Annotated in this window: 191 protein-coding genes, 7 tRNA genes, 1 other RNA gene, 1 CRISPR repeat array and 1 riboswitch (2 of these 201 cut by a window edge); of the genes, 122 read left to right on the top strand and 77 right to left on the bottom strand. The window is 59.2% G+C overall.

The genetic code is table 11. From position 1 onward, the window contains the following. From L6758_RS00705 to ssrA, 11 genes are all read left to right on the top strand, one after another. Positions 1 to 19 carry the 3' end of a CpaF family protein gene (locus tag L6758_RS00705; protein ID WP_237195430.1) on the top strand. It extends 1,226 nt beyond the left edge of the window, so 19 of the gene's 1,245 nt are visible here — the last part of the coding sequence; its start codon lies beyond the left edge, outside the window; the stop codon is at positions 17 to 19. Beyond that, positions 16 to 870, top strand: a complete 855-nt coding sequence (locus tag L6758_RS00710; protein ID WP_237185393.1) for a type II secretion system F family protein — start codon at positions 16 to 18, stop codon at positions 868 to 870. The genes L6758_RS00705 and L6758_RS00710 overlap by 4 nt, the downstream gene beginning before the upstream one ends. Then, entirely contained in the window at positions 867 to 1,802 is a 936-nt protein-coding gene (locus L6758_RS00715) for a type II secretion system F family protein (protein ID WP_237199759.1), read from the top strand. Before L6758_RS00710 ends, L6758_RS00715 begins: the two co-directional genes overlap by 4 nt. Before the next feature lie 63 nt (positions 1,803 to 1,865). Next, a complete protein-coding gene (locus L6758_RS00720; protein ID WP_237205084.1) occupies positions 1,866 to 2,063 on the top strand; it encodes a hypothetical protein in 198 nt (65 codons plus the stop codon). A 9-nt stretch (positions 2,064 to 2,072) separates the two neighbouring features. Further along, entirely contained in the window at positions 2,073 to 2,459 is a 387-nt protein-coding gene (locus L6758_RS00725) for a TadE/TadG family type IV pilus assembly protein (protein WP_237205061.1), read from the top strand. After that, on the top strand, positions 2,440 to 2,898 hold the full coding sequence (locus L6758_RS00730) for a pilus assembly protein TadE (RefSeq protein ID WP_237205062.1): 459 nt from the start codon (positions 2,440 to 2,442) through the stop codon (positions 2,896 to 2,898). Before L6758_RS00725 ends, L6758_RS00730 begins: the two co-directional genes overlap by 20 nt. Next, complete coding sequence (locus L6758_RS00735; RefSeq protein ID WP_237205063.1) at positions 2,895 to 3,386, top strand: pilus assembly protein TadG-related protein; 492 nt, start codon at positions 2,895 to 2,897, stop codon at positions 3,384 to 3,386. The genes L6758_RS00730 and L6758_RS00735 overlap by 4 nt, the downstream gene beginning before the upstream one ends. Before the next feature lie 81 nt (positions 3,387 to 3,467). After that, on the top strand, positions 3,468 to 4,592 hold the full coding sequence (gene prfB / locus L6758_RS00740) for a peptide chain release factor 2 (RefSeq protein ID WP_237205064.1): 1,125 nt from the start codon (positions 3,468 to 3,470) through the stop codon (positions 4,590 to 4,592). A 20-nt stretch (positions 4,593 to 4,612) separates the two neighbouring features. After that, the gene (gene smpB / locus L6758_RS00745) at positions 4,613 to 5,083 is read left to right on the top strand and encodes an SsrA-binding protein SmpB (protein WP_237205085.1); all 471 of its coding nucleotides are present in this window, start codon (positions 4,613 to 4,615) and stop codon (positions 5,081 to 5,083) included. 21 nt (positions 5,084 to 5,104) lie between these two features. Further along, a complete protein-coding gene (locus L6758_RS00750; RefSeq protein ID WP_237205065.1) occupies positions 5,105 to 5,686 on the top strand; it encodes a DUF4190 domain-containing protein in 582 nt (193 codons plus the stop codon). Positions 5,687 to 5,836: 150 nt separating this feature from the next. Continuing rightward, positions 5,837 to 6,212: a transfer-messenger RNA gene (gene ssrA / locus L6758_RS00755) on the top strand. 902 nt (positions 6,213 to 7,114) lie between these two features. Here the strand turns inward: ssrA and L6758_RS00760 are convergent. From L6758_RS00760 to L6758_RS00775, 4 genes are all read right to left on the bottom strand, one after another. Further along, the gene (locus L6758_RS00760) at positions 7,115 to 8,341 is read right to left on the bottom strand and encodes a restriction endonuclease subunit S (RefSeq protein WP_237205066.1); all 1,227 of its coding nucleotides are present in this window, start codon (positions 8,339 to 8,341) and stop codon (positions 7,115 to 7,117) included. Next, entirely contained in the window at positions 8,338 to 9,816 is a 1,479-nt protein-coding gene (locus tag L6758_RS00765) for a class I SAM-dependent DNA methyltransferase (RefSeq protein ID WP_237205067.1), read from the bottom strand. The genes L6758_RS00760 and L6758_RS00765 overlap by 4 nt, the downstream gene beginning before the upstream one ends. 21 nt (positions 9,817 to 9,837) lie before the next feature. Beyond that, entirely contained in the window at positions 9,838 to 12,237 is a 2,400-nt protein-coding gene (hsdR, locus tag L6758_RS00770; protein WP_237205068.1) for an EcoAI/FtnUII family type I restriction enzme subunit R, read from the bottom strand. A 384-nt stretch (positions 12,238 to 12,621) separates the two neighbouring features. Beyond that, entirely contained in the window at positions 12,622 to 13,998 is a 1,377-nt protein-coding gene (locus L6758_RS00775; protein ID WP_237195469.1) for an MFS transporter, read from the bottom strand. Positions 13,999 to 14,140: 142 nt separating this feature from the next. Between L6758_RS00775 and L6758_RS00780 the strand changes: the two genes are divergently transcribed. The 6 genes from L6758_RS00780 to L6758_RS00805 all read left to right on the top strand — a co-directional run bounded on the left by L6758_RS00780 (position 14,141) and on the right by L6758_RS00805 (position 21,580). Next, positions 14,141 to 15,346, top strand: coding sequence for a PucR family transcriptional regulator (locus L6758_RS00780; protein ID WP_237205069.1), 1,206 nt, complete (start codon positions 14,141 to 14,143; stop codon positions 15,344 to 15,346). A gap of 166 nt (positions 15,347 to 15,512) precedes the next feature. After that, the gene (locus tag L6758_RS00785; RefSeq protein WP_237205070.1) at positions 15,513 to 16,004 is read left to right on the top strand and encodes an aromatic ring-opening dioxygenase LigA; all 492 of its coding nucleotides are present in this window, start codon (positions 15,513 to 15,515) and stop codon (positions 16,002 to 16,004) included. A 158-nt stretch (positions 16,005 to 16,162) separates the two neighbouring features. Beyond that, a complete protein-coding gene (locus tag L6758_RS00790) occupies positions 16,163 to 16,684 on the top strand; it encodes a DUF4190 domain-containing protein (protein ID WP_237195480.1) in 522 nt (173 codons plus the stop codon). 137 nt (positions 16,685 to 16,821) lie between these two features. After that, positions 16,822 to 19,650, top strand: coding sequence for a bifunctional acetate--CoA ligase family protein/GNAT family N-acetyltransferase (locus L6758_RS00795; RefSeq protein WP_237205071.1), 2,829 nt, complete (start codon positions 16,822 to 16,824; stop codon positions 19,648 to 19,650). Positions 19,651 to 19,722: 72 nt separating this feature from the next. Beyond that, the gene (locus L6758_RS00800; RefSeq protein ID WP_237199753.1) at positions 19,723 to 20,346 is read left to right on the top strand and encodes a DUF5998 family protein; all 624 of its coding nucleotides are present in this window, start codon (positions 19,723 to 19,725) and stop codon (positions 20,344 to 20,346) included. A 1-nt stretch (position 20,347) separates the two neighbouring features. Further along, positions 20,348 to 21,580 (top strand): alkaline phosphatase family protein, encoded by a 1,233-nt coding sequence (locus tag L6758_RS00805; RefSeq protein ID WP_237205072.1) that lies wholly within the window; start codon positions 20,348 to 20,350, stop codon positions 21,578 to 21,580. Between the two features lie 32 nt (positions 21,581 to 21,612). Here the strand turns inward: L6758_RS00805 and L6758_RS00810 are convergent, their stop codons facing one another. Together L6758_RS00810 and sepH are read right to left on the bottom strand one after the other, a co-directional pair. After that, positions 21,613 to 22,620, bottom strand: coding sequence for a hypothetical protein (locus tag L6758_RS00810; protein ID WP_237205073.1), 1,008 nt, complete (start codon positions 22,618 to 22,620; stop codon positions 21,613 to 21,615). Positions 22,621 to 22,872: 252 nt separating this feature from the next. After that, entirely contained in the window at positions 22,873 to 24,207 is a 1,335-nt protein-coding gene (gene sepH / locus L6758_RS00815) for a septation protein SepH (protein ID WP_237205074.1), read from the bottom strand. A 423-nt stretch (positions 24,208 to 24,630) separates the two neighbouring features. On the opposite strand from sepH, the gene L6758_RS00820 reads away from it, so the two are divergent. Further along, the gene (locus L6758_RS00820; RefSeq protein WP_083091691.1) at positions 24,631 to 24,930 is read left to right on the top strand and encodes a DUF4193 domain-containing protein; all 300 of its coding nucleotides are present in this window, start codon (positions 24,631 to 24,633) and stop codon (positions 24,928 to 24,930) included. Between the two features lie 111 nt (positions 24,931 to 25,041). Here the strand turns inward: L6758_RS00820 and L6758_RS00825 are convergent, their stop codons facing one another. After that, positions 25,042 to 25,509: a DUF3093 domain-containing protein gene (locus L6758_RS00825; protein WP_237205075.1), complete on the bottom strand. Its 468-nt coding sequence runs from the start codon at positions 25,507 to 25,509 to the stop codon at positions 25,042 to 25,044. 133 nt (positions 25,510 to 25,642) lie between these two features. Here L6758_RS00825 and dut point away from each other — a divergent pair, with 133 nt between their 5' ends. The 3 genes from dut to L6758_RS00840 are packed head-to-tail and all read left to right on the top strand — an operon-like array spanning position 25,643 to position 27,493. Continuing rightward, the gene (dut, locus tag L6758_RS00830; RefSeq protein ID WP_237199541.1) at positions 25,643 to 26,086 is read left to right on the top strand and encodes a dUTP diphosphatase; all 444 of its coding nucleotides are present in this window, start codon (positions 25,643 to 25,645) and stop codon (positions 26,084 to 26,086) included. A gap of 34 nt (positions 26,087 to 26,120) precedes the next feature. Next, positions 26,121 to 26,951: a DUF3710 domain-containing protein gene (locus tag L6758_RS00835; RefSeq protein WP_237205076.1), complete on the top strand. Its 831-nt coding sequence runs from the start codon at positions 26,121 to 26,123 to the stop codon at positions 26,949 to 26,951. Positions 26,952 to 26,956: 5 nt separating this feature from the next. Further along, positions 26,957 to 27,493 carry an asparaginase gene (locus L6758_RS00840; RefSeq protein WP_237205077.1) on the top strand — a complete coding sequence of 179 codons (537 nt, stop codon included), beginning with the start codon at positions 26,957 to 26,959 and terminating at the stop codon, positions 27,491 to 27,493. Between the two features lie 80 nt (positions 27,494 to 27,573). Here the strand turns inward: L6758_RS00840 and L6758_RS00845 are convergent, their stop codons facing one another. Next, positions 27,574 to 28,227, bottom strand: coding sequence for a potassium channel family protein (locus L6758_RS00845; RefSeq protein WP_237185374.1), 654 nt, complete (start codon positions 28,225 to 28,227; stop codon positions 27,574 to 27,576). Further along, positions 28,218 to 28,910, bottom strand: coding sequence for a potassium channel family protein (locus tag L6758_RS00850; RefSeq protein WP_237199538.1), 693 nt, complete (start codon positions 28,908 to 28,910; stop codon positions 28,218 to 28,220). The genes L6758_RS00845 and L6758_RS00850 overlap by 10 nt, the downstream gene beginning before the upstream one ends. A 192-nt stretch (positions 28,911 to 29,102) precedes the next feature. Here L6758_RS00850 and L6758_RS00855 point away from each other — a divergent pair, with 192 nt between their 5' ends. Continuing rightward, positions 29,103 to 31,055, top strand: a complete 1,953-nt coding sequence (locus L6758_RS00855) for an APC family permease (protein ID WP_237205078.1) — start codon at positions 29,103 to 29,105, stop codon at positions 31,053 to 31,055. 39 nt (positions 31,056 to 31,094) lie between these two features. Continuing rightward, the gene (locus L6758_RS00860; protein ID WP_237205079.1) at positions 31,095 to 32,555 is read left to right on the top strand and encodes a class I SAM-dependent RNA methyltransferase; all 1,461 of its coding nucleotides are present in this window, start codon (positions 31,095 to 31,097) and stop codon (positions 32,553 to 32,555) included. Positions 32,556 to 32,729: 174 nt separating this feature from the next. Here the strand turns inward: L6758_RS00860 and L6758_RS00865 are convergent, their stop codons facing one another. The 3 genes from L6758_RS00865 to L6758_RS00875 form a co-directional block, all read right to left on the bottom strand. Then, a complete protein-coding gene (locus L6758_RS00865) occupies positions 32,730 to 33,323 on the bottom strand; it encodes a hypothetical protein (protein ID WP_237199535.1) in 594 nt (197 codons plus the stop codon). Continuing rightward, positions 33,320 to 33,556, bottom strand: coding sequence for a helix-turn-helix domain-containing protein (locus L6758_RS00870; RefSeq protein ID WP_237199534.1), 237 nt, complete (start codon positions 33,554 to 33,556; stop codon positions 33,320 to 33,322). The genes L6758_RS00865 and L6758_RS00870 overlap by 4 nt, the downstream gene beginning before the upstream one ends. 198 nt (positions 33,557 to 33,754) lie before the next feature. After that, positions 33,755 to 33,952, bottom strand: a complete 198-nt coding sequence (locus L6758_RS00875; protein WP_135011882.1) for a DUF7455 domain-containing protein — start codon at positions 33,950 to 33,952, stop codon at positions 33,755 to 33,757. A gap of 223 nt (positions 33,953 to 34,175) precedes the next feature. Between L6758_RS00875 and L6758_RS00880 the strand changes: the two genes are divergently transcribed. From L6758_RS00880 to L6758_RS00905, 6 genes are all read left to right on the top strand, one after another. Beyond that, positions 34,176 to 36,269: a DNA gyrase/topoisomerase IV subunit B gene (locus L6758_RS00880; protein ID WP_237205080.1), complete on the top strand. Its 2,094-nt coding sequence runs from the start codon at positions 34,176 to 34,178 to the stop codon at positions 36,267 to 36,269. A gap of 36 nt (positions 36,270 to 36,305) precedes the next feature. Beyond that, a complete protein-coding gene (locus L6758_RS00885; RefSeq protein WP_237199533.1) occupies positions 36,306 to 37,322 on the top strand; it encodes a malate dehydrogenase in 1,017 nt (338 codons plus the stop codon). Positions 37,323 to 37,606: 284 nt separating this feature from the next. Then, entirely contained in the window at positions 37,607 to 39,178 is a 1,572-nt protein-coding gene (locus L6758_RS00890) for a cytochrome ubiquinol oxidase subunit I (protein WP_237199532.1), read from the top strand. Between the two features lie 17 nt (positions 39,179 to 39,195). Then, positions 39,196 to 40,275, top strand: a complete 1,080-nt coding sequence (gene cydB / locus L6758_RS00895; RefSeq protein WP_237199531.1) for a cytochrome d ubiquinol oxidase subunit II — start codon at positions 39,196 to 39,198, stop codon at positions 40,273 to 40,275. A gap of 183 nt (positions 40,276 to 40,458) precedes the next feature. Further along, entirely contained in the window at positions 40,459 to 44,160 is a 3,702-nt protein-coding gene (gene cydC, locus L6758_RS00900) for a thiol reductant ABC exporter subunit CydC (RefSeq protein WP_237199530.1), read from the top strand. Positions 44,161 to 44,393: 233 nt separating this feature from the next. Then, entirely contained in the window at positions 44,394 to 44,891 is a 498-nt protein-coding gene (locus tag L6758_RS00905) for a hypothetical protein (RefSeq protein ID WP_237218593.1), read from the top strand. Positions 44,892 to 45,049: 158 nt separating this feature from the next. Here the strand turns inward: L6758_RS00905 and L6758_RS00910 are convergent, their stop codons facing one another. The 8 genes from L6758_RS00910 to casA form a co-directional block, all read right to left on the bottom strand. Beyond that, positions 45,050 to 47,617, bottom strand: coding sequence for a DNA gyrase/topoisomerase IV subunit A (locus L6758_RS00910; protein ID WP_237218594.1), 2,568 nt, complete (start codon positions 47,615 to 47,617; stop codon positions 45,050 to 45,052). 126 nt (positions 47,618 to 47,743) lie between these two features. Further along, complete coding sequence (cas2e, locus tag L6758_RS00915) at positions 47,744 to 48,091, bottom strand: type I-E CRISPR-associated endoribonuclease Cas2e (protein WP_237185357.1); 348 nt, start codon at positions 48,089 to 48,091, stop codon at positions 47,744 to 47,746. Then, positions 48,088 to 49,020, bottom strand: a complete 933-nt coding sequence (gene cas1e / locus L6758_RS00920; protein WP_185173076.1) for a type I-E CRISPR-associated endonuclease Cas1e — start codon at positions 49,018 to 49,020, stop codon at positions 48,088 to 48,090. Before cas1e ends, cas2e begins: the two co-directional genes overlap by 4 nt. Positions 49,021 to 49,086: 66 nt before the next feature. Beyond that, positions 49,087 to 49,770, bottom strand: a complete 684-nt coding sequence (cas6e, locus tag L6758_RS00925) for a type I-E CRISPR-associated protein Cas6/Cse3/CasE (protein WP_237199527.1) — start codon at positions 49,768 to 49,770, stop codon at positions 49,087 to 49,089. Then, the gene (gene cas5e / locus L6758_RS00930) at positions 49,767 to 50,474 is read right to left on the bottom strand and encodes a type I-E CRISPR-associated protein Cas5/CasD (protein WP_185173074.1); all 708 of its coding nucleotides are present in this window, start codon (positions 50,472 to 50,474) and stop codon (positions 49,767 to 49,769) included. Before cas5e ends, cas6e begins: the two co-directional genes overlap by 4 nt. Next, positions 50,474 to 51,595: a type I-E CRISPR-associated protein Cas7/Cse4/CasC gene (gene cas7e / locus L6758_RS00935; RefSeq protein WP_237185353.1), complete on the bottom strand. Its 1,122-nt coding sequence runs from the start codon at positions 51,593 to 51,595 to the stop codon at positions 50,474 to 50,476. Before cas7e ends, cas5e begins: the two co-directional genes overlap by 1 nt. 24 nt (positions 51,596 to 51,619) lie before the next feature. Continuing rightward, on the bottom strand, positions 51,620 to 52,234 hold the full coding sequence (casB, locus tag L6758_RS00940; RefSeq protein WP_237199526.1) for a type I-E CRISPR-associated protein Cse2/CasB: 615 nt from the start codon (positions 52,232 to 52,234) through the stop codon (positions 51,620 to 51,622). Positions 52,235 to 52,247: 13 nt separating this feature from the next. Further along, positions 52,248 to 53,936, bottom strand: coding sequence for a type I-E CRISPR-associated protein Cse1/CasA (gene casA, locus L6758_RS00945; RefSeq protein WP_185173071.1), 1,689 nt, complete (start codon positions 53,934 to 53,936; stop codon positions 52,248 to 52,250). Positions 53,937 to 54,558: 622 nt separating this feature from the next. Between casA and L6758_RS00950 the strand changes: the two genes are divergently transcribed. Both L6758_RS00950 and cas3 read left to right on the top strand, forming a co-directional pair. Continuing rightward, the gene (locus L6758_RS00950; protein WP_185173070.1) at positions 54,559 to 54,891 is read left to right on the top strand and encodes a hypothetical protein; all 333 of its coding nucleotides are present in this window, start codon (positions 54,559 to 54,561) and stop codon (positions 54,889 to 54,891) included. Between the two features lie 34 nt (positions 54,892 to 54,925). After that, the gene (gene cas3 / locus L6758_RS00955) at positions 54,926 to 57,886 is read left to right on the top strand and encodes a CRISPR-associated helicase Cas3' (protein WP_237204815.1); all 2,961 of its coding nucleotides are present in this window, start codon (positions 54,926 to 54,928) and stop codon (positions 57,884 to 57,886) included. A 58-nt stretch (positions 57,887 to 57,944) separates the two neighbouring features. After that, positions 57,945 to 60,657: a CRISPR direct-repeat array (repeat unit 29 nt; unit sequence GTGCTCCCCGCGTAGACGGGGATGAGCCG). 79 nt (positions 60,658 to 60,736) lie between these two features. Here cas3 and L6758_RS00960 read toward each other — a convergent pair. Then, complete coding sequence (locus tag L6758_RS00960; protein WP_237204816.1) at positions 60,737 to 61,402, bottom strand: hypothetical protein; 666 nt, start codon at positions 61,400 to 61,402, stop codon at positions 60,737 to 60,739. 390 nt (positions 61,403 to 61,792) lie between these two features. Between L6758_RS00960 and acnA the strand changes: the two genes are divergently transcribed. After that, positions 61,793 to 64,477 (top strand): aconitate hydratase AcnA, encoded by a 2,685-nt coding sequence (acnA, locus tag L6758_RS00965; RefSeq protein WP_237204817.1) that lies wholly within the window; start codon positions 61,793 to 61,795, stop codon positions 64,475 to 64,477. Positions 64,478 to 64,665: 188 nt separating this feature from the next. Here acnA and L6758_RS00970 read toward each other — a convergent pair whose 3' ends face one another. Both L6758_RS00970 and L6758_RS00975 read right to left on the bottom strand, forming a co-directional pair. Further along, a complete protein-coding gene (locus L6758_RS00970; protein WP_237204818.1) occupies positions 64,666 to 65,289 on the bottom strand; it encodes a mismatch-specific DNA-glycosylase in 624 nt (207 codons plus the stop codon). Between the two features lie 79 nt (positions 65,290 to 65,368). Beyond that, entirely contained in the window at positions 65,369 to 66,901 is a 1,533-nt protein-coding gene (locus L6758_RS00975) for an alanine/glycine:cation symporter family protein (RefSeq protein ID WP_237204819.1), read from the bottom strand. Between the two features lie 326 nt (positions 66,902 to 67,227). Here L6758_RS00975 and dxs point away from each other — a divergent pair, with 326 nt between their 5' ends. After that, positions 67,228 to 69,204, top strand: coding sequence for a 1-deoxy-D-xylulose-5-phosphate synthase (gene dxs / locus L6758_RS00980; protein WP_237204820.1), 1,977 nt, complete (start codon positions 67,228 to 67,230; stop codon positions 69,202 to 69,204). Positions 69,205 to 69,367: 163 nt separating this feature from the next. Here dxs and L6758_RS00985 read toward each other — a convergent pair whose 3' ends face one another. The 3 genes from L6758_RS00985 to msrB all read right to left on the bottom strand — a co-directional run bounded on the left by L6758_RS00985 (position 69,368) and on the right by msrB (position 71,673). Then, the gene (locus L6758_RS00985; RefSeq protein WP_237204821.1) at positions 69,368 to 69,865 is read right to left on the bottom strand and encodes a Rieske (2Fe-2S) protein; all 498 of its coding nucleotides are present in this window, start codon (positions 69,863 to 69,865) and stop codon (positions 69,368 to 69,370) included. 9 nt (positions 69,866 to 69,874) lie between these two features. Next, positions 69,875 to 71,146, bottom strand: coding sequence for an HRDC domain-containing protein (locus tag L6758_RS00990; protein WP_237204822.1), 1,272 nt, complete (start codon positions 71,144 to 71,146; stop codon positions 69,875 to 69,877). Between the two features lie 104 nt (positions 71,147 to 71,250). After that, positions 71,251 to 71,673 (bottom strand): peptide-methionine (R)-S-oxide reductase MsrB, encoded by a 423-nt coding sequence (gene msrB, locus L6758_RS00995; protein WP_237204823.1) that lies wholly within the window; start codon positions 71,671 to 71,673, stop codon positions 71,251 to 71,253. Between the two features lie 83 nt (positions 71,674 to 71,756). On the opposite strand from msrB, the gene L6758_RS01000 reads away from it, so the two are divergent. Further along, positions 71,757 to 73,070 (top strand): alpha/beta hydrolase family protein, encoded by a 1,314-nt coding sequence (locus L6758_RS01000; protein ID WP_237204824.1) that lies wholly within the window; start codon positions 71,757 to 71,759, stop codon positions 73,068 to 73,070. Here L6758_RS01000 and ybaK read toward each other — a convergent pair. Further along, positions 73,008 to 73,502 (bottom strand): Cys-tRNA(Pro) deacylase, encoded by a 495-nt coding sequence (ybaK, locus tag L6758_RS01005; protein ID WP_237204825.1) that lies wholly within the window; start codon positions 73,500 to 73,502, stop codon positions 73,008 to 73,010. The two genes, L6758_RS01000 and ybaK, sit on opposite strands and share 63 nt — an antisense overlap. Before the next feature lie 231 nt (positions 73,503 to 73,733). On the opposite strand from ybaK, the gene zapE reads away from it, so the two are divergent. Continuing rightward, positions 73,734 to 74,795: a cell division protein ZapE gene (gene zapE / locus L6758_RS01010; protein ID WP_237204826.1), complete on the top strand. Its 1,062-nt coding sequence runs from the start codon at positions 73,734 to 73,736 to the stop codon at positions 74,793 to 74,795. Positions 74,796 to 74,871: 76 nt separating this feature from the next. Here zapE and L6758_RS01015 read toward each other — a convergent pair whose 3' ends face one another. Further along, positions 74,872 to 75,441 (bottom strand): GNAT family N-acetyltransferase, encoded by a 570-nt coding sequence (locus L6758_RS01015; RefSeq protein ID WP_237204827.1) that lies wholly within the window; start codon positions 75,439 to 75,441, stop codon positions 74,872 to 74,874. Positions 75,442 to 75,670: 229 nt separating this feature from the next. Between L6758_RS01015 and L6758_RS01020 the strand changes: the two genes are divergently transcribed. From L6758_RS01020 to L6758_RS01080, 13 genes are all read left to right on the top strand, one after another. Then, a tRNA-Gly gene (locus tag L6758_RS01020) sits at positions 75,671 to 75,743 on the top strand. Between the two features lie 24 nt (positions 75,744 to 75,767). Continuing rightward, positions 75,768 to 75,839, top strand: a tRNA-Val gene (locus L6758_RS01025). 33 nt (positions 75,840 to 75,872) lie between these two features. After that, positions 75,873 to 75,948, top strand: a tRNA-Gly gene (locus L6758_RS01030). 207 nt (positions 75,949 to 76,155) lie between these two features. Further along, positions 76,156 to 77,820, top strand: a complete 1,665-nt coding sequence (locus tag L6758_RS01035; protein ID WP_237204828.1) for an ABC-F family ATP-binding cassette domain-containing protein — start codon at positions 76,156 to 76,158, stop codon at positions 77,818 to 77,820. A 49-nt stretch (positions 77,821 to 77,869) separates the two neighbouring features. Further along, positions 77,870 to 77,942 (top strand) — tRNA-Gly (locus tag L6758_RS01040). A gap of 49 nt (positions 77,943 to 77,991) precedes the next feature. Further along, positions 77,992 to 78,065, top strand: a tRNA-Cys gene (locus L6758_RS01045). Position 78,066: 1 nt separating this feature from the next. Beyond that, positions 78,067 to 78,138, top strand: a tRNA-Val gene (locus L6758_RS01050). Positions 78,139 to 78,220: 82 nt separating this feature from the next. Beyond that, a complete protein-coding gene (locus tag L6758_RS01055) occupies positions 78,221 to 79,003 on the top strand; it encodes an MOSC N-terminal beta barrel domain-containing protein (protein WP_237204829.1) in 783 nt (260 codons plus the stop codon). A gap of 163 nt (positions 79,004 to 79,166) precedes the next feature. Further along, positions 79,167 to 80,387: a CapA family protein gene (locus L6758_RS01060; protein WP_237204830.1), complete on the top strand. Its 1,221-nt coding sequence runs from the start codon at positions 79,167 to 79,169 to the stop codon at positions 80,385 to 80,387. A gap of 126 nt (positions 80,388 to 80,513) precedes the next feature. Next, on the top strand, positions 80,514 to 81,395 hold the full coding sequence (locus tag L6758_RS01065) for a PD-(D/E)XK nuclease family protein (RefSeq protein ID WP_237204831.1): 882 nt from the start codon (positions 80,514 to 80,516) through the stop codon (positions 81,393 to 81,395). 23 nt (positions 81,396 to 81,418) lie between these two features. Next, positions 81,419 to 82,024 (top strand): peptide deformylase, encoded by a 606-nt coding sequence (def, locus tag L6758_RS01070; RefSeq protein WP_237204832.1) that lies wholly within the window; start codon positions 81,419 to 81,421, stop codon positions 82,022 to 82,024. A 36-nt stretch (positions 82,025 to 82,060) separates the two neighbouring features. Continuing rightward, entirely contained in the window at positions 82,061 to 82,987 is a 927-nt protein-coding gene (gene fmt, locus L6758_RS01075) for a methionyl-tRNA formyltransferase (protein WP_237204833.1), read from the top strand. 2 nt (positions 82,988 to 82,989) lie between these two features. After that, positions 82,990 to 84,777, top strand: coding sequence for a transcription antitermination factor NusB (locus tag L6758_RS01080; protein ID WP_423817192.1), 1,788 nt, complete (start codon positions 82,990 to 82,992; stop codon positions 84,775 to 84,777). A 104-nt stretch (positions 84,778 to 84,881) separates the two neighbouring features. Here L6758_RS01080 and L6758_RS01085 read toward each other — a convergent pair whose 3' ends face one another. Beyond that, positions 84,882 to 86,234, bottom strand: a complete 1,353-nt coding sequence (locus tag L6758_RS01085) for a Na+/H+ antiporter family protein (protein WP_237204835.1) — start codon at positions 86,232 to 86,234, stop codon at positions 84,882 to 84,884. Between the two features lie 169 nt (positions 86,235 to 86,403). On the opposite strand from L6758_RS01085, the gene rpe reads away from it, so the two are divergent. Together rpe and L6758_RS01095 are read left to right on the top strand one after the other, a co-directional pair. Next, complete coding sequence (gene rpe / locus L6758_RS01090) at positions 86,404 to 87,069, top strand: ribulose-phosphate 3-epimerase (protein ID WP_237204836.1); 666 nt, start codon at positions 86,404 to 86,406, stop codon at positions 87,067 to 87,069. A gap of 6 nt (positions 87,070 to 87,075) precedes the next feature. Then, positions 87,076 to 87,870: a hypothetical protein gene (locus tag L6758_RS01095; RefSeq protein ID WP_237204837.1), complete on the top strand. Its 795-nt coding sequence runs from the start codon at positions 87,076 to 87,078 to the stop codon at positions 87,868 to 87,870. A 6-nt stretch (positions 87,871 to 87,876) separates the two neighbouring features. Here L6758_RS01095 and L6758_RS01100 read toward each other — a convergent pair whose 3' ends face one another. Next, complete coding sequence (locus L6758_RS01100) at positions 87,877 to 88,179, bottom strand: hypothetical protein (RefSeq protein WP_237204838.1); 303 nt, start codon at positions 88,177 to 88,179, stop codon at positions 87,877 to 87,879. Between the two features lie 69 nt (positions 88,180 to 88,248). Further along, the gene (locus L6758_RS01105; RefSeq protein ID WP_423817190.1) at positions 88,249 to 89,628 is read right to left on the bottom strand and encodes an MFS transporter; all 1,380 of its coding nucleotides are present in this window, start codon (positions 89,626 to 89,628) and stop codon (positions 88,249 to 88,251) included. Positions 89,629 to 89,817: 189 nt separating this feature from the next. Then, positions 89,818 to 89,951: riboswitch (FMN riboswitch) on the top strand. Positions 89,952 to 90,091: 140 nt separating this feature from the next. Between L6758_RS01105 and pnuC the strand changes: the two genes are divergently transcribed. From pnuC to L6758_RS01165, 12 genes are all read left to right on the top strand, one after another. Further along, on the top strand, positions 90,092 to 90,802 hold the full coding sequence (pnuC, locus tag L6758_RS01110) for a nicotinamide riboside transporter PnuC (RefSeq protein WP_237204839.1): 711 nt from the start codon (positions 90,092 to 90,094) through the stop codon (positions 90,800 to 90,802). Positions 90,803 to 90,804: 2 nt separating this feature from the next. Next, the gene (gene ribD / locus L6758_RS01115; RefSeq protein WP_237204840.1) at positions 90,805 to 91,848 is read left to right on the top strand and encodes a bifunctional diaminohydroxyphosphoribosylaminopyrimidine deaminase/5-amino-6-(5-phosphoribosylamino)uracil reductase RibD; all 1,044 of its coding nucleotides are present in this window, start codon (positions 90,805 to 90,807) and stop codon (positions 91,846 to 91,848) included. 144 nt (positions 91,849 to 91,992) lie between these two features. Then, complete coding sequence (gene ribB, locus L6758_RS01120) at positions 91,993 to 93,306, top strand: 3,4-dihydroxy-2-butanone-4-phosphate synthase (RefSeq protein ID WP_237204950.1); 1,314 nt, start codon at positions 91,993 to 91,995, stop codon at positions 93,304 to 93,306. Beyond that, positions 93,296 to 93,919: a GTP cyclohydrolase II gene (locus L6758_RS01125; RefSeq protein WP_237225416.1), complete on the top strand. Its 624-nt coding sequence runs from the start codon at positions 93,296 to 93,298 to the stop codon at positions 93,917 to 93,919. Before ribB ends, L6758_RS01125 begins: the two co-directional genes overlap by 11 nt. Before the next feature lie 90 nt (positions 93,920 to 94,009). Beyond that, the gene (gene ribH, locus L6758_RS01130) at positions 94,010 to 94,480 is read left to right on the top strand and encodes a 6,7-dimethyl-8-ribityllumazine synthase (protein WP_237204841.1); all 471 of its coding nucleotides are present in this window, start codon (positions 94,010 to 94,012) and stop codon (positions 94,478 to 94,480) included. 281 nt (positions 94,481 to 94,761) lie between these two features. Then, positions 94,762 to 95,076, top strand: coding sequence for a helix-turn-helix domain-containing protein (locus L6758_RS01135; protein ID WP_237185323.1), 315 nt, complete (start codon positions 94,762 to 94,764; stop codon positions 95,074 to 95,076). A 148-nt stretch (positions 95,077 to 95,224) separates the two neighbouring features. After that, complete coding sequence (locus tag L6758_RS01140; RefSeq protein WP_135012131.1) at positions 95,225 to 95,488, top strand: phosphoribosyl-ATP diphosphatase; 264 nt, start codon at positions 95,225 to 95,227, stop codon at positions 95,486 to 95,488. 24 nt (positions 95,489 to 95,512) lie between these two features. Next, the gene (hisG, locus tag L6758_RS01145; protein WP_185173039.1) at positions 95,513 to 96,358 is read left to right on the top strand and encodes an ATP phosphoribosyltransferase; all 846 of its coding nucleotides are present in this window, start codon (positions 95,513 to 95,515) and stop codon (positions 96,356 to 96,358) included. An 82-nt stretch (positions 96,359 to 96,440) separates the two neighbouring features. Next, complete coding sequence (gene hisF / locus L6758_RS01150; RefSeq protein WP_185173038.1) at positions 96,441 to 97,202, top strand: imidazole glycerol phosphate synthase subunit HisF; 762 nt, start codon at positions 96,441 to 96,443, stop codon at positions 97,200 to 97,202. A 451-nt stretch (positions 97,203 to 97,653) separates the two neighbouring features. Beyond that, positions 97,654 to 97,896, top strand: coding sequence for a type II toxin-antitoxin system Phd/YefM family antitoxin (locus tag L6758_RS01155; protein ID WP_237185321.1), 243 nt, complete (start codon positions 97,654 to 97,656; stop codon positions 97,894 to 97,896). Continuing rightward, positions 97,893 to 98,156, top strand: a complete 264-nt coding sequence (locus L6758_RS01160; protein WP_237185320.1) for a Txe/YoeB family addiction module toxin — start codon at positions 97,893 to 97,895, stop codon at positions 98,154 to 98,156. Before L6758_RS01155 ends, L6758_RS01160 begins: the two co-directional genes overlap by 4 nt. A gap of 614 nt (positions 98,157 to 98,770) precedes the next feature. Further along, positions 98,771 to 100,558, top strand: coding sequence for an ATP-binding protein (locus tag L6758_RS01165; RefSeq protein ID WP_237204842.1), 1,788 nt, complete (start codon positions 98,771 to 98,773; stop codon positions 100,556 to 100,558). Positions 100,559 to 100,616: 58 nt separating this feature from the next. Here the strand turns inward: L6758_RS01165 and L6758_RS01170 are convergent, their stop codons facing one another. The 5 genes from L6758_RS01170 to L6758_RS01185 all read right to left on the bottom strand — a co-directional run bounded on the left by L6758_RS01170 (position 100,617) and on the right by L6758_RS01185 (position 104,567). Beyond that, entirely contained in the window at positions 100,617 to 101,618 is a 1,002-nt protein-coding gene (locus L6758_RS01170; RefSeq protein WP_237199768.1) for an Abi family protein, read from the bottom strand. A gap of 233 nt (positions 101,619 to 101,851) precedes the next feature. Next, positions 101,852 to 103,177 carry a type I restriction enzyme subunit R domain-containing protein gene (locus tag L6758_RS01175; RefSeq protein ID WP_237218595.1) on the bottom strand — a complete coding sequence of 442 codons (1,326 nt, stop codon included), beginning with the start codon at positions 103,175 to 103,177 and terminating at the stop codon, positions 101,852 to 101,854. Between the two features lie 103 nt (positions 103,178 to 103,280). Then, the gene (locus L6758_RS11070; RefSeq protein WP_369126948.1) at positions 103,281 to 103,526 is read right to left on the bottom strand and encodes a hypothetical protein; all 246 of its coding nucleotides are present in this window, start codon (positions 103,524 to 103,526) and stop codon (positions 103,281 to 103,283) included. A gap of 218 nt (positions 103,527 to 103,744) precedes the next feature. Continuing rightward, positions 103,745 to 103,942 carry an S-adenosylmethionine synthetase N-terminal domain-containing protein gene (locus L6758_RS01180; RefSeq protein ID WP_237199988.1) on the bottom strand — a complete coding sequence of 66 codons (198 nt, stop codon included), beginning with the start codon at positions 103,940 to 103,942 and terminating at the stop codon, positions 103,745 to 103,747. 106 nt (positions 103,943 to 104,048) lie between these two features. Next, entirely contained in the window at positions 104,049 to 104,567 is a 519-nt protein-coding gene (locus tag L6758_RS01185) for a P27 family phage terminase small subunit (RefSeq protein ID WP_237199989.1), read from the bottom strand. A 210-nt stretch (positions 104,568 to 104,777) separates the two neighbouring features. Here L6758_RS01185 and L6758_RS01190 point away from each other — a divergent pair, with 210 nt between their 5' ends. Continuing rightward, positions 104,778 to 105,218: a hypothetical protein gene (locus L6758_RS01190; RefSeq protein WP_237199990.1), complete on the top strand. Its 441-nt coding sequence runs from the start codon at positions 104,778 to 104,780 to the stop codon at positions 105,216 to 105,218. Between the two features lie 54 nt (positions 105,219 to 105,272). On the opposite strand, the gene L6758_RS01195 is transcribed toward L6758_RS01190, so the two are convergent. The 5 genes from L6758_RS01195 to L6758_RS01215 form a co-directional block, all read right to left on the bottom strand. Continuing rightward, on the bottom strand, positions 105,273 to 107,651 hold the full coding sequence (locus tag L6758_RS01195) for a glycoside hydrolase domain-containing protein (protein WP_237204844.1): 2,379 nt from the start codon (positions 107,649 to 107,651) through the stop codon (positions 105,273 to 105,275). A gap of 362 nt (positions 107,652 to 108,013) precedes the next feature. After that, a complete protein-coding gene (locus tag L6758_RS10970; RefSeq protein WP_272878577.1) occupies positions 108,014 to 108,445 on the bottom strand; it encodes an HNH endonuclease in 432 nt (143 codons plus the stop codon). A gap of 120 nt (positions 108,446 to 108,565) precedes the next feature. Beyond that, a complete protein-coding gene (locus tag L6758_RS01205) occupies positions 108,566 to 109,018 on the bottom strand; it encodes a hypothetical protein (RefSeq protein ID WP_237204845.1) in 453 nt (150 codons plus the stop codon). Next, complete coding sequence (locus tag L6758_RS01210) at positions 109,006 to 110,379, bottom strand: DEAD/DEAH box helicase (RefSeq protein WP_237198886.1); 1,374 nt, start codon at positions 110,377 to 110,379, stop codon at positions 109,006 to 109,008. Before L6758_RS01210 ends, L6758_RS01205 begins: the two co-directional genes overlap by 13 nt. After that, the gene (locus L6758_RS01215; RefSeq protein WP_237198885.1) at positions 110,360 to 110,614 is read right to left on the bottom strand and encodes a VRR-NUC domain-containing protein; all 255 of its coding nucleotides are present in this window, start codon (positions 110,612 to 110,614) and stop codon (positions 110,360 to 110,362) included. The genes L6758_RS01210 and L6758_RS01215 overlap by 20 nt, the downstream gene beginning before the upstream one ends. Between L6758_RS01215 and L6758_RS01220 the strand changes: the two genes are divergently transcribed. Together L6758_RS01220 and L6758_RS01225 are read left to right on the top strand one after the other, a co-directional pair. Next, positions 110,613 to 111,470, top strand: a complete 858-nt coding sequence (locus tag L6758_RS01220) for a PhzF family phenazine biosynthesis protein (RefSeq protein WP_237204846.1) — start codon at positions 110,613 to 110,615, stop codon at positions 111,468 to 111,470. The two genes, L6758_RS01215 and L6758_RS01220, sit on opposite strands and share 2 nt — an antisense overlap. A gap of 323 nt (positions 111,471 to 111,793) precedes the next feature. Further along, positions 111,794 to 112,285 carry a DUF2087 domain-containing protein gene (locus L6758_RS01225; RefSeq protein WP_237204847.1) on the top strand — a complete coding sequence of 164 codons (492 nt, stop codon included), beginning with the start codon at positions 111,794 to 111,796 and terminating at the stop codon, positions 112,283 to 112,285. Positions 112,286 to 112,395: 110 nt separating this feature from the next. On the opposite strand, the gene L6758_RS01230 is transcribed toward L6758_RS01225, so the two are convergent. Next, entirely contained in the window at positions 112,396 to 113,034 is a 639-nt protein-coding gene (locus L6758_RS01230) for a TIGR03085 family metal-binding protein (protein ID WP_237204848.1), read from the bottom strand. Positions 113,035 to 113,185: 151 nt separating this feature from the next. Here L6758_RS01230 and L6758_RS01235 point away from each other — a divergent pair, with 151 nt between their 5' ends. The 4 genes from L6758_RS01235 to L6758_RS01250 are packed head-to-tail and all read left to right on the top strand — an operon-like array spanning position 113,186 to position 116,654. Next, positions 113,186 to 113,977 carry a lytic transglycosylase domain-containing protein gene (locus L6758_RS01235; protein ID WP_237204849.1) on the top strand — a complete coding sequence of 264 codons (792 nt, stop codon included), beginning with the start codon at positions 113,186 to 113,188 and terminating at the stop codon, positions 113,975 to 113,977. A 54-nt stretch (positions 113,978 to 114,031) separates the two neighbouring features. Then, positions 114,032 to 114,427 carry a phosphoribosyl-AMP cyclohydrolase gene (gene hisI, locus L6758_RS01240; protein ID WP_237195718.1) on the top strand — a complete coding sequence of 132 codons (396 nt, stop codon included), beginning with the start codon at positions 114,032 to 114,034 and terminating at the stop codon, positions 114,425 to 114,427. A 31-nt stretch (positions 114,428 to 114,458) separates the two neighbouring features. After that, positions 114,459 to 116,027 (top strand): anthranilate synthase component I, encoded by a 1,569-nt coding sequence (locus L6758_RS01245; protein WP_237204850.1) that lies wholly within the window; start codon positions 114,459 to 114,461, stop codon positions 116,025 to 116,027. After that, positions 116,028 to 116,654 (top strand): Trp biosynthesis-associated membrane protein, encoded by a 627-nt coding sequence (locus L6758_RS01250; RefSeq protein ID WP_237204851.1) that lies wholly within the window; start codon positions 116,028 to 116,030, stop codon positions 116,652 to 116,654. It abuts the gene before it with no gap. On the opposite strand, the gene hutC is transcribed toward L6758_RS01250, so the two are convergent. Beyond that, a complete protein-coding gene (gene hutC / locus L6758_RS01255) occupies positions 116,651 to 117,397 on the bottom strand; it encodes a histidine utilization repressor (RefSeq protein ID WP_237204852.1) in 747 nt (248 codons plus the stop codon). The genes L6758_RS01250 and hutC overlap by 4 nt on opposite strands. Positions 117,398 to 117,544: 147 nt before the next feature. Between hutC and hutU the strand changes: the two genes are divergently transcribed. From hutU to hutH, 4 genes are all read left to right on the top strand, one after another. Next, entirely contained in the window at positions 117,545 to 119,209 is a 1,665-nt protein-coding gene (hutU, locus tag L6758_RS01260; RefSeq protein ID WP_237204853.1) for a urocanate hydratase, read from the top strand. 2 nt (positions 119,210 to 119,211) lie between these two features. Beyond that, the gene (gene hutI / locus L6758_RS01265) at positions 119,212 to 120,402 is read left to right on the top strand and encodes an imidazolonepropionase (RefSeq protein WP_237204854.1); all 1,191 of its coding nucleotides are present in this window, start codon (positions 119,212 to 119,214) and stop codon (positions 120,400 to 120,402) included. Further along, the gene (hutG, locus tag L6758_RS01270; protein WP_237204855.1) at positions 120,402 to 121,409 is read left to right on the top strand and encodes a formimidoylglutamase; all 1,008 of its coding nucleotides are present in this window, start codon (positions 120,402 to 120,404) and stop codon (positions 121,407 to 121,409) included. Before hutI ends, hutG begins: the two co-directional genes overlap by 1 nt. A 73-nt stretch (positions 121,410 to 121,482) precedes the next feature. Continuing rightward, the gene (hutH, locus tag L6758_RS01275) at positions 121,483 to 123,024 is read left to right on the top strand and encodes a histidine ammonia-lyase (RefSeq protein ID WP_237204856.1); all 1,542 of its coding nucleotides are present in this window, start codon (positions 121,483 to 121,485) and stop codon (positions 123,022 to 123,024) included. A gap of 1,052 nt (positions 123,025 to 124,076) precedes the next feature. Here the strand turns inward: hutH and L6758_RS01280 are convergent. Next, the gene (locus tag L6758_RS01280) at positions 124,077 to 124,955 is read right to left on the bottom strand and encodes a hypothetical protein (RefSeq protein ID WP_237212004.1); all 879 of its coding nucleotides are present in this window, start codon (positions 124,953 to 124,955) and stop codon (positions 124,077 to 124,079) included. Positions 124,956 to 126,052: 1,097 nt separating this feature from the next. Here L6758_RS01280 and L6758_RS01285 point away from each other — a divergent pair. The 6 genes from L6758_RS01285 to L6758_RS01310 all read left to right on the top strand — a co-directional run bounded on the left by L6758_RS01285 (position 126,053) and on the right by L6758_RS01310 (position 131,151). Next, complete coding sequence (locus tag L6758_RS01285; protein WP_237185301.1) at positions 126,053 to 126,301, top strand: HGxxPAAW family protein; 249 nt, start codon at positions 126,053 to 126,055, stop codon at positions 126,299 to 126,301. Positions 126,302 to 126,489: 188 nt separating this feature from the next. Continuing rightward, a complete protein-coding gene (gene trpC / locus L6758_RS01290; protein ID WP_237204858.1) occupies positions 126,490 to 127,317 on the top strand; it encodes an indole-3-glycerol phosphate synthase TrpC in 828 nt (275 codons plus the stop codon). A gap of 93 nt (positions 127,318 to 127,410) precedes the next feature. Further along, the gene (gene trpB / locus L6758_RS01295) at positions 127,411 to 128,763 is read left to right on the top strand and encodes a tryptophan synthase subunit beta (RefSeq protein ID WP_237204859.1); all 1,353 of its coding nucleotides are present in this window, start codon (positions 127,411 to 127,413) and stop codon (positions 128,761 to 128,763) included. Continuing rightward, positions 128,763 to 129,611, top strand: coding sequence for a tryptophan synthase subunit alpha (gene trpA / locus L6758_RS01300; RefSeq protein WP_237204860.1), 849 nt, complete (start codon positions 128,763 to 128,765; stop codon positions 129,609 to 129,611). The genes trpB and trpA overlap by 1 nt, the downstream gene beginning before the upstream one ends. A 10-nt stretch (positions 129,612 to 129,621) precedes the next feature. Beyond that, on the top strand, positions 129,622 to 130,530 hold the full coding sequence (lgt, locus tag L6758_RS01305) for a prolipoprotein diacylglyceryl transferase (RefSeq protein ID WP_237204861.1): 909 nt from the start codon (positions 129,622 to 129,624) through the stop codon (positions 130,528 to 130,530). A gap of 135 nt (positions 130,531 to 130,665) precedes the next feature. Beyond that, positions 130,666 to 131,151 carry a hypothetical protein gene (locus tag L6758_RS01310; RefSeq protein ID WP_237212005.1) on the top strand — a complete coding sequence of 162 codons (486 nt, stop codon included), beginning with the start codon at positions 130,666 to 130,668 and terminating at the stop codon, positions 131,149 to 131,151. Positions 131,152 to 131,222: 71 nt separating this feature from the next. On the opposite strand, the gene L6758_RS01315 is transcribed toward L6758_RS01310, so the two are convergent. After that, positions 131,223 to 132,245, bottom strand: coding sequence for an aminoglycoside phosphotransferase family protein (locus tag L6758_RS01315; RefSeq protein WP_237204863.1), 1,023 nt, complete (start codon positions 132,243 to 132,245; stop codon positions 131,223 to 131,225). A gap of 183 nt (positions 132,246 to 132,428) precedes the next feature. Between L6758_RS01315 and adhP the strand changes: the two genes are divergently transcribed. From adhP to L6758_RS01330, 3 genes are all read left to right on the top strand, one after another. After that, positions 132,429 to 133,472: an alcohol dehydrogenase AdhP gene (gene adhP, locus L6758_RS01320; protein WP_237204864.1), complete on the top strand. Its 1,044-nt coding sequence runs from the start codon at positions 132,429 to 132,431 to the stop codon at positions 133,470 to 133,472. A gap of 566 nt (positions 133,473 to 134,038) precedes the next feature. After that, positions 134,039 to 138,739, top strand: coding sequence for a glutamate synthase large subunit (gene gltB, locus L6758_RS01325; protein WP_237204865.1), 4,701 nt, complete (start codon positions 134,039 to 134,041; stop codon positions 138,737 to 138,739). Beyond that, positions 138,732 to 140,195 (top strand): glutamate synthase subunit beta, encoded by a 1,464-nt coding sequence (locus L6758_RS01330; RefSeq protein ID WP_237204866.1) that lies wholly within the window; start codon positions 138,732 to 138,734, stop codon positions 140,193 to 140,195. The genes gltB and L6758_RS01330 overlap by 8 nt, the downstream gene beginning before the upstream one ends. 207 nt (positions 140,196 to 140,402) lie before the next feature. Here the strand turns inward: L6758_RS01330 and L6758_RS01335 are convergent, their stop codons facing one another. Together L6758_RS01335 and L6758_RS01340 are read right to left on the bottom strand one after the other, a co-directional pair. Then, positions 140,403 to 140,960: a flavodoxin domain-containing protein gene (locus L6758_RS01335; protein ID WP_237204867.1), complete on the bottom strand. Its 558-nt coding sequence runs from the start codon at positions 140,958 to 140,960 to the stop codon at positions 140,403 to 140,405. Positions 140,961 to 140,962: 2 nt separating this feature from the next. Then, positions 140,963 to 141,553: a flavodoxin domain-containing protein gene (locus L6758_RS01340; RefSeq protein WP_237204868.1), complete on the bottom strand. Its 591-nt coding sequence runs from the start codon at positions 141,551 to 141,553 to the stop codon at positions 140,963 to 140,965. Between the two features lie 340 nt (positions 141,554 to 141,893). Between L6758_RS01340 and pyk the strand changes: the two genes are divergently transcribed. After that, the gene (gene pyk / locus L6758_RS01345) at positions 141,894 to 143,363 is read left to right on the top strand and encodes a pyruvate kinase (protein ID WP_237204869.1); all 1,470 of its coding nucleotides are present in this window, start codon (positions 141,894 to 141,896) and stop codon (positions 143,361 to 143,363) included. A gap of 90 nt (positions 143,364 to 143,453) precedes the next feature. Continuing rightward, positions 143,454 to 143,909: an SRPBCC family protein gene (locus L6758_RS01350; protein WP_237204870.1), complete on the top strand. Its 456-nt coding sequence runs from the start codon at positions 143,454 to 143,456 to the stop codon at positions 143,907 to 143,909. A 378-nt stretch (positions 143,910 to 144,287) separates the two neighbouring features. Here the strand turns inward: L6758_RS01350 and L6758_RS01355 are convergent. Beyond that, positions 144,288 to 144,367, bottom strand: a tRNA-Leu gene (locus L6758_RS01355). Between the two features lie 208 nt (positions 144,368 to 144,575). Here L6758_RS01355 and L6758_RS01360 point away from each other — a divergent pair. Further along, positions 144,576 to 145,190, top strand: coding sequence for an ANTAR domain-containing response regulator (locus L6758_RS01360; protein ID WP_135012073.1), 615 nt, complete (start codon positions 144,576 to 144,578; stop codon positions 145,188 to 145,190). 123 nt (positions 145,191 to 145,313) lie between these two features. On the opposite strand, the gene L6758_RS01365 is transcribed toward L6758_RS01360, so the two are convergent. The 3 genes from L6758_RS01365 to L6758_RS01375 form a co-directional block, all read right to left on the bottom strand. After that, positions 145,314 to 145,481 (bottom strand): hypothetical protein, encoded by a 168-nt coding sequence (locus L6758_RS01365; protein WP_237204871.1) that lies wholly within the window; start codon positions 145,479 to 145,481, stop codon positions 145,314 to 145,316. Positions 145,482 to 145,505: 24 nt separating this feature from the next. Continuing rightward, positions 145,506 to 146,774, bottom strand: a complete 1,269-nt coding sequence (locus L6758_RS01370) for a dicarboxylate/amino acid:cation symporter (protein ID WP_237204872.1) — start codon at positions 146,772 to 146,774, stop codon at positions 145,506 to 145,508. A gap of 117 nt (positions 146,775 to 146,891) precedes the next feature. Beyond that, on the bottom strand, positions 146,892 to 147,320 hold the full coding sequence (locus L6758_RS01375) for a PaaI family thioesterase (protein WP_237204873.1): 429 nt from the start codon (positions 147,318 to 147,320) through the stop codon (positions 146,892 to 146,894). Between the two features lie 78 nt (positions 147,321 to 147,398). Between L6758_RS01375 and polA the strand changes: the two genes are divergently transcribed. The 3 genes from polA to L6758_RS01390 all read left to right on the top strand — a co-directional run bounded on the left by polA (position 147,399) and on the right by L6758_RS01390 (position 153,853). After that, complete coding sequence (polA, locus tag L6758_RS01380; protein WP_237218596.1) at positions 147,399 to 150,218, top strand: DNA polymerase I; 2,820 nt, start codon at positions 147,399 to 147,401, stop codon at positions 150,216 to 150,218. 331 nt (positions 150,219 to 150,549) lie between these two features. Further along, positions 150,550 to 152,010 (top strand): 30S ribosomal protein S1, encoded by a 1,461-nt coding sequence (rpsA, locus tag L6758_RS01385; RefSeq protein WP_237185579.1) that lies wholly within the window; start codon positions 150,550 to 150,552, stop codon positions 152,008 to 152,010. A 226-nt stretch (positions 152,011 to 152,236) separates the two neighbouring features. Further along, the gene (locus tag L6758_RS01390) at positions 152,237 to 153,853 is read left to right on the top strand and encodes an inorganic phosphate transporter (protein ID WP_237185580.1); all 1,617 of its coding nucleotides are present in this window, start codon (positions 152,237 to 152,239) and stop codon (positions 153,851 to 153,853) included. Here the strand turns inward: L6758_RS01390 and L6758_RS01395 are convergent. Then, positions 153,850 to 154,539, bottom strand: a complete 690-nt coding sequence (locus L6758_RS01395; RefSeq protein WP_237218597.1) for an IMPACT family protein — start codon at positions 154,537 to 154,539, stop codon at positions 153,850 to 153,852. The two genes, L6758_RS01390 and L6758_RS01395, sit on opposite strands and share 4 nt — an antisense overlap. 62 nt (positions 154,540 to 154,601) lie before the next feature. Here L6758_RS01395 and coaE point away from each other — a divergent pair, with 62 nt between their 5' ends. The 6 genes from coaE to L6758_RS01425 all read left to right on the top strand — a co-directional run bounded on the left by coaE (position 154,602) and on the right by L6758_RS01425 (position 162,802). Further along, complete coding sequence (gene coaE / locus L6758_RS01400) at positions 154,602 to 155,243, top strand: dephospho-CoA kinase (protein ID WP_237218598.1); 642 nt, start codon at positions 154,602 to 154,604, stop codon at positions 155,241 to 155,243. A 230-nt stretch (positions 155,244 to 155,473) separates the two neighbouring features. Next, complete coding sequence (locus L6758_RS01405; protein ID WP_237209332.1) at positions 155,474 to 157,306, top strand: BCCT family transporter; 1,833 nt, start codon at positions 155,474 to 155,476, stop codon at positions 157,304 to 157,306. Positions 157,307 to 157,391: 85 nt separating this feature from the next. Then, entirely contained in the window at positions 157,392 to 159,536 is a 2,145-nt protein-coding gene (gene uvrB, locus L6758_RS01410) for an excinuclease ABC subunit UvrB (RefSeq protein WP_237195817.1), read from the top strand. Between the two features lie 91 nt (positions 159,537 to 159,627). After that, positions 159,628 to 160,836 (top strand): MFS transporter, encoded by a 1,209-nt coding sequence (locus tag L6758_RS01415; protein ID WP_237218599.1) that lies wholly within the window; start codon positions 159,628 to 159,630, stop codon positions 160,834 to 160,836. A gap of 163 nt (positions 160,837 to 160,999) precedes the next feature. Beyond that, positions 161,000 to 162,196: a TerC family protein gene (locus L6758_RS01420; RefSeq protein WP_237218600.1), complete on the top strand. Its 1,197-nt coding sequence runs from the start codon at positions 161,000 to 161,002 to the stop codon at positions 162,194 to 162,196. A 201-nt stretch (positions 162,197 to 162,397) separates the two neighbouring features. Then, positions 162,398 to 162,802, top strand: a complete 405-nt coding sequence (locus L6758_RS01425) for an SdpI family protein (RefSeq protein ID WP_237218601.1) — start codon at positions 162,398 to 162,400, stop codon at positions 162,800 to 162,802. Between the two features lie 59 nt (positions 162,803 to 162,861). Here the strand turns inward: L6758_RS01425 and L6758_RS01430 are convergent, their stop codons facing one another. Together L6758_RS01430 and L6758_RS01435 are read right to left on the bottom strand one after the other, a co-directional pair. Then, entirely contained in the window at positions 162,862 to 164,274 is a 1,413-nt protein-coding gene (locus L6758_RS01430) for an alpha/beta fold hydrolase (protein ID WP_237204879.1), read from the bottom strand. A gap of 210 nt (positions 164,275 to 164,484) precedes the next feature. Further along, entirely contained in the window at positions 164,485 to 167,088 is a 2,604-nt protein-coding gene (locus tag L6758_RS01435; RefSeq protein ID WP_237204880.1) for a DEAD/DEAH box helicase, read from the bottom strand. A 345-nt stretch (positions 167,089 to 167,433) separates the two neighbouring features. Here L6758_RS01435 and L6758_RS01440 point away from each other — a divergent pair, with 345 nt between their 5' ends. The 3 genes from L6758_RS01440 (at position 167,434) to L6758_RS01450 (ending at position 171,561) form a co-directional block, all read left to right on the top strand. Further along, a complete protein-coding gene (locus tag L6758_RS01440; protein ID WP_237198843.1) occupies positions 167,434 to 169,083 on the top strand; it encodes an ABC transporter transmembrane domain-containing protein in 1,650 nt (549 codons plus the stop codon). Beyond that, positions 169,076 to 170,818, top strand: a complete 1,743-nt coding sequence (locus tag L6758_RS01445; RefSeq protein ID WP_237198842.1) for an ABC transporter ATP-binding protein — start codon at positions 169,076 to 169,078, stop codon at positions 170,816 to 170,818. The genes L6758_RS01440 and L6758_RS01445 overlap by 8 nt, the downstream gene beginning before the upstream one ends. A gap of 113 nt (positions 170,819 to 170,931) precedes the next feature. Then, positions 170,932 to 171,561, top strand: a complete 630-nt coding sequence (locus L6758_RS01450) for a cation transporter (RefSeq protein WP_237198841.1) — start codon at positions 170,932 to 170,934, stop codon at positions 171,559 to 171,561. 49 nt (positions 171,562 to 171,610) lie between these two features. Here L6758_RS01450 and L6758_RS01455 read toward each other — a convergent pair whose 3' ends face one another. Continuing rightward, complete coding sequence (locus tag L6758_RS01455; protein WP_237198840.1) at positions 171,611 to 173,119, bottom strand: L-lactate MFS transporter; 1,509 nt, start codon at positions 173,117 to 173,119, stop codon at positions 171,611 to 171,613. A gap of 238 nt (positions 173,120 to 173,357) precedes the next feature. Between L6758_RS01455 and L6758_RS01460 the strand changes: the two genes are divergently transcribed. After that, the gene (locus L6758_RS01460) at positions 173,358 to 175,067 is read left to right on the top strand and encodes a formate--tetrahydrofolate ligase (protein WP_237198839.1); all 1,710 of its coding nucleotides are present in this window, start codon (positions 173,358 to 173,360) and stop codon (positions 175,065 to 175,067) included. A 134-nt stretch (positions 175,068 to 175,201) separates the two neighbouring features. On the opposite strand, the gene L6758_RS01465 is transcribed toward L6758_RS01460, so the two are convergent. The 3 genes from L6758_RS01465 to L6758_RS01475 form a co-directional block, all read right to left on the bottom strand. Further along, positions 175,202 to 176,800: an alpha/beta hydrolase gene (locus tag L6758_RS01465; protein WP_237204881.1), complete on the bottom strand. Its 1,599-nt coding sequence runs from the start codon at positions 176,798 to 176,800 to the stop codon at positions 175,202 to 175,204. Between the two features lie 181 nt (positions 176,801 to 176,981). Beyond that, a complete protein-coding gene (gene dld, locus L6758_RS01470; protein ID WP_237198837.1) occupies positions 176,982 to 178,694 on the bottom strand; it encodes a D-lactate dehydrogenase in 1,713 nt (570 codons plus the stop codon). Between the two features lie 48 nt (positions 178,695 to 178,742). Then, positions 178,743 to 179,453, bottom strand: coding sequence for an MBL fold metallo-hydrolase (locus tag L6758_RS01475; RefSeq protein WP_237198836.1), 711 nt, complete (start codon positions 179,451 to 179,453; stop codon positions 178,743 to 178,745). 163 nt (positions 179,454 to 179,616) lie between these two features. Here L6758_RS01475 and uvrA point away from each other — a divergent pair, with 163 nt between their 5' ends. From uvrA to secG, 10 genes are all read left to right on the top strand, one after another. Further along, positions 179,617 to 182,490 (top strand): excinuclease ABC subunit UvrA, encoded by a 2,874-nt coding sequence (gene uvrA, locus L6758_RS01480; protein ID WP_237198835.1) that lies wholly within the window; start codon positions 179,617 to 179,619, stop codon positions 182,488 to 182,490. A 122-nt stretch (positions 182,491 to 182,612) separates the two neighbouring features. After that, a complete protein-coding gene (locus L6758_RS01485) occupies positions 182,613 to 183,299 on the top strand; it encodes a lysophospholipid acyltransferase family protein (protein WP_237204882.1) in 687 nt (228 codons plus the stop codon). A gap of 65 nt (positions 183,300 to 183,364) precedes the next feature. After that, a complete protein-coding gene (uvrC, locus tag L6758_RS01490; protein ID WP_237204883.1) occupies positions 183,365 to 185,353 on the top strand; it encodes an excinuclease ABC subunit UvrC in 1,989 nt (662 codons plus the stop codon). Between the two features lie 48 nt (positions 185,354 to 185,401). After that, entirely contained in the window at positions 185,402 to 186,292 is an 891-nt protein-coding gene (gene rapZ, locus L6758_RS01495; protein WP_237204884.1) for an RNase adapter RapZ, read from the top strand. Continuing rightward, positions 186,292 to 187,314, top strand: a complete 1,023-nt coding sequence (locus tag L6758_RS01500; protein WP_423817404.1) for a gluconeogenesis factor YvcK family protein — start codon at positions 186,292 to 186,294, stop codon at positions 187,312 to 187,314. Before rapZ ends, L6758_RS01500 begins: the two co-directional genes overlap by 1 nt. Positions 187,315 to 187,376: 62 nt before the next feature. Further along, entirely contained in the window at positions 187,377 to 188,357 is a 981-nt protein-coding gene (whiA, locus tag L6758_RS01505; protein ID WP_237195868.1) for a DNA-binding protein WhiA, read from the top strand. Between the two features lie 302 nt (positions 188,358 to 188,659). After that, the gene (gene gap, locus L6758_RS01510; protein ID WP_237185603.1) at positions 188,660 to 189,664 is read left to right on the top strand and encodes a type I glyceraldehyde-3-phosphate dehydrogenase; all 1,005 of its coding nucleotides are present in this window, start codon (positions 188,660 to 188,662) and stop codon (positions 189,662 to 189,664) included. 151 nt (positions 189,665 to 189,815) lie between these two features. After that, positions 189,816 to 191,039 carry a phosphoglycerate kinase gene (locus L6758_RS01515; RefSeq protein ID WP_237198831.1) on the top strand — a complete coding sequence of 408 codons (1,224 nt, stop codon included), beginning with the start codon at positions 189,816 to 189,818 and terminating at the stop codon, positions 191,037 to 191,039. A 112-nt stretch (positions 191,040 to 191,151) separates the two neighbouring features. Continuing rightward, a complete protein-coding gene (gene tpiA / locus L6758_RS01520; protein WP_237198830.1) occupies positions 191,152 to 191,928 on the top strand; it encodes a triose-phosphate isomerase in 777 nt (258 codons plus the stop codon). Positions 191,929 to 192,002: 74 nt separating this feature from the next. Beyond that, positions 192,003 to 192,260, top strand: a complete 258-nt coding sequence (gene secG, locus L6758_RS01525; protein ID WP_237185606.1) for a preprotein translocase subunit SecG — start codon at positions 192,003 to 192,005, stop codon at positions 192,258 to 192,260. Between the two features lie 71 nt (positions 192,261 to 192,331). Here secG and pgl read toward each other — a convergent pair whose 3' ends face one another. The 5 genes from pgl to tkt form a co-directional block, all read right to left on the bottom strand. After that, positions 192,332 to 193,105 carry a 6-phosphogluconolactonase gene (gene pgl, locus L6758_RS01530; RefSeq protein ID WP_237204885.1) on the bottom strand — a complete coding sequence of 258 codons (774 nt, stop codon included), beginning with the start codon at positions 193,103 to 193,105 and terminating at the stop codon, positions 192,332 to 192,334. Then, positions 193,098 to 194,081 (bottom strand): glucose-6-phosphate dehydrogenase assembly protein OpcA, encoded by a 984-nt coding sequence (locus L6758_RS01535; protein WP_237204886.1) that lies wholly within the window; start codon positions 194,079 to 194,081, stop codon positions 193,098 to 193,100. Before L6758_RS01535 ends, pgl begins: the two co-directional genes overlap by 8 nt. Beyond that, entirely contained in the window at positions 194,078 to 195,613 is a 1,536-nt protein-coding gene (gene zwf, locus L6758_RS01540; RefSeq protein WP_237204887.1) for a glucose-6-phosphate dehydrogenase, read from the bottom strand. The genes L6758_RS01535 and zwf overlap by 4 nt, the downstream gene beginning before the upstream one ends. 184 nt (positions 195,614 to 195,797) lie before the next feature. Then, positions 195,798 to 196,904 carry a transaldolase gene (gene tal / locus L6758_RS01545; RefSeq protein ID WP_237204888.1) on the bottom strand — a complete coding sequence of 369 codons (1,107 nt, stop codon included), beginning with the start codon at positions 196,902 to 196,904 and terminating at the stop codon, positions 195,798 to 195,800. Positions 196,905 to 196,930: 26 nt separating this feature from the next. Further along, entirely contained in the window at positions 196,931 to 199,042 is a 2,112-nt protein-coding gene (gene tkt / locus L6758_RS01550) for a transketolase (protein WP_237204889.1), read from the bottom strand. 478 nt (positions 199,043 to 199,520) lie between these two features. Here tkt and L6758_RS01555 point away from each other — a divergent pair, with 478 nt between their 5' ends. Then, positions 199,521 to 200,480 (top strand): heme o synthase, encoded by a 960-nt coding sequence (locus L6758_RS01555; RefSeq protein ID WP_423816782.1) that lies wholly within the window; start codon positions 199,521 to 199,523, stop codon positions 200,478 to 200,480. A gap of 242 nt (positions 200,481 to 200,722) precedes the next feature. After that, on the top strand, positions 200,723 to 201,661 hold the full coding sequence (locus L6758_RS01560) for a type IV toxin-antitoxin system AbiEi family antitoxin domain-containing protein (protein ID WP_237204890.1): 939 nt from the start codon (positions 200,723 to 200,725) through the stop codon (positions 201,659 to 201,661). An 88-nt stretch (positions 201,662 to 201,749) separates the two neighbouring features. On the opposite strand, the gene L6758_RS01565 is transcribed toward L6758_RS01560, so the two are convergent. The 3 genes from L6758_RS01565 to L6758_RS01575 are packed head-to-tail and all read right to left on the bottom strand — an operon-like array spanning position 201,750 to position 204,753. Beyond that, on the bottom strand, positions 201,750 to 202,928 hold the full coding sequence (locus tag L6758_RS01565) for a COX15/CtaA family protein (RefSeq protein WP_237204891.1): 1,179 nt from the start codon (positions 202,926 to 202,928) through the stop codon (positions 201,750 to 201,752). A 41-nt stretch (positions 202,929 to 202,969) separates the two neighbouring features. Then, positions 202,970 to 203,737, bottom strand: a complete 768-nt coding sequence (locus tag L6758_RS01570) for an ABC transporter permease (RefSeq protein WP_237204892.1) — start codon at positions 203,735 to 203,737, stop codon at positions 202,970 to 202,972. Further along, the gene (locus L6758_RS01575) at positions 203,734 to 204,753 is read right to left on the bottom strand and encodes an ABC transporter ATP-binding protein (protein WP_237204953.1); all 1,020 of its coding nucleotides are present in this window, start codon (positions 204,751 to 204,753) and stop codon (positions 203,734 to 203,736) included. Before L6758_RS01575 ends, L6758_RS01570 begins: the two co-directional genes overlap by 4 nt. Positions 204,754 to 204,907: 154 nt before the next feature. Here L6758_RS01575 and L6758_RS01580 point away from each other — a divergent pair, with 154 nt between their 5' ends. The 7 genes from L6758_RS01580 (at position 204,908) to L6758_RS01610 (ending at position 214,599) form a co-directional block, all read left to right on the top strand. After that, positions 204,908 to 205,666, top strand: a complete 759-nt coding sequence (locus L6758_RS01580; RefSeq protein ID WP_237204893.1) for a helix-turn-helix transcriptional regulator — start codon at positions 204,908 to 204,910, stop codon at positions 205,664 to 205,666. Positions 205,667 to 205,764: 98 nt separating this feature from the next. Continuing rightward, positions 205,765 to 207,222: a Fe-S cluster assembly protein SufB gene (gene sufB / locus L6758_RS01585; protein WP_237204894.1), complete on the top strand. Its 1,458-nt coding sequence runs from the start codon at positions 205,765 to 205,767 to the stop codon at positions 207,220 to 207,222. A gap of 3 nt (positions 207,223 to 207,225) precedes the next feature. After that, positions 207,226 to 208,473, top strand: coding sequence for a Fe-S cluster assembly protein SufD (sufD, locus tag L6758_RS01590; RefSeq protein WP_237204895.1), 1,248 nt, complete (start codon positions 207,226 to 207,228; stop codon positions 208,471 to 208,473). Between the two features lie 29 nt (positions 208,474 to 208,502). Then, positions 208,503 to 209,261, top strand: a complete 759-nt coding sequence (sufC, locus tag L6758_RS01595; protein WP_185172967.1) for a Fe-S cluster assembly ATPase SufC — start codon at positions 208,503 to 208,505, stop codon at positions 209,259 to 209,261. 35 nt (positions 209,262 to 209,296) lie between these two features. Continuing rightward, positions 209,297 to 209,626 carry a metal-sulfur cluster assembly factor gene (locus L6758_RS01600; RefSeq protein WP_083092831.1) on the top strand — a complete coding sequence of 110 codons (330 nt, stop codon included), beginning with the start codon at positions 209,297 to 209,299 and terminating at the stop codon, positions 209,624 to 209,626. Between the two features lie 341 nt (positions 209,627 to 209,967). Continuing rightward, positions 209,968 to 213,162 carry a fibrinogen-like YCDxxxxGGGW domain-containing protein gene (locus L6758_RS01605; RefSeq protein ID WP_237204896.1) on the top strand — a complete coding sequence of 1,065 codons (3,195 nt, stop codon included), beginning with the start codon at positions 209,968 to 209,970 and terminating at the stop codon, positions 213,160 to 213,162. Positions 213,163 to 213,339: 177 nt separating this feature from the next. Next, entirely contained in the window at positions 213,340 to 214,599 is a 1,260-nt protein-coding gene (locus tag L6758_RS01610) for an FAD-dependent oxidoreductase (protein ID WP_237204897.1), read from the top strand. Positions 214,600 to 214,689: 90 nt separating this feature from the next. Here L6758_RS01610 and L6758_RS01615 read toward each other — a convergent pair whose 3' ends face one another. Beyond that, positions 214,690 to 216,903 (bottom strand): phospholipase D family protein, encoded by a 2,214-nt coding sequence (locus tag L6758_RS01615; protein ID WP_237204898.1) that lies wholly within the window; start codon positions 216,901 to 216,903, stop codon positions 214,690 to 214,692. Positions 216,904 to 217,068: 165 nt separating this feature from the next. On the opposite strand from L6758_RS01615, the gene L6758_RS01620 reads away from it, so the two are divergent. Further along, positions 217,069 to 217,761 carry a hypothetical protein gene (locus L6758_RS01620; RefSeq protein WP_237204899.1) on the top strand — a complete coding sequence of 231 codons (693 nt, stop codon included), beginning with the start codon at positions 217,069 to 217,071 and terminating at the stop codon, positions 217,759 to 217,761. Then, positions 217,745 to 218,848 (top strand): XRE family transcriptional regulator, encoded by a 1,104-nt coding sequence (locus L6758_RS01625; RefSeq protein WP_237204900.1) that lies wholly within the window; start codon positions 217,745 to 217,747, stop codon positions 218,846 to 218,848. Before L6758_RS01620 ends, L6758_RS01625 begins: the two co-directional genes overlap by 17 nt. Positions 218,849 to 219,066: 218 nt before the next feature. Here the strand turns inward: L6758_RS01625 and L6758_RS01630 are convergent, their stop codons facing one another. The 3 genes from L6758_RS01630 to L6758_RS01640 all read right to left on the bottom strand — a co-directional run bounded on the left by L6758_RS01630 (position 219,067) and on the right by L6758_RS01640 (position 220,760). Beyond that, positions 219,067 to 219,252 carry a type II toxin-antitoxin system RelE family toxin gene (locus tag L6758_RS01630; protein ID WP_272878730.1) on the bottom strand — a complete coding sequence of 62 codons (186 nt, stop codon included), beginning with the start codon at positions 219,250 to 219,252 and terminating at the stop codon, positions 219,067 to 219,069. Between the two features lie 77 nt (positions 219,253 to 219,329). Further along, positions 219,330 to 219,584 (bottom strand): type II toxin-antitoxin system Phd/YefM family antitoxin, encoded by a 255-nt coding sequence (locus L6758_RS01635; RefSeq protein ID WP_237204901.1) that lies wholly within the window; start codon positions 219,582 to 219,584, stop codon positions 219,330 to 219,332. A gap of 381 nt (positions 219,585 to 219,965) precedes the next feature. Continuing rightward, on the bottom strand, positions 219,966 to 220,760 hold the full coding sequence (locus L6758_RS01640; RefSeq protein ID WP_237204902.1) for a MerR family transcriptional regulator: 795 nt from the start codon (positions 220,758 to 220,760) through the stop codon (positions 219,966 to 219,968). 56 nt (positions 220,761 to 220,816) lie between these two features. Here L6758_RS01640 and L6758_RS01645 point away from each other — a divergent pair, with 56 nt between their 5' ends. Next, positions 220,817 to 221,965 (top strand): helix-turn-helix domain-containing protein, encoded by a 1,149-nt coding sequence (locus L6758_RS01645; RefSeq protein WP_237218602.1) that lies wholly within the window; start codon positions 220,817 to 220,819, stop codon positions 221,963 to 221,965. 75 nt (positions 221,966 to 222,040) lie between these two features. On the opposite strand, the gene L6758_RS01650 is transcribed toward L6758_RS01645, so the two are convergent. Together L6758_RS01650 and L6758_RS01655 are read right to left on the bottom strand one after the other, a co-directional pair. After that, positions 222,041 to 222,409: a hypothetical protein gene (locus L6758_RS01650; RefSeq protein WP_237204904.1), complete on the bottom strand. Its 369-nt coding sequence runs from the start codon at positions 222,407 to 222,409 to the stop codon at positions 222,041 to 222,043. Positions 222,410 to 222,532: 123 nt separating this feature from the next. Further along, positions 222,533 to 223,468, bottom strand: a complete 936-nt coding sequence (locus tag L6758_RS01655) for a restriction endonuclease (RefSeq protein ID WP_237204905.1) — start codon at positions 223,466 to 223,468, stop codon at positions 222,533 to 222,535. 316 nt (positions 223,469 to 223,784) lie between these two features. Here L6758_RS01655 and L6758_RS01660 point away from each other — a divergent pair, with 316 nt between their 5' ends. After that, positions 223,785 to 224,132: a prevent-host-death protein gene (locus tag L6758_RS01660; protein WP_237204906.1), complete on the top strand. Its 348-nt coding sequence runs from the start codon at positions 223,785 to 223,787 to the stop codon at positions 224,130 to 224,132. A 206-nt stretch (positions 224,133 to 224,338) separates the two neighbouring features. On the opposite strand, the gene L6758_RS01665 is transcribed toward L6758_RS01660, so the two are convergent. From L6758_RS01665 to L6758_RS01680, 4 genes are all read right to left on the bottom strand, one after another. Then, on the bottom strand, positions 224,339 to 224,809 hold the full coding sequence (locus tag L6758_RS01665; protein ID WP_237204907.1) for a hypothetical protein: 471 nt from the start codon (positions 224,807 to 224,809) through the stop codon (positions 224,339 to 224,341). 717 nt (positions 224,810 to 225,526) lie between these two features. Next, positions 225,527 to 226,255 (bottom strand): hypothetical protein, encoded by a 729-nt coding sequence (locus L6758_RS01670; RefSeq protein WP_237204908.1) that lies wholly within the window; start codon positions 226,253 to 226,255, stop codon positions 225,527 to 225,529. Positions 226,256 to 226,476: 221 nt separating this feature from the next. Next, positions 226,477 to 227,457, bottom strand: coding sequence for a restriction endonuclease subunit S (locus L6758_RS01675; protein ID WP_237204909.1), 981 nt, complete (start codon positions 227,455 to 227,457; stop codon positions 226,477 to 226,479). Further along, entirely contained in the window at positions 227,454 to 228,935 is a 1,482-nt protein-coding gene (locus L6758_RS01680) for a type I restriction-modification system subunit M (protein WP_237204910.1), read from the bottom strand. The genes L6758_RS01675 and L6758_RS01680 overlap by 4 nt, the downstream gene beginning before the upstream one ends. Positions 228,936 to 229,009: 74 nt before the next feature. Here L6758_RS01680 and L6758_RS01685 point away from each other — a divergent pair, with 74 nt between their 5' ends. Next, positions 229,010 to 229,330, top strand: coding sequence for a nucleotidyltransferase family protein (locus L6758_RS01685; protein ID WP_237204911.1), 321 nt, complete (start codon positions 229,010 to 229,012; stop codon positions 229,328 to 229,330). A 10-nt stretch (positions 229,331 to 229,340) separates the two neighbouring features. Here the strand turns inward: L6758_RS01685 and L6758_RS01690 are convergent, their stop codons facing one another. Continuing rightward, positions 229,341 to 230,686, bottom strand: the 3' end of a protein-coding gene (locus L6758_RS01690) for a DEAD/DEAH box helicase family protein (protein ID WP_237204912.1). It continues 2,032 nt past the right edge of the window; the window shows 1,346 of its 3,378 coding nt (coding positions 2,033-3,378); its start codon lies off the right edge, out of view; its stop codon occupies positions 229,341 to 229,343.

Genomic DNA, 230,686 nt, shown 5'->3' on the forward strand with positions numbered 1-230,686 from the left:
CGAGGGAGCACTGGCATGAGTGCTTTATTCGGGCTGATGTTCGGTATCGGCGCCCTCTTAATCTATATGTCCTTTTGGGAGCTCCCCGCTAAGGAGAAAAAAGAACGAAAAGCCCCAGCGATACAACAGCTGCTGCGCCAGGCAGACCTAGAAAAGTTCACGGTAACTATGTTTTATATGGTTTCTGCTGTAGCTGCTCTTGTTGCAATGGTGCTGACCTTCGCGTTGACCTCACTGGTTCCTCTGGCTGCCCTGGCTGCGGGCGTTGGGTTCTTTAGCCCTCGGTTAGTGGTTAAGCATCGTGCTGCTCAGCGGCAGGCTCAGTTGCGGGATTTATGGCCGGATGCGGTGGACCATCTGCGGTCAGCAATCCGTGCAGGTTTGTCGCTTCCGGACGCTCTCATGCAGCTTCAGTACCGGGGGCCAGAGCCCCTGCGTCCGGCTTTTACTAGTTTTGCTTCAGACTACCGTGCTAGCGGGGAGTTCCTTCCAGCCCTCAATCGTCTTAAAGACCGCTTGAGTGACCCCACCGCTGACAACATCATTGAGGCTCTCAAAGTTACTCGTGAGGTGGGTGGAACTGATTTAGGTCGTCTTCTGGGGACTTTGAGTGCTTTCCTCCGCGAGAATAGCAGGACACGCTCTGAACTTGAGGCTCGACAGTCGTGGACGGTTAATGCTGCCCGCCTTGCCTGTGTTGCTCCCTGGGTCGTCCTGGGCCTTATGGCTACCCAGCCCAGCACTATCAGAATTTATAACAGTTTTGCGGGTTTCCTAGTGTTAGCGAGCGGCCTAGCCCTGACCATCATCGCCTACAGGCTGATGATGCGTATCGGTGCTCTGCCGGAAGAGAAGAGGGTGCTGGCATGAACTTTTCCCTTCTCCTCGGCCTTTTCCTAGCGGCAGGAATCTGGCTGGTACTTTCGAGTATCTGGACCCAGCGCCGTGAGAGCTTTGCAGACCGTATAGCGCCTCAGCTTCGTGCGGCGGAGCTTAAAAAGAACCGCCCGGACACACCGTATAGCACGCTACCTGAAGGTATTTACGGGGCGAGCGCTGCCCTCCTTGCGCCGTGGGTTGAAAAGCTGTACCGGAGTCTCGGTAAGTCTAGCTTTGATACGGTGGCCCTCGAAAAACGACTTACCCAGCTAGGTGGGAATCTGACAACCGCAGAGTACCGGGTGCAGCAGGTGCTCTGGAGTCTCTTGGCAGCTACTCTCTGTATTTGTTTGGTGGCTGTGGGGCTCGCCCAAGGGACGGTAAGTTTTGTGCCGGGAGTCCTGCTGATTGTTCTGGGCGCTTGTGCTGGCTTCCTTGCACGCGACTATTGGCTGTCTCAGCAGATCGCGAAACGGGAGAAAGCCATGCTGGCTGAATTTCCTGCTTTGGCAGAGCTCATGGCCCTATCTGTTACCGCTGGGGAATCTGCCATCGGGTCGCTTGAACGGGTGGTGCGGAGTTCGCAGGGAGAGCTTTCTCGCGAGTTCCAAACTATTCTCGCGATGACTCGTTCCGGGGAGTCCCTTGTGGTCGCTCTGCAAAGTTTTTCGCAGCGTACCTCGGTAGCAGCCCTATCCCGTTTTGTGGATGGCCTGGTTGTAGCTATTGAGCGTGGCACGCCCCTGGCAGATGTTCTGCGGGCTCAGGCCCAGGACGTCCGCGATAACGCTAAACGAGAGCTCATGGAAACTGCGGGAAAGAAAGAAATCGGGATGATGGCCCCCGTCGTTTTTCTGATACTTCCGCTCACCGTATTGTTTGCGATGTTTCCTGGCCTTTCCCTACTGAATCTTAACTTCTAAACCCGCCCGCTTGGGCACCTTCTATCACACTCATATTCAAAGGAGAATCCCATGAAGAAGTTCATGACCGACACCTACCTCAAGGCCCTTCTCAATATCTTTGCGCCTCTGACAAGCCAGGACGACCCTGAGCGCGGGGACGTGCCTGGCTGGGTAATGATCACGATGATGTCGGCTATCCTCGTGGCCGCTATCTTGGTGGTTGCTCAGGACGCCCTCGTCAACATGTTCAATAACGCAATGGCAATGATTAACCGCTAGGAGAGCCACATGAGAGCTGTGCCCCCTGAGAAGGAGAGAGGTAATGCAACGGCGGAGTTCGTGATGGTATCTGCCTTAGTTGTCTTACTTTTTCTAGGCGTTTTGCAGGTTGCTTTCGCGCTGTTCACCCGTAACGTGCTGCAGGACGCTGTATCTCAGGGGGCCCGCTATGGGGCCATGCTTGATAAAACACCGGCTGACGGAGAAGAACGTGCCCGCGAGCTACTGTATTCGGTGCTACCTTCCCACTACTCGGCAACGATTAGCAGTTCTGTTACCCAGTGGCAGGGCACGGACGCCGTGCAGGTCACCGTGGTTGCCCCGGTGCCCCTCATCGGTCCCTTTGGGGTAGCTGCCCAGTGGGAGGTGAGTGGTCATGCTGTGGTTCAGCGATAAACACGGTGATAGAGCTGTAGATACGCGAGAGGCAGACAACCCTGAGCAGGGTAGCGCTCTTGTTGAGTTTATTGGACTGGGCGCCCTGTTGATGGTGCCCACGGTCTATTTTCTGTTATCAGTCTTTTCGATGCAGTCGGCTGCTTTTGCAGCTTCTAACGCTAGCGCCCATGCGTTGCAGGTGATTCAGTTTTTGCCACCGGAGCAGCGTACCCAATCTGCTGTGCAAGCGGTTGCCGCTTTGACGGCTAGCGACTTTGGTTTAGAGACCGAAACCATTACTGCCACGCTGAGCTGCGAGGACGTCTGCGCCCAGGGCGAGCGAATGACGGTAGATGTCACTGTCGAGGTCGGGCTGCCTCTGGTGCCCTGGCCAGGGGCACCGACTCTTGCCACCATGACCTCACAGGCTGTGAGTTGGGGAGGAGACTACTCATGACACAGATTAGACAGACCCAGCTTCAGCAGGTGCCCTGCCGTGAGGTCGCCGAGCACGACGCTGAGCGGGGCAGCGTCCTCCCCCTCATCGTGGGGTTGTGCCTGGTACTTCTGCTGGTCGCTTCCACAGTCGTTGGAGTAAGTTCCGTCTATCTTGAAAGACAGCGTCTACAGTCTTTAGCCGACCAAGCGGCAACGTCCGCTGCTCAGCGTATTGAAGGCATCACCGCGGTGGGGGAGACCCAGGCCCAGGTGACTCTCACTAGCGCCGGGGTGCAGGCGTCCGCTCATACCTTTCTGCAAGAAAGCGGCGCCGGCACCGACTTTTCCCACCTGACCTTAAACCCCGCAACCGGGGCGTCGGGAAACAACACTGCGGTTATCGTCCTTTCTGCCAGGGCCCACCCGCCCTTACTCTCCGTTGTGCTACCTGACGGCGTCGATATCACCGTTACCGGACGGGCGCGCGTCATCACCACCCAAGACTAGAATAGAAGCGCTCTGCCCCGTCAGCGCAAAACAGGGGCAAAACCGGGCGCTTGCCATCGTTTTCAGCTAGGGTTAATAGTCATGGCTACTTTAGATTTTTCTGCCCAGATCAAAACCCTGCGCTCAACCTACGCCTCCATCGAAGAGGTCAGCGACGTTGAGCAGCTGCGCGCTACCATCGCAGAACTCTCTGAAGCAGCCGGCGCCCCCGATCTCTGGGACGACCCCGACGCCGCCCAAAAGGTCACCTCCCAGCTCTCCCACAAACAGGCCGAACTCGATAAGCTCGTCAAACTAAGCCAGGCCATCGACGACCTTGAGGTCATGGTAGAACTCGCCGACGAAGAGGGCGACGCCGATACCCTTGCCGAAGCAGAAACCGAACTGCACGCTATCGAAAAGCGCCTAGCAGAGCTCGAAGTAATCACCCTGCTCTCGGGCGAGTACGATCAGCGTGACGCCGTCGTCACCATCCGAGCAGGAGCCGGTGGCGTGGATGCCGCCGACTTTGCCGAGATGCTTCTGCGCATGTACCTGCGCTGGGCCGAGAAAAACGGCTTCGACACCACGGTGATGGATACCTCCTACGCCGAAGAAGCCGGCCTTAAATCAGCAACCTTTGAGGTCAAAGCCCCCTACGCTTTCGGGCGCCTGTCGATTGAAGCGGGAACCCACCGCCTGGTGCGTATCTCGCCCTTTAACAGCCAGGGCAAGCGCATGACGTCCTTCGCAGCGGTGGAAGTCATCCCCCTCATCGAGCAGACCGACCACATCGAAATCCCCGAGTCTGAACTCAAGATCGATGTCTTCCGCTCATCTGGGCCCGGCGGTCAGTCCGTGAACACCACAGACTCCGCCGTCCGTATGACCCACATCCCCACCGGCATCGTGGTCTCCATGCAGAACGAAAAGTCCCAGCTACAAAACCGAGCCGCAGCACTGCGCGTCCTGCAATCCCGCCTCCTCCTGCTCCGCAAAGAGCAAGAGGACGCCAAAAAGAAGGAACTTGCCGGTGACGTCAAAGCCTCCTGGGGTGACCAGATGCGATCCTATGTGCTCAACCCCTACCAGATGGTCAAAGACCTGCGAACCAACTATGAAGAGGGAAATCCCAGCGCCGTATTCGACGGTGCGCTTGACGGTTTCATCGATGCCGGCGTGCGGTGGCGCGCGGCAGAACGACAGAAGAGGAAGAACGAAGAATAATCGTGGCTAAGAAAAAAGTAATGAAAGAAGACCCGAATAACCACACCATAGCGTCCAACCGCCGCGCTCGCCATAACTACAACATCGTAGAGACCTGGGAGGCAGGGCTGGTGCTTATGGGCACCGAGGTTAAATCCCTGCGCGATGGGGGAGCCTCAATCACCGACGGCTTCTGCCAGATGTACGGCAATGAGCTGTGGCTAGAGGGCATCCATATCGCTGAATACGGGCGCGGCTCCTGGACCAACCACGCAGCCCGTCGCCGCCGTAAACTGCTCATGCACCGCAGCGAAATCAATAAGATCGCTCAGAAGCTCAAGGAAAGCGGCTACACCGTCGTGCCCCTCAAGCTCTATTTCAGCAAGGGGCGAGCCAAGGTAGAAATTGCCCTGGCCACCGGTAAACGCGACTACGACAAGCGCCAGGCCCTGCGTGAGCGCCAGGACAACCTCGAAGCCCAGCGCGCTATGCGCTATAAGAACCTGGGATAAGAAACTACTCGAAGGAGAGAAATGACCACCGGAAACAACAAGGAAAACCCCTACGGCGATTACGTGCCCGGGCAGTACAGCTCAGGTGCTACAGAGCAGGGAAACGGGGACTATAGCCAGCAGGCTAACAGTGCTTCCTCACAGCCTAACTACACACAGCCCAACTACTCACAGCCTACCTACGGCCAAGCAGATTACAGCCAGCAGCCTGCCAGCTACCCGTCCTACGGGTATGACGCTTACGGCCAGCAGGTAGCCTCAGCACCTAAGGGCCTAGCCATTACGTCGCTGATTCTAGGTATCCTATCTTTCCTGGGCGGCTGGGTCATTCTAGGCGGTATTTTGGGTATCGTTGGCCTGGTGCTGGGCATTGTTGCCCTGCGCAAGACCAAGACCGGTGGCGGCGGCAAGGGTCTGGCTATCACCGGCATCGTATTTAGCTCCCTGGGCATTCTTATTTCCCTGGCAATGCTGGTGTTCTTCGGCTGGATTTTCTCAGCTTTCGGTGAGTGCATGGCCTACTCTCAGGACGAGGTTCTCATGGAACAGTGCATTAACCAGCAGCTGGGCCTTGACGTCACAGATTCAAGCAGCAACGTCTAATCAACCTGCCAGCTGGCTCTTTACAGCATGGAGAGCCAGCTGGTAGACTGGTACATCCGAGCTAATTGGGCCGGTGTCTTTCACCGATGAGTTGCGACTCGAAAGAGCACTGGAAAACGCTTAGCTTGGCGTTCTTTGATAAAAGAATATGGGGATGATCGGTTTCGACGATGTGAGTTGAGATGGATGAAGCGTGCCGAGGACGCAGGGTTATCTCGTTAACGCCCTCTGCAAAAAAATAAGTGCAGTATCTAAGCGCACTGACTTCGCACTCGCTGCCTAATAATCCCAGCGATGCAGTCTGGTAGCCTGAGCTTGCCTTTGGCTCAGCCCCTACCATCAGTTTAAAAGGCCACTGCTGCCCGTCCTTGTCGTAGGGCCGGGTGGGACTTTTATACGGCTAGGTTAGGCCTTGTAAGTGTTTGCGCAAGCAAGGTAGCCGAAAACACCGCTTTCACAAACTGCGCACGGAGAAGACCCGTTGACGCCACATCGGACCGGGGTTCGATTCCCCGCATCTCCACCATTAGGACTACCTTTGTGATACAAATGCACGAAGGTAGTCCTTTTTCATTTCCAGCGTCTCACCCCACAACGAAGCTCTAAAAGACCTGGTCAGAGCAGATTTTCTAGTTCCTGAAAAGTAGGTGATGTTGCTGGTGACGCGGGTTCGACACCCGCTAGGTCTAGTCGCAATTCAGGCAGCAAAAGGCCACCACCCCGTGAAGGGAATAGTGGGCTGAATCGTATCTAGTTGGCTGGCTTGTTCGCTAGATGCCGTTCTTGAATTCGACATTTACGCTGCCGTCCATGGCGATCGTGAACTTTTCGGTGATGATCCGAAAGAGCGGTTCATCCCAAACAAAGGCTTCTGGCTTTATCTGGCTAGATGTTGGAAATATGCTAAACATTATTGCGATCTCAAAACTAAGAAAGCAGTATTTTTCTCATCTGTAATGCCAAATCCGAATTAATAATCAATGGCACTGAATCACGTCGCTTGTAAGCCTAAGTCGATTCACGGATATGACGGAGTCTAATGTTGATAGGCATTCTTCTTGTCACTCCTGCATTTCTTCAACGCAGTTAACCACTGCCCAAACACCAGTGTCTTACCCAAAATCTTGCACTCCCGCACCAAATCCTGCGCCCACATCACTGTGCCCATCGCCGTATCCTTCCTTGACCATCCGTGCTAATCCGATACGTACATACAGCCATAGAAGCACATACATATCCTGTTAAAACCCCCACGAAATAAACGAAAAACAGCGTATTGAGAGGCATACCAAGAAGCGCTATGGAGATGAAACGACCGGCAGAAAGGTTAACCAGTTTGATTCAACAACTTTGCACACGCAACGCCACGCCCGCTGAGACACCCACAAGACGTAGAGATTCACGACCCCCTAGGGGCTGTAGTAGTGATTACAGGCGTTCGAGCTCATCAATGATTTGAATGTATGAGTCGCAAAAGGCTGCAATCTTTTCTTGGTCGCTCAACTCGGGTCTAGTAACTGGTAGGGGGAGGAGCTTCTTGACGGCAAGTCCCGGTTGCGCCGTCGCGGTTGAGTACTGATTAAGATTCAGAGCTTTCAACATGTAGAAAGCCCATTTGATGTTGGTGTCTTCTTTGCAGGTAACTGCTACAGCGTGTTCAGTAGCGTAGAATCTACCGGATGCTAATTGAAGGTTGCCGCAAAGTGCTCCCTGCCTACCAATCAGAGGGTACACTCCATCGTGGTTATATGTGGATGTGTAACCTCTAATTCCGTTGCCGCCATAGACGGGGTATTCTCCACTATCGTGAATTTCACTGGCTTTTATGAACTTGCCTGCCTTCAAAGAGAACGACTCACCGATAGTTGATGAAGTAGCCGGAGCGCTCAAGAAATCGAAAAGTGAATCCTTTACAAGCACCATCAATGCTGCCGCAAGCCGTGCAGGAAGCTGCTTGTCTAGATACTCTCTCTCTCTCTCGAGCTCAGCAAGACGATCAATTTGGTCTTTAAACACTTCCAATCGCTTAACGATGACCTTCTGCTCAGCAGGAGGCGGAAGTGGAATGGGTATATTGCTAATCGAGTTTTTGTTGAGCGTAGCTCCTTTAATTGCATTCTTAGATTTTCCAAGAAGAGCCATCACAGGCAAGGCGTAACTGAGGTACTGCGAGGTACTAGTTGCGTCGTCAAGCCTGGGGAAAATCGAGATTATGGCTTCATTATGAACTGCGTCAATATCCAAGAATGCGCATTTGCCGATACTGAGTTTAAAACTCATTAGCAGGGTTCCCTTTGGAATGAGCTGTCCGCGGAACACATCATTGAAAGCTAACGGGGAAACGGATTCCTTTGTCTTAGAAATGTGTGCGCCTTCTCGGCTTATGTCGGCAATGGATACCCATGGAATCTCTTCAGGACTCCAAAACACGGATTCTTGTCGTTTCGGTGTTTTTCCAATTCGGAAGTCTACGAGCTCTGCAAATTTCACCCATTCCCAGTGTGCGGGAATTGTAAATGGCGCGTCTGTCAAATCTAGCCACTCAATATCGGCTTTGACAAGGGATTCTCGTGTGTTGCGTTTTGTAAGGTCCGCAGTGATTTCGCCTCTGAGCGCAGCCTTAACCGTAGACTCCCATAGTTTGTCGGCGATCATTGTATTGTCTCCTTCAGGAGTTGTTCGATGAGGGCAATTTGGGCGTCGATGGCCTGGTCGATTTCAGCGCGGCGTTGTTTGTATCGGGCGATGGTTTCTTCGGGGGTGAGGATTTCTTCAGTATCTTGGGAATAGCCGCATTGGTCGAGGTTGTAGTCCAAGGCGGTGAGTTCTTCACGGGTGTAGGCTCGGGCTTTCCATGTTTGTCCGTTATCGTCTTTGATTTCGCTGCGGTTGTTCCACCATTGCCAGCAACCATCGAAGTGTTTGAGCTGCATGGGGCGAGTTTTGCTAAAGGCTTTGTAGCCTTCGGGTAGGTCAAGACGGTAGTACCAAGTTTGGCTGGTTGGGCCTTCGTGGTCGAAGAACAACAGATTGGTGTTAATCGATGTGTAGGGGGCGAATACTGATCCGGGTAGCCGGATGATAGTGTGGAGATTGAACTCTGCAAGGAGTTTCTTTTTGATTTCGATTTTTGCTCGCTCGGTTCCGAATAGTAACCCGTCGGGCAGTACGACGGCAGCCCGACCAGTCTTTTTGAGCCGGTACATGATTAGTGCCATGAATAAGTCGGCGGTTTCGGAAGAGCGCAGTGCGGTAGGGAAGTTGGCTTGCACGCCTTTTTGTTCGGTGCCACCGTAGGGTGGATTCATTAAGATCAGGGAGTATTTCTCAGACTCGGTGAACTCGCGAACGTTCCTCGTTAGTGAGTTGCCGTGGTAGAACTGCGGGGATGAGACGTCGTGGAGGAGTAGATTGGTCACCCCAAGGAGGTAGGCCATGGGTTTCTTTTCAATCCCGAACACGATGTTGCTGTAACGGTCGCGGTCTTCCACAGTTTTGATTTGTGGTTCGAGGTGTTTGAGGCTGGAGGTGAGGAACCCTCCAGTTCCGGCAGCGAAATCCGCGATGGTGTCATCGAGGGTGGGGTTGGTTGCTTTCACCATGAAATCAGTGACCGCGCGTGGTGTGTAAAACTCACCGGAACTGCCTGCGCTTTGCAGGTCTTTGAGTAGGGTTTCATAAATGTCACCGAAAGCGTGGCGTTGCTGATAGTCGGTGAAGTTGATGTCACCGACGAGGTTGACGAGCTGGCGGATGAGGACGCCGTCTTTCATGTATTGGTTGGCGTCGTCGAACACAGCGCGCACGATACTGTGCCTGATCGGGGTGGCAGGAGTGACCGGCAGGGTTTTCAGGGTAGGGAACAGTTCGTTGTTAAGGAAGTCCAGTAAGAGTTGCCCGGTGAGCGCCTCGCCGTCTTTATGGTCGGTAGCCCATGAGCGCCACCGCAGTTTCTCGGGGATGATGGATGTGTAGGAGTCTTCGATCACTTCCCAGTCTTGTTCTTTGGCGTCATAGACTTTCAAGAACAGTAGCCAGGTGAGTTGTTCGATACGTTGGGCGTCTCCGTTGATTCCAGCGTCGCCGCGCATAATGTTGCGCGAGGCGGAGATGAAAGAAGTCAGGCTCATATACGTCTACAGGCTCCTTGTTTATGCGGTGGCAAGGTAGATCTCGTTGATGAGTTCTTGCACGGCTTGCTGATAGTTGTCTTTGCCTCCGAAAAGGCTGATGATGCGGGCTGGGGAACCTAGGTGAATGAACGGGTCATTTGCGAGCACCCTGATGTCTTCAACTTGAGCGACCCCCATAGTGGCGTACTTTTCTAGCAGTGCAGCCAACACTTGTTCACATTCGCTGGAATACCTGTGTAGGTAGCCTTTCTTTTGCACGTTCGCTGCGCGCTCCCGCCTCGTGAGTGGTGGTTTGTCGTACGCCACATGCATAATCAAATCAAAGTCATCAAGTTGCGCCCCGATGTCACCGGCTTCTTCTCGTAGGGCTGACAGCAACACTCCACGGTCTTGGAGTTCTTCGACCAGCGCTGCTTTACGCTCACTCGAGAGCCACCCGCTGAGGAACTCTTCCAAAGTGGAGTATTGGCCGAGAAGGCTCTTACGCGAAAAGTCTGTGATAGATTCACTGACTAGTTTGCCTGTTTGTGGATTAACGAACTGTACCCTCTCGTTGAGTAACGTTACTTCCACGCCACTTACCCGCACCTTGTGCCGCCCACCTGTTTCAGTTGTATCAGTCGATACGGGCATATCGGAGGATAGCCATTCGTCCAAGTCAAGAACTCCGTCTCGATCCGTGTCGGTCTGCGGAGTTTCAGTCTCAGGTAGGTTGGTTTCGTCATCCGGCAGTTCCGGCTCACCATCAGGGGTGGCGGAGATGTTGATAATCGTGACGGGTTCGCCATCAAAGTCAGGGTCAGCAAACAGACGTGTGGAGCCACGGAAATCCATGATCGTGAAAAATTCTTTGCCGTGGTCTGGGGCAAGCCGGGTGCCACGCCCAATAATCTGTTTGAACTCGGTCATCGATTGGATGTTTGATTCGAGCACAATCAGTTTAATCGTGGGTACATCCACACCCGTGGTCAGCAGCTTTGACGTGGTTACCACGGTCGGATACTTCTCGTTCGGGTCAGCAAAATTATCGAGCTGAGCTTTACCCTCCTCGCTATCCCCGGTAATACGCATCACGTACCGGTAGTCATCCATAACGTTTTCAAGCAACTCGTTTGTTAACGCTTGGCGCATTCGCTCCGCATGTTCAATATCTACACAAAATATAATGGCTTTCGACTCTTTGCCGTGTTTAGCCAGCCATGCCGCTACATACTTTGCCACCATACTCGTGCGTTTATCAATAATCAGATTGCGGTCATAGTCCTTGACGTTGTATTCGCGATCTTCCACCAGCTCGCCATCAACATCGACCATTCCCTCGTAAGGTCGCCAGCCTTCCAAATCAACATCGATGCCGACCCGTAGCACCTTGTAGGGGGCAAGGAACCCATCCTCGATACCCTGCTTCAACGAATACGTGTAGACTGGATCACCAAAATAGGTAATATTTGAAACTTCTTTTGTTTCCTTCGGTGTGGCGGTCAGACCTAAATGAATCGCGTCAGAGAAATAGTCCAGTATTGCCCGCCAACGGGATTCTTCTTTTGCTGAGCCACGGTGACACTCATCAACCACCACCAAATCGAAAAACTCTGGCTTAAACTGACGAAACGGCTCCTCACCATCATCCCCGGCGAGCTGATGATACAAACTTAAATACACTTCGCGGGATGAATCCAAGCTGCGATGCTGTACCTTCATTACACGATTCCCAAACGGACGGAAATCCCCAGCAATCGTCTGATCCAACAACACATTACGATCAGCCAAATACAACACTCGCTTGACCGCGCGAGACTCCAATAAGCGCCAAATAATCTGAAATGCCGTGAATGTCTTGCCCGTTCCAGTGGCCATTACGAGCAGTAAACGCTTGCAACCTTGCGCAACCCGTTCCACCGTGCGATCAATAGCGATCTGCTGATAAAACCGTGGCATCTTGCTAGTGAACGCATCAAAATAATATGGCTGGCTCACCACCTGCTGGGCTTGCTCATTCAAATGATTCGACGCCACATAACGAGCCCACAACTCATCCTCAGTTGGAAACTCATCCAACCCAAGCTCGCGCTCAACGCCAGTCAAGAAATCATGTTCAAGAAACCCAGTACCATTGGACGAAAAAGCAAACGGGGCATCAAGCTTCGTTGCATACCCCATCGCCTGCTGCATGCCAGCACCCAGTGAATGAGACGAATCTTTCGCCTCCACCACGGCGAGCACTTGGCCCGTAGTCTTGCGCTTCAGCACATAATCCGCCTTGCCCCGCTTACCCCTGCGAGTAGTCGAACCCTGCACAATCACCTGACCGGCTGTGAAAGCCTCCATAAACAACTGCTCACGAGACCAACCAGCAGTATCCACAATGGCAGGAGTAATGAAACGCTGCTTGATGTCCTCCTCAGTCAAACGTTGCATCAGCGCACCTTCTTACAACCTAGTGAAAACAGGACGAACTAACCCTTATTATACCCGCACCATTCGACATGCAGGGGGAAGGCGGCAACTAGCCACCTGCAATGAACCAACTTTCACGCGGCATGACCAATTAGCGTCACAAGTTGGCTCACTTTCGGCAGCTTCATGCCTGCCACATGCACTGACCAATCCATTTGAAGTCCAACGCCTTAACAATCTGAAACCCCTTCCTGCTTGTTTGTCCCTCTACCAAGTGAAAAGCTGCCCCCATCACTGCAATCATGCATGTTGCCTTGTATCACTAGGCAGTTACATAAAAGTATTGAGGCCCTACGCCCGGGTAATCCGGGCGGAGGGCCTTTTCTGTGTCTCCGCGAGTTGGCGTTACTTCTTAGGCTCTACCGTGGGGATAGAGGAAGTAGCAACCTTCTCCATGAGGTCAGCATCGGCGTCACGAACCCGCTGATAGTTTTTCTGGGTAGTGAAAGCTGCAGCTAGGAAGGAAAGGACCGCGCAACCGATGAAGAAGTACATGGGCGAGGTAATGTCGCCTGTTGCGTTGACCAGGTAGGTGGCGATGAAGGGCGCGGAGCCGCCGAAGACTGCAACGGGAATGTTGTAGCCCATGGAAATACCGGTGGCGCGAATGGACGTGGGAATCAGGTCGCTCATCACCGCGTAGGGGGTTGAAGAGTAGAGGCCAAAGAGCACACAAATCACCATAAAGGGCAGGAAAATTTCGGACGGCGATGAGCCCGGGGCCGTGGTGAAGTACCAGTAGAGCGCGGGTATGGTGAGCGCAGAGGTTGCCATGAGGAACCAGCGCCGTCCGAAAACATCGGTTATCAGGCCACCCAGGGGCATGAGGGAGGCTGCCGTTAGACCGCCGATGGTGATGAACCAGAAACGGGTGTTAGCTGAGAATCCTAGATCCTTGACGAAGTAGGTGGAGGAGTAGGTCAAAATAAGGTAGAACATGCTTGCCAGTAGGGCGATCGAGCCTGCGACCAGGGTGATGTTGAGTTTCCACTGGAAGGTGGCACGGATGGGGCGCTTCTCTTGATGACCGGATTCTGCAATTGCCTCGAATTGGGCAGTGTCTTCAAGGCGGGAGCGGATGAAGGCAGCGATGAGGCCGAGCGGGCCTGCAATGATGAAGGGAATGCGCCAGCCGTATTCCTGCATGGCAGCATCGCCCAGGATTGAGGCAAGGCCGTTGGCTACGATGGAGCCTAAGATAAGGCCTGAGACTGCGATGGTCATGAGCAGAGAGGTAGCTAGGCCGCGACGTTCGGGACCGCCGTATTCGGCGACGTAGGAGGTGACGGTGCCGATTTCACCGCCCGCGGAGAGCCCCTGAAGGCAGCGCGCCAGGATCAGCAGAGCTGGGGCTACAAAACCGATGGTTTCGTAGGTGGGGAGCAGGCCAATCATGAAGGTAGAGCCCGACATGAGGAACATGACCAGGGCCATGGTGTTTTTGCGTCCGATGCGGTCACCGAGCGGGCCGAAGACGAAGCCACCGAGGGGCCTCATAAAGAAGGAAAGTGCAAAGGTTGCGAAGGATGCGAGCAGGGCTACGGCCGGTGTGTTGGCTGAGAAGAAAGCAGCGCCTACGTAGATAGCAACAAAGCCGTAGACACCGTAGTCGTACCATTCGATGAGGTGCCCGGCGACAGCCCCGATAAAGGCTTTACGCTTTTGCTTTGTGGTACGTACAGGCTGCATCACCTTTTCTGCTTTGAAGATAGCTTCTGTCATCTTGGGTTCCCTTGGTGTTGTTTGTGCGGACGCCCCCGGTGCGGTAGGCGTTCCACTAACAGTAATAATGTGATTTACATCATGGCAATGTAGGTTTTTTCATTACATGTTGTGCTTGTGTGTAATTTCCTACAATGGTGATATGAGTGAGATACCTTACATTAGGCTGGATGTATTGCTGCAGTCTTTAGCGGTGGAAAAGGACGCCCTGGTGGTGGGGGCGGTTGGTGCTGTTGTTGATGAGCTTCCTGAGTATCGTGCTGTGCCCCGCGAGGAGCTAGTTGAGAGCGTAGCCGGTGTTTTTGATGCGGCTATAGCCTGCTTGGGTAATTCTGCTTCTGTTGACGAGGTGTTGGGTGAGGGGGCGGGGAGCCTTTATGCGGTTGCTCCGCGCCGAAAATTGCAGGGGGTTTCTTTGGCTTCAGTCTTGAGGGCGCACCGTTTGGCTCTATCTGCAACCCAGAGTAGGTTGGCGCAAATGGCGGATGATTCTGGCTTGCCTCTTGAGGAGCGGTTGCGGGCGATGGGTGTGATCTGGGAAGTGGGTGAGTGGTTTATGGTTCAGGTTGCTCGTGACTATGAGCCTGCGCAGCTTGCCGAATCTGAGCGACGAGGGGTTGAAAAGCGAGATTTCTTGACTCGTCTTTTCCAGGGGTCTTTGAGCGCTGCGGAACAGCAGGTTCGCTCGAGTGGTTTGGGGTTACCTGGCGATCAAGAGTATCAGGTGGTTTTGGGGCGCGGGTTTGCGCCATGTGATTGGGTATCTGGGATTGAAGGAGCTTTTTCGTCGTTGCATGCGCCGGCTCTTGCTGATGACGTTGAGGGAGGTCTGGTGGGTGTGGTTCCGGTGCTGGAGAGTGTGGACGCTGCCACCTCCCGAGCGGGTGGCTGGCAGGAGCTTCGCGGTGGAGTTTTTGCTCTTGGGCGTCCTGTTCACATGGGTAATCTGGCGGCGTCGCTGGAGGAAGCTCGAACTGTCTTGGCCTCATTAGAGCCGGGTATAGCGGGGTGTTTTGATGTGCGCAGCCGAGGGTGGCGTCTGGCTGTTGCTTGTATCCCTTGGCTGGGGGATCTTCTAGGACAATCTTTAGTGGAGCCTCTGCATGATAGTCACGGCGTTGGGGAATCTTTGCTGGTATATGTATGGGCGTTTTTGGAGCATGGTCGTAGTTATCGTGATGCTGCCCAGGCTCTTTATGTCCATGAGAATACTTTGCGTAATAAGGTTGCAAAATTTGAGCAGATAACCGGCCGTAGTCTGAGTGATATTGATACCTGTATCGAACTAATGTGGCTGCGGCACGACATGGCCCTGAAGGGCGCTCTTGGTGTAGGTGATTCAGTCTAAAACACCTTATCAATAAGGTTTAATGGACTATTTTAAGTGATTATTAAGAGGTTTTATCTGAAGTGGAATAAGAGGGTGTCGGGCGATAAAATAGTACATAGTTATAAAATATTGTTGACGTTCAGCAATAGACATTACTCACCCACTATTTTTTGAGAGGGCTACTATGTCACGCCTTGCCGGTCTTGTATCGATTCTTGCCGCTATCGTCATGCTGATTGGGGGTGCCACCGTGTGGGTTACGGTCAGTAACCAGCTCGCAGAAGAGCGCATTAGTGTACCCGCCGATTCCGAATTTATGGGCGGCGCTTTTGCTGGTAAGGATGTCAAAGGCCCCCTGACTGCATACGCTCAGGCAGAAACCATCCGCCAGCATGCCACCGCAGGTGCTGAAGGTACCGTTTATGAAGGAAAGACCTATGCTGAGCTGGGTACTATGGTGCGCGAAGCTCAGGATGCTGGCGATGAGGCACTAGCAGAAGAACTTCAGACCCGCCGCAACCTGGTGATGGACGCTTCTTTCTTGCGCGCTTCTCTCTTCACCTCGGTTGTTTCCTTCGGTGTATCAGCCCTGGTCATGGGACTAGGGGTTGTGCTTGGCTTTATTGGTGCAGCCCTACTTAAAATTGCTCCGAAAAAGGCAGCGGTTCCCGCCTAGACCTCTGGACAGTAGCAAGGCCCAGCCCCGTTTTCTTCACCTCTGCAAGGTGCATGGAAGCGGGGCTGAAGTCTATATCGAAGAGTAACGGGTACTGGTAGGCTGACTATAGAATAAAGCCCATCTGACACGGCGGTTTCGTGAAGAAAGAGGATATTGTGAGCACCCAGCCCCCCGCATACCCCCAGTCGCAAGCACCCGCGGGCACAGGCGTCCTTCTGCCTCCTGCGCTGGACTACGAAACCCTCGGCGAACCTACCCAGTACCGGGTGCCTGATGCCCACCGTCGGCCCTATGGGGCAATGGTGCGTGACAAGCGAGGCCGTGGCTACTACCAGGCGGTTATGGCACTATCGGTGGGCGTAGTGAGCTGGCTTGTAGTGCTCATGGCGGGAGTTTTTTCCCTGCTGGCTCTCATCCCTGCGGTGGCGGCTATCGTTCTGGGTATCAAAGCCTTACGCGCTCGCAAGCGTAACCCGCGTACCCGCTTTTACGGGCAAACAGCCGGTATGGCTTGGGGTGGCATTGCTCTGGGTATTCTCTGCATTCCGGTGGCGGTCTTCTTTTACTTCATGGCGAGCTGGTTCCTGAACGGGGCCGAAACCGCGAACTGCGAAATCACCCATGCCGGGGACGAAGAAGCTATCGCGCGCTGCATCGAGAGCAACACCAGCTACTAAAAATGAGTGGGAATCTGCATCGACTCTTATTCTTCCACAAGTCATCGAGAGGGCCCATCGCAACGATAGGGCTGTGAGCTCCACCTCAATCACGTTATGATGGGGGAAAGCGCCCCCAGCACGCCCAGGAGCACCCCGTGACTGAATCAGAAGCACCCGCAGGCCGCTACGAACAGGACGGCCACGCCCCGCGTTTCACCCCGGCTGACCCAGCCCACCCCACAACCGACGAAATCCCCTTCATCTACCCGGCCCACTGGGAGGCGGACGTCGTTTTGCGCGACGGAGCCACCGCCAACCTGCGCCCCGTCGTCCCTACCGACCGGGCAGCCCTCGAAAAAATGTACGCGGGCCAGTCAGAGCGTACTATCTACCTGCGTTTCTTCACCCACAAACCTACCCTGAGCGACAAAGAACTGACCCGGTTCACCACGGTGGATCACAATAACCGGGTCGCCTTCGTCATCATGCTGGGTGATGAAATGATCGGCATCGGCCGCTACGACCGCACCCACAACCCCACCGAGGCCGAAGTGGCCTTCATGATCTCTGATGCCCACCAGGGGCGCGGCATCGGGTCAATCCTGCTAGAACACCTCGCAGCAGCTGCTAACGAACGCGGTATCGACAGGTTCAGCGCCGAAGTTCTGCCCCAGAACCGCAAAATGCTCAACGTCTTCACCGATGCGGGCTACGAGATTTCCCGCGAATTTGAAGACGGCCTGGTCATGGTCTACTTCAACATCGACCCCACCGACCGCTCCCGCGGCGTGATGGAAGCCCGCGAGCACCGTGCCGAAGCCAAATCTATCGCTGAGCTCCTTGCCCCAGACACTGTTGCCGTGATCGGTACAGCACCCCGCTGGGAGGCCAACGGTCACAAGGTCATTAAAACCCTGGTGGAAGGCGGATTCACCGGCACCCTCTACGGCGTTAACGAGGACCAGCTACCTGCCGGTGAGGTGCCCGTTTACCCCAGCATCGGTGAAGTGCCGGCCCGTGTAGATTTAGCTATTATCGCCGTCCCCACCGCCGAGGTAGCCGCAGCCGTAGAAGCCTGCGGCGAGGCGGGCGTCCGCGGAGTCCTGATTTATACCTCCGGCTACGCGGACGACGGGGCCCGCGGCCGCGCCCGCCAAAAAGCCCTGGTGAAATCAGCCCGTAGCCACGGTATGCGCGTCATCGGCCCTGCCTCCTTCGGGCTGCTGAACAATAACCCTGGCGTCCGCCTTGATGCCACTATCAGCGCCCAGGACCCCAAGCCCGGCGCCCTGGGTCTTTTTAGCCAGTCCTCAGCTATTGGCGCCATGTTCTCTAACACCGCCGTCAAGCGCAATATCGGTGTATCGTCCCTGGTTTCAGCGGGCAACCGCGCCGATGTGTCGGGTAACGACATCATGCAGTACTGGGAAGACGACGAAGCAACCCGCGTCTGCGCCCTCTACCTTGAATCTATCGGCAACCCCCGAAAGTTCTCCCGTATCGCCCGCAGGCTTTCCCGCGTCAAGCCCGTGCTCGTGGCCAAGAACGCTGTGACCGGCCAGCAGCTCCCTCCCGGGCATTCGGGGCGAACCTCCATCGCCCCCACCGAAGCCCTGGACGCCATGTTCAAGCAGGCCGGAGTTATCAGCGCCGAAACCTTTGACCAGGTGCTCGACGTGGCCCAGGTGTTGGTGTCCCAGCCCCTTCCCGCTGGGCGGCGCGTGGCTATCCTCTCCAACGCCTCAGCCCTGGGGCAGATTATCGCCGACAAGTCCGAGGCCCTGAACATCGATGTGCGGGTGACCGAGTCCATGCTGAGGCTCACCGATGACGGTATCGACGGGCTAGAGGTGCTTGAAGACGTGGCAACCAGCGCCCTCGAAGCATCAGATATTGATGCGGCCATCGGCGTCTTCCTCACCGGCGACTCTATCGACCCCAAGGATGTTGCCCGCGTCCTTTACCGCGCAGGCAAGCGCACCGGAAAACCCGTGGTTGCTGCCTTCCCCGGCACGCTCAGCTTTGACGCAGCCCTTCGCGGAATCTGGGAAGACCCGGATGGGCGGACGCCCGTCCCGGCAGAGCGCGGCACAGCGGGGGAGAGCGCCCCCGTCCTGCAAGAAGGGCTGCCCTGCTTTGAGTCACCGGGGGCTTCTATCCTGGCTTTGGCAAGCGTCATGGACTATGTGGAGTGGCGGGAGAAAGAAACCGGGGTACTGGCTACTCCCGAGAATGTCAGCCCCAAGGCTGCGGCCGCTGACATTGTCCAGCACCTGACCCAGGTGAGCGGTGAGAACCTGCTCGATGTATCGGCCTCTGCCACCGAAGAACTCCTTGCCCACTACGGCATTAGCCTGCTACCCGAATATGGCTTTGACACCGCAGAAGAAGCCATTGAGGCCGCTGCCCGGGCAGGCGGCTACCCGGTCGTTTTGAAAACCACAGACGACTTCCTGCGCCACCGCATAGACCTGGGTGGTGTGCGTCTGGGCATCGAAAGCGACGCCGAACTCATCAGCGAAATAGCCCAAATGCACCGCGTGCTCGAACCCTACGGCAGGTTCGACCTCACCGTGCAAAAACAGGCCCCGGCCGGTCAAACAGCGGTACTCACCGGCATCGAAGACCCCCTGATCGGCCCCGTAGTCTCCTTCGGCATGGCCGGGGACGCCACCAGTCTGCTGGAAGACTGGGCCCACCGCATCCCACCGCTAACCGAAAGGGATGTCTACAAGATGGTGCGCTCGCCCAAGGCAGCAGCCAAGCTCTTTGCCGACGGCGACCTGCCCCAGGTGCGGGTTGACCTGCTCGAAGACCTCTGTGCCCGGGTAGCCCTGATGAAAGACAACCACCCCGAGATTGCCTACCTTGAACTCAACCCCGTTCTGCTCTCACAAGAGACCCTCACAGTGGTGGGTGCCAAGATACGCCTGGGCAACCCCCAGCAGCGCACCGATTCTGCCCGCCGAACCATGAGCAGCTAAGTGTAACCTAGCCATGACCTAAGATGGAGGGTAGACCTACCGGCCATATCTACCCTAGAAAGAGACGAGACGATGAACCTCAGCGCAGCCGAAGCCCTTACCAGGGATATTCAGCAGGCAGGCTTTTACCCCGAGCTCGTCCTCGATACGGTCGATGAAGCCCTGGCGGGGCTGGTGCCTACCTCACACCTGGTTCAGGTAGAGACCCACTTTGACCAGAACGAGGTGCACCGCCACATTACGGTGCTGGTGCTGGCCGGTCAGATGCTCCTGGTTGCCCACCTGGATGACCAGAACCTCGACGAAAGCGGTCAGCAGGTGCTTGCCCATGTATCGGTTGAGACCCTGCACGTGAGCCGTATTCGAACCCTGACCATCAGTTACACCTACCCACAGCCCCAGCACTACCGGGCCGGTAGCCCCGTTTCAGAAGTCTCGATGCTGATTGCCTGGACGGGCTCCCAGCGCCTTGACGTACAACCGGCAGACTGCCCCGACCCCGCTTGCGACGCCGACCACGGCTACACCGGCATGGGCCCCCGGGAAGACATGCTCCTGCGCGTAAGCGCCCCGGCCGACGGGGAAGAGGCTACCGCCCAGGCCCGGAGCTTCGCCCGCGCTCTGCGCTCTGCCCATATGGCAGCTATGAACCAGGTTGCCGCCCCAGCAGGCGGCCCCGCGCAGGCAGGAGCCTAAGATGAGCGTCCTGACTGATTACTGCGGTAACGCCCTACCCACCGAACCCGGCTATGGCGGTAACAACCTAGCTGACCTCTTCGAATCCTGCGGCACCCTGGTAGCCCAGGGATCTATCACCCCCGACCCGCACCCCCTGCACGGGGCAGGACGTCACGACCTGATCGGCCTGGCAGACCGCCTGCGCGCCGCCGGGGTTGACCCTACCCGCTACCGTAGCGTTTGCCTGGTCATGGTCGACGGTCTGGGGCAGAGCCTGCTGAATGCCTACGGCTCCTACGCCCCCTTCCTGAAGAAGGCCACCCAGCTCGGCCCGATTCACTCGGCCGTCCCCTCGACCACGGTAGCTTCACTTAGCAGCCTGGGCACAGCAACCCCACCTGGCTACCACGGCATGGCCGGGTACGAGGTGAAAAACCCAGCCACCGGGGCCGTGATGAACCAGCTCTCGGGCTGGGACAAGGCTGTCGACCCCCACCAGTGGCAGCCCCACCCCACGGTCTTTGAGCGCTACCAAAACCACCTGGATGTAGCGACAGTATCGCTGAGCAAGTATGCGGGCACCGGTCTGAGCGAAGCGGGTCTGCGGGGCGGACGCTTTGTGCACGCAGCCGGGTACGCCGCCCGAACCACCCTGGCCGCTAGCCTGCTGAACTCCCGTAAGCCGTCCCTGGTCTACCTCTACTGGGGAGAAATTGACCAGGCCGGGCATAAGTTTGGTACCCGGTCTGACCAGTGGCTAGAGCAGCTGGAAGAGCTCAACCTTGCGCTGAAGTCACTGGCTCGCAGGCTGCCCCCGCACGTGTTACTACTGGTGACGGCGGATCACGGCATGGTCGATATCGCCCCTGAGAATCGCATTGATTACTCGGGCGATACGGCTCTGCTGGATAATATTGAGCTGACGGCGGGCGAACCCCGCATGGTGCAGCTCTACCTAAAGGACGCCAGTGCTTCTGCCCGCCAGGACGCCCTGGGCCGGTGGGCAGAAGCTTGGGGAGATCAGGCCTGGGTCTTTGACTCAGAAGACCTGTTCGATGCCGGCTATTTTGGTCAGCCGGTAACCGATGAAGCCCGCCGCCGCATTGGCGATATTATCGTGGCTGCCCGCGAACCTATCGCCCTCTACGACATGCGGCACTACAAGCCCCATGCCCTGCAGATGGTGGGTCAGCACGGATCACTCACGCTTGAGGAAACGCAGGTGCCCCTGCTGATGCTACCCACCGGCTAAGACCGGTGCGGACGTCGCCCCGCCGCGCGCGGCTAGGGGCCGGTAGTTGCCGCTAGGGTGGGGTCTACGCTACTGCCGTCCGCAGCCGGAGCGCTAGATAGGCTCGCTGCGCTAGCAGTATCGGTAGCGGCAGTTTCAACGGAACGGTCCGGTTCTTCGGCAGGTGCAGCGTCATCAGGAGCTACAACTTCGCCCGGATCAGTAGCCACCTCGGTCGGCTCCAGAACCAGGGTTTCTTCTGCTACCGGCGTCTCTTCTACGGGAGCCGGTTCGGTAGCTTCAATGACTGTCTCAGCTGCTGTAGGCTCAGCGGCCTGCTCAACTATAGGAGCTTCTTCGGTCGGCGCGTAAAGAACACTGCCGGGGGAGACCGGCTCTTCGGTACCGCCGTCTTGTTCCGTGACAGTCGGTGCCTTGGTGTTAAAACTAGGAACGGGTGCCGCCGTTGAACTTTCTGCAGCCGCTGAGCTGGTCTCTGCTACCGTGGGTGTCGGGGTCGCCTCTACCGTGGTTTGTTGAGAGCTTTCGTCGTTGAGGGGTAGTAAGAAAGCGGCGACTAGGGCGATAGCGGCTGCCGTGAGTACCGTGGAACCGATAAAAAAGACCTTTGACCCGATCTTGCGTTCTTCCTGCTCATCTTCCGCATGACGGGGGTTCAGCTGATCACGTTCAGCTGCTGCGGCCGCCGCTGCGGCAAGAGCCGCCTGCCTGCGGGCCTCTTCTGCCCGTTCAGCTTCTTTAGCTGCGGCCTTTTCGGCAGCCCTGTCTGCCCGTCGCTCTTCCCGGGTGAGTTTCTCAACGACGTCGCCGTTGCGCATGAGGCCAAAGGCCAGAGAGTCGTCGTCCGTATCTACAACAGTACGGGTGCTCCCGCTATCTTCAGTCACGTACTCGTAACCGTTAGCTAGCGGCATAGCTTCGGTTGCATCATCGGTAGCGCCCTCGGCAGCGGGGGAAGGGAAAGCTTCTGTGGCGTCGTCGGCGGCGGTGGGCTTCTGGTCTTTAGAATCTGGTGACTGGTGGGAACGGGGCGTGGTCACGGTTTCCTTATCAAGTATTTATAAGCCCTTTACCCGTCTGCGAAAGGGGCGCGACATGGGCTGGTGCGGTGAAAATAAGAGAGATTACTGTATCTAGTGTACGCGCTGAAAGCTTGCCGGTACTGTGGTGCCTCTAACGAAAATGCTGGCGGTGCGGGGCAACCCCTTCCGTTTCTCGTCAGACGGTAAGGCCCCGCGTTCTACCTAGACAGGCGGACGCGGGGCCATAACCTACACCGGATAACGGTGGCTCTATCGGCGCTGGTTGCCGAAGATGATGTCATCCCAGCTCGGTACGCTCGTGCGCTTGGCCCGGCTCGACTTGGGCTGCTGGGTCTTAGGCTCCTCTGCCTGCTCGGCCTGAGCCTCAGGGGTATCTTCTACAGCTTCGGTGAGGGGAGCATCAGCATTCTGGGCGTCGTTTTCACTCTTAGACTCCACAGCGACGGGCGAGCCCTCAGCTCCCTGGACCTGCTCATCAGGCAGGGCGCCCTGAGCAGTTGAAGTCTCGGCGGGCAGGGGGGCTTCTTTAAGAGCTGCCGGAGATTCGGCACCCATCTCGCTAGCCTCCTCAGGCACCTGCTGCTCTACGGTATTTTCACTAGCGGTATTTTCGCTAGCGACTGTCTGCGGCTGGGCTGTTTCGTCGACTACCGACGCAACAGGTTCTTCGGCTTCAGGGGCAGGTTCGGCCTGCACCTCGGCCGCGGGGGCAGGGCGGGAGCTGCGGCGGGCACGTTCGAGCAGGTCGGCTAGTTTGCGCTCGCTGGCGGGGTCAAAGGAGCGGACGCCGCGGCGAGCGGTGAGCTCGTCGAGCAGCTCGTTCTGTTCCTTCTGCTCGGGCACGCTCACGCGGGTCAGACGGGGTTCAGCGACCTGAACACCGGCGGTAGCGGGGGCTGCCTGTTCAGAGGCTTCCTCCGCAGAGTCCTCCTGAGGAGCTGCAGCCTGTTTAGCCGGGCCCGGAATGGGGGCATCGTGGGAGTGGTCGCGGCCCATGAGGAAGTAGGCGGCTTCGTTTGAAGCGTAGATGCTCTGGTTGGCAGGGTTGAAGTTCCACCGGGCGGGGAACATGACGCCGCGGGGCAGGTTGGCCTGGGCGTCCTCGCCTAGCTCTACATCGACAGACACGGTCCACTGGCCAGATTCCTGCTGCCAGGTGCTCCATTCCATGGGGGCTTGGGCGAAGCCGAAGCGCTCAGATACGGCTTCGATGTGCTGGTTGAGGCTTTGTGCCGCTCCGCCCTGGCCGGGGGCGGGGGAGATGACCACGGTGCGGGCTGTCTGGATGATGTTGTCGCGTTCAGCAATGATGGGCCACTCGTAGCGGCGCACGCGCTCCGGCTCCCACCCTGACTCTGCGGCAATCTCTTCAACCGTTGCACCCTGGCGGAAGCGGGTCTGGATATCGCGGGGGCCAAAGGCTCCGCTAGCGCTGCCGCCGCGCAGGGGGCTGATACGGCGGGCACGGGCAATGCTCTGCCGTAGGTTCTGGTCGATGGGCAAGAGGTAGGTTGCGCCGTCAGATGATTCGAGGACGAGGTTTTCACCGTCGTCGTGAATGCCAGCAAGTCGCAGTTCTCGCACTGCTCGGTCTCCTTAGATGGGGCCGGGCACCACCTCAACAGAGAGGGGTGCTCACTTCAATCTTTACACTTACTTGAAAGACTACCGGCTCAAGCTGTGCTTGAAAGCTAAAGTAGCTGGGGCAGGGGCGAAGTTTTGAAAAAACCCGGTTTTTCAAGGGTTTTTTGCTCAAGTTCAGCAAGAGCTTGAAATATTTTTCTTGCCCCGAGGTGCCCCCGGTCAGGCCTTTGTGACTCGCTGAGAGAGAACATGAAGTTTGCACTTGCATTATCGGGGGCAATGGTGAACAATTCTACCCGTCACCTCAACACAGTCGTAGACCCTGACGAGCGCAGAGTTGGTCGACACCAAGACCGAGGTGCAGGTACCCCAGACCAGACAGAGGGGGTATCTACCCTTCGCACACTTAATACGGAGAAAACCATGGCAACCGATTACGATGCACCTCGCAAGCAGGACGAAGAGAGCAAGGACCAGTCCTTTGAGGAGCTGCGTTCACGCCCCTCAGAAATGCAGTCAGGTGCAGTGGATGAGGACGAAAACGCAGCGGCCGAAAGTTTTGAGCTGCCCGGTGCTGACCTCTCCAATGAAGAGCTGAACGTTGTGGTGCTCCCTGCACAGGACGACGAGTTCACCTGTGCTTCTTGCTTCCTGGTGCGTCATCGCTCCCAGATTGCCCGCGAAGAGGGCGACCTCAAGTTCTGCATCGAGTGCGAGAGCTAAAGACTAAGAAACTTCAAAAGTAAGAGGGCGGGCCCGCGTTATACAACGCGGGCCCGCCCTCGTATCGCATAGAGATGATGCCTGCCAGGTGCTTAGCAGCCTTTGGACCTCTTAGTCCTCTTCGGGTAGCCCCTCATTCAGGATGGCAGCAATTTTTTCTGGGTGGCGGGAGGACGCAATCCAGTAGGGAGTGGGGTCTGCCAGGTCAGTAATCTGAATGCGAATCACCGAGGTGATCCACCCGCGGAAACACATGTAGGCGCGGCCATCGAGGGCCGGGCCGGTAGCGAGGCGGGCATCTTCACCTCGGAAGGCGTAGGCTCGACCAACATAGTCACGTTCGATACGGGCCCGGCCAAAGCGCACGGTAGTTTCGGTAATTTCGATGGTGGGGGAGCTGCCGTAGAGTATTCCGCCGACCAGCAGGAACATCACGATACCGGCAATAATGCCAGCGGTGATATTAATCGGTGCGCCGACCAGGAAAGAGGCTAGGCCAACGCCCAGGCAGCCTATCCACAGGCCGATTCCGGGGGTCAGACGTTCACGGTACAGCACGGTGGGGGCGGTAGCAGGCATAGCTTCCTTCGACGAGGGACAAGTTGTGAAGTATGAGCCGGGGCAAACCCGGTGCACAGGTTCTAGTCTAAGGGGTTTTGGCGCCTGATGTGGGCAGCACCGGAGCGCTTAAGCCGGTACAGTAAAGAGGGTGATGAACCAGCTTAAGATTGATATCAAGATGCTCGATGAGGGAATTGAGCCCCCCGCCTACGCTCAGCCAGGGGACGCCGGTGCTGATTTGCGCTCGCGCGTGGACCTCACCCTGCAACCGGGTGAGCGGGCCCTGGTGCCGACCGGTGTGGCGATTGCCCTGCCTGAGGGGTATGTGGGTCTGGTACACCCCCGTTCGGGCCTGGCTGCTAAGCACGGCATTACGATTGTGAACGCACCGGGCACCGTTGATTCCGGGTATCGGGGGGAACTTATGGTCTGCCTGCTCAACACCGACCGGGAGCAGGCTTTTGAGATTCAGCGCGGTGACCGCATTGCCCAGCTGGTTATTCAGCGGTTTGAGTCGGCAACTTTTAATGTGGTGGAGAGTTTGAGTGAAACCGAGCGTGGAACTGCCGGGTTCGGTTCAACGGGCGTACAGTAAGAGCAGTAGATAGGCGAGGGCCGAAGGAGGCACTATGTTTGGTTTTGGTAAGAAAAAGAATGACGCGGACGCCGCGGCTGAGCGTGAGCAGGGCGCAGCAGCTGCCGCTGTAGAGAGCGACGAGAAGGAAATCGCCGCTGAAGAGGCACCTGCTGAGGCTGCTCAGGGAGGCACCCAGCAGCCTGTCGCGCAGGAGGAGCCTGCGGCGTCCTTCGTGGAATTTACCCGTGAGAACGGCCCCTTTGACATCACCGAGCAGCGTACCGGCTCTAGCTACATCGACCTGGGTGGCCTGCTGGTCAAGAGTAACCCCGGGCTGAACCTGCGCCTTGAGGCGGACCAGAAGACCCAGCAGGTTATCGCGGTGACCTTGCAGCTGGGCGAAGGAACCCTGCAGGTACAGGCTTTTGCGGCTCCTAAGAGCCGCGGTATCTGGGATGAGATTCGTAAGGAACTGTCTGAGAGTGTGCGCCGCCAGGGTGGTCAGGTTGATATCAACGACGGCCCCTTCGGGCGTCAGCTGATCTCCCGCGTGCCCGCTGAGCTTCCCGACGGACGCAAGGGCTTCCGTATTGCCCGCTTCGTTGGTGTGGACGGGCCCCGCTGGTTCGTCCGCGGTGTCTTCTCGGGCAAGGCCGTGCTACCCGGTGAGAGCGCTACCGCCCTTGAAGAGGTCTTCCGCACCATCGTGGTCAACCGTGGCTCTGACCCCATGCCCCCGCGCGATCTTTTGCCCATGCGCGTGCCCCAGAACATTCAGGACGCCGCAGCCGCCCAGGCCGCTGCCGCAGCGGCTGCCCAGGCTGAGAAGAAGCCCACCGTTGAGGTGCCCCGCCGCGGCCCCGAAATCACTGAAATCGGCTAGCGCCCATGCCTGAGACTCAGTCTCCTTTTACCCAGCAGCGGGCTGCCGGGCCGGTGACCCGCCTGGAAGAGTACCCCGAGCGGTTTCGCGCCAGGGCCGCCGGGCGGGTAACCCGCGTGCACATGTCGCATGTGGGGGCTAACCCCCGGTTCGAGGTGACCCTGCTGGTCGATAAGTCTAAGCCCCTGCCTCCGGCGAAGACCCACCCCATGACGGGTATGCCCATTGCAGAGACCGGTGAAGATCTTGATGACACCACCGATGTGAGCACCACCGAAGACACCTCAACCGGCCAGATTTCTGTGCTGGATGAGGAGACCGGCTTCACCACCCGGTTTAGCGTCAACAGGGCGGCTCCCCGGGTGCTTTACCCGGAGTTTCCGCCCCTGAGCCCAGGTACGGTGCTGACCCTGATTTGGCAGGGCCAGCGTCAGGTGCCGGGTATAGAGGCAGGCGGCTATCTTCGGGTCTCGGGCATGCTGAGCACCCGCGAGAAGCCCCTCATGTACAACCCGCGCTACGAGATTGTTCCGGCCCTCTAGTAGCAAGCACAAGGACGCCGGCCCCACCTTCGGCGAAGAAGGTGGGGCCGGCGTCCTTTTGCTGATAAGCAGGAAGAGGGCTAGCTGAAGAGGGCGCGGATGTCGTCCTCACCGGTGGGGGTGGTGATGAAGAAGAGCTCGTCGCCGCCCTCAATCACGTCGTCGCCGCTCGGGGTAATCGGTACCCCGTCGCGCAGAATAGCGGTAAGGGTGGTCTCGTAGGGCCACTGAACGTTATCGACGGTGTGGCCAATAATCGGGTGGTCGGTGGGCACGGTGTACTCGACCAGGGTGGCGCTGCCGGTCTTGAGGGTCAGCAGGCGCACGACGTCGCCCACCTCAACGGCCTCTTCCACCAGGGCGGTCATGAGGCGGGGGGTAGAAACCGCAACGTCCACACCCCAGGAGTCGTCGAAGAGCCACTCGTTTTTGGGGTTGTTCACGCGGGCCACGGTGCGGGGCACCCCGAACTCACTGCGGGCCAGCAGCGATACCACCAGGTTGGTTTTATCGTCGCCCGAGGCTGCCACAATGACGTCCGCGTTCTCGGGCTTGGCCTGACGCAGAACGGACAGCTCGCAGGCGTCCCCAATCACCCAGTGGGCGTGCTGAATGTCGCTGCGGGAAATCGCCTCGGGCTTGATGTCGATAATGGTGACCGTGTGGCCGTGAGAAAGCAGCTCGCGGGCGCTTGATGAGCCCACCGAACCAGCGCCGATAATGATTACTTCCATTCCAGATCCCCCTCAGCGTTGCGTGCTGGGGGAGCACCCAGCACCCTGGCAATGTCGTTGATGTCTTCGGTGCGCATCATGGCGTGCACCGTATCGCCCTGCTGGTAGGAGGTCTCCTTGGTGGGGAGCATGCCCTCCCCAAACCGGGTCAGGTAGGCCACGCGCACACCGGCAGCCTGCTCAATCTCGGTCAGGGCGTGCCCTGCCCAGTCCTCGTGCAACTGTAGCTCACCGAGCATCAGGCGGCCCGAAGCCTCACGGAAATCACCGGCCATAGCCTGCTCCGGCAAAATGCGGCGCAGCACCTGGTCAGTCGACCAGCGCACCGCAGCCACCGTAGGAATACCCAGACGCTGGTAGAACTCAGCCCGGTTGGGGTCGTAGATACGGGCCACCACGTGCTGCACCCCAAAGGTCTCACGGGCCACACGGGAGGCAATAATGTTGGAGTTATCGCCAGAAGACACCGCGGCAAAAGCGTAGGCGTGCTCAATACCGGCCCGCTTGAGGGTCTCGCGGTCAAAGCCCACCCCGGTCACCTTCTTACCCGCAAAATCCTTGCGCAACCTGCGGAAAGACCGGTCATCCTGATCGATTACAGCAACCGAATGACCCGCATCTTCTAGGGTATGGGCCAGCATAACGCCCACACGACCAGCACCCATAATCACAAAATGGGGCACTTAGCACCTCACGAAACCACGACGGAAACAAACATAAACCCCGCACAGCAGGGTTGCCTCTAGTCTACGCCCGGCGGCCCCACCACCCAACCGGCGCGCCATAGCCGCGCGGGGGGGGGCGTCCTGACCCACGAGCAAAATGTGGTGTGTATAGCTGTGTTTTCCCGGCTCTACCGACTACGGTTAGAGCCTGTGAGAAATATTAGGAGCGCGGCCACCCGCCTGATTTTTGGTGCCCCCGTCACCAGCAGGCACGCCAAGAAGGGCAACCTGCCCAAACGCCGTGCCCTACCCCTCTTCGGGGCGGACGGGTTCTCGTCGGTTGCCTATGCCCCCGACGAAATTCTGCTGACCCTGCTCCTGGCCGGCCACGGTGCCTTAGCCTACTCGCCCCTGGTGGGGCTGGGTATTGCCCTGATTCTGCTGGTTGTGGTGGGTGCCTACCGCTATAACATCCAGCATGTGGGGGAGCACGGCGACTTCGCCCTGGTGCACCAGAACCTGGGGATAACCGCCGCTATCGTGCTGGGCGCTGCCCTGATGGTTGACTTTATGCTCACGGTTGCGGTGTCGCTGTCTTCTGCTGCCCAGTACCTTGAATCGATTACCCCGGTACTGCTGGGGCATCAGCGGCTGATTGCCTGTTCCCTCATTGCTCTGGTGACCTTTATCTGTCTGCGCGGCCTCAAGGTGATGCTGCGGGTGTCGCACCTTCCCTCCTACGTCTTTTTGGTGCTGCTTGCAGTAACCGTGGCCTGCGGTCTCATTGCGGACGCCACCGGGCAGCTCGGGCGCGCAGTATCGGCTGAGTACACGGTGGTGGTACCCGACGGTGCTGCCGAGGTGCTGACCACCCAGCTCGGTGTTGGCCTGCTGTTGGTGAGGGCTTTTGCCTCGGGTTCTGTGGCGCTGACCGGGGTAAACACCGTCAGTAACGCCGTGAAGGCCTTTGCGCCGCCGCGTCAGCGCAACGCTGCCACCAGCCTGATGGTGATTGGCGGCCTGTCTGCCCTGTCCCTGCTGGGGGTGCTCTACCTGGCCCGGCAAACCGGGGTGGTCAGCGTCCTTGACCCAGCTCAGGGGCTGCTGATCAACGGGCAGCCCGCGGGCGAAGACTTCCACCAGGTACCCGCTCTACTCCAAATCACCGACGCTATCTTCGGCATCCCCCTGGCCAGCGTCCTGCTGGGCGCAGCCACCATCGGAGTGCTCATCGTGGCGGCCATGACGGCCTTCACCGGCTTCCCCATGCTAGCGACCACCATCGCCGCGAAGCAGTACCTACCGGTGCACCTCTCAGCGCGCAGCTCCACCGCGCTCTACGCCAACGGCGTGCTGGCCCTGGGATCCAGCTCTATGCTGCTGGTCGCTATCGTCGGCCCCAACGTGCACGCCCTGGTGCAGATGTACATTGTGGGTGTCTTTACTGCCATGACCCTCACCCAGTACGCGGTGCTCCGCAACCGCTGGCGGGCCCAGCGCATCACCCTCGATACTAAAAAACGCCGCACCCTCTGGCGCGACATCGGCATCAGCGCCATCGGTACCGGCGCATCGGTTACCGTGCTCGTGGTCATCATTCTTACCAAGTTCACCCACGGTGCCTGGGTCACCGTGCTGCTCATTCTTCTTCTGACCTGGCTCATGATCAAAACCAACAAACACTACAGCAATATCGACCGGCAGCTAGCCCTCTCAGCCGACCCCGAACAACTGGCCGCAGACCGGGCGCTGCCCTCCCGCGTCCACGCCCTCATCTACGTTGAGCGGGTACGCAAACCTGTGCTCCGGGCCCTCGCCTACGCACGGGCCTCCCGCCCCTCGTCCATCGAAGCTCTCGTGGTGAACGTGGACGAAGCCCGCACCCGCGAAAACATCGACACCTGGGAAGCCCTCGAACTGCCCGTCGACCTGACCGTACTGGACTCGCCCTACCGCAACCCCGCCGCCAGCGTGCTCGAATACGTGCAGCAGATGCGCCAAAAATCCCCCCGCGACGTACTCGTGGTCTACCTGCCCGAATACGTGGTCTCCCACTGGTGGCAGGGCATCTTCCACCGCCGCACCGTGCACAAACTCAAAGCCCGCCTGCGCCACGAACCGGGCGTCGTCGTGGCCTCCGTGCCCTGGCAAATCGAACGATAAAATACAAACCCACCGAGCCACCCTCAAAGCGAGAAACACATGTCTACCACCCCCACAACACCCGAACCCGCTATCGGCGACCTCCTAGAACTCACCCCCGAGCGTCCGGCCCACGGCGGCGCCCTCGTCGCTAGAGCGGGCGACCGCGTCATCTTCGTCCGCCACGGAGTCGTGGGGGAGACCGCCACCGCCCGCATCACCGGCCGCGGCCCCAAAGGCCGCTTCTTCTTCGCAGACGTCGTCTCCGTAGAGACCCCCGCACCGCAGCGCCGCCCCCACCCCTGGGCACCGGCGGACGCGCTCGCGTCCGCTCACCCCCTCGGCGGTATGGAATATGGCCACCTGGACCTAGCGACCCAGCGGGCCTACAAGCAGCAGATTGTGACCGAACAGCTGGTGCGCCTGGGCGGGGTGCCAGAAAACCACCCGCTACTGGCCAACCTGCCGGTCCATGCCCTGCCCGGTGATGAGCAGGGTCTGCACTGGCGCACCCGAGTGCATTTTGCAGTGGAGCGCGAGAGCCAGCAGATCGCCATGTTCCCGCACTCTAGCTCGGTGCCTGTCCCCGTTACGGGCTTCCCCCTGGCCGATGAGCGCATCGAGGCCCTAGAACTGCATCGGCTCAAGCTGGCCGGTATCACCCGGGTTGATGTGGCTGTAGCAGCCACCGATATGCTAGCTGTGGTCTTTACCGTGTCAGCGCGGACTACGCCTGCTGAGATTGCCGAAGGCATCGAAGAGCAGGCCCGGGCCCTGTGGGGGTCGCTGGAAGAGCGCATGATCACCCTGGTCTTTACCCCCGAGAAAAAGGGCGGACGCCGCCGCGGCACCAAACCTGCCGACGTCATCGCCGGTGCCGCCAACCCCAATCTGTTGGAAACCGCCACCGTCTACGCCCAGGACTTCTACTGGAACGTGGCTGCTACCGGCTTCTGGCAAATCCACCGGGCTGCCCCCGAGGTGCTGGGTAACGCCGTGCTTGAGGCTGCCCGCCTGAAAAAGGGGATGACGGTCTACGACCTTTACGCAGGTGCGGGCTTCTTCACCGCACTGGCCGCTGACGCGGTGGGGGACAGGGGCACGGTGCTGTCCGTTGAGGGATCCCCGGTGACCAGCAGCAACGCGTCCGAGAACTTTGGCGACGAAGGCCCGTCACGCACTCACAGGTCTGAGCGGACGCGTGTGCGCGTGGAACGCGGGGACGTCGCCCGGGTGCTTGAGAAGATCAGCGGTGAGGTGGCCGAGGGGCGCTACGCCGCCCCGGACGTGGTGATTTGCGACCCGTCTCGTGAGGGCGCAGGCCGTACCGTGATGGAGCAGGTATCTGACCTGAACCCCTCCACCCTGGTCTATGTGGCCTGCGACCCGGCAGCCCTGGGGCGCGACACCGGCTATCTGCGCGCAGCGGGCTGGCGACTTGTACGCGTTGAAGCCTTCGACATGTACCCTAACACCCACCACGTGGAAGCGGTAGCGGTGTTTAGCCGGTACGGGGCCTAGGCAAGACGCTGCGAAAGGAGCAGAATCTCTGAGGCTTATTCAGAAGAGGTTACGCAGGCTCACGCTCGCTGCCGACCCTCTCGCTGGTTCGCTTCGCTCACAAGCGATTCACGCCAGCCCCGAGCCAGCAGCTTCGCTGTGAGCCTGCTTCACCTATCCTTATGAATAAGCCTTCTAGATGGTTCCGTCTGAGTCTTCTTGCAGAGTTAGTCCTCGTCGTAGGGCTCCCTCAATAAAGAACAGTGTGGCAATAAAGAGAACCGTTATGAGCCCCTGGTCTGACATAAAAGTTGGTTCTGACTCAAGCTTGCTGAGCCCTACGGATTTTTCTATTCCGCGGGCGGTTAAATCGGTGAGTAGGGAGTACCCAATCATTCCGATAAGTAGTACAACGGGGACAACCCGAAGGCGGTTCAGAGCCTTCAGCGTGAAATCTGCCTTGCGGTAAAAAGACTTAGCGACTTGATGAAGAAGTACAGCTACACAAAGGTACATGAGGAACTTCCATGCAAAAGCCGACCAAGCCAGAACCTGGGTTCCCGTGTTAAGCCCCTCGGAACTGACCCAGTAGGTACCGCCCTCTAGCTCAGGATTGTAGCGGTGAAGAGAGCTGGGAATTCCCTGCTCTGGCCACTGCACAAAGGCAAGGTAAAGAATAAGTACTACAGCAAAAGCTGTATAGCCTGTCGCAACTGAGAACTGGTATTCAGCAGGCTGGGGCTTGCTGTTGTCGGCTGTAAGACCAAAGTAGTTTGATAGAGCTTTCATGAGTCTTTTCCTTCGTCCTTGTAGGTAAAGATGTCACCAGGGGTGCAGTCGAGCACCCGGCAGAGGGCGGTGAGGGTGGTAAACCGGACGGCGCGGGCGCGGTTATTTTTCAGTATGGAAAGATTTGCAACAGAGACCCCTACTTGATTTGAGAGCTCCACCAGGCTCATGTTGCGCTCTGCAAGGAGGTTATCTAAGTGGCAGGTGATGCTGTGTCCTTCTTCTGATGCCATAGGGTCCTTTGGTGCGGTAAGTCATATTGATTATCAATATGGCCCTATCGTTTCATATTGAAAATCGATATGCAAGGCTTCTTTGAGCCCATCATGAAAAGAAAAGACCAGAAAATCAGAAAAACCCACCTAGTTCGTGGGTTTTTCTGATTTAAATGGTACCTACCCGGCGGGGTGGGGCGGGCAGGGGAGCAGACGTTAGCTCAGGCGGTCAGTCTGGTCGTCCCACTCGGCCGCTACAGCGCGCAGGGCCTCTTCCTTGGCACGAGCATGGTGGCCGCAGAAGAGCAGGTCCAAACCTGACTCCATCACCACACGCACATAGGCCTGGGCGCCGCAGGCATCGCACCGGTCAGCAGCTGTCAGTTCGCGGCGGGTCTCAAGAGTTGCACTCACGATAGGCTCCTTTCAAAAGCTTTCTTTCTTACCCTCCATACAATCACCGACCGGGCCGCCCCGCACGTCCTTTCGCCCACAGCGCTAAACCCCTGGCGTCAGCCCAAGCCGACGCCGGGCGTCCGCACCGGCACAGCTCAGGCACAGCAGCGGCAAGACCCGCCAAACCGAACACGTGTACTACACTAGATAGGCACCCCGTCCATACCTGCAGGAGAGTTTCGTGGCAGCAAACAACTACACCGCCCGCAACCTATCGGTGCTCGAAGGCCTCGAAGCCGTACGCAAGCGACCCGGCATGTACATCGGCTCCACCGACTCGCGCGGCCTTATGCACTGCCTCTGGGAAATCATCGACAACTCGGTCGATGAGGCCCTGGCCGGGTATGGCCAGTCCATCCAGGTCATCCTCTATAAGGACGGCTCAGTTGAGGTTCAGGACGACGGCCGCGGCGTGCCCACCGACATCGAACCCCGCACCGGCCTCTCCGGTGTTGAGGTGGTCTACACCAAGCTGCACGCCGGTGGTAAGTTCGGCGGCGGCTCCTACAACGCCTCGGGCGGCCTGCACGGTGTGGGTGCCTCGGTCGTCAACGCGCTCTCATCCCGCCTGGACGTACAGGTGGACCGCGGTGGCAAGACCTACCAGATGAGCTTCCGCCACGGCGTGCCCGGGATCTTCGAGGACGCCCGCACTCCCAAGCCCGACGCCCCCTTCACCGCTTCCACCGACGCCCTGCAGGTGGTGGGTAAGGCTAAGCGCGGGGTCACCGGAACCCGCGTGCGCTACTGGGCCGACCCCATGATTTTCACTCCGGACGCCCGGTTCAGCTACGAGAACCTGGCGGCTCGTGCGCGCCAGACCGCCTTCCTGATTCCAGGCCTGCGGATTGCCGTGCGCGACGAACGCCGCCTACCCGGCACCCCCGGCGAATTTGAGACCGTTGAGGAGGTCTTCCAGCACGATGGCGGTATCTCTGAGTTCGTGGACTACCTTGCCCACGACCAGGCCGTAACCGACATCTGGCGCTTCACCGGCACCGATACCTTCACCGAGACCGTCCCTGTGCTTGACGCTGAGGGGCACTCCCAGCTGACCGAAGTGGAACGCGAGTGCGAGGTTGATGTTGCCCTGCGCTGGGGTACCGGCTACGAAACCAAGCTGCGCACCTTCGTCAACATCATCGCCACCCCCAAGGGCGGCACCCACCAGACCGGCTTTGAGCAGGGCCTGCTCAAGACCTTCCGCAAGCACATTGCCGATAATGCGCGTAAGTTCAAAGCTGGCACCGACAAGATCGAAAAGGACGACGTGCTGGCGGGGCTGACCGCTGTGCTCACCGTGCGTCTGGCTGAGCCCCAGTTTGAGGGCCAGACCAAGGAGATTCTGGGTACCCCGGCGGTGCGTCAGATTGTCTCCAAGGTGGTTGCCAAGCAGCTGGCGGCCAAGCTGAACTCCACCGCCCGGGGCGAGAAGACCCAGGCAGCGGCTGTGTCTGAAAAGGTGGTCGCCGAGATGAAGTCGCGTATTTCGGCGCGAGTTCACAAGGAAACCCAGCGCCGCAAGAATGCCCTGGAAACCTCGTCGATGCCCACCAAGCTGGTGGACTGCCGGTCTACCGATGTTGAGAAGTCTGAGCTCTTTATTGTGGAGGGCGACTCGGCACTCGGCACAGCCCGCCTAGCGCGGTCCTCGACCTACCAGGCCCTTTTGCCCATTCGCGGCAAGATTCTGAACGTGCAGAAGGCCTCCCTGACCGACATGCTGGCTAACGCCGAGTGCGCCGCCATTATTCAGGTCATTGGGGCTGGCTCTGGCCGCACCTTCGACCTGGAGCAGAAGCGCTATAACAAGATCATCATGATGACGGACGCGGACGTGGACGGCGCCCACATTCGCACCCTGCTGCTGACCCTCTTCTACCGTTACATGCGGCCGCTGGTTGAGGCAGGCCACGTTTACGCTGCCGTACCGCCCCTGCATCGGGTTGAGGTGGTTAATCGTGGCAAGGCTAATGAGATGGTGTACACCTATTCTGAGAAGGAGCTCCACGAGCTCTTGGATAGGTTGGAAGCTGAGGGCAAGAGCTATAAGGAACCAATCCAGCGCTATAAGGGCCTGGGTGAGATGGACGCTGACCAGCTGGCGGAGACCACCATGGATCCCCGTCACCGTATGCTCCGCCGGGTTCGGGTTGAGGACGCTGAGGCCGCCGAGAGGGCCTTTACCCTGTTGATGGGCTCAGAAGTTGCTCCGCGTAAGGACTTCATTATCCGCGGTGCGACCAAGCTCGACCACACAGCTATCGACGCTTAAGCGTGTTGTGGGCAGGGGAAGGGTAAAATGTTGTGCATGACACATGCAATGAAGCACCCTGTTACTGTCACCGTTACTGGCGCCGCTGGCCAGATAGGGTACGCCAGCCTCTTCCGCATCGTGGCAGGTGAAATGCTGGGCCCCGATACTCCAGTGCGCCTGCGCCTGCTCGAAATTCCTGCCGGTCTCAAGGCCGCTGAGGGCACCGCGATGGAGCTTGCCGACTGCGCCTTCCCCCTGCTTGAATCTGTCGATATCACCGATGACCCCTCCGTTGGCTTCGACGGCACCAATATTGCCCTGCTCATTGGCTCCCGCCCCCGCATAAAGGGCATGGAGCGTGCCGACCTGCTCGAAGCCAACGGCGGTATTTTCTCGGTGCAGGGGAGGGCTATCAACGACCGGGCCGCTGATGATGTGAAAGTAGTTGTGGTGGGCAACCCGGCTAATACCAACGCCCTCATTGCCGCCTCCCATGCGCCGGACGTCCCCCTGGAACGGTTCACCGCCCTCACCCGCCTTGACCACCACCGGGCGGTTGCCCAGCTGGCTGCCGCCACCGGTGCTACCGTGCCCGAAATTGACGGCATCACCATCTGGGGTAACCACTCTGCCAGCCAGTACCCCGACCTCTTCCACGCCACCGTCGGCGGCCGCCCCGCTATCGACGCCCTTGCCGACAAGAACCTTGGTCAGACCTGGATCGAAGAAACCTTTATTCCCACCGTTGCCCAGCGTGGAGCCGAAATTATCGCGGTGCGCGGTGGCTCGTCCGTCGCCTCCGCTGCCCATGCTGCCCTGGCCCACGTGCGTGACTGGGTGCTGGGAACGGGGGAGCGGACCACCTCTATGGCGGTGCCCTCCGACGGCTCCTACGGGGTGCCCGAGGGGCTCGTCAGCTCTTTCCCCGTCAAGTGTTCATCAGGTGGATATGAGATTGTTCACGGTTTGCAGCACTCAGATTTTGCCAGCCAGCGCATCGCGGCCTCTGTGGCTGAGCTGGTTGAAGAGAAGGACGCCGTCGCCCAGCTTGGCCTGCTCGGGCCCCGCTAAGACGCCCGCCCCGGCGTGACTAGACAAAGTGTCACTAACTGGGTGCCCGGTGTAAAAAACCTGCTGAGACTCCCGCTGAACCCTCTAGGTCAGCGGGAGTCTTAGCGTTTAAGTGACCTTTAGTGAAGCGTCAAATCACCTGGTGAAGAGGTCAAAACTACCCTAAGGGTACGCTCATGCAAGCCCGCTATCCTAGAGCACAACACACCCGCACCGTTGCGCCGGGCAGTCGGCAGAGATGCCAGCCCGCAGACGGTGCTTCACTTTAACTCTCAAGGATGTCAATGGATCCCCTCGAACTAGCGCGGTGGCAATTCGGTATCACCACCGTCTACCACTTCATGATGGTTCCGCTGACCCTGGGCCTGGGTGCCGTTGTAGCTGGCTTCTACATCGCCTACGTGCGAACCAAGAAGCACGAATACAAGCGCATGACCAAGTTCTGGGGCAAGCTCTACCTCATCAACTTCATCATGGGCGTTGCAACCGGCCTTGTGCAGGAATTCCAGTTCGGTATGGCCTGGAGCGAGTACTCCCGCTTTGTGGGCGACGTCTTCGGTGCCCCTCTGGCGATGGAAGGCCTGCTGGCCTTCTTCGTTGAGTCCACCTTCTTGGGCCTCTTCATCTTCGGCTGGGACAAGCTGGCACCCAAGGTGCACGCAGCCTGCCTGGTGATTGCTGTAGCGGCCTCCTGGCTCTCTGCCTACTTCATCATCGTGGCTAACTCCTGGATGCAGCACCCTGTTGGCGTTGAAATGATTGACGGCCGCCCCGTCATGACCGACGTCTTAGCTGTGCTGACCAACAACACCGCCCTGGTGGCCTACCCCCACGCTATCTTCGGTGCCCTGCAGGTTGCCGGTGGCTTCCTGGTCGGTATCGCCTGGTACAAGCTCTGGAAGCGCCGCCGCGACGGTATCGACACCATCGGGGAAGACGGCAAGGTTGTCGTTGGCGAAACTACCGAAGGTGCCCGCGACAAGACCGACTTCAACGTCTGGTTCAAGTCCCTGCGTATCGGCGCTATCGTTGGCTTTGCAGCCTTCATCGGCACCGCCTTTACCGGCCACCATCAGGCCCAGCTTATGATTGAGCAGCAGCCCATGAAGATGGCAGCTGCCGAGGCAGCCTGCCACGACGGCACCGGCTTCTCTGTCCTTTCTCTCTCATCACCTGGTGCCCAGAACTGTGACGAGGTCCAGGCAGTGATTGAAATTCCCGGCCTGCTCTCCTTCCTGGCCTACAACAACTTCACCACCGACGTCCCCGGCATCACCACCCTGCTGCCCCAGTACGAAGAAACCTACGGCACCACCATCCCCGATAACCCCGAGCTCTACGGGGAACGCGCCGGTACCGAGGTCGAGTACCTGCCCCTGATGGAAGTGACCTACTATGGCTTCCGCGGCATGATCACCTTTGGCGGCATCAGCGCCCTCTCCTTCCTCTACGTTTTGTGGGTGACCCGCAAGAAGGGTGAAGGCACAGTCCCCGAAGCCAAGTGGATCTCCAACCTGGCTATTGCAGGTATCCTTGCCCCCTTCGGCGCTAATGCCACTGGCTGGATCTTTACCGAAATGGGCCGTCAGCCCTTCGTGGTTGCCCCCAACCCCGACGGCAACCCCGCCATCATGATGTTTACCGCCGCAGCCGTCTCACCCGGTGTTTCGGGCTACGAGATTCTCTTCTCGCTCATCTCCCTGGGGCTGGTATATGGCGTCCTGATGGTTGTTGAGGTCTACCTGCTGGCCAAGTACGTCAAGGCCGGTGTGGCAGCTGCCATGCCCGAGCTGGTTGAAGACCCCCACGATACCGACGAGAAGAACGACCGCGACGTGCTCGCGTTCGCCTACTAAGAAAGGGGCTTACACACATGTTTGAGCTTTTTGCTGATCAGCCTCTTCTGCCAACCCTCTGGTTCGCCGTCATCGGCTTCTTCTGGGTGGGCTATATCATCCTCGACGGCTTCGACCTGGGCGTAGGCATGCTCATGAGCCGAATCTTCGCCAAAAACGAGAAAGAACGCCGCCTGCTGCTGAACACCATCGGCCCGGTCTGGGACGGCAACGAGGTATGGGTTGTGACCGGTGGCGCTGCCACATTTGCCGCCTTCCCCCTCTGGTACGCCTCCCTCTTCTCAGCCCTCTACATCCCGCTGACCCTGGCCCTGCTGGCCCTGATTTTCCGCGCTGTTGCTATCGAGTACCGCGGTAAGAAGGATTCAGAGCGCTGGATTGCCGGCTGGACCCTGGCTATCTCCCTGGGCTCCTTCTTCATCGCCTTCCTGGTCGGTGCCCTGCTGGCTTTGACCTCCACCGGCCTGCCCATCAACGCAAACGGTGACCGTGTGGGCGGTGCCTTCGCCTGGCTAACTCCCGCTGTCTTTATGGGCGGCCTGTCCATGGTCGGTGTTTCCCTGGTTATGGGTCTTGCCTTCATCGCGCTGAAGACCGACGGCGAGGTGCGCCACCGTGCCGGTGCTGCCCTGGTCAAGTTCTCACCCCTGCTGGTGCTCCCGGTTGTCGTCTGGGTCGTTTACATGCAGGTGACCACCGGTAACGGCATCTCCTACGCCCTGACCGTCCTTGCTGTACTGGCTCTTGCCGCTGCCTGGTTCTTCGCCAGCCGCAGGAGCGAAGGCAAAGCCTTCTCCGGCTTTGCGGTATTTGTGGGCTTCGGCGTCCTGGCCATCTTCCTGGCCCTATACCCCAACGTCCTGCCCTCAACCCTCGATGAGGCCTACAACCTCACTATCGCCAACGCGTCGAGCTCCGAATACACCCTGCGCGTGATGAGCTGGGTCGGCCTCTTCGGCATCCCGATTCTGCTCGTCTACCAGAGCTGGACCTACTGGGTCTTCCGCAAGCGCCTGCGCGTTGAGAGCATCCCCGATGCTCACGACGCCACCGAGCTGGCCGCTCGCGCCACTCGTGCAAGCGCCCACAACGCCTAGCAGCTAGCACACGGCGTAGAGACGAAAGGACGTCGGGAGCAGCTCCCGGCGTCCTTTCGCCTACCCGGGCGGGTAGGTGTGCTCATACCCACGGCCTAGTCACAGACCTCGCGTCTGCCCGGCTGGAAAGTTCCCACTAGAATAGTGAATAAACTGTTCGCGGCACCAAGGACACTATCGAGAATGACCGCTCCCACAACGAGCAAGCGGCCCCCGCTGGGGCCCCATGCCAAGAGAAACCTCACCGTTTTTGCCGTGCTCACCGCACTCAAAACCCTGGCGCTCATTGTCTTTGCCGCGGTGCTGGGCACCGCCATCACCCTGCTGGCCCGCATGACTTATGCGGTGCTCTACGAGGGTAAAACCTACGATTCTGCCCACGCCGAGCAGCTTGCCATCTTCGCCGGTAACGGCCAGGCCCAGCTCACCGGTATCTTCTTTGCCACCCCCTTCATGCAGCCGGGCCTGCTCTCCCTGGCGGTCACCGGCGTCATTGCACTTTTGGTGCGCGCAGCCGCCGACTGGTCCCTGGGCTTCTACGCCCAGCAGGCAGCGGTAGGTGCCAAAACCACTATCCGCCGCAAACTCATCCGCCGCGTCCTTGCCACCGGCGGTATCGACACCCCCGACGGCACCGGTGCCACCGCCGTCCTGCTCTCCCGCGGCCTCAACGCCCTGGATGACTACTACACCAAGACCCTCACCGCCTTTGTGTCTACGGCTGTCGTCCCTACGGTGCTACTGGTCTTTATCGCCTTCTACGACTGGGTCTCAGCCCTGGTCATTCTCTGCACCCTGCCCCTGATTCCCCTCTTCATGGTGCTCATCGGCCGAACCACAGCAGAAGACACCGCCCGCGCCCAGCGCGACCTGCTGCGCCTCTCAGACCACATCGTCGAACTGGTCAAGGGCCTGCCCGTGCTGGTGGGCCTGGGGCGCTCGCGGGCCCAGTCAAAGGCGCTGGGCGATCTGGGGGAGCGCTACCGCAAGGCCACCATGTACACCCTGCGCTCAGCCTTCCTCTCATCGCTGGCCCTGGAACTGATTACCACCATCTCGGTGGCCCTGGTAGCGGTGCTGATTGGCCTGCGCCTGGTGGAGGGGAACCTGGGGCTCGACGTCGCCCTCTTCGCCCTGCTGCTGGCCCCCGAGTGCTACCAGCCCCTGCGCGATGTGGGCACCGCCTACCACCAGTCTGAGGACGGCGTGGCAGCCCTCCGCCGCGCCGAGGCCATCATCGACCAGCCCATTCCCCACGCCACCGTCGCCCCCGGCGGCGACCGCATCTCGGTGCGCCAGCTCTCTGTCGCCTACCCGGGCCGCGACCGCACCCTCACCGGCGTGAGCTTCACCCTGCGCCACGGAACCACCACCGCAATCACAGGGCCTTCCGGCTGCGGCAAAACCACCCTGCTCTCGGTACTGGGCGGAGCCCTGCGCAATGATCTGGTACCCACCGGAACCACCGAACCGGTACACGTCTCTGGTCTGGTGTCCGGTACCGGCTCCACCGTCTGGATCAGCCAGTCGCCCACCTTCATTGCCCCCACCGCCCTGGCTGAGGTTGCCCTTTACGCCACCGTAACCCGCGGCGAAGGTGCCCTCGAAGGCATCAACTACGCCTCAACCCTGCTCGATGATTCCGTTGCCTTCACCGCTGAGGACCGCGACTACTTCACCTCCTTCCTGCACTCCGTAGGGCTGGCTGACCTCGCCGACCTGCCGCCGGAAGCCCTCTCAGCTGGCCAGATGCGCCGACTTGCTATTGCCCGCGCCCTGGCCCGCGTTGCCACCTTGCAGGCCCAGGAAGAACGCGTCACCGTACTGATTGACGAACCCACAGCCCACCTTGACCCGGTTTCAGCGGCCAAGGTGAACGTCGCCCTTGCTGCCCTGCAGGAGACCGGCGCAACCCTGATTATCGTCACCCACGACACCGCCCTGGCTGCCGCCACCAACAACCTGCTCCAGGCGACCTCAAAGCCCCACGGCGTTACCTGGGAGCTCACCGCCCAGAACACCGACGGGCTGGGCGGCTACGCTCTTGCGACCCTGGCGGACGCCGTCGCCACCGGCGAGCTCGAAGACTCGGCCCCCGTCCAGGCTGCTGCAAGCTCAACCGAACAGGCGGCAGAGCCGGCCGCGGCGGGCGTCCTGAAAACCCTGCGTCACCTGGGGGAGCTCACCGGCATCCGCAAGCGCGACATGGCCCTGCCTATCCTGCTGTCAGTCCTTACCGTGGTCTTTGCTGTCAGCCTTACCGCGCTTTCTGGCTGGCTCATTGTGCGCGCCGCTGAGCAGCCCGCGATGATGTACCTGCTGGTAGCCGTTACCGGTGTCCGCTTCTTTGGCCTGGGCAGGGCGACCTCCCGCTATGCTGAGCGCCTGCGCACCCACAACCTGGTGCTGGGGGCGGCTAACACCCTGCGCGTGCGCGCCTGGGATGCTGCCGGACGTACCGTCCTGTCGGTGCGCTCCCTGCTGCGAGGGGATAAGATCCTTGACCGACTGGTCGGCGACATCGACGAGCTGCGCGACGCTATCCCGCGCGTCATCTTGCCGGTTGCCGCCCACCTGATCGTGATGCTGCTGGTGCTGGGCGTGACCGCCTGGGCCACCCCGCAGGCCCTGCTGCCGGTCGTCATTGCAGTTCTTATCTCTACCTTCGTGATTCCGGCAGTGGTGCTGCGTGCGGACGAGCGCGCGGACGCCGTTGCCCGCCGGGAAACCTCGGCCATGCTCCGCCTGGGCGTCTCTGCCCTGGATGCTGCTACCGACCTGCACAATAACGGCCTTGACCAGACCGTTGCCCTGGCTGTCTCCCGCCAGGATGGCTATGCCCAGGCCTCCCGCCTCAAGAGCTCCCGCGCTATCGGCGTGGGCCAGGGCCTGATGGTCGTTACCTGGTGGGGTGCGGCTCTGGCTGTGATTGCCAGCGTCTGGCCTGCCGTTGAAGCTGGGGAGGTTACCGCGCCGACCGCAGCTATCGTCATCTTGATGATGACCGGCCTGTTTGAGACCACCGCAGCCCACCTGGACGCCGTTCGCGGCTGGCCCGCCTTCGCAGCCCTGGTTGCCCGCACCCGCGCTAACTTTGAGACCGTGGACGCCGCCACCGCAGCTGAAGGGGAGGACGCCGGTAAGGGCGAGATCCGAGATATTCTGGGGGACCCCGGTATTGGGGCTAAGAACCGTGCCGCCCATAAGTCCATCACCCTGGAGCTGGATTCGCTGGCAACCCGCTGGCCCGATATGGAGCAGCCTGTCTTTACCGGCCTGTCAGCGTCTGTATCGTCGGGGCAGTGGCTGGGTATTACCGGACCCTCGGGCTCGGGCAAGACAACGGCTCTGGCTACTCTGCTGGGCTTCTTGCCTGTTGAGCAGGGGCAGGTTCGGGTGAACGGTCATGCCTTTGATGCCCAGTCTTTGCGCGGGTACGCGGCCTGGTGCCCCCAGTCTGCCTATATCTTTGAGTCCACTATCGCTAATAACCTGGCGATTGCCCGTTCGGCGGACGAGCGCCCCACAGATGAAGAGATGTACGAGGTACTTGACCGGGTAGGGCTGGGCGATTTTGTGCGGTCCCTGCCTGCTGGCCTGCAGACCCTGGTGGGGGCTGGTGGTTCTTATGTGTCGGGCGGTCAGCGTCAGCGTATTGCGATTGCCCGCACCCTGCTGGTGGATTCGCCCCTGCTGCTGATGGATGAGCCGACCGCCCACCTCGATGCCCCCGCTGCGGTGGCTCTGATTAATGAGGTTGCCCGCGGTACTAAGCGCGCCCCCGGCCAGAAGCTTAAGGGCAAGACCAAGCTGCCTGCGGTCGTCCTGGTCTCCCACCGAGCCGAAGATATCGCCGCCTGCGATACCGTGGTGAAGCTTAGATAGAAGCGAGAAAACCCCTCCCAAGGTTCCTGCAACAGGACGCTGCGGGAGGGGTTTTCTCTATCTAAGGGTGGGCTGCTGCTAACTATGGTCGCTGGCCTATGTATAGGAATAAGACGGGAGTGTGTGGAGCCAAGGGACTCTTGTTGGCTGTCTAGAAATTTACTATGGGGGGGTAAAGTGTGTTCTAGATAATAAATTTCTAGGGCCTGAGTGGCAGATAGTGAGTGAATCCCATGCCTACTCTTCAAGAGCGCAGCTACGTTGCGCCCCTGACTAAGAAGTTCAAGCTGTTTCTGTGCGGGGTCATAGTTTTTGTGCTGCTGAGTGTTGCACTGCCCATCATGATTTTTGGCCCCGTTGATAAGGACGGCACCAACCAGGGGCTCCTCATTTCAGCGCTTGTAGGAGCTGCCGTAGCGCTGGTTATTATTCCGATGATTTTCAGCAGTACCCGCATTGACCTGCTCGAATCCTCCGTCAAAGTCACCACCATGAAGTTCTTCTCGAAAGAGCTACCCTACAGCGAGATTGAGAAGGCAGAAGTGGGGCCAGAAACCGGTCTGGCACAGGGGGCCGGTCTCAGAATTATGGGCGGAGGTAACACCGGCTATCTGACCGGCGGCCCCTCCGTTACCTTTACCCTGACCAACGGTAGGCGGGTGACGGCGTCCGCTACCAACCCCGAGCAGGTGGTTGCTGAAGTGAATTCCCGGCTGCGTTCAGCAGTGTAATGGAAGAAAGTAGCGGGCGCGCCCGCAACTGATTTCAGGGGAGGGAGTGTTGGTGTGCCTGCTGGCTCGGGGCTGGCGTGAATTGGGCGAGCGCCCCAGCGCGAGCCCAAGAGGGTCGGCAGGCACACCAACACTCCCTTCCCCGCTAACCAGGTTTATTAGAAGAGAGCGTCCTCTTCAACCTGAACTTCAGGCTGGTCGGCGGGTTCTTCTGATAGCTCTGATGCAGGTGCGGGGGAGGTCAGTGCCTGGTAGTTGGGGCCGATTGCGTCGATGCTCTGGGCTAGGAGCACGCCGGATCCGTCGCGCGGGCCGAATTCGGTGGGTAGGGTGCGGGCAACACCGGCTGCTGAGACTGCCTTAGCCGGGCCGACACCCACCCAGGCTAGAGCCAGAGCGGTTTCGCCCTTGAGGAAGCGGTGGGCTCGCATGCCGCCGGTTGCGCGGCCCTTTTGGGGGAACTCGGTGAGTTCGGTGACCTTGGCTGTGGCCCCTTCCTCGCCGCCGTCGGTGATGGTGACGACCTGGGCGTCCGCCCCGGGGGCGGTGACGCCAAAGGCAAGAAGTTTATCGTCGTCGGCTACCTTCATGCCTGCCATGCCACCGCCGGTGCGACCCTGGGGGCGAACCTTTGCGGCATCAAAGGTGAGGAGTTTTGCCTGTTCGGTGATGAAGGTCAGTATCGCATCGTTGGAGTCGCAGACCGCAACGCTCACCACGGCGTCCTTGGGCTTGAGCTTCATAATCTCAAACTCGGTGGCATTGAGTGGGTAGTCGGGATTGACGCGCTTGACGACACCCCGCTCTGTTGCCAGAGCCAGAATAGAGTTCAGCGGAACCAAACCCACCAGTTTTTCGCCGCGGGCTAGGGCGATGGCGTCCGCTGCCTTGACCCCGCTGGTGAGCTGGGGGGTGCCCCCGGCCTCTTCGAGCACGGGCAGGTCAATGACGGGCACGCGGATGAGGCGGCCGGCTGAAGTGACAGCACCGATTTCACCCCGGGCGCTAGTGGGCACAATGGAGAGGTAGGCGTCGTGCTTGATGCGCTTGCCGGGGTCGGGCAGGGTAGGGCGCTGCCCCTTCACGCCACTGGTGCGCCCCAGCTGACCCGAGGTTGAGAGCAGTACCCAGCAGGGGTCGTCCGCAATTTCTAGGGACAACCCGGCTTCTTTCTTAGCCTTGGAGGCGGATGCCGACAGGGCAGCAACAGCGTCTGCCAGCTCGTCCTTGGTCACGATCTTGGTGCGGCGGTCGGTGCCGTACTCGTCGGCAACCTGCTGCAGTTCCTCTGAGACCAGGGCGCGGAGCTTCATATCGGAACCGAGGATTTCTTCCAGGGAAGCAATTTCCGCGAGCAGGTCATCGCGTTCGGCTTCAAGCTCGATGCGGGAGTACTTGGTGAGCTGGCGCAGGCGCAGTTCGAGAATGTGGTTGGCCTGTACCTCGCTCAGGTCGTAAATCTGCATGAGGCGCTCACGGGCCTGGGCAGTTTCGTCGGAGGAGCGGATAATCTGGATCACCTCGTCGATATCGACGATGGCTACCAGCAGGCCCTCGACCAGGTGTAGGCGGTCGCGGCGCTTGCCCAGGCGGTGGTTGGTGCGGCGGCGTACAACGTCGAGGCGGTGGTTGACGTAGACGTGCAACAGGTCGAGCAGGCCCAGGGTCTGGGGCTGGCCGTCCACCAGGGCTACGTTGTTAATGCCGAAGGAGTCTTCCAGCGGGGTGTGCTTGTAGAGGGCGGCGAGCACGGCCTTGGGGTTGAAGCCGTTCTTGATTTCTATGACCATGCGCAGACCGTTTTTGCGGTCGGTCAGGTCAACGACGTCTGAGATGCCCTGCAGCTTCTTGGAGTTGACGCCGTCCTTGATTTTTTCGATGACCTTTTCGGGGCCAACCAGGTAGGGCAGTTCGGTGACTACAATGCCCTGTTTGCGGGCGGTGACCTGTTCGATGGAGACCTTGGCGCGGGTCTTGAAGATACCGCGTCCCTTTTCGTAGGCGTCCTTAATGCCGGTGGTGCCCACGATGGTGCCGCCGGAGGGCAGGTCGGGGCCGGGCACGAACTTCATGATGTCTTTGAGGGTGGCTTCGGGGTTATCGAGCAGGTGGCGGGCAGCGGCTATGACCTCGCGCAGGTTGTGGGGGGCCATGTTGGTGGCCATGCCGACAGCGATACCGGCTGAGCCGTTGACCAGTAGGTTGGGGTAGGCGGCGGGCAGGACGGCCGGCTGCATGAACTGGTTGTCGTAGTTGGGTACGAAATCCACGACGTCTTCGTCGAGGTTGGCGGTCATGGCGAGGGCCGCCGGGGCCATACGGACCTCGGTGTAGCGGGAGGCCGCCGGGCCGTCGTCCAGGGAGCCGAAGTTGCCGTGGCCGTCGACCACGGGCAGGCGCATAGAGAAGGGCTGGGCCAGGCGCACCATGGCGTCGTAGATGGCGCCGTCGCCGTGGGGGTGCAGCTTACCCATGACTTCGCCGATAACGCGGGCGCTCTTGACGTGGCCCTTGTCGGGGCGCAGACCCATCTGCTGCATCATGTAGAGGATGCGGCGCTGCACGGGCTTGAGGCCGTCGCGGGCGTCGGGAAGGGCGCGGGAGTAGATGACCGAGTAGGAGTATTCCAGGAAGCTGGTTTCCATCTCGCTGGTCACGTCGATATCGACGATATTTTCGACGACGTCGGTGGGGTAGTCATCGTGCGCGGTGGTGCGGCGAGCCATGGGAACCTCAAAGCAAATAGACGGTGAAGGTATTGCCCCACCAGTTTACCGTGTTCCCCGCAAGTGCCCCAGAAAAGCCGAACCTACCAGCCTCTCACACAGAGACAGGACGAGCCGAATTCTGTTCTACGACCTTTTTCGTCCCAACCGGTATCGACTAGCCTTGGACCAGCCACGTTTAGACTCTACCTGCTTGCTGGGTACCGTAGGCCTACGCATTAGGGTTATGCCCTCAAAATCAACGGGATCCCACTGGTGCCGGTGTACTTTGAAATCTAGGCCCTGCTCTGTGTTGGTAGAGAAGACCATAAGCGCCCGACCAGACTGTACCGAAGAAACAATACGCTCCCACAAGTGCTCGCGTACTCGGGCACTGACCTTGCCAACATAGACTCCCGAACTGATTTCTAAAAGCCAACGGGTCAAATCACCGCGTAGAGCAGGCGGACAGTTTGAGAGGATAACAACAATCATGCTTCCTCCCCATAATTTCTCCTGCTTTCTATCGTTTCTTCGCGATCTCCCCAGAGGGCAAGGACGTCGGTATGCCAGTCTTCTTCAGCAATTTCCGAGCTGAGAAGTAGTTTCTGAATATCGCTAGTACAACGTTGCAAGATTTTGCCGTCCCGGAGCTTGTCTCTCACTGCACGGCGGGCTCTGGACGCCACGTCCTCCTTGCTTTCTGCAACAACCTCAAAAGCCGCAGGAATACTTACTTCTGCCTTGTAGAGGTCGGCAATATCATAGATAAAAGACCGGGAATGCCCCGTATGCACAAAGCCTAGACCAGGGGAACAGCCCAAAGAAACTACTACCGCATGAACTATCCCGTAGAGGCAGGCATTCGCTGCCGAGAGAGCCATGTTGATTGCATCTGCGTTATCAAAATCATTGGGGTCGTAGTTACGGTTATCCCAAGGCACACCGGTACGACCAGATTCCTGGCGGTAAATACGGCGTACTCTAGCGCCCTCCTTGCCCCGTAACTGTTGCATTGTTAGTTCCCTGACATCTTCATCGGGGAAGCGCATGTTATACATTTCCTTAGCAACAGCTAGGCGCTTGCGAGTATTACTGACCTTATCTGCCTGGGCCTGAAGCAGACGAGTGGTTTTAGCCAAGGAGCTACCGTGAGCATAGTAGCGTACCCCCTGCTCACCTACCCACACCGCGGTTGCACCGCAGTCGCCAAGTAACATCATGGCGTGGTGGGTAATACGGGTGCCTGGACCAAGCATAAGAGCGCCTAAAGAAGCGGCAGGTATATGCACGGTTCCCTGGCTATTAGTTGCGGTAATAGCGCTGTCTTCTCTATGGATAACGCTGTGCTCAACATAGATAAAGGAAAGCCGGTCAGAACTTCTGGTGAGTTCCTTGGTGGTGGGTGGGGTGGCACCAATCATGGGTTTCTCCTGGATCTGAGAGATATAAAAGAATCTGGGATGCACACAAGTGTGCATCCCAGATTCTTAGGAAGAATTTTTACGGATAGTAAGCAGACCACATCCATAGGCCTTTCCCTTGCCCATGCCCTTGAGTATGGACTCTCGGAAGAGGTCTACATCGGTGATAACAAGAGCCCCGTCAAATTGGGTTTGCCGGAGGGTCACAGAAGCACGTCGTCCGTCATCGTGAGGATTAGCACGGCTAAAACGCTGGTCAGATCGTGAAGTGACAGCTGCCAGGTAACTTCCTGGCTCAGAGCCTTCAGCTACCCTAAAGCCCCATTGCGGAGCCTTATGCACTAGCCAGCCAAGTTGCTGTTCAGCAGTAACATGGGGGACGACCCTACCACGCTTCCCATTTTCTACAGGAAGAGACTTAACCGGGTTTCCAGTTAGCCGGAAGGACCAGGCCTGGCCCTCCCTTAGGCTGGCTAGCAACTTACCAAGATGAGCAACTTCAGCAGGACGTGACTCCCAGCCGGCGGCCTCCTGAATATGCCGTAGATCCGGCTCTTCAGGACTTTGAACGTAGAGGGTATAGGAAGGGCCGTTAACATCGAGCCGCCACAGTACCCGGCTGTCTGCGCTCGCCTGCACATCTGGCGGGAAAGCAGAGAGGACGGCAGCATGCATGGCTTGGGGGCTGGCTATGAGCTTTCGCGCTTCACGACGCTGGGGATTGATGAGTATGCGGGAAAAGAAACTCATGCTTCAGTAACCACCTTCATGAATTCGTCCTCCGGCTCAGTTTCTCCCTCAGGATTGTTGATTTCTAAGGGCTCTGCCCGGAAAACAGACCGTAGCGAATACTGCCGGAACTCTGGATTAAAGCTTACCGGGATATCTCGTAAGGTATCTGCTGGTTCGCCTAGGCGGGCATCGCGCAGGATCGCAAGTGAGACAAGCTCTCCGGCGTTTTGCTGAGCCCACTTGGGTGCGTACCAGGTATTTTCTGCTCGCAGAACTTCTTCCGCGTTGCCCTCTCTGATACCCAGTACTAGATCAGGGTTAGCGGGGCAGGCCCGCCGCCCTAGGTAGAGCGGATAGACAGGACGCCGCAGGGCGGCTTCTAGTTCTTCCAGGAGCGCTTTCTGGGGTGAAGCTAGGGCTACCAGAAAGACAGCATCCGCCAGGTAGTAGCGGGTACTGAGCTGGGAATTTTTGTCCTTACCGAACCAGTTACGGGCCGTGTGATAGTCGCGAGTCAGCTGACCTGGGTGGTCTACCCGCACCGCGAATTCAAGCTGGGCCAGGTCGTCTACGGGCTCTTGACGGTCGCGCCCCAGGGCGGCGGAAAGAAGCCCAATAACTCCTGACTTTGTAGGCTCGTTGTTGGTATGGCGGACCTTGAACCGGCTCTCAGCTCCCCAGGCCTGTAGCGGCGCCTTGAATTTGAGGAGTAGCGAGTACATTAGTCTGCCAGCACCTCGGAAAGATCGCTTTCAACTGCGGAAAGGAGTTCCTTGAGGTTTACGCCCTGGCCAAGGTTTTCTAGGGCATCCTTGAGGTCTCCTACTGCAAGAAAGTAGCTCTTGACGGGCTCCAGACCGTATGTTTCTGCCAGCTCCTGTGCTTCATGGGCTAGGGCAGTGGCTGCCTGGTAACGGCGGCCCTTCTCCGCGCTCTCCTTGACAGGGGTTTCAAAGGCATTGACGTAGGAAACTGGGCGGTCATCACGCAGGGTAACCACTACTGCCTCGGGCAGGGTGCGGTTAGCGAAGCTGTTCTGCTTGCCGGTGGGCATAGCGGTGATGAAGCTCTTGATGAACTGGGTTGCGGCCTCTACAGCGGCCTCCTTGTCACCCAAGTTTGCCTGTAGGCCGGTGAAGTTGATGTTGGCGTAGCGGTAGAGGGTGGAGGACATCATCTCGACGGTGCCAATCATGCCTGCGCCGGTTTCGTCTGCGTCGCGGACAACGTCATCGACTGCGGTGAAGTAGTCGAATTCAGGCTCTGACTCATGAACGCCAATAGCGTGGGCTACCTGGCAGGAGGCATCAACGTTGAAGTCGGGGGCGTCAGCAAGCATACGGCCAAAGAGGGCAATGTCAACGCTGTGCTGTTCGTCCAGGATTTTTTCTACATCCGCTTTTTTCAGTTTGCTGCCTTCAGCATCGATGATTGCCTGGGCCAGGCGTGAAATCTGCTGGTTGCTGACCAGCAGAAGATAACCGGATTCCAGGGTCTTCGGCGCCTCTTCTTCTTTCTTCTTTTTGGGCTCAGCCAGGGAAATTTTTACTGTTTTGAAAGCTTCTGCAACCTCGGAAAGAGCCTGGTCATAGTCGTATCCTTCAGAAATTTCCTGAATTTTGGTAACGACTTTTTCGGCTACTCGCTTGGTGCGGATTCCCATCTTATCGGTGTCGAGGTTGGCGACGAAGTCCTGACGAATAGCAGACTTCCAAGCCTGGGAAGAAACACGCTGGCGGGGTACCCCGCCAAAAACAGCAGACTTGGGGGAGCCCGTATCGTCGCGGTTGATGTTGGAGGGGGGAAGGGTCTGTAGGGCGTGGATATCGATGTAGAAGCTCATGATTTCTCCTTTTAGTTTCTTGGGTTAGTTGTTGGTAGAGGTATTTGCTGGGCGGCGAGTGTAGCCGTAGGCAAAGTCTCGGCTCCAGCGGGTAATGACTTTTGCACGGTGCCTGGGGTGCTGGAGCCAGTAGAGGTCGGTAGTGAACCTTCCATAGTCGAAGGTTAGTTCTTCCTGTTTGAGGAGCTGAACCAGGGAACGAGCGTGGTAGACGATACCGCTAAAGTTCCTTGCCTGAAGTAGGGCATCAAAGCGTTTTTTGATGGAGGGGGTGCGCTTTGCAACAAGCTGTCCTATTGAGTAACCAAAGCTAATGTCTTTGGTGTGCATGTTTCTTTGCTCTGATTGCTGGTGGACAGCGTAGAGGGTGAGGGCCATGTAGGTGGCTAGTTCACCGTAGCTGGCTTCGTCTCCTCGGCCTCGGTAGTTATCTGGAAAGTCGATATTTTCATCGCCGGTGAGGACATACTGCCAGGCTAGCGGGTTTTTAGCAGGATCTTGACCTACTGCTTGACGAAGGTCGCTCAGCTCTTTTTTGGACGCTGAGGAACCTGCATTGTGTCCTCCGTAGAGGCGATGGATTTTGTGGGTGACAAAGTTATAGAGGGTAGGTGTCACCGTCTCAGAAGGATGAGACATCGTTGCCTTCTTTCTACTGGGTTTTGTCTTCGTAGGCTAGAGGAAAAATCTTTTTGAACTCGCGATGGCAGGCTCGTTGGGCTGTTGCTGCACTGATGAGTTTGTCATCCTTGATCCTGCCGATGAGGGCTTTCGAGCTTGCACCGATGAGCATATTTTCTACTTCCCGTTTGAAGAAGGAAGAGGCAAGTTTCTGCCAGCTTTCCTTAAGCTCTTGTGGATTTGCTTCGTGGGTAACCTGGGAAAGCCAGATGCGGAATTCCTTTTCGAGCCTGTGAAGTACAGCTTCGGTTGCCGCTGGCTGGAATTCGTAGCTTTGACCGGCAGCTTCCAGCAGACTTCCGGCGAAGCGTCCCAGCTGGATTGCAGCGTCCATACTCTTTTGGGAGTTTTCAAGGATGGCTGCTGTATGTTCTGGGAATTCATCGGTTAGCAGGGCTAGTTCTACGGGAATTGATTCATCGATGGTGGATTCGATAACAGCGTTTTGGTTGCCGTAGACAACTCCTACTAGCTGGACCTGTACCTTCATATTGTGAGGAAAGTAGCGGCTGAGGTCTTGTATAGTTTGAGGTTTTTTGGGCGCGTATTCGTCCCCGCCTTGGTTAGGACTTAAGACCAGGAGAGCATCTAAGCCTCGCCAGAAGGTACGCTCCTGGTTGTGCTGTAGAGGCATCCAGATTTCCTGTCCCTTTTTAGACTGGTTTTTGCTGTAGCGAAGGCCGGTCCAGGGGTCTTCACAGCCGATGCCGTCTTGGAATTTCTCAGAAGCCTTATCTCCATTGGAGACAAGAACTCCGGTAACTTGACCGTTCTTGGGGAACAGCCGGACGCGCCGGGATTGCCAGGTGAGGGTGTCACAAGGTCCGGTAGGAGTGGTTATCTCTTTGGGGTAGCTTCTGGGGGCAGCGCCATCAAAGGGTTCTCGTTCCCAAACGGGTAAGTCATTGGCGATTTTGAAATCTTCCTCCCCGTTCTCGTTAATGGTCGGCTCAAAGAGTCGGCTGATAGGCAGGTTGAGGAGGAGAGTCTCAAAGATGTTTTCTCCGTGAAGAATAACCCTTCCTGTGGCGCCTTGCCAACCAACACCAATGGGATATCCTCGGCCACCTTTGACGCGCGGGTCACCTACTGCACCGGATTTAATGCCGGAATAGTCGTAGGCCTGTACAGTGATAAGCTTTCGGGCTGCATCGGCATAGTCTAGGGTTCCTTTGCCACTAGCTGCGCGCATGGAAAAGTGATCTGAATCAGAGTCTAGGAGAATGCGGGAAACAGGGGAGAAAGTGCTCTTTTCAGTATGTAGGTCTGCTACCTGCATGAAGGGGTGCTCTGGATGGAAGAGTTCAAAGTAGGGTTTGATGTCTTCATGCTGGAGGTAGTCCAGTACGAAATCAAAGTTGCCTACTTTCTTCTCTCTGAGGGTGGCTATCCAATTTCGACGGGCTTCAGTTCCAAAGGCTGCTAGGTCAAAGTCTTCGGCGTCTGCGAAGTGGAAGAAGGACGAGCGTAGAAGAATGGGCTCTAAGAAAGCCAGCATAGCGGAGTCTTCTAGTGCGCTTTCATGAGCAAGCTTGGTAATGGAATAGCCTTCGCGGAAGAGCTGCTCTAAAGAAACAAGTTCTAGCTCACCGGCTGTCTTCTGAACCTTAATCCAGGGTGAATCTACGAGATTAAATTGGGGAATGGTGTCTTCGCTCACTCTATCCTCCTAAAATTTTGTCTAGGGGCTGTGTGGGCGAGTCTTGATGGCGTCATCGCCCTGCGTTCTTGAGTAAGAGCCTAATTCTGTCTAGAGCGGCATGTCAAGGGGTTCTAGATATTTAATTTACAAGTTCATTACTTTTTGCTCTTCGGGTAGGATAAGAGTATCTCGTCTTCGCGAGGAGCATGGGGTGATCCCTGGATAGATACTTCATCTACAAGGGGTCATCACCGTATAGGCGGTGCTTTTCTAGGTTACATGAGGATTTTGGGTGGGGCTGTCGTTCACCTGCAGATTTACCCCCCCGACTCGAAGGAATATTGTGATACATTAATGATGAAGGTAATTTTTCTTCCCAGCGCTTCCAAGCATGGCTACACGGAAGCAGATGCCCTGTGCGCTATAAAGAACTACCAGCACTATCTTTCAGCCTTTGAACCTTCGCGCATAGCGCATCTACCAGACCCGAATCTCTACATCGGCCCAGCGCTCAACGGTGATCTGCTAGAGGTCTTTACCTACGTGATAGACCCTCAAACCGTTATCTTCCACTGTATGAAGTTACGGGGGAAGACTTACATGCGTGCTGTGCAAAACTCTGAGGAAAGGAGCTACCAAGGTGACTAAGGAATACAGCCTGGAGGAACTAGAGGCTATTGGCCAGAAGCTATCTTCTTGGGTGGAGTCTGACGAATATTTTGAAACTTTAGAGAACGCCCAATTCCAGGGCCGCACCTCCGAGGGGGTTGCTCAAGCGGAGGCAATAGTGCAGGCTGCTACCCGAGGCCGTCCTTCTCTCGCCGCAGAGATAGATGGCAAGTCTCCCACTATCAATGCGCGAGTAACCCCAGACCTTAAAGAACGCCTAGCAGCCTACGCAAAAGAGCGGAAGGTTAAGCCCTCTGTTGTGGTGAGAGAAGCCCTAGAACAATATCTGCCCCGTTCTGCCTAGTAGTTGACGAGCGCCCCGAAAGGATAACGCCACTGTGAAGACTAACCCTATCGAATCCTTATCTGCTGGTGCTCAAACTTTTTGGGCCAAGACAGGGCAGGAAGAATCACCCGCAACAGGAATGAGCCTAGCCCAGCATATGCTGGATAGTTCCCAGGTGGCCCACTATCTGTGGGAGAACTGGCTATCCGACGGCAGCAAACAGTGGATTCAAAAAAGCCTGAACCTTGAAGAAGCTGAAGCCCAAGCCCTTGTTTCCTGGTTGGTGGGAACCCACGATATTGGTAAAGCTAGCCCAGAATTCGCTGGGCAGCTAGATGCGCGTCAAAATATTGACCTTCTGGTTTACCGCCAAAGGATTGAGGACGCTGGGTATGACTTTATGCTAGACCTCACCAAGGTAACAGACCGTTGCCCTCACTCCCGCTACAGCTATAGCATTATCAGGCACTGGCTGGCACAGAAGTACCCTGCTGTTTCTGAAACAAGCATCAACAGTCTGGCCCAGGTGAGCGGCTCCCATCACGGCAAACCTGCGGCCGCCTACGCTGAGGGCAGGGACACCGAGCTTGTTCAACGCGTCCTGCAAGACACAAAATTTAAGAACTGGCTAGAAGCCTGGGACGAGTTGCTCAGCTTCATCGAAAGAACCACGGAGGCAGGCCACGCTATCCTAAAAGCCTTAGAAAACGGCGGCTTGAAACCTGACCTCCAATTCTTCATTACCGGGCTAACCATCATGTGCGACTGGATAGCTTCCAACCCCGACTACTTCCCCTACGGGCAGGTTACCCACCAGGAAACCCGACCCCAAGAGGCCTTTGAAAAGCTAAACCTTAGCCAGCCCTGGCAACCTGAAGACCTCAGCGCTTTGAGCCCAGAAGAAATCTATTCCAGCAGATTCTCCCTCCCACCAGGTGCTACCCTGCGTCCCATGCAAAAGGTCGTAGTGGAGGCCGCCCGCTCCCTCCAAAGCACCGGGCTTATGTGCATTGAAGCCCCCATGGGCCAGGGAAAAACAGAAGCAGGCCTGGTTGCCGCAGAGATCCTAGCTCACACCACCGGCAAAAACGGCCTGATGTTTGCCGCACCCACCCAAGCCACCGCGGATGCCCTCTTTGACCGTGTCGCGGACTGGGGGCGAAAAGCCGCCCACGGTAACGAGACAATCTCCATGTTCCTTGGGCATTCAAAAAGCAATCTCAACGAAAATTTTAGTCGTATGCGGTTTGCAGGTATCCACGCTGATGAGGGGCGTAAAGGCCACCAGGAAGAGGCTCGGGTTATTGCGCATCAGTGGTTTTCCCGCAAGAAAGGAGTGCTCTCTAATTTTGTAGTGGGCACTGTAGACCAGGTACTGATGATGGCGCTCGCCAGCAAACATGTGATGCTGCGGCACTTGGGGTTGGGCGAGAAAGTGTTGGTTATCGACGAGGTTCACGCCTACGACGCCTACATGAATGTTTATCTTGAAAATGCCTTGGAATGGTTGGGCAGGATGCAGGCCCCCGTGATTCTGATGTCTGCTACCTTGCCAGGGGTAGCTAGGCAGAAGCTGATGCAGGCTTACGCTCGGGGGCTGGGTTTCCGTAAGTCTAAGCCAGGTGTGGTGCCTGCTAGGAGAAGTAGGCGCGGGGGAGCTGCTAAAGTCTCTCAGCCTGTTGTGGAGAGCGTGGATCTTTCCTACCCCGTGATTCATACAGTCTCCATTGAAAACGCGGGTGAACCCAGGAAGTGGGAGATCGAACAGCCTAAGGAACAACAGGAATTTTCACTCAGGCTCATTGATGATTCCTTTGCTGAGCTAGATAGTGTGCTTGCGCCCCTCGAAAATAATGGGGGATGTGCCGCCATTATCTGTAATACGGTGAGCCGGGCCCAGGAAGTCTATGAACACTTGCAGGGGATCTTTGCTCCGCATGAGCTGATGCTGGTACATTCTCGTTTCATTGCGCGCGACCGCGTCAAAAATGAGAAGGTGCTTGTTGAAGCTTTGGGCAAAAAGAGCCGTGCTGGAGCCGGGCGTCCCGAGCGTTTTGTGGTCGTGGGGACGCAAGTCATTGAGCAGTCTCTAGACATTGACTTTGACGTGATGATTACGGACCACGCCCCGGTAGACCTTGTACTACAGCGTATGGGGCGTTTGCACCGTCATGACAGGGCAGGGGAGAGGGCACCCCACCATCTTGACCCGGTGTGCTACGTGCGCGGTGTCCAAGAACTTGGAACTGAAAATGCCGCCCCTGTCTTTACTGAATCTGCTGAAAAAATTTATGACAGGTCGATTCTGCTATCAAGCTATGCCCAGCTGATGCCTCATTTTGAGGGTAAGAAACTTCAGATTCCTGCTGATATAAGCGCACTGGTGCAGGGCGCTTACTCTGCTCAGGCATCTGTTCCTGAGGGCTGGGCTGAAACCTACGCGGAGGCCGTCCAGGAATGGAAGAGCAAGGAAGCAGAGAGCCGGAGAAAAGCAGGCGCGTACTCTATGCGCCCTGGCTCAGGCATCGACTATTTGTGTGATTTCTTTGGTGAAAAGGGTGTAATGGGCGATGCCGATGAGCTGAAATCTCAGGCTAAAGTGCGTGATACGGACGATACCTTGGAAGTGCTGGTGGTGCAGTCGGACGATGGTGGCCAGACCTACCGGCCACTGGGTGATGAATACGTGGATCTAATGTTTGAGGCTGACGCTTTAGAGAAACCTGATTGGAAACTGGCGAACGTGCTCGCAGGGTCTTCTATCCGTTTGCCCTACCAGTTTGCGGATAAGGGGTGGGCACCTAACAAGAATCCTTTTGACCTGGCCCTTAAGGCTTTAGAAACGAATCAATTTTCTGCCTGGCAACAGCATCACCTACTGAAAGGGGAGCTGGTGCTTCTGCTAGATACCAATATGGAATGTTCCTTAGCCGGGTACAGGTTGCGCTATTCGCAGGAACTGGGCTTGGAAGTTCTTCGGGAAGTAGATTCGGGTATGATTATCGAGGGCTAGCCGGCTAAAAGTAAAGTAAATTTCCTTGTTGTCTCGGTGTTCTACCATGTCAGCAAGTGTGCTCCCCGCGTAGACGGGGATGAGCCGCTGTGGGTCAGGGTCCCATGCCCCTGCAAGGAGTGCTCCCCGCGTAGACGGGGATGAGCCGAATGTCATCTTGATAGTACGCTGGCCCAGTTGGTGCTCCCCGCGTAGACGGGGATGAGCCGTCAGCCAGCACGAACCAAGGCTCACCCTCTACGTGCTCCCCGCGTAGACGGGGATGAGCCGAGCTCGAAGGTTTCCTCAGCCCCGGTGTCTATGTGCTCCCCGCGTAGACGGGGATGAGCCGCCACTGAGCATCTTTGGGGTTCAGCAGCAGGGGTGCTCCCCGCGTAGACGGGGATGAGCCGCGTCATCACCTACGCGCCCTACAAGCTGCCTAGTGCTCCCCGCGTAGACGGGGATGAGCCTGTTCGTTATAGCTGGTTGGGAGGTGGGCAGGGGTGCTCCCCGCGTAGACGGGGATGAGCCGAGCTAGAAGCACTTTTCAAACGTGATAACTGGGTGCTCCCCGCGTAGACGGGGATGAGCCGATTACCGGGCTGACCCCCACCACCAGCTACCCGTGCTCCCCGCGTAGACGGGGATGAGCCGATCTCTCAGCGCGTTAGCGTAGCCAGGGACAGGTGCTCCCCGCGTAGACGGGGATGAGCCCGTACCCAACGATGACCCGGTCGTCATCATGGCGTGCTCCCCGCGTAGACGGGGATGAGCCGACCATCCGGGGTGTAAGAGAAGCTGTGTGAAGGTGCTCCCCGCGTAGACGGGGATGAGCCGGCGCAGCAGCCACCACGGCAGTCGTATCCAAAGTGCTCCCCGCGTAGACGGGGATGAGCCGAACCATGCCCCGCGTCCTGACGACGAAGCAGAGTGCTCCCCGCGTAGACGGGGATGAGCCGAACACTAAGCCCCCGGCGGTGGAGGCAACCCGGTGCTCCCCGCGTAGACGGGGATGAGCCGAATCAACCGCCCGCTGGGCTATTTCCCGCTCAGTGCTCCCCGCGTAGACGGGGATGAGCCGGCAGAGCGCCGCGCCCGGCGTGAAACCGCGCTGTGCTCCCCGCGTAGACGGGGATGAGCCCAGGAAATGGTCAGGGCTGATAACACTCATGGGGTGCTCCCCGCGTAGACGGGGATGAGCCGAAGTGAAAACTCTTGCTGAGGCCCCCGGCGAAGTGCTCCCCGCGTAGACGGGGATGAGCCGTTCTGCCTGCATGACTGCGCCACCAGCCCACTGTGCTCCCCGCGTAGACGGGGATGAGCCTTTTGCAGGAGCTTGCTGGGAGTATGCCGCGTAGTGCTCCCCGCGTAGACGGGGATGAGCCGAGATGCTGGCGCTGTGCCAGGTGTTCCGTGCCGTGCTCCCCGCGTAGACGGGGATGAGCCGGACTGGCTCTATGACCGAACCCATCGTGAAGCGTGCTCCCCGCGTAGACGGGGATGAGCCGATGTGGGAGTCGCCCACCTGCTTACGTGGATCGTGCTCCCCGCGTAGACGGGGATGAGCCGAAAACAGCGTAGATAGCCAGGAAGAATGCGGTGTGCTCCCCGCGTAGACGGGGATGAGCCGTGTCTCAACAATTTCTTGTATTTCCGAAGATGGTGCTCCCCGCGTAGACGGGGATGAGCCCGTCGCAGCAGCCACAACCTAGCTGAGAGATTAGTGCTCCCCGCGTAGACGGGGATGAGCCGGCGTATCAGTCAGCCAAGACGTGATACCCCACGTGCTCCCCGCGTAGACGGGGATGAGCCGCTTGGCATCAATCACCAGGTAAGCGGCCTCATGTGCTCCCCGCGTAGACGGGGATGAGCCTCGCAAGAGATAGCTCTGCTCTAACTCCCAAAAGTGCTCCCCGCGTAGACGGGGATGAGCCCGGGTGAAACACAGACTCACCTAGCCAATGCAGGTGCTCCCCGCGTAGACGGGGATGAGCCGGACTGGCACCTTATCAGCCAGGACGGTCGGAGGTGCTCCCCGCGTAGACGGGGATGAGCCGGAATTGCGCTGCGTCGACATCAGCAGCAAAGAGTGCTCCCCGCGTAGACGGGGATGAGCCGTGGAGCCGCTGGGCATCTGGTGATAAGCCTAGGTGCTCCCCGCGTAGACGGGGATGAGCCGGTGGAGCGCACTTCGGGTACTTCTACGGTGAAGTGCTCCCCGCGTAGACGGGGATGAGCCGGCCCGCTGCCCAATCTGCTCTAGGGTCGCTGAGTGCTCCCCGCGTAGACGGGGATGAGCCGGCTACGGCTAATTGCCGCAGGGTCTCTGAGTAGTGCTCCCCGCGTAGACGGGGATGAGCCTACCGCCATAATGCTGGCCACCAATCTGAAATAGTGCTCCCCGCGTAGACGGGGATGAGCCGAGTGTGCGCCGCTGGCTCCCCTGGGTGAAGCCGTGCTCCCCGCGTAGACGGGGATGAGCCGAATACGAACCCGTGAGGGGCTGAGGCTAATGGGTGCTCCCCGCGTAGACGGGGATGAGCCGGCCAGCTGCCGACGGTCTACTTGCCTGATTCTGTGCTCCCCGCGTAGACGGGGATGAGCCGATACCCGCCGGGTGCGTGAAGCGCTGGATGAGGTGCTCCCCGCGTAGACGGGGATGAACCGGCAACGTGGGTCATAATGACGGCATCCCAGTCGTGCTCCCCGCGTAGACGGGGATGAGCCCAAGGAAACCGGCACCATCATCACCACAGATCAGTGCTCCCCGCGTAGACGGGGATGAGCTAGAACGTGAATCCTACCTACGGCTTATCTCAAGAGTGCCACCCGCGCGGACTGGGAAAGCCAGTAAGCAGGCTGGTTAGCCTAGCGGGTGCGGGCAGGTACAAAGAGCCCGTAGATGCCCAGCGCGCCGAGCACGAGGGTAGCTACCCCAAACGGAACAGCTGTGGGGGAGTGCTCACCGCCGGTCGTTATGAATGTATCTGCCAGCCCCACGCCCATGTGCCAGCCCCACCCCAGAAAGAGAAGGAAGCAAGCGATAGCTACAGCAAGAGAACAGAAACCGATAGCGCGTTTGGTGCTGTAGGATGCCATGCCCCGCAACCACTCGTGCACGTTCGGCAGAGCAGCTAAAAGAAGCGCGACGAAAAAGCCCCACACAACCACGACAAAGAGGCTAAATTGGTTGGTCTCCTTCATCAGGCTGTAAATCTCGCTGAGAGTGTAACCCGGGGCTGCAGCCAGCGGGTTCCACCAAAAGGCATGCAGGCCGTAGTAGATAGCTAGCAGCAACCCGAGCACACAAAAGGAAAGAGGCAGGCGGACGCCCGGGGTCGGCTTTCCCTGCAACGTGTTGGTTTTTGGTTCGGCGGCGGACGAACCGCGAAAAATCTCGGTGATACCAACGCCCAGCAAGGCGGCGGCGCCTGCGAGGAAGGAAAGCCCTGCCGCCCAGTTGATGAGGGAAGCGAACTGAATTGAAGCTGGGTGGGGGAGAGCTATCGCTCCTGAGGTAGCCAGCGCAAACACCGCAGCGCTACCGATAAGGAGCCAGCGAAAGACTGCATTGAGTGTGTTTGCTACGGGCCTAGGCTGTGCCCGATGCAAGCGATCAGGAGAAACCGTCATGCTCCTATTCTGGCACGAGAACGCAATATATTAACGGCACATTTTCCTTGCCAAAGCCGAAAAATCGCGCCCGAGGTGGGGCGCGCGTCCGCTCCCTGAAAGATGCAGACGAAACATTTGCTTACGAACCGTCTTCAAAATATGTGAACAACGTGATACGCGGTACACTAAAAAGCAGTGGCCTCGTGCCCACCGGCTCAAGAGCGAGCATCACACACCCGTCGCGCAGACGCGACGGTGCCCACAGGCGCACGAGCCAATCGCAAGACAGTGTCGAGAGGAGTCCCACATATGAGCACTGTGGATAGCTTCGGTTCAAAGGGCGTACTTTCCGTCAACGGAACCGACTATGAAATTTTCCGTCTAAAGGCAGTAGAAGGCTCACAGAAGCTGCCTTACTCCCTGAAGGTTCTACTCGAAAACCTTCTGCGCACCGAAGACGGTGCCAACATCACCGAAGGCCACATCAAGGCACTCGCCAACTGGGATCCCTCCGCGGAACCCGATACCGAAATCCAGTTCACCCCCGCTCGCGTCATCATGCAGGACTTCACCGGCGTTCCCTGCGTGGTTGACCTTGCCACCATGCGTGAGGCCGTGAAGGAACTGGGCGGCGACCCCTCAAAGATCAACCCCCTGGCACCTGCCGAACTGGTCATCGACCACTCCGTGCAGATTGATACCTTCGGCACCGCCGACGCTATCACCCGCAACATGGACATCGAATACCAGCGCAACGGCGAACGCTACAAGTTCCTGCGCTGGGGCCAGACCGCCTTCGACGACTTCAAGGTCGTTCCTCCCGGCATGGGTATCGTGCACCAGGTCAACATCGAGTACCTGGCCCGCACCATCATGGCCCGCGAGGTCAATGGCGTCCTGCGCGCCTACCCCGACACCGTTGTAGGCACCGACTCCCACACCACCATGGTGAACGGTCTGGGCGTTCTCGGCTGGGGCGTTGGCGGCATCGAAGCTGAAGCAGCAATGCTCGGCCAGCCCGTCTCCATGCTGATTCCCCGCGTTGTCGGCTTCAAGCTCACCGGCTCCATCCCCTCCGGCGCAACCGCAACCGACGTCGTGCTCACCATCACCGAAATGCTGCGCGAACACGGTGTAGTCGGCAAGTTCGTTGAATTCTACGGCGAAGGCGTAGGCCAGGTGCCCCTGGCAAACCGTGCAACCATCGGTAACATGAGCCCCGAATTCGGCTCCACCGCCGCCATGTTCCCCATCGACGAGAAGACCCTCGAATACCTGCGCCTGACCGGCCGCAGCGAAGAGCAGGTCGCCCTGGTTGAGGCCTATACCAAGGAACAGGGCCTCTGGCACGACCCCTCCGTCGACGTTGAGTACTCCGAGTACCTGGAACTGGACCTCTCCACCGTGGTCCCCTCGATCGCAGGCCCCAAGCGTCCCCAGGACCGCATCCTGCTCTCAGAGTCCAAGAGCCAGTTCGAATCAGACATCAAGAACTACGCCAAGGACGGCGAAACCGACAAGTCAGCCCAGGTCTCCATGGCCGACGGCCGCGAGTTCGAGCTCAAGAACGGTGCGGTGTCCATCGCCTCGATTACCTCCTGCACCAACACCTCCAACCCCTCGGTCATGATGGCAGCAGGCGTCCTCGCCCGCAACGCCGCCGCCAAGGGCCTGACCGCCAAGCCCTGGGTCAAGACCTCTATCGCACCCGGCTCGAAGGTCGTCACCGACTACTACGAGAAGGCAGGCCTGCTGCCTGACCTCGAGAAGCTGGGCTTCTACGTCGTTGGCTACGGCTGCGCCACCTGTATCGGTAACTCCGGCCCCCTGGAGCCCGAAATCTCAGAGGCCATCCAGAGCGAAGACCTCTCCGTCACCGCGGTTCTCTCGGGTAACCGTAACTTCGAGGGTCGTATTTCACCGGACGTCAAGATGAACTACCTGGCCTCCCCGCCGCTGGTCATCGCCTACGCCCTGGCCGGTACCATGGACTTCGACTTCGAGAAGGACGCCCTGGGCACCGACGCCGACGGCAACGAGGTCTACCTCAAGGACATCTGGCCCGATCCCGAAGAAGTACAGAAGATCATCGACGAATCAGTCGATACCGACATGTACACCAAGGAATACGGCACCATCTTCGACGGTGACGAGCGCTGGCAGGCCCTGGAGACCCCCACCGGCTCTACCTTCGAGTGGGACGACAAGTCCACCTACGTGCGTAAGCCCCCGTACTTCGAGGGCATGACCATGGAAACCACCCCCGTTGAGGACATCAAGGGCGCCCGCGTACTGCTCAAGCTGGGCGACTCGGTCACCACCGACCACATCTCACCGGCCGGTTCCTTCAAGTCAGACACCCCCGCAGGTAAGTACCTGATCGAAAACGGTGTTGAGCGCAAGGACTTCAACTCCTACGGCTCCCGCCGCGGTAACCACGAAGTTATGATTCGCGGTACCTTCGCCAACATCCGTATCAAGAACCAGCTTCTGGACGGCGTTGAAGGCGGTTTCACCCGCGACTTCACCAAGGACGGCGAACAGTCCACCGTCTACGACGCATCCATGAACTACCAGGCTGCCGGCATCCCGCTGGTTGTTCTGGGTGGTAAGGAATACGGTACCGGTTCATCCCGTGACTGGGCTGCTAAGGGCACCACCCTGCTGGGCGTCAAGGCAGTTATCGCTGAATCCTTCGAGCGTATCCACCGTTCAAACCTGATTGGTATGGGCGTTGTACCCCTGCAGTTCCCCGCCGGTGAATCCCACGAATCACTCGGCCTGACCGGTACCGAAACTTTCGATATCACCGGCCTGACCGAACTGAACGAGGGCACCACCCCCAAGACCCTCAAGGTCACCGCCACCGCTGAAGACGGCAAGGTCACCGAGTTCGACGCTGTAGTTCGCATCGACACCCCCGGTGAAGCCGACTACTACCGCAACGGCGGCATCCTGCAGTACGTTCTGCGCAACCTGGTCCGCGGCTCCTAAGTTCTAGAGCGCTAACAGGTTCACGGTCTGTGGCCCCCACTTTCGAGTGGGGGCCACAGACCTTTTTATTTGTTTTCTATAAAGTTGGGACCAGATAACTGTTCGAAGTATCGGTAGGCATTGAGGATTTGGGGAGGAATCTGGTCCCTTATGTGCGGTAGCGGGGACGGGGGCAGGGACGGGCGTGGCTAGGTGAGCGGTTGCGTGGAGTCCCAGACCTGCCGCCACTTATCCGCTAGGGAATCAATATTTTCGTGGGCGTTCAAACCGCTAGGCTGAGGCACGACCCAGAGCTGGCTCGCCGGGTTCCACCCCTCAATCTGGGAGGTGTCTTGTCGCCCCAGCTGAGCCTTCCTATCGCCGAAGGCTGTCCGATAGGCTGTAATGCCGGCAATGGCTACAGTCTGGGGGCTATAGGTGTGGGTGAGCTCAATCAGCCGGGGGAGAGCGTCCTTCAGCTCCTGGACTGTGAGCTCGTCAGCCCGTGCCGTTGCCCGGTCAACCAGATTGGTGATACCAATTCCCAGGTGGGCTAGCTGTTCCTCTACCTCGTCGCTCAGGCCGCGTGAGGCGTCCACCCTAGGAGTGACGATTCCGGCGCGATCCAGCGAAGGCCAGAAACGGTTGCCAGGAAAGGCAAAGGGGGCGTTAACGGCGGACGTCCACAGCCCAGGGTTGATGCCAACAATGAGCATGCGCAGGGGAGTACCAGCTACGGGCAATCTGTCATCTAGGGTTCCGTTGACAAAGTTTTGGAGTTGCTCCCGAGTGGGGCGCTGGTCGCCCAGCGGGGAGGGATGAAGAGTGCTCATGACCCCACCCTACACGCAGAAGCGCCCCGCACAATCCTTGACTGTGCGGGGCGCCTGAGTAGCTAAAGCCTAGTTTGTCTTACTTGGCGTCCTGAACCGGGATAGCACCGGTCTTCACATCGTAGTAGGTCTCCCAGAAATCAGCGTTCTTGATGCCGAGAGGTCGGGGGTCGAACATGGGGTCAAGGCCCTGCTTCTTCTGCTGCTCGTAGTCCTTGAGCACCTGTAGAGCGGGCTTCTGAATGACCAGAATACCCACGATGTTCAGCCAGGCCATCAGACCTACGCCGATATCGCCAAGGGCCCAGGCGGCACCTGCGGTGCTGACGCAGCCAATAACGGTTGCGGTCAGAATCAGCAGCTGCAGCAAACGCAACAGGGCGTTGCCCAGGGTCTTGTTCTGCAGGTTACGGGTCAGGTAACGCAGGTTGGTTTCTGCCATGTAGTAGTAGGCCACGATGGTGGTGAAGGCGAAGAAACCCAGTGAAACTGCGATGAAGATCGGGCCAGCACCGGGGATCAGCGTATCGAAGGCGGACTGTGCAAATGCCGGACCAACGGTAGCGCCTTCGGCCAGGTTGCCCGAGCCCTCAGCCAGGACCGGGGTATCGGCTGAGCCGCCCTCGTAGACGCGGTACATGCCGGTTGAAAGGATCAGGAAGGCAGTAGCGGAGCAGACGAAGAGGGTGTCGATGTAGACTGCCATTGCCTGTACGAAGCCCTGGGCAGCGGGGTGCTTGACCTCAGCGGCGGCAGCAGCGTGGGGGCCGGTGCCCTGGCCAGCTTCGTTGGAGTAGATACCGCGCTTGACGCCCCATTCAACGGCGGTGCCGATGATGGCGCCGAAGGTGGCGTGCAGACCAAATGCTGATGAGAAGATCAGGTTGATAACGTCACCCAGCATGTTGATGTTGATGAAGGCTACGATCATGGCCAGCACGATGTAGATGATAGCCATGAAGGGAACCACAACAGAGGCGAAGGTTGCAATACGCTTGACGCCACCAACGACAATGAAGGCCAGCAGGATGGTGATACCGGTGGCAGTCATCCAGGGGTGAACCTCGGGGAAGGCTCCCTGCATGGAGGTAGCAATACCGTTAGCCTGAACGCCCGGCAGGAAGAAACCGCAGGCAAGGACGGTAGCGAAAGCAAAGATGGAGGCGTAGACCTTGAAGAGCCCGGAGTACTTGGTATGGCGGTAGGCCTTTTCAAAGTAGTAGGCAGGGCCGCCGCGGTACTCGCCGGTGACCTTATCGCGTTCCTTGTAAATCTGGCCCAGGGTGGACTCGATGAAGGAGGTTGATGAGCCCAGGAAGGCTACGGTCCACATCCAGAAGACGGCGCCGGGTCCGCCGAAGGCTATGGCGGTGGCAACGCCGGCGATGTTACCGGTGCCTACGCGGCCAGCGAGTGACATGGCAAGGGCCTGGAAGGACGAGACGCCGTCCTTAGATGACTCGCCCTTGAAGGTCGCGCGAATCATGGTGGGAATCTGACGGATCTGGAGCAGGCGGGTGCGGATGGTGAAGTACACGCCAACAGCCAGGCAAAGATATACCAGCACGGGTGACCAGATAATACTGTTCGCCCAGTCGATTGCTGCGGTCATAGAAGAAATCCATTCGTGCGGGGCTAGTGAGGGAACTAGCCTGGTAATGATTCAGTCTCACTGTGACCTATATTTGTGTGCCAGTGCACAGTATGAGCTGTTGAACACTGATACTAGCGGCTCGTATATACATTTGAAAAGTGCCACGCGTGATGAAACCTAACTGAAACACAAGCGCTACACTGCTTCCCACACTGTGAATCGCTAAACCAGCACTGAGCGGGTAAAGTTACTTAATTGCAACACACTAGACTTTTGACCGGTGACCGCCGCCCACAGCTACAAGGACGTTGGGGTGCAGCTAGCCGGTGAACGGGGGAGTAATCGTGGGACTACTAGAAACTATTGGTGAGCCGAGCGACCTGAACGCTCTGAGCTCCGAGCAGCTCACCGAGCTTGCCCAAGAGATTCGTGAGTTCCTCGTTAACAATGTCTCGCGAACCGGCGGGCACCTGGGCCCCAACCTGGGCGTTGTTGAACTGACCCTGGGCATTCACCGGGTCTTCAATTCCCCCCACGATTCCATCGTCTTTGATACCGGCCACCAGTCCTACGTTCATAAGCTGGTGACCGGCCGCCAGAATTTTGAAACCCTGCGCCAGAAGGGCGGCATTGCAGGCTACCCTGAGCGCGCAGAATCTGACCACGACATCGTTGAGTCCTCGCACGCGTCCTCGTCTCTTTCCTGGGCAGACGGCATCTCCCGCGCCTACCAGCTCACCGGGCAGGGCGACCGCTACACCGTAGCCGTCATCGGCGACGGTGCGCTTACCGGCGGTATGGCCTGGGAAGCGGTCAACAACATCGCAGCGGATAAAAACCGCAAGGTCGTCATCGTTGTCAACGACAACGGCCGCTCCTACGCCCCTACCGTCGGCGGCTTTGCCAACCAGCTGGCTGCCCTGCAGCACGAACTGCAGAACCGTCTCGATAAGGTGCGCCTGGATTCCCGTTACGAGCGCACCCTGGCCGCTGCCCGCACAAAGCTCCAAAAGGGCGGCTCGGTAGGCCAGATGATTTACCGCGGCCTGCACGGCATGAAGGCCGGTATCAAGGACGTCATGGTACCCGGCGGTATCTTCGAAGACCTCGGCATGAAGTACGTGGGCCCCATCGACGGGCACGACCTCGAAGCCGTAGAAACCGCCCTGGAATCCGCTAAAAACTTTGGCGGGCCCGTCATCGTGCACGCCATCACCGAAAAGGGCCACGGCTACGCGCCGGCCGTCAGCGACAAGGACGATATGTTCCACGCCGTCGGCGTCATCGACCCCGATACCGGCGAGGCCCTGGCGAAGTCGTCCGGAAAATCCTGGACCAGCGTCTTTGCCCAAGAAATCAAAGACATCGCCGATGAACGCGACGACATCGTCGGTGTCACCGGTGCTATGCTCATTCCTGTTGGCCTCAAGCCTATGGCTGCCGCCCACCCCGACCGCGTCATCGACGTGGGTATCGCCGAACAGCACGCTATCGCTATGAGCGCGGGCCTGGCCTACGGCGGCCAGCACCCCGTGATCGCCCTCTACGCGACCTTCCTCAACCGCGGCTTCGACCAGCTGCTCATGGACGTCGCCCTGCACAAGGCCGGCGTAACCATCGTGCTGGACCGATCCGGCGTCACCGGCCCCGACGGAGCCTCCCACCACGGCATGTGGGACCTTGCCCTGCTGCAGTTCATCCCCGGCCTGCACCTAGCTGCCCCCCGCGACGCTGTAACCTTGCGCGAAGAACTCCGCGAAGCCGTCGCCATCGAGGACGCCCCCACCGTGGTGCGCTACCCCAAGGGCTCAGTGGGCGCCGATATCCCCGCCCTTGAACGTCTGGCAGACGGCACGGACGTCCTCGCCCGCCACGGCGAACCCAACCCCGAAAGCGGCCAGCGCGACGTGCTCCTCATCGGAGTCGGTGCCTTTGCCCGTCTCGCCCTCGACACCGCAGACCTGCTCGCCGAGCAGGGCGTGAGCGTAACCGTCATCGACCCCCGCTGGGTCATGCCCGTACCCGCCAGCGTAGTAACCCTCGCCGGCGAACACCGCATCGTCGTTTCCATGGAGGACGGCGTGCGGGCAGGCGGCGTAGGCTCCCGCATCCGCCAAGAAATGCGGGCAGCCGGAATCGACACCGCCCTCAACGAACTGGGCCTGCCCGCTGAGTTCATCAAGCATGCAGAACGCGGCGAAATCCTTGAAGAAGTGGGCCTTACACCCCAGAAAATTAGCGCCGATATTCTCGCGCAGCTCGCCGGGAACATGGTGCCCTTCGCCCGCACCGAAGGTGAGAAGCCTAAGCACACTAGCTAAGTGATGGTTAAGAGGTGGGTGCTCTCTTTAAAAGGGGGTGAAGTAGACTCGTAGCGAAGCTGCTGGCTCGGCGGCTGGCGTGAATCGCTTGTGAGCGTCAGCGAACCAGCGAGAGGGTCGGCAGCGAGCGCGAGTCTACTTCACCCCCCAAAAAACTCTTAGCTTAAGAGACCCAGATACGGCCGTCCTTGACCTCCACCGTGAACTCGGGCAGGGCAGTTTCTGCGGGGCCGCCCTGCACGGAGCCGTCCTCTAGTGAGAAGACAGAGGCGTGGCAGGGGCAGGCCATGGTCTTTTCTTTCTGGGCGTTGAGCTGGCAGCCCTGGTGGGTGCAGACCGATGAGAAGGCGTGGAAGGTGCCCTCGGTCGGCTGGGTAATCATTACGGTTACCCCGTCGCTATTGGCCTGGATGACGCCGCCTACGGGGACGTCCTCAACCGCGGCCATGTCGGTGGCCTGCGCCGGGCGGCCGTCGTTGGCGGTCAGGCTCTCAGACTCGTCAGAAGAACCGCAGGCAGTTAGTAGCGCGGCACCGGCGCCCAGACCCGCAGTGCCCGCTACCGCCTGGCGGCGGGTGAGCCCGCGCCCACCGGTCTCGGCCTGCTCAGCGGGGGCGGGAGCGTCCTTGTTTTCCTTCTGACAACCACAGGTAGTGCACATAGTTGAACCTTACTTTGTAGATGAATGTCTAACCCGGGCAAAAACATCAGCCAGGTCAGGGGCTATAAGTTCAATCTGCCACTGGCGTGCCCCAAGTTCAAGCAGGGCTACCCTAAGTTCCTCAACGGACGACCCGGCAGGCGGGTCCCAGCACAGGCGGCGCAGCACATCGGGGGCAAGGACGTTCTCCTGCGGCATGTTCAGGCGCTCGCCCGCAGCGAGTACCGCAGGTTTCGCCTCAGCAATAAGCAGGGCGGACTCGGGGCGCTTGACCTCCCATGCCTTCAGCGGCGGGGGACCGGACGCCGGGGTCGTGAAGGGGACAGGCTCCGCCTCCTTCTTCGCGTCCGCCAGGGCCTTCAGCCAGCGCGGAGCCTCCCGCTTAAGAGCGCGGGTTTGAAAGCCGGGAATCTGCAAAATAGCCGGGACGGTGCGCGGCATGAGCCGGGCAGCAGTAATCAAGGACGCATCGGGCAGCAGGCGCTTGGGGGCAACGTCCTTCTTCTGCGCCAGGTGCTCACGCTCGTACCAGAGGTTGCGCAGGGCGGTGAGCTGGCGGCGGGTCTTCAAATCGCGAATGCCCTTGGTCTTGCGCCAGGGGTCGGGCTTCTCTTCACGCTCAGGGTGCTCACACACGTAGCGGAACTCCTCAAGCGCGTAGGCCAGCTTGCCCTGAGCCCGCAGTTCATCCTCCACCGCATCGCGCAGATCAAGCAGAATATCAACGTCCAAAGCGGCATAGTTCAGCCAGGCGGCGGGGAGCGGACGGTGGGACCAGTCCACGGCAGAGTGCTCCTTGGCCAGCTTGTAGCCCAACAGGTTCTCTACCATGTACCCCAGCCCCACGCGCTCAAACCCGGCCAGGCGTCCGCCCAGCTCCGTATCAAAGAGAGCGTCGGGGTACATGCCAAGGTCAGCCAGGCAGGGCAAATCCTGAGTCGCAGCGTGCAGCACCCACTCGGCCCCGGCCAGGGCATCGTTAATCAGGGTGAGGTCATCAAAGCTCTCGGGGTCAATCAGAATCACCCCGGAATTACCTCGCTTGAGCTGCACTAAAAAAGCCCGCTGACCATAGCGAATACCAGATGCGCGCTCGGTATCAACCGCCACGGGCCCGCTTTCTGCCGCCAGAATTTTAGCTACGCGGTGTAAGCCCCGCTCGGTATTAATGACGCTCGGTGTGCCTCCCTCAGGCTCGTCGAGATACACTACCTCGGGGATACTAATCCCCTCAGGTAAATCAAACTGAGAACCTGTTCCCCCTACAGGTTGCGCCACCATAAAACTCCCTCCCGGTGGAAAACTACCTCCCCATTATGCCAGGTTTTGCCCAGCCCTACCGGGGTGAGCGTTGTCCGCTCACCCAATACCCCCGGGCAGAGAACCTACTCAGCTACCGGCTTCTCGTGCAGGGTCAGGCTGATGGAGTTAATGCAGTAGCGCAGATCGGTGGGGGTGTCATAGCCTTCCCCCTCAAAAACATGGCCCAGGTGCGAATCGCAGGCAGCGCAGCGCACCTCAACGCGCACCATGCCCAGGGAACGGTCCTCGATATAGCGCACCCGGTCAGCGGCCAGCGGCTCAAAGAAAGAAGGCCAGCCGCAGTGGCTCTCAAACTTCTCGGTGGACCGGAACAGTTCTGTGCCACAGGCCCGGCAGGCATAGACACCCTCGGTAGTGGTATCCCAATATTCGCCGGTAAAAGCCCGCTCAGTACCGCCCTGGCGAAGTACGGCGTACTCGTCGGGCTTAAGGACCTCTTTCCAGTTCTTGGCGATAGCCCCAAGGCCGGGGAGTGCATCACTCATGGCATGCTCACTTTCTTAACCGCGGTATTTCTTCACCAGTATAAGCGGGCGCTGGCCAGGCTTATTCCCGTAAACTAGGCACCATGGCTAGCACGCACGAATCTACTACCTCAGCTCGTACTCTCACCCTGGCCACCGTGGCCGGTGCCGCCGGAGCCGCCGGTGCAACCCTGGCCTTCGCTGCTGCCCTGGGCACCGCGGGGGTTGCCACCCACTTCGCCCGCAAAATTGTGGTTCCACCCAAGGCCCCGGTGGAGGACGTCCGCGTGCACTCGGTGGGGTACAGCAGCGTTGAGATGAGTGAAGAACAGCCTCCCACCAGCATCCGTATCGACGCCACCGAACGCACAACAGCCCCCGGCCACTACGGCTTTTACTTCTCGGGTGGGGCGGGCTTTGCCCTGCTGGGAGAGGTCATCTCTTACCTGCCCGCAGAAAACACGGTGGTACGGAGTATCGAAAAAATTTACCGGGGCGATATCGCAGGCATTAAGCGCGGACGCCTGACCGGCGTGGTTGCCACCGACCCGGCAATGGCTGGCTACCGGGCAGAAGATATCGAACTATCTTTGCCAGTAGGTGTTGCACCGGCCTGGGTCGTGCACCCCGGCGCAGCCCTGGACAGGCAGGGAGCAAACGACCCCGGTGCACCTGAGCCCAGCGACACCTGGGCCATCATGGTGCACGGCATGGGGGCAACCCGAGCCGAAACCCTGCGCGCCCTCGACGCCACCCAGGCCCTGGGCCTGACCAGCCTGCACATGAGCTACCGCAACGACCGCGAAGCCCCCGCCAGCGAGGACGGCCGCTACGGCCTGGGCTTTACCGAATGGCGGGATGTTGAAGTAGCCATCGACTATGCCCTGGCCCACGGCGCTCGCGATGTAGTGCTGTTCGGCTGGTCCATGGGTGGCTCTATCTGCATGCAGACCGCTGACCTTGCCCGCAACCGCCGGGCCATCCGGGCGCTGGTGCTTGATGGGCCTGCCCTGGACTGGCTGGAACTCATTCGCTACCACACCCACCTGAATAAGATTCCCCTGCGCATTGGCCAGCTGGGTGTTCAGATGATTACCCACCCGGCCCTGAGCACCCTCACCGGCCTGAAGGAACCCATCAGCCTCGACCAGATCTCCTGGCCCCATCGGGCAGATGACATCGCCCTGCCCACCCTGATCATGCACTCGGTGGACGACACCTACGTGCCCTACCAGCCCTCCCAGGCCCTAGCTGAGCTATCCCCCCTGGTGGACTTCGTACCCTTCGAAAAGGCTCCCCACACCAGGGAATGGAACGTGGACCCCCAGCTCTGGTTCGAAACCGTAACGAACTGGCTAGGCAGCCGCGATATCGGCATACGCCCCCTCAGTGAGGGCAAGCAGGTCGTCAGCAGCTAGCTCAACATCTAGACCGCGGCGCCCACCGGAGACCAAAATCGTCTCAAACAGCTGGGCAGTCTCGTCTACCAGCGTGGGGTGTGCCGTCTTCTGGCCAAGCGGTGAAATACCGCCCACCACATAGCCGGTGCGCTTCTCTGCCACATCGGGGGCCGCCATCTTGGCCGACTTCCAACCCAGGGCAGCGGCAGCAGCCTTGACGTTCAGCTTGCCACCCACCGGCACCACGCAGACCGCAAAATCCTTCTCGTGGGTAATCATCAGAGTCTTAAAAACCTGCTCGGGGGAGCGACCCAGCTTTTCAGCAGCTTCCAGACCAAAGTTGGTTTCACCCTCCACATGCTCGTACTCGCGCACCTCAAAGGCGGTACCCGTCTGCTGCAAGAGCGCCAGGGCCGCGGTAGCTGCCCCCTTCTTCTTTGCCTTAGCCATATGTAGTTATCCTTTCCCTCAGCTCTTTAGCCTGCACCTACCAGCCTAAAACGAGAAGCCGCCCACCGGCGTCCGCTCACAGCCCCCGCCGCCAATCTGTGAAGAAGCCAACCGGCTTAGAGTCAGGTTCGCCCTAAGACCCCCGCAACATTGGGCAACCTGAGACCCAGCTACTAGACTGTGGGTGTACGAATCACCAGCGCACCGTCGCGCCCAAGGGAAAGACCACACGTGGCAACCTACACCCACCTCACCGACCGCACCCCCCACGTCTCAGCCGACGAACTACTCTCAGGGTTCAGGCCCTCCGAACGATTCGGTGAAGTGTCTTTCAATACCTACCGGCCCGACCCCGCCCAGCCCTCCCAACAGGCAGCCGTCGACGCCCTGCGCGCCTTCGGCGAAAACATCAACCGCGGCGGTTCAGCCAGCGGGGGCGGTTTCTTCGGCAAACTCTTCGGCGGCGGCAAAAAGAAGGACGACACCAAAGCCGGACTCTACCTCGACGGCGGCTTCGGCGTGGGTAAAACCCACCTGCTAGCCTCCCTCTGGCACATGGTGGAAGGGCCCAAAGCCTTCGGCACCTTCGTCGAATACACCAACCTGGTCGGCGCCCTGACCTTTCGCAAAACCGTCGAAGCTCTCTCAAGCTACAAGCTGGTCTGCATCGACGAATTTGAACTCGATGACCCCGGCGACACCGTGCTCATGTCACGCCTCATGCGCGAACTAGCAGAAGCCGGCGTCAAACTCGTCGCCACTTCCAACACCCTGCCCGGCGCCCTCGGCGAAGGACGCTTCGCAGCCGCCGACTTCAAACGCGAAATCCAAGTACTCGCCGACCAGTTCGACGTCCTACGCGTCGACGGTGAAGACTTCCGCCACCGCGGCCTACCCGCCGCCCCCGCACCCGTAGCAGACGCCGATTTTGACGCCCTGGTCGATAACCGCTTCGGTGGGCTTGGAACCGTCGCCATCGACGACTTCGAAGCCCTTATCGACCACCTCTCCCGCGTGCACCCCTCCCGCTACCGCCAATTCATCGACGGCCTCGACGCCATCGCCTGGCGCAACGTCACCACCATCACCCAACAAGCCGTCGCCCTGCGCTTCGTCGTCCTCGCCGACCGCCTCTACGACAAAGACCTCCCCATCATCGCCTCCGGCGTCCCCTTCGACCGGGTCTTCACCGAAGAAATGATGACCGGCGGCTACCAGAAAAAGTACTTCCGCGCGGTTTCACGCCTGACCGCTCTATCACGTGAGGGTATGTTGGACGAAACGGAGGCGTGAAACCAGGACGCCGGGGCACACCAGCCTGCCAGCAGCAGGTAGGTGCGCCCCGGCGTCCTTGCGTATAAAAACCGCCCTAGCCGGGGAAGCCCAACTCGGCCCAGCGGTCGCGCGTCAGCTCAGCGGCGCGCATATCAAGCAGGGGAGTGGAGCCGTCCTCAAGCGGGCGGCCCGGCTCGCTTTTCACCAACGTACGGAAATCGGTAAACCCAACCCGGCGAGCCACCCGCTCAGAGGCATCGTTATCAGCAAGCGCCTTCCAGCTCAGCCTGTCGAGGCCCAGCCCCTGGGGGTCCAGGGCAAAGCCCACCATCATGCCTAGGGCCTCGGTCAGAAAGCCCTGACCGCGACTACCCGGCGCTAACCAGTAGCCGACCTCCGCAGAAGATCCTGTGATGTTAAAGAGACTCACCACACCGGCGAAAACCCCGCTCGCGTCGATGCCCCAGACCAGCTCATGCCCGCTCTCGCTTGCCTGATGGGTGTAGGCAACGAAATCGCGGGCAGTCTCTTCCGTATAGTTCAGGGGTACGGATAGGCAAAAACGAATAATGTCCGGGTCCTGGCAAGCCTGAGCCATCGCCGCTGCATCGGCCTCACGCAAGGGGCGCAGGGTGAAACGTTCGGTGAGAAGCTGGGGGTGCATGAAAACTCCACGATGAATAGAAATGTTTTTTACAGTGTACGCCCCCAAAGATGTGGCACAGGGCATAGAAGAAAAATTTTGAACTGAGCGGGGTTGCGGCGGTAAAAACCGCGAAAACACGCGGTAAAAAAGGGTTTACGCGAAGGTGCGTGTTGATTTGGCAGGAGCCAGAAAAGTGTGTAAAGTATTTACTCGTTGGTTCGGTTTCCTAAAGGAATTGAAACACAATGCGGTTGTAGCTCAGTTGGTAGAGCACCACCTTGCCAAGGTGGATGTCGCGAGTTCAAGTCTCGTCAACCGCTCGCAACACTCCTTGCGAGTGTCTAGCGCGATTGGCGCAGCGGTAGCGCACTTCCTTGACATGGAAGGGGTCACTGGTTCGATCCCAGTATCGCGCACTGGATGAAAATCCACTGCAAATAATTGCATACGCGGTTGTAGCTCAGTTGGTAGAGCACCACCTTGCCAAGGTGGATGTCGCGAGTTCAAGTCTCGTCAACCGCTCCACGTAAGCCCCGGTTCTAAGAGCCGGGGCTTTTGCATCGATATCTACCACTTGATAGAGTGTTCACCATGTATTTCGCAGCAGCTATCGCTAAGCCCTGGACCCGCCGCTAAAGGCGGCTTACACCTAGGGTTCAATCTCTTCAGCCGCCGTTCCATCACCCCAGATGAACGGGTACATAGTCGTACCCTCAACGGACTAGAGAGAATATGCGAAACAACAAACGTCACTCCGAAGAACCTCAAACATTAGGCTTTGTTACTCACCAGAGCGGAACATCCGCCACTGCACACATCAAGGCAGAAAACATCTCCGCCACTAGAGGCGGAAAATTACTGTTCTCAGATTTAAACCTGACAATATCGGCACATACCAAGATGGCGGTCGTTGGAGAGAACGGTACAGGGAAAAGCACCCTGCTCAAAATACTGTCAGGCCTAGAAAACCCCGACCTGGGTGAAGTGGCATCTCAGGGGACAATCGCTTTTGTTGGGCAGGATATGGCATTGGTCGACCATCAAACTGTAGGCGAGCTTATCAAACTATCCACTCAGCATGCACACGCAGCACTTGCAGACCTCGACAGAGCATCAGAATTACTCGCGCTTGGACATGAGGGTGCAGAGGCTGCCTACGCTCAAGCGCTAGAAAAAGCTAGTGCACTGGAAGCATGGGATGTTGACAGAAAAATCGATCAAGCGCTCCACGGACTAAAAGCGTGTGCAGACCGATCCCGAAACCTTAGCACCCTGTCGGTGGGCCAGAGGTACAGGGTGAGGCTTGCTGTGCTTCTCGGCGCAGGGGCAGATGTACTTCTACTCGATGAGCCAACCAATCATTTAGATAGAGAGTCGATTGAATTCCTGACTCAGTCCCTGCAGGAGCTAAAGGGTGGATTTGCGGTAGTCAGCCATGACCGGCAACTCCTGGTTGACGTTGCGCAGACTTTCTGCGATCTTGACCCGTCATTACAAGGGGTGCCCCAGGTCTACTCTGGTGGCTACAAAGGGTGGCAGAAGGGAAAACGAAAAGACCGTATTGCGTGGGAGAAAACCTATCAAGACCACATCAACCGCACAGAAGAACTGAAACAGGCGGTTGAAGAGGCAGGGGCTAGGTTGCACACAGGGTGGCGGCCGCCCAAGGGGACGGGAAAGCATCAGCGAGCTACGCGAGCTGCTAGCCATGTCAAAGCGTTCAAGCAACGTCTCAACGAGCTGGAAAGCTATCGCATTGAAGTTCCTGAGCCCCCGAGTATTCTGCAGTACCCAGAGGTGCGAATTGAGAAAGAAAAGCTACTGCTTGAAGCTAACGATATCGCATACCTGGGGCGCAGTGCCCATGGCGTTAGCTTATCGCTAAGGACCGGGCAAAAAATCGTGGTGACCGGTGGAAACGGGGCCGGTAAATCAACCTTGATTTCCATGCTGGCAGGGGAGTTGGCCCCCACAAGCGGCAGTGTGACCGTAGCTCCTGAGGTGAAGATAGCCCTATTGTCGCAAGAGGTGCCCCAGTGGAACCCAGAGCTAACCCCAGAAGATGTGTATCGGCAGACCCTCATTCAAACAGGTACCTACGCGGAGTATTCGGACACACCGACTCTAGAAAGCCTGGGTTTACTGGCCACCGAAGCGCGTACCACCCGTGTTGGGCAGCTTTCCGCTGGCCAGCAAAGGAGACTCCACCTGGCAGTCACTATAGCTCAACGTCCTCACGTCCTGCTGCTCGATGAGCCGACCAACCACCTATCAATGACCCTGCTCGACCAACTTATACCCCATCTCAGGGGAACCCAGTCGAGTGTTGTTGTCGCAACTCATGACCGGTACCTTCTTTCCAAGGTAAATGACTGGCAAGAAGTGCACCTGCAATAGTCTCGCCAGGTTGAAAGACCACCTACCCTTGTGTATAGTTATTCGAGTTGCGGTTGTAGCTCAGTTGGTAGAGCACCACCTTGCCAAGGTGGATGTCGCGAGTTCAAGTCTCGTCAACCGCTCTCTCGAAAACAACTCGTTTTCGCAACTCAGACCACGGTCTGAGCGTGTGGTGGGGTGGTCGAGTGGTTAGGCAACGGTCTGCAAAACCGTGTACGCGGGTTCGAATCCCGTCCTCACCTCCACGCGCGATTGGCGCAGCGGTAGCGCACTTCCTTGACATGGAAGGGGTCACTGGTTCGATCCCAGTATCGCGCACAAAGAAAGGCTCCCTGGCTTCGGCCAGGGAGCCTTTTGCATACGCTCTTTACACCTGAATGACCTGTGCAAGACTAGAACCATGCACCTGACCGTCACCCACTTCGGCTATAGCCCCCTCAAAGGCGCCCGCCATCAAGCGCGTACCATAGCCGAGATTACCGCGTCCGGCCCCCTCTACAACCGCCGCTGGGCCCTGGTTTCATTTGCTGACCGCACCGTGCTCCGCACCGTTGCCCACCCGACCCTGATGGGAATTACTACCGATCTGACCGCCCGCGACGGAAAGACAGACCTCACCCTGCACATACCCGGGGCAGGTAGCCACACTGTCCCTGCCCTGACCAAGGCTGCCACCAGTACCTTCACCTCCTGGGGCGCCGAGAAACAGCTTGCGGTCTACGACCACCCGGTCAACGAAGCCCTCAGTGCCTACCTAGAGAAGTCTGTGGTCCTGGCTTTCGCACCCCGGCAGAGCCTGGTGTACGCCGGGGCTTTCTCGCTCATCGGCACCGCCACCCTGGCCGAGATTGCCCGCCAGCTTACCCCCGAACAGCCGCCGAACCCGGATGAGATAGCTGCCAGGCTGCGCTGCAATCTAGTGGTAGAAACCTCAACCCCCTACATTGAAGATAGCTGGCAGGGGAAAACGCTTACTCTCCAGGCAGGACGCGGCGTGCCAGCTGAGCTGCACGGCCTGCAACTGGTTGCCGGTGAAGGTATCGGCAGGTGCGCCGTCATCGACGTCCAGCCAGACACCGGTCAGCGTACAGCCCGACTGCTCAAACTTCTGGCCTCTTATCGGCCCCGCAACCTGCGCGGTGAGCCAACGGCGGGTATATACGCGAGTCTCATATCTGCCTGACCCTACCCAATGAGCTGCATGGTGCTACAGTAACGTCCATCGAGTTGCAGGGCGGGGAATCAACCTACGCTCTGGCCGGTAAGGACATCTGGTAACAATCTGTGCCTTAGGGCACTTTTGGGTAGGGTTGTGGTGGTAACACCCCTGCTGAAAGGACCCCACCGTGCACCGTCGCCTCTTCATCTTCCTCTGCCTGAGCGTCCTGGCCCTGGCAGGTTGTAGCTCGCAGACGACGGAAAGTAGCGGGGCGGACGCCGCCGCTCAGCAGGACGGGCAGGGGCAGGTGACACGCGCAGAGGCGGGGCCGACCAGTGAGCCTGGTACCTTGACCGTTTCAGCTGCCGGTGGGGCCTGCGGCGAGGCTGACTGTGTCTCCCTACTCTTTGCCGGTGATTTTCTGATGCACAATATGCTCTGGGACCAGGCAGAGGCTGACGCGGTGGCAGCTGGGAACACAGGCCTGGACTTCACACCCCTGATCAGCGAACAGCGCCCCTACCTAGACCGTGCTGACCTGGCGGTCTGCCAGATGGAAACAGTGGTCGCCGATGCGGATGGCCCCTTTTCTGGCTACCCCAACTTCAACGTGCCGCCCCAGATTCTGACGGCGGCTGCTGAAACCGGGTGGGATGTCTGCATGACGGCATCTAACCATTCCTACGACCAGGGTACTGAGGGGCTGGAGCGTACCTACCGCGCGGTTGAAGCGGCGGGAATGGGTGTTACCGGCACTTCTCTCACCGAAGAAGAGGCAGCCCAGCCCGATGTTTTCACCACCGCCAACGGCGCCCGGGTAGCGATCATCACCGGGACCTACGGGCTGAACGGTTACGTTCCTGAACACCCCTGGCAGGTCGATATGCTCGACTCAGAAGCCATGATTGCTAAGGCTGCCCGTGCCCGCGAAGAGGGCGCTGACCTGGTCATTGCCAACATGCATGCTGGCGATGAGTACGTGCATGAACCCTCTGCCCAGCAGGTCGAGGTGGCACACGCTCTCGTTGATTCAGGGGAGTTCGACCTGATCGTGGGCCAGCACGCCCACGCCGTGCAGCCCATTGAACACTACAAGGGAACCTGGATTGTCTACGGCATGGGGAACAACCTCACCGAGCTCTCACCCTCCTACGTTGCCAACAACGAGGGAATTATGGTCAACCCTATTTTTGAGCGAGGGGAGGACGGCACCTGGCAGGTGCGCGATTTCCGCTGGGTTTCTAGCACGATGGTCGATAACCCTGCCTATCGTTACTGCATTACCTCACCCAGCCGTCCTGCCTCCGACTGTGTTGATGAAGACTACGCCCAGCAGTCCAATGCCCGCGTTCAGCAGATTGTTGAGTCCATGGGGGCGGCTGAGGCCGGTGCCCGCCAGTGGAGCTAGGGTAAGCGGTCTAACCCGCTCGCCCTCTCGTGCCCGGGAAGAGAGGTGCGTATAATCGATAGAGCGCCAGATACGCTGAGAAGGCTGGGCGTTTTTTCGATTTTTCCCCGACGTCAGGACGGCCGCGTGACCACACCCATGCTAGCGTCAGCAACCGACCACGGTCGCATGTACGCGCGCGCGGTTGGCGGGGAGCTACTGGTTCCCTCGATTACCACGGTGATTGGGCAGCAGGCTAACGACCTCGCGGGCTGGCACGGCTACATGGCAGCCAAAGCTGCCCTTGAAGATCAGCGATCCTACCGGGCTTCTAGCTCGGCCGGGCTTAAATTCGCGGTGATTCGGGACGCCGCAGCCGCCTCGGAGCGCTACCGCGACGCAGCGGCGGCGCGGGGGGACCGCGTGCACAACTATGCAGAGCAGGTTGCCCTGCGCGCTATGGGGCTGCCCCACGAAGTTGAGGGCTACCGGGAGAACCTCATTGCCCACGGCGAGCAGGCCTACGCCGACCGCTTCGATGAGTGGTGGGAACTCTACCGGCCCAAGCCCCTGGCTACCGAAGTCACCATCTGGAACGAGACGGTTGGTTACGCGGGCACCCTCGACCTGGTGGCTGAGATAGCCGGGCATACCTGCATCATTGACTACAAGACCAAGGGGACCGACCGGAAGGGGCGGGTGAAGCCGCTCGACGATAAGGTCGTGATGCAGCTGGTCGCCGGGGTCAAGGCTGAAGAAGCCCTCATTGACGCCGAGCACGGCACCTGGGAACCCTGGAAGCACGGGGGTGCGAGCATCCTCATGGGTGTGGCCCTGGGTGAGACCCAGGTGGTACCCCAGCAGGCCAACCCCCAGGTGTTAGAGCGCAACTGGTACAAGTTCTGCGCCCTCAAACGGGTCTGGGATCTCAACCGCGATCTCTCAGAAACCCCCGAAGATTCCCTCATGCCGGTGGTGCCGCCCCCGATTACTGCCGGTACAGATTTACCCGACGCAGCGGCGTCCTAACCTCACCGACGAGAAAGAGAAGCATGACTATTCTGCCCATTCGCACTGTAGGCGACCCCGTTCTACGCACCGAGTGCGACGACATCACCGTATTTGACGCCGACCTGGAAAAACTGGTGGCTGACATGCTCGAAACCATGTACGACGTTGAGGGAGTAGGTCTAGCTGGGCCCCAGGTGGGTATCTCCAAGCGTATCTTCACCTTCGGAAACATTGACGGCCGCGAGGGGCACATCATTAACCCCGTACTTGAGGTGGGAGACGAACCTCAGGAGGGCGGCGAGGGCTGCCTGTCGGTACCGGGCCTGTCGGCTGCCACCCCGCGCAAGAACTGGGCGCGCGTGACCGGCGTGAACTGCAAGGGCGAGCCGGTGGTCTACGAGGGTGAGGGCCTCTTTGCCCGCATGCTCCAGCACGAAACCGACCACCTCTACGGCACCATGTTCATCGACCGGGTTGAGGGCGAAGACAAGAAAAATATCTGGCGCAAGATTCGCCAGGCCGACTACAACCAGGTTGCCGCTGCGGTGCAGGGTGAACGCGCCGCGAAAACTTCATCGGGCTTTGGTGCCCTGGGCGGTTCCTTCGGTGCTGCTGCCGCCAAAAAGCCCGGCGCTTTTGGTATCTAAACCTGCTGGTTTGAAAGTTTGAGTGGAAAGGTAAGCATGAAGGTTCTCTACGCCGGTACCCCGGAGGTCGCCGTCGCGCCCTTGAACGGCCTGCTTGAGGCGGGCTACGAGGTGGTGGGGGTGCTCACCCGCGAGGACGCCCCCGTCGGGCGCAAGCGGGTACTGACCCCGTCCCCGGTGGCAGCCCGCGCCCAGGAGCTGGGCCTTCCCATCATCAAGGCTAACCGCTGGTCCGATGAGGTTGCGGACGCCGTTGCGCAGCTGGGTGCCGATATCGCGGCGGTGGTGGCTTTCGGCGTCCTGCTGCCGCAGAGCGCCCTCGACCTGCTGCCCCAGGGCTGGATTAACCTGCACTTCTCGCAGCTACCTGCCTGGCGCGGGGCAGCTCCTGTACAGCGGGCCCTGATGGCGGGGGAGACCGAGATCTTCTCCAACACCTTCCGTATTGACGCAGGGCTTGATACCGGCCCGGTTTTCCGGTCCGAATCGGCGCAGGTAAGGGAACTTGATACCGCCGGGGATATGCTCAACCGCCTGGCTTCAACCGGCGGCGCCCTGCTGGCTGCTACCTTTGACGATATTGCCGCAGGTGCTACCGGCACTCCGCAGTCCGGCGAAGCCACCCACGCAGCCAAGCTCACTATCGACGATGGTAGGGTGGATTTTGCCCGTTCCTGCGCTGATATTATTGCCCAGCTGCGCGGTGTGACCCCCGAACCCGGGGCCTGGGCTGAACTCGACGGAGCCCGCTTCAAACTCGGTATGGCCAAGACCAGCCAGGCGCAGCCCGTGGGGGAGCCCGGAACCCTCTTCTGGGCAGGTAAAAAGGTGGCTGTCACCTGCGCCGACGGTGCTCTAGAACTGACCCAGGTGCAACCTGCAGGCAAGAAAATGATGAACGCCGCCGACTGGGCGCGCGGTCAGGGCCCGGCCCTGGCAGAAGGGAAAGTGGTGCTGGTATGAGCATGAACGCAGGTGGACGCGGAGCAGGCGGACGCTCGAACGGCGGCAAGGGCCGGGCGGGGGCTAACCGCTCCGGTGCTAACCGGGCTGGCCAGGGCCGCAGCGGGGCTCGCAAGCGCGACGACCGCGCCCAGCAGGGGCAGGCCGGGGGTACCCCGAACCCCCGTGGATCGCGCGGTAACCGCAACCCAGGCGGCGAGCCCCAGGCCAAGCGCGGCGGCGGGGGAGAGACCCGCCGCAATGCTAAGGGGCACGAGCGTAACCGCAAGGCGGTCAAGGACCGGGCGTTTTCGGCGTCCGCTCCCTCACAGCGCGCCCGCACAGCAGATAGGGCCCGCACCGTGGCCTTTGAGGTGCTGAGCGCTGTTGCCCTGGACGACTCCTACGCTAACCTGGTGCTTCCCAAGGCGATTCGCTCAGCCCGGCTGGATGCCCGGGACGCTGGTTTCGCCACCGAATTGACCTACGGCACCCTGCGCAACCAGGGCACCTACGACGCAATTTTGGCCCACTGCGTTGACCGTCCTGTAGCGAAAATCGGCACCAAGATCCTGTTGGTGCTGCGCCTGGGCGTCCACCAGCTGGTGGCCATGCGCGTGCCCGACCACGCCGCCCTCAACCAGACGGTTGCCCTGGCCCGCGCCGAGATCGGCACCGGCCCGGCTAACTTTGTGAACGCGGTACTGCGCAGGGTTTCTGAGCGAACCCCCGAAGACTGGTACACCCTTATCGCCGAGGAAGCCCCCGACGAGCTCACCCGTCTGGCCCTTGAGAAGTCTCACCCGGCCTGGGTGGTGCGCTCCTTCCGTCAGGCTCTGGCTGCCCACGGCCGGACCCCCGGCGAGGTTGAGGCCCTGTTGGACGCCGACAACGCCTCACCCGTGGTCAACCTGGTTGCCCTGCCTGGCCTGGGAACCCTGGACGAAGCCCGTGCCGCCGGTGCCGAGGACGGCCCCCTGGTTGAGGGTTCCGCCCTCTACTCGGCAGGCGACCTTGCCCGCCTTGAATCGGTGCGGGAGGGTACCGTTCGTGCCCAGGACGCCGGCTCCCAGCTGGTTGCCCGCGCCCTGGCTGACGCTCCCCTTGAGGGTAGCGACAGCAACTGGCTTGACCTCTGCGCTGGCCCCGGTGGTAAGGCCGCCTTGCTCGGTTCCCTGGGCGCCCAGCGCGGGGCCCGCCTGCTAGCCAACGAAGCTGCCGAGCACCGGGCCGAGCTGGTGCGCCGCTCCCTGGCCCCGCTGCCGTCTGCCTCCTACTCGGTAGTGGCCGGTGACGGTCGCCAGATTGAGCGCACCGTCGCTGCGGGTACCAACCTGCCCGAGGGAATGCCTAGCGATGTGCGCTTTGACCGAGTGATGGTCGATGTGCCCTGCTCCGGTCTGGGCGCCCTGCGCCGCCGCCCCGAAGCCCGCTGGCGCAAGAGCCCCCGCGATATCGCTGAACTGCTGCCCCTGCAACTCGACCTGTTTAAGGCAGCTGCCTCGGTGACCCGCCCCGGCGGCCTGATTGCCTACGTGACCTGCTCGCCCCACACGGCTGAAACCCAGAGCATCGTGCACGATATTCTGCGCAAGGTCGATGTAACCCTGCTGGACTCCGGTGCCGCCCTGCGGGCCGTTGCCCGTACAGATGAGGCGGGGGCGTCCGTCCTTGCCGGGGAGCTGGACCCGGCTTTCACCCCGGAGGCCCCCAAGGGAGCGACCCTAGCTGAGGGGGCAACGACCGCCCAGCTCTGGCCGCACATCCACGGCACCGACGCCATGTTCTTCGCCTTCTTCCGCAAGAACTAGGCTCCTGAGCTTTCACTGAACACAAGGGGACCGCAAAACCTAAAAAGGACCGCAAAACACGCGGTCCTTTTTAAGTTTTGCGGTCCCCTTAGGACACAGGACGACTAGAGAACCATCGCCGCTACCCAGCCTGCAATCAGCAGAGGAATATTGAAGTGGAGGAAGGTGGGGATAACCGAGTCACGGATGTGGTCGTGCTGGCCGTCCACATTCAGACCGGCGGTGGGGCCCAGCGTAGAGTCAGAAGCGGGGGAGCCCGCGTCGCCCAGGGCACCGGCGGTACCGATAATAGCCACGGTAGCCAGTGGCGAGAAGCCCAGAGCCAGGCAGAGGGGCACATAGATGGTGGTGATGATGGGCAGGGTGGAGAAGGACGAGCCAATACCCATGGTGACAATCAGACCCACCACCAGCATCGCTATGGCGGCAGCCGCCTTGTTGCCAGCGAAAAGGTCAGCCACGGTAGTGACCAGGGGGTCAACATCACCGGTAGCGTCCATGACGGCAGCGAAACCCTGGGCTGAAATCATGATGAAGCCAATCAGAGCCATCATGCGCATACCGGCGGTAAAGACGTCGTCGGCCTCCTTCCACTTGACCGCGCCGGTGACCATGAAGATGGTCAGACCGACCAGGGCACCGACCAGCAGGGAGTTAGCCTCGGTACCCATGGACTGCATGACTACCTGAACCACGAAGGTTGCAACAATAGCGATGATCGCGACGACCACGTTGAACTTCTTGACCTCGGTGGTCACGGTTTCAGTGGGCGCCAGCTCAACGGTCTGGTAGGCGCGGGGCTTACGGTAGCTGAAGAAGACCGCAATCAGCAGGCCAATGACCATGCCCAGGGCCGGGATTGCCATAGCGGTCATGACGTTGATGTCGCTGGTATCCATACCGGCTAGTTTGATGTTGCCCAGCAGAATATCGTTCAAGAAGATCGCGCCGAAGCCTACGGGCACGTACATGTAGGTGGTGACCAAGCCGAAGGTGAGCACACAGGCAATGAGCCTGCGGTCTAGCTTCAGGCGGTTAAAGACAGCTAGCAGGGGCGGAATAATCAGCGGAATGAAGGCGATATGAACGGGAATCAGGTTCTGCGACATAATCGACATGGCCAGAATACCGGCCAGCAGCAGCCACTTGACGGTATATTCGATGCGATGGTTGGTCTCTGAGCTTTCTGAGCCGACCTTGGCAATGATGCCGTTGGCGATGAGCTGGGGCAGGCCCGAGCTTGAAACCGCCATGGCGAAAGCACCGAGCAGGGCGTAGGAGAGCGCCAGCATAGCGCCGCCGGAGAGCCCCTCCTGGTAGGCGACCATGGTGCCGTCCAGCCCGAGCCCGCCCACAAGACCACCCACGAGAGCTCCGATGAAGAGCGCCAGGACGACGTGTACGCGTGCTGCGGAGAGGACGAGCATGACCAGGACCGCAAGCAGAACCGAGTTCATATAATCCAAACCTTTGAATAAGTATGTAAAAGACCGTACAAAGTTTAGTCTGCCCGGCTTATTCGCTAGCCCCCAAAACCACCAGTTGGACTGTGACGGGCCTTGCTTTCTGTGCCCTGTGCCTTCTCGGCACTACGATGGGTATAAGACCGGCAACGAAAGGATCCCTATGACCTGCCTGATTAACCCTTCCATTTTGAGCGCTGACTTCTCCCGGCTGGGGGAGGAGCTCACCGCTATCTCGACCGCTGACGCCGCCCACATTGATGTGATGGACGGCCACTTCGTTCCCAACCTGACCTGGGGGCTGCCCGTCGTGAAGCGCCTCAAAGAGGTCTCGCCCATTCCTTTTGATGTGCACCTGATGATTGAGGACGCCGACCGTTGGGCCCCTGCCTACGCTGAGGTTGGGTGCGAGTCGGTGACCTTCCACGCCGAGGCCGCTATCGCTCCCATCAAACTGGCCCGTACCCTGCGCGAAAGCGGTGCTAAGGCGGGCATGGCCCTGCGCCCTGCCACCGGCGTTGAACCCTACATGGATATGCTCAGTGAACTCGACATGCTCCTGATTATGACCGTTGAACCGGGCTTCGGCGGCCAGGCCTTCCTTGACGTCACCCTTCCCAAGATTAAGCGGGCGGCCGCCGCCATCGAGAGCTCAGGGGCTGAGGTGATTCTGCAGGTTGACGGTGGTATCACCGAAGAAACAATTGTGCGGGCGGCCGAGGCTGGTGCCACCTGCTTTGTTGCCGGTTCATCTGTCTACGGTGCGGACGACCTCGAAGCCGCTATCGCGGGCCTGCGCCGGGCTGCCGCGTCCGCCCATACCCACTAGGATGCCATGACCCAGAACCTTACTCCCCTTGAAGAAGCCGACCGCGAGCTGGCCCGTGCCCAGGAGCTCATCGCTGCCGGGCAATTGGCCGACGCCCTGCCCGCTCTGCAGGCCGCCGCCGGTGGTTTTGAGAGTGCCGGCGAAGTCTTCGGGCAGATTCTTGCCCTGAAAATCTTGAGCGAGGTCAACCGCGACCTGGGGAATCTCGCGCCAGCTCTCACAGAAGTCACCCGCGCCCACGCCCTGCTGGCCGATGCTAAACCTGATGCCGAGCAGCTGCCTGACTTTGCCACCGAGGTGGGTTCCCTGCACGCTGAACTGGGCGACTTTGAGCGCTCCAAGACCTGGTACGCCCAGGGGCTGCGCGGCTATGAAGCTCAGGGGAATACCGAGGGGCAGGCCCATAACCTGGTGGCGCTGGCGGGACTTTCCCGGCAGGCCCAGGATGAAGCTGGTGCCCAGAGTTATCTGGTCCAGGCTTATGAGCTGTATGCTGCGGGCAAGCACACGGTTCAGCTTATGCACGTGCGCAATGCCCAGGCTCAAGGGTTGCTGGCGGTGGGGGATACGGACGCTGCCCGCCCCCTGCTCACTGAAGCTCTTGATCTTGCTGAGGAGCTGGGCGACCAGGCTTTTCTCGCCGAGACCTACCAGCTACTTGCCCTGGTCACAGCTCAAGAAGGGGACGCGGACGCCGCCCAGGGCTACCTGGTGCGGTCGGCGGAGCACTACGCCGCCGCTGGGGATGCCGATAACGAGGCCTTTGTGAAGGAGCTGCTGAACCGGCTCCCCGGCAGCTAGTGAGCCTTAGGCCAGGTTCTTCTCGGCCCGCTCGGCAGCCTGCTCGTTGCCCATGGAGCGGTGGATGGTGGCCAGCATGGTGTAGTAGGCTGCGGCGTCCTTAGACCCGGCAACCAGTACGGGCTTGGCTAGGGTCAGCACGTTCAGGGCCTGCTTGCCCTGGCCTTCGTCCAGCAGCTTCTGGGCGCCCTTCACAGCGCGGGCGACAGCCTGCTCGGGCTTGCGCTTGACCAGGTGCGCCACGGCACCGTGCTCCTGCTTGAAGGTGGTATCACGTTTTTGAATATTGGCGGGTTTCGCGTCAGACACAGCTCACCTATGGTCGGGGGTAGAAAACTTTATGCACCTCAAGTGTAGCGACTGATGACCGTCTCGGGGTTAGGCGAGCTGCCTGCCGCGGGTTTCAGGCAGCAGGAAGGTCGCGCCAGCTGCCGTGCAGAAGGCTAGAGCAAACAGAACAAAGAGCCCCGAAATACCCACCAGCGGCAGCAGGGCGGGCACGAGCAGGGGAGCGGTGATAGAGGCCAGACGGCCGAACCCGGCAGCCGCACCCGTGCCGGAACCGCGCAGATGGCCGGGGTAGAGTTCTGGCCCGATGGCGTAGAGAGCACCCCAGGCACCCAGGTTGAAGAAGGAGAGCATGCAGCCGCTAGCTACCAGTGCCCAGACCTCGTGCGATAGGCCGTAGGCTACCGCCGCTAGCGCTGAGCCCAGCAAGAAGGTAGCCAGGGTGGAGCGCCTGCCCCAGCGCTCAATCAGCCAGGCGCTCACCGCATAGCCCGGTAGCTGGGCCAGGGTCATGATGAGGGTAAAGGTAAAGGAGCTGACCAGGCTAAAGCCCTGCTGAATCAGTAGCGAGGGAATCCAGATAAAAGCCCCGTAATAGGCAAGGTTGATGCAGAACCAGATGACCCAGAAGGCAAGGGTGCGGCGGCGTAGCGCCGCTGACCAGATGGAGGTTGCCCGAGCCAGCTCGGCTGAAGCCTGCTCGGTAGCGGCAGGGGCGGACGGCGTCCGCGCAGCTTCTGCCCGCAAGGGCGGGGAGGCCGCGAAACCGGCAACCACGGACCGGGCGCGGGTAAGGTCGCCGCATCGGGTGAGAAACCGTACCGATTCGGGGAGCCCCCACCGCACCACCAGGGCGTAGAGGGCAGGGACGCAGCCGATGGCAAGAGCCCAGCGCCAGCCGTCCTCGGAGCGGCTCACGACGAAGGTACCGATGAGGGCAGCGAGAATCCAGCCGACCGCCCAGAAGGCTTCAAGGACAACGACCATGCGCCCGCGCACAGCCCGCGGGGCAAACTCAGAAATATAGGTGGAAGCTACCGGCAGCTCAGCGCCGAGCCCCAACCCCACGATGAAACGCAGCACCAGCAGAATGGTAAAGGTCGTAGCGAGGGCAGAAAAACCGGTAGCCAGCCCGTAGACCAGAAGCGTGCCCGCAAAGATTGCGCGCCGCCCAAACCTATCTGATAAGCGACCGCCCAGGGTGGCACCAATCGCCATGCCCAAAAACCCGATAGAGCCCAACAGCGATGCCTGACCCGAGCTAATACCCCAGTGGGCAATCAGGGCGGCCATGACAAAAGAGATCAGGCCGATATCCATGGCATCGAGCGCCCAACCAATACCGGTCACCCCCAGCAGGCGGGCGTGACGGCGGGTGACGGGCAACTGGTCGAGGGTGGCGGTGAGCTGTTCGGCGTCCATGGCTTCGGGGGCGGACGCCCGGTAGCTGGGCTTATTCTGAGGCAACATAGGTTTCAGGGGGGGCAGACTAGATAGACGGTATAGGCGGGGTAAGGTCTCACCGAATGTATCAATGCTCACCCTGTTGCGGGCTTACCCCAGCCCTCTTTTCGGGCAATAAGTCACAATATGACACCGCGCCTCCCTGATATGCCTGAGCGCTCCAGCCGTGCTATAACTTGAAGGGTAAATATACATATCGTGCTCCGGGACCCGGTGAAAATCCGAACCTGCGGTGACAGCCCGCTAATTGACGGCACATCCACGTGCCCGATACCTGCAAGGTGGAATTCCTTGGCAGACAGTACAGTCTGGATGGAAGGTAGCACGAGCAAACCGTAAGGTGCCCCCGCGGCACCTGCCGTACCCGACTGCCAGGCCCACCGGCGTCCTCACCGACACCCAACGAAGCCAGCCAACGCCGGGTACCCTCGATTTGTTCTCCCGGAGCCACTCGCTTTGGGAGTTTTTTATGGATTTCTTGCGGTGGCTCTTCGACGCTCAAATTGCGATTGGCGATAACCAGTCCCTCTTGGTGCGCGAAGTCCTTGGCAACATCTTTGGCCTACTATCAGCCCTCGGCGGCATGCGTCGCAAAGTCTGGGCCTGGCCCGTCGGTATTCTCGGCAACCTGCTTCTGCTCACCGTCTTCTTAGGTACCCTCTTCGGGTCAACCTACGGTACCGCTAACCTGCTGGGGCAGGCAGGCCGCCAGATTATGTTCATCGCCGTTTCCGTCTGGGGCTGGTACCGCTGGAACCAAACCCGCAAGACCGGCGACGCAGGCCAGGCAGCAGTGATTCCCCAGTGGGCCAGCTGGCGCGAACGAGCTTTCATGGTCGCCTTCATGCTGGTCGGCACCGGCGTCCTTACCCCCATCTTCCGCGCCCTGGGTTCCTACGAGCCAGTCTGGTCAGACGCCTGGATCTTCACCGGCTCCCTGCTTGCCACCTACGGCATGGCTAAAGGCTGGGTAGAATTCTGGCTGGTCTGGGTCGCCGTGGACGTGGTCGGCGTGCCCCTGCTCTGGTCAGCAGGCTACTACGCCAGCGCCTTCATGTACCTCTTCTACGGGGCCTTCACCCTCACCGGCTTCTTCGTCTGGTGGCGCACCCGCAACCGCGAAATGGGCAAGGTTGAGGTCGAAACAGCCTTCCCCGACCCCACCGTCGACGTACGCTAACTATGGCACACCTTACCGACACCCAGGCCATGGGACTTGCCCTCGACAGCGCCCGCAAGGGCGTGCGCGGGGCCAACCCCCTGGTGGGCGCCGTGATTGCGGACGCCACCGGGCAGGTGCTTGCCACCGGCTGGCACCGCGGCGCCGGCACACCCCACGCTGAAGCCGACGCCCTCGCCCAAGCCCGGGCCGCCGGCATCGACGTTCGCGGGGCCCGCATGTTCGTCACCCTAGAGCCCTGCAACCACACCGGCCGCACCGGCCCCTGCTCAGTTGCTATAGCCGAGGCCGGTATCGCTGAGGTCACCTACGCCTACGCCGACACCACCGACGACGCCGCCGGGGGAGCAGCCTACCTGCGCTCGCAGGGCATAGCTGTTCATGGCGGACTATTGGAAGATGACGCCTACGCCCTCAACGCCCGCTGGCTCACTGCCGCTGCCGGGCGGCGTCCTTTCGTCACCGCCAAAATCGCAAGCTCCCTCGACGGCTACATCGCAGCCGCCGACGGAACAAGCCAGTGGATCACCGGGGAAGAAGCCCGCGCCGACGGCCACGCCCTGCGCGCCCGCGCGGACGCCATCATGGTGGGAACCGGCACCGTGCAGGCCGATAACCCCCAGCTCACAGCAAGGACGCCCGAGGGGCAGCTTGCCGAGCAACAACCTCTGCGCGTCGTGATGGGAACTAGTCAGCTTCCGGACGGATACCTTGCCGACGCTATCAGTGAAGGCAAAGCCGTCCACCTGCCAACCCGCAACCCCCAACAGGCTCTCACCGAACTCTACGCCCGGGGCGTCCGGCATCTGCTCCTGGAAGGCGGGCCAACCCTCATCACCGCCTTTATGCGTGCCAACCTCATCGACGAACTCTACTGGTACCGGGCGCCCCTGCTGCTCGGCGCCGGTAAACCAGCCCTCGGCGACCTCGGCGTGAGCAGCCTAAGCCAGGCAGCGCACTGGCAGCTGGACCACCTCACCCACCACCCAGCAGTGCAGACCCTGGGTTCGGACGTCCGCACCCGGCTCGTGCCAGCAAACGAATAGAAACCCGACAAGGTGCGCCCGATAGACGCAGCCGCGTGTGACCCTCTCATGTCTCGCGCCGGGGCGCTCGACATGATTCATGCCAGCCCCACGCCAACACGCGGCGCTGCGTCTATCGGCCTCACCATCTCACCTAAGGACCTCATGTTTACCGGAATCATTGCCGCAACCGGCACCGTAGAATCCATAGAACCCGTACTCGATTCTGAGGGGCGGGCTGAGTCAGCCGTCGTCACCATCAAGGCGGGCCCGCTCATTGACGATCTTGAGCACGGCGGCTCCCTGGCCGTTAATGGTGTCTGCCTGACCGCCACCCGCACCCGCGAACTGGCCGAGGGCTACTTCGCCGCCGACATGATGGGTGAAACCCTGCGCCGCACCAACTTGGGCCAGCTCGCACCCGGTGATCGAGTCAACCTGGAACGCTGCATGCCAGCTGGCGGACGCTTCGACGGGCATGTCGTGCAGGGCCACGTGGACGGCCTGGGCACCGTGGTCAAGGTTGAAGACCACGAATCCTGGCGTACCGTGCGCGTGCGCGTGCCGCGGGATATGGCAGCCCACCTCACCGAGAAGGGCTCTATTACTGTCTCGGGTGCGTCGCTGACCGTCACCGCCGTATCCCACCCGCAGGCCGACACCCACTGGTTCGAGGTAGGTCTGATCCCCGCAACGCTTGAAGCCACCACCTTAGGTGAGCTGACCGTGGGCGATACCGTCAACCTCGAAACCGATGCCCTCGCTAAGTACGTCCAACGTATTCTGGCTGTCTCGGGTTCAGTGGCGGGTCTTGGCGTTACCCCGGGCAGCGCCGGCGGTGGAACCCAGCACCGGGTCGCCGCCCTCGATTCCGTCGAACGCGCCGTCGCCGAAATTGCCCGCGGCGGTGCCGTGGTTGTGGTCGATGACGAAGACCGCGAAAACGAAGGCGACATCATCTTCGCAGCCGAACACGCCACCGCTGAACTCATGGGCTTCACCATCCGCTATACCTCCGGCGTCATTTGCGCCCCCATGAGTGCCGCCCGCGCAGATGCCCTGAACCTGCCGCCCATGCTCGAAGTCAATGAGGACGCCAAGGGTACCGCCTACACCGTCACCTGCGATGCCCGCGAAGGCGTGACCACCGGTATCTCAGCGGCAGACCGGGCCCGAACTGTTCAGGTTCTTGCCGACCCGACCTCCTCTGCTGGTGACCTGACCCGCCCCGGCCACGTCCTGCCCCTGCGGGCGGTCGACGGGGGAGTGCGCCAGCGCCCCGGCCACACCGAAGCCGCCGTCGAGCTTTCTCTGCTGGCAGGTCTATCGGGCGTTGGTGTTATCTCGGAAATCGTGAATGATGACGGCACCATGATGCGCTTTGACGCCCTGCGCGCCTTTGCCACCCAGCACAACATGCCCATGATTTCCATCGCTGACCTGGTCACCTACCTGCAGGAGCACGACGGTGAGCGATAAGAACACCCTGGTAGCCAGGAGCGAGCCGGTGCTGGTGCCCACCCCTCACGGCACCTTTGCCGTATCTGCCTACGAGTTTGCCGACGGCACCGAGCACATGCTTGCCACCGCCGTCGGCGCGGACGGACGCCCCCTCACACCTGAGCAGGAAGGGCAAGACCACCTGGTTCGGCTCCATTCCGAATGCGCCACGGGCGACCTACTGGGATCCTACCGCTGCGACTGCGGGCCCCAACTAGAAAAAGCCCTCGCCACCGTACAGGAACTGGGCGGCTCGGTGCTGTATCTGCGCGGGCACGAGGGCAGGGGCATTGGCCTGGTCAATAAGCTCCGCGCCTATGCCCTGCAAGATGGCGGGGACGACACCCTCGACGCCAACCTGCACCTGGGCTTCCCAGCAGACGCACGGGACTACACCCAGGCGTCCGCCATCTTGAAAGCAGCCGGGCTGACCCGCGTCCGCCTACTTACCAACAACCCGGCCAAGGCAGAAGCCCTAACCGAGCTGGGGGTGCAGGTGACAGGGCTGGTGCCCGATATTGTTGCACCCCGGCCCGAAAACGAGCGCTACCTCGCCACTAAACGCGACCGTATGCGCCACATCCTCAACTAGGTACCATCTGAGTCAGAAAAACCCATCTAGTTTGTGGTCATTTCTGAATTAGCTGGTACCTACCCCAAACCCAACCCTAAGGAGAACACCATGAGCGGAGCAGGAGCACCCGCCCCTAAACTCAACCCCGCAGACACCGCAGGTCTGAAGGTCGCCGTGATTGCGGCGTCCTGGCACACCCAGATCATGGACGGCCTGCTCAACGGTGCCCGTCGCGCCGCAGCGGACGCCGGTATCGAACCGACCATCGTGCGCGTGCCCGGCACCTTCGAACTGCCGGTAGCCGCCGCAACCCTGGCCGAGAAGTACGATGCGCTCGTCGCCCTGGGCGTGGTCATCCGCGGCGGAACCCCGCACTTTGACTACGTCTGCGACGCCGCCACCAGCGGCCTGACTAAGGTCTCTGTAGAAACCAAAACCCCCGTCGGGTTTGGCGTGCTGACCTGCGACACCGAAGAGCAGGGCATCGACCGTGCTGGCCTGCCCGGCTCCAACGAAGATAAGGGCTACGAGGCCATGGCAGCGGCACTGGAAACCGTGGTGGCACTCAAGCAGGTTTAGTTGCATTCAAGGCGCTCCAGGCTCGCGCTCGCTGCCAACCCTCTCGCATGGTTCGCTTCGCTCACAATACGATTCACGCCAGCCCCGAGCCAGCAGCTTTGCTGCGAGCCTGGGACGTCTTGTTTCATTAAAATAAATCCCGTATTCTTCGGCTTTACCTATTTGATAAATCGTATTTATAGTAATCTGACGTTACTCAAGAGAGAGCGGTCGAAGTAAGTGTTGTTCAAGACTGGCTCATAAAACTTTGAAACGCTATGAAGAGTACCTAAGGAAGCGCCGTGACAACGCTTGAAGAACTGAAACAAATGCGCCCGGTAGATTCCCAGGAATTACAAGGCCTGGTTGATGCCATGCATGCTGAAGCGCATGTATACCAACTGCAAAAACTGCGTAAAGAATTAGGAATGACGCAGACCGATCTAGCTGAAAAGATCGGTGTCTCCCAAAAAAGAATTTCCCAAATGGAAAAGGGAGATATTGGGAGCGTGAGTCTCAAAACCCTCCACAAATACATCACAGCACTTGGTGCAGAACTTACTGTTTCGGCTAGTTTTCCGGTGGGTACAAGCCACACGATTTACAGCACCCGGTAAGTAGGTCCCGACGCCCGCCCTCCTGCCCTGTCCTGGGGTAGGAGGGCGGGCGTCCGTCCGCGCACCTCATCCTGTGCGCGTGACCGAAAGATGAAATCTAAACCTACCCGGTAACGCCAGCACCTCAAAGAGCGGTACGCTAGAAACCGTGAAGAACTTTGAAACCCTATTCGCAGAACTGGCCGAAAAGGCTGAAACCCGCCCTGAGGGTTCCGGCACCGTTGCGGAACTCGACAAAGGCGTGCACTTTATCGGCAAGAAAATCGTAGAAGAAGCAGCGGAAGTCTGGATGGCCGCTGAATTCCAGTCTGATGCCGAGTTCGCCGAAGAGGCTTCACAGCTGATTTACCATTTGCAGTGCATGATGATCGCCAAGGGACTGACTCCCGAAGATATCTACAAGTACCTCTAAACCATCACTGCAAAGGAAAAACCTATGCTGCGCGTTGCAGTTCCTAACAAGGGCATGCTCTCTCAGGCTGCCATCACCATGCTGACCGAAGCTGGCTACCTCCAGCGCCGCGACTCCCGCGAGCTGGTGCTCGTTGACCAGGACAACGAGGTTGAATTTTTCTACCTGCGCCCCCGCGACATCGCCGTGTACGTGGGTGAGGGCACCCTGGACGTCGGCATCACCGGCCGCGACCTGCTGCTCGACTCCGGCACCCACGCTGAGGAAGCACTCAAGCTCGATTTTGCCCGCTCCACCTTCCGCCTGGCCGGGCCCGCCGGTACCTACACCGACCCGTCCGAACTTGAAGGTAAGCGCATCGCCACCAGCTACAAGCGCCTGCTGACCGACTACCTGGAACGCTCCGGTATCAACGCGTCGGTGGTGCGCCTGGATGGCGCTATTGAGTCCTCAATTCGTTTGGGGGTTGCGGACGCCATCGCCGACGTCGTGGAAACCGGCAACACCATGCGCGCTGCCGGCCTTGAACCCTTCGGCGACCCGATTATGCGCTCTGAGGCCCTGCTCATTAAGCGCCCCGGCGTTGAGGACCACGCCGGTCTTGAGCGCCTGCAGCGCCGCTTGCAGGGTGTGCTGATTGCCCGCCAGTACGTGATGATTGACTACAACATCGAAGAGGCTAACCTCAAGGCTGCCACCACCCTGACCCCCGGCCTTGAAGCCCCGACCATCTCGCCGCTCTCGCGCGAGGGCTGGGTTGCCGTGCGCTCCATGGTGCCGCGCAAGGCAGCGAATAAGGTCATGGATTCCCTCTACGACATCGGCGGCCGCGGCATCCTAGTCACCGCTATTCAGGCCGCGCGCCTGTAACTTTACCCGGCGGCGTCCTTGCCCCCTGATATGGGCGGACGCCGCCGCTTCAGTTTTGTTTTCAAGGAAAGGGGGCGCGCCTGTGGGTGTTGCCATTCGTGTTATTCCGTGTCTTGATGTGGACGCCGGCCGCGTGGTCAAGGGCGTTAAGTTTGAGGGCCTGCGCGACGCTGGCGACCCGGTAGAACTCGCCAAGCGCTACAACGCTGAGGGCGCCGATGAGCTGACCTTCCTGGACGTCACCGCCTCTTCTTCTGACCGCCAGACCACCTTCGATGTGGTGTCGTCGACCGCTGAGCAGGTCTTTATCCCGCTGACCGTAGGCGGGGGAGTGCGCACCGCTGAGGACGTCGACCGCCTGCTACGCACCGGCGCCGATAAGGCCTCTATTAACACTGCGGCTATTGCCCGACCCGAGGTGATCAACGAGATAACCGAGCGGTTTGGCTCCCAGGTGCTGGTGCTCTCTGCGGACGCCAAGAAGTCTGACGCTACCCCGTCCGGCTACGAGGTGACCACCCACGGCGGCCGCACCTCCACCGGGCTTGACCTGCTCGAATGGGTTGCTGAGGCCCAGGAGCGCGGCGTGGGCGAAATCCTGCTGAACTCCATTGACGCAGACGGCACCAAAGCCGGCTTTGACCTGCCCATGATCCGCGCGGTGCGCTCTGTCGTCACCGTACCCCTGATCGCCTCCGGTGGCGCGGGCGCAGCCGAGCACTTCCCGCCCGCCATCGAAGCAGGAGCGGACGCCGTGCTGGCCGCTTCTATTTTCCACTTCGGCGAGGTCAGCATCGGGGAAGTGAAGGACGCAATCCGAGCGGCGGGGTACGAAGTACGTTAGGAGAGGACGAGTAAGGCTCACCAGGCTCACGCTTGGCGTGCTCTCGGGCTCGCGCTCGCTGCCGACCCTCTCGCCTGGTTCGCTTCGCTCACAAGGCGATTCACGCCAGCCCCGAGCCAGCAGCTTCGCTGCGAGCCCGAGAGCACTTCTAGCCCAATAAGTTAAGTCTCAGAATGGGAATAATCCTGCTCTTCGCGTTTCTGGAAAGGCACATCATCTAGTGCCTTTAGTACCCAGTCAGGGTTCAGTATAAGGTCTCGCATTCCTAGCATGTATCGGCTGAAATATTCGTTATTGTACTCAATGCCAGTTGAATGAGTTCAGCGGCATCAAAGTCGACCTTGACCTGCTCATGACTCGGGCGATTGGTATATCACGAGGTTACTTCATTCATCCAGATAATATTTTGCCCCCTCTTGCTGAGGCGTACGTAATTCCGTATTGTTGGGGTATGACTACGATTTCAGTAACTAACGCCCGCAGTGACCTCTACCAGTTGGTTGACCAGGTCAATGCTGACTCGCACCCTGTTACCATTGCAGGAAAGCGAGGTAACGCTGTGTTAATTGGCGAAGATGATTGGCTGGCTATCCAAGAAACTCTATACCTCAGCTCTATCCCTGAAGTCCGAGAAAGTATCCAGCAGGCTCGCAAGGAGCCTCTGAGCGAAGGCAGCACGGAGCTTCCTTGGTGAGCTGGAAACTGATTTACTCCAAGCAAGCGCAAAAGGATGCACTCAAACTCAAACGTTCTGGCTTGCAACCTAAGGCTCAGAAGCTGCTAGAGGTAATTGCTGAAAACCCTTGGCAGAACCCTCCACGCTACGAAAAACTCGTTGGAGACATGGCGGGCTTGTATTCCAGACGAATCAACGTTCAGCATAGACTTGTTTATGACGTGTTCGAAGAGGAACACACTGTCCATGTGCTAAAAATGTGGACCCACTACGAGTAAACCGTACAGAGCCCATCTAGCAGTTCATTTCGAGCATGAACTCGACAAATTGCTCAGCTGGTATCTTGCGCACATGTACAACTTGATCTATAGCGTTCTATCCCAGACTCCTTGATACTAAGAAACTTGACCTACTTGCTGTTGTGCCTGTCGTGGTTATAGAGGGGGCTCGTACAGTTGGGGAAGACAATCTTGGTGAACAAGCTGGCTCACAGAGCGATTCACGCCCCGCCTAGCGGTGGATTGCGTTCGTTCTAGCGTTTCTCTGAAGCTAGACGGCTAAATGCCTTTTCGAGGTCTTTGACGGGCAGGCTGTTGTGCAGAGACTTTGCCTGTAGCGCATAGAGACTCCGTTTTGCGTCTGTTAGACCATCTGTGCCACGCGTATGCTCGGTGCGTGAGCGACAAGTTGTGGTTTTACTATTGGTCTTTAGTGCCTTTTTAGCTTTTCTGGCTGCTCTATACATCGCAGAATTTACAGCGCTAATAGTCATTTCCTACCCTCCTATCCCTTGAAGATGACTACTGAGGTGAACTGGTCAATTCACCTAGTACTTTACCAACTTGTACATCCGATGTACAAAATTTTGTGCATTGAATGTACAATTTGACCTATGACGTTCTATCCCAGATTCCTTGAGCCCAAGATACTTGACCTGCTTGCTGTTGCGCCTGTCGTGATTATCGAAGGCGCTCGTGCAGTGGGGAAGACAAGCTTAGTGAACAAGCTGGCCAATGGGGGGCACCTGAAGGCAGTTTATTCGATGGCTGATACCGGTCTGCGAGCAGTGGTTGAGGCTGATACAGTGGGTTGGCTCCGTGGTCTAGAGTGGCCCTGCGCAATCGACGAAGCTCAGCTGGTTCCTGAGCTACCGGTTGCTGTGAAACAGGTTCTAGATGAGAACCAGGACTCAATTCGTCTAGTTCTTACTGGTTCTTCAAGCATCGGGCAAAGCGGCTTTGGCGGCACTGACCCTCTGGCACGCAGGGCTTTACGAGTATCATTAGAGCCTTTAAGCGAGGCAGAAATCAGCTCTCCCCATCAGCAGCCGTGGTCTGTGATAGATGCTCTATTTGATGCAAATCCGGTTACAGGGGAGCAAGCACAACCTCTGGATATTGAATCTGATGCGATCGTTCTAGGAGGTATGCCCCAGTATCGTCGGTTTGCTGGCAATTCAGTGAACTCTACGTTAGGCCTGGCTATTGACGAGGGGATAAGAAGCATCCTAACTCAGCGGGTAAAGCCAGGTGAGTCGTTTGATCAGGTACGTGCACATGAGATTTTGGCTTATGTTTTAAGGCACCCTGCTTCAGAGCTAAATATCTCTGAAATGGGCAGAGAACTCTCAATGGACCGCCGCACAGTTGATTCTTATCTCGACGCTCTCGAAAAACGTTTCTTGATATATGAGGTCCCCAACCTGCATCGGGCTTCAAAGAGGTCTTTGCGGTCTTCAGCTAAGTTTTTCCCCGCAGATGTGGCTTTATCCGCTCGGTCTTTGGTCAGTACGAGTGATGCACAGTTAGTTGATGCAGATGTACGAGGGCGTCTGATTGAGACGCTGGTGATGCAGCAGATACGTGCCCATGCTGGATGGGCTGAGCGTAGTGTGGATATATTCCATTGGCGTCAGCGGATTAAGAACAAGGACGTTGAGGTCGATGTAGTCTTGCGTGATTCTGCAGGTTCTCTCATTGCTGTGGAAGTGAAAGCTTCTGCGCGTGTAAAGCCTGAATTCTTGAAGGGGTTGAAGAGCTTTCAAGAATTGTATGGTGACAGGGTTACACGGGGCTTCGTTGTTTGTAACGTGGCTCGGCCTGTGCCTTTAGGCGAGAAAATTTGGGCTCTTCCCTTGGCCGCCTTGTGGGACGCTAGTTTGTGGCAGGGGTTGATGAACAGAGCGCGCGCAACTGCGATAGAGCCACGGGCAGAGCTTGAGCCCTCTAAGAAAACTGGCGATGTTGATGTGCGTGTCGTTGCTAGTTTCGCTGCGGCTGATGAGGGCTCTGCGTTAGCAGGGAATATTCGTGGCTTTGCTGAAGATGTTGCTGATGCTGTTGAGGGTCTGTCTGGTTTGAGCGTTGAGCTTGTTTTGGATGATGATCCGGCACATTTTACTCATACGCTGGGCGCGGACGCTGACGAGCAGGTACCCCTTGTTGGCTTGGCTTTGGTGACACCTCGCTGGGTCAAGCAAATAGGTGACTTGTCTGTGTTAGACGGCAAGAATATTGTGCCGGTTCTGTGGATTGCTAACTCTAAGATTCCAGAGGAACAGAGTAGGGCTGTTCTTGATTTAACGGATGTGCGTCGTGCAGATCGTGATTCCGCACAGTACCGCCTGGGCGTGGAGCAGGTGGCGGAGAGCTTGCTCTCTAAGATGTCCCACAATATCTAGTGGCTCAGTTCCTCCACCTTCTCACCCCGCAGCAGTTCGTAGAGGCCCATGCGGAATATTAGTTATTCCAGATTTCTAATTCTTGCCAGTTGCCAGGAAAACCCATGTTACGTTCGGCAGTAATAAGCGGTTCAGATAATTCTTGCAGATATATTTGGGGTAACTTTTTAACCTGCGTTTTGAACGTATTGTGCCAGTTAGTGCCAGATTCATGGCATCTAAGCATATGGGCGAGTAAGACACACGGCATGTATATTTTGTCGGCAGGGAGTTCCTTATCTATATGCTTTAAATATTTTTTGAAGTAAGAGTTTGAATGAACAGACACATTCCTTTTCATGCTCTTATTGAAAACTCTAGCACCATGAGCGCAGTCGTTTCTTAAGTCCATGATTGCAAGTAGCCAGGAGCCAAACTTGGTGCCTTGTCGAACCCCGAAATTTCTTGCCACATCATTTTGGTCTTCTACCTTCATCAAAAGATAAAAGTGAATTAGGGTTCCAAAGGACACAATTTCTAGTGCTGCCCACACAGGAATTTCTGTCTTGTAGACAAGCGTATGGTGCGCTATGAAATCGTCATTATTTTTGGATTTTTTGGCGCTCTCGTACTGAGCTTTCCAAGCCTCAAACTTGGTTGTTTGATCTCGAGAAGAAGTAAGTTCATAACATTTTGTGGAATCTAAGCATGAAATCTCAAGATGCCCTTTTGGATTTTTCTTTGCGATGACATGGGCGATAGCGGTTCTTAGTCTTACCTCTAAATCAAAGATACCTGTCAAAATGACGGCACGTAGTTTGGTGTCGAAATCTGCTAACGCTATAGAGTCTTCGAACCTTGAGCCAGCTTCAAACTCATCATGGCGGAACTCTCTACGTTTGATGAGATCATCGGTGAGGGGCTCTCGAAGTTTTCTAAAGGGATATCTGTAGCCGCTCGTGCGGTGGTAGCCGAGTCTTCTGAGCTCTGCTTCAGCTTTAGTCTTATCGTCGATTTGCATCCCCAGCTGCTCAAGTCTGTTGATGAGATCTGGGTGGTCTAGGAACCCTTTTTCAGCCATAAGCACCTACTTAAAATGAAAACCGCCACATGATACATGCAGAACTTTGAGGTTCCATGTAACAGAGGTGGGCGGTGTCTGATACCTTTACCCTACCACATGCGATGTTGCATTTGAATGCTGGGAGAAACTTGATTCCAAACCGCGTAACAATTTCTAATAAGGTTATAGCCTACTTCGATTCGATGGTCGGAGTTATACCAGCATACAAAGATCGCTAAGGTGGTCCCCTTTTACGGAGTCAGCTCCTCCACCTTCTCGCCCCGCAGCAGCTCGTACAGGCCCATGTCGAGCATGAACTCCACGAACTGCTCCGCCGGCAACTTGCGCACGTGGTCAATCAGGTCAGCTGTATCTGAGCTGTAGTCCCAGAGCTTATTCGCCAGGCCAACGCGCACATTCTTCGAATGGTAGAAGTCCACCTTGGTGTTGGCCATGGCGCTTTGTTTGAGCCCGGCGTCCTTGGCCGCCTCAGCCACGAAGGTAGTAGCAAAGCCCACCTGGTGCTCGTCACTCAGGTCAAGGCCGTGGAAGTACTTATTAATCTTCTCAATCAGTTCAGAGCGGGCTTTGCGCTCGCGCTCCTGGATACTGGCGAGGCCGGCCTCCGTCATGCCCTGCAGCCCAGCCGCCTGGGAGGACGATAGCTTCAAGTCTTCCTCTTCGCGCAGCTTTTCGAGGCGGTAGTGGGTGAGGACGATGTCGTCCACGTTCACGACCTCAGGGGATACTTCATCGAGGGTAAAGCGGCGCAGCTTGCGCGAGAGCAGGTCGGCAAAGGCTGAGAGCTTCTCGTAGTAGGGGTCGCCGAAGTTGAAGATTTGCGAGAAGAAGGCGTAGGACTTCACATATTGGGCCAGGGTTGAGCGGAACTCCAGCAGGGACTCAAGGGCGGCCCTATCGGCAGAACCGTCTAGCCCTTCCCGGGCTGCCTTCCAGCGGGTGACAAAGCGCTGCACGGGTATAGAAATCAGGGAGTCAAAGGTGGCCTGCCGGGCACCGGGGCTAACCCATTTTTCCCAGAACTGTTCCACATCGGCCCGGTTGTAGATACCTGCTGCCTCTAGCTTATCGACCTGCTTGGCAACCAGGTCCAGGTCTGATTCGGTCTCGATGCGGGCGTCCTCGTAGTACTCTGCGAAGGCGGCGCGAATCTGCTCGGGGTCGTTGACGAAGTCCAAAATGTAGGTGTTTTCTTTTCCTTCTGCCCGGCGGTTGAGGCGGGAGAGGGTCTGCACGGCGGTGATGCCCGAGAGCTTTTTGTCCACATACATGGCAACCAGAAGGGGCTGGTCGAAGCCGGTCTGGTACTTGTTGGCCACAATCAGAATGTGCTGGCCGTCCTGGTTGAAGACCTCAGCTAGGTTCCTGCCCTTGAGCTCTGGGTTCATGGACGCTTCGGTCACGGTGGGGGTATCAACCCCGGGTACTACCTCAACGTCGGGGTCGGGCAGTTCACCGGAGAAAGCAACCAGAGTCTTGAGGGGCAGGCTCTTTTCAGAAATGGCCTTTTCGAAGGCCCGCTGGTAGCGCACGGCAGCTGCCCGGGAGGACGTCACCACCATGGCTTTGGCTTTACCGCCCAGCTCCTGTAAGCCCGCTGTCAGCTTGAGGGCCGCCAGTAATGAAGGGCCCGGCAGGGTTGATCAGGACGGTTGTGTCCTAGGCCAGCGGGATATCACCCAGAGCCGGGCAAATCACCAGCGAGCGTAGTTCCCGTGTTAGTTCTGCACGCTTCTTGGAGGGAAAGTGTTGGATCGAGACCACAATGGCGGTGGCCTTGACGGGTTTGTCGTTCTCGTCGTAGTGGAGGGTGACCTGAGCCTTGCCGTCAGAGCGGATACCAGTAATCGGCCCCTTGGTACGGGACTCATCGAGGCGGCGACAAATTCTGTGGGCGATGACCAGCGGGGCCGGTAGTTACTCCTTGGTCTCGTTTGTGGCGTAGCCATAGACGGTTCCTTGGTCTCCAGCTCCGAGCAGAGCGTGGCGGTATTGTCCTGGGCGGTGCGTGATTCGTAAGACTGGGTGACGTCGTGGTCAATGCCAGCTGACTGTCGTGTGATGTTCAGGTGAATACGGAAGCTACGGGGGTTGTAGCCTGCCTTACTCAGGGCTTTGCGGGTTCATTCTTTTAGGTAGAGCCGGGCCGTGGTGGTGATTTCACCCAGGATGTAGATGTGCCTGCCTTTGGCTGCTGCTTCAACAGCGACTCGGGCTGCCGGGTCCTCGAGGAGGATGTTGGACAAGATGGTCTCGCAGATGAGGTCGCAGAGCTTGTCGGGGTGTCCGATGCAGACGGATTCAGCTGTTTTCAGGGTCATGAGTAGATCCACACCTTTCGATGAATGTTGTGTTGTTGGGGTATGAAAATGGCACCTACCGTGTTTGGTAGGTGCCAGAAAAACTGTGTTTTTGAGTGTGCTGAGTTTAGCTGCGGGCTTTGAGGAGTCGTTCCATGACGTCATCGCCGGGGCTGGAGCCGCTGTAGTCTGTGGTGCAGGTTGCCCTTACAATTTCGTAGATTTCGTACCAGTAGACGTTGGCTTGCTTGGAAAAAGACTGGCTCATGGCAACGAACGGTGAGGCGATGGCTGCGCCGGTGGTGGGGTGCTTGCCGAGCAGACCAAATTTGGAGATGGCTTCTTCGCATTGGACATAGCGGGCAAAGGCTTGGGCATAAGACTCAATGAGGCGTTTGGAGACGAAGTCGGTGCAGCCGCGTTCATCGAGCCACTGCCAGGTTTCCTTGTAGACCAGGTCAGCACCGAGGGGTTTGCCGTCACGCTGTTCGGCTGAGAGGTAGTCCGAGGGCGGCGGCATGGCTGAGCCGGTGAGTTCCACGCCGTCGCCGATGTCCCTGCCAGTGAAGTCGTAGAGGTCGAGGTCTTGTGGCTCTGGTGGGGTGAGCCGGGTGGCTGGTCTGCCGTCTGCGAGTTTTTCATGCAACGCATCTGGTTTTCGGCCAGCTTTTACGCGCCGGCCACCACGGTTCGTGCCGTCTTTAGCCACAGGTTTCACCTCCAGTATCTGTTTGTCTGTAGCTGAGACATGCACGGTGGAACGCATGTTCTACTGTTGAAATACGCACGACATCACAGCACCATTAACGAGAGGGTTAGAATCCTGGCGATGTGAAACGAAAAAGGAGAAAGCCTTATGAAGAAGGACAATGTTCCATCAGTAGCTACTTCAGATGTATCTGCCCTGTGCAGATTTTTTATTATTGAGAAAATTGTATGGATGTGTGGTTTGATCCTGTTAGTTCCAGCTGTTGCTGGCTGGTTTCAGACTGAAATTACCGACATCTTTTACCATTTCCCTACCGAGATTGAACAGCCTTCCCCGCTGTGGTCTCAGCGTTTCGCCGTTACTAATTTCACGGGTTTAGCACTATGGGGAGTATGGATATTGGGGTTGATTTGGCACCGTTTACGGCACTCAACCTACCTCAGTGGATTCCAACCCCCGGCTAATAAAAGAATTGTGCTAAACCGGTGTGCTCTCATAGCGCAGGCAGTAATTGCTGCAGTAGTTTCAGTATTGACTGCCGTAGAGACTCTCATTCTGCTCATGGACGTATCGGGTCTCCCCCTCTAGCTGGGGAATAGCCTTGAGGGGGAGACTGTCATCAACCTGAAAAAAATTGGAACTTTACTGTCCCCGGTTTGGGCGTGAGAGTATCGCCGCATATGTCCGTCCTAGAACATGTGCCTCGCCAACATCCGGCAGCCTGGAGGCTCCAGACGCAGACAAGAGTTTGTTTTTACCAAACTCAAAGTTCTCAAACCCCCAAACATCTATTCCGTCTGCAAGCTTGGCAAACGACTCAGCAAGATTATTCGCGCTCCCACCAAACCGCTCACGGTAGAACTTCTGGATACGATTCGTCTCGCTGAGTGCTAGAACCTCACGCATTGCATCAGCTAATCTCGTGTCTCCACTACGTCCTTGCATTGCTTTAACGAGTAACCACGCATCCGCATCAGCGAGCAAATCTTCGTAGTCGAACCCGCTGCTGTCATCCAGTTTGCCCAGGTGGTTACGCAGCCATGAAGCCAAAGACTCAGTGGTAGAGCTATTGTCGAACACTCCCCAAATTTGCAGCAGGTCTAGCCCCCACCCGCCTAGGTCGCCGAGACCGTAGTCTGCATGATCTTCCGCTAAGCCCCAGGTGAGGTAACCAAGCATTGATGCAGCTAGGTGCTCGATATCTCTGCGCGGAATGGTACCTCTAATCTCAGGACGACTAGAGCAGATTTGTGCGCACATTGCGCGGGCTGCTGCCAAATCTGAGGGATATGCTACCTCTGGGGTGTACAGCCTCCACAATCCGAGGTATTTATCACCCCAGTATTTTGGTTTACGCAACCATTCAAGGATGAATTGTCCAGCTAGAGATTTGTATGGAGCGAGGGGGTTCATGAAGCCACTCATTGCTTCCACACATTGCCGTTCGGTCTCAGCTACCCATTTCCATAGCGGATCTTGGTGAGAAACCCCAGGATCAGGATCGGGTGTTGGTGCTACTGATGCTGGCAGCAGAGTTGAGCACGGCTGTTCTAATCCAGACCATGCCACCCGATCCAGATCCCACTTCCCCTTATATCTACGAATCTCGTGAAATTGATCGTAGTTCCACATCTCTGGAATCCTAAATCCAAGATTGCCAGAAAAACCGGTGGACATATCAGACACAAAGGCGTTCACAGCGTAGCCTGCATCGATAACACGTTGACACACATTGCGTGAGGCGTAGATTCCAACTCGATAGTTACCTGCAAGTCCTGCTGACACAGCTCTGAAGTAAGGCAGAATGTTAGTGGTGACTTCCGGGTCCGTGGCATCGTAATCAACAGCGAAATAGATAGTGGTTGGTGGAATTCGCAGCCGCTGCGCAGATGCTTGCGCTTCTGCTGCATGGCGTGCTCCAGTCTCAGGAGTGAAGTGTCGCAGAGCTGTCGAGTATTCCTGGAAAATTGGAAAATATTTAAGACCATGGTCAAGAATGCGACGCAACTCCCCAGGGCGGATCGCCTTAAAGTATTGTTCTGGTAACAAATCCTCGATACCGACTTCACTGAGGTAGCGGCCAACGATTTGGTAGCCGTCTGCCTTTAGGTGTTCTGCGAGTTCATCTGTGATTTGGAAGCGTGTATCGCAAGCAACACAGTCGCGTTCTGGATCACCTTTTGAGGTGAGAAGGCTCATCCATGTGGTTGGATCGACCTTTCCGGTTACGGGCAGCGCGTGCACTTGCTGGAACCGCTTGATGTGGTCAGCTATCCCGCTATTCCACGTGCTAGTTGGGGATAATGAGTAACCGTTGCAAATCAGAGCTACAGTGGCAAGCCATACCCATTGGCTGGTTCCGCCATTGATTGTTTGCAGCCTGGATCGTGTCCCGTCACCGAAGTTTCCGGTGGCTTGTGCAGGGGTGAAGCCCTGGATGGCTTGAAGCACCTGAATCAGAGCTGTGTTCATTTCACGACCATATAGGCCGTCGGTGGGAATGATGCCAGTGTAGTTTTTGTACTGGCGATTGATGGATTGCTGAGCAGCCCGGATAGGAAGTTTTCCACCGTAATCTGCTAGCAGTCGGAACTGTTTCATCGACAGAAGTACCATCATCAGCTCAAGGTCAATGGTTGAGCTGTTGTTGGCAATGCCGATATCGGATTTTAGGGTGCGGATCGAATCAGCAACATTTGATGTAAAGCGCCCAGTGATTCCACCGTATTCTGCCGGGTAGCCCTTGCACCATAATGCGCATTGGATGATTCCGTGCACATTGTTGTCGGTGGTGTTTTGGTTAATCCCGTTGGGCCAGTGATTCTTGAAGCGTGTTTGAGTTCCTGGCCCAAAAGTGTTTGCGGTCGATGTGATGCCTAGTTCAATCTGCAGGGCACGGATGAGCGCGTTGATTGTTGCCCAGCCTGTCTTTCCGTTTTCTGTGACTGAGCCAAACCCGGTCTTGTCGCCGTAGGTTCGGTTCAACCAGCGCTGAGCTTCTAGAACCATTGGATCTGACATGAGATTCCTCCTATAGAAATCGTTATCTGGCTGTGTAGGTAAACAGGAATGCTTCCCTACATGGAAAGGCTTTGAAAAGGGGGTTTTTATAACTTCGCTTCGTAAATAAGCACTCTCTTCGATAGCTGTAACCTGATTTCGGCAGCTCGTTTCGAGTGTTGTCGGTTAATACCCTGTTTGATTCGGGATTTTTACACGCAAGCCCCCAGGCCCGCTCGTCTCACCCTCGGCTGTAGAGATTTCACCACCCCTACCCGGCCCAACTTGGCCGCCGTCCGGCAAACTCTAAGCAGTTCGAAGATAGTGCCAACTGCTAGCTCAGCCCCTGTATCTGGCACACACGGCCACACAAAGTATAGGGGTTAGTAGGTGTAGAGCTTTCCTTGTCTCCATCGGTCTCCATCACGGGCTGTCTGCCGTGAGTGGCAGGGCTTGCACAAAGCCTGAAGATTGGACTCGTCGTGGTTACCGCCGTGCTCAAGCGGCAGGACGTGGTGGACTTCCTGCGCCGGGGTGATACGGCCATCCATCTGGCACTGCTCACACAAAGGATGAGCTGCGATATATCGGTCCCGGATTTTTCGCCACCGATGGTCATAGCGCCGGTTGATTTTAGGGTCACGCTGGTAACGCCGGTAGCTTTGCGCATCCTGTTGGGCGTGTGATGGGCAGAACCTGTCGTTCGATAGCTCTGGGCAGCCAGGGTGAGAACAGGGCGTTGCTGGTTTGCGGGGCACCTGGAGCCTCCCATCGGTTTCACTCAGGTGGTATGGCTGAACCCCGCAGGTGCTCATGTGAGTAGCTGCGGGGTTCAGATGCGGTTGGCGTGGATCTAGAGAATCAACCACTTACAGACTATGGGCTCTGGAACCCAGAATCCATAGCAAGTTCCGGATACCTTGTGACGCCTGGGTTCATTTCCAGTAGAGGGCAACAGCCAGTCTCTCCACTGCCCGGTTTTTCTTCCGGTAGACCGAGTCCCGTTCGACATGGAAGTGCTCACCCAAGAACCGGACCTTCTCTTCCTGGCTGCCCTCGCCGAGAAAGAAGTTCTCTAGCACGAACCTGTCATCGTCAGAAAGCCTGTCCCAGGCGGTGCCGAACCAGTGTAGGTACTGCCTGGCTTGGGCGGTGCGTTGTTCCAGGACGTCGATTTTGTCCAAGGTGGCTGTGATTCTACTTTCGCCTCTGTGTGGGTCTCGGGCATGGGGCATTCCATCCATTGTCGGGGATGAGACGCAGGTGAGGTCTGCCTTGAGTGTGGCTGCTTCTTGGTTGGGTTGGGCTGCAGCTTCCATGAACTGGTAGTCCTGTAGGGCTTTGATGGCTGCTTTGTGGGTATCGAGGTAGCGGGTCATGACATGCATTCGGTTCTCTCCTTATCGGTCAGGGCCCAGGCGACGGCGTCGATGAGGGCAGCTTGGGTTGTGTCTTTGGCCTCCAGCGCCGTCAGGACTCGTTCGTCGAGGGTGTCGGTGGTGACCAGGTGGGTGATGGTGACGGGTCGTGTCTGCCCTTGCCGGTAGAGGCGGGCATTGGTCTGTTGATAGAGCTCTAAGGACCAGGTCAGGGAAAACCAGATCAGGATGCTGCCACTGGCTTGTAGGTTGAGACCGTGCCCGGCGGAGGCTGGGTGAATCAAAGCAACCGGAATTAAACCTGCGTTCCAGTCCCGGATGTCCTGGCTGGTCCTCAAGACTCTGGCGGCAGGGATTCTCTCTTGGATGCGGGTGGCGTCGTGCTTGAACCAGTAGGCCACCAGGAGCGGGTTTCCGTTAGCTGCTTCCACCAAATCTTCAAGGGCATCGAGTTTCTTGGTATGAACTGTGGTGGTGTCCCCGGTGTCTGTGTAGACCGCCCCAGAGGCCATCTGGAGTAGTTTGCCTGAGAGGGCTGCAGCGTTCGCAGCATCGACGGTTGTGTCCTCTAGTTCGAGGACCATCTCATCGCGTAGCTGCTCGTAGGCGTTGCGTTCTGTGGGGCCCATGGTGAGGTGGTGGTTGGTGACGGTGAGATCCGGCAGAGTGAGGTAGTCGGTGGTTTTCATGGACAGGGTGATATCGGCGATGGCGGCGTAGATTTCTTCTTCAGCTCCTTCGCGGGGTTTGTAGGTGAAGATGTGTTGGCCGTTGCGTTTATCTGGGATGAAGTAGTGGTTGCGGTAGTGGCTGATGTAGCGGCCCAGACGCTGCCCTCCATCCAGGAGCCGGAATTGGGCCCAAAGATCCATGAGCCCGTTAGAGGCAGGAGTTCCGGTCAGCCCGATCATGCGGGTGATGGCTGCCCTGCGTGAAGCTAGTGCTTTGAAGCGTTGGGCGGTGTGGGATTTGAAGGAGCTGAGTTCATCGATCGCCACCATGTCGTAGGGCCAGCTGCTACCTAGATGTTTGATGAGCCAGGGGACGTTTTCACGGTTGATGATGGTCACCATGGCCTCAGCTGTTATGGCTTGGATGCGCTGGGTTTTGGTTCCGACGGCTACTGCTGTGGTGAGCCCGTGAAGGTGGTCCCATTTGAGGACTTCTGTTGGCCAGGTGTCTCGGGCGACCCGCAGTGGGGCGATGATCAACACGCGGCGGGCTTGGAAGGAGTCCAGTAGGAGGTTCCAGATGGCGGTGAGGGTGATGACGGTTTTCCCTAGGCCCATCCCTAACAGGATGGCTGCCTCGGAATGGTCCTCAATAAATATGGTGGCCTGGGTCTGGTAGTTATGGGGTGCGTAGTGCATGGGTGAGCTCCTGAATCTGGCTGGGGTGATCAATGATGCGAACGTCTATGCCCTGGTTTCGTAGTTGGTGGAAGCGGCGGTTTTGGATGGGCCAGGGTTTTTGGCCGGGAGCTTTGAGTTCGATAAAGATGATGCGGCCGTGGTGGATGCAGATGCGGTCTGGGAGTAGTGCTAGCCAGCTGCCCGGTAGTGTAGAGGTACACCCCGTAGAAGCGCAGGCGAAAGGACCCCACATGAAAACCCGCCCCTTCACCCAGGTCGATGTGTTCGGCTCGGTTCCGCTCAAGGGCAACCCCCTCGCCGTGGTGCTCGACGGCAGCGGCCTCACCGACGAGCAGATGCAGAGCTTCGCCCGCTGGACCAACCTCTCAGAAACCACCTTCATCACCCAACCGACTGGCGCTCGGGCCGACTACGCCGTCCGTATCTTCACCCCCGGCGGCGAACTGCCCTTCGCCGGGCACCCCACCCTGGGCAGCGCCCACGCCTGGCTAGAAGCAGGCGGCCAGCCGCAGCGCCCCGACGTCATCGTGCAAGAATGCGCCGCCGGGCTCATCGACATCACCCGCAGCGACCAAGAGCTTGCCTTCGCCGCCCCGGCAACCGTCCGCACCGGTGCCCTCGACGAGGCAATCCTGGCAGACATCGCCACCGCCTTAGGGCTAGAGCGCAGCCAGATTCTCTCCCACCAGTGGGTCGACAACGGGGCCGGCTGGTCCGCCGTCGAAATCGCAGACCCCGACCGTCTGCTCGCCCTCACCCCGGACTTCTCCCGCGGCCCAGACCTCAAACTCGGCGTCTTCGCCATGCACCCGGAAGGTTCAGACATCGCCTACGACATCCGCGCTTTCGTGCCAGGTATCGGCGTTTCTGAGGACCCTGTCACCGGCTCCCTCAACGCCTCCGTCGCCCAGTGGCTCGCCCGCGAAAACCGGGTCGCCGGAACCTACACCGTACGCCAGGGCACCTGCCTGCACCGCGACGGCAGACTCACCATCACGATAGGGCAGGACGCCAGCCCCACCGGATCACCCGACATTTGGGTTGGCGGAAGAACCCACACCCTCATCAGGGGAGAGGTTAGTCTTTAGGTCTTTAATCCATCTGTTGTCTTGTGCTGCCCCGCCAGGCCGGGGGGCGGGCGTCCGTCCGCTCATTGAAGGTAATCGAAAATGCCATCTGCGCGGTCAAAGAACACGCAGATGGCATTTTCGGTTACATTCGGGAGCGACTGTGATATAAAGGTGTGAGGCGTCACCCACCGCCCAGCGCTTTGCCCCTGTGACTCTAGCAAGCAGGCCATCAGCGCGAAGGGAAGAGAATTCTCGGGTTGCACCGGCATTCCAAGACCGGGGTAGGCACCATCGAACCGTCGATTGATACCGCAGCTAGAGTGCGAAGAAAGTCGATACCCGTGACTGCCCAATCAAACTTCAAAAAGCTCGTGCGCGCCCGCATGGAAGAAACCGGTGAGAACTACACCACCGCCCGAGCAGCCCTGCTCGAGACCAGGCCGTCGACCGACGTCCTGAACGATTCCCGTGAACAAGCCTACGCAGAGCACCGCACAGTCGTTGACCGTTTTCTGCAGGGCGGACGCCTGACCTCCTGGCCCTCCAAGCGCCGCACCCGCGCTCACCTGCTGTTGCACCTGGTGACCTATTTTGAGCCGGGTCGCACCTACACCGAGAAACAGGTCAACGAGATTCTGGCCGCCCTCTGGCAGGACTATGCCTTTATGCGTCGGGAGATGGTCGAGTACGGTTACCTGGTGCGAACTGCTGATGCATCCGCCTATTGCTTGGCGACCCAGGTTCCTGACCGGGCGGGTACCGTGCTGGCTGCCGAGGCTCCGGCCTGGGAAGCGATGTGGCTGCCGGGCTACCTGGCTGCAGAGGCTATGTAGCAACTAGGGACCAGAATCCTCCCGAAATCCTTGTGGTGCACACATACTATTGGGAGTTTTCTGGTCCCTACTTGGGGCGGAGCGGAGCAGGCGCGCGCCACAACCGGTCCTTAGCTCACCTCAACCCGGGCCGCGGCCTCGCGTCCGAACAGGTAGAGCACCAGTTCGCCCGGCTCGCCGGTCAGCACAGTCGCAACCTGGCCAGCAGGCGGAGCAAGCACAGTATGAACAGCGGGGGAGTAGCCCGGAGCTTCCAACACCAGCCCGTGAGGGTACTTCTTCCCGGCCATCATGCGAGCGCGCGCCCGCAGCACCTTCCACATCTTCTCCTGCACACCCTCAGCCAGCTCGCGCGGGGCAGGCTGCTCGCCGTCAGTGAGTGAGGCGCGGCGGACGTCCTCGGTATGCACAAAGTACTCAATCAGGTTCATCGCCTCGTCCAGACCCGGGAAGCGCGTGCGCATGTGCAGGTAACCCGGCAGCGCCTCAAAATCGCGCAGGGCCTTCTCGTAGCGTCGCTGGCCGGTCAGCTCATCGGCAAGCTGGTTTGTGTAGCGTTCGGTGCGCGCAGCCAGCGGGCCGCCCATGACCCCGGCTGCCAGGGTGGGCTTGGACTCGCGCAGCAGCAGGTGGGCTGCCAGGTGGCGGGTTTCCCAGCCCTCACAGAGGGTAGGGGCGGACGGCCCCGCGTCAGCAAGAGCCTGTACGAGAGCGGATCGTTCGGAGGTAACAAGGGCTGAAGAGGTCATAGCTCCCAGTCTAGTCCTGTTGACAGGCCCGGAAGTAGGAGCCTCAGGGCTTTGGGCGCAGGTTACGACATGCAGGAAACATTCAGCTCTCACGCACCGGTTCTTGACCTGCGCCAGCTAGGCTCTTACCAGCCCCACCGTGAAAGGTTCTATGCCAGTTTCTACCAAAGCCCGCCTGAGCCCCCTGTTTGCCCTGGCTGCTCTTGCCGTCAGTGGCTGTTCGGCATCCTTCCAAGGAGCATCCCGGGAGGATCTGCCCACCACGCTGCCCGCCGCACCTGAGCAGGTGCTACCGGCGTCCGCGCAGGAAAGCCTCTCAGGCCAGACCCCCATCACTGAACTGGCAGATAGCTCCTGGCTTGATGCCACCGCTGAGGCAACCGATATTCCCCGGCGGGTGCTGGCAGCCTACGCCGGGGCGTCCTTGCGCGTGGCTCAAACCTACCCGGAATGTCGGCTGGGCTGGAACACCATCGCGGGTATCGGTGCGGTCGAAACCATGCACGGCACCTACCGGGGTGCCAGCACTGACCACGATGGAAATGTAACCCCCAAGATTTTTGGGCCCTCCCTCGACGGCAGCCCCGGAGTCATGGCCATTGAAGACTCCGACCGGGGCGAACTTGATAACGACACCGAGTGGGATCGGGCGGTGGGGCCCCTACAGTTCATCCCCTCCACCTGGGACTATATCGGGCAGGACGGCAACGCCGACGGAATGCGCGACCCCCACCACATCGACGACGCGGCCCTGACCACCGCCGTCTACCTCTGCCAGGGCCAACGCGATACCAGCACCGATGAGGGCTGGCAGCGCGGAGTGCTGGCCTACAACCGGTCGGTGGTCTACGCCAACCAGGTAGCCAGCCACGCAGAAACCTACCGGCAGGCTGCCCCACCCAGTGCAGGCACCAGCCCTACAAGTACCAGCCCCAGCCCGTAGCCAGATGCTGAGAGCTGCCCCAGCCCCGCTACCACCATCAGCTAGGATGGAAAGGTGAGTACACCAGCACCCAGCGCCACCGAGGGCGCTTCACTGCCCGCCGATATCGCCGCCCGCCTCAAACGCGATGAGCACGGCCTATTCGCCGCAATTATTCAGCAGCACGACACCCGCGATGTGCTCATGCTCGGCTGGATGAACGACGAAGCCCTGCGCCGCACCCTCACCGAAGGGCGGGTCACCTTCTGGTCCCGCTCCCGCCAGGAATACTGGCGTAAGGGCGATACCAGCGGCCACTACCAGTACGTCAAAAGCGTCAGCATCGACTGCGACGGCGACGCCCTGCTTATTGAGGCCGACCAGGTAGGCGCAGCCTGCCACACCGGAACCACCACCTGCTTCGAAGCCGGCGGTCAGCTGCCCGCCGCAACCGGCGTCCGCCCCGAATAGCTCCCCAGACACACCACAACCAGAGGAAACCATGCACGACTTGGGAATTGTCGAACCGACCCTAGAAGAGTTCCGTGAACTAGCTGCCAGCCGCCGCGTCATTCCCGTGCGCGTCAAAGTTCTCGCAGACGCCATGACCCCCATCGGCATCTACCGGGCCCTGGTCGCCGCCGACGGCGCACCAGCCCCCGGCACCTTCCTGCTGGAATCAGCGAACGAACAGAAGCAGTGGTCACGCTACTCCTTTATCGGTGCCTCTAGCCGGTCAACCCTCACCACCAAGAACGGGCAGATTGTCTGGCAGGGGCTTACCCCCTCCGGCGCGCCCACCGAGGGCGACCCCGTTGAGGCTATCCGCGAGACCCTCGAAATGCTGCATACCGAGCCCCTCGATAACCTGCCCCCGCTCACCAGCGGCCTGGTCGGCTACATGGGCTGGGACGTCGTGCGCCACTGGGAGAAACTACCCGGCGGCCCGGCGGACGACGTCAACCTGCCCGAATTCGCCCTCAACATCGTCTCAGACATGGCAGTGCACGATAACGCCGACGGCACCGTCACCCTAATCGCCAATGCCATCAACTTCAACGGCACCGACGAAAACATCGACGCCGCCTACGCCGATGCCCTCTCCCGCGTCTACGCCATGATGGACAAACTGGCCCAGCCCGCCCCCGAGTCGGTCTCAACCCTCACCGGCACATCGGATATCGAGGCGCAGGTCGCGCAGGTCAAGCACACCTGGGCAGAACAGGGCTTCTTGGACGCCATTGAAAAGTCCAAGAAAAACATCATCGACGGTGACGTATTCCAGATCGTGATCTCCCGCCGTTTCGAGGCAGAAAACCGCGCCAGCGCCCTGGACGTTTACCGGGTGCTACGCCAGTCCAATCCCTCGCCCTACATGTACCTCTTCAACTTCGAATCCACCGAAGACGGCGAGCCCTTCCAGATTGTCGGCTCTTCCCCCGAAGCCCTGGTCACCCTTAAAAACGGCACCGCCACCACCCACCCCATCGCTGGGTCCCGTCCGCGCGGCGCCACCCGCGAAGAAGACCTTGCCCTGGCCGAGGAGCTGCTTGCCGACGAAAAAGAGCGCTCCGAGCACCTCATGCTCATCGACCTGGCCCGCAACGACCTCTCCCGCATTGCGGTACCCGGCAGCGTCAACGTCACCCAGTTCATGGAAATCGAGCGCTTCAGCCACATCATGCACATCTCATCCGAGGTGCAGGCCCAGCTGGCCGACGGCATGAACGCCTACGACGTACTGCGCGTAACCTTCCCCGCAGGCACCCTCTCGGGTGCGCCCAAGCCCCGCGCCATGCAGCTACTGGACGAGTATGAGGTGAGCGCTCGCGGTATCTATGCCGGTGTGTGCGGCTACTTCGACTTTGCGGGCAACATGGATATGGCCATTGCCATCCGCACCGCCGTGCTCAAGAGCGGACGCGCCTACGTGCAGGCGGGCGCCGGTATTGTCATGGACTCGGTGCCCGCTTCTGAAGCCCAAGAATCTGTGAACAAGGCAGCTGCCCCGCTGCGTGCCGTGCTCACCGCGTCGGGTCTGGCGCCCCTGTCGACCGAGGTGATTGACTAAATGAGCGAGTCACAGACCCAGCCTGCTGAGGTTGCTACCGCGCACCCGGTGCCGGGCTGGGCTAAACCTGCCCGCGTGATGCTGGGGGCTATGGCTGTTTCTACTGCCGCCTTCCTCACCACTTTGCCGACCTGGATTCGCGCCGAAGTCAGCACGGTCGTTTCGACCTCCACCCTGGACATTTCGGGAGCGGACGCCGGCTCCACCGTCTCTGCCCTGGCCCTGGTTGCCTTGGTCGCGTCGGTTGCCCTGCGTATTGCCGGGCCTAAGCTCCGCAAGGTGCTGGCTCTCTTGCTGGTGGGTGTGGGTGTGGGTCTGGCGGTTGCCGCTTTCGGTGTGCACGCCGACCCACAGGCTGCCTCGATGGCTCAGGTCAGCGCCATTACGGGCACCAATGCCCCCGCGGACTCCTACGAAGTGACCGTCCTGCCCTTGCTGTCTGCCGTCTTCGGCGTGCTGGTTGCCCTGGCCGGTGTATGGGCTTTTGTGGCGACCTCCCACTGGAAGACCGGGCGTAAGTACGACCGGTCAGCTGCCCGCGCCGCCCGCCTGGCCTCAGCCGAAGAGACCGACGAGATCGACGCCTGGGACTCCCTGAGCGAGGGTAAGGACCCCACACAAGACTAGCTGCCAAAAGACCCTTCGAGTCTGCTGCGGGAGCCGGGGTGCAGCAGCACCACCTGGCTGATGAGTTCATCGCCCGACCAGGTGCTGCGCAGCAGGCGCAGGCAGGGGTCGGCCGGAGTGATGTGCAGGTCGGACGCCTGGGCGCTGGTAGGTAGCACAGCCTCAACGGTGTGCGTACCCCGGGTAATAGGGGAGCACTGCCCCAGGTAAAAGTTGGGGGTAATCCTGGTGAAGTCCTGCTGGAGATAGTCGGGGATAGCCTGAGCGTTCACGTAGCGCTCTTCACGCTGAATCGGCAGCCCGTCATCATAATGCACCAGCACGCTGTGGAAGACCCTCTCGCCCAGCTCGGGTGCCAGGCGGCGCTGGGCCTGGGCGGCTGGAATTTCTTCGAGAGCGAGAACCTTGCTGCTGTGGGTGTGGCCGCGTTCGGTAATCTCATCAGCAATATTGCGCACCTCAAAGAGGGCAGAGGAATTTTTGTGCTCTGCCACGAAGGTGCCCACGCCGCGGGTGCGCACCAGCAGACCCTCCAGCGTCATTTCGCGGATTGCGCGGTTAACCGTCATGCGGGAGAGCCCCAGGGCACTGGCTATTTCGTTTTCTGAGGGGATGGTTTCACCTGCGTCCCAGTGCCCGCCGGTGATTTGCTCGGTGATGATGGTTTTGAGGAGCTGGTAGGCGGGGGCCTTGAGGTTCTTGTGGTCAGCGAACTGCTGGGACAAGTCGGTGATTTTTTCCACGCCTACTCCATTGACAAGTGGTTGTATATACAAGAAGATAGGTGTGTGACCCTCTTCATCTTTCAACTGTACCGCCCCGGCGCGGTCAGGCAAAAGTAAAGAACCAGAAGCTGGGCAAAGCAGACCATCATGCACAAAGGAGTAGACATGACCACCAGCGGCCCCCGCCCCGTCCGCGCCCCTCGCGGCTCCGAACTCAACACCCTTGGCTGGCAGCAGGAAGGCGCCCTGCGTATGCTCATGAACAACCTCGACCCCGAGGTGGCCGAGCACCCCGATAACCTGGTGGTCTACGGCGGCACCGGCCGCGCCGCCCGCTCCTGGGAAGCCTTTGACGCTATCGTCGCCACCCTCAAGACCCTTAAAGATGATGAAACCATGCTAGTGCAGTCCGGCAAGCCCGTAGGTGTATTCCGCACCAACGAGTGGGCCCCGCGTGTGCTGCTAGCCAACTCCAACCTGGTGGGCGACTGGGCCAACTGGGAGCACTTCCGCAAGCTTGAAGCTGAAGGCCTGATGATGTACGGCCAGATGACCGCTGGCTCCTGGATCTACATCGGCACCCAGGGTATTCTGCAGGGCACCTACGAGACCTTCGGTGCGGTGGCCCGCAAGCGTTTTGGCGGCACCCTGGCAGGTACCATTACCCTCACCGCAGGTCTGGGCGGCATGGGCGGTGCCCAGCCCCTGGCCGTGACCATGAACGAGGGCGTAGCAATCTGTGTGGACGTGGACGAGTCCCGCGTTGACCGCCGCATCGACCACAAGTACCTGGATGTCAAGGCCCGCGATCTCGACCACGCCCTAGAGCTCGCCATCGAGGCCCGCGACGCCAAAAAGCCCCTCTCCATCGGCGTGGTGGGTAATGCCGCCGAAATCTTCCCCGAGCTGCTGCGCCGCAAGGCCCCCATCGACATCGTCACCGACCAGACCAGCGCCCACGACCCGCTTAGCTACCTGCCCACCGAGGTTACCTTCGAGGACTGGAAGGCAGAAGCCGCCCGCGACCCCGAGCTCTTCACCAAGCGCTCCCGTGAGGCCATGGCAGCCCACGTTGAGGCCATGGTGGGCTTCATGGACGCAGGTGCTGAGGTCTTTGACTACGGCAACTCTATTCGCGACGAGGCCCGCAAGGCCGGCTACCAGCGAGCCTTCGACTTCCCCGGCTTCGTGCCCGCCTACATCCGCCCCCTCTTCGAAGAGGGCCTGGGCCCCTTCCGCTGGTGCGCTCTCTCCGGCGACCCCGAGGACATCAAGAAGACCGATCAGGCCATTCTCGAGCTCTTCCCCGAGAACGAGCACCTTAAGCGCTGGATCACCATGGCCGGTGAAAAGGTCGCCTACGAGGGCCTGCCCGCCCGCATCTGCTGGCTGGGCTACGGTGAGCGCCACAAGGCCGGACTCAAGTTCAACGAAATGGTGGCAAACGGTGAGCTCTCTGCCCCCATCGCCATTGGCCGTGACCACCTGGATTCCGGCTCTGTGGCATCCCCCTACCGCGAGACCGAGGGCATGAAGGACGGCACCGACGCCGTTGCCGACTGGCCCCTGCTCAATGCCCTGGTGAACACCTCATCGGGTGCTTCCTGGGTATCCATCCACCACGGTGGCGGCGTAGGTATGGGCCGCTCTATCCATGCGGGTCAGGTCTGCATCGCCGACGGCTCTGAGCTGGCAGCTGCCAAGCTAGAGCGGGTGCTGACCAACGACCCCGGCATGGGCGTGATTCGTCACGCGGACGCCGGCTACGAGTACGCCCAGCAGGTTGCCGTCGAGCGCGGGGTTCGTATTCCCATGCAGGAAAACCGCTAGCCATGACCAGCCGTCTCTTTACCAATATCGGGTCGCTCGTCACCAATGACCCCACTCTGGACCGCGGGCCCCTCGGCGTACTTGAGAACGCCGCCTTTGTGGTGGAGCAGGGCCGTATTGCCTGGGTTGGCCCTGCCAGTCAGGCACCGGCGTCCGACCGCTGCGTTGATTTGGGCGGGCGCGCTGTGCTGCCGGGTTTTGTGGAATCCCACTCCCACCTGGTTTTTGCCGGGGACCGCTCCCACGAGTTTGCGGCCCGTATGGAGGGCAAACCGTACGAGGCCGGTGGCATCCGCACCACCATCGAGGCCACCCGGGCCGCCAGCGCAGCGGAGCTGGAACTCAATACCCGCTCGCTCATGCAGGAGTACGCCCGCGCCGGGGCAACCACGATTGAAGTAAAGACCGGCTACGGCCAGTCGGCCGAGTCTGAGCTGAAGTCGGTGCAGGTCGCCGCTGCCTGCACCGACGAGGTGACCCTGCTAGCAGCCCACGTGGCTCCGCCGGAGTACCGGGATAAGCAGGACGAATACGTTCAGATGGTGGTAGACACCATGATTCCCGAGTGCGCCCCCTACGCCTCCTGGATCGATGTTTTTTGCGAACGTGGGGCTTTTAGTGAGGACGAGTCGCGGGCAGTCCTGCAGGCAGGGATAGCTGCCGGTTTGAAGGCTCGCGTGCACGGGAACCAGCTGACCTACGGGGCCGGTGTGCAGCTGGCCGTTGAGCTGGGTGCTGCCAGCGTGGATCACGTGGTCTACCTGACGGACGCGGACGTCGACGCCCTGGCTAACAGCTCCACGGTGGCTACCGTGCTACCCGGGGCAGATTTTTCGACCCGGGGCGCCTACCCCGACGCCCGCCGCCTGCTGGATGCCGGTGCAACGGTGGCGCTGGGGGCTGACTGCAATCCCGGTACCTCCTTCACCACCTCCATTCCCTTCTGCATCGCCCTGGCCGTGCGGGATCTACACATGAGCCCGGACGAAGCTGTCTGGGCGGCAACAGCCGGGGGAGCGGCCGCCCTGGGGCGCACCGACATCGGTGCCATCACCGTGGGAGCCCGCGCCGACGTCCTCGCCCTGGACGCCCCCAACCACCTGCACCTGGCCTACCGCCCCGGCGTGCCCCTGGTCGCAGGCGTCTGGAAGGACGGGCAAACCGTCGTACCCCTGCACGAGGAGGAAAACTAGTGATCCAGGCAATCACCGACCGGAAAGCTCCGGAATGGAGCGGACGCGACGACGGGCCCGGTGCCGAACACCGCAGGCTCTTCCAGGTAGTGCAGCCGCTTGCCCAGCTGACCCAGCGCCCGGACGCCCTCTTCATCGGCTTTGCCTCCGACGAGGGGGTGCGCCGCAACCAGGGGCGCACCGGCGCAGCAGAAGGGCCCACCGCCCTGCGCTCAGCCCTGGGAACCCTGGCCCTGGCTCGGGGAACCACCGGTAACCGCCGCACCGACCTAGTCCTGGGCGACGCCGGTGACGTTGTCGTCACCCACCGCGACCTGATAGGAGGCCACCGCAGACTATCGGAGGCCGTCACCGCCATCATCGACGCAGGCTCCCTGCCGGTGGTACTCGGCGGCGGGCACGAAGTCGCCTACGGCACCTATCTGGGGCTGGCGGCGTCCGCCCGCAGAAGAAACCACCGGGGACAGGGTAGGGCCGCCCGCATCGGCATCCTGAACCTGGACGCCCACTTCGACCTGCGCCAAGCGGACGAACCCACCAGCGGAACCCCCTTCAGCCAGGCGCTCGCCGACGAAGAATGGGCGGGCACCGAACTGACCTACGCGGTCGTGGGCATCTCTGAGGCAGCCAATACCCAGGTACTCTTCGACGCCGCAGACCACGCCCGCGTGCACTACCTGCTCGATGAAGAAACCCACTGGGGCAACCTGCAAGCCATCGACAAGTTCGTTGAGGTCTTCACCGCACACGTCGACCTGATCTACCTGACCCTGGACCTGGACGTCCTGCCAGCGGCTGTTGCCCCCGGCGTCAGCGCCCCCGCCGCACTCGGCGTTGACCCTGCCATCATCAACCGCATCATGGGCAGGGTTGCCGCCTCGGGCAAGCTCGCCGCCTTCGACGTAGCCGAACTCAACCCCTCCCTCGACATCGACGGACGCACCGCCAAAACAGCAGCCCGCCTGATCCACACCGTCCTAACCCGGCACGCGCCTCTGCCGGAGTAAAACTCTATAGGTTCTGCAGGCTCGCGCTCGCTGCGAGCCTGCTTCACCTCATACACTTTCAAAGGAGAAAACCATGACCACCACCGTCACCGTCGGCATCGGGCCCGTGAGCTTCGCCGACCTGATCGCAGTTGCCCGCCACGGCGCGGCCGTCACCATCAGCGACGAAGCCCTGGCTGAAATCGAAAAATCAAGCCAGCGCATCCGCGACCTAGCCAACTCAGACACCCCCGTTTACGGCGTCTCCACGGGCTTTGGTGCCCTGGCTAACAAGCACATTCCCCTGGAGATGCGCAAGGCTCTGCAGCGCGGCCTGATTCGCTCCCACGCAGCAGGATCTGGCCCCGAGGTTGAGACCGAGGTCATTCGCGCCCTCATGCTCCTGCGCCTTTCGACCCTGGCAACCGGCCGCACCGGCGTCCGTCCGGTCGTCGCCCAGGCCTACGCCGATATGCTGTCAGCCGGGCTGACCCCGGTAGTGCGCGAGTACGGTTCGCTGGGCTGCTCCGGCGACCTGGCGCCCCTGTCCCACTGTGCCCTGGCCATCATTGGCGAGGGCCAGGTGCGGGACGCCGACGGCCAGCTCTACGAGACCGCTGAGGCCTTTGAGAAGTTCGGGCTGACCGCGGTAGAACTAGCTGAAAAAGAGGGGCTGGCCCTTATCAACGGCACCGACGGTATGCTGGGCATGCTGGTCATGGCCCTGACCGACCTGGACGCCCTGGTCAAACTCGCCGACGTCGCTGCGGCTATGAGCGTTGAGGGGCTCGCCGGTACCGACCGCGTCTTTGCCCCCGAACTGCACGAGCTGCGACCCCACCCCGGCCAGGGGGCCGCTGCCGCCAATATGAAGAGGGTGCTGGAAGGTTCCGGCATTATCCAGCACCATGCCGAGAACGTGACCACCTACGTGCAGGACGCCTACTCCCTGCGCTGCGCACCCCAGGTCGCTGGCGCCGTGCGCGACACCATCGAACACGCCCGCACCGTTGCCCTGCGCGAGCTGGCCTCAGCCGTTGATAACCCCGTGGTGACCCTGGACGGTCGGGTGGAATCCAACGGTAACTTCCACGGCGCCCCGGTGGCCTACGTGCTGGACTTCCTGGCGATCGCTGTTGCCGATGCGGCTTCAATCTCAGAGCGCCGCACCGACCGCTTCCTGGATGTTGCCCGCAACCGCGGCCTGCCGCCCTTCCTAGCCGACGACCCCGGCGTGGACTCAGGCCACATGATCGCCCAGTACACCCAGGCTGCTATCGTTTCTGAGCTCAAGCGCCTGGCCGTACCTGCCTCGGCAGATTCCATTCCTTCGTCTGCCATGCAGGAGGATCACGTGTCGATGGGCTGGTCGGCTGCCCGCAAGCTGCGCAAGGCGGTGGACGGGCTCACCCGCGTCCTCGCCATCGAAATCCTAACTGCCGCCCGCGGTATCGACCTGCGCGCCCCGCAGACCCCCTCACCGGCAACCGCCGCAGTGATTGAGCGCCTGCGTAAGGACGTCGCTGGCCCCGGCCCCGACCGCTTCCTCTCACCCGAAATCGAACAAACCGTCGAACTGGTCGCCAACGGCGAACTGCTGGCAGCGGCTGAGAGTGTAGTGGGGAAGCTCTACTAGCAGGTCCTTGCCGGAGCCTGTAGCGATGTGAGGAAAAGAGCCTCACTGCTCTTGAATCAATAAGTTTGTACCGCGGGGTGCCCAGAAATAACGTGGAAATGCATTGTTTCTGGGCACCCCGCGGTACAAAGTCTTGAACTGAAGCAGTAGAGACCTATGGGGTGGTGCTGTAAGAGTCTGCTGACAACTTGAACCCATAATTTTGCCCCTGGCAGATGATGAAAGTTCCATCATTGAGGCAAGAAGAACTCGATATGCTGATCGACTGACCGACTGGCAGCATTGGTGCATCACTATTTGACGGTTGGCCGTGGGAGACGTTAGGTTCGCCAGAAAAATTGTGTCTTGGATTTGGATTATCGTAGAAATGGATGCTCACTGAATCCGCTGCTGTGGTGCTACAGCCTGTACTGGTGCCGCTAGAACCTGTCCAAATCCTGCAGTGAGCAAAGCCCGTAGAAAATACAATATCTGTGTCCGGACGACCATTAGGGTCGGTATACACGGAGTTGGAGACTACGGGTACCCCTCCGGCGTTATAGACAGTCATTGCTTCTAGCCGGGTGCCGTTATTCGTGCAGGTGACTGAGCGTCCTTCTCTCCAAATGTCAGAATTACCTCTGGTATGACAGGCGAACCCTTGGATCTGATGGTGAGTGGCTCCGCCGTTTGCGAAGGCCGCGTTGAAGTCAGCGAAGATGGACTGTACCTGGTCGCAGTTGAGACCAGCCGCATTTTCGGCGACTACCAGAGTGGAAGCACCGGTATTTGAAGCCCCACACGAAGTGCCGGGAGCAACGCCTGAGGGAGCTAGTGAAGATGCTTCAGCCTCCGTGCCGCTATCTGCTTCCAGAGTCTGCTCGGAAGATGCAGACACTGCAGGGAGACTTGGTTCGGGTGACGCTGATGCTGTAACTGTCGTTACCTGAGGTTCAGGCTGAGCAGTGGGCTGCTGATTGACCGTAATACAACCAGTCATTAATAAAACTGATGAGGCCGATAGTGCAGCGAATTGAATAAATTTTTTCATTATTTAACCGATTAGCTAATGATTAGTGAAAAGTATGCCCATTTTGAGTAACAGTGAACCCCTGGTCACCAGAAACACAAGTAACTGAATCACCGTTGTTGATACAAGCGATATTTTTATAGTAGAAAGATTGACCTACTGGAAGTTGAACGAAACCTGGACGCGGTGATCGCTGTGCTAGTTCTCTGGTGCCCGGACCTGGTGTCGCATTGCCAAGAACTTGGAGTGCAATTCCAGCGGAAACAGGGTTTTTCCCATCAGGGTAATAGGTGCATCCGAAACCATAAGCGTCCACACCGCCCATCGAGCAGTCAGCAAATGAAGTGCTGAAATCTGCGCCTAACCCGTATTCACCATCCACGTAGATCCTGGGATTTGCAACTGGGACTCCACCGAGACCAAATTGCGTCATTGCTTCCAGGCGAGTTCCGCCCTGGGTGCAGGTAACAGAGCGGCCCTCTATTTCCACATCACTGGGTGAGCGGGTGTGGCAAGCGAACCCCTGAATCTGATGATGAGTGGCGCCGCCGTTTGCGAATGCCGCGTTGAAGTCAGCGAAGATGGACTGCACCTGGGCACAGTTCAGATTAGCTGCGTTTTCAGCAACCACGAGGGTTGTTCTACCAGTGTTGGAAGGCCCGCACGAAGTGCCAGGAGCAACACCTTCAGGTGCAGCGGGCTGAGGCGCTTGGGTCTGGGTAGCAGGTGCTGAGGTCGCTGTATCCTGGGTAGCTTCGGCTGAGCTAGCTTCAGCAGGTGCGGGGGAACTCGTCTCAGGCGCTACCACCACGGTGGTCACCTGCGGCGATGGCTCGTCGCTAGCCCTGTTGATGGTGACGCAGCCAGTGAGCGTTAGCGTTACAGCAGCCGCAATTGACAGGAATGATGCTTTATTTTTCATCGTTATCTTCTCGCTCAGCTTTCTATAGCGAATCGCCCGTCGGGCTAATCGAGAACCTGTACACACCGTTGTCGCAGGTGATCTGGTGCCCTTCGTTGAGACAGGCCATCCCGCTGTAGGTGAGCGTATATCCTGCAGGTAGGTAGATGGGAGAACTACCTTGGCTGGGGTAGGACCCACCAGTGGGAAGGTAGTGAGGCGGAGTGGACTGATCCATGACTAGTGGGTTAGAGGGTGGAGCTGTCTTAGTGCGTGTGCACGAAACAGTACTGTTAATTGGAATCATCGAACAGTATCCGAAGTCCGTTTCAAACCAGGCAATATCTTTAGCATCCGGTACTAGATACTCACTGGTAAACTCCACTGGTATCCCACCCAACGGGTACACCGTCATCGCTTCAAGACGGTTACCAACCCGAATGCAGGTAACCGACCTGCCGCTTTTTTCAATTTCAGGATCCCTCAGAGCAGCACAGGAATACCCCTGAATCACATGGTGGGTACCGCCCTGGGCAAATGCTGCGTTGAAGTCAGCAAAGATCGATTGGACCTGCTCGCACGTTATTTCGCCACTGGTTTCAGCGACCACGAGGGTTGTTCTTCCTGTGTTTGATGGTCCACAGGAAGTTCCCGGTGCTACACCAACTGGAGCTGCCTGCGTCGCAGTGGTCGGAGCTTGCTCGGGTTCGCTGGTCTCTACGGAAGCCGCCGATGGGGTGGGGCTTTCTGCGGCTGGGGAGCTAGCCTCAGCTGTTACAACTACGGTAGAGACGGACGGCTGTGGCTGCGCTGTGTCAGCGTCATTGATTGTGATACAACCGGCTAACCCAAGGATGCTCGAAGCGAGCAGGGTAGCCCAAAGTCTGCGTGGTGTACTCATAGTGACCTTTAATGTGTGCGAATGTGTACATTCAGTATAAGTTCAGTAACCTGCCATGAGACACTGAGCAACCACCATATTTTTAGGAAATCTTCCGTACAGCCCGTGACATGCTGGGTAAATAGAGAAAGCATCTCATAAGATAGAGAACAAGCACCCGTGTGCTCAGCGCCCATACACCTGCGAGCGCACGCCCACACACTACAAGGAGACTCACATGGCACAGCAGACCGTTGAGATGGTCCCCGACCTGCCCTACAACAACCACGGCAACACCACCGCCTCATGGGCCATGGTCATCATCATGATCGTCGGCTCAATCATCGGCGCAGTCGGTTTCTGCATCTCAAGCACCCCCATCTTCGTGGTCGGCGTCGCCATCATCGCCATTGGCGTTGTCGCCGGTATCGTGCTCCGCTCAGCAGGCTACGGCCAGGGCGGCAAGCACACCAAGTACCACCACTAAAACCCGAACCCACCCGGGTGAGGTGAGACAAGGGGCACCCCGCACAGACGCGAGGTGCCCCTTGCCTTTTCTTCACACCTGTTCTCACCCGGTGAACCCGTCTGGCAAACGTTCAGCCACCTGAGCGATACTAGAGGGGCACGACTAACCCAACCTGCGCCGTCCGCGCACCAGCACCAAGGGGCACCATGACCGTACTTGATGACATCATCGTAGGCGTCCGCGAAGATCTTGAAACCCGCCGCGCCGCCCTGCCACTTGAAGAGATCAAGAAGCAGGCAGCTGCTCAGGCTCCCGCGCTTGATGCCTTGGCCGCCCTGCGCGGCGCTGAGGAGGGAAGCGTCGAAATCATTTCCGAGGTCAAGCGCTCTTCCCCCTCAAAGGGTGCCCTCTCAGACATCCCCGACCCCGCCGAACTGGCCGCCGCCTACCAGGCCGGGGGAGCGGCCGCTATCTCGGTGCTCACCGAAGAGCGCCGCTTCAAGGGAACCCTGGCTGACCTCGACGCCGTCCGCGCCGCCGTCAGCATCCCGGTTCTACGCAAGGACTTCACCGTCGACGAATACCAAATCTGGGAGGCTCGCGCCCACGGTGCCGACCTGGTCCTGCTCATTGTTGCCGCCCTCGACGACGACACCCTGCGCCGCTTCCTCGACCTCACCCACGAACTCGGCATGAACGCCCTGGTCGAAACCCACACCCCCGAAGAAATTGAGCGAGCTGTTGCAGTGGGTGCCCGTATTGTGGGTGTGAACGTGCGCAACCTCAAGACCCTAGAGGTCGATAACGCCAACTTCAGCAAGCTAGCCCCCCTGCTACCTGCGGACGCCATCATTGTTGCAGAATCTGGCGTTGCCAGCCCCGAGGACGTTGCCGACTACGCCTCGCACGGCGCCAAAGCTGTGCTGGTGGGCGAGGCCCTCGTAAAATCTGGCACCCCCACCGAGACCCTGCGCGACTTCCGCGCAGCCGGCGCCCAGGCCCGTCAAGCCTGGCTGGGTTCTACGTCTTCCTAACCCCGACCGTCCCTACCTCATGTGAGCTAAGGCGGGCACAGCCGTCCGCACCTCACCCAGAACTTTACGACCAGCCCACCGAAGGGAAACCCCATGACTGAAACCCTCGCAGATCAATTCCTGGCCTCGGGCCAGAGCCTCAAAAACGCGCCCGGCCCCTACTTTGGGCAGTACGGCGGGCGCTACATGGCAGAATCCCTGATCGCCGCCATGGACGAGCTCGAAGAAACCTTTGAAAAGGCCAAACTCGACCCCGACTTCATCGACGAATTCCGTCGCCTGTCAGCCGAATACTCCAACCGCCCCTCCCTGCTGACCGAGGTCCCCCGCCTCTCCGCCGAAGCCGGGGGAGTACGCTTCTTCCTCAAGCGCGAAGACCTCAACCATACCGGGTCCCACAAAATCAACAACGTCATCGGCCAGGCCCTGCTAGCTAAGCGCATGGGCAAGACCCGCCTCATCGCTGAAACCGGCGCAGGCCAGCACGGGGTCGCCACCGCCACCGCAGCCGCCCTCTTCGGCATGGAATGCGTGGTTTACATGGGCGAAGAAGATACCGAACGTCAGGCCCTGAACGTTGCCCGCATGCAGCTGCTGGGCGCAACCGTCATCGCCGTGCAGACCGGCTCCCGCACCCTCAAAGACGCCATCAACGAGGCCCTGCGTGACTGGGTCTCCAACGTAGACACCACTCACTACCTGCTGGGAACCGCAGCCGGTGCCCACCCCTTCCCCGCCATGGTGCGCTACTTCCACGACGCCATCGGCACCGAAGCTCGCGAACAGTTCCTCGAAGCCACCGGCACCCTACCCACCGGCATCGCAGCCTGCGTCGGCGGCGGCTCCAACGCCATCGGCCTCTTCCACGCCTTCCTCGACGACGCCGACGTCAAAATCTACGGCTTCGAAGCCGGCGGCGACGGGATCGACACCGACCGCCACGCAGCCACCATCAACCTGGGCCGCCCCGGCATGCTCCACGGCGCCATCACCTACCTCATGCAGGACGAGGACGGCCAAACCATCGAGTCCCACTCCATCTCAGCAGGCCTCGACTACCCCGGCGTCGGCCCCGAACACGCCTACCTCTCAGACATCGGCCGCGTAGACTACCAGGCCGTCACCGACACCGAAGCCATGGACGCCCTGCGCCTGCTCTGCCGCACCGAAGGCATCATCCCCGCCCTCGAATCGGCCCACGCGCTCGCAGGTGCCCTGCGCGTTGCTAAGGAATGGGCGGACGCGGACCCCGCCACCGCTCACGAAAAGTCCATGATTGTCTGCCTCTCCGGCCGCGGGGATAAGGATATGGAAACCGCCCTCAAGTGGTTTGGCCTGGGCAAGGCTATTCCCTCGACCAGCCTGAACGTGGGGAACAAGGAAGCAGCGGCAGAAACCGCCTCGCAGAACGATACGACCGCACAGAACGAAAGCAAGGGTGCCTAATGAGCCACATCGATTTTCAGGACGAAGCCCGCTACTCGGTACGCAAGGGTACCTTCCCTGCCCCCAACCCCAACTCCAAGCTGGCAGCCCGCCTCGCCGAGTGTAAGGCTGAGGGCCGCGCTGCCCTGATTGGCTACCTGCCAGTGGGCTACCCCAGCGTGGACGAGTCTATCGAGGCTGCCATTGAGATGGGCAAGAACGGGGTCGATATTATCGAACTCGGCCTGCCCTACTCAGACCCGGTCATGGACGGCCCCGTGATTCAGCGCGCCACCGTTGAGGCGATTGACAAGGGCTTCCGCACCGATGACCTCTTCCGGGCTGTGCGCGAGATTACCGCTGCTACCGACGCTGTCGTTCTGGTCATGACCTACTGGAACCCCGTACTGCGTCGCGGTGTTAATCGTTTTGCCGAGGAGTTAGCTGCTGCCGGCGGTGCCGGTCTGATTACCCCCGACCTGGTACCCGATGAGGCCGCCGACTGGTTTGAAGCCTCAGAAAAGCACGGCCTGGACCGTATCTTCCTGGCAGCTATCTCATCCAGCCCCGAGCGTCTTTCCATGATTTCGCAGGCTTCAAGCGGCTTTGTCTACGCTGTCTCGGTGATGGGTGTCACCGGCGCCCGCTCGTCGGTGAACACCGCCGCCGAGACCCTGGTGTCTGACTTGCGTGCCGCCGGTGCCCCCGCTGCCTGCGTGGGGCTGGGCGTTTCAAAGCGTGAGCACGTTGAAGAAATCGGTGCCTACGCCGACGGCGTCATCGTGGGCACCGCCCTGGTCAAGGCTCTGGCTGAGGGCGGCCCGTCCGCTGTGGGTGCCCTGACCCGCCAGCTGGCCGGCCGCGAGTAGGGTAGGGGCTGTGACTTCAACTGTTCTTGCTTCTATCCCTTCGCCGTCCATCTCGACCATTGAGCTTGGCCCCCTGACCATCCACTTCTATGCCCTCTGTATTTTGGCGGGCATTATGGTGTGCATGTGGCTCACCGGCCGCCGCTGGGCAGCCTGGGGCGAAGACCCCGAGAGGGTCTGGGACGTTGCCATGTGGGCCATTCCCTCCGGCATTATCGGTGCCCGCCTCTACCACGTGCTGATTACCGACCCCGGCTCTTACTTTGGTGAGGGTGCTGACCCGCTTGATATCTTCAAGATTTGGGAGGGCGGTATCGGTATCATGGGCGCGATTTCGGTCGGTGGCCTGGGCGCCTGGTACGCCTGCCGCCGCTACGGTATTTTGCTGGCTAAGTTCGCGGACGCCGCCGCCCCCGGCATCATGATCGCCCAGGCTATGGGCCGCTGGGGCAACTGGTTTAACCAGGAGCTCTTCGGAAGGCCTACCACCCTGCCCTGGGGTCTGGAAATTTCGGCCACCTCGCCCAACTTCCCTGATCAGTACCCGGCGGGCACGCTCTTTCACCCGACTTTCCTCTATGAGTCCCTGTGGAATCTACTGGGTGCGGCCCTGCTGATTGCCCTGGGTCGCCGCGGTATCTTCCAGCTGGGCCAGACCTTCTGGGCCTACGTTGTTTGGTACGGTTTTGGCCGTCTCATGATTGAGACTTTCTTGCGAATCGATACCGCTGAGATGCTGCTGGGGGTTCGTATTCACGTGTGGACGTCCGGTGCTATCTTCTTGCTGGGTATCGTCATGTTCGCGCTGATGGGACTACGAGCGCGCAGACGCGGCGAGCTCCCGGGTGCCTATAGGCAGGGCGCTGTCGTGCCCGGCGCGGACGAGCCCGCCCCGGCGTCCGTCCGCTCCGGCGACTAGCGCACAAGCATAGAAACTAATCCGCATTTATTCTGAAAAGTCCGCAACTAGTTGCGGGTATATCAGAATAAGTGCGGATTAATTTTTTGCCCTGGGCCAGTAATAAATTGATATGCCTGCTTATTAAAAGGTAGGGTGGAGGTAGTCAGCTTCAAAGAGGAGGTAAACATGAGGTATTCATCTTTCCCAAATCTCACAACGGTTCCGACGTATCTGCTGTCTTCTGTTGTGTATGCGCTGGCAAGTTACGGGCTGCTTGTCTCACTAGGAACAGTATTTTCTTCGCGATTTTTCCAGCCCGGGCTAATGATTTTGTTCGGAACCTGGTGTGGTGTCACGATGGCGTTCTTGGCTCTACACCACCAGGTCAAAGCTGAGCGTGAACAGGCAGATGGTGCAAAGCGCCGTGGATATTTCGACTCCTGGCTGCCGGGTAACCCTGTTGAAGCTGTGGTGGCACTGCTTATATATGGTTGTGCTGTCAATGGTGCTGTATATGTCATTGCGTCAATGGCTGGAGTAGGTTTTACCTGGGTCACGGCGCTCTTGGGGCTGGTGGCAGCGCTTCCGGTTGCCGCTGCTGGTTTTAACCGAAACCTGGCTCGCGGTGGTAACTCCTAGCCAGGGCGCCTAATCCGCATTTATTCTGAAAAGTCCGCAACTAGTTGCGGGTACATCAGAATAAGTGCGGATTACTTTTCGCCCCGGGCCAGTCTGGTCAGCAGGGCGGACGCGCGGTGGGCCCGCATACTCACCAGCGACGAGTTCGTAGAGTCACTGGGCTTCTGCATCGAAGCGTAGAGATAGTAGCCCGCTAGCGCGACGACATTGGCCTTCAAAAACTCTAGCGGAGGGCGCCCGGACGCCGGAATCAGCTCCCTTACCTCGGTGAGGCTCAGGCTAGGGTTGGCAATCAGGGCGTCCGTCGCTACAGAAGCGACGTCATAGTGGGGATTGCCCACCGTCGCCCAGGGCCAGTCAATCAAAACTGCTTCACCAGTGGGGCGAATCAGAATATTGTCACCCCGCAGGTCCGTATGTACATAGGAGCTTCCTGCCAAGTGGGCAACCAGATGCTCATCGACAAAGGCAGCAAACTCGGCAGCCTTCTGGTTGACAAAGGGCAACAGGTCTACCAGCTTCTGGTAGGAGTCGGTTCCCCGAATGTAGGCCAGCTGCTCTAGGGCCACACCCTGGGCGAGCTTGTGCCAAAAAACGAGTTCTTCGGTCAGGTCCGCTTCAGTGGCTGGCAGCTTGAGCTCCGCATTCACAGGAACCCGGCTCATACCGTCCAGGGCCCGAAAAACGGCAGCCAGTTCCTCTCTTTGCCAGGGGTATTCTGGGTGCCGCCCCTCGATGTCTTCCAGAAGCAGGGCAACCCATGCTGTGCCGTCCGCCCCTGAAAAATCACGGGCAGCGAGGACGGCCGGGGTCGGGGTGTTGCCGGGGAAGGACGCGGTGATGCGGCCCTCCTTGCGGTGCAGGTCAGCTGTTTGTGGGTGAAGGTTGGCGTCAACAGCCTTAAGGAAAGCCCTGCGCCCTGTGCGGGTGACCAGGCGGTCTGCGGTGCCCAGGCTAAACCCACCGCTTTGCGACTCGGTCCCGACTACGGCGTCACCTAGCTCTTCTTCCACCCAGGCCTGCACGGAATGAGGGAGGTCTGCCCAGGTAGCACGCTGGGTAAGGGGCACTGGGGAGGGTATCTGATCACTCATGGCTCTAGTTTAGCTACCTTGCTTTTGGGGGTAATAAATTATTGCCGAACTAGAGCCCTTAGGGGTAAAAGCGCCGTAACAGAGTAGAAAAAATATCCAACCCCTGGCGCCTGGGTGCACCCAGAATCTAGGCTTTAAGTGAGCCACAACACTCAATCTGCTGTATTTCTAAGGAGCTCTCGCATGGCCACCATGAAAGCTGTTGTTGTTTCTGACCGTCTTGATGGAACCGTGGATATCAAAGATGTGCCCGTGCCCGAGGTAGGTCACGGTCAGGTGCTTGCCAAGATTGAATACTCAGGTATTTGCCATACCGACCTGCACGTAGCAGCCAGCGACTTTGGCGAAAAGCCCGGTCGCATTCTGGGTCATGAAGGTGTAGGTGTCATCACTGAAGTCGGCCCCGGTGTAGACCATCTCAAGGTAGGCGACCGTGTCTGTGTTCCCTGGTTCTTTAAGGGCTGCGGCCACTGCGAATACTGCACGGACGGCCGCGAAACCTTCTGCCGCTCCGTCATCAATGCGGGCTACACAGCAGACGGTGGCATGAGCGAATACACCCTGCTCTACGCTGACTACACCGTCAAGGTTCCCGATGCTCTCGACCCGGTTGAGGCAACCTCCATCACCTGTGCCGGTGTGACCACATATAAGGCCGTGAAAGAATCAGGCGTCCGCCCGGGTCAGTGGATTGTCTGCTTTGGTGCAGGCGGCCTGGGCAACCTCTCCGTTCAGTACGCCAAGAACGTCTTCGGGGCCCAGGTTATTGCCGTTGACCTTAATGAAGACAAGCTGCTGCTGGCTAAGGACAGCGGGGCAGATGTGGTCATCAACGCTAAGAATGTCGAAGACGTCGTGGAAGAAGTCAAGAACACCACCGGCGGCGCTGGTGCCCACGTCGCTGTCGTCACCGCCGTGGCTAAGGCGGCCTTCAACCAGGCCGTTGACTCTGTGCGCGCCGGTGGCACCGTGGTTGCCGTTGGTCTGCCCACCGAGTCCATGGACCTTAACATCCCCCGCCTGGTACTCGACGGCATTAAGGTACAGGGCTCCCTGGTGGGTACCCGCCAGGATCTCGCCGAGGCCTTCGAATTTGGCGCCCAGGGGCGCGTCAAGCCCGTGGTTCAGCTGCGCCCGGTCGAAGATGCCCAGGCAATTTTTGACGAAATGCACGCCGGCTTGATTAACGGACGCATGGTGCTCGACTTTACGGGGGCAACCCGCTAAATCGCCTACCGGCAGAGTGGGGCTCTGGGGTTTTCCAGGGCCCCACTTTTCTAATCTCTATATGAAATATTTATCTCACATATCAAGATTCAAAGTTTCAAGTCTGTTTCATTTTGCCACCCCTGCGTAACGTCATCCTTTGAATAATTACGCAAAATATTCATGACCTAATCCGGTTTTGCCTAGGTCACACGGGCTCAATTTCTAAACAAAAAGCGTATCTAGTAGGGGAGTGACCTCAAGCCCACCCGTGTAACGCCCAGCTGCCTGTTGAATCTTTACACGCAGGGGCGTATAAATTTACACATACGTAACGAAGTCTCTAGAGACTGATGGAAGATTGCTCTCGCACCTACCCGAATGCGAGGCGAACCGCAGGCTCAGGCCCCCACCCGGGCGTCCTTGAGTCACCACACGCTCCATCGTCACAGCGAGGCGACCACCGACATCTTGTGCTGCAAGGGAGCGGCTAAACCGCAGGCGTCCTGTGCCATCAGCTCCCGCGCGCCCGCCGTTTAGCCTCACCCACCCGGCACCAGAGCCCAACGTAAGTAGGAACGGCCCACATGAGTCACACCATGCTCGGCAGTGCAGTCCACGCCGATAAGACCTTCACCCAGGACCCCCACACCCTCGGGCACGCCCCCTCACCCTTCACCACTTTCGCCTCCATTCCGGAGACCACCGGCCTCTATAGCCCGGAGAACGAAAAGGACGCCTGCGGTCTGGCCATGATTGCCACCTTGCGCGGCACCCCCGGCCACGACATCGTTGATCACGCCCTAACCGCCCTGCGTCGTCTGGAACACCGCGGTGCGGTCGGCGCGGACGAAGGCACGGGCGACGGCGCCGGTATTCTCCTACAGATTCCCGATGCCTTCTTGCGCGAGGTCGTTGATTTTGACCTGCCCGAACTGGGTAAATACGCCGTAGGTACCGCCTACCTGCCCACCGGCGGTGAAAACGCCGAAGAGCTCAAAGAGGGCCTGACCCAGATTGCCCAGCGCGAGGGCCTGCGGGTGCTCGGCTGGCGCGAGGTGCCCGTCAATGCGGATATCGTGGGTAAGGCTGCCCGCGAGGTCATGCCCTACTTCGTGCAAATGTTCATTGCAGAAGCCTCAGGCGAGGATCTGGACGCCGTCAACGCCCCCTTTACCGGTCACATCCCGGTGGTCAACCTGGACGAAGATTCAGAGCGCCGCCAGCTGGACCAGAAGGCCTTCCGCGTGCGCAAGCGGGCCCAGCACAAGCTCGGCGTCTACTTCCCCTCCTTCTCCTCGCGCACCATCGTCTACAAGGGTATGCTGACCACCGCCCAGCTGGAACCCTTCTACCCGGATCTTTCTGACCCGCGGTTTGCCACCAAGCTGGCGATCGTCCACTCGCGTTTCTCCACCAACACCTTCCCCTCCTGGCCCCTGGCCCAGCCCTTCCGCACCATCGCCCACAACGGTGAAATCAACACGGTCAAGGGCAACCGCAACTGGATGCGCGCTCGCCAGTCCCAGCTCAAGTCCCCGGTACTGGGCCGCAACCCCGAAGAGCTCTTCCCGATATGCTCCGTGGGTGCTTCTGACTCCCAGAGCTTCGACGAGGTTGCTGAACTGCTGATGCTCTCGGGTCGCTCGGCTGCCCAGGTGCTCATGATGATGGTTCCCGAGGCCTGGGAAAACCATGAAACCATGGACGAGGACCGCCGCGCCTTCTACCGCTACCACTCCTCCCTCATGGAGCCCTGGGACGGACCTGCCGCTATCGCCTTTACGGACGGCGATAACGTCGGTTCCGTGCTGGACCGCAACGGTTTGCGCCCCGGCCGCTACTGGGTTACTGATGATGGCCTGGTCATTCTGGCCTCAGAGGTCGGCGTGGTCGACATGCCCGAAGAGAAGATCGTTGAGAAGGGCCGCGTTTCGCCCGGCAAGATGTTCTTCGTTGACACCAAGGCAGGACGCCTGGTGCCCGACGAAGAGGTTAAGGCAGCTGTTGCTGCCGAGCAGCCCTGGAAGCAGTGGGCCGATGAGAACATCGTTGACCTGGCTGATCTGCCCGAGCGCGAGCATATCCGCGCCTCCCGCAAGTCGATTCTCAAGCGTCAGCAGACCTTCGGCTACACCGAAGAGGAGCTGCGTAAGATTCTCGCCCCGATGGCCAAGACTGGCGCTGAGCCCATCTACGCCATGGGTACCGATACCCCCATTGTGGTGCTGTCTACCCGCCACCGCCTGCTCTTTGACTACTTCGTGCAGTCCTTTGCCCAGGTGACCAACCCGCCGCTGGACTCCATCCGTGAAGAGCTGGTGACCAGCCTCAAGACCTCTATCGGTGCCGACGGCAACCTGCTGCGCAACGGCCGCGTCAAGGTCCAGCACGTGGGGCTCAACTTCCCCGTCATCAATAACGACGAGCTCGATAAGATTGCCCACATTGAGGACGAGGACGGCATGCCCGCCGCTCTCAAGGTCAGCGGCCTTTACCCGGCTCACGGGGGAGAAGAAGCCCTGCGCGCCCGTATCGCTGAAATCTGTGAAAAGGTTTCTGCCGCGGTAGAACGCGGCGTACAGTTCCTGATTCTTTCAGACCGAAACTCCAACGGCGCCTGGGCGCCCATCCCGTCCCTGCTGCTGACCAGCGCCGTCCACCACCACCTGCTGCGTTCAGCAACCCGCACCAAGGTTGCCCTGATCGTTGAAGCCGGTGACGTGCGCGAAGTCCACCACGTTGCTACCCTCATCGGCTACGGCGCCTCAGCCGTCAACCCCTACCTGGCTATGGAATCGGTCGAAGAACTGGTCGCCCAGGGCGAGATTACCGGGGTGACCGAGTCTGAGGCGGTCTACAACCTGATTAAGGCTTTGGGTAAGGGCCTGCAGAAGATTATGTCCAAGATGGGCATCTCCACCGTCTCCTCCTACTGCGGGGCCCAAACCTTTGAGGCCCTGGGCCTGTCCCAGAGCCTGGTTGACCAGTACTTCACCGGCACCCACTCCCAGATGAACGGTGTGGGGCTGAACGTCATCGAAGCTGAGGTTCGTAAGCGTCACCACGATGCCTACCCCGACGACGGTGTTGCCGTACCCCACCGCGCCCTGGAAACCGGCGGCGAATACGACTGGCGTCGCGAGGGCCCGCCCCACCTCTTCAACCCCCAGACCATCTTCCGTCTGCAGCACTCGACCAAGACCCGTCGCTACGACATCTTCAAGTCCTACACCAAGCTGGTTGACGACCAGGCCAAGGACCTGATGACCCTGCGCGGCCTCTTCACCTTCACCGAAGACCGCACCCCCATCTCCATCGACGAGGTTGAGCCCGTCAGCGAGATCGTCAAGCGTTTCTCCACCGGTGCTATGAGCTACGGCTCTATCTCCAAGGAAGCCCACGAGACCCTGGCAATTGCCATGAACCGCCTGGGCGCTAAGTCCAACACCGGCGAGGGCGGTGAGGACGTCGACCGTCTGCTCGACCCCGAGCGTCGCTCCGCTATCAAGCAGGTAGCCTCCGGCCGCTTCGGCGTCACCTCCCTCTACCTGACCAACGCCGACGACATCCAGATCAAGATGGCCCAGGGCGCTAAGCCCGGTGAGGGCGGTCAGCTCATGGCTCAGAAGGTCTACCCCTGGGTGGCCAAGACCCGTCACTCCACCCCCGGTGTCTCCCTGATTTCGCCCCCGCCCCACCACGATATCTACTCCATCGAGGACCTCGCCCAGCTCATCTATGACTGCAAGCGGGCTAACCCGTCCGCCCGCGTTCACGTGAAGCTGGTGTCTGAAATCGGTATCGGCACCGTGGCCGCAGGCGTGACCAAGGCTAAGGCGGACGTCGTGCTCATCTCGGGCCACGACGGCGGCACCGGTGCAGCCCCGCTCAACTCCCTCAAGCACGCAGGTGCCCCCTGGGAGCTCGGCCTGGCTGAAGCCCAGCAGACCCTCATGATCAACGGCCTGCGCGACCGCGTCGTCGTCCAGGCGGACGGCCAGCTCAAGACCGGCCGCGACGTCATCATCGCCGCCCTGCTGGGCGCCGAAGAATACGGCTTCGCCACCGCACCCCTGGTCGTCGAAGGCTGCATCATGATGCGCAAGTGCCACCTGGATACCTGCCCTGTGGGCGTTGCCACCCAGAACCCCGACCTGCGTGCCCGCTTCACCGGCCAGGCAGACCATGTGGTCAACTTCTTTGAGTTCATCGCTGAAGAGGTGCGCGAATACCTGGCCCAGCTGGGCTTCCGCACCCTGGACGAAGCTATCGGCCACGCCGAGGTACTCGACATGTCCCAGGCTATCGACCACTGGAAGGCCGACGGTCTTGACCTGACCAAGGTGCTCACCTCCACCGCCGTGGAATACGAGGGTCAGGGCATCCGCCACCTCAAGGACCAGGACCACGAACTCGACCAGCATATCGACAACACCTTCATCGCAGCTGCCCAGGAAACCCTGAGCGACCGCACCCCGGTTGCTATCGACTCACCGGTGGTCAATACCGACCGCTCCGTGGGCACCATGCTGGGCCACACCGTCACCAAGACCTTCGGCATTGAGGTATTGGACCACGACTCCATCACCCTCAACCTCACAGGCCACGCCGGCCAGTCACTGGGCGCCTTCCTGCCCCAGGGCATCACCATCCGCCTAACCGGTGACTCCAACGACTACGTGGGCAAGGGTCTCTCCGGTGGTCGCATCATCGTGGCTCCGGACGCGGCAGCTCCCCTGGTTGCCGAAGAGAACGTGGTTGCCGGTAACGTCATTGGCTACGGCGCTACCAGCGGCGAAATGTTCATCCGCGGTATCGTCGGTGAACGTTTCTTAGTCCGTAACTCAGGGGCAACCGCCGTCGTTGAAGGTATTGGCGACCACGGCTGTGAGTACATGACCGGTGGTAAGGCCCTGATCCTGGGCTCAACCGGCCGCAACTTTGGTGCGGGCATGAGCGGTGGCACCGCCTACGTGCTCGACCTCGACATGGCCAAGGTTAATAAGCAGTCCCGCGAATCCGGCGAACTAGGCTTCCTGGAACTAACCGAGGACGACCGCGCCGAGGTTGCCCAGCTGCTGACCCGCCACCACACCGAGACCGGCTCGACCCTGGCGTCCGCCCTGCTCGAAGACCTGGAGGGCACCTACGCCCGCATCACCAAGGTACTGCCGCGCGACTTTGCCGCCGTACAAGCTATCCGCGCCGAGGCCGAAGCCGCCGGCGAAGACACCGAATCTATGCAGGTTTGGAACAAGATTTTGGAGGTGACCGCTCGTGGCTGATCCCCGCGGTTTTCTGAAAGTAACCACCCGTCAAGACCGGCCTAAGCGCCCCGTGCCCGTGCGAATCCTGGACTGGAAGGAAGTTCAGGTCGCCCAGAACTCGGCTGTGCTCAAGACCCAAGCCTCCCGCTGTATGGACTGCGGCGTTCCCTTCTGCCACGTCGGCTGCCCCCTGGGCAACCTGATTCCTGAATGGAACGACCTGACCTGGCGGGAGCAAACCGAAAAGGCCGTTGAGCGCCTGCACGCGACCAACAACTTCCCCGAGTTCACCGGACGCGTCTGCCCGGCTCCCTGCGAAACCTCCTGCGTGCTGGGTATCAACCAGCCCGCGGTGACCATCAAGCAGATTGAATACACCATTGCTGAGCAGGCCTTCGAGGGCGGCTACATCGAGCCCATTATGCCCGACCGCATGCTCGATAAGACCGTGGCAGTGGTCGGTTCAGGCCCCGCCGGTCTGGCAGCTGCCCAGCAGCTGACCCAGGCAGGCTTCACCGTCGCCGTCTTCGAACGGGACGATAAGGTGGGCGGTCTGCTGCGCTACGGTATTCCCGATTTCAAGCTAGAAAAAGATATCGTTGACCGCCGAATTGAGGTTATGAAGGCCGAAGGAACCCGCTTCCGCACCGGTGTTGAAATCGGCAAAGACATCACCTGGGATGACCTCAAGCGCCGCTACGACGCCGTCATCGTGGCCACCGGCGCCACCGCCCCGCGCGCCCTGCCTATTCCCGGCGCTGACCTGGAGGGCGTCCACTACGCCATGCCCTACCTGACCGAAGCTAACCGGGTGGTAGCTGGTGACCTAGAAGCCCCGACCATCAACGCCGCAGGCAAGCACGTCATCGTGCTGGGCGGTGGCGACACCGGCTCCGACTGCATCGGCACCGCCGTGCGTCAGGGGGCAGCCTCCATTACCACCCTGGCTATCGGCAAGAAGCCGGGTGCCGAGCGTCCGGAGAACGAACCCTGGCCCATGTTCCCCAAGGTCTTTGAGGTTTCCTCCTCTCACGAAGAAGGCGGCGAACGCAAGTACCTGGCCTCCACCGTCGAATTCGTGGGGGAGGGCGGCAAACTCACCGGCCTCAAGGTCGCAGAAACCGAATACCTACCCGACGGCCGCCGCGTGCCCAAGGCAGGCACCGAGCACGTCATCCCCGCTGACCTGGTCTTCCTGGCCCTGGGCTTCACCGGCCAGGAAAACGATGCCATCACCACCCAGGTCGGCGCAGAACTCGACCACCGCACCAACGTTGCCCGCGACGAGAACTACATGACTAACGTCCCCGGCGTCTTCTCTTGCGGCGATGCCGGCCGTGGCCAGTCCCTGGTCGTCTGGGCCATCGCCGAAGGACGGGCCTGCGCCGCAGCAGTCGAAAAGCACCTGACCGGCTCCACCCTGCTGCCGGCCCCCGTCGCCCCCAGCGACCGGGCGATTGATTTGGCGCTCTAAGGACGGACGGTAGACAGACTCACGCTCGCTGCCGACCCTCTCGTCTGGTTCGCTTCGCTCACAAGACGATTCACGCCAGCCCCGAGCCAGCAGCTTCGCTGTGAGTCTGCCTACCTACCTTTGGCAACGAAGCACCACCAAAACAGCGGCCCCGCCTCAGAATCTCTGGGGCGGGGCCGGTTTTTCTGTGGGTGCCTTGGTCTTTCCTTAGGCTAGGGCGGCTACTGCCTCGACCAGCGGTTCAACCTGCTCTTGACTGGAGTAGTCAACGGTTTTGCGGGTGAAACTGTCGAGCATCTGCTGGTTAGCTTCAGTTTTCTTGGGCAGGGCTGCGATAGCTGAGCGGATGCCCACCATCACGGTTTTGTGCTTGAAAGAAAGCCGGGTGTGGTCGAGGCCGCCGCGCAGGTGGTAGGTGCCCAGGGCGTCCTGAACCAGGCTCTCACCCAGGTTCTTGGCTAGCAGGGCATCGAGCTTTTGCTGGCTTGCTCCCGCTAGTCCGCTAAAGGAGACGGTAAAGAGGGCGTAGGGCTTGGACCGTAGCTCCTGCTCGTACTTTTTCAGCTCCTGGGCGCCGGTGAGAAAGCCGCCGTAGTCGCTCAGGCCTGCCACGAGCACGTCTGCATCTGCCACGGCTCGTTCGGTCAGTGCATCCAGGGGAAGTAATTGCACGGCGTACTGCCCTTCAAGCTGCTGCTCAGCCCAGCGGGCGTACTGCTCGGTATAGCCGTACTGGCTCCCGTAGGTAATGAGGAGAGTTTTCATGACTATGAGGCTGCGATGTCGGTCAGGTAGGTCTCAACCTCGGCGACCAGGGGCTTGGTCCATTCGCGGTTGGTGTGGTCGGCGCCGCCGTTTTCGAAGGCTTCGATGAGCTGCTTGTCGTACTCGTTTTGCTTGGGCTTGAGCTTGTAGGCGGTCTTGACGCCGGTGAGCGCGGTCTTGTGTAGCTTGGACATTTCGTCCATCTTGAGGCCCCCGCGGAAGTGGAAGGCGGGGCGGTCGCCGGCAACGTCTGCCTTGTAGCTCTTCATGACGCGATCGTCGAGGTAGGAGCGGGGGTAAACCTCGGTGCCGTTGAAGGAGACGGTGTAGAAGACGCGGTTGGGCACGGTGAGCATGGCTTCGCGGCGCTTGCGCAGGGTGGGGGCGCCGGTGAGGAAGCCGCCCAGGTAGCTGGCGCCGACGATGAGTACGTCGGCTGCTTCAATCATTTCGTCGGTGGCTTCGGCGACGGGGGAGAGGGTTACCTGGGGCGCGGACGCGTGAGCACGCAGGTCTTCTGCGATCCAGTGGGCGTAGCGTTCGGTGTGACCGTAGGTGGAGCCGAAGAGGATGAGGACGTTCGGGGTAGGCATGGGCACTCTTTCGTCGGTTTGCGGGTGGGCTGCTTATGTTGTGTTCTGAATTCAGGATACGCGCCCGGGGTGGGCGCTCTCAAAGCTGACAAGCTTAGATGACGGATTTTGTTTGTTTGTGACTGTTTGTGTGTGTTTTGGTGGGGTTTGTGTCGAATATTTACATAGAAAGTGCCCAATGCCTCCACCAAAACCTCACGAAACAACGTATAATGAGGTGTGGACATGTTGGTTTCATGCTGACTATCTGTGAATATGTTGGTTGTTGGCGGTGGTCAATCCGCTACCGACAGAAACCACACCAAAGGTTCTCAGACCCCTACAAACCTAAGGTTGATTGATGAGACGCGCAAAGATTGTTTGTACTATTGGCCCCGCAATTTCTGCACCCGAGAAAATTGCAGCGGCTATCGAAGCGGGCATGAACGTCGCCCGCCTGAACATGAGCCACGGTGACCACGAGGTTCACACCAACTCATACGCAACCATCCGCGAGCAGGCCGAAAAGCTTGGTCACAACGTCGCGATTCTCGCCGACCTTCAGGGCCCCAAGATTCGCCTCGAAACTTTCAAGAACGGCGCTGAGGTTCTCGAACCCGGTGACACCTTCAAGATCACCATCGAAGATGTTGAGGGCACCAAGGAAATCTGCGGCACCACCTTCAAGGGCCTGCCCGGTGATGTCAAGCCCGGCGACACCCTGCTGATTGACGATGGCAAGATCCGCCTCGAAGCTATCGAGGTTGACGAGACCACCGTGACCACCCGCGTCATCGTTGGTGGTCCCATCTCTAACAACAAGGGCATCAACCTGCCCGGCGTTGCTGTTTCCATCCCCGCCCTCACCGAGAAGGACGAGCGCGACCTGCGCTTCGCCCTGAACCTGGGCGTGGACATCATCGCTCTCTCCTTCGTCCGTTCCGGCGACGACATCCAGCGCGTTCACGAAATCATGGAAGAAGAAGGCCGTAAGATCGCCGTCATCGCCAAGATTGAAAAGCCCCAGGCAGTTGAAAACCTGCAGGATATTGTCGACAGGTTCGACGGCATCATGGTTGCCCGTGGCGACCTGGGCGTGGAGTTCCCCCTCGAAGAGGTTCCCCTGGTGCAGAAGCGCGCCATTGAGCTGGCCCGCCGCTGGGCAAAGCCCGTTATCGTGGCAACCCAGGTGCTGGAAACCATGATTCAGAACCCCACCCCCACCCGTGCAGAGGCCTCCGACTGCGCGAACGCTATCCTCGACGGTGCCGACGCCGTCATGCTCTCCGGTGAAACCTCGGTGGGTAAGTACCCCATCATCACCATCCAGACCATGGCTCGCATCATCAAGTCCACCGAAGAGCGCGGCCTCTTCCGCGTTCCCGAGCTGGGCACCTCACCCAAGACTCGCGGTGGCGCTATCACCCGCGCAGCGGTCAACATCGCTGACCAGCTGGATGTTAAGTACATCGCCACCTTCACCCAGTCCGGTGACACAGCCCGCCGTCTTGCCCGTCTGCGTCCGGCCAAGCCTGTGCTTGCCCTGACCCCCGAGCCCTCCGTCCGCGCCTTCCTCTCCCTGCTGTGGGGTGTTGAGGCAGCAGTTTCACCCACCGCTAAGGACACCGACGAGATGACCGCCGTGGTCGACCGCTACATGCTGGCTAACGGCCTGGCTCAGGCTAACGACATGATCGTCATGGCTGCCGGTTCACCTCCCGGTGTTGCAGGCTCCACCAATACCGTCAAGGTTCACCGCGTTGGTGACCTTGATGACGCCGGTGCTGTGCTCCCCGAGGCCCGCGAGCAGGTCGGCCCCTACACCGACTAAGGGTTAGCCCGCTCTTAGGAGCTGATATGAAGGCCCCGCCGCTTCATTACGATGAAGTGGCGGGGCCTTCGTCTAGGTAAAATGGTTGACATGACAAATACTTTACTCACTCGCTCCACCGTTATTGATGCCCCCGTTGATCAGGTTCGCGCCCTGATTGAGGACCTACACGCCTGGGAAAACTGGTCGCCCTGGCAGGAGCTTGACCCCGCTATGCAGCAGACCTACTCCGGTGCCGAACGCGGCATCGGCGCAAAGATGGCCTGGGCCGGCAACAAGAAGGCCGGTGAGGGCCGCATGACCGTGGCCACCGTGCAGGACGACCTGGTTGAGGTTGATATCGAATTCATCAAGCCCTGGGCAGCTAAGAACCGCAGCCACATTAAGCTACAGCAGGTTGGCGAGGGCACCGCGGTCTCGTGGTCGATGAGTGGTGAGCAGAACCTGATGATGAAGGTGATGTTCAAGGTCTTTAATATGCAGAAGCGTATCGGCGCGGACTTTGAGCGCGGCTTAGCCCGCCTTAAGGCGGTAGCAGAGCGTTAGGACGCCCGCCGCCCCCGGTCGCCTGCGGGAAAGTTCTTCGTCATGTAGGGGTCATAGCTACCTATTATGATTGAAAAATGAACTTTAACCTGACTGGCAGGTGTAGACTGGTTAATGGTGATTCAGGACCGGAGATTTGGTTTTGAATCGAACCGCCGTAGGAACCACAAGATCAAAGCCTAGCTTCGGTCTTGTCTCCTCACCAGCCCGCCCGCCCCTATGGAGTGGGCGGGTTTTTTGTAAAGATTATTTCGCTTGATGAGCGGCGCGAGCTGGCCTAAAAATCAATGGGGTTCAAAAAGAGGTTCACCCCATTTTTGAGAGGACAACGAAAAGCCCCCGCCCTGGAATGTTTGACCAGGTCGGGGGCTTGTTTTGTGCCCAAGGTGGGACTCGAACCCACACTCCGAAGAACCGCATTTTGAGTGCGGCGCGTCTGCCAATTCCGCCACTTGGGCAAGTGCGAAAGCTCTTCTACAATACACGTTTCTGCCCGCTAAAAGCCAATCGGCCCTCACCCTGGAAGAAAGAACCCGCCCCCGACTAAGATAGGAATCGAAGAGGGTACGCACCGTCACCCGTTGCATGCACGCCCACAAGGTTGTGCGCGTGCGAAAATAGATAGCGAACCTCAACCAAACGCTGAATTGACCTAAGGAGCAGGGTATGTCAGAGCAGACCACCCAGGAGCCCGAGAACCACGATCAGCAGCCCGCACGCACCGTCGTCGTCGCTGAAGACGAGGCGCTGATTCGCCTCGACATCGTCGAAATCCTCAAAGACCAGGGCTTTAACGTCATTGCCGAAACCGACAACGGTAAAAAGGCTGTAGAACTGGCCGAAGAACACCGTCCCGACCTGGTCCTCATGGACGTCAACATGCCTATCATGGACGGCATCGAAGCAGCGGGTCAGATTAGCGAGCAGCAGCTGGCCCCGGTCGTCCTGCTCACCGCCTTTAGCCAGAAAGAGCTGGTGGACCGCGCCACTGAGGCAGGTGCCATGGCCTACGTGGTCAAGCCCTTCACCCCCAACGATCTCATCCCTGCTATCGAGGTGGCCATCAGCCGCTACGAGCAGATTCGGGCTCTCCAAGACGAAGTCACCAGCATCAAGGAGCAGTTTGAGACCCGCAAGCTGGTCGACCGCGCTAAGTCACTGCTGATGACCAAGATGGGGCTCAGTGAGCCTGAGGCCTTCCGCTGGATTCAGAAGACCTCCATGGACCGCCGCCTCTCCATGCGCGAGGTCGCCGAAACCATCGTCAAGCAGGTTCAGTAGGGTAGCACCCCCAGCCTGTAACAAAGCCCGCCCCAGCGTATTGCTGGAGCGGGCTTTGCTGTATCAAAAGAAGGGGGCGGACGCCTGCCGGTGGGGTAGGCGTCCGCCCCTTCTTTCGTGGTGCTAGAGGGCGTCCTTGTGGTCGCTCTTAGTTCCGATTCCCCAGAGGGTAATGGCGGCGCTGATAGTCACAGCGGCCCACCAGAGGCCGCCCTGGCTCAGGGCCGTCACAGTGAAAATGAGGGTCAGTACCAGGAAGACATTGCCGATGAGTTTGCGGCGTGCGGTCATGGTGGGCCTTTCGTGAACTGGAGGTTAGTGGGCTGCTGCCAGGCTGCCGTCGCGCTCGTCGGCCTCGGGCAGGTCGTCCTCGTCCGCGCCGAAGGCCTTAGCAAGACGCTCGGTGAGGGATGCGATAGCGGCGTCACCGGTGACGTTGGTGGCGGTGCCGAAGGAGTCCTGAGCCAGGTAGAGGGCAATCATCAGGGCAATCATGGATTCGTCGAAGCCCAGCATGGACTGGAGCAGGCCGATAGCGGTCATGACTGCACCACCGGGGACGCCGGGGGCGGCAACCATCATCAGGCCCAGAACCAGTACCACGGGAATCATGGCGGTGAAGCTCAGGGAGCCGCTGGTCATGTACACCACGGCTACCGCGCAGGAGGTAATGGTGATCATTGAGCCTGAGAGATGGATGGTGGCGCACAGGGGGATAGCGAAGTCCACAATCTTGCCCTTGATACCCACGTTCTTAGCTGAGGCTACGGTCACGGGGATGGTGGCGGCCGATGACTGGGTGCCGATAGCGGTGAAGTAGGCGGGCAGCATGCCGCGCAGCATGGTGATGGGGTTGCGTTTAGTGGCAGCACCGGCGACGGTGTACTGGATAGCCAGCATGACCCAGTGCAGCAAGATGACCATGATGAAGACCTTGCCGAAGACCGCAAGAATCTGGCCGACCTGGCCGGCCATGGTCATGTTGGCAAAGACACCCACGATGTGGACGGGCAGCAGGGGGATAATGACGTAGCCCAGGAGCTTTTCGATGATGGTCTGGAAGTCCTGGAAGAGGTTCAGCATGTTCTTGCTGTTCAGGGCGGTGATGCCCAGACCCATGATGAAGGCCAGAATTAGGGCGCTCATGACCGACATGATGGGGTCAAGAGTGAATTCCAGGTAGCCGGCAGAGAGGGCTTCTTCAGGGTTCTCGAAGGCAGTGAGCTGCTGGCCCTTGAGGATGATGGGGTAAATGAAGTGGGCCACGGTCACGGCAAGGAAGCCCGCTGCAATGGAGGAGGTATAGGCCAAGCCAACGGTGGTGCCGAGCAGTTTGCCTGCGCCCTTGGCCAGTGAGCCGATACCGGGCACGATAAAGCCGATGATAATCAGCGGAATCGCGAAGCTCAGGAAGGCGCTAAAGACGGTGGAGAAGGAGACAAAGAGCTGGACGACGAAGTCGGTGGGAACGGCTGTTCCCAGGGCGTCGTTGATGCCGGAGATAAGGCCGGGGGTGAAGGCACCGATGAGGATACCGCCGAGGATTGCGACGATAATCCACACGAGCAGAGGAATCTTCTTCATGGGGTTCCTTGGTGTTGTGTGGTCTTGTGTGCGTTTGCACGGACTGTGTCAGTTTATCAGGACGCCGCCAGGGGCGCCCTGAGTTAAGGGGCGGACGCCGGGGCTAGGGGGAGATTGCTAGGACAGGTCGATGATGTTGTTGGTAATGCGGGCGGTAGCAATGAGCTTGCCAGCTTCGTCGCTGATATCAATGGCGTGGACGCAGACGGTGCGGCCCAGCTTGACCGCCCGGCAGGTCGCGGTGACGGTGCCGGAGCGAACCGAGCGCAGGTGGGTGATGTTCAAATCAACGCCCACAGCAGCCTTCTTCTGCTCGGCCACCGAAAGAAAGGCAGAGATAGACCCCAGGGTTTCTGCCAGGGCGGCAGAGGCGCCCCCGTGAAGCAGGCCCACCGGCTGGGTGTTGCCCTCCACCGGCATAGTGGCGACGGTCAGTTCGGGGGAGGCTTCCAGAATCGTGATGCCCAGCTTCTGCGCCAGGGCCCCTGCCCCTAGCCGTTCAAGTATCTGCTGGTAGCGGGCGTCCTGCTCCCGGGTCTCGGTCATGGGTGCTCCTTAGAAAATAGGGGGAGATTGTCTGCCTTCAATCGTAGGGCAGGGGCAGGCGGTAGGATGGTAGGCGTGATGACTAGACCTGAAACTTCTGCACCTGCACCCGGTAAGCTCATGCTCATTGACGGGCATTCCCTGGCTTTCCGTTCTTTCTACGGCACCCCGGTGGATGTCTTTGTGAATGCTGAGGGCCAGCATACCAACGCGGTTCATGGCTTCCTCTCAACCCTGATTTCTCTGATTAAAAATGAGCAGCCCAGCCACATTATTGTGGCCTTTGACCTCTCCGGCGGAACCTTCCGCACCGAGGAATACGGTGAGTATAAGGGTGGGCGTAATGAAACCCCACAGGAGTTCTTTGGTCAGATTGAGCTGATTCAGAAGGCCCTGGCGGCCCTGAACATTCCTTCGGTGACCCTGCCGCGCTATGAGGCTGACGATATTGTCGCTACCTACACCCGTCAGGGGCGGGAGGCTGGCTTTGAGGTGCAGATTGTGTCGGGTGACCGCGATGCCTTCCAGCTGGTGACCGATACCGTTACTGTGCTGTACCCGGTCACGACCGGCCCTACCAAGGGCATTCGCTACATGACCCCGGCTGCCGTCGAGCAGAAGTATAAGGTTGCACCTCACCTTTACCCCGACCTTGCTGCCCTCACCGGCGAGCAGGCAGACAACCTGCCGGGCGTGCCCGGCGTGGGCCCTGGCTTTGCCGCCAAGTGGATTAACGAATACGGCGATCTCAAGGGCGTGCTGGACAACGCCGAGAAGATCAAGGGTAAGAAGGGCGAGGCCCTGCGCGAGCATATCGATGATGTGCTGCGCAACCGCCGCCTCAACCGCCTGGTGGACGACCTTGACCTGCCGGTCACCCTCGATGATGCTGAGGGCTACGGCCCTAACGCTGAGGAGCTTGAAGAGCTCTTTGACTACCTAGAGTTCAACTCCATCCGCAAGCGCGTCGCTGAGCTCTTTGAGGGCATGCAGCAAGCTACACCTGCGGTTGAGATTGATATTGAAACGGTTGAGACCATCACCAGCGCGGACGACCTCACCGCCTTCCTGGCGGCTGCCCCCGAAGCGCTCGCGGCGGTTGAACGGTCGGCCGAAGTACCTGAACGCCTGGCGCAGGCCATCACCCTCTGGCCTGTGGTTGATGAGCAGGCCGGTGAAAAGGGGCTGGCCCACGGCCAGGCCCTGTACGGCCTCATGCTGGTTGCCGGTGCCCGCGCAGCCTACCTTGATGTTGAGAAGCAGGCGGACGGCGTCCGCACGGCTCTGCGCGACTGGCTGGGGGACGCGTCCGCCCCCAAAATCACCTTCGATGTTAAGCAGAACTTTAAGTCGCTAGACGCCTACGACCTGCCCCTAGCGGGCGTTATCGAAGACCCGGTACTCTCCTCCTACGTCTGTGGCTTTATTCCCGCCGCCCGCCGCCGCGGCCCCCGCGAAATGCTTGAAGACCTGACCCGCGATTACCTGGGTCAGACCTACCCTGCTGCCCCCGAACAAGAGGAGCAGGGCGAACTCTTCTCCCTGGAGCCGGCTGTCGATACCGCCCGCCAGGCGCTCCTTGCCCGATACGTCCAAGAACTGGCCTACGCCCTGCACCTTGACCTGGTTGCCAAAAACCAGCTCGGTCTCTACGAAGAAATCGAACTGCCGGCCGCGTCCGCCCTGGCCCGCATGGAAATTGCCGGTGTCGCTATCGACGCCAGCGCTATCTCAGACCTCAAGAGCTACTACGGTGAGCACGTCACTCGCGCCACCGAAGCGGCCTACGAAATTCTGGGGCACGAGGTCAACCTGTCCTCGCCCAAGCAGCTGCAGGGCGTCCTCTTTGACGAACTAGGCCTGCCCACCACCCGCAAACTCAAGAGCGGCTACTCTACCGACGCCGATTCCCTGCAGGGAATCCTGGGCCAGGTGGACCCCGACAGTCAAGGGGCCTCCTTCCTAGGCGAACTGCAAACCTACCGCGACTACACCAAGCTCAAGCAGACCGTTGAAGGGCTGGGTAAGGCAACCGCAGCGGACGGCCGCATTCACACCACCTACCAGCAGAATGTGGCTGCCACAGGGCGACTCTCATCCACCGACCCCAACCTGCAGAACATCCCGATCCGAACCGAAGAAGGGCGCAAGATTCGCGATGCCTTCGTCGTGGCCCCCGAGCCGGTCGACGGCACCGACTACACCACCCTGCTCACCGCCGACTACTCCCAGATTGAAATGCGCATCATGGTGCACCTGTCGGACGATGAAGACCTCATTGCTGCCTATCAGGCGGGGGAGGACCTGCACCGCTTCGTTGGCTCAGAAGTATTCGGTGTTGCACCCGAAGACGTAACCCCCGAGATGCGTTCCAAGGTCAAGGCCATGAGCTACGGACTGGCCTACGGCCTCTCGCCCTTTGGGCTCTCTAAGCAGCTGGGTATCAGCGTGGACGAAGCTACCAGCCTGCGCACCAACTACTTCCAGCGCTTCGGTAAGGTCGGCAGGTTCCTGCGCTCCATCGTGCGCGAGGCCCACAAGACCGGCTACACCGAGACCATGTTTGGCCGCCGCCGCGCCCTGCCCGACCTGGCCTCATCCAACCGTCAGCGCCGTGAAGCCGCCGAACGCGCAGCCCTCAACTCACCCATTCAGGGCACGGCCGCCGACATCATCAAAATCGCCATGATCAACATCGACGAGCGCCTTCGCCGCGAAAACCTCGCCAGCCGCATGCTCCTGCAGGTACACGACGAATTGATCCTCGAAGTTGCCGCAGGTGAAGAAAAGCTCGCCGAGGCAATCCTGGTTGAAGAAATGAGTGGGGCAGCCTCCCTTCGCGTCCCCCTGGACGTCCAGGTCGGCTGGGGTCGCTCCTGGCACGAGGCAGGGCACTAGCAGGGCGGGCATAAGGTGCGCGGACGCCGGTACAACACACCCGGGCGCGGGGTAAGACCAACATCACCCCACTTTCCCGTGAACACGCGGTGAAAACGCCCACTAAACCATTGACCGGCACCCGCACGCGCCCTAGACTTGAATCTGTGCGTGTACAGTGCCCGCCTCGGCGTCCGCACGGCACCCGCACACCATATTGTCCGTATCAACGCTCAATACAGAGAACCATGCGGACCTTACCCCGCCCACAGCCACAAGCTACACCGCGGGACCCAGTAAGGCCTTGCCTGTATTGACCTAGAAAACTATCCATATTGGAGCCCTACTCTCTATGAGCACCAACGTTCCCCAGGTTGCAATCAACGACATCGGCAACGAAGAAGAATTCCTCGCAGCAGTCGACGCAACCATCAAGTACTTCAACGACGGCGATCTCGTTTCAGGCGAAGTTGTCAAGGTTGACCACGACGAGGTACTGCTCGACATCGGCTACAAGACCGAAGGCGTCATCCCCTCACGTGAACTTTCCATCAAGCACGACGTAGATCCCGACGAAGTTGTTTCTGTTGGTGACACCGTTGAAGCTCTTGTCCTCACCAAGGAAGACAAGGAAGGCCGCCTGATTCTCTCCAAGAAGCGCGCACAGTACGAGCGCGCCTGGGGCGACATCGAGAAGGTCAAGGAAGAAGACGGCGTCGTTACCGGTACCGTCATCGAGGTCGTCAAGGGTGGTCTTATCCTCGACATCGGCCTGCGTGGCTTCCTCCCCGCTTCACTCGTCGAAATGCGTCGCGTCCGCGACCTGGCACCCTACATCGGCCAGGAAATCGAAGCCAAGATCATCGAGCTCGACAAGAACCGCAACAACGTTGTTCTGTCACGCCGTGCATGGCTCGAGCAGACCCAGTCAGAGGTCCGCTCAACCTTCCTCAACCAGCTCGAAAAGGGCCAGGTTCGTACCGGCGTTGTCTCCTCCATCGTTAACTTCGGTGCCTTCGTTGACCTCGGCGGCGTTGACGGTCTCGTCCACGTATCCGAGCTCTCCTGGAAGCACATCGACCACCCCTCAGAGGTTGTCGAAGTTGGCGACGAAGTCACCGTTGAGGTCCTCGAAGTTGATCACGACCGTGAGCGCGTCTCACTGTCACTGAAGGCTACCCAGGAAGATCCCTGGCAGGCATTCGCTCGCACCCACGCACTGGGTCAGGTTGTACCCGGTAAGGTCACCAAGCTCGTACCCTTCGGCGCATTCGTTCGCGTTGAAGACGGCATCGAAGGCCTCGTCCACATCTCCGAACTCGCCGTTCGCCACGTGGACCTGGCAGAGCAGGTTGTCTCCGTCGGTGACGAACTGTTCGTCAAGGTTATCGACATCGACCTCGACCGTCGCCGCATCTCCCTGTCACTGAAGCAGGCCAACGAAGGTGTAGACCCCGAGTCCACCGAGTTCGACCCCGCTCTCTACGGCATGGCTGCAGAGTACGACGAAGAAGGCAACTACAAGTACCCCGAGGGCTTCGACCCCGAGACCAACGAATGGCTCGAAGGCTTCGAAACCCAGCGTGCAGCATGGGAGCAGCAGTACGCTGACGCCCAGGCTCGCTGGGAAGCTCACAAGGTACAGGTTGCTAAGGCTCTCGAAGCCGACGCAGAAGCAGCAGCTGCTGCCCCCGCGTCCGCTCCCGCTGAAGCTGCACCCACCTCATACTCATCCGAGAAGCCTGCCGAAACCGGCACCCTGGCTTCCGATGAGGCACTGGCTGAGTTGCGCAAGAAGCTGACCGGCAACTAATTCTTTGAATTAGCCACAGCTGGCAAGGGCCCCTTTCACCTTCGGGTGGGAGGGGTCCTTGTCTGTAGGGTGCAACGTGCGTGCGAGGGCGTAGAGGCGGGCGTCATGCCTATAGTTCATGCTCAGGCTAGGGTTAGTTAACCTTGCGTTAACCTTTTCCCCAGACTATTAACAGGGCTCAAATTTTGCCTTAAGACCGTATGAACACAACCTCAAAGGGGGACTCGTGGATTCCAGCGCGAATTCGGGTTCACATCTCGCAACCCCCGCGTTGCAACGAGACACCACCGACAAATGGTGGCACCTCGCCTTCGGCGGCCTCATGGCTGTCTCACTGACACTCTTTACACTCTGGTCCCTCAACTACGTCGACCAGTCAGCTCGCACCCTCGTCCTTATCGCAGCCGTCCTCCTGGGTCTCTTCATGGCCTTCAACATCGGCGGTAACGACGTAGCAAACTCCTTCGGAACCTCCGTGGGCGCGGGTACCCTGACCATCAAGCAGGCCCTGCTCATCGCGGCTGTCTTCGAGGTGTCGGGCGCTGTGATCGCTGGCGGTTCGGTGACCGACACCGTGCGTTCAGGCATCGTCGACCTGGGTGCTATCGACCTGGACCCCATGCAGTTCGTCTACATCATGATGGCAGCCCTTCTGGGCGCAGCTATCTGGCTGCTGGTCGCCACCAAGATGGGCTGGCCCGTCTCTACCACCCACTCCATCATCGGCGGTATCGTGGGTGCGGCCCTGACCATCGGCTTCACCACCGGCACCGGCGGCATGGACATGGTGCAGTGGAACAAGATTGGTCAGATTGCCATTTCTTGGGTTCTTTCGCCGCTCCTGGGTGGTCTGTTCGCCTGGGTTCTCTTTGGCTTTATCAAGAAGTACATCCTGGGCTACAACGAGAAGGTCGATGCGGCCATGCTCGAAATCAAGAAGCACCAGGAAGAAGAGCGCGCAGCCCACACCCCGCACGACGGCTTCCAGCGCATTACCGACTTGCAGCAGGACGCCTACTCCAACGCTATGCTGCGCAAGAAGAAGTTCAAGCTCAAGAAGCTTGACCCTGAGGCCCCTGAGAGCGAGTACTACCGCCAGGTGCACAAGCTTGACCAGAAGGCTAAGCGTGCTGACTCCCACCGGGCACTTGAGGTTTATGTGCCTATCCTGGCTGCCTTCGGTGCGGCTCTGATTGCAGCCATGCTGCTCTTCAAGGGTCTGGATAACCTGGAGCTGGGTATCTCGACCATGGGTAACGTCATGATTATGGTGATGGTTGCGGCTATCGCCTGGGTGAGTGTTTCAGTCTTCGCCCGCAGCCTGCAGAAGCAGGAACTCTCCCGCGCTACCTTTACCATCTTTGCCTGGTTGCAGGTCTTTACCGCAGCTGCCTTCGCCTTTAGCCACGGTGCCAACGATATCGCCAATGCTATCGGCCCCTTCGTGGCAATTCTTGATGTGCTCAAGACCGGTGCCATTGGCGACGAGGCCGTTGTGCCCATGCCCGCTCTGGTGGCCTTCGGTATCGCCCTCATCGTGGGTCTTTGGTTTGTGGGTCGTAACGTGATTGCTACCGTTGGTCACGGCCTGACCAAGATGCACCCCTCATCGGGCTTTGCCGCTGAGCTGGCCGCTGCCGGTGTGGTTATGGCTGCGTCTGTTCTGGGTCTGCCCGTTTCGTCCACCCACATCCTGATCGGTGCGGTGCTGGGCGTCGGTATCGTCAACCGCTCAGCTAACTGGAAGCTCATGCGACCCATTGCCCTTGCCTGGATCATCACCCTGCCCATCTCAGCCGCTATCGGCTCGGTAGGTGTGCTGGCTATTTCAGCAATCTTCTAGGCTAAATCAACCCACTGGGTTTCACCCCACGAAATGTGCCCTGCGCCGGCTGTCAGCTCGGCCAGGGCCGTTTCTGTTTGGGCGCGGGTTGCCGCATCATCAAAAACACCCAGGGTGATGTGGGCGCCGCTGGCTGTGTAATCTGTACCCAGCACCGTGTAGCCCAGCGCACGCAGGTCGTTCTCGAAGCGTCCTGCCTCGGCGTGGGAGGCGGTAACTGTTCCCAGTCGCAGGCGTTCGCGGGGCACCAGGGGAGCGGCGTCTAGGGTGGTGACCACCGCGTCCGTATAGGCGCGCACCAGCCCACCGGCACCCAGCTTGATGCCACCGAAATAGCGCACCACCACAGCGCAGATATCGGAGAGGTCGGTGGTTTCGCCGGTGCGCCCTTCGGTGCGGCGGGCCAGCAGGGCCTGGAGCATGGGAATCCCAGCGGTACCTGCGGGCTCGCCGTCGTCGTTGGAGCGCTGGGTCTGCCGGTCTGCCCCGATGATAAAAGCAGAGCAGACGTGGCGGGCATCGTGGTAGGTCTTGCGCTTGGACTCAATAAAAGCGCGGGCTTCTTCTTCAGTTTCCACGCGCTGAACATAGCCGATGAACTCACTGCGCTTGATTTCTAACAGGTGCCGGGTCTCGGTGCGGGTAGCGAGCACGGTGTAGCGGTTGGCGCGGGTTTCATCAGTCATGGTGTCTATTCTAGTGTGCGGTCGGTGGGGCGCGTAGGCTGGTGGGAGCGGGCACCTGCCCGATGCTTAGAGACGAAAGGACGCCTGTGGTTGCGAGAATTGGTCTGACCGGCGGTATTGGGTCGGGTAAGTCGACGGTGGCGAAGATGCTGGTGGAGTGCGGGGCTGTGCTGATTGATGCCGATGCTATCTCCCGTCAGCTGATGGAGCCGGGTCGGGCGGTGTTGGCTGAGACCGTCCGCACCTTTGGTGAGGGCATTTTGACCCCTACCGGCGAGCTTGACCGGGCTGCCCTGGCGTCCCTGGTCTTTGCGGACGAGTCTGCCCGTGCCCGCCTGAACGCCATCGTGCACCCGGCGGTGCGGGCTGAAGCCGCGCGGCAGCGTGAGGCGGCGGTGCAGAAGCTGGGGGAGGGCGCCGTCATTGTTGAGGATATCCCCCTGCTGGCCGAGACCGGTCAGGCGGCAGACTTTGATGCGGTGATTGTGGTTGAGGCGCAGCGCCAGGAGCGGCTGCGCCGCCTGGTTGAGGTGCGCGGTATGAGTGAGGCGGACGCCCGCGCCCGCATTGCTGCGCAGGCCAGCGACGAGCAGCGCCGGGCTATTGCCACCTGGGTCATTGATAACTCGGGAAGTTTAGAGCGCACCGCTGCGCAGGTGCGCGAGGTCTTTGCCAAAATCACAGCCGGTTCGTTACATGAATAAATTTTTAGCAAGGAGTATTTGGACTTTTGGTCTAAAAAACCCGGTTGTGACCAGTGGAAACAGGCGAGAACAAGGAAAAGTATAAAAATCAAGTAGGCTTATCTCCCCTGGAAAACAACCCCAAGCCCTCTTATTATTGATACGTTGCCCAGAGACCGGGCAGCCGCTGTGCGGGCGGTGGATGCAAGGGGCCCGCACGGTCACACACGTACTTCCACCGGGATAATCCTGTGCTGAACAAGCTACACGACAGACTGGGGCTGCGAACCAACCCCGTCATTTTCTTCTCATCTGCACTCTTTATCATCGTCTTCACCCTGCTGATGATGATCTTCCCAACGGCCATGTCAGATGGCATTGGCGTCATCTCCGACTTCATCATCACCTACCTGGGCTGGGTCTACACCCTGGGTATCGCCATCTTCTTTTTCTTCCTGATTTACATGGCGATGAGCCGCTTTGGCCGCATCAAAATCGGTGATGACGACGCTGAACCCGAGTACTCCGGTCTTGCCTGGTTCGGTATGCTCTTCGCAGCTGGTGTTGGTGCCGTCCTGCTCTTCTGGGGTGCGGCAGAACCCATCACCCACTACGCCAACCCGCCCTACGACGGGGTAGAGCCCCAGTCGGATCATGCAGCGCTCGAAGCGCTCGCCATCGCTAACTGGCACATCGGTCTGGGCGTCTGGATTATTCTTACTATTCCCGCCCTGGCTTTCGGCTACTTTACCTACAAGCGCAAGCTGCCCCCGCGCGTCTCATCCATCTTCCAGCCCCTGCTGGGTGAGCGCATCCACGGCCCTATCGGCAAGACCATTGACTCGGTTGCTATCGTTTCTACCGTTTTCGGTATTGCGGTTTCGGTGGGTCTGGGCGCCCTGCAGATTAACTCGGGTATGGGCATCATGTACGGTGTGCCCCTGGGTGGCTGGATTCAGGCCGCTATCGTTGCTGTGATTACTGCCGCCGGTATTACCTCGGTGCTGATGGGTATGGATAAGGGCGTTAAGCGCCTGTCCTACATCAACATTCTGCTGGCTATTTCCCTGATGCTCTTCATTCTGATGACCGGCGCAACCCGCTTCGTGACCCTGGGCACCATCGAGTCAGCCGGCTACTTCCTGCAGAAGCTGCCCGTGATGATGCTCTTCAACGACGCCTTTGCAGATACCGGTTGGATTGGCTCCTGGACGGTCTTCTACTGGGCTTGGACCGTGACCTGGGCACCTTTCGTGGGTCTCTTTATCGCCAAGATTTCTCAGGGCCGCACCATCCGTCAGTTTGTTGTTGGCGTGCTGGCTGCCCCCACCACCTTTACCCTGATGTGGGTTGGTGTCTTTGGCCTGAGCGCTTTCAATATCGAGCGCAATGAAAACGGTACCCTGGTGCAGACCGTGGCGGAAGAAGGTGACATTCCCGCTGCCCTCTTCGAGTTCCTGGGCCACTTCCCGCTCTACCAGCTAGTCGCTGCGGTGACCCTGGTGGTGATTACCATCTTCTTCATCACCTCCATTGACTCAGCAGCCCTGGTCATGGACGCGATTGCTAACGGCCATGAGGACCCGGCCCCCAAGAAGCAGGGTATTTTCTGGGCTGCCTCCATCGGCGTTGTATCGGCTTCCATCCTGGTAGCAGCAGGCGATAACGGTCTGACCGCCCTGCAGAACGTCATTATTGTGATCGGCTTCCCGGTGTGGCTTATCGGCTTCATGCAGATGTGGATGCTGGTGCGCGCCCTGCGCGAGGACGCCGGTGAGCTGCCTCCCATGCGCACCCGCCAGTGGAAGCAGGTTATCCCCATCGAGGAATACCACCGCCGTGCTCAGGAAGACTTCTCGTCGATTGAAGAGGTCACTATTCGCCCCGAGTACGAGCTGGGTACCGAACCCGAGTTCGAGGGTCTGGTTCCCAACACCGGTCAGATTCCTGTGGTAACGGCCGAAGATATTGCTGAGGACGCCGCCGCGAAGAAGGCAGCCTCCAAGCCGGCTGAAGAGCAGGGCACCCACACCGCTGTGGTAACCGGTGACCTGCCCGCTACCGACATCGACCCGAAGAAGTAAGGTCTGAGCGACCGCTTGTTAGCCCCCGATGAAACTAGTACATATGTTCTAGTTTTGTCGGGGGTTTTTCGGTAGGGTAGAGGGCATGAGCCTTGCCCAAGAAATTAACCGCGTCGTTGCACCTTTTGAAGTTGTCTCCGAGTATCAGCCGGCTGGCGACCAGCCCAAGGCAATCGCGGAGCTGACCGAGCGCGTCCAGAACGGTGAAAAAGACATCGTGCTCATGGGTGCCACCGGCACCGGTAAATCTGCAACGTCTGCCTGGCTCATCGAGGCCGTCCAGCGCCCCACCCTGGTCATGGTGCAAAACAAGACCCTGGCCGCCCAGCTAGCCAACGAACTGCGCGAGCTACTGCCCAACAACGCTGTTGAGTACTTCGTCTCCTACTACGACTACTACCAGCCCGAAGCCTACGTGCCGCAGACCGACACCTTCATCGAAAAAGACTCCTCCATCAACGAAGAAGTCGAACGCCTGCGCCACTCCGCCACCAACTCCCTGCTGACCCGCCGCGACGTTGTGGTGGTTGCTACCGTCTCCTGCATCTACGGCCTGGGCACCCCCGAAGAATACGTTGCCCAGATGGTGACCCTGCGCCAGGGCGAAGAAATCGACCGGGACGAGCTGCTGCGCCGGTTCGTCTCCATGCAGTATGCCCGCAACGACCTAGACTTCCACCGCGGCACCTTCCGCGTCCGCGGCGATACCGTCGAAATCATCCCCATGTACGAAGAAAACGCGATCCGTATCGAGTTCTTCGGTGACGAAATCGAAGCCATCTACACCCTGCACCCGCTCACCGGCGAGGTCATCCGCGAAGAAACCGAAATGTACGTCTTCCCGGCCTCCCACTACGTCGCCGGCGCCGAACGCATGGCCCGAGCCATTGCGTCCATCGAGGACGAGCTGCGCGACCGCCTGCAGGAGCTGGAGTCCCAGAACAAACTGGTGGAAGCCCAGCGCCTGCGCATGCGCACCCAGTACGACCTTGAGATGATGGAGCAGATGGGCTTCTGCAACGGCATCGAAAACTACTCCAGCCACATCGACGGGCGCGCTCGCGGCACAGCCCCGCACTGCCTGCTGGACTACTTCCCCGATGACTTCCTGCTCATCGTCGACGAATCCCACGTGACCATTCCCCAGATCGGTGCCATGTTTGAGGGCGATATGAGCCGCAAGCGCACCCTGGTTGAGCACGGCTTCCGCCTGCCCTCAGCCATGGACAACCGCCCCCTCAAATGGGAGGAATTCCTCGACCGCATCGGCCAGACCGTCTACCTCTCAGCTACCCCCGGCAAGTACGAGCTGGCCCAGGCCGACGGGGTAGTGGAGCAGATTATTCGCCCCACCGGCCTGGTCGACCCCGAAATTGTGGTCAAGCCGACCGAGGGGCAGATTGACGACCTGCTCGAAGAAATCCGTTTGCGGGTAGAGCGTGACGAACGCGTGCTGGTCACGACCCTGACCAAGCGTATGGCTGAGGACCTCACCGACTACCTGCTGGAGCACGGGGTTAAGGTGCAGTACCTGCACTCCGACGTTGATACCCTGCGCCGTGTGGAGCTACTCAGCGAGCTGCGCCAGGGCGTCTTCGACGTGCTGGTGGGCATCAACCTACTGCGTGAGGGCCTAGACCTGCCCGAGGTTTCCCTGGTCGCCATTTTGGACGCTGACAAGCAGGGCTTCTTGCGCTCCACCACCTCCCTGATTCAGACCATCGGCCGAGCTGCCCGTAACGTGGGCGGTCAGGTGCACATGTACGCTGATAAAATCACCGACTCCATGCGTACCGCTATCGACGAAACCAACCGCCGCCGCGAGATCCAGCAGGCCTACAACCGCGAGCACGGCATCGACCCCCAGCCTCTGCGCAAGAAAATTGCCGATATCACCGACGTCCTGGCCCGCGAGTCAGAAGACACCGCAGAGCTCCTTGCCGCCCGCAAGGGAGCCTCGGGCAAGCTGGCTCCGGTCAAGAAGGGCACCAAGTACGCTGCAACCAGTCCCGAAGCCGAAGAGCTCTTCAAGAAGGCAGAAGCCCGGGTGCGTCAGGACGGCCTTGCGGCAGCTCCCGCCGAAGACCTGCTGGGTCTGATCGAAGAGATGCACGCCCAGATGATGCAGGCCGCCGAAGAGCTCAAGTTCGAGCTGGCGGGCCGCCTGCGCGATGAAATTGCCGACCTGAAGAAGGAGCTACGCGCTATGCAGGAAGCTGGGCACGCCTAAAGCTACAGAAGAGTTTTCCTCAGCGCTTCACCGGCCTGTGGCATTGGTGTAGACTAGTGCAGTTTGCGTCAGAATCACCCCGGGAGGTCCCATGAGCCAGAAAGCCGCGCGTCCCAGCGTTGCCCGCATGCCGGGTATGCCCCAGATTCTGCTTACCTTCGGGCTGACCATTTGCAGTCTATCTATCCTGCTCCCCGCCTCACCGGCGTGGGCGCTCGCAGGTGGGGCAGGTTCCCTGGGCGCGGGTGCCACCAACGCGGTACTGATGGCTGTCACCGTAGCCACCCAGTTCAGCGTCCCCGCCCTCACCCGCCGCTTTTCCTGGGCACTCGTGCTGCCGGTGGGTACCCTCTTTATGGGGCTGCCCTCCCTCATTCAGGCTCTGAGCCCCGACCTACTCAACGTCCTTGTTACCTCGGGTCTGCGCGGTATCGGCTTCGGTATTGTCACCGTCTGTTGCTCATCGGCCATGTCCTACCTCATCCCCGTCGAGTACCGGGGGCGGGCTGTCGGGCTCTACGGGCTGGCAGCTGCAGGTGCTCAGATGTTCTTCACACCCGTCGCCCCCTGGGCCCTCGATACCTTCGGCTACCGCTCGGTAATCTCAGCGGGTGCAATCGCAGCAATCGCAGCCCCCTTCGCCCTGCAGCTAGGCCGACTGGTTGACCACTTCATGGAAGAACAAAGGGCCGGCGAGCAGGGGAGTGACGCCACCCCTGCAACTTCCACCGCAACCATCATCGCCCGCATCTGGCCCGCACTGCTGACCCTCACACTCGTCACCAGCGTCGGCGGTGCCTTCATGACCTTCTCCACCGAAATCGCCCCCACTGCCACCCTGGCGACTGGGGCCCTGCTCCTGCTCTGCGCCCTGGCAACCCCCACCCGTCTCTACGGCGGCTCCCTCACCGACCGGTTTGGCACCCGCCTTCTCATGACCCCGGTGCTGGCCCTCACGGCCTTGGGCGTCGCCTTTGTCGGCTGGGTCAATGGCGCGAGCCTGCCTTCAGTCATCTTCCTCCTGGCTGGTGCAACCCTGATCGGGTTCGGCTACGGCTTCCTACAGTCTGTCACCATGGTGCGTGCCCTGACGGACGCTGGTGGGCCGGACGCCACCCAGCGCGCCTCTGTCGCCTGGAACTCCCACTTTGATGTGGGAACCGGGCTGGGCTCTCTCGCTATCGGAGCCGCCGCGCAGGCAACTAGCTTTACCGCTGCCTGGGCGGGCGCGGCCGTCCTTCTCCTGGTCTGCGCCATCGTGCTCGGCCTGAGGGATGCCCGCGCGTCTGTTCAAAAGTAACAAGATGGGTTATAGTTGTAGACCGAGCAAGGGAGTATCCCACTAATTCCTGCATCGTCAGCACGTTGATCGAAGGCGCCCAACCGGGGCAGGAAACCACTCATACGGGTGGTGGGAGAGACTTGTGGATTTTGGCAAACCCCAACCACAAGAAAGGCTCCCAATGCATATCACTGGGTTGCAGTGGGGTGTAACGATTGCGTTCATCCTGGCACTGCTTGCTTATGACTTCTTCTTCCACGTGCGTAAAGCACACGAACCCACTATCAAAGAGGCCGCGATTTGGTCAGCCGTCTACGTGGGTATCGCCCTGCTCTTTGGCTTGGTCATCCTCTTCTGGGACGGCCCCCAGTTCGCGGCTGAATACTACGGTGGTTACATCACCGAAAAGGCCCTGAGCGTTGATAACCTCTTCGTCTTCCTGATTATCATGGCCTCCTTCCGCGTGCCGCGTGAGGACCAGCAGAAGGTCCTACTCTTCGGCATTATCTTTGCCATGATTGCCCGTACCGCCTTCATTCTGGTGGGTGCCGCCGCTATTGAGCGCTGGAGCTGGGTCTTCTACCTCTTCGGTCTGGTTCTAATTTACACCGCCGGTAACCTCATCAAGGGTGAAATCACCGACAAGGAAGAAGAGGACGAGGCCAACAACTTCGTCGTGCGCCTTGCCAAGAAGATGTTCCACACCGTTGACTACTACGACGGCGATAAGCTCTTCACCGTAGAGAACGGCAAGAAGGTCATGACCCCCATGCTGCTGGTCATGGTCGCAATCGGTGGTACCGACATCCTCTTCGCCCTGGACTCCATCCCCGCGATTTTCGGTCTGACCCAGGAAGCCTACATCGTCTTCACCGCAACCGCCTTCTCCCTGATGGGCCTGCGCCAGCTCTACTTCCTGATTGACGGCCTGCTGGACCGCCTGATTTACCTCTCCTGGGGTCTGTCCATCATCCTGGCCTTCATCGGTGTTAAGCTGCTGCTGCACGCCCTGCATTCCAACACGCTGCCGTTTGTTAACGATGGCCAGCCGGTTCACGTTGTTGAAGTTGGAATTGAGCTCTCACTTGCTGTTATTGTAGGCGTTCTGATTGTCACTGTTCTGGCTTCTCTTTACAGCCCGAAGGGTCGTGCTCTGGCAACCATCCAGAAGGTTCAGGCTCTGTCTGAGAAGTACCTGAACCTGCCCGCCGATGCTTCTGAGGCTGAGCGCGCTGAGATTCAGAGCAAGCTTGATGCTGAGGTGGCTAAGTCCCGCGAGATTCCGCAGAAGTACCGCGACGAGCTGATTGAGTCTGAAAATGAGTACCAGGACCTGGTACGTCGTGCCCGCACCGCTCACGCCGAGCGCAGCGCCTAACCGGCGGTAGGCGTCCGCCCCAATAATCAGGGGTGCGGACGCCCGCCCCGGCTTCACGACCGCTGGCCCCATCCCGAGAGGGAAGGGGCCAGCGGTCTTTGCGTGTGGAGGTGTTATAAGGGCTGGGACTCTAGAACTAGATTTCAGGTTTGAGTAGAATTGACCTTAACCCCCCTCGCCTGAACCGGAAAAGGAGCACCCATGTCTGCAGCCGAGTATCTACCCCTGGTCTTTTGCCTGCTCTTGCTGGGCGGGCTCTTTCTGACGATAGCCCGCATGGGTGCAGCCGGCACCCTGCGCCGTAACGGACTGGTGGGCGTCCGCACCACAGCAACCATGCAGTCGGATGCCGCCTGGTACGCGGCCCACAAGGCGATTGCCCCCACCCTGCGGGCCTGCGCCTGGGCTCAGATTGTTGGGGCGGCCGTCGTCCTAATCCTGGGGCTGATGGCTCACAATTCTGCAGTTATTCCGGTTGGTCTCGCCTTTCTGATCCTTCCCACCATCGCCATGATGGTAGCTGCCATGACAAGAGGAACGTCCGCCGCCAACGACGCCCACCGGGCCTGGGAACAAGACCAGCAGACCTCCCCAACCCATCGCTGAACAAAAAGGCCGAGAGGTGCAGCTACACCCCTCGGCCTTCTTGTTATAGCTAAACTCAGTTAGCGCATATCAGCCAGCAAATTCTTCAGATGGCCCAGAATCAGGGGGCCGTCAGCGCCTAGACCGTCATGGTGGTGGGTCTTCGACGTCCACACACGGGTATTACCCACGAACTCGGCGGTCTTCATTGAGTGGGCGTAATCCACGTACACATCGGGCACGTAGGCTGCTGCAACCAGGGGCACCTCGTTGCGGGTCAGCTGGTCGTGGTCGTACAGGCGGCCCCAATCCTTCTTCTCAGCCAGCAGCTGGGCAACCTCAGCCAGCGGACGCAGGGCCGGGTCCTCCTCGTAATACCAGGGGAAGATATGCTCACCGGTCAGAAGCAGGGGAGAGGCATCTTCGGCAAAGTCCGGGCGCTCCGCGTACATGCGGGCAGCAGACCAGTTCGTCGGTGAAGCGGATGGCGAGGTTCCCCCCAGCTCCTGTGCGGGGCCGTCCGCATAAATCGTCTCGTGCAGCAGGCCGTAGAGGGGGCCAGCCTGGAAACTGACCTGGGCGCTAACCTCTGCCAGGAACTGGTCAGAGAGCCACTTATCAGACTCAGCAAAAGCCGACTCCAGTACATAGTGCAGGCCCCTAGCCCGGCCGTTACCCCCCAGAATATTGCCCAGCATCTGGAAGCGGTGCGGGGTCAGGCGCTCGCCGGTGGGCAGGTATTCCTCGTTCTTGGCCAGGTGCTCGCAGATGCGGACGGCCAGGTCCTTATCTTCGGGGTACCAGCCGTAGTATTCCTCGGTGCGCTCCTTCATGCGGTCCAGGGTGGAGCGGTAGACCTCGTCCACGTGGGAGCGAATGGGGGCGAGACCCGCGGTCATACGGGAGTCCTTGATGGACTCGGGGGCGAAGGAGAGATAAGAGAGGGTGAGGAAGCCGCCGAAGCTCTGGCCCATGGTTGACCAGCGCTGATCTTGGCGATCGGCCAGGAGGAATTCGCGGACGACCTCGGCGTCGGCAATGATGGAGTCAGCACGGAACAGCTCACAGAACTCAGCCTGCACTTCGGGGCTGCCCTGGGCGGTGATGACGCGGGCTGAGAGCGGGGTGGAATTGCCGGTGCCGCGCTGGTCCAGCAGTATCAGACGGTGGGTCTTGGCTAGCTCGTGGACCCAGCCGCCTTCCGAGATGGGGCGGGGGCTCTTGCCGCCGGGGCCGCCCTGCAGATAGACCATGTAGGGGCGCTCGTCCACTGGGGTGGTCAGGGCATCAGAGGTGTCGATGACTTCGCGGGCAAAGACGGTGATGGTCTGGTTGGCAAAGCGGGAGTCTAGGGCGGCTGCCTCGCCCTTGCCGTAGATCAGCCCGTGGGTGAGGGGCACGGTGAACCAGTGGTCAACCAGCTTGAGGGAGTCAATGGTGTGGGTGGCGCCGACGCGGTGGGACGGCTGGGGCAGGCGGGGGTGGGTAGGCATGGGGCTCCTTTGCGCGCAAATCAGGTCTTTCTTCTATCGATAGGCTACCCTAGCTTCCCCGCACCGGCTCTGAGGTGGTGCGTAAGAAGTTCTAATGTGACCGCTTTAGAAGTGAGAATCGCTACCCCCACCTAGTAGGGACCAGATAACTACCGATAGTACGTCATGCCCATCAGGACTTCGGTAGGAATCTGGTCCCTTATCGGGAAACTAGAAAGCCCCCACGCTCTCAATCAGCACCACGGGCGCGCCTTCCTCGTCTGAGGCGTCCAGGTCGACCCTGGCGACAATCCCGAAATCGTGGTTGTCGTCGGGGTCGGCAAAAATCTGACGAACCTTCCACACCCCGGGGTGCTCAGCCGTGTCGTCGTCAATCTCAATCAGGCGCGGGGAGCGGGCCTCGGCGTCCGTATAGATATCCTCGTACTCCTCAAAGTAGTCATCCATCGCCTCAGCCCAGCGGTCGGCGTCCCAACCCGAGCGCTCGCCGTCCAGCTCGCCCAGCAGGCGGTCGCGCTCGTCCGCAAAGAGCTCAACCCGGCGGAAGAGAGCATTGCGCACCATCACCTTAAAGGCGCGGACGTTGCTGGTCACCTTGGGAGCCGACTCGGCCACAAGCTCTTCAAGAGAGTCCTGAACCGGGGTACCTTCCTCACCGGCAGCCAGGCGTTCCCACTCGTCCACCAGGGAGGAGTCGGTCTGACGGATAACCTCGCCCAGCCACTCAATCACATCGGTCAGCTCATCGGTCAGGGCAGATAGGGGCACGGTCTGGCGCAGGGCCTTGTAGGCGTCCGACAGGTAGCGCAGCAGAATGCCCTCGGAGCGCTCCAGCCCGTAATACTGGATGTAGTCGCCAAAACCCATAGCCCGCTCGTACATATCGCGCACCACGCTCTTGGGCTCAACCTCAAACTCCTTCATAAAGGGAGCGCCCGCCGAGTAAGTCTCAAAGGCCTGTTCTAGCAGGTCAGCCAGGGGCTGCGGGTAGGTGATTTTGTCGAGCTCAGCCATGCGCTCGTTGTAGTCGAGCCCTTCAGCCTTCATCTCGGCCAGGGCCTCGCTCTTAGCCTTCTTCTCCTGGCCAATCAGCACCTGGCGGGGCTTTTCCAGGGTGGACTCAATCACCGAGACCACATCGAGAGCGTAGGACTCAGACTCCTTATCGAGCAGAGACAGCGAAGCCAGCGCGAAGGGGGAGAGCGGCTGGTTCAGGGCGAAGTTCTCCTGCAGTGAGACGGTCAGGCGCACGGTGCGGCCAAACTCGTCGGGCTCCGGCAGGCGCTCCACCACGCCCCCGTTGAGAAGCTCCCGGTAGATGCCAATCGCCTTGCGCTTGAGGGCGCGCTGCTTAATCGGCGGCTCGTGGTTGGCGGTGAGGAAGAGCATGACGGTCTCAAAGGGGTCAGCCTCACGCTGCAGCATATTGAGCATCATGGAGTGGGTCATCTGGAAGGACGAGGTCAGCGGCTCAGGCTCAGCAGCAATAATCTGCTCGAAAGTCTTGTCGCTCCACGCCACAAAGCCCTGCGGGGGCTTCTTCTTTTTACCCCGCAACGACTGGGCCATCTTCTTCTCGTCCCCGTTGAACTTCTCCCGGGCCTTGGCCTCAAGCCGGTCGTTCTCAATCTCGTGTTCGGGGGCCTGAACCACCACGTAACCGGCCGTATCAAAGCCAGCCCGGCCCGCGCGTCCTGCAATCTGGTGGAACTCGCGGGACTTCAGGCGGCGGGTGCGCTGCCCGTCAAACTTGGAAAGAGCAGTTACGAGCACCGTGCGGATGGGGACGTTAATACCCACACCCAGCGTATCGGTACCGCAAATGACCTTGAGCAGACCCGCTTGGGCTAGCTGCTCCACCAGGCGGCGGTACTTGGGCAGCATGCCGGCATGGTGAATGCCGATACCGTTCTTGATGTACTTCTGCAGCTGCTTACCAAAGCCCGCCGAGTAGCGGAAGCCGGCGGTCAGTTCGTTGATACGCTCCTTGTCTTCCTTGGATGCAATAGCCAGGCTCATGAGTGAAGCGGCGGTATCAATGGCCTGTAGCTGGGAGAAATGCACAATGTAGACCGGGGCCTGGTGGGTGCTCACTAGCTCGTCTACCTTCTCAACCAGGGGCTCCCGGGAGTAGGTGTAGTTGAGCGGAATGGGGCGGGTCTCGCTAGTGACCAGGGAGGTTTGCCGCCCGGTGAGCTCCGTCAGCTCACGCTCAAAACGGCTAGTATCGCCCAGGGTTGCGCTCATAAGCAGGAACTGGGCCTGGGGCAGGTCAAGCAGGGGAGCCTGCCAAGCCCAACCGCGCTGGGGGTCAGAGTAGAAATGGAACTCATCCATGACCACCTGGGTCAGATCAGCCCCTTCACCCTCACGCAGCACAATGTTGGCAAGAATCTCGGCGGTGCAACAGACGATGGGGGCATCGGCGTTAATAGAAGAATCGCCGGTCACCATACCCACGTTCTCAGCCCCGAAAATCTCGCAGAGATCAAAGAACTTCTCAGACACCAGGGCCTTAATAGGGGCGGTGTAGTAGGAGCGCTGGCCGGTCGCCAGACCCATAAAATGAGCCGCAACCGCCACGGTCGACTTGCCCGACCCGGTAGGGGTCGCCAAAATGACGTTGTTGCCCGCCGCCAAATCAAGCACAGCTTCGTCCTGGGCCGGGTACAGCTGCATACCGCGAGCCTCAATCCAGGCCAGAAAGGCCTCGTAGGCTTCATCGCCCGTGAGCGGGTTAGAGGCAAAATCGCCACGGAAATAGGGCTTGCTGTTATCGGCTAAAGAGGGGGAGAGAAAGGGAAGAATCTTCATGGTTCTTCTAGTTTAATAGACCGGTCAAGATAAAGGCGGGTATGACGCTTGTCAAACCTGCCTAGAGTGTTCTAAGGTAAAGGGCAGAACTTAACCGCATATCTAGCTCACGAAAGGAGGCCCGCGAAATGAATAATCGACCTATTCCCTTCAACAGCCTCCCCGTGGGTAGACACATCGATGGTGCGCTCGCTTCTAGCCCGACTGCCGGTTAGACGAGTACGATAACCTGACGTAGACACACCTATCGGGGCAAGCGAACCCGGTAGGTATTTTTATGCCCTGCGGGTTTTTCCCTCACACACGACCTGCACACCCGCACGCACACGCTGAAAGAGTAGCCTGATGACTGAGATGACTGACGAGATAAAGACGCCCAAAGAAAAAGTTAAGTTCCGTATCGCCCCGCCGGGCTTCCGCTGGCGGCCCCTCTTCTTTCTGCCCTTCCCCCTCGATATTCTGACCTCCCTCGCCCTGGTCTTCCTGCCGGTTCTGGTGGGCACGATTATTGACCTGCATACCTCCGGCGATGAGGTAGCTGCCTGGCGGCTGGTCTGGCTGTTAGTGGGCGTGGTGGTCTACCTGTCGATCGTTGAATTTGTGGGCTGGGGCATCACCTTTAGGGTAGTAGCCCGCATCGAGAGGGACTGGCGGCTCTACATCGCCCACCTAATCTCCCGCAGCCCCAACCGCGATACCGGTGCCCTCATTGCGATTTTGAATAAGGACGCCCGGGCAATGGCCGAGATGTGGGAGCCCATGATTATGGCTTTTTCTGCGGTGGGCGTGACCGCCCTGGGCACCTGGCAGCTCTGGCGCATTAGCCCGGCGATTGCGGTGGTGGCTCTGGGCGGGCTGATTCTCACCATGCTGACCCTCACCTGGATTTCCAAACTCTTGGAAAAGCACGCGGATATTTTCCGTGACAAGGTGGGGGTGTCTACCTCCCGGGCTTCAGATATTGCCTCTTCGATTCGCACTATTTTGGGCTTGGGCGCCCAGCGCCGCATGATGGACCGCTACGGGGCAACGGCCCAGGATGTCTACACCTCCCAGATCCGCCTGGAGAGCGTGCAGACCTGGTCTTATGCAGTGCGTAATTTTCTGGTAGGTACCGTAACCTGGGTAGTAATCGCCCTGGCCCTGCGTGGGGCTGCCCCTGAGGGCACCTGGATAACAGAGGTACCCGCGGGTCAGCTGGTCACAGTGGTTGGTCTGATTAACACCCTAACCGGCCCCATCTGGTCGGTGGAGATGCTGCTCTTTGACTGGCGCAATGCCCGTGTTGCCCTCAAGCGTGTAGATAGACTTGCGGCTGAGGTTGAGGGTAACTCTCAGGTAGAGGGTAAGGACGCCCCCGCCCCGGCGACCAGCGCCGCAGCAGGGCAGGCGCTGGTTGAGGTTCCCCGGGCCAGCACCCCGGTTCACTACATCAACCCGCGCGAAGCCGGGTTGCCAGCCCAGGACTACGCCGAAGCTCTGACCGAAGCCCTACGCCAAACTCAACCTGCCCCGGGCAGGGAGCAGGCGGCGGGCGTCCTCGCCGGGGGTGAGCGTGTGCTTCTTTCGGAACCCAACCCCATGATTTTTGCCGGCTCCCTGGCTGACCACCTGCAGATGGGCACCGAGGGGCTGAGCCGGGAGCGCATGATTGAGCTGTTGAAGCTCACCGACTCCGAAGAAATCGCCTTCCGACTCGGTGGCCGCGACCCCGAAAAGTACCTGGCCAGCACCCTGGCCTCAGAGGGCACCAACCTCTCTGGTGGCCAGCGGCAGCGTCTGGCCCTGGCCCGGGCACTGGCCCAGCCGGCGTCCGTGCTGGTGCTCACCGAACCGCTGAACTCGGTGGACGAACCCAGCCAGAAGTTCATCTTGAACCAGCTCGAAACCCATACAGGCCAGCCCGGCCCCCTCGAACACATCCGCCAGATTTACCTGGTCTCAACCACCATGGAGGTTGAGCGACGACTGAAAGCAGGTGAGGCCCGTGGCTAACCTCCTCCCCATTACCGATGGTAAAACTACCTGGAGGCTGCTGGCCCGCTCGATTCTCAAAACCCCCTGGCAGCTGGTCTGGCTGGTGGTTCTGTTTGTGGCTAGCTCCGTGGCTACCCTGGTGACCCCTATTATGGTGGGGCAGCTGATTGACCGGGCTACCACCGGGCAGCTGACCGGCTACCCCTGGGCAGAGCTGGCGGTCATTGGCCTTGCTGTGGTCGCCGGTGCTCTGCTGGCCCGTGCCTGGACCTTCCAGGGCCAGAAAATGGGTGTGCGCCTCAACCGCGATCTGGGCATTGACCTGGTTGGGGCTTCCCTGCAGCTGGATGCCCAAACCGTTGAGGATGCCGGCTCCGGCGACCTGGTAGCCCGCCTGACCGACGACGTCGATAGCGTGCGCCAGGTGCTGGCCACCGGCCTGCCGGAATTCGCCCATATCAGCATCTACATGCTGATTACCGCAGCTACCATCTTCACCGTCAACCCGGCCATCGGCCTGGTGACCGTGCCCATGTTTATCGTGATGACCATCGTGCTTTCGATTTTCCTACCCCGGATTGCCAAGCTCACCCGGGAAAAGACCGAGGCGGTCAGCGACCTGACCGTGGTAGCAACCGAAAACATTCGCGGTGCTGGGACCGTTGAAGAGCTGGGGATCAGTGAGGCCCGTGCCCGGGTGCAGGATGAGCGCATCTGGAAAACCTTTGAGGTCAGCGATCGCATGGTTGTGGTGCGCTCCATCTTCTGGGCCGTGGACGCCTTCAACTCCTTCCTACCCCTGGTGCTCTCCATGGTCTGGGGCGCCTACTGCGTGGAGCAGGGGTGGGCTACCTGGGGCGACGTTGCAACCGCCTCTATCATGCTCTTCACTATGCGCGACAACTCGGATATCTTCACCTTCTGGCTCGACCGCCTGCGCGAAATGACCGTCACCATGGGGCGCGTCTTTGGTGTTATTGACCTGTCGAACCAGCAGCAGGCCCGCCGTGCCGCCGGGCAGGTAGCTGCCCCGGCGCACCTGCCCGAGCAGGGCGCGTCCGCCCCGGTCATCAGCCTGCAGGGCGTGACCTACGGGTACGACCCGGACGCCCCCGTGATTAAGGGGGTAGACCTGCAGCTGGCGGCGGGGGAGAGCCTTGCCCTGGTAGGGCGCTCCGGCTCGGGCAAGACCACACTGGCCCGCCTGATTGCCGGGTCGCTCACCGCAGATAGCGGCACCGTGCAGGTCGGTAGTCAGCTGGTGGGCAACGGGCTGTACCCCACCCAGCCCGATGCCAGCGGACGCCCCGCTCTGCTGATTTGCACCCAGGAGGCCCACGTCTTTGTCGGCTCCCTGGCCGAGAACATGACCGTGGCAGCCCCCGACGCTAGCGCCGAGCAGATGCTCACCGCCCTGCGGTCGGTCGGCGCCACCTGGGTCGATGACCTGCCCGAGGGACTGGAGAGCCGGGTCGGTGGCGGCAGCACAGAGCTCACCCGCGACCAGATTCAGCAGCTGGGTCTAGCCCGCATCGTGGCTGCCAACCCCCACGCGGTGATTCTGGATGAGTCGACCACCCAGCTGGAACTGGCGGACGCCCGCCAGTCCCTGGCTGCGGTGATGCAGGGCCGAGCCGTCATCATCATCTCCCACGACGCCCGCATCGCCTCACTGGCTGACCGGGCCGTGCTCCTGGAAAACGGTGAGCTGGTTGCAGAGGGGGCTCCGGCAGAAATCTTTGCCCGCGCCTAAGAAACCTCACAGGTCTAAGCCGTCTGGGCCACATTCGCTCTGACTAAGCCGCCGCCCCTCCCGAGACCCCGCCCGAGACCCCGGGCGGGGCGGAGCGGTGCTAATCTAGACTCGTGAGTTCATCTAAGCCCCTAATTGACCCCGTCCGCCTGCGCCGCGCCGTCCTGCTGGTTGCCGGTCTCAACCTGGCCTACTTCTTCATCGAGGGAGCTATCGCCCTGGCCATTGGCTCGGTCAGCCTGCTGGCCGACAGCGTAGATTTCTTCGAGGACTTCGCGGTCAATACTCTCATTGCAATCGCTCTGGGCTGGTCACTGACCTGGCAGGCGCGGGCGGGGAAGGCGTCCGCCCTCATTATCCTGCTCCCGGCCCTGGCCGCCGTCTGGCAGATCGTGGCTAAATTCCCTGACCCTGGCGCCCCCGATGCGCTCACCCTCTTCGTTACAGCGGGCGGGGCCGTGGTGGTCAACCTCATCTGTACCCTGATTCTGGCCCGTTTCCGTACCGGTGCCGGGTCGCTCACCGCAGCCGCCTTTTTGGCAGCTCGTAACGATGTGCTCATCAACCTCGCTATTATCGTTGTAGCCGGTCTCACCGCCTGGGTAGGAAGCGGCTGGCCTGATCTGGTACTTGGTGCCCTCATCCTGGTGCTGAACCTGGGGGCTGCTAAGGAAGTATGGGAAACCGCCCATGAGGAATCGCTGGCCGCCAAGGCCTTAGCTGGCGACCTCGACGACGACTAAGGCCCTGCTCTGAACTCGCGGGGAGCTGTCAGGGCAGGGCCTCTGGTCTTTAGCTAAAAAGCGCCAGTGAACGAATCACGGTCTGGGCCAGGCCATAGACCAAGCCACTTGTGACGAGTAGGGTCAGGGCCCAGGCTGCCAGGGTATGCAGCGGGCCACCGGCGTTGACCCTAATTTGTTGGTCGGAGGTACCTAGCTTCCCGTGGCCCGCCAGCTTGGCCATGTCTTTCTCTGAGGCATGGTGCTTCTCGTTCACCGGCTTGACCAGCAGGTTGGCGATGAACCCGATAGCTAGCACGCCTACCATGATGAAGAGGGAGGGCTGGTAGAGCTCGGCACCCGAGGCCTCGGGGTTGCCACCGCGCACGGTGTCCTGAACCAGGTTGACGATGAGCGGCCCAGCAATGCCCGCAGCTGACCAGGCGGTGAGCAGACGGCCGTGGATGGCCCCTACCTGGAGGGTGCCAAACATATCGCGCAGGTAGGCCGGGATAGTGGCAAAGCCACCGCCGTAGAAGGAAATGATGATGAAAGCGGTAGCGATGAAGAGCACCAGACTGACGTTACCGAAGAGCGCCCAGATGATGTAGAGGGCCAGCCCCACACCTAGGTACATGACGTAGATGTTCTTGCGGCCGATGATATCTGAGGTTGATGACCAGATGAAGCGGCCACCCATGTTGCCTAGGGACAGCAGACCGACGAAGCCGGCTGCCGCCGCGGCGGAGATGGGGAAGTAGGACTGAATCATGGGGGAGGCTGATTCCAGCAGACCGATACCGGCGGTGACGTTGGTGAATAGTACCGTCCAGAGCAGCCAGAACTGGGGCGTGCGGATAGCCTGGGCTGCGGTGACGTTCTTATTGGTGCGCATGGTGTTGGGCTTCTGCTGGGACGGGTCGAAACCGGCGGGCTTCCAGTCGGGGTGGGGGACCCTGATGACGAAAGCACCCAGCAGAATAATAAGAGCGTAGGAAGCAGCGAGAACTAAGAAGGAGGGGACGAGCGCTGATGCCTGTTCTGTCTTTTCCGCTGAGCCTGAAAAGAGTTCCATGAGCTGGGCCGATACGGGGGAGGCGATGAGCGCACCGCCACCAAAACCCATGATGGCAAGCCCGGTGGCCATACCCGGGCGGTCAGGGAACCACTTCATGAGGGTAGATACCGGGGAAATGTAGCCCAGGCCAAGCCCAACGCCGCCGAGTGCACCGTAACCCAGGAAAACTAACCACAGCTGGTTGGTGGTCACACCCAGAGACGCAATGAGAAAGCCTAGAACCCAGCAGGTTCCCGCCGTTAGCATCGACTTGCGAGGGCCAACCCGTTCCACCCAGGTACCGCCGATGGCCGCTGAGATACCCAGCATGGCGATGGCGAGAGAGAAGACCCAGCCCACCGCGGTTTCGGTTGAGCCAAAGTGGGTGACCAGCTGGGTCTTGAAGACTGACCAGGCGTAGACCTGCCCGATGCAGAGATGAATGGCAAGTGCCGCTGGGGCCATGAACCAGCGGTTAAAAGTGACGGGTGCTACGATAGCTGACCTATCAAGAACTGACATGAAGCTTTCCTCTGAGATGTGTGTCTGCTGGCGAAATTTAATGTGTAGTGATGCGCTCAACATTACCCCATGCCGGCGGCTGGCGTATGCTGCCTTTTCTAGGGGTGGCAGGCCTGGTAGCTCTTCTAAAATTTTGAGTATTCATTGAGATGTATGAGTGTACTGGCTCTACAAAACATGACTCAGGGCACTAAACTGGGTGGTGGCAGATAAGCTAGTAAACAAGGAAGTTCACATTATGAGCAAGCCCTTCCCCTCTGATCTTGAAATCGCCCAGGCAGCGACCCTGCAGCCGATTACCGAGATTGCCGCAGCGTCTGGCATCAATGAAGATCGCCTAGAGCCCTACGGCAAGTACGTTGCCAAGGTGCAGTTGACCAACGACACCACCGCAGAAAAGGCCCTGGCCCGTGGCTCCAAGTACATCGTGGTCACCGCCGTTACCCCCACCCCTCTTGGTGAAGGTAAGACCGCAACCTCGGTCTCCCTGGCCCAGGGTATGGCAGCAACCGGCCGCAAGGCCATGCTGACCCTGCGTCAGCCCTCCATGGGCCCCACCTTCGGCATCAAGGGCGGCGCAGCAGGCGGCGGCTACTCCCAGATTGTCCCCATGGAAAAGCTTAACCTGCACCTGACCGGCGACTTCCACGCCGTTACCGCAGCCCACAACCTGCTCGCTGCCATGATTGACAACCACCTGCACCACGGCAACGAACTGCGCATCGACACCCGCGCCATCACCTGGCGCCGCGTCATCGACATGAACGACCGCGCCCTGCGCAACATCGTTATTGGTCTGGGTGAGCGCATGGACGGTGTGCCCCGCGAAACCGGCTTCGATATCACCTCAGCCAGCGAAATCATGGTGATTCTCTCGCTTTCCACCAGCTTCGCCGACCTGCAGGAGCGCCTGGCCAAGATCGTGATTGGCCTCAACGTGGACGGTGACCCCGTCACCGCAGCCGACCTCAAGGCCGACGGTGCTATGGCCGTCATCCTGGCTGACGCTATCAACCCCAACCTGCTCCAGACCCTCGAGAAGACCCCCGCCCTGATTCACGCAGGCCCCTTCGGAAATATTGCCACCGGCAACTCCTCGGTTGTCGCTGACTACGTTGGTCTTGAGCACGCCGACTATGTGATTACCGAGGCCGGCTTCGGTGCAGACATGGGTGCGGAGCGCTTCTTCAACGTCAAGTGCCGCGTCTCCGGTCTCAAGCCGGACGCCGCCGTCCTGGTGGTCACCGTCCGCTCCCTCAAGTCTCACTCGGGCCGCTACAAGATTGTGCCCGGCAAGCCCCTGCCCGAGGGCCTGCTGGCAGAGAACACCGAGGACGTCGAGGCAGGCGCCGCTAACCTGCTCAAGCACATCGAGATTGTGCGTTCCTTCGGTGTGCAGCCGGTGGTTGCTATCAATGCCTTCCCCACCGATTTCGAGTCAGAACACGAGACGATCCGCCGCATTGCCGAGGAGGCAGGCGCTCGCGTGGCGATTCACCGCGGCGTTGCCGAGGGCGGTAAGGGCGTGACCGAGCTGGCGGACGCCGTCGCCGCAGCCTGCGATGACGTGAGCGAGCTGACCTACACCTACGAGGACGACGACAGCCTGACCACCAAGATTGAGAAGGTCGCCACCAAGGTCTACGGAGCGGACGGCATTGAGGTCGCCCCGGCTGCGGCCAAGCAGCTGGCCCGCTACGAGGAGCTGGGCTACGGCAAGCTGCCGGTTGTTATTGCCAAGACCCACCTGTCCATTTCGGCTGACGCTTCGCTGAAGGGTGCTCCGACCGGCTGGACCCTGCCCGTGCGCGAGGTGCGTCTGGCTGCCGGTGCCGGTTATGTTTACGCCATTTGCGGCACCATGCGTACCATGCCGGGCCTGGCTAAGTCCCCGGCTGCTGAGCGAATTGGTTTTGACGAGAACGGCACCATGGTCGGGCTCTTCTAAAATGATGCTTATTTATTAGGGTAGGTGGAGCAGGCTCACAGCGAAGCTGCTGGCTCGGTGGCTGGCGTGAATCGCATTGAGAGCGAAGCGAACCAGCGAGAGGGTCGGCAGCGAGCGTGAGCCTGCGGAACCTCCTATGAATAAGTCTCTGGTGCATCTGGCTGGCACACCGTGCCGTCCTTGGGCACGGTGCCGTCCACCAGGTAGGCGGTCGCCAACTCATCGACGCAGGTAGAGCGGCCGGAGAAGGACGCCCCGTGGCCCGTCCCTTCCAAGGTTACGAAGGAAGCCTTCCCCAGCTGGCGGGCCAGCTCCTTACCGTGCTGGTAGGGGGTGGCGTGGTCACCGGTAATGCCAATGACCAGCAGGTCGGTTGAAACCTTCGAAGCGTCGAAAGACGTCGTGATATCGGTGCCGGTCGCGGGCAAAACCGCACAGTCGAATTCGGTAAACTCAGTCAGCACCTCATCGGTGATCTTGGGGCCGCCAATGAACTCGGGAACGCCCACCTCCTTCATATGAGCCAGCAGGGCCTCTACGTCCGGAGTCTTAGGCTTAGAGGGGCACACCACCAGCTGCCCGGCCGTATCAATCTCAGCGCTGTTATGCGCAATCATCTGGGCAAGGGCGTCTACCGCTTCCTTATCCCCGGCCTTGGCTTTACCCAGCAGGTCCAGGCCGTCCCCCTGCATGACGTCCGGCCCGTAGAGCTGGCTGGTCAGGTAATCACGCAGCTCTAAACCGGTAATCTCGGTGCCGTCACTGGCCACCAGGGGCTTGTCTGTCAGGGATTTCTGGTAGTCGAGCATCTCGCGCTCGCTGGTGAAGGGGCAGGTCACGGCTGCACCTTCTGAGGTGGTGAGGTCGGAGCATCGGTCTGCCAGGGCACCCACAGCTTTCGATACCGCCACCATCTGGTCGTAGTTGTGGGTCAGGGCACCCCACTGGGCATTTTCAGCCGAGTCGAGCACCATGCGTCCTGCCTTCTCGGGGAAGAGGGTAGCGTAGGTAGCCCCCAGCATGGTGCCGTAGGAGTAGCCCAGGTAGTCAAGGCGTTCGCCCCCGGCTAGGGAGCGGAGCAGCTCCATATCGCGGGCTACCTGGGAGGTGCCCATGTAGTTGGCAACCTTTGAGCTGGCGGCGCATTCGGCAAGCTGTACGGCGGCAACTTCAGAGTCTGACTCGCACACCACGGGGGTGGACGCCCCAATACCGCGCGGGTCAAAGCCCCAGAGCTGGTGGCTTTCCAGTACGGGTGCAAAAGAGGGGTCGGTTGCCAGCGACATGGCGTGCTGAATACCGCCGATGCCCGGCCCGCCGGGGTTGGTGAAGAGGGGCACCTGCTGGTCGCTGCCGGTGGAGACGGTGCGGCTGACGGCAAGGTCAAGGGTGCGGTTATCGTCCGGGTCTCCCCAGTTGAGCGGGGCGGTGACGGTGCCGCACTCGTAGTTGGCGTAGTCGAAGCCGGTTTCTTTCAGCAGTTCTTCGTTCTCGGGGGAGAAGCCGCTGTGCTCGGCGGTGCACTCGCCCCAGGTGATGGTCTGCTCGTAGAAGTTTTCAAAGTTTTCCCGCTGCCAGCTGGCCCCGTTTGCCCGGTCGGCGGCAGGAGCAAGCGCCTGATCGGAGGGCTCCTGGGCTGAGGGGATACTGAGGCTACAGCCTGCTAGCGCCAGGGCGCTGATGGTGAGGACGGCTGTGGTTAGGTAGGTGGTGCGGGGGATCGGGGTGGGCACGGTTAACTTCTTTCTGTGACCGCTTGTGCGAGCCTGCGCTATATCGACGGTAGGCCCGCACAAGCAGTCAGGTGAGAATGGTTTTCATGTGTCTGTAAAAACCAGTGTAGTCTCACACCTGTCTTAAGAAATCAGCCGTCAGGATGAACCTGTTCCCCGCCTACAGGCGGATAAACGGTAACTAGGCCCAGTCCTTCTTGGGGGAGGTGCCACCGATGCCGGCGTTGAAGGTGTTGGTGGGGTCAAGCTCCTTAAAGTGCTCCACCATAGCCTCGGGCATGTGGTAGAGACGGCCGTAGTTGTGTTCAGCCGGCAGCTTGGCGCCACGGGCCTCGAGCAGCTCCTGGATATCGTCGTGCAGCTTATGGGGGTCAACGCCCTTCTTGGCAACGTAGTCCTGGTGCATGACGTGGCAGAAGAAGTGGCCGTAGTAGGCTGTAACATCCAGCTGGCTAGCAATTTCAGGGGGCAGTACCTCTAGCCAGTCCCAGTCATCGCGGCGCAGGGCAACATCGATGGGAATGAGCTCGCCCAGCTCCTTGCGCTTCATACTGGCGTAGCGGGTGGCGGCGCTGGCAGCGCCGAAGCGGTGGAGGTTGGCGCTCTGTGCCTCGTCCGCCGTGCAGATGAAGAAATCACCCTCGTGCTCGGGGGCCGCAAAGAAGTCCTTGAGCATGGTTTCGGTCGCCTGCTTCTGGGCCTCGCTGACGGTGAGCAGCAGGTGGTGTTCGAAGCGGTCGCGGTACTCCAGCATACGTTTGGGCAGCTGGCTGGGGACCAGGTCGAAGAAACGCTGGGAGACGGTGTCTGCGAAGGTGGGGCCGATGCCCGGAACCTTACCGAAGACCCCGTTAGCCCAGGTCTTGAAGGCGAACATACGGGTTTGCAGGGCAGAACTCATGTACTTGAGGAAGACGAAGGTGTCTTTACCGTACTTTTCTGCCAGGTCGAAGGCGCTACGACCCATGTATTCACCAGAGATGGGTAGGGGCATATCGGCTTCGAGGAAGATACGGCGGATTTCTTCGAGCTCTCGAGGGCTGTTGGTGCCGATGTAGAACATGGCGGGGTTCTTCTCGAGCGGGAAGGTTCGGGTTCGCACGGCAAAGACCATGATTTTGCCAGCGGATCCGGACGCCTCAAACAGGTACTCGGGGTTGGAGTTGTAGCGGGCGGGGGTCGGCTCCATCTTGCGGAGGTGGGCGGCGTACTCGGTCTCGCTGCTGTCGGCAGGGGCGGGGGTGACGTCGTCCGCCGACCAGGCGCCGCGCTGCAGGCGGTCGAGGGCGACCTCGGGGTCATCGCCCAGGGAGATGCCCAGGTGGTTGACCAGCTCGACCTTGCCTTCTTCGGTGACGCGGGCGTAGATGGCTTCGCGTGTGAAGGCCGGGCCCTTACGAATCTGGCTGCCGCCGGAGTTATTGGCGATACCGCCGATGACCGAGGCACCGATGGAGGTGGACCCGATCACCGAGTGGGGTTCGCGGCCGTGTGGTGCCAGTTCTTCGGTCAGGTGGGTGAGGGTGGCGCCCGCCAGGGAGATGGCCTCGTGGGCGTCGTTAATCAGGTGCACCTGGTTGATGAGGTGGGTTGAGATGAGCACGATGGGGCGGTCGTAGTCCTGGAAGCCGGGGCCGGAACCGCCGGTCAGACCGGTGTTAGAGGCCTGGGGGATGACCATGAGGTTGTGGTCGACGCAGACCTGGAGCGCCTTCCACATCTGCACCAGGGTGGTGGGGCGGAGGACGGCAAGCAGGGGGCCGCCGCCGAAGCGGTAGCCCTTGCTGTAGGGCATGGTCGCGTGCTCTGCGGTGAGCACATGGTCAGAGCCCACAATGTCCTTGAATGCCGCGAGGGCTTGCTGATGGGCAGGTGTATGGTGCGGGGTTGACATGAATAAACTTTCTGTTGAGGGCTAACTAAAACTTCTAGGACTATTCTATTACCAGCCTCGCTCCTTCCACTCAGGCAGGTGGGGGCGTTCCTTGCCCAAGGTGGTGGAATCCCCGTGACCCGGTAGCACCAGGGTGCTATCACCAAACCGGTCGAAGATACGCTCAGATACATCGGCAAAGAGCTGCTCAAAGTCCTGCGGCGAGTTGGTCTTGCCCACCCCACCGGGGAAGAGGGAATCCCCGGTAAAGAGCAGAACCAGGTCACCGGCGTCCGCCCCCTCAGTAGCAGAAACCCGCAGAGCCAAGGCAATGGAGCCCGGGGTGTGCCCGCGCAAGGCAATGACCTCAAGCTCAATACCTGCTAAGGTCAGGCGCTCGCCGCCAACTAGGCGCTCTTCAACCTCGACACCTTCTTGCTCGGCAATAGCCTCAGCATCGGGGGCGCCACAATAGGTTGCCGGGTCCCAAGCTTCAACAGCCTCGGGCAGGGCACGGATATGGTCCCAGTGGGAATGGGTGGTCACCAGGGCGCGGACGCCAGCCCCCGCCTGGCCGTGGGTAGCGGGGGAGTCGGCGGCGGCAGCCTGCTGGACGAAAGTGCTGATGGCGGGAAAATCGTCCGCGGCGTCAATCAGCACCTGCCCACCGCTTGCCCGGTGGGTCAGCAGGTAGACGTTGTTTTCCATCTCCGATACCGCAATGGACCGCACGGTCAGGGCATCGGACTCAAAAATCAGGGTATTAGCTAGGTCACTCATGGCCCCATTCTAGGCGCTCACCCCGCCTTTGTACCATGCCCTGCCCGTTTTAAGACCCCAGAATGAGCAGGAGGCGGTACAAACCGGGAGGGGTAGACGCTTTCATCGCCCACGCAAAACCTATAGAATATATCTTCGAAACAATCTCTTAGATAGGTGACTCATGGCAGGCTCAGCCACTCAACCCATCGGCAACGACCTCACCCATATCCGTGTGCAGGGCGCCCGCGAAAACAACCTCAAAAACGTCGACCTCGACATCCCCCGCGACGCCATGGTCGTCTTCACCGGCCTCTCCGGCTCAGGCAAATCCTCCCTGGCTTTCGACACCATCTTCGCAGAAGGCCAGCGCCGCTACGTCGAATCCCTCTCCTCCTACGCCCGCATGTTCCTGGGCCAGGTAGACAAGCCCGACGTCGATTTTATTGAGGGCCTATCACCGGCCGTCTCCATCGACCAAAAATCAACCTCCAAGAACCCGCGCTCAACCGTCGGCACCATCACCGAAATCTACGACTACATGCGCCTGCTCTGGGCGCGCGTAGGTCACCCCCACTGCCCCGAATGCGGCGAGGAAATCTCCAAGCAGTCCCCCCAACAAATCGTTGATACCCTCATGGACTACCCCGAGAAAACCCGCCTGCAGGTGCTCGCCCCCGTGGTCTCAGCCCGCAAGGGCGAGTTCGTCGACCTCTTCAAAGAACTTTCTACCGCCGGCTACGCCCGCGCCCGCGTGGACGGCGAGGTCATCCAGCTCACCGACCCGCCCAAACTCGAAAAGCAGTACAAGCACACCATCGAGGTCGTTGTTGACCGTATTGCCATCAAGGAGAGCGTCCACCAGCGCCTGACCGACTCCGTCGAAACCGCGCTGGGGCTCGCCGACGGCAAGGTGCTCATCGACTTCGTGGACGAGGACGCCGACGCCCCGGGCCGCACCCGCTCCTTCAGCGAAAACCTGGCCTGCCCCAACGGCCACCCGCTGGCCGTCACCGAGGTAGAACCCCGTGCTTTCTCCTTCAACTCGCCCTTCGGCGCCTGCGCCGCCTGCGACGGTATCGGCTCCACCCTTGAAGTAGACACCGACCTGATCGTGCCCAACCCCGACCTCTCCCTGGCCGAGGGAGCCGTCGCCCCCTGGGCCACCGGCAAGGCAACCAGCGAATACTGGCTACGCCTCCTCGCCGGTCTCGCCGACGAACTCGACTTCGACCTCGCCACCCCCTTCAAAGACCTTCCCGCCAAGGTCAAAAAAGCTATCCTGAACGGCAAGGACTACAAGGTCACCGTCGCCTACAAAAACCGCTTCGGCCGCGAACGCCGCTACACCTCCGGCTTCGAGGGCGCCAGCGCCTACATCAAGCGCAAGTACGAAGAAACCGAATCAGACTGGTCCAAAGACCGCTACGAACAGTACATGCGCAAGGTCGCCTGCACCGCCTGTAACGGCGCCCGCCTCAACCCCACTATCTTGGCTGTCACCGTCGGCGGCAAATCCATCGCCGACGTCACCGAGATGCCCATGCGTGAGGCCCTCACTTTCATGCGCTCGCTGACCCTGAGCGAGCGTGAGGCTAAGATTGCTGAGCTGGTACTTAAGGAAATCGATGCCCGACTGCAGTTCCTGCTGGACGTGGGGCTGGACTACCTGAACCTTGCTCGTTCAGCTGGAACTCTTTCGGGCGGTGAAGCCCAGCGTATCCGCCTGGCAACCCAGATTGGTTCCGGCCTGGTGGGTGTGCTCTATGTGCTCGATGAGCCCTCCATTGGTCTGCACCAGCGCGATAACCGCCGTCTGATTGAAACCCTCACCAAGCTGCGCGATATGGGCAATACTCTCATCGTGGTGGAGCACGACGAAGACACCATGAAGGAAGCCGACTGGATCGTGGACGTTGGCCCCGGCGCTGGCGAGCACGGCGGGCAGATCGTGCACTCGGGTACCTTTGCCGAGCTCCTTGAGAATAAAAACTCCGTGACCGGTGACTACATGGCCGGACGCCGCGCTATCACGGTGCCCGCCACCCGCCGTCCGGTTGACCCCAAGCGCACCATCAAGGTCATCGGGGCCCGCGAAAACAACCTCAAAAACGTGGACGTCGAGTTCCCCCTGGGCGTTCTCACCGCTGTCACCGGCGTCTCCGGTTCGGGCAAATCCACCCTGGTCAACGATATTCTCTACACCTCCCTGGCAAATAAGCTCAACGGGGCCAAGCAGGTGCCGGGCCGTCACAAGACCATTACCGGCCTGGAGCACCTCGACAAGATTATCCACGTGGACCAGTCGCCCATCGGCCGCACCCCGCGTTCAAACCCGGCGACCTATACCGGCGTCTTTGACCACATCCGCAAGCTCTTTGCAGAAACCACCGAAGCCAAGATGCGCGGCTACCAGCCCGGTCGTTTCTCCTTCAACGTCAAGGGCGGACGCTGCGAAGCCTGCTCGGGCGATGGCACCCTCAAGATTGAGATGAACTTCCTGCCCGACGTCTACGTGCCCTGTGAGGTCTGCAAGGGCAAGCGCTACAACCGCGAGACCCTCGAAGTGCACTACAAGGGCAAGACTATTGCCGACGTCCTTGAAATGCCGGTCTCTGAAGCCGCCGAATTCTTCGCCGCTTTCACCAAGATTTCGCGATATCTTGATACCCTGGTGGACGTGGGCCTCGGCTATGTGCGTTTGGGCCAGTCAGCGACCACCCTCTCCGGCGGTGAAGCCCAGCGCGTCAAGCTGGCTACCGAGCTGCAAAAGCGCTCTAACGGCCGTTCCATCTACGTGCTCGATGAGCCCACCACCGGTCTGCACTTTGAAGATATCCGCAAGCTTCTTGGGGTGGTGCAGGGCCTGGTTGATAAGGGCAACACCGTCATTACCATCGAGCACAACCTGGACGTCATCAAGAGCGCCGACTGGCTCATCGACATGGGCCCCGAAGGCGGCGACGGCGGTGGCACCGTGCTGGCAACCGGTACCCCCGAGCAGCTGGCAACCGTTCCCGAATCCCACACCGGCCGCTTCCTAGCTGAGATGCTCTAGGGCAGCAGCACCCCGCCGGGGTATGCTAAATAGGTCAAAACAGCCCTAAAATTTCAAAAAGCATACCCCGGGTGGGGTGCCTGCCACGGTAGGCCCCGCCAGCTGTGCACCAAGGAGTTCTCATGTCCCTCAAATACAAGGCAACTCAAAAGACCGTCGAAGCCCTGCTCCGTACCGTCTTCCGCGCCCGCGTGACCGGCCTTGAGAACTTCCCCGCTGAGGGCCCCGTCATCGTGGCCTCCAACCACCTGGCCTTCCTTGACTCCGTGATTATCTCAGCCCTCATGCCCCGCCGGGTTGCCTTTCTCGCCAAGTCTGAGTACGTCAACTCACCGGGTCTTAAGGGCAAGGCCATGAAGACCCTCTTCCAGGTCATCGACATTATTCCGGTCAACCGCACCGACAAAAAAGAGTCCATGAAGGCCCTCGAAACTGCCCTCGACCGCCTCGACGAGGGCAAGGTCTTCGGTATCTACCCCGAGGGCACCCGCTCCCGCGATGGCTACCTCTATAAGGGAAAAATCGGGGTAGCCTGGCTGGCTCACATGACCGGGGCCACCGTAGTGCCTATCGGCCTGATTGGTACCGATAAGATTCAAAAGCCGGGCTCCAACATGGTCTACCCTCACCGTTTTACGGTGCGGGTGGGGGAGCCCATGACCTTCGAAAAACTGGGGGAGCGTATGAGTGGCAAGCAGCGCCGCCAGACCACCGACCAGATTATGGACGCTATCGCCCAGCTCTCTGGCCAGCCCCGCAAAAATGAATACAACGTCTCACCGTCAGCAGAACGCGACGGGGGAATCTAGCCCAGCACCCAGCGCGGGCTAGAGGCTCCTGCCGCTCCTGACCTAGCTCAAAGGACCTGATACACGTGGCCGATCCTGCCTCCTACCGCCCGGCGTCCGGCGAAATCCCTACCAACCCCGGGGTCTACCGCTTCCGCGACGAGGTGGGTCGTATTATCTACGTGGGTAAGGCCAAGAATCTGCGCAACCGCCTGAACTCCTATTTTGCCCGCGTAGATTCCCTGAGCCCCAAAACCTACGCTATGGTGCACACGGCCGCCTCGGTGGAGTGGACGGTGGTGGGCAGCGAGCTCGAATCGCTGCAGCTGGAGTACACCTGGATCAAGGAATACAAGCCCCGTTTCAACATCGCCTTCCGCGATGATAAGTCCTACCCCTACCTGGCTGTCACCCTTAAAGACCGCTTCCCGCGCGCCCAGGTCATGCGCGGGGAAAAGAAGAAGGGGGTGCGCTATTTCGGCCCCTACTCCCAGGCCTGGGCTATCCGCGAAACCCTTGACGCCCTCTTGCGGGTCTTCCCGGTGCGCACCTGCTCAGCCGGCGTTTTCAACCGGGCGCAGGCGTCCGACCGACCCTGCCTGCTGGGCTACATCGACAAGTGCGCCGCCCCCTGTGTGGGTAGGGTGAGCCGCGAAGACCACCAGAAAATTGCTGAGGACCTGTGCTCCTTCATGGCCGGGGGAGCCGAGAAGTTCATTGCCGACCTGACTCGGCAGATGAAGGACGCCGCCGCCGACTTTGATTTTGAAAAGGCGGCCCGCCTGCGCGATGACATCGAAGCCCTGACCAAGGCTTTTGAACGCAACGCCGTGGTGCTGCCCGATTCGGTGAATGCCGACCTGTTCAACTTTGTTGAAGATGACCTAGAAGCAGCGGTGCAGGTGTTTTATGTGCGGGCGGGGCGCATCCGCGGCCAGCGAGGCTGGATCGTTGAGAAGGTCGAAGACTCCACCCCCGAAGCCCTGGTCGACCACCTACTGGTTCAGGTCTACGGCGAGGCCGCTGCCGCCCTGGCCGCTGGGTCAACCGAGGAAGAGATTAACCACAACCTCAACGAGATACCCCGCCACATCAACGTGCCGGTTCTACCCGAAAACCACGAGAAGCTCGAAGAATGGCTCTCGGGTGTGCGCGGTGCCAAGGTGACCATTAGCGTGCCCCAGCGCGGCGACCGGGTTGAGCTGATGGCAACCGTTGCCGAGAACGCCAAACAGGCCCTGACCCTGCACAAGACCCGCCGGGCAGGGGACCTCACCACCCGCTCTGCCTCCCTGGTGGAGCTCCAAGAGACCCTGGAGCTGCCCGAAGCCCTCATGCGCATCGAGTGCTACGACATCTCCCATGTGCAGGGCACTAACGTGGTGGCCTCCATGGTGGTCTTTGAGGACGGCCTGCCCAAGAAGAGCGACTACCGCAAGTTCTCCATTACCGGGGACGCCGCCCGCGACGATACCGCCAGCATGTACGACGTCATCTACCGACGTTTCCGCCGCTATCTCACCGACGAGGCCCCAGGAACCCGGGTGCGGGCGTCCGGTCAAATCAGCGACGAGGACCTGCACACCAAGGAGCCGGCCAAGTTCGCCTACCCGCCCAACCTGGTCGTGGTGGACGGTGGCCAGCCCCAGGTTGCCGCCGCCACCCGGGCCCTCGAAGACCTGGGAATTACCGATATCTACGTGGTCGGTATCGCCAAGCGACTCGAAGAACTCTGGCTGCCGGGCGACGACTTCCCCGTCATCCTGCCCAGAACCTCTAACGCCTTGTACCTAATTCAGCGTATTCGCGATGAGGCCCACCGCTTCGCTATCACCTTCCACCGCTCTAAGCGGGGTAAAGAAATGGTCAAATCAGCCCTCGACACCGTACCCGGGCTGGGCCCCGCAAAACGCGAAGCCCTCATCAAACACTTTGGCTCTCTCAAACAGCTTTCTGAAGCAAGCGCCGAAGAACTTCAAGAGGTACCGGGCATTGGCCCCGCTATGGCCCAGAAAATACGGGAACGCTTTGCTCCGGGGCCTGGGAATGAACCCGAGAGTGAAGCAGTGCACTAAGCTAGAAGTACCAACCGAATGATTCGTGGAAGCGAGAGACCCCCACCCATGTCACCCCACTCCAGCGAGCAGACCGTCAAGCCGCAAATCCTTGTGATCACCGGTATCTCGGGCGCCGGCCGATCCACCGCAGCCAACACCCTCGAAGACGAGGGCTGGTACGTGGTCGATAACATCCCCCCGCAGATGCTCGGCTCCCTGGCCCAGCTCGTCAAGGATTCCCCCGGAACCCTCCCTAAGGTAGCCGTTGGCATCGACATCCGTGCCCGCCGACAGCTGGCCGACCTGCCCGAGGCTATTAACAAGCTCCGTGCCTCAGATATCGATTTCTCCATGCTCTTCATGGACGCCGCCGATAAGGACATCATCGCCCGCTACGAGGCTCAGCGCCGCCCCCACCCCCTGCAACAGGGCGGTCTTGTAGCTGAGGCAATTGCCGAAGAACGCCGCATCTTCGCTGGATTGCAGGAGGAAGCCGACTACGTTATCGACACCTCCGGCATGAATATCCACCAGCTGGCAAAAAAGGTGCGCGAAACCTACGCCCCGGGTAAGGAGCGTCTGGTTAACATCACCGTCATGAGTTTCGGCTTTAAGTACGGTACCCCCTCAGATGTGCACTACATGGCCGATATGCGCTTTATTCCTAACCCCCACTGGGTGCCCGGCCTACGCGCCCAGACCGGGCAGGACGCCGCCGTCCGCGACTTTGTTTTTGCCCAGGACGGCACCGAAGAGTTCATCAGCAACTACATCGCTGCACTACAGCCCGTTATCGCTGGCTACCGCCGTGAGGGTAAGCTCTACGCTACCTTCGCTATCGGTTGCACCGGCGGTAAGCACCGCTCGGTGGCCGTAAGCGAAGAAATCGCCCGCCGCCTGAGCGAGATGGAAGATGTCAACATCTCCGTGCACCACCGCGACATGGGGCGAGAATAATGTCTGAGGCAACCCGCATGAGCCGGTTCCCCGAAACCGGACTACTGCCTGTCACTGCCCAGGGGCACGACCTACCCGTGCGCGTCACTGCCCTGGGTGGTGGGCACGGCCTCTACGGCTCCCTATCTGCCCTCAAGCTCATTACCACCGCTCTGACCGCCGTGGTGACCGTGGCGGACGACGGTGGCTCCTCGGGTAAGCTCCGCGAAGAGCTGGACGTGCTGCCACCCGGCGACCTGCGCATGGCCCTCTCGGCCCTGTGCGACGACACCGACTGGGGGCGCACCTGGCGCGATGTTATGCAGCACCGCTTCACCTCCCGCAGCCCCGAACGTCCCACCGCCCTTGAAAACCATGCCCTGGGCAATCTGCTGATTGTCACCCTCTGGGAGCTTCTGGACGACACCATCGCAGGGCTGGACTGGGCCGGGGCCCTACTCAACGCCCGCGGGCGCGTGCTCCCCATGGCTACCTCGCCCCTGATTATTGAAGGCGATATCGTCACCACCAACGACCACGGGGTGACCTTCCGCGATACCGTCCAGGGCCAGGCAACCCTCGCCAAGGCAGGGCGTGTAGACAAGGTTCGCCTGCTACCCGAGAACACCGAAGCCTGCCCGGACGCCGTCCGTGCGGTGCACGAGGCCGATTGGGTGGTGCTAGGGCCGGGTTCTTTTTACACCTCCCTGCTCCCGCACCTGCTCCTGCCCGGCCTGCGCGACGCTATTCTCAACACCAGCGCCCAGATTTGCCTGGTCATGAACCTGGAGCTTGACGGCAAAGAAACCCGCGGTATGAGTGCCGCAGACCACCTGCTCGTTTTGCGTGAATACGTTCCAGAAATTAGGGTTAATACAGTTATCGCTGATCCTGCGACCGCAGGAGAGCGCACCACATTTGAAGACGTAGCGGCCCAGCTAGGGGCGAAGGTGCTCTGGGCTGACGTAGCGGAAGCCGACCAACCCGGCGTCCACGACCCCCTTAAACTAGCAGCTGCCTACAAGCACGTCTTCAAACGCTAACGCCGACCACACACCGGCACCCTCGCTTACGAGAGCAGACACTACTTTGGAGGAAGACCCGCATGGCCCTGACGGCATCGGTCAAAGAAGAGCTGGCACACTACGAAGCCACGCGCTCATCCGTGCGCAAAGCTGAGGTGGCCACAATCTTGCGCTTCACGAACGGTCTGCACCTTGTGCAAGGCAAAATCGTGGTCGAGGCTGAAGTTGACCTTGAAACTACCGCAGAGCGCCTGCGCTATAACATCGCCGAAATGTACGGCCATGAGGCTTCCATTACCTCTATCTCGGGTGGCGGGCTGCGCCGGGGCGGACGCTACGTTGTTCGCGTTGATCAGGGCGGCGAAGCGCTAGCCCGTCAGACCGGTTTGCTGGACGGACGCGGTCGCCCCGTCCGCGGTCTACCCCCTGCCGTGGTCAACGGCTCCCTGGCCGATGCTGAAGCTGTCATGCGCGGGGCCTTCCTGGCTCACGGTTCGCTGACCGAGCCCGGGCGTTCGTCCGCCCTGGAATTTACCTGCCCCGGCCCCGAGGCTGCCCTAGCCCTGGTCGGTGCCGCCCGCCGACTCGACGTGATTGCCAAGGCCCGCGAAGTGCGCGGAGTAGACCGGGTGGTCGTGCGCGACGGTGAGACCATCTCCCTGCTGCTAGAGCGCATGGGTGCTGTTGACGCCCTCGATAACTGGCGGGAACGCCGCGCCCGTAAAGAGGTTCGCGCGACCGCTAACCGCCTCGCTAACTTCGACGACGCCAACCTGCGCCGTTCAGCCCAGGCCGCTGTCGCCGCCGGTGCCCGTGTTGAACGGGCTCTGGAAATCCTGGGCGATAAGGTGCCCGAGCACCTGCGCTACGCCGGTGAACTGCGGGTTGCCCACAAGCAGGCGTCCCTTGACGAATTGGGCCGCCTGGCTGAACCACCCATGACCAAAGATGCTATCGCCGGTCGTATCCGCCGCCTGATTGCCATGGCCGATAAGCGAGCCGCCGAGCGTGGAATCCCGGGTACTGAAGCGGGCGTGAACGGCACAAACCACCCCAACTAGGCTGTGTGGGTTTTTGTTGGTTTGCCCTTTACTGGGTGGTCTTCCTCATGCTCTCACCCGACAAAACCCATATTTGCAGGTCAAAACGGGGGTCAAGCGTCCATAAACGCACGTAAGTCCACTTAAAAAAACGACAGAAACACACCAAAACTCACATAAACAGGGTATGATGGTTAACGAACCGGACGAGAGCTCACCCGCTTGAGCTGAAGGAACCACGTTTTCCCAAGTTCGGCGATGAAACGCCAGAACCGGCGTCTCGTCCACCAACGTCACTAACTGTATCTAGGAGTTTGATTTCAGTGACTGTACGCGTAGCTATTAACGGCTTTGGCCGCATCGGTCGTACCTTCTTCCGCGCAGCACAGCAGCACGGCGAAGGCTTCGAAATCGTTGCTATCAACGACCTGACCGACGTCAAGACCCTCGCACACCTGCTCAAGTACGACTCCATCATGGGTCGCTTCGACGGCGAAGTTGCTGTTTCTGAGAACGGCCTGACCGTCAACGGCAAGGAAATCAAGGTTCTGGCTGAGCGCAACCCCGCAGACCTGCCCTGGGCAGACCTCGGCGTAGACGTTGTTCTCGAATCCACCGGCTTCTTCACCGACGGTGAGAAGGCAAAGGCTCACCTCGAAGCTGGCGCCAAGAAGGTTATCCTCTCTGCACCCGGCAAGAACATCGACGGCACCTTCGTTATGGGCGTCAACGACGACCAGTACGATTCAGCCACCATGAACATCGTTTCAAACGCATCCTGCACCACCAACTGCCTGGCACCCATGGCTAAGGTACTGAACGACAAGTTCGGTATCGAGCGCGGTCTGATGACCACCATCCACGCCTACACCGCTGACCAGCGCCTGCAGGACGCCCCCCACTCAGACCTGCGCCGCGCCCGCGCCGCAGCCCTGAACATGGTTCCCACCTCAACCGGTGCAGCAGCAGCTGTTGGCCTGGTTCTGCCCGAACTGAAGGGCAAGCTGGACGGCTTCGCTGTTCGCGTTCCCACCCCCACCGGCTCCATCACCGACCTGACCTTCACCGCTTCACGCGAAGTTACCGTTGAAGAAGTCAACGCAGCCGTCAAGGAAGCAGCAGAGGGTGCCATGAAGGGCATCATCACCTACTCCGAGGAGCCCATCGTCTCCAAGGACATCGAAGGTGAGCCCGTTTCAACCGTCTTCGACGCACCCCTGACCAAGGTCATCGGCAACCAGGTCAAGGTTATCGCCTGGTACGACAACGAATACGGCTACGTTTCACGCCTGGTCATGTTCACCAACAAGGTAGTTGCAGCTCTCTAAGCTGTCATCCACCGGTCTTTCATGAGACAGCAATAGGATAGGGTTAGCGAATCGACGCGCACACGCGCGGTTCGCTAACCCTTACCTATACCCGGCACCACCCTGGTGCCCACCCCATTTACCCTCACAAACAATGGAGATGAAAACTCCCATGGCAAAGACTCTCGCAGAGCTCATCGACGGTGGCGTAGCAGGCCGCCGCGTTCTCGTCCGCTCCGACCTGAACGTACCCCTCAAGGACGGCGTCGTCACCGATGACGGCCGCGTCCGCGCCTCCCTGCCCGTACTCAAGAAGCTCACCGATGCCGGTGCCCGCGTCATCGTCACCGCCCACCTGGGTCGCCCCAAGGGCCAGGTAGACCCCCAGTACTCCATCAAGCCCGCGGCAGAACGCCTGGCAGAACTGGCAGACTTCCCCGTCATCATCGCAACCGACCTGGTGGGTGAGGACGCCAAGGCTAAGGCCGAGGCGCTGAAGGACGGCGAACTGCTCGTTGTTGAAAACGTACGCTACGACGCCCGCGAAACCTCCAAGGACGACGCCGAGCGCGCCGAATTCGCAGCAGAGCTGGCAGCCCTGACCGGCGAGAACGGTGCCTATGTCAACGACGCTTTCGGTGCCGTTCACCGCAAGCACGCCTCGGTGTATGACATCGCCAAGGAACTGCCCGCCTACCTGGGTGACCTGGTCAAGACCGAAGTTGACGTTCTGCAGAAGGTCATCAAGAACCCCGACCGCCCCTTCGTCGTTGTGATGGGTGGCGCTAAGGTTTCAGATAAGCTGGCAGTTATCGACAACCTCATCGGCAAGGCTGACGCCCTGCTCATCGGCGGCGGCATGGGCTACACCTTCGCCAAGGCCCAGGGCTACGAGGTCGGCCAGTCCCTGCTGGAAGAGGACCAGCTCGAGAACTGCAAGCGCTACCTCGAGGAAGCCCCCAAGAAGGGCACCGAGCTGATTATCGCCTCAGACATCGTCTGGTCAGATGACTTCTCCAACGACGCCAACACCGAGATCCGCCCCATCGAAGACCTGACCGGCGGTAAGCTGGGTGCCAAGGCAGAAGGCCTCGATATCGGTCCCGCCACCCGTGAACTCTTCGCCCAGAAGATCAAGGAAGCCAAGCTGGTCTTCTGGAACGGTCCCGTAGGCGTCTTCGAAATCGAAGCCTTCTCAGGCGGCACTAAGGCAGTTGCCGATGCACTCGTTGAATCGGAAGCCTTCTCCATCATCGGCGGCGGCGACTCAGCATCAGCAGTACGCAACCTGGGCTTCTCCGACGACCAGTTCGGCCACATCTCCACCGGCGGCGGCGCTTCCCTCGAATACATCGAAGGTAAGACCCTGCCCGGCCTCGAAGCACTCGGCGCCTAAAACAACACCACGTGGCAGTAAGCCACCCGGCGGTTAACCTGCCAGCGGGCAGGACGCCGCACCCGCCGCGTCCTGCCCACCCACCTCAAGATTTCGCGAAAGGAACGAGCCCATGACTCGCAAGCCCCTCATCGCAGGCAACTGGAAGATGAACATGGACCACACCGAAGGTGTGACCCTGCTCCAGAAACTGGCCTGGACCCTGGACGACACCAACTTCGACTATGACACCGCCGAAGTTGCCGTTTTCCCTCCCTTTACCGACATCCGCTCCGTACAGACCCTCGTTGACGGCGACAAGCTCAACATCGTCTACGGCGGCCAGGACCTCTCAGACCAGGACTCCGGCGCCTACACCGGCGACATCTCCGGTGTCTTCCTCAAGAAGCTCGGTGCAACCTACGTGCTGGTCGGCCACTCAGAGCGCCGCACTATCCACGGTGAAACCGACGCCGTCTGTGCTGCTAAGGTACAGGCTGCCTACCGCAACGAGCTCACCCCCGTACTCTGCGTCGGTGAAGGCCTCGACAAGCGCGAAGCCGGCGAGCACGTCGACTTCACCCTGGACCAGCTGCGCGGCTCCATCGAGGGCCTGACCGCAGAACAGGCTGAGACCCTGGTCGTAGCCTACGAGCCCGTCTGGGCTATCGGTACCGGCAAGGTTGCAACCGCAGCTGACGCCCAGGAAATGAGCAAGGCTATCCGCGAGGAACTGACCAAGCTCTACTCCGCAGAGATCGCCGATAAGGTTCGCGTACTCTACGGTGGCTCCGTTAAGGCAGCATCAGCCCCCGAGATCATGGCTGAGGCAGACGTCGACGGCGTACTGGTGGGCGGCGCTTCCCTCGACGCCACCGAATTCGCTAACATCGCTCGTTACAAGGCCTAAAAAATACCCTAACTAGGGGTATAGTAGATTGATGGCGCTTCGAAACGCCCTTCAACCCGACTGAAAGGTTCTGCGTGGAAACCCTCAAGATTATCCTGATGGTCCTCATCGCTATCGCGAGCATTCTTACCATCCTGCTGGTTCTACTGAACCGCGGTAAGGGCGGCGGCCTCTCAGATATGTTCGGTGGTGGCATGACCACCTCTCTGAACTCTTCGGGCATGGCATCTAAAAACCTGATTCGCCTGACCGTCACAGTCATCCTGCTGTGGGTCTTTGCGATTATCGGTTACGCCCTGGTGCTGCGTTTCTCTGAGGTTGCTGTTATCTAGGCTTACATCAAAAATTCCCGCCTACCGGTTCACCGGTAGGCGGGAATTTTTTGTCTCTGAATCCCTGAACTCTAGGAAGCTGAGCCGAGGGCGTCCTCGGTTGCCAGAATCAGGGTTTCGAGCAGGCCGCGGGCCCCAGCTGCCGGGGTCTGAGTGAGGATTTCGGCGGTTAGCTGGGTTTCAGGCAGAGCGGACGCCGCCCGCAGCCGGGCAGTTGCCTCGGCCTTGTCGCTCCCGGCAACCAGGAACCAGATGCGCTCTGAGTAGTTGATCACCGGCAGGGTCAGGCTCACGCGGGTGGGTGGGGGCTTGGGGGAGTTGTGCACCGCAAGGGCGGTGGCGTCAGCCTCTAGAATCTCGGCCCGGTCGGGGAAGAGGGAGGCGATATGGCCATCGGGCCCCATACCCAGCAGGGTCAGGTCAAAGAGGGGGGACGCCTCACCCTCGGGGGCGTAGCGAGCCAGCTCAGCGGTGTAGGCTTCGGCCGCTGCCTCCGGGGTGTCAAAAACATCTGAGGCACCCATGACGTGCAGGTTCTCCTCCGGTAGCCCCAGGGAGGTGAGCCAGGCGTCCTTGGCCTGCTGTTCATTGCGATCAGCGTGGCCGCGCGGCACAAAACGCTCGTCTGACCACCAGAAATGAACCTTAGACCAGTCCACGGTAGCGCTCAGCGGGCTTTCTGCAATACCCGCAAGTACCGCAATGCCCATGGTGCCACCGGTCAGCGAGAGGTGGGCAATACCGCGGGCAGCCACAGCGGTGGCAGCCACATTGATGATACGGGTGGCACCGGCCAGCTGCAGCTGGGCCTTATCAAGATGGGAAACGACAATAGGATTAGGCATCGTAGACCTCCGTATAGTCGGCGCCCTCATCGTGCACATCGTCTACGTTCACATCGACCACGATGTTGCCACTGGCGACAACAGACTTGAGCACCTCGCCGTAGACCTCATCGGGATCAAGGCGGCGCAGTTCTTCTGCCAGGCAGTCGGCCAGGGAGCGGGCCGGCAGGGAAATCTGCTGGTCGGGTACACCGGGGGAAGAAATGGTAGCAATGTTGCGACCGGGGCGGTGGATGATGATGGAGCCGTCTTCACGTTCAAGTTCTACCTTGTAGAGGCCGCGCTGCACGTCGGTGGTGCGCAGGTGCACCTCAGCGCCCAGGCGGTCACCCAGCCAGGCACCGAGCAGAACAACCGAGGGGCTCATGGACGAACCGGAGACCACCACGCGCTTGACGGGGGCAGGCTCAATCTGGTCGAAGACCGCAGCGATCTGAATGCGCCAGAGGGTTAGACGAATCCAGGCCAGGTCGGTATCGCCGTCCTTGTAGCTGGCAGCCAGCTTTTCTAGCACGCCCAGGGGGTCGTAGGCGCGGGCCGAATCGGTAATACGGCGCTGGGCGATCTTGCCAATGGAGTGTTCAGCCGGGTTCTCGGGAACCGAGTGGGGCCACCAGGCAACGATGGGGGAATCCGGTAGCAGCAGACCCGAAATCAGGGACTCGGTAGCAACAGCCGCCGAACCGTACCCGCGCAGAATGATGAGTTCTGAGGCACCCGCGTCGCCACCCACGTAAATGCGGGCATCCAGGCGGTCCTCGGCGTCCTGACCGTAGTCGATATGCACAATAATGCGGGAGGGGTGCTCATAGGATGCCTTCAAGGCAGCCTCAACGGCGGTCTTGGAGTGCCCCTTTTCAGCTAGAATAACCAGGGTCAGCACGCGGGAGGACGTGGTTGCCCCCTCCTCACTGCGCAGGCGGGAGAGCTCCTTGGCAACCTCGCCCACGGTAGTGTATTTGAGTTTCTTCATCATGGGCGCCTCCAAGCACGGCCGTCGCGTTCTAGCATTTCGTGGGCGGAAGCCGGGCCCCAGGAACCGGGTGCGTAGGCTTCGGGTTTGATCTTGTTCTCTTCCCAGTATTCTTCGAAGGGGTCAAGGATCTTCCAGGAGAGTTCGACCTCTTCGTGGCGGGGGAAGAGCGGGGGCTCGCCCAGTAGTACATCGAGAATCAGTCGCTCGTAGGCCTCGGGGGATTCCTCGGTGAAGGAGTGAGAGTAGCCAAAATCCATGTTGACGTCGCGGATTTCCATCTGGGTGCCGGGCACCTTAGAGGCAAAGCGCAGGGTCATACCCTCATCGGGCTGCACACGGATCACGATGGCGTTCTGACCGGAGCTATCGGCGCTACCGCCAAAGAGCAGGTTGGGGGCCTTTTTGAAGACCACTGCAATTTCGGTGACGCGACGGCCCAGGCGCTTACCGGCACGCAGGTAGAAGGGGACGCCCGCCCACCGGCGGGTATTGATATTCAGCTTGAGAGCGGCGAAGGTTTCGGTGCGGGAGTCGGCGGGAATGTCGTTCTCGTCAAAGAAGCCGTTGACCTCTTCACCGCCCTGGTTGCCGGCAGCGTACTGGCCGATGGCAAAGGCTGAGGCAATATCATCGGGAATCTGGACTGCCTCAAGCACCTTGGCCTTCTCGGCGCGCAGGTGCTCGGCGTTGAAGCTGACGGGCTCTTCCATGGCAGTGAGTGCCAGCAGCTGCAGCAGGTGGTTCTGAATGACGTCGCGGGCAGCGCCCACGCCGTCGTAGTAGCCAGCGCGGGTACCGATGCCGATGTCTTCGGCCATGGTGATCTGCACGTGGTCGACGTTGGTGGCGTTCCACAGGGGCTCGAACATCTGGTTGGCAAAGCGCATGGCCAGAATATTCTGCACGGTTTCTTTGCCCAGGTAGTGGTCGATACGGAAGACCGAATCGGCGGGGAAGACCCGCTCAACAATGGCGTTGAGCTCGCGGGCGGTTTCGAGATTGTGGCCGAAAGGCTTTTCGATAACCACACGACGCCAACCCTCGTGCTGGTTGTGGTTGGCTAGGTCATGATCGGCTAGCTTCTGCAGTACCTGGTCGAAGTCCTTGGGAGGAATCGACAGGTAGAAGGCGTGGTTGCCGCGGGTGCCGCGGGTCTCGTCGAGCTCGGCCAGGGTTGCCTTGAGCTTTTCAAAGGACTCATCGGAGTCGAAGGTGCCGGTGACAAAGCGAATACCGGCAGCGAACTGGTTCCAGACGTCCTCACGGAATGGGGTGCGGGCGTGGGCTTCAACGTGCCCGCGCACCTCCTTCTGGAAGTCCTCGTGGCTCCACTCGCGGCGTCCAAAACCCACCAGGCCAAAGCTGGGCGGGAGCAGGCCGCGGTTAACCAGGTCATAGACCGCGGGGAGTAGTTTCTTGCGCGCAAGGTCGCCGGTGACGCCGAAGAAGACCAGGGAGGACGGGCCTGCCACGCGGGTCAGTCTGCGGTCGCGCGGGTCGCGCAGGGGGTTTGAATCGTGAGTGTTGGCCACCGCCGTGAATCCTTCACAGGTTGGTTGGGGCGGCAGCTGTGAAAGGTGTGGGGGCTGCCGCGGTTCTCTTGTTCTAGTGTACTAGTGCCCACCGCCGGCGGGTGCTTGCCGCCGGGCTGGGGTGATGGTGAGCGGGTGCAGTGAGGGTGGGGGATACGACCCCCACCCTCAGCGTGAAACGGTACTACTTGCTGTCAGCCAGAGCGGCGGTGACAGTCTCGAGCAGTTCCTTCCAGGAGACCTCGAACTTCTCAACGCCTTCGGTTTCCAGCTTTTCTACCACGTCGTTGTAGGAGATACCTACAGCTTCGAGCTGGTTGAGGATCTCGGTGGATTCCTCGTAGGTGCCCTCGATAGCGTTACCCGCAACCTCTGCGTGGTCGAAGGTTGCGTTGAGGGTTGCCTCGGGCATGGTGTTGACGGTGCCGGGGGCTGCAATTTCGGTGACGTAGAGGGTGTCGGGGTAGGCGGGGTTCTTCACGCCGGTGGATGCCCAGAGCGGACGCTGGCGGTTGGCTCCTGCTGCCTCCAGTCGGGCCCAGCGCTCTGAGGAGAAGGCCTGCTCGTAGACCTCGAAGGCCAGGCGGGCGTTGGCTACACCTGCCTTGCCACGCAGGGCCAGGGCCTCATCGGTGCCGATGGCCTCAAGGCGGGCGTCGATTTCGGTGTCGACGCGGGAGACGAAGAAGGAGGCAACGGAGTGGATCTTTGAGAGGTCCTTACCGTTTTCCAGTGCCTTTTCGAGGCCCAGCAGGTAGGCGTTGATGACGGCGCGGTAACGCTCCAGGGAGAAAATCAGGGTGACGTTGACCGAGATACCTTCAGCCAGGGCCTCAGCGATGGGCTCTAGGCCCTCTTCGGTGGCGGGAATCTTGATCATGACGTTTTCACGGCCAACTGCTGAGTAGAGTTCCTTAGCCTGGGCCAGGGTTGCAGCTGATTCGCGGGCCAGCAGGGGAGAGACCTCGATGGAGACGCGGCCGTCAAAGCCCTGGGTTGCCTCGTAGATGGGGGCAAACACGTCGCAGGCGTCGCGTACGTCGTCAATCATGGCAGCAAAGCCAGCTGCCTCTGCTTCGGTGCCCTCTGCTGCCAGCTTCTTCATCTGCTCGGCGTAGGCTGCGCCGTTCGACAGAGCGGCAGCGAAGATGGAGGGGTTGGTGGTTACGCCGACCACGTTCTTGGTGTCGATGAGCTCCTGCAGGTTACCGCTGGTGAGACGCTCGCGGGAGAGGTCATCGAGCCAGATGGAGACGCCTGCGTCTGAAAGCTTCTGGGTGGGGGTAGTCATAATGTTTTCCTTAACTTGAAGTTCTGTTAGCGGGCAGCGGCGATGGACTCGCGGGCCTTGGCTGCGACGTTCTCGGCGGTGAAGCCGTAGTCGGCGAAGAGTTCCTCGGCTGAGGCTGAGGCACCGTAGTGTTCCAGGGAAACGGCGCGGCCTGCTTCGCCTAGAATGTCCATCCAGGGCATGGCCAGGCCGGCTTCAACGGTCACGCGGGCCTTGACGGCGGAGGGGATGACTGATTCGCGGTACTCGGCAGACTCAGCTGCGAACCACTCGCGGCAGGGCATGGAAACAACGCGGGCGGCGATACCCTCTTCTGCTAGCTGGGTGCGGGCAGCTAGGGCAACCTCGACCTCAGAACCGGTGGCAATGAGGATCACGTCGGGGGTGCCTTCGGTGTCAGCCAGCACGTAACCGCCGCGGGCAGCGCCGTTAGCGGAAGCGAACTTCTCACCCTCGGCGTCCGCGTGCAGGTCTTCACGAGCCACGTTGGTCAGGTTCTGGCGGGAGAGCACCAGGCCGGCGGGGTGGTCCTTGATGTCCAGAATCTTGCGCCAGGCTACAGCGGTTTCGTTACCGTCAGCGGGGCGCACAACATCGAGGTTGGGGATTGCGCGCATAGCGGTCAGGTGCTCAACGGGCTGGTGGGTGGGGCCGTCCTCGCCCAGACCGATAGAGTCGTGGGTCCAGACGAAGATGTTGGGCACACCCATGAGCGCTGCCAGGCGGACGGCCGGGCGCTGGTAGTCGGTAAAGACGAAGAAGGTTCCGGAGAAAGGACGGGTGGGCGAAGACAGCGCGATACCGTTGGTGATAGCTGCGGCGGCGTGCTCGCGAATACCGAAGTGCAGCACACGACCGTAGGGGTGACCGGTCCAGCTCTTGGTGGAACGGGACTCGGGGTTGAAGGACTTCTCGGTATCGATGGTGGTGTTGTTCGAACCGGCCAGGTCGGCTGAACCACCCCAGAGCTCGGGCAGAACCGGAGCGATTGCATTGATGACCTTGCCCGATGCCGCGCGGGTAGCGATGGAGGTGCCAGCCTCAAAGGTGGGCAGGGCCTCATCAAGCTCGGCGGGGAGCTCGCCAGCAACCAGGCGCTCGTAGAGCTTGGCCTGCTCGGGGTTAGCTGATGCCCAGGCATCGAAGGACTTCTGCCATTCTTCGCGCTCAGCTGCGCTGCGCTCAACCAGGGCGCGGGTGTGCTCAAGAATCTCGGGCTCCACCACGAAGTGCTGTTCGGGGTCGAAGCCCAGCACCTTCTTGGTGGCTGCAACTTCGTCTGCACCCAGCTTGGAGCCGTGGATGCCACCGGTGTTCTGCTTGGTGGGGGCGGGGTAGCCGATAATGGTGCGCAGCTCGATGAAGGAGGGCTTGTCGGTGACCTTGGTTGCTGCGACGATGGCGTCGTAGAGGGCCTCGACGTCTTCCTTGTAGTCGCCGCCAGCGGTCCAATCGACCTTGGCAACGTCCCAGCCGTAGGCCTCGTAGCGGGCTGTGACGTCCTCAGTGAAGGCGACGTCGGTGTCATCTTCAATGGAGATGTGGTTGCGGTCGTAGATCACGACCAGGTTGCCCAGTTGCTGGTGGCCGGCCAGAGCGGACGCCTCTGCGGTTACACCCTCCTGCACATCGCCCTCAGAGGCAATGGTGAAGACGATGTGGTCAAAGGGGGAGGTGCCGGGGGCTGCTTCGGGGTCGAAAAGGCCGCGCATGCGTCGCTGGGCGTAGGCAAAGCCCACAGCGGACGCCAGGCCCTGGCCCAGCGGGCCGGTCGTGATTTCGACGCCCTTAGTGTGACCGAACTCGGGGTGGCCGGGAGTCAGGGCACCTGCGGTACGCAGGGCCTTAATATCCTCAAGCTCCAGACCAAAACCACCCAGGAAGAGCTGGTTGTACAGGGTCAGTGAGGTGTGGCCGGGGGAGAGGATGAAGCGGTCGCGGCCCTCCCAGCGGTCATCGCGGGGGTCCTGACGCATGACCTTCTGGAAGAGCAGGTAGGCCACAGGAGCCAGGCTCATCGCGGTACCGGGGTGGCCCGAGCCAACCTTCTCAACGGCGTCCGCAGCAAGCACGCGAGCGGTATCAACCGCGCGCTGGTCTTTCTCGGTCCATTCAAGCTTCTGATTCAGGTTAGGCATCAGCCGTCCTCTCTCAATCTGGCTACCCAGAAATATTCATCAAACTTATTCTTCTACCCGCCCACCGACGCCCAGCGGGACAAGCCCACACAAGCACACGGTAAAACCGGCAAAAGACGCTACTTCCAGGATAGTTCACCTGCGCATATGTGGGCTTGGTTTGCCTCTCAGCGGACGCCCCCGCTTTAGGGGTGCGCTTAATCTATTAGCCAGGGGGTAGGTAGGCGTTATACGATGTAATTTGACCAAAAGCTCTTTTGGCGTGCTCACAAACCGGCCAACCCCGGCTAAAAGTGATGGGCACCACTCAAAAAATCGGTGCGAGGGGCACCCGGGCGCGCAGACGGCGTCCGCACCCCAACACGCCGAAAACCGCCACCTGTTTCACATAGTGAATCACCCGGCGGGGGAACCGAAGAGCTGAACACACAACAGTCAAGGGAAGTCAGCATACGTGAAGGGCCATGGCATCAACACCGTGATCGACCGTACCGAAGAAGGCCAGCAAACCCCCGCTGCGCCTGCACCCGGCCGCGTCTCCCTGGGTCGCAAAATTAGGGCCTACATTCACCTCACAAAGCCGCAGATTATTGAGCTGCTTCTGGTGACCACCGCGCCCACCATGATTTTTGCCGCCGGCGGCTTCCCCAACCTCTGGCTGGTGCTCCACACCATGATTGGCGGCTCACTTGCCGCCGGCGCGTCCTGTGCCTTCAACTGCTATATCGACCGCGAAGCTGATCGACTGATGAAGCGCACTGAGAAGCGTCCGCTGGTCACCGGTGAGCTGACCGACCGGGAAGCCCTTATCTTTGCCTGGGTGCTGTCGGTTGTTTCAATCGTGTACCTCTATTTCCTGGTGAACCCGCTGGCTGCCGGTCTCGGCGTCGTCGCGATTTTCCTCTACGTTGTCTTCTACTCCCTGTGGCTGAAGAAGCGTACCAAGCAGAATATCGTCTGGGGCGGTCTGGCGGGCTGCATGCCGGTCTTTATCGCCTGGGCCGCTGTGGAGAACACCATTTCTTGGGCTGCTGTGGTGCTCTTTATGGTGATTTTCCTCTGGACGCCCCCGCACTACTGGCCCCTGTCCATGAAGTATGCCGAGGACTACCGGGCAGCCGGCATCCCCATGTTGGGCGCTACTGACTCCGCCAAGAGTGTGTCGGTGCAGGTGGTGCTGTACGGCTGGGCCATGGTGATGTGTTCCCTGCTGCTGGTGCCCCTGGGCGGCGCTGGCTGGGTGTACACGGCGACCGCTGTGCTGATTGGGGCCTGGTTCCTCTACCACTGCCACAAGCTGCACCGCCTGGCCCTGGCTGAGCAGGCAACCAGCCGGACAGCTATGGTGGTCTTCCACGGCTCAATCACCTACCTGACCGTGCTGTTCATTGCCCTGGCGGTCGACCCCTTCGTGGGCGGCCCGGTGCTCCCGCTTTAAGCGCTTCCCCTGCAAGGGGACCTGATTTTCAAAAAGGGACCGCATATTATGCGGTCCCTTTTAGGTTTTGCGGTCCCCTTGTGGATAAAGGTGGATAGCGGGTCATAATTCCGTCACGGTTTCACCAGTTTTCATTGCTGAGCAAGTCCCAACCTCATGGAATTCAAGGAACTTCGGCTAGCAAGTTTTCCACAGACCTCATTGAGGTAGCTTTAAGAGCGGGCCGGCAGCACACTCATAGCATGAGAAACGATGAGATTTTTGTACACGTTAAACATAGAGATGAGCTGCTGAACGACGGAGTATCTGACGCGACACTAAGTTCTAAAGTACGTAAGGGGGAGCTGCGCCGATTACGGCCAGGTGTTTACTGCGATGAACAGTGGTGGTCAGGTCTGAAATATTATGAGCAATATAGAGCTCATATTATTGCTGTGTTTTTGGCAAGTCCTGAAACAATATTTACTCATTTAGCTGCTGCAACGTTGCATGGTCTGGCAATCTTGAATGTTCCAGAGCTAATTGATGTCCACACTCGGGTTCAGTCGAGGGGACGCGGCAAGCTGGTTCGTAAACACTATAGCTCCACTCCAGTGCCATCTGTTCAGACGCATGAGAGCGGTCTTAAAGCAACCTCAGTTATCCGAACAGTTATTGATTGTGCTCGATTTCTTCCGCATAAGGACGCTGTTGTAGTTGCGGATAGTGCTTTGAATCAGGGGTTGGTTTCATATGACGTGCTTGCTGCAGCTTTGCAACAGGTCAGCGGATGGGGCTATGTCAAGTGTCGGCGGGTTGCCGAGACAATGAGTTCACATGCAGAAAGCCCCGGTGAGACTCTGTTGAGGCTGATTCTTGTTGATGCTGGGCTGCCTTGGCCTGATGAGCAGATTCAAGTAGAGGTGCGCGGTAAGTCATTCAGGATTGATTTAGGGTATAAGCATTTAAAAATTGCCCTTGAGTTTGATGGAAACATCAAATATACAGAGTTTGGTACTCAAGTTAATCAGGAAAATCTGGAACGGTATCGCGAGTCTCTCCTCCAAAACGAGGGCTGGATTTTTCGACGGTATCGCTGGGCTGATGTAAGGCAACGGCCACATCAAATTGTTAAAGAAATTAAACGGGTTATCGAACAGCAGCAGCGTGTGTACGGCGCTAAAGCGAAACAGCCCGTGTAAGGGGACCGCAAAACTAAAAAGGGACCGCATAATACGCGGTCCCTTTTTAGTTTTGCGGTCCCCTTGGAGTGGGGTGGGAGGGGGAAGGCTACGCCGCCCGGACGCGTCCCACCGCCTTCTCACGCGCAGCGGGGGAGGAGAGCACCAGCTGCCGCTCAAACAGCGAAGACGCCGCCAGGGCGAACACACCCGACCCAATCAGGTGCATCTCCACCAGCCAAATTGGCAGCCCGTTGAAGTACTGGGTGTAACCCACGATGGCCTGGTAGCCCAGCACCACCAGCACAAAGGCCAGAGACTTCCCAAAGATAGGGGCCCACCCCTTTGACCGCCACAGCGCAAAGAAGCCCAGCACCGAAGCGCAGTAGATCCACACAAGGGAACCGTGCAGGCGGGTCACCCATACCGGGTTAAAAGCGTGGCGGTGGGTCTCGGCGTCACCTGCGTGCGGGCCGGTACCCGTCGTAACGGTACCCATGAACATCAGCGCAACAACCAGCACCACGCCGACCCAACCGAGCACCCGCATGAGGTGGGCGGACGCGGGGGCGCCGGCGTCCGCGCTCTGAGTTGGGGCATGAGCCGGGGCAGCTGCGGGGACGAGCCCCTCGCGGGCAGCTGTGCCCTCAAAGTAGCGGTAGACGCGGTTGAGGTAGATACCGGCAATCATGATCATCAGGGCTGAAAGCATGTAGTGGGCGGTAATCATCCAGGGGTTGAGGCGCAGCCAGACCGAAATACCGCCGACCACAGCCTGCACCGGAATACCCCAGAGCAGCAGCAGGGTGAGGTTGAAGAGGTCAGAATAGCGGGAGCGGGGGGCGACAAAGCCGCGCGACTCCAGCCAGGCGCCTACCCCTTGAGCACGGTAGCTCTCGGATCGACTGCCCACGAGGAGGCCCCAGATGAAGCGACCCAAAGTGACTCGCTCAGGGAATACCACCCGCAGCACTGCCAGGAAGGCGATGATGGTTACGGCGACCAGTACGAAGGTTAGTAGGCGGTTGCCGAATTCGACCATGCCGTGGATGCCCATTTCGGGGGTGGTGGTCCAGGAGCCGTCTGAGGTGCAGCGGGGCCAGGCGTCGCAGCCCAGGCCGGAGCCGGTCAGGCGGACGACGCCGCCGGAGATAATGAGCACGATGTTGGCGATGGCTACGGCCCAGGCGGTCTGTCTGATCCAGCGGGTGTAGCTGCGGGGGATAAGTTTTTCACCCAGGCTGGCAGGCTGGTAGGTGCCGGGGGTGGGTGTGTGCGTGGTCGGCATGGAGCTTTCCTTCACGAGGGTTGCGGACGGTGTGGGTCAGGTTAGGCTGACCATTTGAAGAATCGGGTGGCCAGGGTAGCAAACACGACGGTTGCTATTACCAGGATGAGGTGGGGTAGCAGCAAGAAGCTATGGTAGATGTAGTCCCCGCGCAGGGCGTTGCCTAAGGCGGCTGAGGGCAGCAGGTCGATGATGGAGCCCAGCCAGCTGGGGTAGCGGTCGGTGGGAATCAGGATTCCTCCGGCTGCGGCCAGCAGCACCCAGGCCATGTTGACGATAGCCAGGGTTGCTTCGGCGCGCACGGTTCCGGCGATGAGTAGCCCCAGGGAGGTGAAGCAGGCTGCCCCCAGTAAGAGGGTCGGCAGGGACATGAGGACGCCGGGCACGGTGGCCGTCCAGCCCAGTAGCTGGCCGAGTGCCCCCACCAGCAGGTACTGAATCAGGAGGACCGCGAGCACCGCCAGCACCTTGCCCGCGATCAGGCCGCCCTTGCCGAGCGGGGTGGTGGAGATAAAGCGCAGCACCCCGTAGCGGCGGTCGAAGCCGGTGGCAATGCCCTGACCTGAGAGCGCGGTGGAGAGCACACACAGGGCTAGCACGCCGGGCACGGCAATGTCGACGCGACTTACCCCGTAGCGGCTGGCCCAGGGGTCGAGAAAACCGGTGTAGGCAAGAGCCAATAGGCCCATGATGGGGAAGGCGATGTTCAGCATGAGCTGCTCACCGTTTTTGAGCATGGCGATGGTTTCGAACTTGCCCTGGGCTAGCACGCGGGTGAGGGCTGGTGCTGCTGTTGAGGTGGTGCTCATCGGATATCACTGCCTGATAGTTCGAGGAAGACGTCTTCTAGTGTTCGGTTGGCCAGGGAGAATTCGCCGGGCATGTAGCCCTGGGCTGCCCAGTAGGCGGTGAGGTCGGCTAGGTGCTGGGCCGTGAGCGGGCCGGTGAGCTGGTAGTGACCCTGGGGCTCTTCGACCAGGTGCAGGGGGGAGTCGCCTGCGGGCCAGATGGCTGAAAGGGTGATACCGGGCGGGGCGGTAAAGGTGAGGTAGCGGGCGTCGTCCTGCCCGCTGGCTAGTACCTGGGCCATGGTTCCGGCCAGTACGACTCTGCCGTGCTCAATCATGTAGACGTAGTCGGCGATGCGCTGGGCGTCATCGAGCAGGTGGGTGGTGAGTACAACGGCTACGCCGGCGTCGCGCTGTTCGCGGATGATGTCAAAAACGACGCTGCGCGATTGGGGGTCGAGGCCGGCGGTGGGCTCGTCGAGAAAGAGAATGTCGGGCCGGCCGATGATGGCAGCGGCCAGGGCGACCCGTTGCTTTTGCCCGCCCGAGAGCCTGCGGATGGTGGTGCCGTTAAAGGCATCGATACCGAGTCGGGCTGCTAGGGCGTCAACGTCGAGGGGGTTGGTGTACATGCGGGCGATGTGCCGCAGCAGGGGAAGCGGACGGACGGACGGGGGTAGGCCGCCGTCCTGCAGCATGATGCCCACGCGGGCACGCAGTTCAGGGGAGGCCCCCCAGGGGGTGTGACCGAGCAGGGAGATGCTACCGCCGGTGGGTTTGAGCAGGCCTTGGGCACAGGCTAGGGTGGTGGTTTTCCCGGCCCCGTTAGCACCCAGCAGAACCGTTACCTGACCCGGTTCAATGGTCAGAGAGAGGTGGTCTACCGCTCGTTTGAGCCCCTCACTGGTGAGAGCTTCGGGGTGCTTGCGCGCGAAGTCCTTGGAGGGGGTGAAGTCCTTGACCAGGTTCTCGATGATGAGAGCGGCGGACGCGGGCGCACTAGGTGCGCTCTCACGTGGGCTAAGGCTGGGGGGCAGGTGGTGTGTCGTCACCCGTCTATTCTAGCCCTTTCGTTTCGGCTCTGGGCGGACGCCTGCCGCCGTACTGCCTTAAATAGGTAGTCCTTACTAGCTTAAGGTGCCACAATTACGACATACTTTATTTGTGTATTCCGCAGAGAAAGGCAGAACTGTGTCCACTAAAACTGCCCGCCCTGCAGAAACAGAGGAACGCACGCGCGACCGCGTGCTCCAAGGAGTTCTCACTCACGGCCCTGTTTCTGCGGCCAAACTGGGTGAACTGCTCAGCCTCACCCCGGCTGCCGTCCGCCGCCATCTCGACGTGCTTGAAAAAAACAACCTCATCGAGGTTGCCTCCCACCGCCAGCACGGTGCAGGAGCCGGGCGTCCTGCCCGCCGTTATGTCATTGCCCCCCAGGGGCACAGTGAACTGGGTAACGACTACCTCGACATTGCCCGCGACGCCCTCACCATGCTCAAGGACGCCGTCGGTGAAGACGCCCTGCGCCAGTTCGCCTCAGCCCGCGCCCACGACATGGCAGAGCGCTACCGCCCCATCGTCGAAGCGGCAGGGGACGACGTTTCAGCTCGTGCTGAGGCGCTAGCAGAGGCAATGACCCGCGACGGTTTTGTCGCCACCGCCAACGAAATGGCCCCGGCCGTAGGTATGCGCACCAAGCTACCCGATAACCTCCTGGCTTCCATCCAGCTCTGCCAGGGCCACTGCCCCGTACGAGATCTAGCCGAAGATTTCTCCGTCTTTTGTGACCAGGAAACCGAGATTATCTCCGAACTCCTCGGGGTCGATGTGCGCAGGCTCTCCACCATGGCAGGTGGAGCCCACGTCTGCACCACCCATATCCCGCTCGGCCGCCCACCGGCGTCCGCACCGCAGACCCCCGAAGAACCCCAGGGCGACACCGCCCCCTAAACTTTCCACCGGCAGGGCATGCCCAGCAGATCCTGCCACTGAGAAGAAGATTTCACCGACTTACCTCGGTGAAAACCAACCCACCAAGAAAGGCCGTAATGACTGAACAGGTTGAGCGCACCGCCAACAACACCGTCATTTCAGAAATTCTGGAGGCAAACCCCGAACTCGAAGGTATCGGTACCTACGAGTACGGCTGGGCTGACTCCGATGAAGCAGGCCAGGCTGCAAAGCGTGGTCTTGACGAAGATGTCGTGCGCGACATTTCAGCCAAGAAGAACGAACCCGAATGGATGCTGGACCTTCGCCTGAAGGCCCTCAAGTTCTTCGACCGCAAGCCCATGCCCACCTGGGGTGCAGACCTCTCGGACATCGACTTCGATAACATCAAGTACTTCGTCCGCTCCACCGAGCGCCAGGCAGAAACCTGGGAAGAACTGCCCGAAGACATCCGAAACACCTACGAGAAGCTCGGTATCCCCGAAGCAGAACGTAACCGTCTGGTCGCCGGCGTTGCCGCCCAGTACGAGTCTGAGGTTGTCTACCACCAGATCCGCGAAGACCTCGAAGCCCAGGGCGTTATCTTCCTGGATACTGATACCGCCCTCAAGGAACACCCCGAATTCTTCGAAGAATACTTTGGCTCTGTCATCCCCGCAGGCGATAACAAGTTCGCAGCCCTGAACACCGCCGTGTGGTCAGGTGGCTCCTTCGTCTACGTTCCCCCGGGAGTTCACGTAGAGATCCCCCTGCAGGCCTACTTCCGCATTAACACCGAGAACATGGGCCAGTTCGAACGTACCCTCATCATCGCTGACGAGGGCTCCTACGTTCACTACATCGAAGGCTGCACCGCCCCCATCTACAAGACCGACTCCCTGCACTCCGCAGTCGTTGAAATTGTGGTTAAGAAGAACGCTCGCGTTCGCTACACCACCATTCAGAACTGGTCCAACAACGTCTACAACCTGGTGACCAAGCGCGCCATCGCCCACGAGGGTGCCACCATGGAATGGATCGACGGCAACATCGGCTCCAAGGTCACCCAGAAGTACCCCGCTGTCTACATGGTCGGCGAGCACGCCAAGGGTGAAACCCTCTCCATCGCTTTCGCCGGCGAGGGTCAGCACCAGGACACCGGTTCCAAGATGGTTCACATCGCCCCCAACACCTCCTCCAGCATCGTGTCCAAGTCAGTGGCCCGTAACGGTGGCCGCGCCGCCTATCGTGGCCTGGTTCAGGTACGCGAAGGTGCATCCCACGCCAAGAGCTCGGTCGTCTGTGACGCCCTGCTGGTTGATACCATCTCCCGCTCCGATACCTACCCCTACGTAGATATCCGCGAGGACGATGTCACCATGGGCCACGAGGCAACCGTCTCCCGCGTCTCAGAAGAGCAGCTCTTCTACCTGCAGCAGCGCGGCCTGCCCGAGGACGAAGCCATGGCCATGATCGTGCGCGGCTTCGTGGAGCCTATCGCCCGCGAGCTGCCCATGGAATACGCCCTTGAACTCAACCGCCTGATCGAACTCCAGATGGAAGGATCCGTAGGCTAAATTATGGCTAACGCAGAAAACCAGGGTCACAACAACCCCGCGATTCCCGGTATGGACCAGGAAGGTGAAAAGCTCGCTACCGAGCTAGCCACCGACGACACCATCCGCGTCTCAAAGCACAACACCGACAAGGTCGAGATTGACGGCTCCCGCGCCGAGCGCAAGACCTCCTACAAGGTCGAAGACTTCGCTGCCCTGACCGGTCGTGAAGAAGACTGGCGCTTCACCCCGCTCAAGCGTCTAGGCGGCCTGCACACCGATGAACTCGCCGGTGCTGCCCCCGCCGTAGAGGTCAACGCGCCCGCCGGCGTCCAGGTCGAGACTATCGCTCGCGACGACGCTCGCATCGGCTCAGCCGGTATTCCCGAGGACCGCGTAGCGGCCAACGCCTGGAGCACCTTCTCCGAGGCAACCGCCATTACCGTTCCCGCCGAAGCTGAACTGGAAGGCCAGATTGAGGTTGCTATCAACGGCACCCACAAGGACGCCGCAGCCCAGCACCTCTTCATCGAGACCAAGCCCTTCTCCAAGGCTGTTGTCGTGCTGCGCCACACCGGCTCAGCCGTGCTTTCCCAGAACGTTGAATTCAAGGTGGGCGACTCGTCCTCACTGACCGTCATCACCGTTCAGCAGTGGGAGGACGACGCGATTCACGCCTCAGCCCAGTACGCTGCTCTGGGTCGCGACGCCAAGTTCAAGCACGTCAACATCTCCCTCGGTGGCGACCTGGTGCGCGTCACCCCGTCCACCAAGTTCACCGCCCCCGGCGCTGAAACCGAGATGTACGGCCTCTACTTCGTCGATGCCGGCCAGCACATTGAGAACCGTCTCTTCGTAGCCCACACCGAGCCCAACTGCAAGTCCCGCGTCACCTACAAGGGTGCCCTGCAGGGCAAGGGCGCACACTCGGTATGGGTAGGCGATGTGCTCATCGGTAAGGACGCAGAAGGCACCGACACCTACGAGCTCAACCGTAACCTGATTCTCGAAGACGGCCCCCGCGCTGACTCCGTACCCAACCTGGAAATCGAAACCGGCCTCATCGAAGGCGCCGGCCACGCATCCACCACCGGTCAGCTCGACGAGCAGCACCTCTGGTACCTGCAGGCCCGCGGTATTCCCGAGGCTGAAGCCCGCCGCCTGGTCGTCCGCGGCTTCCTCAACGAGATTATTCAGCAGATCCGCATCCCCGAGCTCGAAGAACAGCTCACCGATGCCCTCGAAGCTGAACTCGCGATTTCCAACAACTAAAGCTTTACCTTTTACAGGAGAAACAAACTATGGCAACCCTTGAAATCAAGGACCTCCACGTCTCCGTTATTCTGGACGACGAAAACACCAAGCCCATCCTCAAGGGCGTCAACCTCACTATCAACTCCGGTGAAATCCACGCGATTATGGGCCCCAACGGCTCCGGTAAGTCCACCCTGGCTTCTACCATCGCCGGCCACCCCAAGTACCAGATTGACTCCGGTGAGATCCTGCTCGACGGTGAAGACGTCACCGAGATGTCCGTCGACGAGCGTGCTCGCGCCGGTCTCTTCCTGGCTATGCAGTACCCCGTCGAAATCCCCGGTGTCACCATGAGCAACTTCCTGCGTTCAGCCAAGACCGCTGTTGACGGTGAAGCTCCCGCCCTGCGCACCTGGACCAAGGACGTTAAGGCAGCCATGGAGAACCTCTCCATCGACCCCGCCTTCATCTCCCGTAACGTCAACGAAGGCTTCTCCGGCGGCGAAAAGAAGCGCCACGAGATCCTGCAGCTGGAACTGCTCAAGCCCAAGTTCGGTATTCTCGATGAGACCGACTCCGGCCTGGACGTCGACGCTCTCAAGGTCGTTTCTGAGGGCGTTAACCGCGCCCACCAGGCCAACGACATGGGCGTTATGCTGATTACCCACTACACCCGCATCCTGCGCTACATCAAGCCCCAGTTCGTTCACGTTTTCGTGGACGGCAAGATGGTAGACCAGGGCGGCCCCGAGCTCGCTGACCGTCTTGAAGAAGAGGGCTACGAGCGTTACCTGGCAGCCAAGTAAGGCTAGCTGTCTCAACCGAGAGGACGGACACCACCATGGCAGAAGCACCCGCTGGTGCCCCCAGCCAAGAGGCCATCGAAGAGGCCCTCATGAACGTGATTGACCCCGAACTGGGCGTCAATATCGTTGATCTGGGTCTGCTCTACGGTATGCGCTGGAACGACGAAGGCGCTCTCGTGCTCGACATGACCCTGACCACCGCCGCCTGCCCCCTGCAGGACGTCATCGAGGAACAGGTTCAGCAGAACCTGGAAAACATGATTGATGAGTGGCACGTGAACTGGGTTTGGATGCCCCCGTGGGGCCCCGAGCGCATTACCGAGGACGGCCGCGACCAGATGCGAGCCCTGGGCTTCAACATCTAAGGTAATTTAGACATAAATTACCAGGACGCCGCCCCGCGCCCTCCCTGCACAGAGGCAGGGGAGTGCGGGGTGGCGCCCTCGTTTTAAAATCTGTACTTGTGCTGATGTGGCAGGTTCCACAGCTAGCTCTTTTTCTCGGTCAAGATCAGCTGCCGACTGTGTAGGGGCTTTCACTTGGGCGTTTAACCTGACCAGTTTTAATTTGTAGGCTACTTGGTGGTTCGTAGCCCCAGCAATGACTACATTACGGAGCAGGTTAAGAAGGTTCAGCAAACCCTAAGCTTAGATGTACACATCTTGCACACCCCGCACCAGCGGGAAGCTCGCATACTAGGGAATACATGGAACACAAAGACACTTCGGCGCGCCCGTCGAAGCGCGCAACAGCGCGCGATTTTTGGGCTGCCACGCGCACCCAGCTCACAGCCCCCTTCTCACTCAAAAAACCCAATCTGGCCACCAAAGCTGGGGTAGGCGTCCTTGCCCTGGCCACCGCAGTAACCGTGCTGCCGGGAGCAACCGCATCCGACACCTACACCCCCGACGGCAAAACCAGCGAAACCGCAGCCGCCAGCTGCTGGGAAGCCAAGCAGACCGACCCCGCCGCAACCAGCGGCACCTACTGGCTCTGGACCCCGGAGATGGCAGCCCCCGAACAGTTCTACTGCGACCAGGAAACTGACGGTGGCGGCTGGGTCATGATCGGCCGCGGCCGCGACGGCTGGGAAGAAAACTACAACGGCAAGGGCAAAGCCTCAGAGCTTTACACCAACCCCGACGGCACCGACGCCTTCACCCCCGTGCAGCTGCCCTCCACCACGGTCGATGCCCTGATCGGCAACAGCAAGGTGTCTGACCTCAAAGAAGGCTTCCGCATCCGCCGCGCTGCCAACGCCGAAGGCACCAAATGGCAGAATGTTACCGCCACCCGCGCCAACGCCACCGACTGGACCTGGGCCCTCTCAGGCACCCAGACCTGGCGTGACATCAAATTCCGCGGCGATTCACCGACCGTCACCAGCTCCAACCGAAACTTCTCATCGCTGACCGGCCAGATGATGAAGCCGGTACTCTCCATGTACCAGGTCAACTTCCTGGGCACCAGCGCACAGGGCTGGCGCATGGGCTTTGCCTACGGCCCCATTGCCCGTGGCGCCGATAACGCCACCACCCACCTCTGGTCCAAGACCGGTGCCAGCCCCCTGCCCTTCTCCCAGGTCTTCCTGCGCCCCAAGCTGACCCAAGCAGACCTGAACCTGAGCGACTACGCTGACGCTGGCGCGTCCGCCTCCACCCGCCGTGCCCTACCCAACTCCTACTCCGCAAAGGTCACCTGGCGCACCAGCGACACCACCGGCACCGGAACCCTGGGCGAGCTCAACACCTACGTGCAGGCCATCACCCAGGTGGGTAACACCGTCTTCACCGGCGGCGACTTCGCCTGGGTAGAAAACGCTGCCACCGGTGAGAAGGTTCAGCAGAAGTTCCTGGCAGGCTACGACGTAACCACCGGTGAACTTGTGCGCACCTTCATGCCCACCTTCAACGGCCAGATCAAGGCCCTAGAAGCCCTGCCCAACGGCACCCTAGCTGTTGGCGGTGAGTTCACCGAGGTCAACGGCGAAAAGGTTACCGGTCTGGTCATCCTTGACCCCGTAACCGGTGCTATCGACCGCACCTACAACTTCGGCATCGAAAACCGCGGTGCAGGCTCCATCACCAGTGCCCGCACCCTGGATGTGCAGGGCGACTACCTCTATGTGGGCGGCGCCTTCTCCCATGTGGTCAATACCGAAACCGGCGCTACCGGCTACTCCCGCAACGCCGGCCGCTTTAGCTTCAGCCAGAACGGTCCGGACGCCAACTGGCGCCCCTACCTCAACGGCACCGTCAACGGCCTCTCAGCAGCAGATGACGGGGCAACCGTTGCCGCCGCAGGCTACTTCTCAGAGGTCAACGGCACCAAGACCTGGAAGCTAGCCCAGCTCAACACCACCGACGGCAACATTGCCAAGGCATGGACCTGGGAGCCGTCCTTCCCCACCATCCAGCGCCAGGGCTACCAGAACGACGTTGAGGACGCCGGCTCTACCGTCTGGGCTGCCGGTTCAGAGCACATCATCCACCAGTACGCCAAGAACACCATGAGCCGTCTCTACTCGGCTATCACCATCGAGGGCGGCGACTTCCAGGACCTCTACGAAGACCAGAACAATAAGGTCATCTACGGTGCCTGCCACTGCGGCAACTACATCTATGAAGGCTCTGGCACCTGGATGCAGCCCTGGACCAACAAGGGCTTCTTCAACCTGCAGTCCATCCGCCTGTCTGCCGCCTTTGACGCAGAAACCGGCCGTGTGATTGGCGAGTTTGCCCCCAATCTGCGCGGCCCCCGCGGTGACGGTGTCTGGGAGCAGTTCGTTGACTCCACCGGTACCCTCTGGCTGGGCGGCGACATCAACCGCTCCCAGGGCGCTAACGGCATGCAGCAGACCGTAGGCTTTGCCCGCTTCGCCCCGCGCGATGTGACCGCCCCCGCCGCCCCGCGTTCGCTGGCTGTGAGCACCGACGGTGCCACCGACGTCCTGACCTGGCCCTCAGCCGGTCGCAACGTCACCTACCAGGTGCTGCGCGATAACCGCGTTATCGCAACCACCACCGACACCACCTACTCGGTAGCCCACACCGATGACGCCCGCTACTTCGTGCGCTCCGCGGATGCCGCAGGTAACTTCTCAGCCTCAACCCCCGTTGCTGTGGCACAGAAGACCGAGCAGCCTGTAGCTCCGGTGGAGCCCACCGCCGAACCTACTGTTCAGCCCACCGCTGAGCCTACCGCTGAGGTGCCTGCCGAGCCTACCCCGACCGCCGAAGCAACCACTGAGGCCCCTGCCCCGGTAGAGCCCCCGGTTGTGGAAGAGCCCGCTCCCGCTGAGCCCGAGCGCCTTGCTGAGGCTCCTGCCAACGGTACCGTCATCAACAACCCCGCTCCCATTGAGCCGTTTGCTGTACCGGCTGAAAACTCTGAGCCTATTCTGGCATCTGGCGATGAGTGGAAGATTGCCTTCGGCCTGAACGCCTGGCAGGGGCTGGACTCCACCTGGCGCGCCACCGACTACAAGTACGATACCGCCAAGTGGTACACCACCTACTCCTCTGTAGGCTGGGGTGAGCCGCGTGTGGCGACTATGTACCAGTTCTCATCCAGAGCTCAGCCGGTGTCGATGATGCTGCGCAAGGAGCTCAACCTCAACCTGGCAGCGGGCCAGAAGCTGGTGCTCACCACCTACGTGGATGACGGCATGATGATCTGGGTCAACGGCAAGGAATACACCCGCCAGAACCTGATTTGGGGTGCCCTGCCCACCTACACCGCCACCCGCGCTGTGGACTTCGGCGCCGCCCGCACCACCCCGCTGGTCATTGAGATTCCGGCCTCTGACCTCAAGCAGGGTAAGAACTCCATCGCGGTGATGGTCAACTCCAACACCAAGGGTGCAGCAACCACCTTCGACATGATCGGTGAGGTGCGCTAACCCAAAGCTAGAACTTGTCCTAGCCCCGAAAACTCCCCGCGAGCAGACGAACTCTATCTGCTAGCGGGGAGTTTTTTCTCTGCGAAATTGCTGGGCAGGTGCCCGGGGCGGACGCCTGCCGGGAGTAAGGTAGACAGGGTAAGATCCGTAATCGACTTTCATACAAAAGGAGATCTGGTGGAAGAATTAACCGTCGATGTGCTGGTACTGGGCTTTGGTAAGGCGGGTAAAACGATTGCCATGAAGCGTGCAGCTGCCGGCGATAGGGTAGCGCTGGTTGAGCAAGACCCTGCCATGTACGGTGGCACCTGCATCAATATTGGCTGTGTTCCAACCAAGTTCCTGCTGGAGCAGACCCACCTACACCGGGATTTTCCTGAGGCTCGCGATGACCGTAATGGTTTCATTGCCCGACTCAACGCCGCCAACCAGAAGATGGTGGAGGGTAAAGGCGTACTGCTACTCGATGGGGCTGCCCGGTTTGTTGATTCTTCTACTGTGCAGGTGGGGGAGCAGGTGCAGGTGAGCGCTTCAACCATCATTATTAACACCGGGGCTAGCTCGGGTGTTGAGGTGGGCGGACGCCTGCACGACTCCACCAGCATCCAGCAGCTTGAGAGCACCCCGGCTTCTCTCGCCGTAGTTGGCGGCGGGCCGATTGGTCTAGAGTTCGCTACCATGTTCTCTGGCTTTGGTAGCAGGGTCACCATCTACAAGGGGGAAGGGGACTTCCTACCTGCCCTCGACCGGCACATTGCCCAGGCTGTGCGCGAGCACCTGGAGAACCAGGGTATAAACATCGTTGACCAGCGTATTGCAGTTGAACAGGCTAGCGAACAGCTTGACGATGAGGCTATTCTGGTTGCGATCGGCCGCCGCCCTCTAGTTGCCGGGCTCAACCTTGAGGCAGCCGGGGTCGAGTACACCGAGAAGGGCATCCAGGTCGATGAACACTGCCGCACTAACGTGGAGGGTATCTATGCGGTGGGGGACGTAACCGGCGCGCCCCAGTTCACCTACGCGTCCTTTGACGACCATCGCATCGTGATGTCGCACCGTTGGGGCGACGGATCTCGTACCCGCACCGGTCGCCTGCTGCCCACCACTACCTTTATTGACCCGCCGCTATCCACCGTGGGGCTGACCGCCGAGGCTGCCGGCCACAATCACGAGACTGATGTGCGCGAAGCTAAGATTGCAGATCTGGCGATTGTGCCCCGCCCCAAGATTATGGGCCGGCCAGAGGGTATTGCCCAGTTCGTTCTCGACCAGGAAACCAACCAGATCCTGGGTGCCACCCTCTGGTGCATTGACTCCCAGGAGCTGATTAACACGGTAGCCCTGGCCATGACCCAGAAGATCCCGGCCGCTGCGGTCGGTGAGGGCATCTACACCCACCCCTCGACCTCTGAGGTGTTCAACGCGCTGCTGGCTTAGGCGAGCGAGCGTGCACCAAATCGCCGAGCGTGCGCCCGATAGGTGCACGCTCAGCGATATGACGCACGCTCGGTTAGAGCGCAGCGGAGCCTACCGCCGCCACAGCCGCCCCCACCCGCGTGAGCGGGCTTCAGCGTCCTGAATCTGCCGGGTCAACAAAGCAACCCGCTCAGCCTCTAACTCCAACCTCAGCTCGGCCTTCTCCCGCTCAGACCTCTCCCGCTGCGCTTCGAGCAGGGCGAGGGTGTGCTCGCTCTTGGTCACCACATTGAGCGGGCTGCGCTCGCGGTAGCCGGCTAGCAGGGGATCGCCCAGATAGGCGTCAGTGCGCTCGATGTTCAGCGTGATGGCCTTAGGGGTTGCCTCTAAAACGCAGTCGGCGGGCAGAATAGAGCGAAATTCAATCATCTCTTCTTTCTGGGTCTTGTTGAAGGTGCCGGTTGCCTCCCAGGCAGAGCGCAGGACGGACGCTACCTCAGGGCTGTGCGCGCTGAAGGCTAGGGCGTCCTTGGCGTGGGCCTGGTGGATGGTGTCGGTGATGATGCCGCGGGCGATTTCGTCGCGGTAGCTGTAGGGGGTGAACATTTTGGCGGGAAAGGCCGTTTCTAGCCCAAAGCGGGCCAGGGTTTCTTGCAGAATCTCGGCGGTGAGCCAGACCCAGTTGCGTGAAAAACGCTGAATCTCGTGGGCGGTCAAGTGGTCGAGCCGCTGGCTGAGGGTGTAGACCACGTGGCGGTAGAGGTTGTTGTTGACCGACCCCGCCAGGGAGGTGAAGTTATAGACCTGCTGGTCAGTGGGCTTGTAGTCGCTGGTAATAGAGATGTACCAGACGCGTTTCTTGATGGCTTCTTGCAGCACAGCCCCGTCGGCGTTTGAGGTCAGAATGATGGTTCCCTGCGGGCCCTCAAACCCGTTGGAGCGCAGGTTGGCCCAGTGCTTGATTTTGCCCTGCACCGTTGCCCCGTTCAGGAACTGGGTGCCCACCTCGTCGATGATGAGGGGTGAGACTTCGCCCGATTCCATGTAGCTGTTCATATAGTTGATTGACCCGGTTTTAGAGCCGTAGGTGGTTTTGAGCAGTTCTTCGGCCAGCAGGGGAGAGTAATCACCGATGAAGGGTTTGAGGTAGTCGTCAACCATGGTGGTTTTACCTGATGACCCAGACCCCAAAATAGCCAGGAGAACGGGGATTTTGTCGGGGTTTTCACCGGTTTCCATAACCAGGTGGCGGATGCGCCAGAGCACCGGGGCCGTCATGGCAAAGAGGAAGGCACTCAGGGCCTGGTGGGATTCATCGCGCATCTTGTTGTCCCGGTAGGAGAGCACGATATCGACGAAGGTGGAGGCGTCGCGGGCGGTGACTTCTGCGTCAGTGAGCGGTGAAAGTTCCTTTCCTTCGTGGTTGATGAGCAGGGTACCGTCGTCGGTGGCAACCCAGCGGGGTTGCGCACCCGTGATGGGGCTGGCGTCCGCCGGGGTGACCTGCCTTTGTTTGAGGTGCACGGTCTGCAGGGCCTTGGTCGCGGCGGCGGGGGTGCGCGGTTTACCGGCGGGGGTGTAGGTGGCTTTGAGGGTGTGCAGGACGACGGGGTCACCCAGCTGGTAGGTTGTGGTCACGCTCTCGGGGGTGGCTGTATCGGATTTTTCCTCGCGCAGGAGCTGGCCGATGGTTTCGCGGTGCTCGGTGGGTAGGCGTTTGGCGTCCTTGATGATGCGGGTATCGATGATGCTGGTGCGTTGCTCGGCGGTGCTGGCCTGCCGAAATTCCTTCATGGTGCTGCGGTCGAGATAGTCGGTGGCTTCTACCTCGAAGTTTTGGGTGAAGAGCTCAGTGTACTCGCGCAGGTAGGCGGTGTCGGCGGGGTCATCGAAACGACCCCGGTAGAGGGTGTTGTGCTCGTGGTTTTGGGTCATGGCCGGCCGGGTGAGGTTCATGGACCCGGTGAGAATCGCAAACTCGTCGGCCGATGTGAGAATGAAGTATTTGGAGTGAAAGAGCTTATCGGCGTTGTATTTGAGGTGGACTCGGCCGCTTTCGAGGGCATCGAGCAGGGGCTCGCTGGCGGTTTCTAGTTCGTGGACGCGCCGGGTTGGGTCGAAGATTTGCCGCAGCAGGCTGCCGGTTTTGGCTTCTTCTAGGCCCAGAATCAGCTTGACCTGCTCGAACCTCTGGCTGAGCTGGTCAATCGTGGCGAAGGACGAGACGAAGCTGACCCCGTGGAACTCCGTGTAACCTGCCGTGAGCTCCCAGAAATCCGGCCCGTAGAGCATGGTGCGGGTGTTGAGGTCGAAGACGGTGAGCATGATAGTACCTCTCGTAGAACAGTGGATAAGTTGATTACAAGTGTGAGAGAAAAACCTTATACGCGGGTAAATTTGAGGTAAAACGAAGGTCAATAACTTCCGGTTTTTTACCTTTTAATGAGAGGATGGTTTCACTATATTAGTAGGCCAAGTAAGGAGTGGGTTATGCCCCAGATTGATGTTCTTCCGATTGAGGGCCTTCCCGAGCCCGTAAACGCTAGAGTGTTTACCGGTGCAATTGCCTTGAGTCGATTAGTTGATTTAGGGGTTGACTTCCAGGTGCTTGAAGACGCTGTCTTAGCAGGCCACAACGGGTCCCAACTAGCTACAGCACAACATGCTTCTACCGCTGCAGGGACGTATCGCTGGCATGAAACTCTAGCTTCTTTACGTCAGAGTCTGGTACTTCAAGAATGGGAAGCAATTGATGAGAAGAACGCCCCTCGAATTGTTAGCCCTAATCGGCAGATATCACTCATGGTGGCTACGGGCACCGCTCAAACAGGCACAAAGAAATCGCCGTCTAACGCAACGCCCAAGGGGGTAATGACTGAAAGAGATGTGTGGAATAACCGGCACTCAGACCAGCAGACACTCGATGGACTGGCTGATTTGCTATCAGAGCCAATGCCGGTAACCTGGGTACTGCTGTACTTCTACAGTAAAGCAAAGAACCATATTCGCGTGGAGCTCTCACAACCTGCCCCTGACGGTTTCAAGGACGGCTACATTAGGGTCTGGAAAGAACGAATTATTCTGCCCACCCTAGAATTTGGTTCTGAAGAGCTTCTCCTAGATGCTCAGCCAGATTCCACCCCCGATATTGATTTCTTGATAGGCGATGCAGAAGCAAGTTAGCACAATTGACCCCAACCGTGTAAGGGCTGCACGAGAATCTGCAGGCCTTACAAAAGTACAATTAGCTAATTTTTTGCAGGTTGAACCCCGAACCATCAATACCTACGAAAACGATGGGGCACCAGCAAAGCACGCTAGCTCACTAGCGGCTGCGACAGATCGGCCTCAAAGTTTCTTTACGGGTTCCCCTTTCGAACTCATTAGCCTAGACGACGTCTATTTTAGGTCTGCTAAGAAGGTTTCTAAGAAATCCAAGTACGAAAGCACTTCGCTAGGTGCAATTGGCATGGAGTTCTTTGAGCACTTTGTGAAGCCTTATCAGTTACCTCAGGTAGATGTTCCAACTTTTGATAACACTGAGCCTCAGATGGCAGCCCAGCAACTGCGTATTCTCTGGGGGTTGGGCGAACAACCTCTACCTAATCTTGTGCAGCTTTTTGAATCACGGGGTATTCGTGTGCTGTCCTTGCCTAAGGCAGCTGAGAAGCTTGATGCTTTTAGCCACTGGTACCCAGATGGCCAGCCCTATATTTTTCTTAAAACGAGTAAAACAGCTGAGCGTATGCGCTTTGATCTTGCTCATGAACTTGGGCATTTGGTGTTGCACTCACGGGGCTCCTATCTTGCGGAGCGGGATGTCGAAAAAGAAGCTGATAGGTTTGCTTCTGAGTTTCTCATGCCTGCTCGCGCTATTCGGGCTGAAATGCCACGCTCCGCGGGCTTGGACTCTATTTTTTCCTTGAAAAAGAAATTCCGGGTATCTGCTATGGCTATGAACTACCGTGGCGGTGAGCTTGGTATTTTGACTGAGTGGGGTCAGCGTCAGAACTACGTTTCCCTTAACAAACTCGGGTATAAAACGGGGGAGCCTGACGGCTATAAGCCTGATCGTTCTCGGGTGATTCCGCATATTGTGGCGGACATGCGTGAGAAGGGTAAGAGCATTGCGGTGCTCGCGGCAACGGTAGGTGTGACCATGCAAGAGGTTAACGGTTTTACCTTTGGCGAGGTGATGGCTCCTATTAAGTCGGTGGCGACCTCAGTTGAGAAGAGCCCTGCGGGCAGGCCAGCTTTGCGGGTGCTATAGCTGAGGTGCTGTGAGTGCTTTTTAGTCGCCGGTATTCCCGTCGATATTCTCTCGGAGCAGGTCGGCATGACCCAGGTGCCTGCCCCATATAACGCACGCTCGGTTAGGGAAGAGACGGTTGCTAGTCCCCGGTGGGGTTAGCCAGGTCCACCCCGCCAAAAGCTGGGCCTCAGCCTCGATGATGTCGCTAAGAACTTCGCTGATTTCGGGTCCGCTTTCTATTTTTTATAGACTTCTCGCCGGTGACCGATTGTTAGAACCAAGATGATGAGTCGTCCTTCTTCGACAGCGTAGATTACCCTGTAGTTGCCAACTCTAAGCCTGAGTTCGCCGTCTCCTCCAATTATTTTCTTGATTCCTGGCGGGTATGGGTTTGAGGCAAGCTCTTGGATTTTCTTGGCGATGCGGGTCTAATCGTTTCTATTGATTTTGCGCAGTTCTTTTGCTGCTGAAGGTTTGAAGGTAACTGAATAGTTAGCTGTCATGAGAGCTTAATGCCGAGCTCATCCATGAGCTGGTCAAAGGGGATTTCGTCTTCTTCTTGGCGGGCTTGACGGGCTTTAGCAGCATCAAGTTTGTCTTCGAGTGCTTCGAGTGCTTGATCGAAAAAGACGGGGGAGACAAGGACGGCTCGGCGGCGGCCTCTGCTTTCGATGGCAATGGGCTCTCGCTGTACTTCATCAAAGTAGTGGCCGAGGTTCTTGCGAAATTCTGCTGTTCCGGTAGTTGTTGTCATGTACTAAATGTACATTATGTACAGGGTGAGGGCTATGGCTGAGCAAGAATTTTTTCCCGCCAGTAGTCCTCAACGAACCAGAGGTGCCCGGCCATACCGGCTAGGGTCATGCTGCTGGGGTGCAGGGGCTGCAAAGGACGCTCTCACCCAGGCAGGTGCCGTCCGCGCCCCGGAGCTTACGCAAGAATATCCCCTGTTGAAAACGGATATAGCCAAGCACCAGCTCTTTTTCGGAGCCGGTCAGGGGCAGGTCTGTATAGGGCATTTTTATAGGCTCAATTTACCGGCGGTACAACGAACGTGCGTCATATCGCTGAGCGTGCGCACTGTCGGTGCACGCTCAGCGATATGACGCACGCTCGGTTAGGGGAGATGCTGTAGTTAGTCCCAGGTGGGGTTAGTCAGGTCCACCCCGGCACGTTCAGCCTCTGCCTCGATAGCATCAGCCAGCCACTGGGCTAGGCCCGGCTGCTGGGACTCGTAGTAGCTGGTGAACCGCTCATCGGTAATATAACCGCGCGAGATCAGGTAGTGCTTGGCGGGGGTGACGGGGAAGAACTCGCTCAGCAGCTGACGGTGGGCGTGGACGAGTTCGCTCGCCTCGGTGCCGTCCGTCGGCAGGTTGCGGCGCACGGCATCCGCTAGTTTTCCGTCCAGCTCAGCGGCGCGATTCTTGTAACCGGCCCAGTCGGCCTGACTCCAGCTTGCGGTGCGCTGCTGGCTGATGGCCCAGTCATCTGTGCCGGTGTAGCGTTCCTCAGCTTCTGCCTGGTAGCTGGCAAAGTTGGCATCGCCGAGAACTTCGCCGATTTCGGTGAGGGTGAGTTTCTTGTTCGTCATTTCGTGCTCCATGAGGGTGTCGATAGCAGTGACCATAGCGGAGAGCTGCTGTTGCTGCTCCATGAGGGCCTGGCGTTGCCTGCGGAGGTGCTCCAGGCTGGTTGAGCTACTGGCCAGGGCTTCTTTAATGTCGGTGAGTTTCATGCCGGTTGCCCGGTAGATAAGGATCCGTTGCAGGGTCGCAATATCGTCGGGAGTGTACAGCCGATAATTCGACCAGGTACGCTCAGCAGGGGCAATGAGCCCGAGGGATTCCCAATGGTGCAGGGTGCGCACCGTGACACCGAGCGCCTGCGCTACTTCCCCTACTGTGTAGAGGCTTTCTTGATCCTTCATGTTTCCATTGTGGGGTCTAACGTGGCGTGAGGGTCAAGCTCGAACTAAGTTAGATATTGACCGTAGCAAAATTCCTGATATTGGTGGCGGAGACGTTGAGTTCCAGATTGCATAGCAGTTACCCTGAGCGTGTTGCCCTCGCCCGTAAGAGGCGGGGGCATACCCGTGTGTCTTTGGCACAGGTGCTAGGGGTAACTGACCGTACTACTCAAAAATATGAAAAAGAGGGTGCGCCAGATTCTGCAGTCGGTCAGTTAGCTCAAGTTCTTGGATACCCGGTTGAGTATTTTTCACGCCAGCCGCAGGTTGCGGTTGAGGTTGACGGTGTAAATTTTAGGGCTGGCCGTGCTGCTACTCGCAGTGCGCGTGATTCTGCCGTTGCAGCAGGCGTTACCGGTATTGAGGTCATGCAGTGGGTGGAGGATAAGTTCACCCTACCTTCAATTGTCGTGCCCTCATTCGAGGGAATAGCCCCAAGGGTAGCTGCTCAGTTGCTTCGTGAGGAGTGGGGGCTAGGTACTAAGCCCCTGCCGAATTTGGTGCAGTTGTGCGAGTCGCGGGGTATTAGTGTGATGGTGCTTCCAGATGCTGCCATGCAGGTTGATGCTTTCTCGCTCTGGTATGAGGGTAAGCCTTTTATTTTTATTGCTCGGCAGAAGACGCCCGAGCGGGCTAGGTTTGATATTGCTCATGAGCTGGGGCATCTTGTGCTGCACCGGTTTGCTCCTGTTGATGATTCTTTGGCTGTGCAGGAGCGCGAGGCGGATGAGTTCGCGTCTGCTCTGTTAATGCCTGAGTCGCTGTTGGCTGAATATCTCCCCCAGAATGCTTCAGTGGACCATCTTGTAGAAGCTAAGTACATTTTTCAGGTATCTGCCTTTGCCTTGGCAACCTCTTTGCATAAGAGTGGGCGGATGACTGATTGGATTTACCGCAAGGTGTGTATTGAGCTAACACGCCGGGGGTACAGGGATGGCGAGCCTGAGGGCATGGGAGCCTTTGAGCAGTCCAGGCTTTTCCCACAGGTGTTCACTGCTGATAAGGGCGGTGCTGTGACGGCTGAGCGTATTGCTGTTGATCTTGCGGTGCCCGTTGATGACGTGCTGACTTTGACGTTTAGTTCTCGTCTGCGCCTGGTGCAGGGGGAGGGCAAGGCCGAAAAGCATGGTGAGAGCGGACGCCCGGCCCTGCGTGTAGTACGTTAAGTTGAACCCTGATCTGTTAATAGTTAGGGTGTATGTGCAATTTCGGTTGTTGTCTTGCCGGGGTTACTGACGGCGCTATTTCTGCCGAAGGTCTTTGCCTGGCAAGGTGGGGACTAGCTCGAAGAAACGCTCAGTCATGGCGAGCAGTTTTCCTGTTTTAACAAAGCCAGCGATGGTGCCTTCACAGAACCTCTCGCCGCGTCCTGCCATGAAGAAATAGAGGGTGAGGTCAGCCAGGCCGCATTCCTCAATGGGGGCGGGGTTCTGGTGGTTCTTCAGCCAATTGCTGTAAGGCTCGGAGCCAACGCCCATGACGCCGGACAGGAAAGTCATGGCGTCAAAGATTCCGTTCCACAGCCACGGGGGAACAGCCGAGTATCCAAAGCGGGCGGGGGAGTCCTCAGCGGGGTTTGTTTCTGCACCGTCTTTTAGGTTGCGGTGCATGAGGGTAATCCCGTCGTAAAGCTGTTCAGCAGTTTTGTTATATCTTAATTCCATATACCGATTAAGCCAGATTAGGTGTGAGAAGGCTAGGTGTGAACAGGTGCGATTCTGATTTCTGCCATACTACATCACATCTGAGTCGAAATAGTCTTCATCAACCTGGAAAAGTATTAAATGCTGGGCGGGCTGCACACCAACCTTATATTCCAGCATGAGCTTGGTCAGGCGGATACCGTCAATGAGGACGATTTTCTTATAGATTTCTGCTTCCCTTTTAGCTTCCTCGGAGAAACGGGAGGTTGTGATGAATACGCCTCGGTCAGCGCCACGAGAGGAGAGCGACCCGAAGAACTGCTGAATTGCAGGACGGCCTACCGAATTCCCATCGGCATACCTTTTCGCCTGGATGTATACCTTGTTTAGGCCCAGAGCGTCTTGGCGTATGACTCCATCTATTCCGCCGTCTCCTGATCTACCAACGTGTTCTCGTTCGCCATTAGGGCCACCGTAGCCCATGGCCCAGAGAAGGTCGACCACTGCCTTCTCGAAAAAGGCTGGTGTTGCTTCTTGTAGCTTGCTCCGCAGCTCAGTCTCAATTGAAGCATTGTGTCTGCGGGTGAGCTCCATGGATTGCTCAAACGGGTCTGAATCGGAGTCAAGGTTAGGCTCAGTGACGGATGATGAGGAACCTTCTGAGATTTTACGCTCTGCAATTTCTTGCTGATATTCCTGCCACTGGGGCCACTCTAACAAATCTTTTTCACTGTAAGATTTCAGGTCCCTAGCGTTGACCTCCAAACCGTTTTCAGTGATTCTATACATGGCTCGTTCTGGTCGTGATACTAGTGAGGCTTTGACTAGGGCTGAACATGCCCAGTTGATTCGATTGCGGAATCTGGGTTGGCCGCTGGGTAGCAACTCTTGTCGAGCTTTCGGGCTGAGTCTGAGATAGTCGGCTGTAGTTTGGCAAAGCTCAGCAAAACTCATGGTTTTCCCGTCGGAGAGTACGCGCAATACGGCTGGACGGAACTCGTCGGTTGTGGGAACTTCATCAACCACCAGAAATTACCTACCTTACTCGGCTGACACTACAGGGCACACAAGCGTGTACTTCATGGGGATAAGTCTAATTATCAGTACACTCCACTGGCTGGAGGACCAGCAATAAGTATGAACTATGAAGCAATCAAGATGAGCTCAACAAGAGTGGTGCTGGACTTGGATAGAAAATCTCATAACCTTTTGTTTTCAGAACTATTTCTGAATCAGCTATTTGTATGTCTACTCTTACCTACGCTCGAACCTTCAATTCCTCAGAGCTGAGCCGCAACTCCAAACCATTTTTTTTAAAGCTGTTGAGTCTCAGCCTGTTCTTGTGACCCGTCGTGACGGTGAAAACCTGGTGCTCATGACTGAGCACGAGGCAGACGAGCGTCGCAACATGTTTGCAATTGCAGCTCAGATTATTGCTGCAACAACACTTGAGGGTGGTTCACTGGATGAGCGTATGGCCACTGTTTTCCCCTGGATGTTAGCGCTCGATACTGGGAACCGTGAGCTTTACGCCCGTGAACTGATCGACACTGCCCGAGCTGCTTTTGCTACCAACCAGCCAAAGACTTTGCTGGTAGGGGTAAGGAGCTGGTTTGAGTCCGCAACTGCCCTTGCCGCTGGGCTGGATAAAGTGGAACCTGAATGGTTGGCTGGACCGGTGGCACCTTAGCAGCAAAAACTGCTATGTTTACCCTAACAACATTATGTTCTTTAGAATTCCTCTGGATGATCTAATAATGAAATGGTATTGTAGTCACTGATAGATTTAATGGGAGTAACTGAAATTTATATAAAAAATGGTATGCAAAGTTGCTAATTGTTAGTTGAGAAATTACTATAAAATGTTTAGGGCCCTGCTCCCGAACCCGTAAAAAACTAGGTATCGTGTGATGTTTGCTTGTATTTCTTAAAGGATTTTTTTATAGATTTAATGAGAGCATGTTTATCGCCCTGCAAGATGATTAGTGCTTCTCGAAGTTGATTGATATATTCATCTTCAATTTTCCAACTACTATTATTTAAAGCGTTGTCAATCCTCTCATCTAGATCTCTAATTGGGCCAAGGGAAGCTTTAAGCTCGAAAGAAGTATTGAAGTAGCGTTCAAAGAAATCTTCATGAGCTTTGCGAGTAATATCATCTAATAACTCTGAATCAAGACCCTCGTAGTAGATATTTTCGCCAGGGCCAATTTTTGAAGCTTCCCATTTTTCAAATGCAATTCTAGCATTCTGAACTAAAGTTCTGTAGGTTTCAAGTCTATTGAAGCGGTGATTTAACAGTGTCACTATAACTCCACTCGTAAAAGCGCCAATTAAGCTTAAAGCGGTAGCAATAATTTGAATCATTATTTTAAAATCTTTCGCTTGTTAGAAAAGAACATCCTCAAACAAATTAGAAGTAGAAAATACTTCTTCGAAAAAGGTAGAGGAATATTACTAGGTTTGAAAATCCCCCTAGACCATGGTCCCCACTATCGTACAACTGAACTTAGTATCCACACAATTTGCTAAATCTCAGGCAACCCTTCAAGCCTTCTACCTCACCGGCAGTAAACCCAACCGGAAAACCCTTTAATGCTCTCCTTGACTGATCCGTGCACCAATAAAGAAGGTGCTCTCTGCATCAGTTATTACTGTTTGTGGGCCAGCCAGGGTAAATCACCCTGAATCTATTGAGCGAGTTGACAAAGAATAGGCTGCAGAAACTAGTGAGGCTAATACTCTTTTCATAATGAACCTAGTGTAGTATTTGGATCGTGACTGTTACTAAGCGCCATAGCCATTTGGTGAGATTATTTTGGCAGCACTGTTGAGTTGAACTCCTTAAAAAACACACTCGTTCTTTGGTTTTGAGATACCGAGATCCCCTTGATGGCCTGAGTAATGCTTACCAACATTTATTTATTCTGATACGTAATATTATTCATGCAGGTGAATAGTAGAAGAAAATTAGGTTGACAATATTTCTGGAAACTTATAAGCAAGCAGGCGAGAGGTGTTTTTTATGATATTTAATTATTTATATAATATAGATGTTTATCGAAAACCCTAGCTATATGGTGACTAAAAATTTTTATAAATCTCCTTTTGCCTGGCGACGATGTATTTGAGAATGATTCCGTACCGATTTTCTGGAACTTCAAATAGAAATATTTTATTGAGTGACACTTTAAATTTTTTAATTATTCTCCAATACTGGGGCCAGTTTGAGTAGTTTCTAGTTATCATGGGGGAGGTGCGATACGCGGACCTTTGCGCCTCCCTTACAAAAATTTGGTACGCAATCTCCGGGTTTTCAAGAAGAACTTTGCTATTGACGGAATCAACTAAGCAAAATCTGATAAATTTTTTGAAATGTCTATTAAGCTCTGACCTGAGTAACGCTGATATTTCGCATACTGCGAGAAGGGTTAGGAATATTATCGCACCAAAAATATTTAAGGGCCTTGGAAAACTAACAATTGATATAGCGCTTAGTGTGCCGAATACAGATACACAGAGCCAGTCAACGAATGGTCTTTTAGGGCGAGATGCATTGAAAATTGCATTTGCACTATTAATGATTAACGCCTGGGAGATTGAATTGAGTGCTATTTTGTTTGCAAATGAATTATCCGGTGTTTTTTCAATGGTTTCTAGAACATCTCTGTTTGTTTTTGACCACGATGTGTGGATTCTGAAATCCGGGCTGACACTGCTTCTAAGCAGAGTGGCGACAAATTTAATTATTGGAATTATTATCGATACTATTATTGTTGGCCAAACTGATGCTGGAATGTCTTTAATGCTCATTATTTACTACCTCAAAGAATTATGATTTAGTATATAAATTAAAACGTTTTGTTTTTGGGTTTTTGCAAATTTCACAATGCAGAGTTCTATTTCGTTGATACTGATATTTCTTGCTTAAGTTTTTTAATTCACGATAGAGCCTTGGGTAGAAATTGTTGATGATTAAACCGATCATTACGCCAGCAGCTATACTCATCGCATTGTATAAATTGGTGGTTAATTTATATTTTTAGTTGAAAAGATAAGAGCTGTTTTTTATTTAACTTTGGAATGTTTGCTCTGTTGGATAATGAGCTTGCGTAGGCGATAAATCTCTCGGAGCTAAGTGCCATTTGAAGATATTTGGAACCTACTAGGTTATTGTTAACTATCAAAGGGTACATATCCGCGCTGCATAAACCATCAAACTGTGCTATCGCTACTTTGTTGAGATTTGGGCGGATTTTTGAGTAAAGAATATCCCCTTTTTTAAATAAGAATTTTCCACTCTTTACGCCGTCTTCGGCGGCAGTTCTCCAGCCTCTGATTTCGTCGCGTCCACTAACAATGCTGTCAGGTCCGATGTGCGGTAAATCTTGATATTCAGGTAATGTCGGATCAACTAAACCTGAGCGAATTTCAACAATATCACCAAGCTTTACCGATTTCGTAGCTTTTGCATATTTCTGATTGAAAATCGCTCTCTCAAATTCAATGAAAAGCTCCTGCTGGCGCTCACGTTTTTGCTGAATTAGAAATTTTAGATGTTGCTCTTCGGCGAATTTTCTCTGTTGGTCTAATGGCGGAAGTTCAATCGGTAGCTCTTCCACATCTTTGCGGTTTACCTGAACGAAGGTAGCACCACGAGCTTTAGAGAGTAGAAGCTTTTCAACTGTTGGAAGCCAGTACCAAAGGAATTGTGAATCTAATTCCGGCCCTGGCCTCAACCCCGCTACACCTCGACCAAGACAGTAAATTTTATCTGCCCAAACAGTAGCTCCAATAGAAGCACGAATGCTCATGATGATATCCCCAGGCTCTGAAAGCCGAGTGGGAGCAGTGGTGAACTTTGAGACAGAAATACCACCTTTATTGTCGAAGTCCCCAGCCCCAGCAATCAGAGGGTAGCCCTCACCATCTGTGTTGTATGTATCTCCCTTGGGGGCTTGTCCCATAGTTACCTGGCAGACATCGCCAAGCCTCACCGTCCTTTTCTCGCTCACAGCCCCATCACCTTCTTCAGCTGCTCGATGTGCTCGCCAATTTCGCGCTGGGTCTGCTCCAGCTCCTCAATAATCTCCTCAGGGGAGCGGTAGGCCACCTCTTCAAAAACCAGCTCCTTATAGCGGTTAATAGAGAGGTCATAGCCCTGCTCCACAATCTCACTCTTAGGAACAGTAAAGGACTTCTCCGTGCGGGCCCGTTCACGCTCAGCCCCATCACGATCAGCCCAGCGCTTCAAAACCTCCGGTAGGTCATTAGCCTCAACGGGGTTCCGCTTATCATCCAGGCTGAACCCATCAGCCTCAACATCAAAGAACCACACCTCGTCAGTGCCACCCGAATTCGTCTTCGTAAAGAACAAAATCGCAGTCGATACACCCGCATAGGGCTTAAAGACACCCGAAGGTAACTTCACCACAGCGTCCAGCTTCTGGTCCTCAACCAAGGCGCGGCGAACGTCCTTATGAGCCTTCGACGACCCAAACAAAACACCATCCGGCACAATCACCGCAGCTCGCCCACCAGGCTTGAGCAACTTCAAAAACAGGGCCAAAAACAGCAACTCAGTCTTCTTGGTCTTTGCGACCTTCAACAAATCCTGGCTCGTCGCCTCATAATCCAAGCTCCCCGCAAACGGCGGATTCGCCAGAATCAAAGAGTACTTCTCGGCGTCCTCACTGGCACCCTCACTCAAAGAATCACGGTAGCGAATATCAGGGTTATTCACACCGTGCAACATCATATTCATCGACCCAATACGCAACATGGTCGAATCAAAGTCATACCCGTGGAACATACCCTCATGGAAATGCTCCCGGTGCTTGGCATTTGTAAACGGGTCCCGATTCTCACGCACCCACTCAGCAGCCGCCACCAAAAAACCAGCCGTACCGCAGGCAGGGTCCACAATGACGTCCTCAACATCAGGCGCCATCATCGCCACCATCAACTCAATAATGTGACGCGGAGTACGGAACTGGCCATTCGTACCCGACGTTGCCAACTTTGAGAGCATGTACTCATACAAGTCGCCACTCGTATCAAGATCATCAAGAGCAATCGCGTCTAACTGATCAACCACCTTAGCCAAAAGGGCAGGGGAAGGAATACGGAAAGTAGCGTCCTTCATATGCTGCGAATAGGTGGATGCCTCACCACCCACCTGGCTCCCCAAATTCCGTAAAAAGGGGAAAATACCAGAATTCATCAGATCAAACATGACCTGCGGATCCTGATTCTTAAAATTCTGCCACCGCAACAACTCCTGACCCTCACCAAACACCGGGTTCTCCACCGGGCGGCCAGTCAACCGAGCCTTCTTCTCAGCACGAGTCTGAACATCATCCAAACGGCGAATAAACAGCAGATAAGTCATCTGCTCAATAACCTCTAGCGGGTTAGAAATACCACCCGACCAAAAATCATTCCAAATACGATCAATACGCGATTTAGTCTCGCCCGAGATTGCAATAGCCATAGCACTAAGTATATGGGGTTATACCTCTCAGCAGCCTCTACCCAGGGAAGCAAACCTTGCGTAGACTAGGGACCATGACAGCCAGCGCAGATTCACTGAGACTACAGAAACTCATTGCTGATAACAGCGACGCTATCGGCGCAATCTTCACCAAGTATGGAGCCACCAACCCCAGGCTTTTCGGATCAGTTGCACGCGGGGATGCTCATGCACACAGCGACATCGACATCATGGTTGACATTGACGACACCAAAGGCGCAACCATCATGAAACTCGCTGGAATTTCAGAATCACTCAGACGGCTCTTAGGTGTCAGGGTTGACGTTGTTACCCCCACAGTTTTGCGAGAGAAAATCTCAGCAGAAGCCAAGAAAGACCTAGTCACCATCTGCTAAAAGATTTCCCTTAAGCTACCTCGGCCGTAGCCCTGATTCGGTTAAGAATCGAGACAATCTCAAAGGCGTCATCGTCTCCGAACATCTCAAGCGGGTCACCCAAACTCACATAGGGGTCCTCATAGAGACGCGACGGATCAACCGTGCCATTCTCACTCAGCTCATCCACAATGCGCTGCACAAACCGAATCTGCGTCGCCGAATACCGCGACTCATCCAAAAAGACCGCAAAAGCCGCCCGGGCCTCGTCCTGGCTCAAACCCACCAGCGAGCGCACAAACACACCCAGACCCCCGGACTCACGCGCCACCTGCACATTTGCAGGCCCGCCAATACCCGAAGCGTCGATCAAATCAGCCAGAGCAGCAAAATCCTCGTCCGTTAGCTGCTTGCCGCGAAGAACCTTCTGCACGGCAACCGCATCCAGGTGCTCGCGCAGGTACTCCTGCATTTTCTGCTCAAACCGCTCCTGGTTCATGCCCACCTGGGTGCGCACAACCTCGACCTCTACCGGGTCGATGAGCTCGTCCTGAAAATTGGTGTAGACAATCTTCTTCTGGCCCCTATCGAGCAGGTGGGTGACACCGCGTAGCTTCTTGCGCATGAACTCCAGCAGGGCAGGGGAGACATCCACCCACCAGTCATCTGCGGCCAACTGCTCCAGGTGGGGTAGGACGGCCGCGATGGCAGGAACCGCTGCCTTGGTCAGCAGATCCTCGGCCAGGGTCTGGGCTACCTCTTTGGCACGGGCTAGTGCGGCAGAATCACCGGTGAGGGCAGACAGCTGGGCCCCAAGCATGAGCAGGTCAAACTGCTTGGCCTCCAGGGTCCCTTCGACCGGCACCGTTGAGGCAACAGCCCCCAAGCTCAGCGCCAACTCGGCCTCAGCCTCAGAAAGCTGCGCCCAGGCGTCCGCGGATGCAAAGCGCTCCACTGCAGCCCGGTGGGGGCGCACCAGCACATTGCCCATATCGAACCTACCCACAAAGGCAGCCAGATCAGAGCGCACCGCCACCGCGTAATCGTCCCCAGCACTCACGGTGCCAGAACCCACTAGGGCCCGAGCCAGCCTCACCCGGGTCTCAAACACCCGCTGAGAGACAGGCTTTGCCAGCTGACCCTCAGAGCCGGGCAGTTCCTGGCTGAAATACTCCAGGTTCTGGCAGAAATCGAAGACCAAGAAGTCCTGCTTATCAGCCCCGGGGCCAAAAACATCGGGTGCTAGGCGGGTGCCGCGCCCCAACATCTGCCAGAACTTGGTCTTGGCCCGTACCAGCTTGAAAAAGACCAGGTTCAGAATCTCAGGCACATCAATGCCGGTATCGAGCATGTCCACGCTGATGGCAATGCGAGGCA

This window comes from Rothia nasimurium (assembly GCF_928382285.1).
GTDB lineage: Bacteria > Actinomycetota > Actinomycetes > Actinomycetales > Micrococcaceae > Rothia > Rothia nasimurium_E.

Coding starts and splice junctions, on each gene's coding strand:
- L6758_RS00710 (WP_237185393.1), top strand. CDS start 16: ATGAGTGCTTTATTCGGGCTGATGTTCGGTATCGGCGCCCTCTTAATC.
- L6758_RS00715 (WP_237199759.1), top strand. CDS start 867: ATGAACTTTTCCCTTCTCCTCGGCCTTTTCCTAGCGGCAGGAATCTGG.
- L6758_RS00720 (WP_237205084.1), top strand. CDS start 1,866: ATGACCGACACCTACCTCAAGGCCCTTCTCAATATCTTTGCGCCTCTG.
- L6758_RS00725 (WP_237205061.1), top strand. CDS start 2,073: ATGAGAGCTGTGCCCCCTGAGAAGGAGAGAGGTAATGCAACGGCGGAG.
- L6758_RS00730 (WP_237205062.1), top strand. CDS start 2,440: ATGCTGTGGTTCAGCGATAAACACGGTGATAGAGCTGTAGATACGCGA.
- L6758_RS00735 (WP_237205063.1), top strand. CDS start 2,895: ATGACACAGATTAGACAGACCCAGCTTCAGCAGGTGCCCTGCCGTGAG.
- prfB (WP_237205064.1), top strand. CDS start 3,468: ATGGCTACTTTAGATTTTTCTGCCCAGATCAAAACCCTGCGCTCAACC.
- smpB (WP_237205085.1), top strand. CDS start 4,613: ATGAAAGAAGACCCGAATAACCACACCATAGCGTCCAACCGCCGCGCT.
- L6758_RS00750 (WP_237205065.1), top strand. CDS start 5,105: ATGACCACCGGAAACAACAAGGAAAACCCCTACGGCGATTACGTGCCC.
- L6758_RS00760 (WP_237205066.1), bottom strand. CDS start 8,341: ATGATCGCCGACAAACTATGGGAGTCTACGGTTAAGGCTGCGCTCAGA.
- L6758_RS00765 (WP_237205067.1), bottom strand. CDS start 9,816: ATGAGCCTGACTTCTTTCATCTCCGCCTCGCGCAACATTATGCGCGGC.
- hsdR (WP_237205068.1), bottom strand. CDS start 12,237: ATGCAACGTTTGACTGAGGAGGACATCAAGCAGCGTTTCATTACTCCT.
- L6758_RS00775 (WP_237195469.1), bottom strand. CDS start 13,998: ATGACAGAAGCTATCTTCAAAGCAGAAAAGGTGATGCAGCCTGTACGT.
- L6758_RS00780 (WP_237205069.1), top strand. CDS start 14,141: ATGAGTGAGATACCTTACATTAGGCTGGATGTATTGCTGCAGTCTTTA.
- L6758_RS00785 (WP_237205070.1), top strand. CDS start 15,513: ATGTCACGCCTTGCCGGTCTTGTATCGATTCTTGCCGCTATCGTCATG.
- L6758_RS00800 (WP_237199753.1), top strand. CDS start 19,723: ATGAACCTCAGCGCAGCCGAAGCCCTTACCAGGGATATTCAGCAGGCA.
- L6758_RS00805 (WP_237205072.1), top strand. CDS start 20,348: ATGAGCGTCCTGACTGATTACTGCGGTAACGCCCTACCCACCGAACCC.
- L6758_RS00820 (WP_083091691.1), top strand. CDS start 24,631: ATGGCAACCGATTACGATGCACCTCGCAAGCAGGACGAAGAGAGCAAG.
- L6758_RS00825 (WP_237205075.1), bottom strand. CDS start 25,509: ATGCCTGCTACCGCCCCCACCGTGCTGTACCGTGAACGTCTGACCCCC.
- dut (WP_237199541.1), top strand. CDS start 25,643: ATGAACCAGCTTAAGATTGATATCAAGATGCTCGATGAGGGAATTGAG.
- L6758_RS00835 (WP_237205076.1), top strand. CDS start 26,121: ATGTTTGGTTTTGGTAAGAAAAAGAATGACGCGGACGCCGCGGCTGAG.
- L6758_RS00840 (WP_237205077.1), top strand. CDS start 26,957: ATGCCTGAGACTCAGTCTCCTTTTACCCAGCAGCGGGCTGCCGGGCCG.
- L6758_RS00845 (WP_237185374.1), bottom strand. CDS start 28,227: ATGGAAGTAATCATTATCGGCGCTGGTTCGGTGGGCTCATCAAGCGCC.
- L6758_RS00860 (WP_237205079.1), top strand. CDS start 31,095: ATGTCTACCACCCCCACAACACCCGAACCCGCTATCGGCGACCTCCTA.
- L6758_RS00865 (WP_237199535.1), bottom strand. CDS start 33,323: ATGAAAGCTCTATCAAACTACTTTGGTCTTACAGCCGACAACAGCAAG.
- L6758_RS00870 (WP_237199534.1), bottom strand. CDS start 33,556: ATGGCATCAGAAGAAGGACACAGCATCACCTGCCACTTAGATAACCTC.
- L6758_RS00885 (WP_237199533.1), top strand. CDS start 36,306: ATGACACATGCAATGAAGCACCCTGTTACTGTCACCGTTACTGGCGCC.
- L6758_RS00890 (WP_237199532.1), top strand. CDS start 37,607: ATGGATCCCCTCGAACTAGCGCGGTGGCAATTCGGTATCACCACCGTC.
- cydB (WP_237199531.1), top strand. CDS start 39,196: ATGTTTGAGCTTTTTGCTGATCAGCCTCTTCTGCCAACCCTCTGGTTC.
- cydC (WP_237199530.1), top strand. CDS start 40,459: ATGACCGCTCCCACAACGAGCAAGCGGCCCCCGCTGGGGCCCCATGCC.
- L6758_RS00905 (WP_237218593.1), top strand. CDS start 44,394: ATGCCTACTCTTCAAGAGCGCAGCTACGTTGCGCCCCTGACTAAGAAG.
- L6758_RS00910 (WP_237218594.1), bottom strand. CDS start 47,617: ATGGCTCGCCGCACCACCGCGCACGATGACTACCCCACCGACGTCGTC.
- cas2e (WP_237185357.1), bottom strand. CDS start 48,091: ATGATTGTTGTTATCCTCTCAAACTGTCCGCCTGCTCTACGCGGTGAT.
- cas1e (WP_185173076.1), bottom strand. CDS start 49,020: ATGATTGGTGCCACCCCACCCACCACCAAGGAACTCACCAGAAGTTCT.
- cas6e (WP_237199527.1), bottom strand. CDS start 49,770: ATGAGTTTCTTTTCCCGCATACTCATCAATCCCCAGCGTCGTGAAGCG.
- cas5e (WP_185173074.1), bottom strand. CDS start 50,474: ATGTACTCGCTACTCCTCAAATTCAAGGCGCCGCTACAGGCCTGGGGA.
- cas7e (WP_237185353.1), bottom strand. CDS start 51,595: ATGAGCTTCTACATCGATATCCACGCCCTACAGACCCTTCCCCCCTCC.
- casB (WP_237199526.1), bottom strand. CDS start 52,234: ATGTCTCATCCTTCTGAGACGGTGACACCTACCCTCTATAACTTTGTC.
- acnA (WP_237204817.1), top strand. CDS start 61,793: ATGAGCACTGTGGATAGCTTCGGTTCAAAGGGCGTACTTTCCGTCAAC.
- L6758_RS00970 (WP_237204818.1), bottom strand. CDS start 65,289: ATGAGCACTCTTCATCCCTCCCCGCTGGGCGACCAGCGCCCCACTCGG.
- L6758_RS00975 (WP_237204819.1), bottom strand. CDS start 66,901: ATGACCGCAGCAATCGACTGGGCGAACAGTATTATCTGGTCACCCGTG.
- L6758_RS00985 (WP_237204821.1), bottom strand. CDS start 69,865: ATGTGCACTACCTGTGGTTGTCAGAAGGAAAACAAGGACGCTCCCGCC.
- L6758_RS00990 (WP_237204822.1), bottom strand. CDS start 71,146: ATGGTGGCGCAACCTGTAGGGGGAACAGGTTCTCAGTTTGATTTACCT.
- msrB (WP_237204823.1), bottom strand. CDS start 71,673: ATGAGTGATGCACTCCCCGGCCTTGGGGCTATCGCCAAGAACTGGAAA.
- L6758_RS01000 (WP_237204824.1), top strand. CDS start 71,757: ATGGCTAGCACGCACGAATCTACTACCTCAGCTCGTACTCTCACCCTG.
- ybaK (WP_237204825.1), bottom strand. CDS start 73,502: ATGGCTAAGGCAAAGAAGAAGGGGGCAGCTACCGCGGCCCTGGCGCTC.
- L6758_RS01015 (WP_237204827.1), bottom strand. CDS start 75,441: ATGCACCCCCAGCTTCTCACCGAACGTTTCACCCTGCGCCCCTTGCGT.
- L6758_RS01035 (WP_237204828.1), top strand. CDS start 76,156: ATGCGAAACAACAAACGTCACTCCGAAGAACCTCAAACATTAGGCTTT.
- L6758_RS01055 (WP_237204829.1), top strand. CDS start 78,221: ATGCACCTGACCGTCACCCACTTCGGCTATAGCCCCCTCAAAGGCGCC.
- def (WP_237204832.1), top strand. CDS start 81,419: ATGACTATTCTGCCCATTCGCACTGTAGGCGACCCCGTTCTACGCACC.
- fmt (WP_237204833.1), top strand. CDS start 82,061: ATGAAGGTTCTCTACGCCGGTACCCCGGAGGTCGCCGTCGCGCCCTTG.
- L6758_RS01080 (WP_423817192.1), top strand. CDS start 82,990: ATGAACGCAGGTGGACGCGGAGCAGGCGGACGCTCGAACGGCGGCAAG.
- L6758_RS01085 (WP_237204835.1), bottom strand. CDS start 86,234: ATGAACTCGGTTCTGCTTGCGGTCCTGGTCATGCTCGTCCTCTCCGCA.
- rpe (WP_237204836.1), top strand. CDS start 86,404: ATGACCTGCCTGATTAACCCTTCCATTTTGAGCGCTGACTTCTCCCGG.
- L6758_RS01095 (WP_237204837.1), top strand. CDS start 87,076: ATGACCCAGAACCTTACTCCCCTTGAAGAAGCCGACCGCGAGCTGGCC.
- L6758_RS01105 (WP_423817190.1), bottom strand. CDS start 89,628: ATGTTGCCTCAGAATAAGCCCAGCTACCGGGCGTCCGCCCCCGAAGCC.
- pnuC (WP_237204839.1), top strand. CDS start 90,092: ATGGATTTCTTGCGGTGGCTCTTCGACGCTCAAATTGCGATTGGCGAT.
- ribD (WP_237204840.1), top strand. CDS start 90,805: ATGGCACACCTTACCGACACCCAGGCCATGGGACTTGCCCTCGACAGC.
- ribB (WP_237204950.1), top strand. CDS start 91,993: ATGTTTACCGGAATCATTGCCGCAACCGGCACCGTAGAATCCATAGAA.
- ribH (WP_237204841.1), top strand. CDS start 94,010: ATGAGCGGAGCAGGAGCACCCGCCCCTAAACTCAACCCCGCAGACACC.
- hisG (WP_185173039.1), top strand. CDS start 95,513: ATGCTGCGCGTTGCAGTTCCTAACAAGGGCATGCTCTCTCAGGCTGCC.
- L6758_RS01155 (WP_237185321.1), top strand. CDS start 97,654: ATGACTACGATTTCAGTAACTAACGCCCGCAGTGACCTCTACCAGTTG.
- L6758_RS01165 (WP_237204842.1), top strand. CDS start 98,771: ATGACGTTCTATCCCAGATTCCTTGAGCCCAAGATACTTGACCTGCTT.
- L6758_RS01170 (WP_237199768.1), bottom strand. CDS start 101,618: ATGGCTGAAAAAGGGTTCCTAGACCACCCAGATCTCATCAACAGACTT.
- L6758_RS01180 (WP_237199988.1), bottom strand. CDS start 103,942: ATGACCCTGAAAACAGCTGAATCCGTCTGCATCGGACACCCCGACAAG.
- L6758_RS01190 (WP_237199990.1), top strand. CDS start 104,778: ATGAAGAAGGACAATGTTCCATCAGTAGCTACTTCAGATGTATCTGCC.
- L6758_RS01195 (WP_237204844.1), bottom strand. CDS start 107,651: ATGTCAGATCCAATGGTTCTAGAAGCTCAGCGCTGGTTGAACCGAACC.
- L6758_RS10970 (WP_272878577.1), bottom strand. CDS start 108,445: ATGAGCACCTGCGGGGTTCAGCCATACCACCTGAGTGAAACCGATGGG.
- L6758_RS01205 (WP_237204845.1), bottom strand. CDS start 109,018: ATGCATGTCATGACCCGCTACCTCGATACCCACAAAGCAGCCATCAAA.
- L6758_RS01210 (WP_237198886.1), bottom strand. CDS start 110,379: ATGCACTACGCACCCCATAACTACCAGACCCAGGCCACCATATTTATT.
- L6758_RS01220 (WP_237204846.1), top strand. CDS start 110,613: ATGAAAACCCGCCCCTTCACCCAGGTCGATGTGTTCGGCTCGGTTCCG.
- L6758_RS01215 (WP_237198885.1), bottom strand. CDS start 110,614: ATGTGGGGTCCTTTCGCCTGCGCTTCTACGGGGTGTACCTCTACACTA.
- L6758_RS01230 (WP_237204848.1), bottom strand. CDS start 113,034: ATGACCTCTTCAGCCCTTGTTACCTCCGAACGATCCGCTCTCGTACAG.
- L6758_RS01235 (WP_237204849.1), top strand. CDS start 113,186: ATGCCAGTTTCTACCAAAGCCCGCCTGAGCCCCCTGTTTGCCCTGGCT.
- L6758_RS01245 (WP_237204850.1), top strand. CDS start 114,459: ATGCACGACTTGGGAATTGTCGAACCGACCCTAGAAGAGTTCCGTGAA.
- L6758_RS01250 (WP_237204851.1), top strand. CDS start 116,028: ATGAGCGAGTCACAGACCCAGCCTGCTGAGGTTGCTACCGCGCACCCG.
- hutU (WP_237204853.1), top strand. CDS start 117,545: ATGACCACCAGCGGCCCCCGCCCCGTCCGCGCCCCTCGCGGCTCCGAA.
- hutI (WP_237204854.1), top strand. CDS start 119,212: ATGACCAGCCGTCTCTTTACCAATATCGGGTCGCTCGTCACCAATGAC.
- hutH (WP_237204856.1), top strand. CDS start 121,483: ATGACCACCACCGTCACCGTCGGCATCGGGCCCGTGAGCTTCGCCGAC.
- L6758_RS01280 (WP_237212004.1), bottom strand. CDS start 124,955: ATGAAAAATAAAGCATCATTCCTGTCAATTGCGGCTGCTGTAACGCTA.
- L6758_RS01285 (WP_237185301.1), top strand. CDS start 126,053: ATGGCACAGCAGACCGTTGAGATGGTCCCCGACCTGCCCTACAACAAC.
- trpC (WP_237204858.1), top strand. CDS start 126,490: ATGACCGTACTTGATGACATCATCGTAGGCGTCCGCGAAGATCTTGAA.
- trpB (WP_237204859.1), top strand. CDS start 127,411: ATGACTGAAACCCTCGCAGATCAATTCCTGGCCTCGGGCCAGAGCCTC.
- trpA (WP_237204860.1), top strand. CDS start 128,763: ATGAGCCACATCGATTTTCAGGACGAAGCCCGCTACTCGGTACGCAAG.
- L6758_RS01315 (WP_237204863.1), bottom strand. CDS start 132,245: ATGAGTGATCAGATACCCTCCCCAGTGCCCCTTACCCAGCGTGCTACC.
- adhP (WP_237204864.1), top strand. CDS start 132,429: ATGGCCACCATGAAAGCTGTTGTTGTTTCTGACCGTCTTGATGGAACC.
- gltB (WP_237204865.1), top strand. CDS start 134,039: ATGAGTCACACCATGCTCGGCAGTGCAGTCCACGCCGATAAGACCTTC.
- L6758_RS01335 (WP_237204867.1), bottom strand. CDS start 140,960: ATGAAAACTCTCCTCATTACCTACGGGAGCCAGTACGGCTATACCGAG.
- L6758_RS01340 (WP_237204868.1), bottom strand. CDS start 141,553: ATGCCTACCCCGAACGTCCTCATCCTCTTCGGCTCCACCTACGGTCAC.
- pyk (WP_237204869.1), top strand. CDS start 141,894: ATGAGACGCGCAAAGATTGTTTGTACTATTGGCCCCGCAATTTCTGCA.
- L6758_RS01350 (WP_237204870.1), top strand. CDS start 143,454: ATGACAAATACTTTACTCACTCGCTCCACCGTTATTGATGCCCCCGTT.
- L6758_RS01360 (WP_135012073.1), top strand. CDS start 144,576: ATGTCAGAGCAGACCACCCAGGAGCCCGAGAACCACGATCAGCAGCCC.
- L6758_RS01365 (WP_237204871.1), bottom strand. CDS start 145,481: ATGACCGCACGCCGCAAACTCATCGGCAATGTCTTCCTGGTACTGACC.
- L6758_RS01370 (WP_237204872.1), bottom strand. CDS start 146,774: ATGAAGAAGATTCCTCTGCTCGTGTGGATTATCGTCGCAATCCTCGGC.
- L6758_RS01375 (WP_237204873.1), bottom strand. CDS start 147,320: ATGACCGAGACCCGGGAGCAGGACGCCCGCTACCAGCAGATACTTGAA.
- polA (WP_237218596.1), top strand. CDS start 147,399: ATGACTAGACCTGAAACTTCTGCACCTGCACCCGGTAAGCTCATGCTC.
- rpsA (WP_237185579.1), top strand. CDS start 150,550: ATGAGCACCAACGTTCCCCAGGTTGCAATCAACGACATCGGCAACGAA.
- L6758_RS01395 (WP_237218597.1), bottom strand. CDS start 154,539: ATGACTGATGAAACCCGCGCCAACCGCTACACCGTGCTCGCTACCCGC.
- coaE (WP_237218598.1), top strand. CDS start 154,602: ATGCTTAGAGACGAAAGGACGCCTGTGGTTGCGAGAATTGGTCTGACC.
- uvrB (WP_237195817.1), top strand. CDS start 157,392: ATGAGCCTTGCCCAAGAAATTAACCGCGTCGTTGCACCTTTTGAAGTT.
- L6758_RS01415 (WP_237218599.1), top strand. CDS start 159,628: ATGAGCCAGAAAGCCGCGCGTCCCAGCGTTGCCCGCATGCCGGGTATG.
- L6758_RS01420 (WP_237218600.1), top strand. CDS start 161,000: ATGCATATCACTGGGTTGCAGTGGGGTGTAACGATTGCGTTCATCCTG.
- L6758_RS01425 (WP_237218601.1), top strand. CDS start 162,398: ATGTCTGCAGCCGAGTATCTACCCCTGGTCTTTTGCCTGCTCTTGCTG.
- L6758_RS01430 (WP_237204879.1), bottom strand. CDS start 164,274: ATGCCTACCCACCCCCGCCTGCCCCAGCCGTCCCACCGCGTCGGCGCC.
- L6758_RS01435 (WP_237204880.1), bottom strand. CDS start 167,088: ATGAAGATTCTTCCCTTTCTCTCCCCCTCTTTAGCCGATAACAGCAAG.
- L6758_RS01440 (WP_237198843.1), top strand. CDS start 167,434: ATGACTGAGATGACTGACGAGATAAAGACGCCCAAAGAAAAAGTTAAG.
- L6758_RS01455 (WP_237198840.1), bottom strand. CDS start 173,119: ATGTCAGTTCTTGATAGGTCAGCTATCGTAGCACCCGTCACTTTTAAC.
- L6758_RS01460 (WP_237198839.1), top strand. CDS start 173,358: ATGAGCAAGCCCTTCCCCTCTGATCTTGAAATCGCCCAGGCAGCGACC.
- dld (WP_237198837.1), bottom strand. CDS start 178,694: ATGTCAACCCCGCACCATACACCTGCCCATCAGCAAGCCCTCGCGGCA.
- L6758_RS01475 (WP_237198836.1), bottom strand. CDS start 179,453: ATGAGTGACCTAGCTAATACCCTGATTTTTGAGTCCGATGCCCTGACC.
- uvrA (WP_237198835.1), top strand. CDS start 179,617: ATGGCAGGCTCAGCCACTCAACCCATCGGCAACGACCTCACCCATATC.
- L6758_RS01485 (WP_237204882.1), top strand. CDS start 182,613: ATGTCCCTCAAATACAAGGCAACTCAAAAGACCGTCGAAGCCCTGCTC.
- rapZ (WP_237204884.1), top strand. CDS start 185,402: ATGTCACCCCACTCCAGCGAGCAGACCGTCAAGCCGCAAATCCTTGTG.
- L6758_RS01500 (WP_423817404.1), top strand. CDS start 186,292: ATGTCTGAGGCAACCCGCATGAGCCGGTTCCCCGAAACCGGACTACTG.
- whiA (WP_237195868.1), top strand. CDS start 187,377: ATGGCCCTGACGGCATCGGTCAAAGAAGAGCTGGCACACTACGAAGCC.
- L6758_RS01515 (WP_237198831.1), top strand. CDS start 189,816: ATGGCAAAGACTCTCGCAGAGCTCATCGACGGTGGCGTAGCAGGCCGC.
- tpiA (WP_237198830.1), top strand. CDS start 191,152: ATGACTCGCAAGCCCCTCATCGCAGGCAACTGGAAGATGAACATGGAC.
- pgl (WP_237204885.1), bottom strand. CDS start 193,105: ATGCCTAATCCTATTGTCGTTTCCCATCTTGATAAGGCCCAGCTGCAG.
- L6758_RS01535 (WP_237204886.1), bottom strand. CDS start 194,081: ATGATGAAGAAACTCAAATACACTACCGTGGGCGAGGTTGCCAAGGAG.
- tal (WP_237204888.1), bottom strand. CDS start 196,904: ATGACTACCCCCACCCAGAAGCTTTCAGACGCAGGCGTCTCCATCTGG.
- tkt (WP_237204889.1), bottom strand. CDS start 199,042: ATGCCTAACCTGAATCAGAAGCTTGAATGGACCGAGAAAGACCAGCGC.
- L6758_RS01560 (WP_237204890.1), top strand. CDS start 200,723: ATGAGAAACGATGAGATTTTTGTACACGTTAAACATAGAGATGAGCTG.
- L6758_RS01565 (WP_237204891.1), bottom strand. CDS start 202,928: ATGCCGACCACGCACACACCCACCCCCGGCACCTACCAGCCTGCCAGC.
- L6758_RS01570 (WP_237204892.1), bottom strand. CDS start 203,737: ATGAGCACCACCTCAACAGCAGCACCAGCCCTCACCCGCGTGCTAGCC.
- sufB (WP_237204894.1), top strand. CDS start 205,765: ATGACTGAACAGGTTGAGCGCACCGCCAACAACACCGTCATTTCAGAA.
- sufD (WP_237204895.1), top strand. CDS start 207,226: ATGGCTAACGCAGAAAACCAGGGTCACAACAACCCCGCGATTCCCGGT.
- sufC (WP_185172967.1), top strand. CDS start 208,503: ATGGCAACCCTTGAAATCAAGGACCTCCACGTCTCCGTTATTCTGGAC.
- L6758_RS01600 (WP_083092831.1), top strand. CDS start 209,297: ATGGCAGAAGCACCCGCTGGTGCCCCCAGCCAAGAGGCCATCGAAGAG.
- L6758_RS01605 (WP_237204896.1), top strand. CDS start 209,968: ATGGAACACAAAGACACTTCGGCGCGCCCGTCGAAGCGCGCAACAGCG.
- L6758_RS01615 (WP_237204898.1), bottom strand. CDS start 216,903: ATGCTCACCGTCTTCGACCTCAACACCCGCACCATGCTCTACGGGCCG.
- L6758_RS01620 (WP_237204899.1), top strand. CDS start 217,069: ATGCCCCAGATTGATGTTCTTCCGATTGAGGGCCTTCCCGAGCCCGTA.
- L6758_RS01625 (WP_237204900.1), top strand. CDS start 217,745: ATGCAGAAGCAAGTTAGCACAATTGACCCCAACCGTGTAAGGGCTGCA.
- L6758_RS01635 (WP_237204901.1), bottom strand. CDS start 219,584: ATGACAACAACTACCGGAACAGCAGAATTTCGCAAGAACCTCGGCCAC.
- L6758_RS01640 (WP_237204902.1), bottom strand. CDS start 220,760: ATGAAGGATCAAGAAAGCCTCTACACAGTAGGGGAAGTAGCGCAGGCG.
- L6758_RS01650 (WP_237204904.1), bottom strand. CDS start 222,409: ATGCACCGCAACCTAAAAGACGGTGCAGAAACAAACCCCGCTGAGGAC.
- L6758_RS01665 (WP_237204907.1), bottom strand. CDS start 224,809: ATGATTCAAATTATTGCTACCGCTTTAAGCTTAATTGGCGCTTTTACG.
- L6758_RS01670 (WP_237204908.1), bottom strand. CDS start 226,255: ATGAGCATTAAAGACATTCCAGCATCAGTTTGGCCAACAATAATAGTA.
- L6758_RS01680 (WP_237204910.1), bottom strand. CDS start 228,935: ATGGCTATTGCAATCTCGGGCGAGACTAAATCGCGTATTGATCGTATT.
- L6758_RS01685 (WP_237204911.1), top strand. CDS start 229,010: ATGACAGCCAGCGCAGATTCACTGAGACTACAGAAACTCATTGCTGAT.